At 45.8% G+C, this 230,686-nt stretch carries 199 protein-coding genes, 1 tRNA gene, 3 pseudogenes and 1 riboswitch (2 of these 204 only partly in view); of the genes and pseudogenes, 25 read left to right on the top strand and 178 right to left on the bottom strand.

Features of this window, described 5'->3' with window-relative positions; genetic code table 11:
* From glgB to BUA83_RS07845, 13 genes and pseudogenes are all read right to left on the bottom strand, one after another.
* Window positions 1-275 (bottom strand): annotated as a pseudogene (glgB, locus tag BUA83_RS07905) (1,4-alpha-glucan branching protein GlgB) (its annotated part extends 1,621 nt beyond the left edge of the window); the annotation flags it as partial.
* A gap of 29 nt (window positions 276-304) precedes the next feature.
* The gene (locus BUA83_RS07900) at window positions 305-2,758 is read right to left on the bottom strand and encodes a glycogen/starch/alpha-glucan phosphorylase (RefSeq protein WP_234988303.1); all 2,454 of its coding nucleotides are present in this window, start codon (window positions 2,756-2,758) and stop codon (window positions 305-307) included.
* Window positions 2,759-2,813: 55 nt separating this feature from the next.
* The gene (gene glgD, locus BUA83_RS07895; protein WP_234988302.1) at window positions 2,814-3,926 is read right to left on the bottom strand and encodes a glucose-1-phosphate adenylyltransferase subunit GlgD; all 1,113 of its coding nucleotides are present in this window, start codon (window positions 3,924-3,926) and stop codon (window positions 2,814-2,816) included.
* Entirely contained in the window at window positions 3,923-5,083 is a 1,161-nt protein-coding gene (locus BUA83_RS07890) for a glucose-1-phosphate adenylyltransferase (RefSeq protein WP_268793929.1), read from the bottom strand. The genes glgD and BUA83_RS07890 overlap by 4 nt, the downstream gene beginning before the upstream one ends.
* Before the next feature lie 230 nt (window positions 5,084-5,313).
* The gene (locus BUA83_RS07885) at window positions 5,314-5,598 is read right to left on the bottom strand and encodes a Rel homology DNA-binding domain-containing protein (RefSeq protein ID WP_072935687.1); all 285 of its coding nucleotides are present in this window, start codon (window positions 5,596-5,598) and stop codon (window positions 5,314-5,316) included.
* 20 nt (window positions 5,599-5,618) lie between these two features.
* Entirely contained in the window at window positions 5,619-7,004 is a 1,386-nt protein-coding gene (amrA, locus tag BUA83_RS07880; protein ID WP_072935686.1) for an AmmeMemoRadiSam system protein A, read from the bottom strand.
* Window positions 7,005-7,016: 12 nt separating this feature from the next.
* The gene (gene galE, locus BUA83_RS07875) at window positions 7,017-7,988 is read right to left on the bottom strand and encodes a UDP-glucose 4-epimerase GalE (protein WP_072935685.1); all 972 of its coding nucleotides are present in this window, start codon (window positions 7,986-7,988) and stop codon (window positions 7,017-7,019) included.
* Between the two features lie 40 nt (window positions 7,989-8,028).
* The gene (locus tag BUA83_RS07870) at window positions 8,029-9,684 is read right to left on the bottom strand and encodes a DUF3329 domain-containing protein (RefSeq protein WP_072935684.1); all 1,656 of its coding nucleotides are present in this window, start codon (window positions 9,682-9,684) and stop codon (window positions 8,029-8,031) included.
* Between the two features lie 6 nt (window positions 9,685-9,690).
* A complete protein-coding gene (locus tag BUA83_RS07865; protein WP_072935683.1) occupies window positions 9,691-10,707 on the bottom strand; it encodes a glycosyltransferase family 2 protein in 1,017 nt (338 codons plus the stop codon).
* Window positions 10,700-11,554 carry a ChbG/HpnK family deacetylase gene (locus BUA83_RS07860; protein ID WP_072935682.1) on the bottom strand — a complete coding sequence of 285 codons (855 nt, stop codon included), beginning with the start codon at window positions 11,552-11,554 and terminating at the stop codon, window positions 10,700-10,702. The genes BUA83_RS07865 and BUA83_RS07860 overlap by 8 nt, the downstream gene beginning before the upstream one ends.
* A gap of 13 nt (window positions 11,555-11,567) precedes the next feature.
* Window positions 11,568-11,843, bottom strand: coding sequence for a DUF1294 domain-containing protein (locus tag BUA83_RS07855; RefSeq protein WP_072935681.1), 276 nt, complete (start codon window positions 11,841-11,843; stop codon window positions 11,568-11,570).
* A 71-nt stretch (window positions 11,844-11,914) separates the two neighbouring features.
* Entirely contained in the window at window positions 11,915-12,361 is a 447-nt protein-coding gene (locus tag BUA83_RS07850; protein ID WP_072935680.1) for a universal stress protein, read from the bottom strand.
* Window positions 12,362-12,474: 113 nt separating this feature from the next.
* On the bottom strand, window positions 12,475-13,683 hold the full coding sequence (locus BUA83_RS07845) for a dicarboxylate/amino acid:cation symporter (RefSeq protein WP_072935679.1): 1,209 nt from the start codon (window positions 13,681-13,683) through the stop codon (window positions 12,475-12,477).
* A gap of 227 nt (window positions 13,684-13,910) precedes the next feature.
* On the opposite strand from BUA83_RS07845, the gene BUA83_RS07840 reads away from it, so the two are divergent.
* The 6 genes and pseudogenes from BUA83_RS07840 (at window position 13,911) to BUA83_RS12835 (ending at window position 18,860) form a co-directional block, all read left to right on the top strand.
* Complete coding sequence (locus BUA83_RS07840; RefSeq protein WP_072935678.1) at window positions 13,911-15,665, top strand: sensor domain-containing diguanylate cyclase; 1,755 nt, start codon at window positions 13,911-13,913, stop codon at window positions 15,663-15,665.
* A 114-nt stretch (window positions 15,666-15,779) separates the two neighbouring features.
* Window positions 15,780-16,208 (top strand): hypothetical protein, encoded by a 429-nt coding sequence (locus tag BUA83_RS07835; protein WP_072935677.1) that lies wholly within the window; start codon window positions 15,780-15,782, stop codon window positions 16,206-16,208.
* Between the two features lie 340 nt (window positions 16,209-16,548).
* The gene (locus BUA83_RS07830; protein WP_072935676.1) at window positions 16,549-16,917 is read left to right on the top strand and encodes a desulfoferrodoxin family protein; all 369 of its coding nucleotides are present in this window, start codon (window positions 16,549-16,551) and stop codon (window positions 16,915-16,917) included.
* Between the two features lie 278 nt (window positions 16,918-17,195).
* Window positions 17,196-17,756, top strand: coding sequence for a hypothetical protein (locus BUA83_RS07825; protein WP_072935675.1), 561 nt, complete (start codon window positions 17,196-17,198; stop codon window positions 17,754-17,756).
* A gap of 402 nt (window positions 17,757-18,158) precedes the next feature.
* A pseudogene (locus BUA83_RS12935) lies at window positions 18,159-18,377 on the top strand (Fic family protein); the annotation flags it as partial.
* A gap of 30 nt (window positions 18,378-18,407) precedes the next feature.
* Window positions 18,408-18,860, top strand: coding sequence for a Fic family protein (locus tag BUA83_RS12835; protein ID WP_234988301.1), 453 nt, complete (start codon window positions 18,408-18,410; stop codon window positions 18,858-18,860).
* 292 nt (window positions 18,861-19,152) lie between these two features.
* Here BUA83_RS12835 and BUA83_RS07810 read toward each other — a convergent pair whose 3' ends face one another.
* From BUA83_RS07810 to BUA83_RS07620, 40 genes and pseudogenes are all read right to left on the bottom strand, one after another.
* On the bottom strand, window positions 19,153-19,686 hold the full coding sequence (locus tag BUA83_RS07810; protein WP_072935672.1) for a hypothetical protein: 534 nt from the start codon (window positions 19,684-19,686) through the stop codon (window positions 19,153-19,155).
* 2 nt (window positions 19,687-19,688) lie between these two features.
* A complete protein-coding gene (locus BUA83_RS07805) occupies window positions 19,689-20,873 on the bottom strand; it encodes an AAA family ATPase (RefSeq protein WP_072935671.1) in 1,185 nt (394 codons plus the stop codon).
* Between the two features lie 191 nt (window positions 20,874-21,064).
* On the bottom strand, window positions 21,065-21,265 hold the full coding sequence (locus tag BUA83_RS07800) for a type II toxin-antitoxin system HicB family antitoxin (RefSeq protein ID WP_072935670.1): 201 nt from the start codon (window positions 21,263-21,265) through the stop codon (window positions 21,065-21,067).
* A gap of 69 nt (window positions 21,266-21,334) precedes the next feature.
* A pseudogene (locus BUA83_RS07795) lies at window positions 21,335-21,889 on the bottom strand (Rpn family recombination-promoting nuclease/putative transposase); the annotation flags it as partial.
* Between the two features lie 30 nt (window positions 21,890-21,919).
* The gene (locus BUA83_RS12495; RefSeq protein WP_094756539.1) at window positions 21,920-22,150 is read right to left on the bottom strand and encodes a hypothetical protein; all 231 of its coding nucleotides are present in this window, start codon (window positions 22,148-22,150) and stop codon (window positions 21,920-21,922) included.
* Window positions 22,151-22,399: 249 nt separating this feature from the next.
* Window positions 22,400-22,756 (bottom strand): hypothetical protein, encoded by a 357-nt coding sequence (locus BUA83_RS07790; RefSeq protein ID WP_072935669.1) that lies wholly within the window; start codon window positions 22,754-22,756, stop codon window positions 22,400-22,402.
* Between the two features lie 210 nt (window positions 22,757-22,966).
* Window positions 22,967-24,364 (bottom strand): KAP family P-loop NTPase fold protein, encoded by a 1,398-nt coding sequence (locus BUA83_RS07785; protein ID WP_072935668.1) that lies wholly within the window; start codon window positions 24,362-24,364, stop codon window positions 22,967-22,969.
* Between the two features lie 91 nt (window positions 24,365-24,455).
* Window positions 24,456-24,641: a hypothetical protein gene (locus tag BUA83_RS12830; RefSeq protein WP_072935667.1), complete on the bottom strand. Its 186-nt coding sequence runs from the start codon at window positions 24,639-24,641 to the stop codon at window positions 24,456-24,458.
* Between the two features lie 562 nt (window positions 24,642-25,203).
* Complete coding sequence (locus BUA83_RS07775) at window positions 25,204-26,367, bottom strand: glycosyltransferase family 4 protein (RefSeq protein ID WP_072935666.1); 1,164 nt, start codon at window positions 26,365-26,367, stop codon at window positions 25,204-25,206.
* The gene (locus BUA83_RS07770) at window positions 26,330-27,271 is read right to left on the bottom strand and encodes an NAD-dependent epimerase/dehydratase family protein (RefSeq protein WP_072935665.1); all 942 of its coding nucleotides are present in this window, start codon (window positions 27,269-27,271) and stop codon (window positions 26,330-26,332) included. The genes BUA83_RS07775 and BUA83_RS07770 overlap by 38 nt, the downstream gene beginning before the upstream one ends.
* Window positions 27,272-27,295: 24 nt before the next feature.
* Window positions 27,296-28,171 carry an NADH dehydrogenase gene (locus BUA83_RS07765; protein ID WP_072935664.1) on the bottom strand — a complete coding sequence of 292 codons (876 nt, stop codon included), beginning with the start codon at window positions 28,169-28,171 and terminating at the stop codon, window positions 27,296-27,298.
* Window positions 28,172-28,194: 23 nt separating this feature from the next.
* On the bottom strand, window positions 28,195-28,959 hold the full coding sequence (locus BUA83_RS07760; protein ID WP_072935663.1) for a class I SAM-dependent methyltransferase: 765 nt from the start codon (window positions 28,957-28,959) through the stop codon (window positions 28,195-28,197).
* A 14-nt stretch (window positions 28,960-28,973) separates the two neighbouring features.
* Window positions 28,974-29,579, bottom strand: a complete 606-nt coding sequence (locus tag BUA83_RS07755) for an acyltransferase (RefSeq protein ID WP_072935662.1) — start codon at window positions 29,577-29,579, stop codon at window positions 28,974-28,976.
* A 22-nt stretch (window positions 29,580-29,601) separates the two neighbouring features.
* Window positions 29,602-30,570 (bottom strand): glycosyltransferase, encoded by a 969-nt coding sequence (locus BUA83_RS07750; RefSeq protein WP_094756536.1) that lies wholly within the window; start codon window positions 30,568-30,570, stop codon window positions 29,602-29,604.
* Between the two features lie 77 nt (window positions 30,571-30,647).
* The gene (locus tag BUA83_RS07745; protein ID WP_072935661.1) at window positions 30,648-31,730 is read right to left on the bottom strand and encodes a glycosyltransferase family 2 protein; all 1,083 of its coding nucleotides are present in this window, start codon (window positions 31,728-31,730) and stop codon (window positions 30,648-30,650) included.
* Window positions 31,731-31,854: 124 nt separating this feature from the next.
* Entirely contained in the window at window positions 31,855-32,670 is an 816-nt protein-coding gene (locus BUA83_RS07740) for a DUF268 domain-containing protein (RefSeq protein WP_094756534.1), read from the bottom strand.
* Window positions 32,671-32,851: 181 nt separating this feature from the next.
* Complete coding sequence (locus tag BUA83_RS07735; protein ID WP_072935660.1) at window positions 32,852-33,646, bottom strand: FkbM family methyltransferase; 795 nt, start codon at window positions 33,644-33,646, stop codon at window positions 32,852-32,854.
* A 111-nt stretch (window positions 33,647-33,757) separates the two neighbouring features.
* Entirely contained in the window at window positions 33,758-35,794 is a 2,037-nt protein-coding gene (locus tag BUA83_RS07730) for an alpha-1,2-fucosyltransferase (protein ID WP_072935659.1), read from the bottom strand.
* Window positions 35,795-35,825: 31 nt separating this feature from the next.
* Window positions 35,826-36,605, bottom strand: a complete 780-nt coding sequence (locus tag BUA83_RS07725) for a hypothetical protein (RefSeq protein WP_072935658.1) — start codon at window positions 36,603-36,605, stop codon at window positions 35,826-35,828.
* Window positions 36,602-38,050: a nucleoside-diphosphate sugar epimerase/dehydratase gene (locus BUA83_RS07720; RefSeq protein WP_072935657.1), complete on the bottom strand. Its 1,449-nt coding sequence runs from the start codon at window positions 38,048-38,050 to the stop codon at window positions 36,602-36,604. Before BUA83_RS07720 ends, BUA83_RS07725 begins: the two co-directional genes overlap by 4 nt.
* Window positions 38,043-39,317 (bottom strand): LbetaH domain-containing protein, encoded by a 1,275-nt coding sequence (locus tag BUA83_RS07715; RefSeq protein WP_072935656.1) that lies wholly within the window; start codon window positions 39,315-39,317, stop codon window positions 38,043-38,045. Before BUA83_RS07715 ends, BUA83_RS07720 begins: the two co-directional genes overlap by 8 nt.
* 15 nt (window positions 39,318-39,332) lie before the next feature.
* A complete protein-coding gene (locus tag BUA83_RS07710; RefSeq protein WP_072935655.1) occupies window positions 39,333-40,469 on the bottom strand; it encodes an FkbM family methyltransferase in 1,137 nt (378 codons plus the stop codon).
* 52 nt (window positions 40,470-40,521) lie between these two features.
* Window positions 40,522-40,764, bottom strand: a complete 243-nt coding sequence (locus BUA83_RS07705; protein WP_072935654.1) for a phosphopantetheine-binding protein — start codon at window positions 40,762-40,764, stop codon at window positions 40,522-40,524.
* Window positions 40,765-40,776: 12 nt separating this feature from the next.
* Window positions 40,777-41,520, bottom strand: coding sequence for an FkbM family methyltransferase (locus BUA83_RS07700; RefSeq protein ID WP_159430494.1), 744 nt, complete (start codon window positions 41,518-41,520; stop codon window positions 40,777-40,779).
* A 95-nt stretch (window positions 41,521-41,615) separates the two neighbouring features.
* Window positions 41,616-41,915, bottom strand: coding sequence for a nucleoside-diphosphate sugar epimerase/dehydratase (locus BUA83_RS07695; RefSeq protein ID WP_072935652.1), 300 nt, complete (start codon window positions 41,913-41,915; stop codon window positions 41,616-41,618).
* Window positions 41,896-43,413 (bottom strand): amino acid adenylation domain-containing protein, encoded by a 1,518-nt coding sequence (locus BUA83_RS07690; RefSeq protein WP_072935651.1) that lies wholly within the window; start codon window positions 43,411-43,413, stop codon window positions 41,896-41,898. Before BUA83_RS07690 ends, BUA83_RS07695 begins: the two co-directional genes overlap by 20 nt.
* Window positions 43,406-44,620 (bottom strand): hypothetical protein, encoded by a 1,215-nt coding sequence (locus BUA83_RS07685; protein WP_072935650.1) that lies wholly within the window; start codon window positions 44,618-44,620, stop codon window positions 43,406-43,408. Before BUA83_RS07685 ends, BUA83_RS07690 begins: the two co-directional genes overlap by 8 nt.
* A 16-nt stretch (window positions 44,621-44,636) precedes the next feature.
* Window positions 44,637-45,641 (bottom strand): radical SAM protein, encoded by a 1,005-nt coding sequence (locus BUA83_RS07680; protein WP_072935649.1) that lies wholly within the window; start codon window positions 45,639-45,641, stop codon window positions 44,637-44,639.
* Window positions 45,628-46,572: a glycosyltransferase family 2 protein gene (locus tag BUA83_RS07675; protein ID WP_072935720.1), complete on the bottom strand. Its 945-nt coding sequence runs from the start codon at window positions 46,570-46,572 to the stop codon at window positions 45,628-45,630. The genes BUA83_RS07680 and BUA83_RS07675 overlap by 14 nt, the downstream gene beginning before the upstream one ends.
* 33 nt (window positions 46,573-46,605) lie before the next feature.
* Complete coding sequence (locus BUA83_RS07670) at window positions 46,606-47,592, bottom strand: GHMP family kinase ATP-binding protein (RefSeq protein ID WP_072935648.1); 987 nt, start codon at window positions 47,590-47,592, stop codon at window positions 46,606-46,608.
* A 3-nt stretch (window positions 47,593-47,595) separates the two neighbouring features.
* On the bottom strand, window positions 47,596-48,798 hold the full coding sequence (locus BUA83_RS07665; protein WP_072935647.1) for an HAD-IIIA family hydrolase: 1,203 nt from the start codon (window positions 48,796-48,798) through the stop codon (window positions 47,596-47,598).
* Window positions 48,791-49,375, bottom strand: coding sequence for an SIS domain-containing protein (locus tag BUA83_RS07660; protein ID WP_072935646.1), 585 nt, complete (start codon window positions 49,373-49,375; stop codon window positions 48,791-48,793). The genes BUA83_RS07665 and BUA83_RS07660 overlap by 8 nt, the downstream gene beginning before the upstream one ends.
* Before the next feature lie 39 nt (window positions 49,376-49,414).
* Window positions 49,415-51,163, bottom strand: a complete 1,749-nt coding sequence (locus BUA83_RS07655; protein WP_072935645.1) for an ABC transporter ATP-binding protein — start codon at window positions 51,161-51,163, stop codon at window positions 49,415-49,417.
* Between the two features lie 64 nt (window positions 51,164-51,227).
* Window positions 51,228-53,135 carry an asparagine synthase (glutamine-hydrolyzing) gene (gene asnB, locus BUA83_RS07650; protein ID WP_072935644.1) on the bottom strand — a complete coding sequence of 636 codons (1,908 nt, stop codon included), beginning with the start codon at window positions 53,133-53,135 and terminating at the stop codon, window positions 51,228-51,230.
* A gap of 62 nt (window positions 53,136-53,197) precedes the next feature.
* Window positions 53,198-54,196: a glycosyltransferase gene (locus BUA83_RS07645; RefSeq protein ID WP_072935643.1), complete on the bottom strand. Its 999-nt coding sequence runs from the start codon at window positions 54,194-54,196 to the stop codon at window positions 53,198-53,200.
* A 94-nt stretch (window positions 54,197-54,290) separates the two neighbouring features.
* The gene (locus BUA83_RS07640) at window positions 54,291-55,511 is read right to left on the bottom strand and encodes a nucleotide sugar dehydrogenase (RefSeq protein ID WP_072935719.1); all 1,221 of its coding nucleotides are present in this window, start codon (window positions 55,509-55,511) and stop codon (window positions 54,291-54,293) included.
* 48 nt (window positions 55,512-55,559) lie between these two features.
* The gene (locus tag BUA83_RS07635) at window positions 55,560-56,390 is read right to left on the bottom strand and encodes a glycosyltransferase family 2 protein (protein WP_072935642.1); all 831 of its coding nucleotides are present in this window, start codon (window positions 56,388-56,390) and stop codon (window positions 55,560-55,562) included.
* A gap of 16 nt (window positions 56,391-56,406) precedes the next feature.
* Complete coding sequence (locus tag BUA83_RS07630) at window positions 56,407-57,483, bottom strand: glycosyltransferase (protein ID WP_072935641.1); 1,077 nt, start codon at window positions 57,481-57,483, stop codon at window positions 56,407-56,409.
* A gap of 38 nt (window positions 57,484-57,521) precedes the next feature.
* Window positions 57,522-58,616 (bottom strand): glycosyltransferase, encoded by a 1,095-nt coding sequence (locus tag BUA83_RS07625; RefSeq protein ID WP_072935640.1) that lies wholly within the window; start codon window positions 58,614-58,616, stop codon window positions 57,522-57,524.
* A gap of 15 nt (window positions 58,617-58,631) precedes the next feature.
* The gene (locus tag BUA83_RS07620; protein ID WP_072935639.1) at window positions 58,632-59,540 is read right to left on the bottom strand and encodes a glycosyltransferase family 2 protein; all 909 of its coding nucleotides are present in this window, start codon (window positions 59,538-59,540) and stop codon (window positions 58,632-58,634) included.
* Window positions 59,541-59,706: 166 nt separating this feature from the next.
* Here BUA83_RS07620 and BUA83_RS07615 point away from each other — a divergent pair, with 166 nt between their 5' ends.
* Entirely contained in the window at window positions 59,707-60,465 is a 759-nt protein-coding gene (locus BUA83_RS07615; protein WP_072935638.1) for a YdcF family protein, read from the top strand.
* Between the two features lie 51 nt (window positions 60,466-60,516).
* On the opposite strand, the gene wbaP is transcribed toward BUA83_RS07615, so the two are convergent.
* Window positions 60,517-61,950, bottom strand: coding sequence for an undecaprenyl-phosphate galactose phosphotransferase WbaP (gene wbaP, locus BUA83_RS07610; RefSeq protein WP_234988299.1), 1,434 nt, complete (start codon window positions 61,948-61,950; stop codon window positions 60,517-60,519).
* A gap of 315 nt (window positions 61,951-62,265) precedes the next feature.
* Between wbaP and BUA83_RS07605 the strand changes: the two genes are divergently transcribed.
* A complete protein-coding gene (locus tag BUA83_RS07605) occupies window positions 62,266-63,429 on the top strand; it encodes an HD-GYP domain-containing protein (RefSeq protein ID WP_072935637.1) in 1,164 nt (387 codons plus the stop codon).
* 61 nt (window positions 63,430-63,490) lie between these two features.
* On the opposite strand, the gene brnQ is transcribed toward BUA83_RS07605, so the two are convergent.
* Complete coding sequence (gene brnQ, locus BUA83_RS07600; RefSeq protein ID WP_072935717.1) at window positions 63,491-64,849, bottom strand: branched-chain amino acid transport system II carrier protein; 1,359 nt, start codon at window positions 64,847-64,849, stop codon at window positions 63,491-63,493.
* A 218-nt stretch (window positions 64,850-65,067) separates the two neighbouring features.
* On the opposite strand from brnQ, the gene BUA83_RS07595 reads away from it, so the two are divergent.
* The gene (locus tag BUA83_RS07595; protein ID WP_072935636.1) at window positions 65,068-65,484 is read left to right on the top strand and encodes a hypothetical protein; all 417 of its coding nucleotides are present in this window, start codon (window positions 65,068-65,070) and stop codon (window positions 65,482-65,484) included.
* Between the two features lie 89 nt (window positions 65,485-65,573).
* Here the strand turns inward: BUA83_RS07595 and BUA83_RS07590 are convergent, their stop codons facing one another.
* From BUA83_RS07590 to metG, 4 genes are all read right to left on the bottom strand, one after another.
* Window positions 65,574-68,504, bottom strand: coding sequence for an EAL domain-containing protein (locus BUA83_RS07590; RefSeq protein ID WP_072935635.1), 2,931 nt, complete (start codon window positions 68,502-68,504; stop codon window positions 65,574-65,576).
* Window positions 68,505-68,655: 151 nt separating this feature from the next.
* Complete coding sequence (locus tag BUA83_RS07585) at window positions 68,656-69,465, bottom strand: G5 and 3D domain-containing protein (protein ID WP_072935634.1); 810 nt, start codon at window positions 69,463-69,465, stop codon at window positions 68,656-68,658.
* Between the two features lie 306 nt (window positions 69,466-69,771).
* Window positions 69,772-70,554, bottom strand: coding sequence for a TatD family hydrolase (locus BUA83_RS07580; RefSeq protein WP_072935633.1), 783 nt, complete (start codon window positions 70,552-70,554; stop codon window positions 69,772-69,774).
* Window positions 70,554-72,482, bottom strand: a complete 1,929-nt coding sequence (metG, locus tag BUA83_RS07575) for a methionine--tRNA ligase (protein ID WP_072935632.1) — start codon at window positions 72,480-72,482, stop codon at window positions 70,554-70,556. Before metG ends, BUA83_RS07580 begins: the two co-directional genes overlap by 1 nt.
* 158 nt (window positions 72,483-72,640) lie before the next feature.
* Here metG and BUA83_RS07570 point away from each other — a divergent pair, with 158 nt between their 5' ends.
* Window positions 72,641-73,921: an NAD(P)/FAD-dependent oxidoreductase gene (locus BUA83_RS07570; protein ID WP_072935631.1), complete on the top strand. Its 1,281-nt coding sequence runs from the start codon at window positions 72,641-72,643 to the stop codon at window positions 73,919-73,921.
* An 88-nt stretch (window positions 73,922-74,009) separates the two neighbouring features.
* On the opposite strand, the gene BUA83_RS07565 is transcribed toward BUA83_RS07570, so the two are convergent.
* Together BUA83_RS07565 and BUA83_RS07560 are read right to left on the bottom strand one after the other, a co-directional pair.
* Complete coding sequence (locus tag BUA83_RS07565) at window positions 74,010-75,254, bottom strand: CDP-glycerol glycerophosphotransferase family protein (protein WP_072935630.1); 1,245 nt, start codon at window positions 75,252-75,254, stop codon at window positions 74,010-74,012.
* Complete coding sequence (locus tag BUA83_RS07560) at window positions 75,251-75,976, bottom strand: CPBP family intramembrane glutamic endopeptidase (protein WP_094756531.1); 726 nt, start codon at window positions 75,974-75,976, stop codon at window positions 75,251-75,253. Before BUA83_RS07560 ends, BUA83_RS07565 begins: the two co-directional genes overlap by 4 nt.
* Before the next feature lie 305 nt (window positions 75,977-76,281).
* Between BUA83_RS07560 and BUA83_RS07555 the strand changes: the two genes are divergently transcribed.
* The 4 genes from BUA83_RS07555 to aepY are packed head-to-tail and all read left to right on the top strand — an operon-like array spanning window position 76,282 to window position 80,812.
* Window positions 76,282-77,181: a MarR family transcriptional regulator gene (locus BUA83_RS07555; RefSeq protein WP_234988298.1), complete on the top strand. Its 900-nt coding sequence runs from the start codon at window positions 76,282-76,284 to the stop codon at window positions 77,179-77,181.
* A gap of 53 nt (window positions 77,182-77,234) precedes the next feature.
* Window positions 77,235-78,368: a 2-aminoethylphosphonate aminotransferase gene (locus BUA83_RS07550; protein ID WP_072935627.1), complete on the top strand. Its 1,134-nt coding sequence runs from the start codon at window positions 77,235-77,237 to the stop codon at window positions 78,366-78,368.
* Between the two features lie 12 nt (window positions 78,369-78,380).
* Window positions 78,381-79,676: a phosphoenolpyruvate mutase gene (aepX, locus tag BUA83_RS07545; protein WP_072935626.1), complete on the top strand. Its 1,296-nt coding sequence runs from the start codon at window positions 78,381-78,383 to the stop codon at window positions 79,674-79,676.
* A gap of 14 nt (window positions 79,677-79,690) precedes the next feature.
* Window positions 79,691-80,812: a phosphonopyruvate decarboxylase gene (gene aepY / locus BUA83_RS07540; protein ID WP_072935625.1), complete on the top strand. Its 1,122-nt coding sequence runs from the start codon at window positions 79,691-79,693 to the stop codon at window positions 80,810-80,812.
* A 74-nt stretch (window positions 80,813-80,886) separates the two neighbouring features.
* Here the strand turns inward: aepY and BUA83_RS07535 are convergent, their stop codons facing one another.
* The 15 genes from BUA83_RS07535 to BUA83_RS07465 all read right to left on the bottom strand — a co-directional run bounded on the left by BUA83_RS07535 (window position 80,887) and on the right by BUA83_RS07465 (window position 99,346).
* Window positions 80,887-83,637, bottom strand: a complete 2,751-nt coding sequence (locus tag BUA83_RS07535; protein ID WP_072935624.1) for a YidC/Oxa1 family membrane protein insertase — start codon at window positions 83,635-83,637, stop codon at window positions 80,887-80,889.
* A gap of 30 nt (window positions 83,638-83,667) precedes the next feature.
* The gene (locus tag BUA83_RS07530; protein WP_072935623.1) at window positions 83,668-84,459 is read right to left on the bottom strand and encodes a LicD family protein; all 792 of its coding nucleotides are present in this window, start codon (window positions 84,457-84,459) and stop codon (window positions 83,668-83,670) included.
* A gap of 14 nt (window positions 84,460-84,473) precedes the next feature.
* Window positions 84,474-85,424, bottom strand: a complete 951-nt coding sequence (locus BUA83_RS07525; protein WP_072935622.1) for a glycosyltransferase family 8 protein — start codon at window positions 85,422-85,424, stop codon at window positions 84,474-84,476.
* Between the two features lie 40 nt (window positions 85,425-85,464).
* Window positions 85,465-86,439 (bottom strand): hypothetical protein, encoded by a 975-nt coding sequence (locus BUA83_RS07520; protein ID WP_072935621.1) that lies wholly within the window; start codon window positions 86,437-86,439, stop codon window positions 85,465-85,467.
* A gap of 15 nt (window positions 86,440-86,454) precedes the next feature.
* Complete coding sequence (locus BUA83_RS07515) at window positions 86,455-87,807, bottom strand: MBOAT family O-acyltransferase (RefSeq protein WP_234988297.1); 1,353 nt, start codon at window positions 87,805-87,807, stop codon at window positions 86,455-86,457.
* A 183-nt stretch (window positions 87,808-87,990) separates the two neighbouring features.
* Entirely contained in the window at window positions 87,991-89,244 is a 1,254-nt protein-coding gene (locus BUA83_RS07510; RefSeq protein WP_072935619.1) for an O-antigen ligase family protein, read from the bottom strand.
* 46 nt (window positions 89,245-89,290) lie between these two features.
* Entirely contained in the window at window positions 89,291-90,349 is a 1,059-nt protein-coding gene (locus BUA83_RS07505; protein ID WP_072935618.1) for a glycosyltransferase family 9 protein, read from the bottom strand.
* Window positions 90,346-91,263 carry a VirK/YbjX family protein gene (locus BUA83_RS07500; RefSeq protein WP_072935617.1) on the bottom strand — a complete coding sequence of 306 codons (918 nt, stop codon included), beginning with the start codon at window positions 91,261-91,263 and terminating at the stop codon, window positions 90,346-90,348. The genes BUA83_RS07505 and BUA83_RS07500 overlap by 4 nt, the downstream gene beginning before the upstream one ends.
* A 132-nt stretch (window positions 91,264-91,395) precedes the next feature.
* Window positions 91,396-93,423 (bottom strand): LTA synthase family protein, encoded by a 2,028-nt coding sequence (locus BUA83_RS07495; protein WP_072935616.1) that lies wholly within the window; start codon window positions 93,421-93,423, stop codon window positions 91,396-91,398.
* 441 nt (window positions 93,424-93,864) lie between these two features.
* On the bottom strand, window positions 93,865-94,218 hold the full coding sequence (locus BUA83_RS07490) for an endonuclease domain-containing protein (protein WP_072935615.1): 354 nt from the start codon (window positions 94,216-94,218) through the stop codon (window positions 93,865-93,867).
* Window positions 94,219-94,418: 200 nt separating this feature from the next.
* Window positions 94,419-94,922 (bottom strand): D-glycero-alpha-D-manno-heptose-1,7-bisphosphate 7-phosphatase, encoded by a 504-nt coding sequence (locus tag BUA83_RS07485; protein ID WP_072935614.1) that lies wholly within the window; start codon window positions 94,920-94,922, stop codon window positions 94,419-94,421.
* On the bottom strand, window positions 94,912-95,883 hold the full coding sequence (gene rfaD / locus BUA83_RS07480) for an ADP-glyceromanno-heptose 6-epimerase (protein ID WP_072935613.1): 972 nt from the start codon (window positions 95,881-95,883) through the stop codon (window positions 94,912-94,914). Before rfaD ends, BUA83_RS07485 begins: the two co-directional genes overlap by 11 nt.
* Before the next feature lie 190 nt (window positions 95,884-96,073).
* A complete protein-coding gene (gene rfaE1, locus BUA83_RS07475) occupies window positions 96,074-97,045 on the bottom strand; it encodes a D-glycero-beta-D-manno-heptose-7-phosphate kinase (RefSeq protein ID WP_072935716.1) in 972 nt (323 codons plus the stop codon).
* Between the two features lie 17 nt (window positions 97,046-97,062).
* Window positions 97,063-98,142 carry a glycosyltransferase gene (locus BUA83_RS07470; protein ID WP_072935612.1) on the bottom strand — a complete coding sequence of 360 codons (1,080 nt, stop codon included), beginning with the start codon at window positions 98,140-98,142 and terminating at the stop codon, window positions 97,063-97,065.
* Between the two features lie 4 nt (window positions 98,143-98,146).
* The gene (locus BUA83_RS07465; protein WP_407695187.1) at window positions 98,147-99,346 is read right to left on the bottom strand and encodes a glycosyltransferase family 9 protein; all 1,200 of its coding nucleotides are present in this window, start codon (window positions 99,344-99,346) and stop codon (window positions 98,147-98,149) included.
* Window positions 99,347-99,659: 313 nt separating this feature from the next.
* Here BUA83_RS07465 and gltX point away from each other — a divergent pair, with 313 nt between their 5' ends.
* Window positions 99,660-101,108: a glutamate--tRNA ligase gene (gene gltX, locus BUA83_RS07460; protein WP_072935611.1), complete on the top strand. Its 1,449-nt coding sequence runs from the start codon at window positions 99,660-99,662 to the stop codon at window positions 101,106-101,108.
* Window positions 101,109-101,170: 62 nt separating this feature from the next.
* Window positions 101,171-101,245: transfer RNA gene (locus tag BUA83_RS07455), tRNA-Glu, on the top strand.
* Window positions 101,246-101,492: 247 nt separating this feature from the next.
* Here BUA83_RS07455 and BUA83_RS07450 read toward each other — a convergent pair.
* The 5 genes from BUA83_RS07450 to BUA83_RS07430 all read right to left on the bottom strand — a co-directional run bounded on the left by BUA83_RS07450 (window position 101,493) and on the right by BUA83_RS07430 (window position 106,622).
* Entirely contained in the window at window positions 101,493-102,521 is a 1,029-nt protein-coding gene (locus BUA83_RS07450; RefSeq protein WP_072935610.1) for a glycosyltransferase family 9 protein, read from the bottom strand.
* A 1-nt stretch (window position 102,522) separates the two neighbouring features.
* Window positions 102,523-102,987 (bottom strand): D-glycero-beta-D-manno-heptose 1-phosphate adenylyltransferase, encoded by a 465-nt coding sequence (gene rfaE2, locus BUA83_RS07445; protein WP_072935714.1) that lies wholly within the window; start codon window positions 102,985-102,987, stop codon window positions 102,523-102,525.
* Between the two features lie 13 nt (window positions 102,988-103,000).
* Window positions 103,001-103,996: a bifunctional heptose 7-phosphate kinase/heptose 1-phosphate adenyltransferase gene (locus BUA83_RS07440; protein WP_072935609.1), complete on the bottom strand. Its 996-nt coding sequence runs from the start codon at window positions 103,994-103,996 to the stop codon at window positions 103,001-103,003.
* A gap of 5 nt (window positions 103,997-104,001) precedes the next feature.
* Window positions 104,002-105,570: an LPS-assembly protein LptD gene (locus BUA83_RS07435; RefSeq protein WP_072935608.1), complete on the bottom strand. Its 1,569-nt coding sequence runs from the start codon at window positions 105,568-105,570 to the stop codon at window positions 104,002-104,004.
* A gap of 134 nt (window positions 105,571-105,704) precedes the next feature.
* Window positions 105,705-106,622 (bottom strand): hypothetical protein, encoded by a 918-nt coding sequence (locus tag BUA83_RS07430; protein WP_234988296.1) that lies wholly within the window; start codon window positions 106,620-106,622, stop codon window positions 105,705-105,707.
* 337 nt (window positions 106,623-106,959) lie between these two features.
* On the opposite strand from BUA83_RS07430, the gene BUA83_RS07425 reads away from it, so the two are divergent.
* Complete coding sequence (locus BUA83_RS07425; protein WP_072935607.1) at window positions 106,960-108,315, top strand: alanine/glycine:cation symporter family protein; 1,356 nt, start codon at window positions 106,960-106,962, stop codon at window positions 108,313-108,315.
* 86 nt (window positions 108,316-108,401) lie between these two features.
* Here BUA83_RS07425 and BUA83_RS07420 read toward each other — a convergent pair whose 3' ends face one another.
* The 6 genes from BUA83_RS07420 to hydF all read right to left on the bottom strand — a co-directional run bounded on the left by BUA83_RS07420 (window position 108,402) and on the right by hydF (window position 115,141).
* Window positions 108,402-109,322, bottom strand: a complete 921-nt coding sequence (locus tag BUA83_RS07420; protein ID WP_072935606.1) for a glycosyltransferase family 17 protein — start codon at window positions 109,320-109,322, stop codon at window positions 108,402-108,404.
* Window positions 109,315-109,938 carry a hypothetical protein gene (locus tag BUA83_RS07415; protein ID WP_072935605.1) on the bottom strand — a complete coding sequence of 208 codons (624 nt, stop codon included), beginning with the start codon at window positions 109,936-109,938 and terminating at the stop codon, window positions 109,315-109,317. The genes BUA83_RS07420 and BUA83_RS07415 overlap by 8 nt, the downstream gene beginning before the upstream one ends.
* Before the next feature lie 74 nt (window positions 109,939-110,012).
* Window positions 110,013-110,945 (bottom strand): homoserine O-acetyltransferase MetA, encoded by a 933-nt coding sequence (metA, locus tag BUA83_RS07410; protein WP_072935604.1) that lies wholly within the window; start codon window positions 110,943-110,945, stop codon window positions 110,013-110,015.
* 46 nt (window positions 110,946-110,991) lie between these two features.
* The gene (locus tag BUA83_RS07405) at window positions 110,992-112,050 is read right to left on the bottom strand and encodes a hypothetical protein (protein WP_072935603.1); all 1,059 of its coding nucleotides are present in this window, start codon (window positions 112,048-112,050) and stop codon (window positions 110,992-110,994) included.
* A gap of 99 nt (window positions 112,051-112,149) precedes the next feature.
* Window positions 112,150-113,916 carry a phosphoethanolamine transferase gene (locus tag BUA83_RS07400; protein WP_072935602.1) on the bottom strand — a complete coding sequence of 589 codons (1,767 nt, stop codon included), beginning with the start codon at window positions 113,914-113,916 and terminating at the stop codon, window positions 112,150-112,152.
* 19 nt (window positions 113,917-113,935) lie between these two features.
* Window positions 113,936-115,141, bottom strand: a complete 1,206-nt coding sequence (gene hydF / locus BUA83_RS07395) for a [FeFe] hydrogenase H-cluster maturation GTPase HydF (RefSeq protein WP_072935601.1) — start codon at window positions 115,139-115,141, stop codon at window positions 113,936-113,938.
* Between the two features lie 101 nt (window positions 115,142-115,242).
* On the opposite strand from hydF, the gene BUA83_RS07390 reads away from it, so the two are divergent.
* Window positions 115,243-115,803, top strand: coding sequence for a hypothetical protein (locus BUA83_RS07390; RefSeq protein WP_072935600.1), 561 nt, complete (start codon window positions 115,243-115,245; stop codon window positions 115,801-115,803).
* A gap of 28 nt (window positions 115,804-115,831) precedes the next feature.
* Here the strand turns inward: BUA83_RS07390 and BUA83_RS07385 are convergent, their stop codons facing one another.
* From BUA83_RS07385 to amrS, 5 genes are all read right to left on the bottom strand, one after another.
* Window positions 115,832-116,743: a DMT family transporter gene (locus BUA83_RS07385; RefSeq protein WP_072935599.1), complete on the bottom strand. Its 912-nt coding sequence runs from the start codon at window positions 116,741-116,743 to the stop codon at window positions 115,832-115,834.
* Between the two features lie 73 nt (window positions 116,744-116,816).
* A complete protein-coding gene (gene ilvN / locus BUA83_RS07380) occupies window positions 116,817-117,317 on the bottom strand; it encodes an acetolactate synthase small subunit (protein WP_072935598.1) in 501 nt (166 codons plus the stop codon).
* Window positions 117,314-119,011 carry a biosynthetic-type acetolactate synthase large subunit gene (ilvB, locus tag BUA83_RS07375; RefSeq protein ID WP_072935597.1) on the bottom strand — a complete coding sequence of 566 codons (1,698 nt, stop codon included), beginning with the start codon at window positions 119,009-119,011 and terminating at the stop codon, window positions 117,314-117,316. The genes ilvN and ilvB overlap by 4 nt, the downstream gene beginning before the upstream one ends.
* Window positions 119,012-119,865: 854 nt before the next feature.
* A complete protein-coding gene (locus BUA83_RS07370; RefSeq protein WP_094756529.1) occupies window positions 119,866-120,969 on the bottom strand; it encodes an SLC13 family permease in 1,104 nt (367 codons plus the stop codon).
* 84 nt (window positions 120,970-121,053) lie between these two features.
* Window positions 121,054-121,887: an AmmeMemoRadiSam system radical SAM enzyme gene (gene amrS, locus BUA83_RS07365; RefSeq protein ID WP_072935596.1), complete on the bottom strand. Its 834-nt coding sequence runs from the start codon at window positions 121,885-121,887 to the stop codon at window positions 121,054-121,056.
* Window positions 121,888-122,082: 195 nt separating this feature from the next.
* Here amrS and BUA83_RS07360 point away from each other — a divergent pair, with 195 nt between their 5' ends.
* Window positions 122,083-123,420, top strand: coding sequence for a ShlB/FhaC/HecB family hemolysin secretion/activation protein (locus BUA83_RS07360; protein ID WP_072935595.1), 1,338 nt, complete (start codon window positions 122,083-122,085; stop codon window positions 123,418-123,420).
* A gap of 98 nt (window positions 123,421-123,518) precedes the next feature.
* Here BUA83_RS07360 and BUA83_RS07355 read toward each other — a convergent pair whose 3' ends face one another.
* On the bottom strand, window positions 123,519-125,291 hold the full coding sequence (locus BUA83_RS07355; RefSeq protein ID WP_072935594.1) for a putative bifunctional diguanylate cyclase/phosphodiesterase: 1,773 nt from the start codon (window positions 125,289-125,291) through the stop codon (window positions 123,519-123,521).
* 217 nt (window positions 125,292-125,508) lie between these two features.
* Between BUA83_RS07355 and cobT the strand changes: the two genes are divergently transcribed.
* Complete coding sequence (gene cobT / locus BUA83_RS07350) at window positions 125,509-127,416, top strand: nicotinate-nucleotide--dimethylbenzimidazole phosphoribosyltransferase (RefSeq protein WP_072935593.1); 1,908 nt, start codon at window positions 125,509-125,511, stop codon at window positions 127,414-127,416.
* Between the two features lie 177 nt (window positions 127,417-127,593).
* On the top strand, window positions 127,594-128,175 hold the full coding sequence (locus BUA83_RS07345) for a hypothetical protein (protein WP_072935592.1): 582 nt from the start codon (window positions 127,594-127,596) through the stop codon (window positions 128,173-128,175).
* 99 nt (window positions 128,176-128,274) lie between these two features.
* Here the strand turns inward: BUA83_RS07345 and BUA83_RS07340 are convergent, their stop codons facing one another.
* The 64 genes from BUA83_RS07340 to rpsF all read right to left on the bottom strand — a co-directional run bounded on the left by BUA83_RS07340 (window position 128,275) and on the right by rpsF (window position 197,356).
* The gene (locus BUA83_RS07340; RefSeq protein ID WP_072935591.1) at window positions 128,275-128,961 is read right to left on the bottom strand and encodes a hypothetical protein; all 687 of its coding nucleotides are present in this window, start codon (window positions 128,959-128,961) and stop codon (window positions 128,275-128,277) included.
* 248 nt (window positions 128,962-129,209) lie between these two features.
* Complete coding sequence (locus tag BUA83_RS07335; protein WP_072935590.1) at window positions 129,210-129,632, bottom strand: F0F1 ATP synthase subunit epsilon; 423 nt, start codon at window positions 129,630-129,632, stop codon at window positions 129,210-129,212.
* Between the two features lie 3 nt (window positions 129,633-129,635).
* Window positions 129,636-131,048, bottom strand: coding sequence for a F0F1 ATP synthase subunit beta (atpD, locus tag BUA83_RS07330; RefSeq protein ID WP_072935589.1), 1,413 nt, complete (start codon window positions 131,046-131,048; stop codon window positions 129,636-129,638).
* Window positions 131,049-131,060: 12 nt separating this feature from the next.
* Entirely contained in the window at window positions 131,061-131,987 is a 927-nt protein-coding gene (gene atpG / locus BUA83_RS07325) for an ATP synthase F1 subunit gamma (RefSeq protein ID WP_072935588.1), read from the bottom strand.
* A gap of 15 nt (window positions 131,988-132,002) precedes the next feature.
* Window positions 132,003-133,520, bottom strand: coding sequence for a F0F1 ATP synthase subunit alpha (gene atpA, locus BUA83_RS07320; protein WP_072935587.1), 1,518 nt, complete (start codon window positions 133,518-133,520; stop codon window positions 132,003-132,005).
* Window positions 133,521-133,547: 27 nt separating this feature from the next.
* Complete coding sequence (gene atpH / locus BUA83_RS07315; protein ID WP_072935586.1) at window positions 133,548-134,090, bottom strand: ATP synthase F1 subunit delta; 543 nt, start codon at window positions 134,088-134,090, stop codon at window positions 133,548-133,550.
* The gene (atpF, locus tag BUA83_RS07310) at window positions 134,084-134,587 is read right to left on the bottom strand and encodes a F0F1 ATP synthase subunit B (RefSeq protein WP_072935585.1); all 504 of its coding nucleotides are present in this window, start codon (window positions 134,585-134,587) and stop codon (window positions 134,084-134,086) included. The genes atpH and atpF overlap by 7 nt, the downstream gene beginning before the upstream one ends.
* Before the next feature lie 67 nt (window positions 134,588-134,654).
* Window positions 134,655-134,900, bottom strand: coding sequence for an ATP synthase F0 subunit C (gene atpE, locus BUA83_RS07305; RefSeq protein ID WP_072935584.1), 246 nt, complete (start codon window positions 134,898-134,900; stop codon window positions 134,655-134,657).
* A 99-nt stretch (window positions 134,901-134,999) separates the two neighbouring features.
* Window positions 135,000-135,677, bottom strand: a complete 678-nt coding sequence (gene atpB / locus BUA83_RS07300) for a F0F1 ATP synthase subunit A (protein ID WP_072935583.1) — start codon at window positions 135,675-135,677, stop codon at window positions 135,000-135,002.
* 27 nt (window positions 135,678-135,704) lie between these two features.
* Window positions 135,705-136,094 carry an ATP synthase subunit I gene (locus tag BUA83_RS07295; protein WP_072935582.1) on the bottom strand — a complete coding sequence of 130 codons (390 nt, stop codon included), beginning with the start codon at window positions 136,092-136,094 and terminating at the stop codon, window positions 135,705-135,707.
* Window positions 136,095-136,182: 88 nt separating this feature from the next.
* Window positions 136,183-136,446 carry an AtpZ/AtpI family protein gene (locus BUA83_RS07290; protein WP_094756528.1) on the bottom strand — a complete coding sequence of 88 codons (264 nt, stop codon included), beginning with the start codon at window positions 136,444-136,446 and terminating at the stop codon, window positions 136,183-136,185.
* 21 nt (window positions 136,447-136,467) lie between these two features.
* A complete protein-coding gene (gene wecB / locus BUA83_RS07285; protein ID WP_072935581.1) occupies window positions 136,468-137,631 on the bottom strand; it encodes a non-hydrolyzing UDP-N-acetylglucosamine 2-epimerase in 1,164 nt (387 codons plus the stop codon).
* Between the two features lie 16 nt (window positions 137,632-137,647).
* Window positions 137,648-138,706, bottom strand: coding sequence for an MraY family glycosyltransferase (locus BUA83_RS07280; protein WP_072935580.1), 1,059 nt, complete (start codon window positions 138,704-138,706; stop codon window positions 137,648-137,650).
* Between the two features lie 115 nt (window positions 138,707-138,821).
* Window positions 138,822-139,673 (bottom strand): histidinol-phosphatase, encoded by an 852-nt coding sequence (locus tag BUA83_RS07275; RefSeq protein ID WP_072935579.1) that lies wholly within the window; start codon window positions 139,671-139,673, stop codon window positions 138,822-138,824.
* A 141-nt stretch (window positions 139,674-139,814) separates the two neighbouring features.
* Window positions 139,815-140,627, bottom strand: coding sequence for an HAD family hydrolase (locus BUA83_RS07270; protein ID WP_072935578.1), 813 nt, complete (start codon window positions 140,625-140,627; stop codon window positions 139,815-139,817).
* Window positions 140,628-140,638: 11 nt separating this feature from the next.
* The gene (gene nirJ2, locus BUA83_RS07265; protein WP_072935577.1) at window positions 140,639-141,634 is read right to left on the bottom strand and encodes a putative heme d1 biosynthesis radical SAM protein NirJ2; all 996 of its coding nucleotides are present in this window, start codon (window positions 141,632-141,634) and stop codon (window positions 140,639-140,641) included.
* Window positions 141,631-142,821, bottom strand: a complete 1,191-nt coding sequence (nirJ1, locus tag BUA83_RS07260) for a putative heme d1 biosynthesis radical SAM protein NirJ1 (RefSeq protein WP_072935576.1) — start codon at window positions 142,819-142,821, stop codon at window positions 141,631-141,633. The genes nirJ2 and nirJ1 overlap by 4 nt, the downstream gene beginning before the upstream one ends.
* A gap of 22 nt (window positions 142,822-142,843) precedes the next feature.
* Window positions 142,844-143,443, bottom strand: coding sequence for a TetR/AcrR family transcriptional regulator (locus BUA83_RS07255; protein WP_094756527.1), 600 nt, complete (start codon window positions 143,441-143,443; stop codon window positions 142,844-142,846).
* 133 nt (window positions 143,444-143,576) lie between these two features.
* On the bottom strand, window positions 143,577-144,743 hold the full coding sequence (locus BUA83_RS07250; RefSeq protein ID WP_234988295.1) for a S41 family peptidase: 1,167 nt from the start codon (window positions 144,741-144,743) through the stop codon (window positions 143,577-143,579).
* Window positions 144,744-144,763: 20 nt separating this feature from the next.
* Complete coding sequence (locus BUA83_RS07245; RefSeq protein ID WP_072935574.1) at window positions 144,764-145,909, bottom strand: murein hydrolase activator EnvC family protein; 1,146 nt, start codon at window positions 145,907-145,909, stop codon at window positions 144,764-144,766.
* A 12-nt stretch (window positions 145,910-145,921) separates the two neighbouring features.
* Complete coding sequence (gene ftsX / locus BUA83_RS07240; RefSeq protein ID WP_072935573.1) at window positions 145,922-146,809, bottom strand: permease-like cell division protein FtsX; 888 nt, start codon at window positions 146,807-146,809, stop codon at window positions 145,922-145,924.
* Window positions 146,799-147,485, bottom strand: coding sequence for a cell division ATP-binding protein FtsE (ftsE, locus tag BUA83_RS07235; protein ID WP_072935572.1), 687 nt, complete (start codon window positions 147,483-147,485; stop codon window positions 146,799-146,801). The genes ftsX and ftsE overlap by 11 nt, the downstream gene beginning before the upstream one ends.
* Before the next feature lie 423 nt (window positions 147,486-147,908).
* Window positions 147,909-148,547, bottom strand: a complete 639-nt coding sequence (locus BUA83_RS07230; protein WP_072935571.1) for a hypothetical protein — start codon at window positions 148,545-148,547, stop codon at window positions 147,909-147,911.
* Window positions 148,548-148,903: 356 nt separating this feature from the next.
* A complete protein-coding gene (gene csaB / locus BUA83_RS07225; protein ID WP_072935570.1) occupies window positions 148,904-150,001 on the bottom strand; it encodes a polysaccharide pyruvyl transferase CsaB in 1,098 nt (365 codons plus the stop codon).
* The gene (locus BUA83_RS07220; RefSeq protein ID WP_072935568.1) at window positions 149,998-152,049 is read right to left on the bottom strand and encodes a DUF5693 family protein; all 2,052 of its coding nucleotides are present in this window, start codon (window positions 152,047-152,049) and stop codon (window positions 149,998-150,000) included. Before BUA83_RS07220 ends, csaB begins: the two co-directional genes overlap by 4 nt.
* 3 nt (window positions 152,050-152,052) lie before the next feature.
* Window positions 152,053-152,688 (bottom strand): LmeA family phospholipid-binding protein, encoded by a 636-nt coding sequence (locus tag BUA83_RS07215; RefSeq protein ID WP_268793930.1) that lies wholly within the window; start codon window positions 152,686-152,688, stop codon window positions 152,053-152,055.
* Window positions 152,689-152,833: 145 nt separating this feature from the next.
* Window positions 152,834-153,941, bottom strand: a protein-coding gene (prfB, locus tag BUA83_RS07210) for a peptide chain release factor 2 (protein ID WP_200796021.1) whose coding sequence is annotated in 2 segments (ribosomal slippage) — window positions 152,834-153,871 and window positions 153,873-153,941 — 1,107 coding nt in all. Because the reading frame shifts where the segments join, the coding sequence is not laid out codon by codon here.
* A 38-nt stretch (window positions 153,942-153,979) separates the two neighbouring features.
* Window positions 153,980-156,517 carry a preprotein translocase subunit SecA gene (secA, locus tag BUA83_RS07205; RefSeq protein WP_072935565.1) on the bottom strand — a complete coding sequence of 846 codons (2,538 nt, stop codon included), beginning with the start codon at window positions 156,515-156,517 and terminating at the stop codon, window positions 153,980-153,982.
* A gap of 165 nt (window positions 156,518-156,682) precedes the next feature.
* Window positions 156,683-163,105 (bottom strand): MBG domain-containing protein, encoded by a 6,423-nt coding sequence (locus BUA83_RS07200; RefSeq protein ID WP_072935564.1) that lies wholly within the window; start codon window positions 163,103-163,105, stop codon window positions 156,683-156,685.
* A gap of 55 nt (window positions 163,106-163,160) precedes the next feature.
* Window positions 163,161-164,840 (bottom strand): ShlB/FhaC/HecB family hemolysin secretion/activation protein, encoded by a 1,680-nt coding sequence (locus BUA83_RS07195; RefSeq protein ID WP_072935563.1) that lies wholly within the window; start codon window positions 164,838-164,840, stop codon window positions 163,161-163,163.
* A 317-nt stretch (window positions 164,841-165,157) separates the two neighbouring features.
* Window positions 165,158-165,709, bottom strand: a complete 552-nt coding sequence (hpf, locus tag BUA83_RS07190) for a ribosome hibernation-promoting factor, HPF/YfiA family (RefSeq protein WP_072935562.1) — start codon at window positions 165,707-165,709, stop codon at window positions 165,158-165,160.
* A 253-nt stretch (window positions 165,710-165,962) separates the two neighbouring features.
* Window positions 165,963-166,130: a hypothetical protein gene (locus tag BUA83_RS12650; RefSeq protein ID WP_159430492.1), complete on the bottom strand. Its 168-nt coding sequence runs from the start codon at window positions 166,128-166,130 to the stop codon at window positions 165,963-165,965.
* An 18-nt stretch (window positions 166,131-166,148) separates the two neighbouring features.
* Window positions 166,149-166,625, bottom strand: coding sequence for a hypothetical protein (locus BUA83_RS07185; protein WP_072935561.1), 477 nt, complete (start codon window positions 166,623-166,625; stop codon window positions 166,149-166,151).
* A gap of 108 nt (window positions 166,626-166,733) precedes the next feature.
* Complete coding sequence (locus BUA83_RS07180) at window positions 166,734-167,276, bottom strand: XRE family transcriptional regulator (protein ID WP_144340516.1); 543 nt, start codon at window positions 167,274-167,276, stop codon at window positions 166,734-166,736.
* A gap of 25 nt (window positions 167,277-167,301) precedes the next feature.
* Entirely contained in the window at window positions 167,302-167,706 is a 405-nt protein-coding gene (locus tag BUA83_RS07175; RefSeq protein WP_072935559.1) for a YkvA family protein, read from the bottom strand.
* A gap of 14 nt (window positions 167,707-167,720) precedes the next feature.
* Complete coding sequence (locus BUA83_RS07170) at window positions 167,721-168,476, bottom strand: FtsZ/tubulin family protein (protein WP_072935558.1); 756 nt, start codon at window positions 168,474-168,476, stop codon at window positions 167,721-167,723.
* 135 nt (window positions 168,477-168,611) lie between these two features.
* Window positions 168,612-169,049, bottom strand: a complete 438-nt coding sequence (locus tag BUA83_RS07165) for a hypothetical protein (RefSeq protein ID WP_072935556.1) — start codon at window positions 169,047-169,049, stop codon at window positions 168,612-168,614.
* Between the two features lie 19 nt (window positions 169,050-169,068).
* Complete coding sequence (locus tag BUA83_RS12825; RefSeq protein WP_234988294.1) at window positions 169,069-169,293, bottom strand: YkvA family protein; 225 nt, start codon at window positions 169,291-169,293, stop codon at window positions 169,069-169,071.
* Window positions 169,294-169,335: 42 nt separating this feature from the next.
* Window positions 169,336-169,470, bottom strand: coding sequence for a hypothetical protein (locus BUA83_RS12895; protein WP_268793928.1), 135 nt, complete (start codon window positions 169,468-169,470; stop codon window positions 169,336-169,338).
* Window positions 169,471-169,573: 103 nt separating this feature from the next.
* Complete coding sequence (locus BUA83_RS07155; protein ID WP_072935554.1) at window positions 169,574-170,125, bottom strand: hypothetical protein; 552 nt, start codon at window positions 170,123-170,125, stop codon at window positions 169,574-169,576.
* 69 nt (window positions 170,126-170,194) lie between these two features.
* Window positions 170,195-170,734, bottom strand: coding sequence for a hypothetical protein (locus tag BUA83_RS07150; RefSeq protein ID WP_072935551.1), 540 nt, complete (start codon window positions 170,732-170,734; stop codon window positions 170,195-170,197).
* Window positions 170,735-171,128: 394 nt separating this feature from the next.
* A complete protein-coding gene (locus BUA83_RS07145) occupies window positions 171,129-172,247 on the bottom strand; it encodes a radical SAM protein (RefSeq protein WP_072935549.1) in 1,119 nt (372 codons plus the stop codon).
* 5 nt (window positions 172,248-172,252) lie between these two features.
* Window positions 172,253-173,146, bottom strand: coding sequence for a radical SAM protein (locus BUA83_RS07140; protein WP_072935548.1), 894 nt, complete (start codon window positions 173,144-173,146; stop codon window positions 172,253-172,255).
* A complete protein-coding gene (locus BUA83_RS07135) occupies window positions 173,143-174,138 on the bottom strand; it encodes a radical SAM/SPASM domain-containing protein (RefSeq protein WP_072935547.1) in 996 nt (331 codons plus the stop codon). Before BUA83_RS07135 ends, BUA83_RS07140 begins: the two co-directional genes overlap by 4 nt.
* Before the next feature lie 496 nt (window positions 174,139-174,634).
* A complete protein-coding gene (locus tag BUA83_RS07130; RefSeq protein WP_072935546.1) occupies window positions 174,635-175,207 on the bottom strand; it encodes a 4Fe-4S single cluster domain-containing protein in 573 nt (190 codons plus the stop codon).
* A 5-nt stretch (window positions 175,208-175,212) separates the two neighbouring features.
* Complete coding sequence (locus tag BUA83_RS07125) at window positions 175,213-177,051, bottom strand: AAA family ATPase (RefSeq protein WP_072935545.1); 1,839 nt, start codon at window positions 177,049-177,051, stop codon at window positions 175,213-175,215.
* Window positions 177,051-178,166 carry a hypothetical protein gene (locus BUA83_RS07120; RefSeq protein WP_072935544.1) on the bottom strand — a complete coding sequence of 372 codons (1,116 nt, stop codon included), beginning with the start codon at window positions 178,164-178,166 and terminating at the stop codon, window positions 177,051-177,053. The genes BUA83_RS07125 and BUA83_RS07120 overlap by 1 nt, the downstream gene beginning before the upstream one ends.
* A gap of 11 nt (window positions 178,167-178,177) precedes the next feature.
* Entirely contained in the window at window positions 178,178-180,202 is a 2,025-nt protein-coding gene (locus BUA83_RS07115; protein WP_072935542.1) for a PIN domain-containing protein, read from the bottom strand.
* Window positions 180,199-184,014, bottom strand: coding sequence for an AAA domain-containing protein (locus BUA83_RS07110; protein ID WP_072935541.1), 3,816 nt, complete (start codon window positions 184,012-184,014; stop codon window positions 180,199-180,201). The genes BUA83_RS07115 and BUA83_RS07110 overlap by 4 nt, the downstream gene beginning before the upstream one ends.
* Before the next feature lie 293 nt (window positions 184,015-184,307).
* Entirely contained in the window at window positions 184,308-184,478 is a 171-nt protein-coding gene (locus BUA83_RS12645; RefSeq protein WP_159430491.1) for a hypothetical protein, read from the bottom strand.
* A gap of 68 nt (window positions 184,479-184,546) precedes the next feature.
* Entirely contained in the window at window positions 184,547-184,816 is a 270-nt protein-coding gene (locus BUA83_RS07105; protein ID WP_072935540.1) for a helix-turn-helix domain-containing protein, read from the bottom strand.
* A gap of 418 nt (window positions 184,817-185,234) precedes the next feature.
* Window positions 185,235-186,107 carry a zinc ribbon domain-containing protein gene (locus tag BUA83_RS07100; RefSeq protein ID WP_072935539.1) on the bottom strand — a complete coding sequence of 291 codons (873 nt, stop codon included), beginning with the start codon at window positions 186,105-186,107 and terminating at the stop codon, window positions 185,235-185,237.
* A 44-nt stretch (window positions 186,108-186,151) separates the two neighbouring features.
* Window positions 186,152-186,820, bottom strand: coding sequence for an OB-fold protein (locus tag BUA83_RS12490; RefSeq protein ID WP_159430490.1), 669 nt, complete (start codon window positions 186,818-186,820; stop codon window positions 186,152-186,154).
* Between the two features lie 238 nt (window positions 186,821-187,058).
* The gene (locus tag BUA83_RS07085) at window positions 187,059-187,772 is read right to left on the bottom strand and encodes a zinc-ribbon domain-containing protein (protein ID WP_072935537.1); all 714 of its coding nucleotides are present in this window, start codon (window positions 187,770-187,772) and stop codon (window positions 187,059-187,061) included.
* A gap of 408 nt (window positions 187,773-188,180) precedes the next feature.
* Window positions 188,181-189,509 (bottom strand): ATP-binding protein, encoded by a 1,329-nt coding sequence (locus BUA83_RS07080; RefSeq protein WP_072935535.1) that lies wholly within the window; start codon window positions 189,507-189,509, stop codon window positions 188,181-188,183.
* 267 nt (window positions 189,510-189,776) lie between these two features.
* Window positions 189,777-189,980, bottom strand: a complete 204-nt coding sequence (locus BUA83_RS07075) for a cold shock domain-containing protein (RefSeq protein ID WP_072935533.1) — start codon at window positions 189,978-189,980, stop codon at window positions 189,777-189,779.
* A 121-nt stretch (window positions 189,981-190,101) separates the two neighbouring features.
* The gene (locus BUA83_RS07070) at window positions 190,102-190,821 is read right to left on the bottom strand and encodes an amino acid ABC transporter ATP-binding protein (RefSeq protein WP_072935531.1); all 720 of its coding nucleotides are present in this window, start codon (window positions 190,819-190,821) and stop codon (window positions 190,102-190,104) included.
* A complete protein-coding gene (locus BUA83_RS07065) occupies window positions 190,821-191,486 on the bottom strand; it encodes an amino acid ABC transporter permease (protein WP_072935530.1) in 666 nt (221 codons plus the stop codon). Before BUA83_RS07065 ends, BUA83_RS07070 begins: the two co-directional genes overlap by 1 nt.
* Before the next feature lie 129 nt (window positions 191,487-191,615).
* Window positions 191,616-193,514, bottom strand: a complete 1,899-nt coding sequence (locus BUA83_RS07060) for a BRCT domain-containing protein (protein ID WP_072935528.1) — start codon at window positions 193,512-193,514, stop codon at window positions 191,616-191,618.
* 12 nt (window positions 193,515-193,526) lie between these two features.
* A complete protein-coding gene (locus tag BUA83_RS07055; protein WP_072935527.1) occupies window positions 193,527-194,651 on the bottom strand; it encodes a glycosyl hydrolase family 18 protein in 1,125 nt (374 codons plus the stop codon).
* A gap of 14 nt (window positions 194,652-194,665) precedes the next feature.
* On the bottom strand, window positions 194,666-196,210 hold the full coding sequence (locus BUA83_RS07050; RefSeq protein ID WP_072935525.1) for a ClC family H(+)/Cl(-) exchange transporter: 1,545 nt from the start codon (window positions 196,208-196,210) through the stop codon (window positions 194,666-194,668).
* Window positions 196,211-196,323: 113 nt separating this feature from the next.
* Window positions 196,324-196,557, bottom strand: coding sequence for a 30S ribosomal protein S18 (rpsR, locus tag BUA83_RS07045; RefSeq protein WP_072935524.1), 234 nt, complete (start codon window positions 196,555-196,557; stop codon window positions 196,324-196,326).
* A gap of 14 nt (window positions 196,558-196,571) precedes the next feature.
* On the bottom strand, window positions 196,572-197,012 hold the full coding sequence (locus BUA83_RS07040) for a single-stranded DNA-binding protein (protein ID WP_072935522.1): 441 nt from the start codon (window positions 197,010-197,012) through the stop codon (window positions 196,572-196,574).
* 17 nt (window positions 197,013-197,029) lie between these two features.
* On the bottom strand, window positions 197,030-197,356 hold the full coding sequence (rpsF, locus tag BUA83_RS07035) for a 30S ribosomal protein S6 (RefSeq protein ID WP_072935521.1): 327 nt from the start codon (window positions 197,354-197,356) through the stop codon (window positions 197,030-197,032).
* 155 nt (window positions 197,357-197,511) lie between these two features.
* On the opposite strand from rpsF, the gene BUA83_RS07030 reads away from it, so the two are divergent.
* Both BUA83_RS07030 and BUA83_RS07025 read left to right on the top strand, forming a co-directional pair.
* Window positions 197,512-198,702, top strand: coding sequence for an MFS transporter (locus BUA83_RS07030; protein ID WP_072935520.1), 1,191 nt, complete (start codon window positions 197,512-197,514; stop codon window positions 198,700-198,702).
* Window positions 198,703-198,822: 120 nt separating this feature from the next.
* Entirely contained in the window at window positions 198,823-199,272 is a 450-nt protein-coding gene (locus BUA83_RS07025) for a PilZ domain-containing protein (RefSeq protein ID WP_072935519.1), read from the top strand.
* Window positions 199,273-199,325: 53 nt separating this feature from the next.
* On the opposite strand, the gene BUA83_RS07020 is transcribed toward BUA83_RS07025, so the two are convergent.
* Both BUA83_RS07020 and BUA83_RS07015 read right to left on the bottom strand, forming a co-directional pair.
* Window positions 199,326-200,618: an SGNH/GDSL hydrolase family protein gene (locus tag BUA83_RS07020; protein WP_072935518.1), complete on the bottom strand. Its 1,293-nt coding sequence runs from the start codon at window positions 200,616-200,618 to the stop codon at window positions 199,326-199,328.
* A 10-nt stretch (window positions 200,619-200,628) separates the two neighbouring features.
* The gene (locus BUA83_RS07015; RefSeq protein WP_072935517.1) at window positions 200,629-201,810 is read right to left on the bottom strand and encodes an iron-containing alcohol dehydrogenase; all 1,182 of its coding nucleotides are present in this window, start codon (window positions 201,808-201,810) and stop codon (window positions 200,629-200,631) included.
* A 337-nt stretch (window positions 201,811-202,147) separates the two neighbouring features.
* Between BUA83_RS07015 and BUA83_RS07010 the strand changes: the two genes are divergently transcribed.
* Both BUA83_RS07010 and BUA83_RS07005 read left to right on the top strand, forming a co-directional pair.
* Entirely contained in the window at window positions 202,148-203,374 is a 1,227-nt protein-coding gene (locus BUA83_RS07010) for a purple acid phosphatase family protein (protein WP_159430489.1), read from the top strand.
* 107 nt (window positions 203,375-203,481) lie between these two features.
* Window positions 203,482-204,807 carry a purple acid phosphatase family protein gene (locus BUA83_RS07005; RefSeq protein WP_072935513.1) on the top strand — a complete coding sequence of 442 codons (1,326 nt, stop codon included), beginning with the start codon at window positions 203,482-203,484 and terminating at the stop codon, window positions 204,805-204,807.
* 72 nt (window positions 204,808-204,879) lie between these two features.
* On the opposite strand, the gene BUA83_RS07000 is transcribed toward BUA83_RS07005, so the two are convergent.
* From BUA83_RS07000 to BUA83_RS06910, 19 genes are all read right to left on the bottom strand, one after another.
* The gene (locus BUA83_RS07000) at window positions 204,880-210,174 is read right to left on the bottom strand and encodes a two-partner secretion domain-containing protein (protein ID WP_072935510.1); all 5,295 of its coding nucleotides are present in this window, start codon (window positions 210,172-210,174) and stop codon (window positions 204,880-204,882) included.
* A gap of 292 nt (window positions 210,175-210,466) precedes the next feature.
* Complete coding sequence (locus tag BUA83_RS06995) at window positions 210,467-213,445, bottom strand: two-partner secretion domain-containing protein (RefSeq protein ID WP_072935507.1); 2,979 nt, start codon at window positions 213,443-213,445, stop codon at window positions 210,467-210,469.
* A gap of 297 nt (window positions 213,446-213,742) precedes the next feature.
* Window positions 213,743-215,251 carry a sensor histidine kinase gene (locus tag BUA83_RS06990; RefSeq protein ID WP_072935506.1) on the bottom strand — a complete coding sequence of 503 codons (1,509 nt, stop codon included), beginning with the start codon at window positions 215,249-215,251 and terminating at the stop codon, window positions 213,743-213,745.
* Window positions 215,235-215,924 (bottom strand): response regulator transcription factor, encoded by a 690-nt coding sequence (locus tag BUA83_RS06985; RefSeq protein ID WP_072935505.1) that lies wholly within the window; start codon window positions 215,922-215,924, stop codon window positions 215,235-215,237. The genes BUA83_RS06990 and BUA83_RS06985 overlap by 17 nt, the downstream gene beginning before the upstream one ends.
* 219 nt (window positions 215,925-216,143) lie before the next feature.
* Complete coding sequence (locus BUA83_RS06980) at window positions 216,144-216,548, bottom strand: thioesterase family protein (protein ID WP_072935503.1); 405 nt, start codon at window positions 216,546-216,548, stop codon at window positions 216,144-216,146.
* Window positions 216,549-216,603: 55 nt separating this feature from the next.
* Window positions 216,604-217,500, bottom strand: a complete 897-nt coding sequence (locus tag BUA83_RS06975) for a LysR family transcriptional regulator (RefSeq protein ID WP_072935501.1) — start codon at window positions 217,498-217,500, stop codon at window positions 216,604-216,606.
* Window positions 217,501-217,629: 129 nt separating this feature from the next.
* On the bottom strand, window positions 217,630-218,880 hold the full coding sequence (locus BUA83_RS06970) for an ATP-binding protein (RefSeq protein WP_072935708.1): 1,251 nt from the start codon (window positions 218,878-218,880) through the stop codon (window positions 217,630-217,632).
* Window positions 218,881-219,010: 130 nt separating this feature from the next.
* Window positions 219,011-219,724: a nuclease-related domain-containing protein gene (locus BUA83_RS06965; RefSeq protein ID WP_072935499.1), complete on the bottom strand. Its 714-nt coding sequence runs from the start codon at window positions 219,722-219,724 to the stop codon at window positions 219,011-219,013.
* 169 nt (window positions 219,725-219,893) lie between these two features.
* Window positions 219,894-220,592 (bottom strand): hypothetical protein, encoded by a 699-nt coding sequence (locus BUA83_RS06960; RefSeq protein WP_072935497.1) that lies wholly within the window; start codon window positions 220,590-220,592, stop codon window positions 219,894-219,896.
* 59 nt (window positions 220,593-220,651) lie between these two features.
* Window positions 220,652-221,389: a PP2C family serine/threonine-protein phosphatase gene (locus tag BUA83_RS06955; RefSeq protein WP_072935496.1), complete on the bottom strand. Its 738-nt coding sequence runs from the start codon at window positions 221,387-221,389 to the stop codon at window positions 220,652-220,654.
* Window positions 221,390-221,401: 12 nt separating this feature from the next.
* Window positions 221,402-222,187 carry a vWA domain-containing protein gene (locus BUA83_RS06950; protein WP_072935494.1) on the bottom strand — a complete coding sequence of 262 codons (786 nt, stop codon included), beginning with the start codon at window positions 222,185-222,187 and terminating at the stop codon, window positions 221,402-221,404.
* Between the two features lie 47 nt (window positions 222,188-222,234).
* Window positions 222,235-223,998 carry a protein kinase domain-containing protein gene (locus BUA83_RS06945; protein WP_072935492.1) on the bottom strand — a complete coding sequence of 588 codons (1,764 nt, stop codon included), beginning with the start codon at window positions 223,996-223,998 and terminating at the stop codon, window positions 222,235-222,237.
* A 17-nt stretch (window positions 223,999-224,015) separates the two neighbouring features.
* A complete protein-coding gene (locus tag BUA83_RS06940; protein ID WP_234988293.1) occupies window positions 224,016-224,717 on the bottom strand; it encodes a PIN domain-containing protein in 702 nt (233 codons plus the stop codon).
* A 187-nt stretch (window positions 224,718-224,904) separates the two neighbouring features.
* Window positions 224,905-225,600 carry a DUF805 domain-containing protein gene (locus BUA83_RS06935; RefSeq protein ID WP_072935490.1) on the bottom strand — a complete coding sequence of 232 codons (696 nt, stop codon included), beginning with the start codon at window positions 225,598-225,600 and terminating at the stop codon, window positions 224,905-224,907.
* A gap of 19 nt (window positions 225,601-225,619) precedes the next feature.
* Window positions 225,620-226,264 carry a DUF4352 domain-containing protein gene (locus BUA83_RS06930; RefSeq protein ID WP_072935489.1) on the bottom strand — a complete coding sequence of 215 codons (645 nt, stop codon included), beginning with the start codon at window positions 226,262-226,264 and terminating at the stop codon, window positions 225,620-225,622.
* A gap of 209 nt (window positions 226,265-226,473) precedes the next feature.
* Window positions 226,474-227,148, bottom strand: coding sequence for a hypothetical protein (locus BUA83_RS06925; RefSeq protein ID WP_072935487.1), 675 nt, complete (start codon window positions 227,146-227,148; stop codon window positions 226,474-226,476).
* A gap of 110 nt (window positions 227,149-227,258) precedes the next feature.
* The gene (locus BUA83_RS06920) at window positions 227,259-227,990 is read right to left on the bottom strand and encodes an N-formylglutamate amidohydrolase (RefSeq protein WP_200796016.1); all 732 of its coding nucleotides are present in this window, start codon (window positions 227,988-227,990) and stop codon (window positions 227,259-227,261) included.
* Between the two features lie 79 nt (window positions 227,991-228,069).
* A riboswitch (SAM riboswitch) is annotated at window positions 228,070-228,166 on the bottom strand.
* 110 nt (window positions 228,167-228,276) lie between these two features.
* Entirely contained in the window at window positions 228,277-229,143 is an 867-nt protein-coding gene (locus tag BUA83_RS06915) for a pyridoxamine kinase (RefSeq protein ID WP_072935485.1), read from the bottom strand.
* Window positions 229,144-229,264: 121 nt separating this feature from the next.
* Window positions 229,265-230,686 carry the end of an efflux RND transporter permease subunit gene (locus BUA83_RS06910; protein WP_072935483.1) on the bottom strand. The gene runs 1,626 nt beyond the window's last position, so only the last 1,422 of its 3,048 coding nucleotides appear in the window; its start codon lies beyond the right edge, outside the window — the gene reads right to left on this strand; its stop codon occupies window positions 229,265-229,267.

Raw genomic sequence — 230,686 nt, 5'->3', positions numbered from 1 at the left:
GCGTACTTATAGACCGTCCCCGAGGGAAGCTCAGGTATGAAGCAGGTCCATATCTCTCCGTCACCGATTCTCTCCATGGGATTCACCCGTGTATCCCATGAATTAAAATCACCTACGACGCTGACCTCCGAGGCATGGGGCGCCCAGACAGCAAAGCGCACTCCGCGGACACCGTCCACGGTCACATAATGCGCGCCAAGCATCTCCTGAGCATGATAATTTGTTCCCTGATGAAATAGATATCTGTCATATTCCGACAAATCAGCAGTCTTCATATTCCATTCCTTTCCGGAAGAATGTCCTGTTACTGCACACCACGGATTCCCCAGATGTCGGACGCATACTCCCTTATTGTCCTGTCAGAAGAAAATCTTCCCGACCGGGCAATGTTTATAATCATGGACTTTCTCCATGCTTCCTTATCGCGGTAGCGCCTTGCAGCCTCCTCGTGGGCTGCCCGGTAAGCTTCAAAATCCTTCAGTATGAAATACTCATCATTATTTCTCAAAAGGTAATCATAGAGAGAACGGAAATCTCCGTATGTCCCGTCTACCAGCCTGTCAAGCACGCGCCGTATTGTGGGGTTGCCGTTGTATTCGTCCCACACGGAATATCCGCCGTTGGCGTAATAGTTCATGACCTCATCGGCATGCATACCGAAAATAATCGCGTTCTCATCGCCCACGGCATCACGTATTTCTACATTCGCGCCGTCGAGAGTTCCGAGAGTAATAGCACCGTTCATCATGAATTTCATGTTGCCCGTGCCTGAGGCTTCCTTGCTGGCCGTGGATATCTGCTCTGAAATATCTGCCGCGGGATAAACAGCCTCACCAAGGGAAACACCGAAATTTTCGAGGAAAACGACAGCAAGCTTTCCCTCAGCCGCCTGAGAATTATTTATGCGCTGCGCAACCGCACATATAAGTCGAATCGTTTCCTTTGCAATGTAGTAGCCCGGGGCTGCCTTTCCTCCGAAGAAAACAGTCGTCGGAAGAAAATCCTCTGCCATGCCTTCCTTGATACGTTCAAAGGCATCTATAACGTAAAGTATATTCATCAGCTGACGCTTGTATGAATGAATGCGCTTCACCTGTATATCAAACATAGTGTCCGCGTCAATACGCTGTCCTGTCTTTTCACGGAGCCAGCGCGCCAGAATTTTCTTTCGCGTTGCCTTGATTTCCGCCACGCGCTGCTGCACCTTGTGATGGTCGGCATAACGGGCAAAATCCGCCATATAGGACGGCTCTGTCCGCCACGCGGGAGAAATAGTATCATCCAGAAGCTGGGCAAGCTCGGGGTTCGCACCGATAAGCCAACGGCGGTGAGTAACACCGTTCGTCTTATTGTTGAACCGTTCAGGATAAAACTCATAAAAGGGATGCAGCGTAGTATTCTTGAGAATTTCCGAATGAATTTCCGCGACGCCGTTGACACTGTGGCTGCCAACAATCGCAAGCCGTGCCATATGCACCTGCCCATCCTGCAGAATCGAAAGCTCCCTGACTCTTTCCTCATCCCCCGGATAACGGCGGCGTACCTCCGTAAGGAAACGGCGGTTTATTTCCTCGATTATGAGATATATACGCGGAAGAAGCGGTTTGAACATATCTATTGGCCACTTCTCAAGAGCCTCAGGCATAATGGTGTGGTTCGTGTACGCCACGACACGCCGTGTAACAGCCCATGCCTCACCCCAGGTAAGCTCGTATACATCAACAAGAAGACGCATAAGCTCCGCCACAACAAGTGCAGGATGAGTATCATTGATGTGGATTGCCACATGCTCATCCATGGAATGCAGCGGGACCCCGCTCCTGAGCTGATTTCTTATGATGCTCTGCACACCGGCGGAAACGAAAAAATATTCCTGTACCAGGCGAAGACGCCGTCCCTCATAGGAACTGTCATTCGGGTACAGAAATTCCGTAATGCTTTCAACAAACCGCTGATAGCGCTGTCTCTCCTCACGCTGCTCCTGTGTGACACCGTAAAGAGTAAAGTCCTTGTTAAGCTCGGCATTCCAGAGTCTGAGCGTATTGACGGTTTTCCCGTTGGCACCGACAATAGGGACATCATAGGGCACCGCCATGACAGTCGTTCCGCCCTCATGCACCAGCTCAAGGGAGCCATCGGGACGCGGACGCATCCACGCATTTCCCCCGAAGCGCACGTTTACGGCCTTATCAGGCTTCCTGTATTCCCAGACGAAGCCGTCACGAAGCCATCTGTCAGGAAGCTCTACCTGCTGTCCGTCTACAATTTTCTGCTCAAAAAGCCCATACTGGTAGCGTATGCTGCAGCCGTGTCCCGGCATGCCGAGAGCCGCCAGCGAATCAATAAAGCAGGCCGCCAGCCTTCCCAGCCCTCCGTTTCCGAGACCTGCGTCCGGCTCCTCCTCATAATAGCGGGTCATGGATATTCCAAGCCCCTTCAAAGCATCTGCCAGAAGCTCCTTGACCCCCAGATTTATAAGGTTGCTGTTCAAAAGCCGTCCCAGCAGGAACTCAATGGAAAAATAATAGACCTGCTTGGTCTTCTGCTCGGAATATATACGGTTTGTACGTATCCAGTTTTCCGACAGAAGCTCCTTTACCGTTGCAGCTACAGTACGGAACATTTCATGAGGCGTAAGCTCAGAAAGCTCACGCCCCCAAAGAATATGTCCGGTCGCTACAAATCTCTTCCGAAGCGACTCAACTGTTCTCTTACGCTCCTCTTCTGCCATCTGTATATCCTTTGACCACTGTGTCATGTTTCTCTCCGCCTCCTACACTCACTCCGCTGTAAACCCCCGCGAAGCAGCCGAGTTAAACACGTTTATTCTTCCCTATGTAAATCGGGTACGTCCTTGCACCCTGCAGAACCTTTCCACCTGTTATAAATACATTCTTATCGGTAATCACGCACTCCGCCTCAGCATGAGCCCCGATTACACCGTTCTGCATTATGATGGAATTGCGGACAACCGCGCCTCTGTCCACCCTTACGCCGCGGAACAGAATGCTGTTTTCGACCTTTCCTGAGATTTCACAGCCGTTTGCCACAATGCTGTTTTTGACATGTGCACCGTCAAGATACTGAACAGGCGCCATATCCTTGACCTTCGTATAGATAGGCGCGCCCTCGCGGAGGAACAGCCCTTCCCACACCTCCGGGTGCAGAAGCGCGAGATTCGTTTCATAATATGCCTGCACAGAGCATATGCGCCATGCATAGCCTGTATGCTGATGCGCGCAGATTCTGCAGCCTGCCGCCGCACGGAGCAGCACATCAACGCGAAAATCCTTTCCGCCATGCTCTACCGCCTGCCGTACAAGCTCCACAAAAAGCTGCTTGCGCATAAAGTAAATTCCCAGCGACCGCTGCTCTCCCTTTTTGATATCAGAATGCAGACATACGTCGCTGACAACCCCGTCCCTTGCCGCGCGCACAACTATACCGCTGCCGGAATCCGTGCAGCGCGACGCGCTGGTTACCATTGTGATATCCGCTCCCAGCCTGAAATGAGTCTCCATGACCTCCGTAAAATCCATATTATACACGGCCGATGACTCTGCCAGAAGCACATACTCCTCAGAGCTGTTATCCACAAAATCCAGATTTGAATACATATTCTGCAGGTCGCCGCCCTGCTCGCCATGTGCCCTGCGGACCGGCGGAAGATAAAAGAGTCCCTTGTGATGACGCGCGAGATCCCAGTCCTTGCCTGAACGAAGATGGTCAAGAATCGACCGTGAATGCTCAGGAAGCAGAACACCGACATTTCGTATACCCGAATTAACCATGCAGGACATCGGAAAATCAATCAGACGATAACGGCCGCCGAAGGGAAGGGATGCCAACGGGCGCTGCTCAGTGAGAGCGCTCAAAAGCTCCTCCTGCGCCTGCAGGTTTACAATCCCCATGACATTCTTGATCAAAAGACTCCGCTCCCCTCTGTTACGGTTCCATCCACGTGATATACCTCTTTGTCTCCAATGACGCGTACCGCGCCGTCAGTCCCCTCAAAATGCGCGCCGCTCTCCACCAGGCCTCCCTGTCCTACTATGGCATGGTCTACAACAGCGCCTGCCTCCACCTTCGCAAAAGGCATGAGCACAGAATTCGTCACAACAGCGCCCTTTTCAACGCGAACCCCTGATGAGAGAACCGAATGCTCCACAGTGCCAAGCACAACCGAACCCTCATTCACGAGGGAATGTCTCACCTTCGCGCGCGGCCCGAGATAATGGGGCGGCATGGAATGATTTGCCGAGCGTATGCGCCAGCGCCCGCCCACATCTATAGGCGGCGTATCCGAAAGAAAATCCATGTTTGCCTCCCACAGACTCTCAATCGTTCCTACATCCTTCCAGTACCCTTCGAATGGGTACGCGAAAAGCTTGGCTTCGTCGGCCAGCATCTTCGGAATTACATCCTTGCCGAAATCGTGGCTTGAGTTTTTCTGCTTTGCATCAGCCTCGAGATAACGGCGAAGAAAATCTGTCGAAAAAAGATATATTCCCATGGATGCAAGATTGCTCTTTGGATTTTCAGGTTTTTCCGCAAACTCCTTAATCCGTCCGTCCTCATCAGCATCCATTATTCCGAAGCGGGAGGCCTCCTCCCAGGGAACACGTATAACCGCTATTGTTGCCTCGGCACCGTTCTCCTTATGTGCCGCAATCATTTTGGAATAATCCATGGAATAAATGTGGTCGCCTGACAGCACCAGCACATAATCAGGGTCCGAAAGGGATATGAAATACAGATTCTGATAGATGGCATCAGCCGTGCCACGGTACCAGTCAGCCCCCTTGTCACGCGCATACGGCGGCAGGATGAAAACGCCTCCGTCGCGGACATCAAGATCCCATGCGTCGCCATTGCCGACATAGTTATGAAGCTCAAAAGGACGATACTGCGTAAGAACACCGACACGCTCTATTCCCGAATGAGCACAGTTCGACAAAGGAAAATCAATAATGCGGTATTTACCTCCGAAGGGAACGGCCGGCTTCGCTACGCGTTTCGTCAGCGCGCCCAGGCGGCTTCCCTGCCCTCCGGCAAGTATCATAGCAACACAAGTGGTTTTCACAGAGTGTCCCCCCATTTTCTAAAACGGCTGCGCAGTGCTTCATGAAGCTTACGACACACGCGATATCCGATTCAATCAGCCGTCGTAATTTACAAAACAAATTACAGCGTTACACTTCTTAAATTCTACAGTAATTCCTTTTTTCCTGCATGGAGTAGATTAATTTTTGCGTTTTTGGGAAAATAAAAAGGCTCCCCCGAAAAGCCTTCGCAGGGAACCTTCGTATTCATTCAAAAAAATGCCAGTATAAAGGCGCCGATGATAAGCGTCACAGAAAAGGAATGCACAATTTTTCCGATTGTCTCCCCGAACACCCTTGATATAACAGGATGCAGCATGAAAAGGAAAAACGCTCCTGTCAGAAAAGCCATGGGGATATCATTCGCAAGGAAAACACTGTAGCAGAAAAGCACAACGGAAAGCACCATGCTGCTGAGCTGCGCGTGAGTATAGCGCTGCTTCTTTTTCTGTTTCATCTCATCCTCTTCAGGATACTGCCAGCCCTTTGACCGCATGCTGCTCCTCCCTTTCCGTTCTATCGGTGTCTTACCACCTCAAAGCGCCAGTAGCGCACCTTTTCATCAGGTCTGATGTTTCCCTTCTGCGCGGCAATACTTATCTGCTCCTCAACAGTATCAATACCCGCAAGGTCAGGAAGCAGAAGCCCTCTTCGTCCGTCCTCCGCCTCGACTATTACGCCGTAGCGTTTCACATCAAGACCGTCCTCATCTGTAAGCTCCGGCTCTGTCAAAACATCCACGCTGTACACCAGAGAATCAAGCTCACTTTTTCTCACAGGAGAAAAACGCGGATCCTCCGAGCAGGCCGAAACAGCGTTGTGAAGTATCTCCTTTGCGATGCTGTCCTCTCTCGGCAAAAATGTTCCTATACAGCCGCGAAGACGTCCGTCCTTTTTCAGCGACACGAAAACGCCGGCCTTTCTTTTTGTAAGCTCATCAGGAAGCCTGTCGGGAAATGCCGCGTGCTCACCTGTCCTCACAAAGGTTTCGAGGCTGTACCGCGCAAGCTTCACATAAATATCCTCAGCAGCACGCAGCTTCGCGAGACGCTCCTTTTCCTGCTTTTCAAACTGCTCTCCGCAGTTCCTACCGTCATCACGTCCGCCCGGCTCAAAGGATACGACTCCGTAGCCCACACCGAACGTCCCTTCATAGGAGAGAAGCTCCGCCTTAACCGTATGACGGTCAAGAGCTCCTGCCATAATCCAGAAGGAACGAAGACCGCATTCCGCTGCTCCCTCTGCAAGCTCCGAATCAATGGAAAGAAGCCTCGTAAAATCCGCACAGCCAAGAGCCTCGGTACATTCCTTGTCAAAGACAGGGCCTTCCTCGGCAAAGCCATAAGGCCCGTCAGTCTTCAGCTTATGGGAAAGGTCTCCCGAAGCGATATACACCGCACGGCGTCCCAGAAGCGCAGCCGTCCGAGCTATACACTCGCCGAAGGCATAGTGCTCTGCCGGCGACATGCCTGAAAGCCCTACACGAACAAGCCTGAAATCCGACCAGAATTCCTGCAGGAAACGAATCGGTATCATGGTACCGTGGTCAAGCCTGGGAACCCGTTCACCCAGAGTTCCTGCCGCCAGCAAAGCATCACGGCAGTTCTTCTCAAGAAGCTCCACAAATTCCTTGTCGTACTGCACAGAAACCCTGACCTCGGGGGCACGGAACGCGGAAAAATCTCCCTCCGCCCCATATCCCGGGGACACCTGAAAATAATCCGCATACATTGTCGCATGCGGGCTCGACAGGATAACCGTATCAGGCTTCAACTCCGCGAGACGCCTCATTGCCTCGCGGTACGCGTCAATCGTGCGCTGTATCTTCCGTTCCTCGCCTTTTCCCACCTCAGGCAGGATGATAGGCGGATGCGGTACAGCTGCTGCCCCCAGAATCGCCATAGGCTCACTTCCTTAATATTTTTTATTCTGCTCCCAGTTCCACGCGTCACGCAGAATCGTCTGCACCTCGCTGCGCTTTGGCTCCCATCCCAGCACATCCTTAGCCTTTTTGTTGGAGGCTATAAGCACCGCAGGGTCTCCCGGGCGCCGGTCCGCTATATCATGGGGTACAGGCTCTCCCGTTACACGCTCAGCCTCATGCAGGATTTCAAGCACGCTGAAGCCCTCGCTGCTGCCGAGGTTAAACGCATGGTTTCCATCATTTTCCATAATGTATTTAAGTCCGAGATAATGGGCCTCTGCCAGGTCCTCCACATGGACATAATCACGTATGCAGCTTCCGTCCCGGGTATCGTAATCCGTACCGAAAACCTTCATTGCCCTGTTTGCCAGTGAAGCACGCAGTACCAGCGGTATCAGGTGATGCTCAGGATTATGAGCCTCTCCTATGCATCCATCCGACGAATCTCCTGCCGCGTTGAAATAGCGGAAGGAACAGGAACGAAGACCATAGGCGCGTCCGTAATCAGCCAGCATCTGCTCACCGATGAGCTTCGTGGCGCCGTAGGCATTGATAGGCTTCTTCGGATGCGCCTCATCTATGGGCACATACTCAGGCTCTCCGAAAACAGCTGCCGTGGAGGAAAACACGAAATGCTTCACCCCGTGGGCGACTGCCGCATCAAGAAGCGTTTTCATCTTCACCACATTATTTTCGTAGTACTTCGCAGGCTCAGCCACCGACTCCGCCACATCAATAAAAGCGGCGAAATGAATTATTCCGTCAAATTTCTCTGCCCCAAGCACCTTGTCCAGAAGTCCGCGGTCGCCGAAATCTCCTTCAACAAAGCATCCATCAGTCACCGCCTCGCGGTGTCCGCTTGAAAGGTCGTCAAGAACCACCGTCTCTACGCCCTTCTCAGCGAAATAACGGTTGCAGTGGCTCCCTATATATCCTGCTCCGCCTGTTATCAAAACCTTCATCAATGAATTCCTCCCATGAAACCGCCTGCGCGGTCTCATTTTACTTTTTATCTACCAAAACATCCTTAAGACCGTAGTATTTGCAGAAGCCAACCTTGGTCACGTTATTGTCGTAATCCTCATAATACACGTGCCTCAATGCACGGTTGAAATCATCTCCGTAGGCAGGGAAGGTCACAACCTCCTGCCCTGCGGCAGCAGCCTCCTTTGCCCACTGGACACGGAGTGCATCCGCCTGATAAACCTTGTACATAATGACAGAAGCAGCCGCGAAGGTGAAGATTCCCAGCACAGCCGCGCCGTTTCGAAGCATTCTTCCTGCTTCTGTTTTCTTCATTCCCTGCTGTACCTCAGGAATCACGAGAAGAGCACAGATAGCGGCAAGTATAAGCGCCACAGAGCCGAATGTCGCTCTCACCGGGAAGGTGGGGGCTGCTATCATAACGAAATTATTAAAAAACGCCAAAAGCACCACAGCCGCACTGTAGCGCACCGCCGGAAAACGCTGCAAAACCTCGGAGGGCTTGGCATTTTTCTTCAGCAGCCTGATATTGAGCGGCGTCAATCCGCATTTTTCCTTTACCCGTCCATAGAACAGGAACACCATCAGCCAGTATACGGCAACCTCTTCGAAGCCCTTCATCAGATTGCTCCAGTGAAGAAGCGTCTTTGCGTCAGTATAATGAAGCGGCGTCAAAACCGCTGCCAAAAGAGCGTCATGAATCGCCCTTGCAACAAAGCTGTTGGTAAAATAAGAAACCAGTATAAGCACAGTAAAGCCCGGCAGCAGGAAACGCTTCCAGCCGCGCCGCGGAAGCTCTGCCACAAAGCTTATCCCCTTGCCGCGCAATACCTCCCGCTGCAGAAAGCGCCATGCAATCAGGGCCAGAAGAATAGCAGGCAGAAGATAGAGAATCATCTCTCCGTTGCCGGCCAGCTGATTGCTGAAGTGACGGAGTATGCCGTGATCCTGCTGGTCATAGCGGACAAAATTACCCGGAGCAAGCAAAAGCCCCAAAAAGCCAAGAACCGCTCCCAAAACACCTGCCGCCATCCACGGCTTCATCTCACCGCGGCGGAAGGAATAAAATGTACAGCCTGCGGAAACAAGCACCGCCGTAACAGCGAAATTTTCCACCGACCAGCCTGCGACGATCCCCAAAAGGAACATGCCAACCGCCAAAAGCACAGAGGATTTTTTCATGCTTTCCGCAAGTGAAAGATTGTATGGCAGAAGGAAGAGCAGAACAGGCACGGCAGACCAGAGATAAACCGTCGAGCCGCTTTTCCATATTGCCACCTCTCCGAAATGCGGAAAGGAAAGCCACGAAAGCACGCCTGCCACCGCCAGAAGCCCTGCTCCGTTCTCAAAGGATGCCCTGCGGCAGGCATGAAAATAAATCAGCACCACGAGCGCCGTGAAGAACAGCGCGTTTGCAATATCAAACCAGAGCTTTCCCATATACAGGAAAAGGTCAAGACCGAAAACCGTCATCATGCGTCCGCCGTGCAGAAAATAATGGCGGTACGCAGAGGTGAAAACATCCTGCAGAGAGCCGAGATGCTCGGTCGTCATCCATATCATGGAATAATCGTAATCATCACGGTGAATCGGCATCAACGCATTCAAAAAAAACATAAGCAGAAAAATCCCCGCCAAAACAAGAAGGACTTTCCCTTTATTCTCTATCTTCATAATAAATCAGCCGTCGTCCCCTTCTCTAAATTCCCTAATATTATCGACAGACTCCACATCATGCTCAGAGCTTCTCCCCCTGCGGTAGCAGAGCTTTTTGCCGTCCATTTCATCGACGAGATATATTGGCCGCTGCTTACTCTCCGTAAACACCCTTCCAAGATATTCTCCGATGATACCCAAAGACAAAAGCTGCACTCCGCCCAAAAAGAGCATGACAGTCATGAGTGTAGGATATCCTGCAACAGGGTCCCCGTATAAAAGCGCGTCAAAAAACACCACAAGCATGTAAATAATCGCCATCATTGAAACAAAGAGTCCCAGCATCGTTGTGAGGCGAAGGGGTGCCGTCGTAAAGGAAGTGATTCCCTCTACAGCCAGATTGAACAGGGAAAGATAATTCCACGTCGTAGTCCCTGCTGCCCTTGGCTGCACCTTGAAGGGCAGCTCCTTTTTGCGGTAGCCCACCCATGTAAAAAGGCCCTTGGTGTACCGCTGACTCTCACGCATCAGACAAAGCGCCGAAACACAGCGGCGGTCCAGAAGACGAAAATCCCCCACATTCCGCTGCACCCTGTAGCGCATGAACCCCTGAAGCACACGGTAAAAAACGCCTGTCATGGTTCTCTTGAACCACGCCTCATCCTCACGGTCCGTGCGCTTCATGCACACGTCATCATAGCCCTTCCGCCACCATTCCACCATCTCCGGAATAAGAGAAGGCGGATGCTGAAGGTCCGCATCCATCAGAATGACCGCATCCCCGTCCGCGTAGTCAAGACCTGCCATCATGGCAGCTTCCTTTCCGAAATTCCGCGAAAAAGAAAGATACGACACACCCTCATACTGCTCCGAAAGACGCCGCAGCACGGAAAGCGTCCCGTCCACGCTGCCGTCATTTACAAAAAGGCAGCGAAAATCCACATCCGGGACCTCCTCCAGAGCAGCCTTAAGCGTATCATAAAAGGTCTCAACGACCTCCTCTTCGTTATAGCACGGAACAATGATTGTAATCCTATCCATTCTCTACCACCAAATCCGCAAAATTTCCCACCGTGATGTTCTTTTCCTTCAAAAGCTCCATCGTCTTCTCCGACGTCACGGCACGAAGCTCCTCCTCAAAATCATGCTCCCATTCACAATCAGGAACAAGCACACTGTTGTCCGTCCCCGGATGAAGCATGACCTCCGTTGTTCCCTCAGGCATACTCTCTGCCATTTCCCTAAGATATTTCTCGCTGACGGCCTCGCCTGCAACTATCCCGGCAAAATTATCGGGAGTCTTCATTCCCAGGGAATGTGCCTTGTACCTTGCCATACGGGCAAGCGTACCCAGACCCAGCCGTCCTATCAGCTGCCCCGGGCTCATCCCGTCGCCGCAAAAAAGGTCTATGACAGGAACACGCACTGCGCGTATTCCCGCATCCTTGGCAATAGCAAGTGCAGTATCAATAACCCCCGGAAGCGTGTGCATATGCTGATGGCTGTCTATATGCGTAAGCGAAAGCCCTGTCTGCCGCATCTTTTCCATCTGCGCGACAAGCTCCCTCCGCACTTCCTCCATAGATATCTTCCCAAGAAGGAAACGTTTGACGAAAATCGTATGCGTATCATGAAAAACCCCATCCGGCGTCACAAGAGACGGAATCTCCTCCGGCGGCAGCACAGGAAATCCGTTTACCAGAGTAAAATGAATCCCCACGCCCAGCTCACTATGAGAGCGTGCAGCCTCCACAGCCCCGTCAAAGGCCTTTCCGCCTGGCATAAGTGTTGCAGACCGCAAAAACCCCTTCTCAACACCCTGCACCACAGCCGCATTAATAAGCGGATGACGCCCGAAGTCATCCGCATTCACAATGATACGCTTCAACCCTGTTTCCCCTTTACGAATTTAATTGAATCCAGATGTACCCGACAGCTATAAGCTGACAAAGAAGAATAACAGGCACACCTATCTGAAACTTCAGATGTCTCGTCTTATGACGGAACACTATCATACCCAAAAGCGCTCCTATGCTGCCGCCGACAAGCGCAATCAAAAGCAGCACCGCCTCCGAAATACGCCGCATATCTTTTACGGCAAACATCTTATCCGCGCCGTACATTAAAAAGGCAATGACAGACATAACAGCTACATAGCAGGAAAAATACAGCAGCATATAAACGCCTCCGTCAAGAAAAGTATTCCTTATCCCTTTAGAGTATCACAAGTACATTACGCCAGCAACAATCAGCGCACAACAAGCGTCGGCACGCCGCAGTGATGAAGAACATAGTGGCTCACACCGCCGAGAATAATATCCTGCAGTGAGCCAAGGCCGCGGCTCCCCATTATAATAAGACTGAAGCCGCCATTCTCCGCCACATCAGCTATAATCTCCGCAGGAGAGCCTATCTGAACCATGGTATCAAGCCCGACCTCCTCAGGAATCTGCTTCATATACGGCTGCAACAGCTTATAGCCCTGCTCCTTGAACTCCTGCGGAACATATCCTCCTGCCATGGAACGCTCCAGCATGGACATCTTCCTGTTGAGGTCCACAACATGCAGCAGCGTCAGCTCTCCTCTTACCAGTGAAGCAAGATACACGGCATGATGAAATGCCCTGTCCGCCTCCTCGGAACCGTCAATAGGAACAAGAATTTTACGATAACGAATATCCTCCACTGCAGCCATACGCTCCGCCTCCAATTTCAATTAAATTGCAACAATAATTTTTTTCACAGTCATATTTTACCACATATAAAGAAAAAAGCATTCAGCATTGTTTATGCCGAATGCTTTTTTCTTTAAGCCTCATCGTACATATTTTCAATTCTTGCAACTGCAAGCGTAGAAACAACGTCGCCCGTTACATTGAGTGCGGTGTGAATCATATCTATCGGACGGAAAATACCCACAATCATTCCCATGATTGTCGCAGGCAGTCCCATCGTTCCGAGAAGCATTACCGTAAGAACGATGCCGCTGTTGGGGATACCCGGTGTTCCGATTGAAATAAGCGTCGTAATAAATATAAAGCTTGCCTGCTGTGCAAGCGTAAGGTCAACACCATACACCTGAGATACAAACATAATCGTAACAGCGTAGTACGCCGCGATACCGTTCATGTTGACAGTAGCTCCCAAAGGCAGAGTAAAGGACGCCAGCTCATGCTTCACACGAAACTCCTGCTCAACGACCTTGAGCGTAACAGGCAGCGTGCCGGAGCTTGACGTCGTGCTGAAGGCAACAAGCCACACCTCCGTAATCTTCCTGAAGAAATCCGAAAGCGGAATCTTCGCGATACCGCGCACAATGAAAAGATACAGACATACGATGATGGAAAGTGCCGCCATATAATGGGTAAAAATAAATTTCCCCATTACACCGAACACAGCAAGCCCGTACTCTCCCACACTGCAGGCCGCCAGCGCACACACACCGTAAGGAGTCGTCTGCATAACGAGGTCAGTTACCTTGAACATAATCTGCGTGCCCTCGTCAATAAGCTTCTTGACGTTGGACACACGGTCTCCGAGAATCGTAATCGTCACGCCCACGAACACCGCAAACACGATTACCTGCATCAGCTCGCCCTTTGCCAGAGCAGCAATCGGGTTGCTGGGAATCATACCCAGAATAGCAGAACCGACGGACATAGGCTCGGCCGCCTTGACCGCCTCTCCCGATGCCTGAATGTCGTACATACGAAAGCCTGTCCCCGGGCGGATTATATGCGAGACAACAAGACCGAGAATCGTCGAAAGAATCGTCGTAACTATATAGAAGCCCATTACCTTCGTACCGATACGCCTGAGCTTTCCTATATCACCGATACTTGCGATACCGCTGATAATCGAACAGAAAATAAGCGGTATGACAATCATCTGAATGAGCTTCAAAAAGATGTCACCAACAGGCTTTACAAAGAGAATGTCCTTCTGGAAAATCATCCCCAGAACGATACCGATGCCAAAGCCCAGAAAAACCTTGGCACTCATGCTTAGCTTTTTCATACAATCCCAACTCCCAATGTGTATAACTTTACAAGATTACACATAAAATAAAAATCCTTATAAGTATAACTTACTCAGCAAAGATTTTCTACTGAAATTGTATAAAATTTTATTTCTATCAAAAAAACAAATTTTTCCTATCCGCAATTTCACTATATCTACCATTATATTTGTATGCTATAATAGACAAAATACCTAATTTATGCTCTGCAGAGGGGAAAACACGGATGAAACAATTCTCCTATTACTTGAAAACAGTTGATGACCTCGAAGCGTGTCTCAGCGCATTTCTTTCAGAATGCCCAAAGAACCCTTCGAGCATCCTCATATCTATATTTTCGTCATGGACATCGCATTCGGACATCGCAAAAATCGCGAAGAATCTTACCGACCGGATTCCGCGCGCGACCATTATCGGAGCAACCTCCTATGCGGAAATTTTAAACGGACTTTATTCAAACCGCACGATGATTCTGTCCTTCACGGTCTTCGAATCAGCGATAATAAAAATTCATACATTTGACCTGCGCATGGGCAAAACCCTTGCGGCAGCAGAGGCCTTCAAAAAATTCTGCGAAACAACTCCGCTTTTGAAGGGAGTCTGCCTTCTTTCGACTGTCAGTACGCCGGACCTTGAGGCCTTCCTGAAAAAGCTTTCCGAGGTTCCGTCGGAAATCGAGGTTTTCGGTGGCTGCGCCGCGGTCTACCGTCCGCAGGACAAACCGTATATATTTACAAACAAGGAAGTCTTCACGGCGGGCATTATCGCGGTCTGCTTCCTAGGCGAAGAACTTCATGTCCGTACAAACGTAGGTCTGGGGTGGAAACCGCTGGGCCGCTCACTCCGCATAACAGATGTGGAAGGCGACCGCATAGTGAACACCCTCAATGGCAATCCCGCAGTTCGTATCTACGAAACCTATCTCAAGGTCACTCCGAAGCAGTTCGACTCCGAAAGCCTGGTGTTCCCATTCGTGCTTGAGCGCGATGGAGAACCTCTCATGCGGCTTCCTGCCGACACAAGAACTGACGGCTCCCTGATATTCACCGCCGACTGCCGCAAAGGAGAAACCATGCGCCTTTCCTACGGCGACCCGGGAGAAATAATAAATTCCTCCCGTGAAATCAGCCGTTCCCTTGTTCAGTTTGCACCTCAGGGCATGTTCATCTTCAGCTGCATGTCGCGGCAGAAATTCCTGCAGGCGGACACCAACAGGGAGCTTCGCCCATTTCACTCCATCGCCCCGAATCTCGGATTCTACGGCCACGGAGAAATTGCCCGTATCAACGGTCACGTCATCCTCGAAAACTGCGCAATCGTTACCACTGCCATGCGGGAAGGGAAACCCACGATAATGCCGAGGCTGCCTGAAGAACCAAATCAGTCCCAGCCCACCACAATGCCGCTTGTGCAGCGTCTCGCAAACTTTGTCGCGGCCACAACGGCAGAGCTTGAGGAAGCCAACGAAAAGCTTGCAAAGCTCGCGAAGCTGGACCGCCTCACGGGCATATACAACCGCGGTGAAATCGAACAGATTCTCCAGCATACCATTGCCTGTGAACGCAGCGGGAAACGTGCATCCGACCACCTCAGCGCCATTATGATTGACCTGGATGACTTCAAGCTTGTAAACGACAAATTCGGTCATCAGGTTGGAGACAAGGTTCTCAAGGATATAGCAAAGGTATTCGAAAAAAATATCCGGCCGACGGACAGTGTAGGACGCTGGGGCGGCGAAGAATTTCTCATCATTCTTCCGGGAGCTTGCCTTAAAGCGGCAAAATCCATCGCCGAGCGCATACAGAATGCCGCAAAAAAAGCACCGCCGCTTCCCGACGGCAGAACTGTTACCCTGAGTGTCGGCATAGCTGAATTTCCCTCCGACGGAAACTTCCAGAGCTTCTACCGTCATCTTGACGATGCGCTCTACCATTCCAAAAACAACGGAAAAAATCAGATTACACTGTACGAAGGTGAATGATGCTCTTTTCACGTGCCTTCCATTATCGACCATAATCTTTTCATAGCCTTATCATATAATGCATTCAACGGGTTACCCCGTAACATAATGTACTCACTGAAAGGATGGGATTTTATGAAGACAACGAAATGGATGAATGGACTTTGTGCTCTCGCTGTAGGCGCGGCTGTTCTCGGTACCGCAGTGCCATATGCGGCAGCTTACGACGGCGCTCTCAACGGAAACGGAGAACATAAATACGATGTCCGCCGCGGTGCCTACGAGCAGGAAGGCGGCTCAGATATACAGGTAAGCCGCGGCCGCTACGAACAGCCTAAACCGGATGAAATCCACGCGCATGTACCAAAGGGACCTGAGGAAAAGCATCCTGAGGCAGGCTCAAACAAGGAAAATGCTCCGGAAGCAAAAGCACCTGAGGCCAAGGTTTCTGATGAAAAGGCTCCTGAAGGCGAGGTCAAGGGTCCTGAGGCAAAGGGCGATGTAGAAGGCTCAAAAGCAACCCCGGGCAAAGCCCCCCATCCGGAAGCAGGCCCTGTAAAATAATCTGACATACAAATACATAATACTCTTTACTTGCCTTCCCCTTCAGGGGTGTCAATATGCCAGTGGCATATTGGCTGGGACCGCGCCAGCGGTGGAGGAGGTGCACAAAAGCCTACCACTATTCACATAGCAGGCACTTTGTGGAACACCTCATCCGTCTGCTTCGCAGCCACCTTCTCCTAAAGGAGAAGGCTATTTTTTCTTCTTTTCACAATCCCTTATTTTTCGCTGTGTCTTTTTTATTCGCCGCTAATATATCTTTCTTCATTTTTCCATAAATATGTAATACAATTTACACAGGTAGAAGTAATAAATATTTATGTTGACTGGAGGGAATATCATGAGATTTTTCAAATGCAATCTGTGCGGCAACATCATCCAGGTACTTAAAGACGGTGGCGGCCCGCTGGTATGCTGCGGCCAGAACATGACAGAGCTTATCCCCGGAACCACCGACGCAGCTCAAGAAAAACACGTCCCTGTCGCAACAGTATCCGGTGACACAGTAACCGTCAAAGTAGGAAGCGTCGAACATCCGATGACCCCCGAGCACTACATCGAATGGATCCTTATCGAAACCGGCAGCGGCTGCCAGATAAAGAACCTCACCCCACAGGATGCCCCGGCCGCCACATTCAAACTGGCTGAAGGAGAAAAACTCGTCAAGACCTACGCATACTGCAACCTCCACGGCCTCTGGGCATCATAAATTGCCTTCCCCATTGTTGGGTGTCGATATGCCAGTGGCATATCGGCTTGGGACCGCGTCAGCGGTGGATGAGGTGCACCCCAAATTACCTACTATCCAGCCTTCCCCATCGGGGAAGGCTTTTTTCATCCCTTTTCAAACACTTTTCATTCTTCCCCAGACTTCTTCCATAATTAATCATAATGTTTTCATAGCCTATCATAACTCTTCCATAAAATTGTCATATAATTCAGTCAACGGGTTATCCCGAACCACTAACACACCGAAAGGATGATTCTATGAAAACAACAAAATGGACAAACGGACTCTGCGCACTGGCAATCGGTGCATCAGTAATCGGAACCGCAATGCCTGTCATGGCATCCGAAGCACCTGTAGCTGCTGCCGAAGTAACAGAACAGGGCGGTGCGCTCAACGGAACAGGAGAACATAAATACGACGTACGCCGCGGAGCCTTCGAACAGGAAGGTGGATCCAATGTGCAGGTAAGCCGCGGACGCTTCGAGCAGCCGTCCTCCGACAAAGCAGAGAAAACTGCTGACAGCAAAATCTCCGACAAAAAAGAACTCGGCGATAAAAAGCAGGATGTCAAAAAGGACGATAAACGCGCAGCAGAAAGAATCAGCGACTCAAAACACACTACAGATAAAACCTCCGAGGTAAAAGCTTCTGAATCCAAACTCCCCGAAACTAAAGCACCGGAAACAGTTTCCCCGGAAATGAAAAAACCTGAAGCCGGCACCTCCGGCAACACAAACCACCGGATTCCGGAAACAAAATCCTCGGAGCAGGATAAAGCACAGGAGCTGCCAAGCCTGAACCCGGACCTCGATAACTAAATAACCCTGCTAAAAATCCAATCCCTCTAAGCCTATGCAATATTACACCCTCCTCGTAATACTGCATAGAAAGAACATAAATAAGACACAACACCCCCATAAGTCAGGCCCGGACAACCTGACTTATGGGGGTGTTGTGCGTATATAGACATAAGAAAACTTTTCTAATTTCATCAGCGACTCCACTTTGTTGTATTTATATGCTATAATGTTACCAAAAATTATATTTATCAATTTTAAAATTAACTGTGCAAAAGTTACAATATTTTGCACAGTTAATTGCTCACCTATGCAAAACAGCATACTTTTGCGCACAAAGGAAGTGGTTAACGGAAATTTTATGATGATTTTGTACTTGATGAAGTCTGCCGTGATGACGAAAAAAACAGACCCGACGGGGAAATTTTCCGTGCAGACGGAGTCGATGTCCATTCTCACACAAAAATAATACATAAAGGACTCTACCCGGAGTCAAAAATCATCTCTTACATGGAGCAAGCTATGCAAATACTCCATGATACGCAAATCCCCGCACTGATTCGAATCTCAATCTTTCATTACCTCTTCGGATATATCCATCCGTTCTATGATGGCAATGGACGAACCTCCAGGTTCATCACATCGTATTATTTATCCAAGATATTAAATCCTTTGGTCGGTATACGTCTGTCAATAACAACAAAGAAAAGCCTTAGGGCCTATTATAAACTTTTTGAGATTACGGATGCTTACGGAAACCGTGGCGACTTAACACCATTCATCACAGGCTTTCTTCGGATTATCAGAAAGAGCATTATCCGCGTAAACGACCTGTTGGAAGAAAAACAGCGTGAACTTGAGCGTTATCAAGAATTGCTAAAACAAATTCCACTAAAAGATCACGCCTCAGAGATGATTTGTCTTCAATTATTGCAGGCAGCTCTGTTTTCTGCAGACGGCGTCACTTTGTCCGCTCTTGAATCCCCCATAGATAAGACATCTCGCACGATTCGCGAAAAAATTCTTTCATTGCCGGAAGGTCTTGTCCTTGTAAACAAAACCCGCCGTGCACACCGATATATACTGAATCTAAAATACTTTGATAAAAAATGTTCATCTATCTGAATTATCTCATACTTCTGCGAGAATCATTTATAACGCCTTTGTTCCAGTTTTGCCGCAGGCAAAACTTCATCTGTTGGCGTTTTCCCGGATGGGACTAGCTGCGCGTCGCGCGAGGCGGGAGATAGATATATGCTCACCACCTGTTATTTGTCCCAGCCCCCACTTACGACGCGCAGCTAGTCCTTTAGGGCAGAAGTGGGGACATCTTTTGCCGAGTTATACTTCTTCATCACTCACCAAAATCCTAAATTTTTGTATAGTTCATCCGTCAACTTACCAAAAACGAAAGTTTTTACCTTTTATTCATGATGTCTTTTCCTGTAACAAACTTGATATAAGCACTGCGCTTATGCTGCTTTATCCATAAATCTCTAAACTCATGATATTTACCACAATATGCCTCAAGCTTCTCAGTTGAAAGATATTCTTTGTAGATAACATTTTGCGCAAGAAAATGTTTCAAATCCTTTACTCCGTCAAACGTCTTTGAAAACACTTTTAATAATGATTTCTTTCCTAACAATCGACAAAGCTCATCTTCGAAATTCTTATTTTGAACCATAACCTCAATATTACGACAAACTTCCGATAACATCCTAAGATTATGTTCCAGCGTTTTTAACTGTATAGGGTCCAAACAATCTGTATCTATAACGCAAATTATCCGAGAATATTTCTTTGCCATAATACTATCCGAATACTTAATCCTATTATGCATCAGATTATACTTCATGAACTTGCCTGGGACAAAATATTCTAATTGCTTTACCTCTGTTAAAAACCTTTTCTCAATCTCACCCTCAGCTACATAAAGACACGTCCCCATGCTCAATCCTCCTCGAAATATTTATCGAGAACGCTGTAATCCGGCAAGACCCCGAAAAAGTCATTATCATAATACCCCTTGAATCCTCTGTCATTCTTTTTGATACGGTCACTTACATACAGAGCTTCATTAAACCCATCTTCTGTCCTGCGGAATAGAAGCACCATTTGAGGAGCAATATTTAAATCAAGCAGTTCCGGGTTATGTGTAGTGCAAAAAATCTGTCCGTTTCGCTGCACCAACAAAGCTTTCATAATTAAATAAGCCTCAAGCTCTGCATGAAGATGTGCTAACTGTTCATCAATAAAAGCCACCATTTCCGGGTTATTTTTTACATTGGTCAAAAAATCCAAAAACTGCAGTGCTTCATATGTACCATGTGACAGTCTGGTTCGGTCAGCACGATTCAAATCCCCATCCGGTATCGTCATCTGCTGCCCATTCTTGAATACAATGACATAAGAGTGCGATATCAGTTTTGAGTCTTCAGATTTTAGCGATACAATGCGCTCAACCGAGTTATCAATTTTCGGCAATATATGATTAAGCCTTTCAACGCTTTCCTGCAGATGGAGGCTTGACTGCGTGCTTGCAAAATCCGAAAAAATATACGAAAACTGTATACCGTCCCTAAACTTTGTTAAATATGTCTCATTTTCCTGCCTCAACAAAAGGCTAGAAACCATACCTGTTTTCCCAAGTATTGTTGGAACAGGTGCATTAACAGGCCGTTCATATTCCGTTACATAGTCGGCATCATCTAACCTTTTACATAAAACTTTATTGGTGTAGCTTGGAAAAATCTTTACCACTTTCAGGCCTTCTGTTTTAACCCCGCGCTCATCATATACGCATCTCATTCGATACGCATACTCTCCAATAGCAAAATCAACCTGAAACATTCCGGGTTTTGTTTGATCATACCGCTTCTCCAACAGATTAATCTGAGTCCCCATCTCCCTGCCTACAAGGTAATTTTGAATTGCACAGAGGATACGGCCAAAAGTTGTCTTACCGGAGGCATTAGCACCTAAAATCAGAAGTTTTTTCCGCACGTAAATCTTTGAACCCTCAAAAAGCGCATCATGTTTTGCCAAAAAATGAGATGATTTGCGCGCCATAGTAAAATCCAAAAAGAAATCACGAAACATATACACATTATCTAAACGTACAGACAGAAAAAACATCGCAAAATCACCCTCCTTCTTACGTCAATTATACATAAAAACGCAAAAGCACGCAATTTATTTCCATGAATCGGAAATAAATTGCGTGCTTTTAAAAAATAGCTCTTTTCGTCCTCCATCAAAAATTTCCCTGAAGAAAAACTCAACTACCGAGTATTTCTCTGTAATTCAAAATGATTAAATACATAAAGTTAACGTAATATTCCCTTCTCTTCACAACTTGAAAGATAATCATCCACCGCACCGTGAAAATCAGCAACCAATTCTTTAGCAGTTGAACCTTCATAGGAAATTAACGAACGAATACCCTGAACTTTTCCGTAATACAAAGCATCTTCCTCCGAAAATTCTACGCTCCCAATGTACCCTTTGTATTCAATGAAATTATCCACAGTAATCCCTCCTGCTATAATAACTTAAATCAACGGATACACAACATACTCATCTATCTCCAATATTCTTTAAAGTAGTGTCATATATTTCGGATATTCCTCTTTAGCTATCCCCATCATCTCCATGGCTTTATCTGCAGGCAGCTTCATATTCTCCATTATCTTTTTGATGGCTTTTGCCAACTCCGCACGACCCTCCGCTCGTCCCTCTTCGCGTCCTTTGATTTTTCCTTTTTCTTCCATTTCCATCAATGTCTGATTGTAAGTCATATACAACGCCCTCTTTCCATCATCGTCACGCTGCAATTCTACTTCTTCCTGCAAACTGCGGGTAAAGTCATCATTTGGTTCATTGTTGTTGATATAATCCATCAAATTCGCCAAGCTCTTGCTTACCTGATGCCTGTCACCCTGCGTATTCAAGAAAATCTTGTACACATCATCATCCAGTGACAATCCGCAATCCTCATGGCACCGGCTGCTGAAGGTATATTTCGTAAAATTCTTATCAAAAGGATCAAATGTGCATATAAAAATAATATACGTCTTTCGCAGTCTGCTATACAACTCGCCCTTTTTCAAAGCATCATTATCCAGTACAGACTGATAATATCTCGTTCTCTTTCCAAGGGCTTCTTTGAACGAATCACTAGCCTACATCTCTACATCTATAACAGTACCGTCAGCAAGTGTAACGTAAATATCCAGCCGTACACCTTTACTGGTTAACTGTGCCTCAAGGCTCTTTTCCCCTTCAGGATAATTTATCTCACTTATCTTTACATCAAGAACCCGCTCCAAAAGCTGTCTGCAAAGCTCCGGTTTTTCCATAACCAACCGAAACATGAAATTATTACTGATGGTCGCATTTCTAAGGTCATCCACACAGTCCACCCTCTCAAATATACCACACTATATACTGTGTTGTATATTTCAGAATATATGTTTTCTTTTATTATGCATCAAATATTTCGGTAGTGTCAATATTCTTTTTGCTGCTTTGCCATAACAAAAGGCCTCCTATGATTAGCTTTTTCATAGAAGACCTTCGGGCTTCGAACTTTGAGTTTGTATGTATATAATGTTTCACATATTCAAACAAATCCGCAATCAGTTTCCTGTATATAACACTTCTCAGCGATTACTATTCTTTAAAATATTAAAAAGTGCTTCTAATTTTATTGAGTCCCTTTGTGTACGCATAAAAGCATATATCAACCATGCAATTATCACGCTTACAGCTCCAGTGTTCAAATATATCAGCTTAATTAAAAATTCAAATTTTTCTCTTGCTTCGTTTGTTCCTCCAAAAACCGAATCCGTATATCCAACAAACAGCGCAAATATAGCAACGCATAATGAAATTAACACCGGAAAAAACTCTCTGCATCTAATTGCCGCTTTCAAACCAGCGACTTCAGATTCAATGTCAAACTTATCTTTATTTTCCCACTCATTGTAAAATTTTTCATACATTTTCTTAGTATTCATTTTATCATTCCTCACAGAAATTTAACTGCATACCATACTCATAAGAATGTCCACCTTAAAAAGTATAGTCCATGGAAATGGACGCATACTCGAAGCAGCCTTCTGTTTTTGACATACTTGTACCTTCCCACCCATTATTCGTACGTACAATTTTTCCAGACAAATTTTATAGTCACACATACGTTTATACAAGAGGTACAATTTATACATTTACCTCATCATATCCACTAGTCGTGCAAACTGTTTCAATTTCTCTATATTTTTATGATACTCATCCCTCATACCATCTACATTATCCTCAAAATCAAATCTTAATTGTCTTTGTTCTATCAAGCCACACCAATAGCCAACCAAATAATCCCTGAATAAGACCTCACGCTCGAACAAGAACAACTTCGCACCATCATCTTCTCCATAAAGAGATTGATACATGTAGTATCTCTCCGATTTAACCAAATCATTAAAAAGATTACTCATATTCTCGGGCAAAATTTCCGCACCTTCACGTATTGCAACGATACCTTCTTTGAAATATAATTTCAGCAAAACATTTCCATCAATCAGGTTATCGCGTCTTGAGGCATCGTCTACTACTCTGCATTCCTTATATTCTTTTGCAACTAACCACAACAACTCAAAGCAAAAAATATCTATTCGTCCTTCCTCCGCTGAGAAAACCAACGAGTGTACCAATTGTGCCTTTTCCCAGATTTTCTCTGTAGTTCGAATATCCAGTCCTAAAAATAGCACCTTTAAAAAGTTAATAACCTCATCATGCGTGGCCAATTCTTTCTCCGGATACTGAACTAAAACTTTCTCATATTTTTCTGCAATTTTATCTGAAACATTTCCACAATCCAACTTTAGTGAAAATGATATTATCTTTTTCAAATATTTATCTGTGAGAATTCCTTCCCCATACAATTTATGTACAGTTTCTTCTAACTGTCCTGCATTCACAGCTAACACTACAACGTAACTGCTTCCCAAAAACAAATGATGCAATCGTTCAAGTATTTTTATTTGATATGGCGGAAGGCAACGATCCAATTCATCTACGAGCAGAATAAGTTTTTTATCCCCTGAAACCTTCACCATTAATCCTCGCAAGCAATACAACGCGGTCTTTAATCCGGAAAGCAAATCATAGGCACTATCCGCTTTTTCTCTCCCCAATGCCTTTTCATATTCCTTTTTCCCTAACTCAACCAGATCAAACCCCAGTCTATCCTTAACATACTGCCCTGCAACTTCCTTCAAACAGCTCCCAATAAAATCCACAGCTGCACGCGCAGATAATTTTAACATCTCGGTCTTCCAAATTTTTGAATAAATCTGATCAAGAAAACTTGCTACAATTGCCATCAATGGCTCATCATAATAATCATATTCCCAACAGTTATACCGTAAAACCAAGCAATCTTGTTCACCATTCAATATTTCTTCCACTCGGTCAAGGATAAAGCTTTTACCAATGCCCCACTGCCCCTCAACTGCAAAAGTCATGCCTTGATTATTTACCTTTAATCGTTGAACAATAGACATAACTTGTCCAATAAATTCTTCCCGCTCCAAAACATCAACTATTGTATTTATTTTTTCGCCCATCTATATTCCCCCATTATCCAATAATCCTGCCCTGCATTCAAAATCCTTACTCTTCCAAACTTTTTCTTGTAAGCAGTATTTTCCCACACGCTTACTTTGCCATCTTATATATAAGCCATTTCATTTGACTCTTCTCAAAATGACTGAAATATCCATCGAAAACAGCCTGAATATATCCTTGTGCCTGCATATCGTCCGGCGATAAAGTTTTATCAAAATCGTAACATATAGCCAAAACCGGCTTTTTCTCCTTTGTTTTTCTGTTAACAATTGACATGATAAAACCTCCCATTCGTAAACGCTAAAAAAGTAGGACTATATAAAGCTATATAATGAACCCTTTAATCAATTTTCCAAATATTCTTACCTCAACTTTAACACCAGATTAAATTGCAATCAACAACTTTATGGCAAAATCCTTTGCGCAATTCACCTCTAATGAAATATACCCCTGCACATACAAATCGCCCCTGCAGGGAAACAACCCTACAGGGGCGAATAAATTATTTGCTCTCTAACGCTTTTGCAATTGCTTTTTGAAATCTCTCATTGAATCTTTCCTGTGAAAAATACTTCGCACGTTCTTTTCCTTTTTCCGCAAGTATTTTGCACAAAGTGTCATCCGTCCAAAGTTTTTCCAGTGTATCGGCAATTTCGTCAACACTATTGGGATTGAAGTTCAGCTAACATACCTTAAACAACCTCTTAACACTTTCTAATGTAACCAATTGTTAAATACAAAATCCCATATGCACAAGAGAGTCTACGTTCGCCTTTTGCTAAAAGACACCATACGCTCAACATATCAAGTAGGTACATTTAAAAACAAATATTTAGCATCACGATGATTTAACCGCACGCATAACAATTTCCTCGTACCGCTGTGCAAATTTTCTCTTCATATTCTCATTGAACTCAATCAAATCTGCTTTATCTTCTTCGATACGCGGAGCGTTCCACACCTGCAGCATTTTCTCTGCCAATTCCTCCGGATTATTTGGATCAAAAAAGATACCGTGCTTCGGATTCTGCTCCTTATGCACAGCCAAGTCAGACAGGATAATGCATTTGCCCCTGTACTTTGCTTCCTCGACAGTTGTGCTCCACCCCTCAAAAAGGGATGGATTAATATATGCATGACACTGCTCTGCCAGCGCCTGCACATCATCATATGGAATCAGTCCCAATATTTTATAATTGTCCTCAAGATTATTCTCCTTGATGAACGTCGTAATCTCTTCAAAATACCCCGGAGCACGGTAATCAGCAGCATTACCTGTAGAAACAACCAAAATGTCATCATTCCCGGCATCCCGAAGGATTTTCAATGCCTTCAGAACTACCTTGTGATTTTTATGAATCCAGTACTGATTCGGCAAAAAGAAAAACTTTTCCGGAAGTGAATATTTAGATAAAGCAGATTTAGCATCCACGCTATTTTTCAAATTCAGTGTAGGCACAAAATGCAAAACCTCTGATTTATCCCGATACTTCGGAAATGAATCCGCAAAATCGCGTTTTGCATCATAGCTGCTCAAAATCACAACATCACTATCCTGAGCCAACTTAAGAAAAGTCTTATCTCTGCTTTTTATATCACTTGCAGAAAAAAATTCCGGACAGTGTTTATGCTGAAAATCCGGAATCCAACTCATTGTTTTTATCCCTGGAAAATAAAGACCGCTCTGGCTATGCGATATTATTTGAATTCCATGAAACCTTAAATAAGCAGCCATCACGTAGTCTTTCCCAAAAATCTTATTCAAAGCCTTACGGCAAAATCCACTGAGGCACCACTTCTTAAAGAAATTTGTTTTGTGGATAGTTATCTTTTGGGAGTACTCTCCAAGCATGGATTTATCAATATCTTTCGGCACAACAACAAAAAAATCAATATCGTCGGAACCATATCGGTCAACTGCATGCAACAGATTGCGATAATAGTTGACCCCACCGAGCCATCCTTCACTTAATTCCAGCAGAAATGCAGCCTTGACCTTCATTTAAGTACCACCTTACGTATCGTTGTATTCCATCAGCTATCTCTATCCTCGGCTTCCAGCCCCATTCCTGCGCCGACTTAATATCTGCAGCATAATGATTCGGATTGCCCACATTAACCTGCCCGCCAAAATAGGGTGCATCCTTTCTTCCATATGCCTCAAACAAACAACTCAGAACATCATCAATGCGAACTGCTTCTCCACCCGCAACATTAACAATCGGACATTCTTCCGATGCATGCTTCATTGCGCACAGCATCATCTGTGCCACATCTTCCGCATGAACCCAGTCACGTGTCTCTTCGCCAGTTCCCCAAAAGACATTTTTCCCCTCTGAAAGCTTTTGACACGCATCCCAAAGAAGCTGCTTTCTAAGCCCTTCTCCATATACCGAAAACAACCTCAAAATCGCAACATTCACACGATATTGGGACGCATACATCTTGCATAGCTCCTCAACAATCTTCTTATGAACGCCATATGGAGAAATAGGATTTGGCACCATATCCTCACGCAGAGGTAAAACAGACTGATTTCCATAAACAGCTGCACTGGATGGATAAATCAATTTCGTTTGAGGTGAATACAGACGGATATATTCCAAAACATAATGCGTTGTCAAAACCGTACGCTCAAAATCCTTCATTGGTTCCTGCAACGAGAATCCAACAGAACCGCTCCCGGCGCAGTGAACAATAGCTTCACAATCGCCAGCATATACTTTAAGCGCGTCCATAGTAACATCAGAAACATGCCACTCATCAATACCCCATTGGAGCATATCATCTTGAGTGCAGTTCCCGTGTCCAATTCCAATCACATAATAATCTGCATCATGAAAACGCCTGGCCGTGTACCGTCCTATAAAACCGCAAGTTCCAGTAACTAAAACGCGCTTCGTCAAGAAATACACCCCTAATTCGTGATACTAACATTTGGAAACATCAATAACAGGCAATTTACTCAATATTGCCTGTTCTTCCTCTAAGGAATAGAACGCTATAGTTCCATCATCATTGCGACTATCTCTAAATTTGCCGTGAACAAAACATTCTTCTACAGACTTTTCACGTACAACATCATTCAATAAATCATTCCGCACAAAAAAAATATTATTACCATTCTTATTGCCCGCAACCAAAGAATAGCCTTTCTTCTTTGCCAAATGAACAAACGCCTGTATAGATCCTCCCCAATAAACACATGACCTTTCGACCTTCTCTCGAACAAAATCCGGTGAATACTCTATAGTTACAGCTTTTTCCTTTCCCCAAATATGGTTATATTCACAAATCACTATATCCGGATTAATGCAATTAATCGCTTCCCATACCCAATAATCATTTCCATCAATATCTATAGATAATAACCCTATGTCTCCTTCAATTCCATTTTCTTTAAATATCGAATTAATATTTTCAGCAGTAATAAATTTTTGCACTGCCTTAAGATTATATCGCCAATAAATATCATCCTTCTTAATATAATTGATATTTTCTTCACTGCCATCAATAACTAAGCCAGACCAGTTATTATTCATAAGCAAAAATCGAGTATTTGATTCCGTATAATTCTGTACTCCAAACTCGATAAAAATTTCTCGTGATATTTTTATATTTTGAATAATCCATTGAATAATTCCATCTTCACCCCATTGTGAAAACACCTTAAATTCCTTTGTCTTACTATACCCGTTTTGCAAATTCGCTAATTCCAATCGACCTATGGCCATTTTTATATATTCTAAATCTGCTACTATTCGACTTATCTGATCCAATTTTTCTTTAATTTTCTTTATAATCATTACACCTAGTCTCCTCATATTTATTAAATCTTTTTCCCGGTCAACGCTTCATAATCCACAGGCAACAATGATGCTCGCCTACGCAATTTATTAACAAGTCTGGGAAAACGACAACATAAAGATAATTTATACCCACTTATATGGCTACGTGAAAAAACATGAGTAGAACCACAACGTGCATAATACTTCCCATACATTTGAGCCAAATATATCATTGCCTTCTCCGTATAGAAAGAAACATGCTGCCCATGATCAAGACAAAAATACCACCAATTATTCAAATCCGGTTTATTTAAAGGAATTAATTCTGTCGAGCATATGATATTATCTGCACACGCAAATAGTTCCCCTAAAACTTCTCGTGGGTTCGGTAAATGTTCCATAAATTCGAAAGCAGTTACTACATCGTAATGCATTCTTTTTCGTTCATGTCCAACAGCAAATATATTTTTACAATATTTATCATACCACTCAAAATCAAATCCATTATCCCTCATTATCCGTGTAAAAATACCGTAACCACCACCATAATCCAAAAAAGTTTTGGCATCATTAAAAACCCCATTAATTATTCCACTTATGTTTTTACTCAACATGATATTACGACTCAAGAGCCCTATGTCCGAATCCGCTATGGCTGATGAATATGCCTCCCCCAGCCAATACGGATCCTCCGTCTGAATAAATCCACACTGCTCACACATATAATAAGTAATATCATACTTATTCAGAATTTCAGCATGCCCATATTCACTCATTTTATTCCCACAAATTTTGCATATTACCATTATATTTTCCCCTACTAATTATGTGTAAGAATTTTGATTACTCTTGCAGGATTCCCCGCAACAACAGCATACGCAGGAACATCTTTAGTAACCACGGTATGTGCAGCAACAATCGCACATTTACCAATAGTAACTCCTTTCAAGATACACGAGCCAAACCCAATCCACGCATCATCCTCTATTACAACATCGCTTCCATTTAACTGATATTTAGGCAAAAAACCCACAGTTAATATATCACGATAGTGGCGATGTCTTTCATCAGCATCTATAGGATGATCGTTGCTATCATGAATATCAACATTATGTGCCATTAACACACGATTACCTATAGTTATATTCTTCTCTGACCATATTCGTGTCCCTTCACCAATATAGCAATCCTCACCAATAGAAATTTTCCCTTGATATGGGAAAATCAACAACTGCCCGCGAACATACGTACCCTTTCCAACTTCTATCCTGCCACGAACACCAGATAAATTATCTACCCTTGCCTCCGAGCAAAAAACGACAGCATCTGCCTCACATTGCAGGTGACAAGCCCAGTTCCAATACAATGCCCAAAAATGCACGTATGTGTCATATATGCATTTAAACATCCTAAAAAACATGTCCATAACAAACCTCACATCGCACCACCTATCTTAACAGCAATTTCTTTATTTTATTGATAACCACAGATAACCCATTTGACTTGCTTTTAAAAAAAAACTTCTTCGTTTTTTCGCAAGCCAATATACTGGGCTCAACTCGCCTACAATATAACTTCACTTGCTTTTCCCCGACAACCAAAGATTCAAATTTTGTATCTTTACCGCAATTTTCCCCAGTTCCATCGAATCCGATATTTTGGGCAAGGGATTTATTGGGAAAAAGGCACAACCCACTATGTCGAAAAATCCATTCATAGAAAAATACCGCCCAAGTATATTTTACTCCTTCTGCATTATCTAAAACTTGCCCCCAATAGTCATACGCACCATCAATGTTAAATCGATAAATCTCATCCTTAGTATAACGCTTCAACAAATCTTTCGGATTACGCTCAAATCCTTCCCACACGCGTTTCCAAGTTGCCCATCCCCAACAAGCATTAAATGGCAAAAAGTAGGTTTCAGATAAATTCTCACAATCATTAATATACGCATATCCCGACACCGCCATTACTTTAGGCATGTCCTTATAAACCTCAAGTGCATCATTCATGTATTTTAAAAAGTACTTAGCCGTTACGATATCATCTTCGAGCACAATAATCTTTCCATATTCATTAACAATACCTGTCACGCCATCAATAATATTTTCCGCAAGTCCCCAATTTTTCTTACGCTCTATGATATGAACCTGCTTAAAACCATCCACCTGATGCAAGAAAGCTCGTACTGCTTCGACTGATTCCGTTGCCACATCATTTTTCGGGCCATCCGAATAGATATATAATTCGCTATCAGCCGCGTACATATTTTGCTGCAACGCCGCTATCGTCTTTTTCGTATGCTCCAACCTGTTATACGTAAAAAGCACAATCGGTGCCAAATTCTCTATGAACTTTTTATGTGCATTTTCATCATGGTCCCAAATCAAATCAGCGTATTTCTCTTCCTGCATCTAAAATCTCCCTCAACGATAAATACTACTATTTGCACGTCTTCTTTCATTATTCATATACAATAATGCATAAAGCATTACAACAAAATTTTCCCTTCATCGCGCTTATGGATAAACAACCTACGTACAATCGCATTATAAACTCGCAACAGAAACATATCTATTTTGTATATAAAGTTCCCACACAATGAATTCTTAGACATATGTGCCTGCTCCGCCAATCCCACTAAGTCAATATTACAGTTATATACACCTGTATTCATATTTCTAGCTTTTTCTAATATTCTATACGAACTTATTCTGTCCCAATATTTATACGTTAATGAGTGACATACCCTTGAAACATATTTTGTGTATTTGTATTCTTCCATATATAATTTCGCCCATACCTCACTTCCATCTGAAGTTGCCTGTCCTTTCCAGATCCTGCGAAGATACAGCGGAAACATACTTTTTAACTCCCAAATCCCAAACATATAATGAAATTTTTGCACCATGCAAAAATCACCCATACCATTAGAATACGAGGGCATCCCACCAGTTTCTATATATGCTTCACGATTTATCAGAGCTCCCAACCAGCCTGGATAATACCCGGAACACACCATTTCTCTTTTGTTAGTATATAATTCATACTCATAATTTCCACCACAAACTGCTGATTCATAATCTTTTCCGTCAATAAATTCCTCACAAGGGCATGAGATATATTTCGCCATTGGATTCCTTCCAGCAATTGTTGTTAGTGTTTTTAAGTGATGGGGACTCAATATATCATCATCATGTAAAAATACAATCCACTTACTTTTAGCCAATTTAGCTGCATTATCCATTTTAAAGGATACACTTTTTCTGTGACGGTAATATATTATCTTGTCATCATCATATTTACTTACAAGTTTTGCTGTATCAGTAATGACATCAACATCTTCGCCTTCATTATCAACTACAATTATTTGGTAATTATCAAATCCGACCTGATTAAGTGCAGATTCCAAAGCCTCTTTCAACAGTTTACACCGTTTATATGTAGGTAACAATATTGTAACCAATGGTGGTTTCTCCCAATGTTTCCCCTGTATTAAAACGGTTTCAACGCCTTCGAATTTATTATAAAATTCTTTTTCCCCTTCTCCATAAAAGTCAAAAAATGTATCCACAATTAATACCCCACAAATACAATACTTAACCTATTATACATAGATACAGTCGAATTACTTGAATGCTGAACTATATAATCATCAGCTATTTTCGTCCTATATGAATTACCGTCCCCCTAAAATGTCAACGCGCCTTTCTAAACATGAACAATCCACAATAATGATCTACATTTGGCTCTATAGCAAATGCATTCGGAGACGGCAATTTATAAATAACAGGATCAGAATCAAGATCTATAATCGATAATTCTTCACAAATACATCTATCAAATTCTTCTATGATCGTACGTGGGTTAAATACCCTATGTGCGTTAAAACATACATGATTTTCGCCTACAGGAACAGATATATATATATATCCACCAACCTTAACCACTCTTTGAACAGCACTAAATGCCTTAAAACACGCTTCCGGATCCACGGAATCACCATATCTTCCTAACCCGAAATGCTCAAATGAACACAATGCCGACAAACTCTCAATTGAATTATCCGGTATGCCTTCTAAATTAGTCGCATCTGCTTGTACAAAATACGTTCCCGGTATCAATTTATTCATCGGCCTAATATCTATAAAATGCAATTCTATTTCAGGGAACAGCATCATATGTGATATAAACCCATCAACTCGACTCCCAATGTCATAGTGCTTTCGTGGATGGTTTGCAACAATTCTTTGAGCTCCCCATAAATCCTGCCAAAAATATGTCCCAGGATATCCAGCTTGTCCTCTATATTCATGAATACATGGGAATTCATATTTTTTCTCGTATGAGAATTCATCTCTCGTATTCATTTTTTTATATCTATCCATATCACTTAAATATTTTTTTCTATCAATTTCTGTCTGTCTAAATTCTTTAATTTTTGACAAAGCATATTTTAATCCTAAATTTCTGCCAATGCCCTTTAACCCTTTTATAATTGTTTTATACATCATATTTATCTCCCAATTATATTACTAAAATCTATATTTCCAATGTTATTTGCCGTTTTCATACTCGCCGTCACAAAAATATATGGATCGCTTAGTTAGCATGATTAAACATTTTATGGCTGCGGGGCCGTTAAGATTATTTGCAGGTAAACTTCTAATTTTCTCTTTATGACATAGTTGAAAATTACCGCCAAGCAATCTCAAAATAATCTTTTTTTATAAAAAAGTCATCCGAAGACAATCTTGCCAAGTAAATATATCCTTTATCAACTAAAAACTGCCGTATTTTCAGTTCACTAGACAAGCTATCCACATTTTCTACGCTTAATATTTTTATATTATCTACATCCCAATTTATTCCACTTAATATCTCATATTCCATACCTTCTACATCCAGAGATAAATAATCTATATCATGCATACCATATTCTTCCAACACATCACAAAGTCTACGTTGGGAAACTTCATAAGTATCCACAATTTCTGCTTCGTCACAATCACCTGTTACGCCCACCCCGCCATTTCCGGAAGACCTTCTCGATAAGTAATCTTTTTTTGCTTCTGAAAATCTAATAATATCTGCTTTATCTCCCAGTGCTATTTGCAGACATCTCACTTTTCGTTGTTCTTTCCATTTGGGAATATACTTTTTTAAAGGTTCAAATGCCAAACCACTCCAACCCTTTTTTTCAAAATAATACGTATTATTTATTACAATCGGGTCATTCCCACCTACATCTAAATACACCCCATCAGTTTTTCCATTTAGTAAAAAATCAACAAATAAATCCTGCCCACACTGGCTATAATACTGTGTATACCCCAAATTCCAATTATGATGTTTCCCATCTGCTCGTAAAACTTGCCCAATATCTTCTAAATATGGCAACCAAACCCCTCGTTTAGTTCTAAACTTTTCCTGTATGAAATAATATACTTTTAATAATAATATTTTTATTAACATTTTCACATGTTTCATAATTTTTTTACTCCTCAAATTTTTATAAATTGGTAATAATTAAAGTTATTGATGTATACTAAAAATTCCTAACATCAAGAAATATATTTTTAGTTCTTACGACCAAGGTTCTCATTTTATTCTGTCCATCATTTTTGCAATAGCATAAATATAATTCTTATTAAATCTATGCTCCATTCCAAAATCCCACCGCCTTGCAATGACACCATAAGAACTCTGTTCATGCTCATCACACACAATAAACTTGCTATCAGTATTTGCCTTTGTGGTCATAACATAGTCCGCACTGTCTATTAACCTCATTTCCTCTTCCATACTTAAATTCTCCAATGCTAAAAGCCTTTCTGAGTCAGCTTGAAATGAATAATCCCAGTATATATATTTTAAATTATCACTATCAAAAAAATCCTTGTCAGCAAAAACTTCTTTCTTTCTTGAAATAACAACTATTTCATCCTCGCTAAACGACGAATATAACTTTTCCACCCCATTAGCAACAGCTTCTCCATACGGCACTACCTCGCATATTAATTTTACCCCCTGACGATTTTTTAGTTGCCTATCATCAATAAACTGCTTATAAGATATTTCATTTGCCGGTTCAGCCAAAAATGTTACATTATGCCCTAGATGGGCTAATACCATTCCTATTTCCTCAAATGCGAGCATCCTATCTGACGAATTTATTTGGGCATATGGCACCAATATGAAATGTTTTTTCCTAGAAGACAATGCATTTTTTAGCCATAACATATTACGGTCATTTTTTAAAATTCTATCTAACATTTCCAAATCTTTACATCCACTTGCCTCTAACATTGCTTCTTCAAGATAACCTAGCTGTAACAAGATATCTATATATCTATGCATAAAACACTTATTTCCTCGCTGAGATGCATAGATGGCAAAAGCCAATTGCAAAGCATTATCGAATTTTTTCATAAAATAATAGCAGTAAAATTTCTGTAAAAAGAACTCCTGTTCAGTATCAAACTCGCTATTATAAACGTTTAAAGACAATCTAGCAATTTTACTATTCGTGTCGTTACAATTAGACTCATCGACAGCAACTGACAAAACTTCATTTTTTAAATTATCATAGTCAACAATGTTATCAATATTATCAGCCTTATATACTTGTCTATACTTTTTTATTAATTTTTGTCCTAGTCTTATATCTTTTTCAGACCAATTAATTTCGTCACCTATGCATAAATCTTCGCATTTGAAATCCCTATTCGTAATTGTTTGCTTAATTAAATTTTTTACAAATCTTATGTTTCGACAAAATGACTTAATCAAACTACTGGATTGTGAAACATCTCCCTGCCAAAAACATTTTCTGTTTTTGCCTCCATTTAATTCATCTGCTAATCTACTAAATGTACTGCTGTTTGATAGTATCCTATGTGTACACATAGAAAGCGATACAAATTCATCTAGTGCAGCATCATTATACCCAACATAATGGACATAATATACTGTTTTGTCCTTTCCGATAATTTTTTTGGCATAATCTATATCGTCCGAGAAAACACAAAAAATGCATTCTCCAAACTTTTCTCTAAAAGCTTCCATAGCAGCTATATAATAATCATCTTGCATACTGGTTGCCCACCCAGCAAAAAGCATATCGCCTCTGCGTATATGTATACCAACAGATACTTTTCCCTCAATTAGATTTTCAAATTGTTTTAACTCCTCACTTTTTTCTCTAACAGTAAAAAAAGATCTTATATCCTCCCAATAATCTTCGTAATATTTGTCTTTAGGGAAAAAATATCCGCACATGTATATATCAGCCGAACAATCATTATCCGACACGTCAAAAATTGACTTGTATAAAACCGCTTCATCGTACTCATTTTCGTTTTCAACAAGGATCCTATTTTTTCCCCTTATGTACTCCGGAATCCCATATACATCCTCATGTCCAATATGACGTATATCTTGAAGTCCATATACTAACTTTTTTACATCAGGAATATTAAAATAATCTAATGAATATCCTCTGCTACTTGCACTGGACACAACACACTCTGATATGTCAAGGACCAGTCCCTGCTTCAATTTTCTTGATAACGCATACCCAGCGGCAAATTCGTAAATTGAATTAGCAAGGCCTGGACTGATTCTTACTATTACCATTTTTGCACCAACTCTTTCCTTACAGTCACACCTATAATTGTGTTCTTGTGAGCAAAAATTTCTCAAGTATACGTGTCTCTTCCCTAATTCCACTTTTTTTTAGATGTTTACATAAAATATGCGGATTCATGAACTTTACTCCGTTAAACACAAAATGCATATCAGCATCCTCTATGATTTCATCATCCGATACATCGTACTCATTTTGAGGATGCATCTCACAAGTTTCTGAAACAATCACTAAACCTTTCCCATACAATTCTCTATAAGGCGAACTCATGATTATGTCAATATCATCGAATGGTTTAGATTCTCGCAAGCCAAGTACTTGCAGAACCGCTCCGCTAACTACACAAACCTCACTAAGCGGAATATTATACTCTCTCAGTACAACTTTTAAGTCCTGTAGCTTTTTAAAAAAATCAACATCAGCCAACTTCACTCCAAGTCTCTTATACCAACGTGTCAGTTCCGATTCCTGTTCTTCTCCAAGATTAGCTTTGGGTAATATGCTATCATTTTTAAACACTTTCTTAGGGACAAAGGGAACCACAATTTTGCGTTCCTCTACCCCCAAATTCAATAGTTGTTGCTTAATAGACTCTGCCGCCTTATAATTTCCTATAGCTATTTGTTGGTATTCCAACGACAAAATTTCTGCTGGTGAAATAACCCCAATGCCATCGAAAAATGTTCCCCACTTATGCTTATCATTATCTACAAAAGCGATAACATCTAAACCGCGTTTTTCCAGATAACCCCTACATTTTCTTCCCACACCGCCACAACCAAAAACCAGTGCTGCACTCATACTTTCACCCCCAAATAGCGATGCGTTAGACCTCTAGCTATGAACATTAATTCACCTCCAGTTTTGCTGGAACCGTACCATTCAGGTAATTTGTCTGTACACAGACAATATCCATGACCTAACGGAGCCGATTTAATATCTTTCCAAAAACAAATATCTGCATTACTAGAATCTCCGTCGTTTTCACCAATAACAAATATTCCCAATGATTGGAAATATCTACGCAGAATGCCGCCATCATTCATTTTTTCAAAGATACATAATTTACTCTTCAGCTTTTCAAAACAAGTAAAATCCACATGCTGGACACCACGGTCATCTACAACTACGCACTGCAGATATAAATCTCTAATAATTTCTTTAGCAGCAGCAAGGACAAACAGTCTCTGATAATCAGAAAACTCACACGGCAAATCTACTAAATAAGGATGTGCTGCAGGCGCAAAGGAAAGGCTCCCTGCTTCCTCGCACAAACGGCGCTCAACAGAATGAACCATCGCCAAATCACACCATACTGTATAATCAGCCTTTGCCAAACGCAAAGGCACATACTTATAACCTTTAGCAATCTGAAAAGCCACTCGATTTCTACCACTACTTGCCAAATAGAAAGCACCGTCCAAAAATGTAGCGGTTGGTGCGTTTTGTTGAAAGAATCCTGTATTGATCTCTGCCAGTTTTTCAAGATTTTGAAACACGCCAGCTCGTGAATCCAGGAAACCGGTCAGTGGCTTTTCTTCTGTACTAATCCCATTCCGATGTAACCATTCTCCGCAATACAAATAAAAATCCTGTAACGCATCATCATATTCTTTCTGACATAAATTCCCGAGAAATGCACTATAAAGTCCTATCAAGCCAAACATCAATGGCATATTGCACTTAGGATAGTCGAAACATTCCGCATAATTAAAAACAAGTTCTATCGGCACCCACGCTAAGACAGTTTCTCCATAATCTTCAATCAAGAACCTGTCATGCAAATGTACCGATACACTATCTATCCTGGGAATCACACAGGACATCAACGGGGGATGACATCCTTCTACTAAGTTTTCATAAATTTCATTAACACGCTGTTCAACACTATCTTCAGCGCCGTCATTTAAAAAGGCTGCGGGTTTATATATCAATTGGTAAAACCCGAATTTCCGCAAATCACGTGCGATTATTTCATGCTGAAATACATCCTTCAAACAAATAACAACTATAACCGTATTTTTATCCTGTACTTTCTCTGCAGCCTCTTGCAAAGTAATTATGGGGCACTCTCCTATTGCCATCTCATGTGCCCTTTTATCGATGAATCCAGCAACTTTAAATCCAGACTTTTCCAAAACTCGAGCTGTTCGAATACCTGTACCGCCCTTACCATAAATCCATATTGAACTCTTCTCAATCTGAATCCCCATATAATCTTCCGAACTGGTTCTCACATCACTCATAATTTTTCCCCGTTTGCTCCGTGATTTCTACCATACCTATACTATCCTTCCGAAGAATAATATCGTAATTCAATTCGGCTGACTCAATAACAGACTCATCTACCAATTCGATATCTGGTACACACATTAGTCTATTGAGCTTTTCATAAAAAGCCAATTTCTCCGCTTTCACTGCGACTATAACCTTAGACGCTTTCATCCTTGCAAATTGACGAGCAAAAAAACCTTCTGTATGAGATAAATCCAGTATTTTCTTATTGGACAAATCCACATGACCGTAACTTTCCTCAATGCTCTTAAAGGTATGATATATCTCCCCCACTCCATGTACAATTACATACTGAAAGGCGGGATGCGATATAGGGTATGTAATTCTCTCAATCAAATCAGGGGTTACAGCTTCCATACCCTGCCACTTGCAAAAATCTTTCCTGCTAATTTTTAGAGGAAAATATCGACATCCCTTTGCATATAAATACATAATGCGATGGTTTCCCCCAACAATATTAAAATATCCTCTTTCATTCCACATAGCCTCAGGCGCACTATGAATAAAAAATTCCATCCCAAAGCTATATTCGTGTTCGAACAACTCAAACTGCAAACGGCGTTTTTCTATATTCGGCTTTGCTCCACCATTTCGCTCATACATACTGAGATATAAGTCACAAGAGCCATCCATGCCTTGGAAATAGCGTATAAGATTCAACATCCAATAATTGGTTGCGATATTCCTATCATAATAAGCATACGGCGAATGCAAATTATTTTTATCTCCCGGCCAATGCTCTAAACTTTCTGTATAAACAATCTCCAACGGGACCCATACCACAACTTTATCAATACCTGCACTTGCCACAGCCTGTCCTGCCTCAAAGAACGATTCTTTTGCATAGCGTCCGTAATCTTGAACCACTCCAGTAACACGTCCCTCTAGATACTCATTATAAAGAATCGTGAGTTTCGTCTTTAACCTCGTTGGCATATCATAGGCGATTGGCAGGAACACCAGTTTTTGAAATCCTTTAGAACAGAGCTTATCAGCGACCTCCTTGTGTAAAAGACCATCCGCCAACGCGATAATTACAATAGTATCAGAATGCTTCGAATCAGAATATTCATCAACCTGCAAAAGTGGTATACCCAAGCACTCTTCCCCTTTTCTTGCCCTACGGTCAAAAAAAGCCTCTGGCTGGATTCCCGCACGGAGCAGATTTTGACAACAGCCTTGCCCTACTTCTCCTGCTCCATATATAGCTATTTTCATTTAATGACCTCTTTCTCAAACCGGCACAGCATAGAATACCGTTTCATGTGGCTGAATATCATGATGACGTAGATAATATTTATACCGCACCGCTCTATTATTATCTTTTGCCAAAGTTCTTATATACTGTGGTATTGTAATCAAATCTTCTGTTCTATGATAAACACAAATAGCCAAAAACGGCATCTGCTCAGATATAATACGTTTCATACCGCGCAGAGCATCCATCTCTCCGCCTTCTAAATCCAGCTTAACAAAAGAAATTTGTTTATCACCTATTATAGTATCCGCCGAAACAACCCGAATACGTTCGCCTGCCGATTGCGATGTTATTTTTGACATGGATAGATTTCCCATTTCAAAAAACGTTTCACCGTTAGTCTCCCCCAAAGCATAATTGTATGCATAAATATCGTTGTATCGTTTGGCGACAGTCACAATCTTAGAATAATTATCTTCATCCGGTTCAAATGAGTATACAGCCTTAGGTTTTACTTCATCTGCAACAAAATCTAAAAAAGCTTCCGCGGTATCACCAACAAAACCACCCCCGTCCAACAAAGCATGCTGAGGGAAATTTTTAAACCGATACAGTTCATTAAAGTATTGTGCTTTACGGCACAATGACCACAAAGGCGGAATATCAGTATTTAAGCATTCCACATGAGATTGAATATATGACAAAAATACAGTCCTCGATTCATCATCTTCCAACATTTTAAAGGTTTCATCTAATTCGTCCAAATGTTTTATAACCCATTCATAGGATATTTCGCAGGGAATCATAAATTTTTCGAAAAAAAAGACATGACCAATAGTTGGATTCCGCAAAAAAACAGCAATATTGTCAGCCATTGATGCTCCGCTGCAACCGATAACCAAATTATAAGTATCATACAGTTGATTTAAATTTTCCGCATTGACAACCGCCTTCCCCATAAACGTCTTGCCTTCGCGCCAAAACTGACTGCTCTCCGAATACGAGTTAATTGTAATTCCATTCGCTGATAAATGCTCAGTCAGCATTTTCGCGCGAAATCCAGTTCCATAGACTACACATGGAAGCTCCGATTTTCTCAGCATGTCTAATTCATCATTCTGTATTCTATTCTCTTCTGAAAAAGTTTTATTAACATAATCGCGAAACAACATTTAAACTAACTCCTTCGTATACGATGATATGCTATATAAAATATTTTTATTTCTACTTAGAATCCACTAATGATTTTACCAGCTTCGCAATATGTTCAACCGTATCGAAGTTCTTTATGTCCAGCTCATCCTCAGGAAATGTAAAGCCATATTCGTGTTCCAGTTCCGTAACAACATACATGAAGCAAAGCGACTTCATAATGCCTTTTTGTAACAAATCCGTATCATCTTCAAAATCTTCATATTCCTCTATATCATGGATAAGTTCCTTAACTTTCTCTTTATAACTGTCCATTCTGCACCTCTCTTACACTGCATAGAGTACTGTTTTAAAATCTCCGTATATCTCTTTCACTCGCATATAAAACCGATAATTCGGATTAATATCCTTGATGAGCGGAATCAATCTGCCAACGTCCTGCTTTCTAACGCCGAATTCCAAGCAAAGCATTGGCTGGCACTGTCTGATAAGCTTTCTTCCCCCCTTAAGAATATCAAAATCCGCCCCCATTGCATTAATTTTCAACACCGTTGGGCTAACCTGCAAACTATTATCCAGTGTATCTGTATAAACCCTTTCCGTCATGAAATTAACTGGTCCACGGGCAACAGCCTCCCTGCTGCTAAAAATGACTTCTGCTTTTCCATAAAGATTCGGGGAGTCAAAGAGAATATTCTGATTATTTCGAATCGAGTGCCACTCTTTTTCTTCAGCCCCGCTAAACAAAAGCTTATTTACCGTAGTAACATGAGGCAATCGGGCATAAGTCAACATATCGCAAAGAGATTTATATATCCCTTTGTCTCCTTCAAACGCCACAATTTCTTTATAAGATCCGCGTACGGCCATAGCAAAGCTGAGCAAACTGTCTCCCGTAAACGCCCCTACATCAACATACACATGATCACGTCTCTTCGGGAATAATTCTGTATCAAAAAAACCAAGATTTGGTTCATTTGTCTCAAGATAATCAAAAAGCGGCAAATAGTCTCCAGTCACTTTATATCCCACTGTTTTCTCAAACACTTGACGGGAAATATCATCCTCCAAAGATTCGTAAGCCTCTTCCAACTCTTCCCAACAAGTCATCATTTCCGCATCTGAAAGGAGTTCCACCTCTGTTTTGAATGGTATACAAAGCTGCTTTACGATGTCCCCCCCCCGCGGACGACTGTTTTTATTTCACGTGCAAATCTGCTGGAAACTGTCAACAGCATAAATACCTTCCCTGTCAAACGTGAGCGTACAGTATTGTAGTCTTCTATCTCCATCCCCTCAAAATTCCGACCCCACTTGTTTCTATCAGAATCGCAGATGGCTGCAGGTTCAACACCATAGCGACGCAAAAGCTCAATTGCCTGTTTTCCTTTTGATCCAGCCCCATAAAGGATAACATCTGCCCCACGCAATTCTTCCAAGTACTTATTAAGACTTTCCAGTTCCATCCTCCAGATACTCCCTTCTAAGCCTTACTCTGTCGACCTTTCCGTTTAGGTTTAGAGGCAATTCATCCAGCAATATAATCTTTCCCGGCAACATATACCACGGCAGTTTTACCTTAAGCTGCTGATAAAGCTGCTTTTCCCCTATTTCGACATTGATTAAAGATATAATCAAAACAATGCGTTTTTTCTCTTCATCATAAAGTGCACATGCCTGTCCTACCTCTGGCAATGCCAAGGTCGCGGTCTCTATCTCCCCCAGTTCTATCCTATGCCCCTGCAACTTTATCTGAAAATCCTTGCGGCAAACGTACTCTATCTCTCCACGCTCATTGAAGCGAACCAAATCTCCAGTTCGATAGAGAAGATCGTGATAATACGGATTAAGTGGATTCTGCACAAATGCCGACTCTGTTTTCTCCGTGTTATCATAATACCCAAGCGAAAGGCAAGTTCCTCTTACGCACAACTCACCTAATCCCTGTCCTACAACAGGTTTATTGTCCTCGTCTAAAATAATTATTTCTGTATTAGCGCACGGTACACCAATAGGCAAAGGCTCATCATCAGAGAACTCCCTATCAACAATATAATATGCGCAAACGTCCGTAATTTCCGTAGGTCCGTATAAGTTTGCATAAAGTACTTCCGGGTAAGCCTTGCGCCAAATATTCAGCTGCTTATTCGGCATAACCTCTCCACAGAAAAGCACCTTTTCCAAATGCTCAAGATGCAGTTCATCCAATGCCCTGCCATTGGCAACTGAAACCAACGCTGAGGGCACCCAAAACAAAGTGTTAATCTTATGTTCATTCAAATAAGCAAACAACTGCTTATGAAATGTAAAACATATATCAGGAATAATATATGTTGCAGCGCCATTCTTTAAAGTCGAATAAATATCTAAAATAGAGTTATCAAAATAGAACGGGGCCTGATTACCAAAAACAGTATGTTCATCAAAGGAAAAAGTGTCCGCGAGCCACTCAGCATAATCAATCACGCTTCTATGACTTATAACGACACCTTTAGGCTGACCGGTTGAACCCGAAGTAAATAGCACATACAATGGGTCTACATCACAAATTGGAGAAATGTCTATATCGGATACGTTATCATCAATCTCTCTTGGAAGTATAATATTTTCCCAAGAACCATCCAAAGTATTTTCCTCTTGGGCGTATATTATCGCCATAGGCTTTAATACTTCCAGGATTTTATTATTTCTGGCCAGAGGTGAAGATATATCCAACGGCGAGTAGAAATTGCCGCTATAGGCTATTCCCATAAAAGCAATAATACAGTCTACACTTTTCTTCATATAGACCGCTATAGGCCTCCTTCTAACTTCTCCACACTGTTCCCTAATCTTCCATGCCAGCTCTAATGCTCTTTTATTAAGTTCACAAAACGTCACTTCCTGATTAGAATCAGCGAAAGCAACCTTATTCGGAAAATTTTTCGCACTAGATTGGAGATATTCCAGCACATTTTTAATCATCGAACGCCAACTCCTTATATTTGGCATTAATAGCTGCTGCTACTTTTTCACGCCCTTCTTGATTTACAGTCTCATCTATAGTTGAAACGTCTGCAAACAGTACCGAAGGAAGTAAATAGCTCAAATCCAGCAGCGGAACCTTACCATCTTCCGCCACTCTTTTCAAAAAGGCGGTATTTTGCTCATAACTGTCAGTAAATCTGTCCCCCCACAAAGATACCGCGTACTGATAATTGGCAGGGGGTATGAAAAGCATTAACCGTATATTTCTTTCCGCACACATCTGTATGAATTTTTTCAAATACACAACACATTCATTTTCCGGATCCATGCGATACATATAATTCAGCTTGATAACAATTTTATTATTTTTATCTCCGGACATACCTCCCATAGCCTCGTCCGAAGAAGTAAAATAGTCCATTTTGTAATTTTGAAACCGTTCTTTCGTGACCTGAGCATATCGATTAAGCCCTTCGTCTTTGAAATCAAGAGCCTCTGCCAGCTGACGAATCAATGGCGCATGCTGCGAACGTGGCAATAAGTTTTGTTTCCCGGTAAAGGTTTCCAAATTCGTCATCAATATGATGTTATCAGGCTTGTGGATATGGCGTATATGTGCCTTCGCAATATTGTAATACGCTCTCATTCCCATAGCATGAATTGCGAGAACTTTTGTTGTTCCATCTTTTATAATCCGTTGCAGTTTTTCTCCTACGTTTTCAAAATCTGTATCCGAAAGTGAAAGATCCGTCAAACCACAGTCACCCATAATCAAAGTCTTGCACGGCGTGCTATCGCAAAAGATATGAACATAGTTCTCATAAAGATGACTTTCTATGTAGAAGAAATCCTTATTCTCTGCAAAACCATCATTTTTCAATTGCTCGGCAATAGCAAATCCGCCTTCCACAGAAATAATAATAACGACCTGCCCTCGCTGTTTTTTTATTTCATCATAGGATACAATCGGAAATTCATTGATAAATCCACCAACCTTTGATTGGTTATTATCCGTAAATATAAAGCCATCATATCCCAAACGCTTTAACTGCACAGAAAAAGATGTGCCACGAATACCGCTGCCAAAAATCACAATCTGCTTCTCGCGCAAAATGACATCATTTTCTTCCACAAATTTACATAACGCCAAATAATCATATTTACACATAGTCGTAACCGGCCAAGCATAGTTCTTTTTCTCCATTGTCAAAAACCTCTTACTATTTCGTCTTCATTCGCCCCAGTATTTCAAACCTATATTCATCTATCATATCTGCTTCGGAATAAATAGAATTATTCAAAATTGAACAATCTTCGCACATTTGAGGCGACCGTAACTCCAGTTGTTGTTTTAGCAGCTCCTGTCTCCTGTCAGATTGCCAATAATGCAACAGACTATTATCATTTATATTCCCCAATTTTTCTTCTGATAACAGCTGCGTGCATGGATAAACATCCCCATTCGGCAGTACAACAACCGTGTGAAAAATCAGAGGACAGCATTTCTGCTTTTTAAATTTTTTCCCGTATTTATTCTGTATATCCATATTGACCCCAACACTGTCAACATTCTTCCAGATAGGAACAATCTGTTCTATAAACACTCTATCGGCAATCGGTGTGAACATATCATAAAATTCTTGTTCCTCGCCTTCACATAGGGCAGTATTTGCAATTTTGATATAGATTTGCGTTTTTTCGCCCTTATATCCATATAACAACTTTAAGTTGTTATAGAATTTATTATAATCTATCTTTACTCCGCATATTCTTTCATATGCTTCAGAATTAAGTCCCTGTAAGGAAACAACTATCCTGTCAATTCCTGACTGCGCCAATTCTCGCGCGTATGTTTCTGTTAACAATGTCGCATTTGTATGTATTGAGACTCTGCTTTTTATCCCCTCACTCTTTATGTGAGAAACCATCTTAGCAAGATTCGAATTTGTTAAAGGTTCTCCATGACAAGATAATGATATCTGCTTAACAGACTGTGGAAATTCTTTTATTTGGTTAATTATTTTTACAAAAGTATTCCACTCCATTTTATTAAGGGCCTTAGCATATCCCCAATTGTCTTTATTTCTGTCTGACCGAAAGCAGTAATTACATTTTAGATTACATACCTCTGATGCATCAACAATTACAGTAAAAGGTGTATCTAACGGTAATATTTTACCTAATATTTGTCTGTTTGTATCAAAGGACTCTTTAATTATTCCCATTAATCACGTATGCCTCCATCCACTTCTTTTCAAAGTCTTTTATTTCAGGATGACTCAAAAATTCTTCTTTGACACTGTTCAGTTTACTTACCAAATCATTTTTTATATTCAAACAGTCTTTCAAATCATGTTTTGTGATTTTGTCTACCATGCTAATCCAAAAAGACCATTCACAATATCTGGATAAACTTGCAATGCTGGGTGCCTTTTTTTCAATATACTCAGTTCGATTCCTGTATGCACGCAGATAATCAGTCATAATTTCTTTATTCCACTGATTCGCATCACTAGTAAACCCCGAAATATTGCTACCATGTCGCAAATAATAATATTTATCCAAACCATGCATAACGACTTTATCTGCTTCTAAAAGATATTTGTATTGCGTATGTACATCTTCATTTCGACAATTTTCTTCAAAAGGATATTTTTGCAATATCTCTCTTTTATACAATTTAGGTGACATTCCCGCTCTAATTTTATCTCTTTTCAACAAAAATTTTACCGCTCCTGTACCGTCTGTAACTATTTTTTCATCAAATAGACATTGTGGCTTACGGGAAGTCCCATCACCTTCTGTACATCCAGAAATTGAAATATCCGCTTTATTCTCATTGATAAGATTAAACAGAAACTCTAGATAATCTATTTTCACACGATCATCATCATCTACAAAGGCTATATACTCTCCTCTGGCTGCCTCCACTCCCCTATTTCTGGCATACCCTATGGAATGTGGTTCATTCATAGCAATAATTTTTATCCTGCATTCTTTTTCCCTGTAATGCTTAAGGATTTCTCTCGTATTATCAGATGACCCATTGTCGATTATAATGAACTCGAAATCTGAATATGATTGACTCAGTATGTCCTCAATCATATTTTTTACAAAAGTAGCACGATTATATGTAAGCATAATAACGGATATCATAAGCATAGCACCCTTCCGTATGCCGTATCACATTCATTCCATAAATATGATACGGCTTCCTTCATCTTCAAAATTGAAATTGACTAATCTATATTCTCTCAATTCATCTCGAACAATTTCTTGTTTTTCCTCAGGAACGTACAAAAGCAAAAAACCGCCGCCACCAGCACCCAAAACCTTACCACCAATGGCTCCGGCAACTTTTGCTTTTATATACATTTCATCTATCAATGATGTTGAAATCTGCGTTGACATTTGCTTTTTCAAGGTCCATGCTTTATCCAGCATAGCTCCCCATTTATGCAAATCTCCCCGTTCCAAAAGAGCTATCGACTCATCTACCATTCCTACCATTTCATTCAAAACATCACATTTCTTTTTTATGTTCTGCTTTTGGTCGCTAAGGATATGTGAAGAAATTCTGTTTACGCCTGTATAAAAAAGCATCAGCCTACGCTTTAAAATCTCCATAATCTCTTTTTTACATATGACATTAGCCACACTGACCTCGCCGGATGCATAGTACCTATATCGTTTTAATCCCCCATAAGCAACAGCATACTGATCCTGGATTCCGATAGGATTTTTTAACCTGTCAATTTCAATTTCACACGCATGCTGTGCCAATTTGTCCGGGGACAGACATACACCTTTATAAGCAAATAATGCATTAAGCACTCCTACAGCCATTGCACTTGATGAAGCTAAGCCTATACCAGATGAACTAATTGGTATATCCGCAGAATATACAATATCCACGCCTCGTTCTACACCGGCAATCTTCATCGCTTCACGAATGATATTATGTTCAACCTCGTCAACATTATCAACCAATTCCTGAATCCTGTAGCTGATACGAATCTTATCATCAAATCTTTTATTGACCATGATATAGATATACATATTCAATGCCGTACTGACCGTGCTTCCGTACCCTATTTCAGTTGTCTCGAAAAAATCTCTGAAATCAGTCCCTCCGCCAAAAAAAGAGGCTCTCAATGGAGTTTTCGATATAATCATGGCTCAATCCCCTTGAATAATTTTATTAGCTATATCCAGCAGACTGCTATCATCCTTAACCTGATAGCATTTGCACCCCGCGGCTTTTCCTGCCTGTATATCCCTTTCATCATCACCAATTAAGATGCATTTCCGAAGATTTAATGAATACTCTTTCTGTGCCTCATACAACATTCCGGGTTTTGGTTTTCTGCATTCACATTCTTCATCCCAATTATGTGGGCAATAATACATTGCATCTATTTCATAGCCTGTTTCTTGTCTTAAATCCGCCTGCATTTTATCATGAATCGCATTAAGCGTATCTACTGACAGATTTCCCCGAGCAATCCCCGGTTGATTTGACACAAGAATTAATCTGTATCCATTTTCTTTGAGTTTTTGTATTGCTTCTTTCGCCCCCGGAAGCCACACAAATCCTTCCGGGCGTTCAACATAACACGCCTTTGGTGGCCGAACATTTAATGTTCCATCTCTATCCAAAAAGATTGTCTTTCTTTCTGAAAAGAACTGTTCTGTTAATTCTATACGATTCCACGAGCCTATAGAATAATATCTATGTTCTACTGAAGTAGCAAACAGTTCTCCCTGCGCCACACATTGTGGGTATACTTCTTTCTCAAAATTCACTATACCTGAATTTGAATCAAGTAAATCCAATGTCTCCTTTTTTATGATTGCATAGCCAATATCAACGCCTTTTAATCCTAGGGTTTCACGCTTTTTATCGTATACCTCAACCTTGCCGTCAGTGGCTATTAAAAGATTATCTTTTGTATAATTATCTCTATTTGTATATGCAGTAATTTGTATCGCTGCATCATTTTTATATGCATCCCGAACGAGCTTATCAAAATCTATCGGACAATAATTATCACAATACATAAGCAAAAATCTATCATCCAATAAATCCCTGATTTCAAGCAGTCGGTTTCCTGTCTCGTACTCAACAGGTGTGACACTATACTCTATGGTCAAGCCATACCGGCTTCCATCCCCAAGATAGTCCTGTATTTCCTGCGCCTTGTACCCTAGTAAGATAACTATTTTTTTTATTCCAAAGCTCTTTACCTGTTCAACAAGATATTCAATAAACGGCTTATTATTAAATCTATACATAGGCTTCGGATGCTCGTTAGTAAATGGACGAAGTCTAGTACCCAATCCACCCGCCAAAATCACAGCTTGCTTAATTTTATTAGTCATCTGTATTCAACCTCATCGCAACTCCATCCTCATCAACTATAATGTCAACAAGTTGCTGCAATATCAAGTTATGTATAGACTCAACCATTCCATAATGCTCGGCAGGTACATAAACGTTGATATCTCCTAATGTCTTTAGCTTATTATCCGATTTGAATCCTGAAAAAGTGATTACCTTTCCACCAATCTTTTTTATCGTTTTAACAGCCTTTATAATATTTTCTGAATTTCCCGAACTGCTTATTGCTATCAATAAATCATCTTTGTTAGCTAAAAGTTCCAATTGTTTGCAAAACACATACTCATAAGAAAGATCATTGGATATACAGGTGATTGTTGGCTGCCCATACATGCTAAAAGTTCTGAACCCACCATTCTTTAGAAAATCTCCTGTCATATGCTGAGCAATACCGGCACTTCCTCCATTCCCACAAATAAACAATGCTTTACGATTTTTTTTACACTCTCTGAGAAATAATAAAATCTCAAAAATTCCCTCATCATAAGTGCCAAACTGCCTATCTGCCGATATTTCTATATGCTGAAGCAAATCAATAATATCGTCTATGTATTTCATCCCCGGCCTCCATATCTACAGAACAATAGTACTTTATTATCACTTTGATAGAATAGTTGCCTTTCCTGCTTCAAATTTTACTTTGAAATCGCAGGCTTCAAGCGTACTCACACGATGAGCAATAGCAATAATCGTAATCTGCCCCTTGAGCTTCAAAATTGTATCTGTAATGCTCTTTTCTGTTTCATTATCAAGCGCACTCGTTGCTTCGTCAAGAACCAGCACTTCCGGCTTATAGTACAATGCGCGTGCTATACCAATGCGCTGGCGCTGTCCACCGGAAAGCTTTACGCCTCGCTCACCCACCATGGTTTCGATGCCTTTCGGCAACTCCTCTACGAAATCGTAAAGCTCTGCCATTTTGAGCGCACGAATCAGCAGCTCCTCATCGAAATCCTCCGGAGCCACACCAAGAGCGACATTATCCTTTATAGTTCCATCTATTAAATAAATCGACTGCGGTACATAGGAAAGATTTGCCTGCCAGCCACGAATATTTGTCTGAATGTCCACACCATCAACTGTTATTTTACCAGCAGTAGGAGTCAAAAGGCCAAGCAGGATATCAACAAATGTTGTCTTTCCTGCTCCGGATGGGCCGACAACTCCTACAAAGCTTCCTTTGGGGACAGTAAATGATACGTCCTGCAATACCTCATGCTGCCCTTCAGGATATTTAAACACCAGATGGTCTACGAGTAATTCTTTTGAAAAAGGAATCTTCTCCGAAGGCTCTGCCAAAAGCAAATCGGCTTTCCCTGACTCAAGTCGATTTCTAATTTCACATAATTCATCATACATATAATCGAAAAAGGCTATCTGAAATTTGATTGTATTTGTGATGCTAATTATTCGATTAGCACTCGGCATTAGTCTAAAGGCCACAAGGGCCAACACTCCGAGCAGTGGAACAATGTCCATTGGATTATATCCTTGGCATATTTTTATAATGATAAGCAGCAACAATGCTGTAACAACAATAGTCTCTATAAGTAATCGGGGCATTTGGTTCAATAAGCTAAACTTGCGATTAGCCTCCCCGAACCGCGTATATCCTTTGATATATTCATGTGCAAAATAGGCTTCCTTCTCTAGTACTTTTGTTTCCTTGATAGACCCAAGCCCCTGATTAATCCACCGTCCCATTTCTCCGGCATACTTATTTTGAATAATTCCCTGCTCGACGATTTTTTTTCGAAATGCTTTTATCAACAACCATAATATAATAGCTAAAAAGCCCGCTACAACAATTGCAGTAAAAGCATCAACTATCACAAGCATAACCCAAATAATAAAAACAGCAACAACTTCTGTCACGAGCTGTAATGCAGGTATCAAAACACCTGCGAATGCAGTTGTTGCCCCACTACTCACATTTCTCGTTAATATAGCTGTATTATGATTCACATGAAAAATATACGGACGTGACAAATATGTTTTAAAAAGTTCACCTGCGAATAAAGTTTGACCTTTCATTACAAAATTAATTTGCATACGGCTCTGCCATCCAAGGTAAATATTTTTCACTATATAAATAATAATCAAGCATAATGCACAAAGCACAACAAAATGCGAATGCGTCGTGATTCCAATTGCCTCTAATAACTTTCCTACGTTTTTATTCTGATCTAACCAATTGGGCTCTCCCATTATATAAATAAGCGGTAAGATCGCCCCAATTCCTACTGCCTCGATTGTACCGCCTATCAGCATTGCAATAGTTAAACCTATACAATATTTTTTTTGTTCCTTGGTTAAAATCGAAAATATTTTAATAAGTGACCTCATTCAACAAATTACCTCTCTACTAAAAAGTACCTGTTTGTCGATGTCATAAAAGAAATTATTATGATTACGATTCAAAATTGCATGGGTGCTTTTCCATCCACATCGATAACATCAACAGACTCCACTCTGGCCAAACATATTTTTTCGAGTTAATAAGTTTTTGCACACCATCATAGGAAAGTACCTGAAAAAGTTTTCTTCCTTTACATTTCAAGTAATATTCTTCCATCTCTCGCACTTTATTTTCTTGGAGCCATTTATCGAATGGCGGGGAGAATCCATTTTTGACACCAAGCCGAACTGGCTCAGTCCACATATCTCCCATCGCTTTTCGCAATATATATTTATCTTGATCATAATTTACCTTCATACTAAACGGCAAACTCACACAAAACTCTGCTAAATCCTTATCACAAAAGGGAGTACGACTCTCCAATGATACCGACATAGTTGTACGATCTGTTTTCAGGAAGCCATTTCCCGGTAAATAATCTTGCAAATCAACGCGCAGAGCATTATCCAATGCTTCTGTTTCCAAGAATCCATCATATATTCTATAATCATCTTTGGGAGACAACAGCCCTATTTCCCTTTGCAAATACTCAGACAGCATCTGCCCTTTTTTACGTGCGTATCCAACAATATCCTTTGTATCATCACACAACATAGTCATCGCTTGCAGCTTAATATCTGTATTTCTCAAAGCGCGTTCTATTGTTAGCGGATATGTTTTACTACTTCCTGCACATTTTTTTATTTTTCTAATTAAGCGATTTATGAACCGTTTACAATGTAAAAAATCATTACGGATAAATGAGGGTATTTCCGATTTTTGGTATCTCTGCATGTATAATAATGCTCGATATCTCCTATCATATCCACCCAGCAGTTCATCCCCTGCATCTCCTGTTAAAACAACCTTTGCATATTTTCTCGCTTCTTTTGATATAAGATATGCAGGGATTACCGCAGGGTCTGCAAATGGTTCATCAAATATTTGTTGCATTTTTTCCAGCATTTCCGACATATCGAAATCTATATCCCTAATCTCAATGTGATTCGTATTATATCGTTCCGCCATGGTTCTGGCCGTATACGATTCATCTATCCCCTCTCTAAACGCAAACGAAATAGTAGTAAGCTGTGGCACCAACTGTGCTGCCACAGCAACCACGGAACCTGAATCCAAGCCTCCACTTAAAAACGCAGCAACCGGTACATCTGCAACCAACTGCCGCTCTACAGCTTTCTTAAATAACCGTTTAAATTCATCAATCGCCTCATGTTCTGTGATATCCGTATTTGTCCCAGGTAAATGCCAATATCGTTCTATTTCAACTATCCCATTCTTTAAGACAAGTGTATGTGCAGGTGGCAATGTATGGATATTTCTATATATTGTACGTGTTGGATATATATACGAATAGTTCATATAATGCCAAAGCTGTCCATCATCTAAAACAGGTTCAACAAGATCACTAGCTAATATTGCCTTAATTTCAGAGGCAAAGATAAATTCCCCATTCTTACCCCAAGCATAATAAAATGGTTTTTCTCCGAACCGATCCCGTGCACAAAACAACGTTTGTGATTCATCATCCCAAACAGCAAATGCAAACATGCCAGGCAAATAACTCATCATTCGCTGCCCATGGCACTGATACATTGCCAAAATGACCTCTGTATCAGAATTTGTTTCAAACGATATACCTCGCTTTAGAAGGCCTTTCCTGAGTTCTTTATAACCGTAAATTTCTCCATTGAACACCAGCCCTAAATTACGCTTAACCATAGGCTGCTGCCCGCTTTTTATATCTACAATGCTCAAGCGCGTATGTCCTAATGCACAATTATCAAAAAACCATTTTCCATTTTCATCAGGACCACGGTGCAAAATGGCCTTCAACATTTTAGGAATTATATTTCTATACTGTTGTGCTTCTTTATATACAATTCCACATATTCCACACACTTCAGTATACCCTCCCTAAGTAATGGTGTCCCACCATATTTCTGCCAAATTTTTAGTGACACTTATAATTCTAATACTTTCACAAATCTTTTTATACGCCTCAATAGCCCAAAAATTTTGGGATGCTTATAAAACAGCCAAAGCCGGATATTGTTGCCAAATCCATACTTGGTCAAAACATCCGCAACTTCTATATAAAATATCTTCAAATCATAACGATTTCGTGTATATTCATCCAGCATCAACCAATCCATAAAGAAAAAATTGGCCCAAAACCTCATGAACCAGCAAGTTGTCTTCCCAATTATTTCGGGATTTTGCATAACAAACATATCTCCAGCTACAATTGTACATCTCACAGCATATATTTTTTTTATCCAATCTGACTTAGCCGATGTAATTGATCCAGGGCAAATCCGCCGACAATACAAAGGACTGTTTAAAACCGCAACTCTTTTGCTCAAAGACAAAATTTGCCATTGAAACAAGTGGTCTTCATGTATTATTCCTTCATAAAATTTGAGTTTATTTTCCCTTATAACACCTAATCTTGAAAAAATCCAACAACAACTTATACATACATCATTATTGTCAATAAATTTTTGTAACGCTTGCAACCCAGAATAAACATGAGTGTACTCTCCTCGATACTTAACATGTTTCTCCATAATCAATTCGGGAGAATCGTCATGAAAAGTATATGAAGTAAACAACAGCACATCGAGGTTATCATTCTCTGATTTCTTATATAGCAATTCAAGTGCATTATCTACAAGATAATCGTCACTATCAAGAAAATATATATATTTCCCTTTGGCAAAACTCATCCCTGTATTTCTTGCAGCACTTAATCCACCATTCAGCCTATCAATAAGTAAAAAATTATCATTTCTACATGCATATTCCTCAGCAATGTTTCGGGATCCATCCGTTGAACCATCGTTCACCATAATAACTTCGATATTTTTTAGTGTCTGTCGTTCGAGGCTATCCAAGCAATCTTTTAAATATTTCTCTACATTATATACAGGAACCACGACTGATACGTCAATCTTATCCATCAAATTCAACCTTTGTTTCAATAATATCACATTCGAATATATCCAACGATTTCACACTATAGTCGCCTTGCAAGCCTAAAAAAATCATTTCCCCTCAATCTCTGCTAAACAAATCTCTTGTATATACCTTATTTTGTACATCTCCCAAACTATCATCGCAGCGGTTAGCTATAATAACAAGACTTTGTGCTTTGAATGTTTCCAAATCATTTACGATTCTACTCCCAAAGAAAGTACTTCCGTCTTCCAATGTAGGTTCGTAGACTATAACCTTTGCTCCTTTAGCCTTTACACGCTTCATGATGCCCTGGATAGAACTGTGTCTGAAGTTATCAGAGTTTGCTTTCATAGTCAGGCGGTAAACGCCTATGATGATTTCCTTCTCTTTTCCCTTATCGTACTGATTTTCGTCACCATAGTGATAGTATCCTGCTTTTTTCAGCACTTGGTCAGCAATAAAATCCTTGCGCGTACGATTGGACTCGACGATAGCCTCCACAAGATTCTGCGGCACATCCGCATAATTCGCTAAAAGCTGCTTTGTGTCTTTCGGCAGGCAGTATCCGCCATATCCAAAAGATGGATTGTTATAGTGCATCCCAATACGCGGGTCAAGACATACCCCTTCTATAATCTGCTGCGTGTTGAGGCCTTTCATCTCAGCGTATGTATCCAGTTCATTAAAATACGAAACACGGAGAGCGAGGTATGTGTTCGCAAACAGTTTGATAGCCTCAGCTTCTGTACTTCCAGTAAAAATCATTGGAATGTCTTTTTTTATAGCACCTTCCGCCAAAAGATTTGCAAATTCATGAGCTCGCTCCGAATCTTCTCCAATTACAATGCGAGAAGGATAAAGATTATCGTACAGTGCATGCCCCTCTCTTAGAAATTCTGGGGCAAAGATAATGCGGTCTGTCGCAAACTGCTTTTTTACACGCTCGGTATAGCCTACAGGAATCGTAGATTTGATGACCATAACTGCATGGTCATTGACTTCACAGACTTTTTTTATGATGTCTTCTACTGATGATGTATCAAAGTAACTCTTTTCAGGATTATAATTAGTTGGAGTGGATATTATTACGTACTCTGCATTTGAAAGAGCTTCTTTCCAATCAACAGTTGCATGCAAGTGAAGTTCTTTGTGTGCCAGATAATCTGATATCTCAGCATCGATTATGGGCGATTCCTTATGATTTATTTTATCTACTTTGGCCTGCACAATATCCAGTGCTGTAACTTCATTATGCTGCGCCAAAAGCACTGCATTAGAAAGTCCGACATAACCTGTACCCGCCACTGTAATTTTCATAACCATCCCTCGATTTTCTCATCAACTTCCTTATACCTGTTCAGAAATCTAGACACCCCGTCCACACCAACGACATATCCGATTGTTGCACTGATGTCTCTCAAGTACAAGTCTATCTTTGATTTTCTTAATGATCGAATATATTCCCATTTCCCCCAAAATCGCTCGAACATTTTTTTTCCATACAGAACGATTATCCTTCGCAAAAGAATCAGGCAATCTTAGTTCTTTTACTATCCTTTTATCTTCTTCACACACAGCAATATTACTTGATATACCATTAGCAGAAAAAAACAGCACAGCTATATCGCTATATTTTATAAGAATATTCGAATCGTAATACGCTGAAAGGAAAAACTTATAATCTGCCGAAATTTTGTAGCTTTCATCAAAAGGATATTTTTCTAACACTTCTTTTTTTACAAACATGCTACCGTGGGGAATCATTCCGCCAACATATGTTCTTTTATTGCGGGCAGAATAATTCGTAAGCAATCTTTGATAACCTGTGTTTTCTTCTACTGCCCACTGACAACAGCTTAATATATCAATGTTACCATCCAAGCATTCAGCAACTTGTCGGATAATGTCATAATTACATAGGCAATCATCAGAGCCGATTATTTCAATATAATCTCCTGTTGCAGCACGCACACCTTTATTGAAGGCTTCATAAATCCCATGATCCGGTTCGCTGATTAAATATGCTATGTTTTTTTCATATTTATGGATAATATCAAGTGTTCCGTCTGTTGATCCCCCATCTATGATAATATATTCAATGTTATCGTAGGTTTGGTTTACCACACTTGAAATCGTCTGTTCTAGGGTTTTCTCACTATTCAACGTGACTGTTATGATTGAAATCTTAGGATGCATTGTTATCTCCAAATGTTTAACTAACAGCATTCATCTCTGTAAAAAAATCGTACCCAGAGGATTTAATGTATTCACTCATATCTTTCCGGACATCCCGCCATCTTTTCAGGATAGCCTCAGCCCAAACACCTGAATCAGTTATAGGTAAAAATTCAACAAGTTCTGTAACTTTAACTTCTCTCGTAACCTGATCAGATATAAAACATGGAAGGCCAGCTGCCTGCGCTTCAATCCCAACCAAAGGCATTCCCTCAAATCGTGACGGCAGCAAAAAAACATCCATTGCCTGCATAAGTTCAGGAATATCGCTGCGATATCCCAAAAAACAGACATCTTTTTCAATCTGGAGCAATTCTGCCTTACACTGAACCGCCTCCCAAGATGCATCCTTTTGGTCAGTACCGTTAACAAGCAAAAGTTTCGCATCTATATGCCTAGCACAAATCTCTGCAAAAACTTCAAGCAAAAATTCATGGTTCTTAGCATATGAAAACCTGCCAACATGCCCTATTACCAATGTATCCTGTGATATTCCCAGCTGTTCACGCATTTTCTTTCTTACAGCAGGATTATACTGGTATAACTCACTGTGAATTGAATTCCGTTTGATATTTGGGACCCCTGAATTCCCAAACAGCCATCTATACGCAGGCTCTGAGCATGCATATTTTTCATCAGCAAATAAATTTGTAAAAATACGGCCAAAATAGTGATATGCAGTGAAAATTGCCTTCTTTATGGGAGCAGCCATATCAATCTGTGTGCTGTGGCAGTGCACCGTGAGTTTTGTTCCCACAGACTTTACTGCCATATATAACACGATATTAGCATAATCCGTGTTACAGTATACCTTATCATATTGCTCTTTCTTCAACAGTCTGCGCCACGTCATCCAATATTTTATAGGATTTGTTATATGAGCAATCTGTTTAATTCCAACTCTTTTATCAATCTGCTCTCTGTATTCTATTAAATCCGGCTCTGTGAATGCTAAATCAATTTGATCATGCTTCAGTATGTATGGCAAGCGGTCTAAAAAGTATTTTTCCACACCGCCGAACCGGGCTCCCAAGCCAAAAATCAGAATCTTCACCGATGTTTCTCTATATCCTCCAATATTATACTCTATAGTTAATTAGACAACACACTTATATGCGCTAAATATCTTTGCATTACACTATCAAACAACGTTGAATTTATTTTTGCTAAATTTCTTATTGCGAGTTTAACATGCTTAATGTCGTCTGTTGTAATCAAACTCAGCAATTTCTTTAAATTTTCTTCGCCCTCATCAATCACATATCCCGAATTTACTCCTCGCACTTTATCCCCAACCAGAGTTCCTTCTGTTGTGATAATAGGCTTTTGCAAAAAAATTGCTTCGTAAAACTTATTGGGTGCAGCAAATACATGATTTCTATTGTTCTTATAATACATAGCATATATCAAATCGACGCTCCGCATTATCTTTATAGCTTCATCATAAGGTACTTTACCGTAATAATGGATGTTCTCGTATTTCCTGCTGTATTCCTCAATCTCTTTAACAAGCCTTTCATTCCCAAATCCGGCAATATGCAAGGTCCAATCCGGCAATTCTGCGATTACATGCACCAGTTCTTCTAACCCACGATCTGCAACAATACCACCAACATACCCGATTGTTTTGTTGAAAGTCCTATCAGACACAAACTCCACAGTGGGAACAGAAGGTATATTGGGTATCACTATATATTCATTCGGGATGCACTGAATTTGTTTCAATCTCCCCGCTTCACACAAAATCACTAAGTCGGCTTTTTGTACTGCCAGACGCTCAAGGAAATTGATTGTCTTGTCTATAAACCATTTCCCTGTCCTTGTTTCGTCGCTGAACCAATCAAATATATCGAATATAACCTTTTTCCCAAACAGCTGCATAACAAGTGCGGGCAATACCGTGTCAAAATCACACGCATGGATAATTCTATATGATTTGCGGTATCCATAAAGATATTTCATCAGCCAAGCGTTCCACTTTATTCTTCCGATTATTGCTTTTGATTTTTGCTGAAATCCCGCTTTAATCCGACAGTATATAGTATTTTCCCGCTCTATTCCTGATTGTTCTCTATCCCATCCTACAATTCGATAAGATATGTCATGCTTCTGAAACCAATTTTCATATCGCAACACACGACTATCAGAAACAATATTTTGACTCCGCAACATCAAAATATCAGTCATCTACTTCACCTAACACTATGTCCAATATCTTTTAGTCATACTGAGGCTTGCACAAAGGCGCTTAGAAAAGCAACTATGTTTCAACCCCAACCGATACCCAAAAAACTTCATACCGTCACGAAATACCATAGGAACAAGCAACAGTGGGTTACGCTTTAAAAGATACTTTATCTCGGATATAACAAACCTTCTGCCTGCGCCTTCCGCAGCACCGAAGGTTGTCCGAATCCATGATTCTGTTGCATGAAATACACCAATATCGAAATATCTTTTAAATTCCTGCCATATAGAGTAATCATGGGAATGGTAAACCATGGCATCAGCACGGTACGCAATCTTCCAGCCTTTTAGTACCATATTCGCTGCAGCATACATGTCCTCGCATAAAATAGTATGTGTCGGAAAACCTCCTGCTTCTTCCAAAGCAGTACGTCGATACGCCGCAAAGGAATTTGATATAAATACTGTCTTCATTCCATGCTTTTCTTTGTCCGCAAGCTCATACACATAGCTTCTATCACCATAATTGCATAACCGTGCATGGCTTGCGAAGGCTCCCGCACCTTCATGAGGCAGCTGCCGCCCGTACGCGCAGCCTACCGCTGAATCCCGGAATGCATCCAGTAATTTGTTTAATGCAGATGAATCAGCTAATATTGCATCCTGCGTCAGAAATACGAACACGTCTTTGTCAGGAAACATCTCCACACCCATCTGCCGGGTGCCTCCATGATTAAATGATGCAGCATCAATTTCCTTTACGGCTGCATTTATTCCACCCAACTCAGTAAGGTATTTCTTATCAGAACCCGAATCAATAATCAAAACATCAAAATCAACATGCGCCTGTAATTTAATGCTTCGTAATAGCTTTATAAGTTTTTCATCAGGCCGATAGATTGGGATAATAACTTGCGCTTTCAATATTTAACCTCTGTTTTGCAGAATAATAGCTTAACAAAAATGCATTCTCTCACTATTATATAAGATATGAAGTTAATTACAACCTAGTTTTATAGTCAATTACTTCAAATATTGCCGTACATACTGTATACTTCACAAATAACCATAACACAAAGGAGTTTCGTTCATGCTGTATTATATTAAATTCTGTTACCAATGGATTTTGCCACCGGCTATTTTTATTCTTATGCTTACATGTATTACTATCTATATGTACCGCCGCCGGGCGCCCGGGCGTACAGCTCTTGCTGTTGTTACGCTGCTTCTTTATGCTTTCTCACTGCGGCTTCCTGCTATGCTTTTGATGCAGCCGCTTGAGTACGCTATACCGCAGCCACAGAGTCCATCAGGTGATGTGCTTCTCATGCTGGGGAACGGTGCTATCGGAGAGGTACCTGACATCACGAGCATTGGCCAGCCTTCAGGGACAATGGGAAAGAATATGCTGATGACGTTACGTCTGCATCGTCAGATGAATCTTCCTATACTCATCAGCGGAGGTACTGTTTTTGAGGATGCCGGCAACGAAGCTTCCATTGCCTCCCGAGAATTTCCTGAGATGGGTGTGCCGAAGGACAAGCTGTTCTCGGAGGGGGGCAGCAGAAATACCGTAGAAAATGCCCGACTTTCCAAAAAAATATGCGATGAACATGGTTGGACCCGTCCCATTGTGACTGTTGTAGCACTTCAGGCTCCACGTACTGCAAAGATTTTCGAGCGCGAAGGAATGGATGTGACCATATATCCGACACATTACCGCGCAGGAGCGTCATGGCACTTCCACCCTGTACTGGATTTGATTCCTGACGGTGGCAATCTTTCCAACTCCGCAGCTGCAATAAGGGAGTATTTGGGGATTGCAGCACTGTACTTGCGGCTGCAGTAAACTATTAGGACAACAGCGGCCGGTTCTCGTTTTGAGAACCGGCCGCTGTTGTTAGTACGCGCCTTTGCCGCAGGCAACGGCTTTTATTGTTTTGAAAAGGAATACCAGGTCAATCCATACGGACCAGTTGCGGACATACCATGTGTCCATAGCTACGCGTTCTTCGTAGGTTGTATCGCTGCGTCCGCTGACCTGCCACATGCCTGTTATTCCCGGAGGCACCATATAATATTCCCGGATGTACGGGCCGTATTTTGGTACCTCTGCCTGTACTATGGGACGGGGGCCTACGAGGCTCATATCTCCCATTATGACGTTCCAGAGCTGAGGGAGCTCGTCAAGGCTTGTTCTTCTGAGGAATGCTCCAAGCTTCGTAACTCTTGGGTCATGCTCCAGCTTGAAGTTTTCTTCCCATTCCTTTTTAGCCTCAGGATTTGCTGCCAGATATTCTTCCAGCCGCTTCTGAGCATCCGACACCATGCTTTGGAATTTATAGCAGTTAAATTCTTTTCCGTGCTGGCCCACACGGCGATGCGCGAAGATGACACGGCCTTTGTTATCAATAAACACAATCAGCACCAGCAAAAGCAAGAATGGTGATATCACCGCGCCGCCAAGTATAGTTGCCGTGAGGTCAAAGATACGCTTCATGATGCGGTTGCTTTGCCGGGCGAGATTGTTCCGCAGTCCCAGCATCATTATTTTTTCACTGAAAAGCACGTTCACCTGTACATCCGCCATCGGTGTTCCGATAAGGTCGGGGACAAAGGCGATATTTCGCACATAGGGCTGCATTCCTGTTATAAGTGCCTGGAGCTTTTCCTTCTCAAGCCCCGGCGCGGTAATCAGCACAGTTCCGACGTGCGTATGCTTTGCAATGCGTTCCGCGCGATGAAGTCCGCCCAAATGCCTGCAGCGTTTTGTCACAGACTCCAAACCCGGACCATCATCCAAAACGCCAATGACCTGATACCGATAGCCAAGGTCTCCGTCAAAGAAGCGCAATACACGTTCGGCGGTCTTTCCTGCGCCTATGAGAAGTACCGGTTCATAAAAATCATGGTTATCCTTCAGATAGTGAAGCAGAATGTAGCGCACCGCGTAGATATAAAACAGAACGAAAACAGCAAATAATACGAAAAAAAGCCTTGATACGGTTTGTGCCGCATGCATGAAGTAGATTATTACGACACTGGTCAGAAGACCGCCGAGCACGGCATAAAATATTCTCCTTATAATATCTACTATTGGCTGCTGGGACTGATATGTGTGGTTAAGCTTCAGGAACAGCAGGAAAAAAGCCGGCACCCAAAGGTACAGGTATATCGGTGGTATCCTATAGACCGAGTGCATCCAATAGTCCAAGGCATTCCGGAGGGCTATAGCCGACCACTCCGCCGCGACTACGGCTGCGTAGTCAAGGATAAAAAACAACGTTGGAAGCAGCCATATCTGCCATGCACGCTGCATTTTTGAAGTATTCAAGAATAAATCCCCAATCCTAAATATATTTTCACTTATCATTTTATTTTAACATAATATAAGAAATACGTCAGCAGAAAAAGTTGGGATGTTTGCGAAGATAGCAGGTAATTGGGGGTGCACCTCCTCCGTCTCGCAAGCTCGCCACAGCCAATATGCCACTGGCATATTGACACCCCTGAAGGGGAAGGCAAGAAAAGAGTATTTTCTTAAAGCTGTTTTATTCTATTTTCTAAATGTAAAATTGTAAATAATATGGTAAAATAGTATTGCATTTCAAAATTTTTAGTACATTTTTCAACAAGCAGGTGAAATCCCATGATCAAAATTCCGGTCAAAAGACTTCGCCCCGGTATGGTGACGGCGCAGAGCGTGTACAACAAGTCAGGCGCCAGTTATCTGACACGCGGCTCCGTCATGAACGATTTTTATATTGATAAGCTCAGGAAGCTGGGGATATCCACGCTTTCTGTTACTTCTGTTGCTCCCGGAATTAATCTCCCTCCGCCAAAGGATATCGTGGAAGAAAAAACCCGTACAACGGCTATTCATCGTGTCTATGATACTTTTGAAGCTCTTGAGAAGTCGGGAGAGCTGAACATCGGGCCCTTGGAGGGGACATCGGAGCAGCTGCTTGTGGATGTACTTTCCAACCGCAGAAATCTGGTGCAGCTTACGGATATCCGCACCCATGATGATTATACCTTCGCCCACAGTGTCAACGTCGCGATTCTATCTGCAATGCTCGGCTCTCTGTGCCATCTGACGAAGCAGAATCTTTTGGACCTCGTTCTCGGCAGTCTTCTGCATGACATCGGAAAGATTGCCGTCCCTGTGGAGATTCTCACAAAGCCCGGCAGTCTCACACAGACTGAGTTCAGTGTTATACAGATGCATCCGGAGATAGGCAGGGAGAAGCTCAGGAGGCTGAACATTCCCTCTGCTTCTATTCTATCCATCATTGCTTCCCAGCATCACGAGCACATGGACGGCCGCGGATACCCGAATCATCTTCCCGGCAGCAAAATGCACAAGTATTCTCGTATGGTCGCTATCGCCGATGTATACGATGCGCTCACCAGCCGCCGTCCGTACAAGCCTGCGTACAAGCCGCATATCGCTTATAAAATTATGTCGCGCTGCTCTGTGGGGCAGTTCGACATGGGCCTTCTGGAGCTTTTCTTCAATAATGTAGCTGTGTATCCTGTGGGAACGGTATTGAAAACGACAATGGGCTATGCTATTGTGCGCTCGACGGAGTTCGGAAAGACTCTCACCCCGACAATCTGTGTTTTCGCCAACAAGCAGGCGAATGTTCTGCCAAGGCCGTATGATGTAAATCTTGAGGATTGTCCTCCGGATGCGATTATCCATGTCGTGGAGGACACGGATTTGCTTCCTCTCATGTACCGCATGCAGATTGACCCGGCATTCTTCCTTCAGGAAAATAAAAAAGCGGACCCGAAGCCCCGCATTGAATAATAAGTTATTAAGCAAAAATGCTGTGCGCCGAAGCGCACAGCATTTTTTCTATTTATTATCGTTACGATTCGATTTTCTGAGCGGCATTTTCCTCTACCGCGGCTCCGTGATGATGAACCGCCGCGAGAATACCTCCTGCGGCAGCACCCAGAAGTGCCGGGAGAATCCAGCCGAGGTTTGCATCATAGAGTGGCAGATAGTGAGCAAAGATGTCATCCACAAAGGATGTATCAATACCTGCTGTCTTGAGTCCGCTGACAATGCCGAATATCGTAGTCAGGAGAAGGCTTCCGCGGTATACCATCGGGCTTCCGCCAAAGAAACGGTCGACCATCGTCAAAAGAACGAGTACAATAATAACAGGATAAAGCGCAACAAGGAACGGAACCGATACGCGGATAAGCTCCGTGAGTCCGATGTTCGATGCGGCAAATCCGAAAACCGATGCATATAGCACAAGACGTCCGTAGGAAACGCGGTGCCCCAGGGCCTTATAGAAATGGGACGCAAAGGCAGATACCATTCCGCAGCTCGTCGTAAGGCATGCCAGCGCGATGATTGCCGCAAGGATGCTCTGTCCTACCGTACCGAAAAGAACCTGTGCCGCCTTCGAAAGGATAACGGCACCGTTCTCGGCGATGCCGAGACGTGCAGCGCTGGTAGCGCCGAGATAGCTGAGGGAAAGATATACAAGGCTCATGAGCACGACCGCGATAAGTCCGCTGACGAAGCAGATGCGTCCTACCGCGTGTGTCTCAGTCACTCCCCGTGCCTTAATCGCCTGAACAACAATCGTTCCTACTGCGAGAGATGCCAAAAGGTCCATGGTAAGGTAGCCGTTCTGGAAGCCCTGGGCAAAGGGTACTGTCTGATATATTCCTTGTGGCTCCATGATAGGGCCGAGTGGAGACGCGAAGGTCTTCACGAAGAGAACAACCAGGAACAAAAGCAGTGCCGGTGTCAGTGTCTTTCCAACGCGGTCAACAAGCTTGCTGGGGTTCAGTGCCAGCCAGAAGGTCAACAGGAAAAATACCGCCGTGTAGATGCCCTGTCCCATTGTGACCTGTTCCCATTCGAGGAAAGGACGGATGCCGATTTCAAAGGACACAGCGCCTGTACGCGGAACCGCAAAAAGCGGCCCTATGGTCAGGTACAGCAGGCCCAATATAATGCCTGCGAATTTCTTCGAAACGCGGTTTCCCATGAACGAAACGTAATCGCCTCCGGCAAGCGCTATAGCGACTATACCGAGAAGTGGAAGGCCGATTCCCGTCAGAAGGAATCCACCCATAGCAGGCAAAAGGTTTTCTCCGGCGGACTGTCCAAGGGCCGGCGGAAAAATCAGATTTCCTGCTCCGAAAAAGATTGAGAACATCATGAGACCGACGGAAACGATCTCGGTTTTTGACATTTGCTTCATAAAAAAACTCCATTCCCGCGCACGCATAAACGCCTGACATCCTTTATGGACGGGCGATGCGTACATTCCGTATTCTGCCCCTCTTATTTCGTTCTCCGGCGTCCTGAGCACGAAAACGGGTACAGTTTTCAAATCATGTGGTTCATTATAGCATATTTAAAGGTGAACTGCTATACTGTAAAGTAAACAAATGAAAAAGAAAGAGATGAATTTATTTTATGTCAGAAAAAGAACAGGATATCACGAAACCTCATGGTGAGGATCAGATTATAAAGATGGATATTCTCGGCATGATTCACAGCGCTGAGAATCCGTTTGATATCATATATCATATTGCCCGCTATCTTGAGAAGAAATCCTCCGAGGCAGGCTACGCCGACCAGGTACGCGACAATATGCGTGCCGTCTATGGGCTTGCCATGGGTGACAGCAAGCTTTTGACGGACGAGCTGAAGGATGTTGAGGCGCGGCTTGCCCGCATACAGCATTCTTATGATACAGGGGAGTTTTCGCCTGAGGAAAAGAAGCGGATTGAGTACGCGGTGATTCTTCACAAAAAAAATATAGAGAGGCTGAAGCTCCTCATTCATCAGGCTGAAGTGGAGCATACCTCTCTGTCGTTTGAAAAAAATTAGTAACTTCGGGGTGCACCTCCTCCACCGCTAACGCGGTCCCCCTCCCCCTAAAGGAGAAGGCATTCTTGCTGCTTTTTTCACAGCTCCTTTTATTTTGTTTCGTTCGTTATGTCGTGGACGCTGGCGAGTACGCTGTAATGATTCTCCGAGGTCTTTGCAGCGTTGAGATAGCATCTGAGTCTTCTGGTAGTGCCGTCCGATGCCTCGAAGGGATACTCGATAGCCAAGGGAACGCCGCTTCCGCTTTCCACGTGCTTCAGTATTGCTTCCTTGAATTTTTCCACCAGTTCCTTGTCCATTATATTCGTCATCGGCACAAGTCCCTGTCCTCTTCTGGAATCAGGGTCAAGTCCGTCAAGCTCCAGCATCCAGCGGTTTGCATAGTTCAGATACAGCTCGCCGTTTATCAGCTGCGACATTACTATTCCGTTCTGGAACTGGTCCGTCATCGCCTGCAGCTGCAGAGGCAGGTTGTACTGTGAGGATACATCGTCCCATCCGATGAAGAAAAGACGTCTGCTTTCATCGGTAAAGAGTGAGCTTACCCTTGCTCTGAGCCATAAAAATGTTCCATCGGGGAGTCTCCGCCGCACTATACACTCGGTGAGCTTTTTGCGGTCACCCGATTCACGGATGGCACGGAGAATCTTTTTTCTGTCCTCATCCATGATATAGGAAAGCATGTCTATCCGGTCAATATCCTCCTTCGAGGACTGCATCAGCCGGAAAAATCCGTCGTTTGCGCGGAGAAGCTCTATACTTCCTCCTGTCATCATCTCGTAAAGACCTACTCCGCCTATCATGCTGTTAAAGAGCAGGTTGAAGGAACGGCTGGGGTTCAGAAGCTCCTTGAGGTCTTGGGCGTCAAGCCACTGCGATTCCTTTCCAAGAATCGGAACGAAGGTGCGCTGTGCCAGAAGGTGCTCGTAATCCTCCACAGGAATCGGACGTGAGAAATAATATCCCTGGATGTAATCGCAGCCTATTGTACGCAGGAAATCCACCTGCTGACGGGTCTCCACACCCTCAACAACAACAGGAAGATGCATCCATTTTGCCATACGTACAACGGAGTTCAGTATATTGCCTCCGCGGCCTGTTTCATTTTTGTCATCGAGGAATTTCAAATCAAGCTTCAGCACGTCAACAGGAAGAGCCTTGAGCATGTTCAGTGATGAATAGCCGCTTCCGAAGTCGTCCATGAGGATTTTGTAGCCCCTCTGCTGCAGCTCCTTTACAACACGGACAATCTGCTGCGGGTTGTCGGTATACGCGCTCTCAGTGATTTCAAGCTCCAGAAGCTCTCTGGGCAGATGATACTTCTGCACCAGCTTTTCGATGATATTTACAAGCTGCGTGCTGTAAAAGTCAACACGGGACACGTTTACCGATACCGGCGGCGGATTCCTGTCCTCGTTAATCCATTTCCTCAGCAGGCGGCAGGTTTCCTCCCACACGAACTGGTCAAGCTTGAGGATAAAGCCGTTATGCTCGAATACAGGGATGAACTCGGCCGGAGATATTTCACCGCGCACAGGATGAATCCAGCGCACAAGCGCCTCCGCTCCTACCACGCGTTCCGTTGCCGCGTCGTACTTCGGCTGCAGATATACTTTGAATTCACCCCTCTGCAGTGCTTCCATCATGTCATTTACGATGCTCTGCTCCGTCATAATGTAATGACGCATTGTTTCATCGTATTCCTCGCAGTCGAGAATACCGCCTCTCTTCGCCTTCATAAGCGCGAGAGTCGCCCTGTCACACATCATGCTGACGGGGATGGTTCTGTCATCTATCACATATACGCCGAAGCGCAGCATGACACGGTAGCCCAGAGTAAAGCTTGAGGCAAGGAGCTTCAGGGATTTGATGAAGCGCTCCCTGTTCCGTCCCTCCGACGGGTAGAACATTATGAAACGGTCAGAATGAATGCGGGCGTAAACGCCGGATTCCAGCTTCATTTCCCTGAAAAACGCGGCAAAATAGCGAAGAATCCTGTCACCGACATCTTCTCCGAAAAGGTCGTTTATTACCTTGAACCGTTCTATATCAAGGCACATTATTTCAAAATTCCTGTCAGGCAGTGTCTCAAGAAGCTCCTGCGCCTTTTGGCAGAATGCTGTCTTATTGTAGAGTCCCGTAAGCTCGTCGTAGGATACCTGATAGGCAAGTGTCTCACTCGCCTGCTTCAGCGGTGTGATATCGAGAAGGATTCCGTTATACGCCTGACGCCCGTCAGGACGTTCAAATCTCCTGCCGCATTCCACAATCCATGTTGTCCGCCCGTCAGCTCCACGCATCGGGTACTCGACCTGATACACATCCTTATAGGTCAGCTGACGTCTCATTGACTGCAGGACATCCTCCCTGAAATCCTCCACAATCAGTTCCGTAAGTTTTTCGCCTGTTTCACGGATAAATTTATCCCCGGATATATATCCCAGCATAGACCAAAGCTCATCGCTGTAAAACGTCATGGGGCGCTCATCCGACATGCGGAATGTCACAAAGGCGGAATGGACATGGGAGGAAAGGATATTGCTTTCCGGTGATTTGTGATGTGAATGTCTTTTCTCCATGAGCCCCGACAGCATGTTGGAGCATATCATGCGATAGGTTCCCTCATGATGCAGGTTCCTCACAAGATGGATACCGGTCAGGCGGTAGTCGTCCTTCTCCCTTTGATACATCAGCGTTATCTGATGGAGTATCGTAGAGTATTCCGATGTAGTCCTCAGAATAACAGACCCCATGACCGCGCACATGTCGTCCTGCGGATATTCCTTCAGCTTCGTGCGGAAAAGTCTGCAGGGCGCAACGAGCGCATGCTCCTCCTGCAGACACTGCTGTACTTCCTTTTTACCGACAGCGTACTTCATCGACTGCGTCCCGAAGGCAACGATGTTTTCGCTTGCCTGCTCCATGGCCCCGGCTATGTTTCCCTCTGCATAAAACTTCCTTACAAACTCATTTGCCAAGGCAGCGCCCATGGACTTGTTCACTGCTTCGTGCTCTCTCATACATTCCCCGATCCTTCCGGAACAAACTCCCTGTAATCTGAATCATTAAATAAAGATAAATTGTTTCATTATTGACAACTTTTTCATTATCCTATATATTACACAATTTGACTGCATAATGCAAAAAAAGCTGCCCGAAGGCAGCTCTTTTTTAGTCAAGTACATAAACCTTTACGTCGCGGCGTCCGAATTCAATTGCCGAGCCGTAATCCTCCATGCAGAGGTCAATCATATCTCCCTCGATCATACCGCCTGTATCAGCAGCTACAGCAACGCCATAGCCCGGGATATAGAGCCGTGTGCCGAGAGGAATAACATCCGGGTCAACCGCGGCTATACCGTGGCCGGCCCTTACACCCGTAGCCGTAATACCGGCTCCGCCTCCATCGGTAGGCAGATATGCGCTTGCTTCCATTACCATCATGGACTTATAACGCATACGTCCGCGCGATGTATCAATATATCGGCGCTGCTCTTCCATGCGCGCCAGCTCAGCCTTGCGCTGGGCTTCAATCTCCTCGGGTGTAACAAGTCGGATATTCATATCCTGTGTAATCGGGGTTTCTTCCCCAACCACCGGCATGACCTTTGTCAGGTCGTATCCGTGCTGCCGGAGCACATCCCCGACATTCTGCTTTGCAGTGCGAACGATACGGGCTTTATCGCCCTGCTCTATCGTCACAAGCACGGCACGATGAACGCGGATCTCTGTCCCATCCTCAACGTGCTTCGTCGTCATAGTGACCTCGTCTTTCTCGTTCACATGTACTCCCGCTTCCTGCAGAACGCGGTCCGGTCTTACATATGTCGTTGTCAGATGACGCGTCTTACCGTCTGCAATAATGGTAATGTGCTTCACGCTGGCAAAGCCCGCCGTTAAAACAGCTGCGATCAGAATACCGACGCACAGAAGTACGCGGGCATCCCGACCATGGGAAAACCATTTTTGTAAAACATTCATCCAATTCCTCCTCACGAGCGGAAGATGGCAGCCGGGAGAGTGGTGCTCTCCGTCGATCTCTCTGGAAAAAGCCATGTTCCAAAAAACAACCCATCATGCTTCTCTGCACATGACGGGGACATCGGACATGTTTATTATACCATTGATATATCTATGAGTCAAATTCCGCAAGCTCCAGTCTCCCACTTAGGTCTGATTTTTGGCTGAAAAATGGGAATTAAAAAGTGGTGAGAGCATTAATCTGATATGCTTTCACCACTTTTTCATTTTTCTGTGAGTCTAGTCTTATAGAGGCTTTCGGAGCCCTTATACACTCTCAGGTATGCCATAAAGCTCACGCGCATTTTTTGTTGTCTGCAGAGCAAATGCTTCCGCGTCTTCTCCACGGAGCATTGCCGCAAATTCTGCCGTTGCCCTGACGTATGCAGGCTCATTTCTTTTTCCGCGGTAGGGCTGCGGAGAAAGATACGGACTGTCGGTTTCCACAAGAATCCTGTCGGCAGGAAGCCTTCGGATAATCTCCGGAGCCTTCGCCGCGTTCTTGTAGGTAATCGGGCCGTCAATTCCGAGATACCAGCCCAGCTTCAAAAGCTCCACTGCCATTTCCAGACTGCCTGAAAAGCAGTGAATGACTCCCCTGTTCTTCCGTCCTTCTGTTTTCAGCAGTGACATCATATCTCCATGGGCCTCGCGGTCATGGATGCACACAGGAAGGTCAAGAGCGCGTGCAAGGGACAGCTGGCGTATGAAGGCCTTTCGCTGCACCTCGCGCTTTTCCCGGTCCTTTTCCCAGTAATAATCAAGTCCGATTTCGCCGATGGCGACTACTTTTTTTGATTTCGTCCAGTCGGCAAGGCGCTCATCATCCGCGTCAGTCATGGGAAATGCTTCCTCAGGATGTACTCCGACTCCCGCGAACACCATTTCCTCTGCCTCCGCCAGTGCAAAGGCGCGCTCCGAGGACTCCATTGAGTCACCGAAATCAATTACCTGTACAACCCCTGCGGCCTTCGCGCGGGCCAGCATTTCTTTCCTGTCCTCAGCGTATTCCTCACCGTCTATATGGGCGTGTGTATCAATAAGCTCCATCAGTGTACCTCTGTGCCCGCAGGCATATCTACTGTCAAAAGCTTCAGGTCGTCCCCTGCCGACGCGGCAAGAATCATGCCGTGGGATACGACGCCGCGGATTTTTGCAGCCTTGAGATTTGCCACGAGAATGACGGTCTTGCCAACGAGTTCATCAGGCGTGTAGTTTTTCGCGATTCCGGATACCACCTCGCGCTGCTCAGTGCCCAGGTCTACAGTAAGCTTCAAAAGCTTATCTGCCTTCGGTACAGGCTCTGCTGAGATGACCTTCGCCACGCGGAGCTCCACCTTTTTGAAATCGTCAATAGAGATTTCTCCGTCCTTGGGCTCGTCCTTTTTCTTTGCGTTTTTCTGTTTTTCCTGCTTCGCAGGCTTTTCCTCAGCTTCCTTTTCAATCTCGATACGTGGGAAAAGCTGCTCTGCCTCGCCGATATGCTGCCCTGCTGTAGTTTTGCCCCAGGTCTTGATGTCTTCAAGGGTAAGGGTAGAGAAATCCTCCGTAAAGCCAAGCTGCTTCCACACCTTCGGTGCAGTGGCCGGCATGAACGGAGAGATAAGGCCGCTGATAACGCGGAGGCTCTCTGCGAGATTGTACATGACGGAAGCAAGCTCTGCCTTTTTCGACGGATCCTTAGCAAGTGCCCAGGGGGCCGTCTCGTCGATGTATTTATTTGCGCGTCCTATAAATGCCCATACTGTTTTGATAACAGGGCTGAGCTGCATAGCCTCCATGCCTTCCTCGAAGCTCTTAACCGTTCGCTCCGCGTCAGCAATGAGGGATTTGTCAATATCGCTTTCCGTTGTCGCAGGCTCGATTACTCCGTTCTGGAATTTCGTAATCATGTTCAGCGTGCGGTGCAGAAGATTGCCAAGGTCATTGGCAAGGTCAGCATTTATGCGCTCGATAAGAGCGTCACGGGAGAAGTTGCCGTCCTGTCCGAGGGTTATTTCACGAAGCAGGAAATAACGGATGGCATCGGGGCCGAACTCGTCTATCAAAAGATTCGGGTCTACAACATTTCCCTTGGATTTTGACATCTTGTCGCCATCCACGATAAGCCAGCCGTGTCCGTATACCTTCTTCGGCAGCGGCAGGTCAAGTGCCATCAGGATGCAGGGCCAGATGATGGAGTGGAAACGGACGATTTCCTTGCCCACGAGATGGAGGTCTGCAGGCCAGAATTTCGCGAATTTTTCAGGGTCGTCCAAAAATCCGATTGGCGTGATGTAGTTCGTCAGCGCATCGAACCAGACATAGATGACATGCTTGTCGTCAGTCGGGACAGGGATTCCCCAGTCAAAGGACGTACGGGAAATGCAGAGGTCGTCAAGGCCCTGCTTGATGAAGTTGATCATCTCGTTGCGTCTGGATACAGGCTGGATGAATTCAGGATTGTCTTCAATATATTTAAGCACGCGGTCTGCGTAGTTTGACATCTTGAAGAAGTACGCTTCCTCCTCGACCTCCTGCACCGGCCGTCCACAGTCCGGGCAGCAGCCGTTTTCATCAAGCTGGTGCTCTGTCCAGTAGCTTTCGCAGGGCGTGCAGTAAAGGCCCTTGTATGCACCCTTGTAGATATCGCCCTTAGCATAGATGCGGCGGAAAATTTCCTGAACAACCTTTATATGGCGCTCCTGCGTCGTGCGGATGAAATCATCATTGGAGATATTGAGGCGCTTCCAGAGGTTCTGAAAGCCTGCAACGATGTTGTCTACATACTCGATAGGCGTAACTCCTGCTTCCTCTGCCTTCTGCTGAATCTTCTGTCCGTGCTCGTCACTTCCTGTGAGGAAAAACACGTCATAGCCTGCGAAGCGCTTGAAACGGGCAATCGAGTCCGCAATGGTCGTGCAGTACGCATGACCGATATGAAGCTTGGCGCTCGGATAATAAATCGGCGTCGTTATATAAAAGTTCTTTTTTTCCATTGGTTTACCCCTCCAAATCGCACCATCGAATGGAAACGGTGCAAAAAATTGTTAGACTATATTATAATGCTTTGAATCAAGTTTTGCCAAGGGAAAATACTGACTGGCATGTTATGCTATAATGTAATTATTAGATTAAACAGGGGGTGGATGCTTCCATGAACGAGAAATCAAACGCGCGTCCTCACGTCGTCATACTCGGGGCAGGAATGGGCGGAGTAAAGGCCGCGCAGTGCTTTGCAGGAGAGCCTGTCGATGTGACGGTAGTTGACCAAAATAATTATCAGTTTTTTGCGCCGCTTCTTTACCAGCTTTCCACAGGTATCCTGGAGGAAAGTGAAATTGCGCTGCCGGTTCGTCAGTTCTTCCGTTCTCAGTCAAACGCAGATTTTCATCTTGGCTGCGTAACAGGCTTTGATACGGCAAATAAAACGGTATTCACGGACACCGGGGATATATCCTACGACTATCTCATTGTCGCGTTGGGTTCTACTACACGCTATTTCGGTATGAAGGATATAGAAGAGCATTCCTTTCCGATGAAAACCCTGAGCGAGTCTGCCGCCATCCGCGACCATATCATGCGCTGCATAGAAAGCGCGGCTCATGAAACAGACGAAGAAAAAAGGCAGGCGCTTTTGACATTTATCGTAGTCGGCGGAGGTCCGACAGGCGTCGAAGAAGCAGGCGCCATCGCAGAGCTTCTACACAACACACTGCCGCGCGACTATCCACGCCTCGACCTGAAAAAGGCCGATGTGAAGCTCATCGAAATGACGGACAGCCTTCTCATGATGATGCCGATGAAGCTTCGTGAATCTGCTGCCAAAAGCCTCAGAAAAAAGGGCGTAGATGTGCGGCTTAATACCGCCGTTTCGAATTACGACGGCGAAACTGTAACATTCAAAAATGGTGAAACCGTCAAAGCATACACTCTCATATGGGCCAGCGGCGTACAGGCTGTGGATGTCTGCAAAGAGCTTGGCGCAAAGCAGGCCGGCGATGGACGCATAATCGTAGGAAGAGACTTATCCGTACCTGAGCTTCCCGAGGTCTACGTCATAGGCGACTGCGCGCACTTCATAGAAAAATCCGGCGAACCGCCCCTCGCCACCATAGCTCCTTACGCCATGCAGGAGGCTGCCTGCGCGGCACATAACATCATGTGCCAAATCGAAGGAGAACCACAGAAAACCTTTGTAAGCCACGACCTGGGCTCAATGGCAATGGTCGGCCGCTTCGCAGGAGTCATGGCAAAGGGCAGCATGACCATGGACGGATTCTTCGCCTGGGCCGCATGGCTCGCCGTCCACGTAATCCGCCTGGCAGGCTGGACAACTAACTTCATCGTACTGTATAAATGGCTGCTAAACACACTGTTCAGTACCCGCCCCGCATGCCTGACCAGAGAACGTGATGAGGCTAAAAATCTGCAGTAACAATAACGTAAAGCATAGCAATAACGCATATAAAAAAGAGGTTCACTGACTCGTCAAAGTCAATGAACCTCTTTTTATTTCATGGACGCTATAAAACATTGTCATTTCCCGACTCCAGTAAACGCTTTTGCAGCTCAGTCAAATAATCAACAACACGAACTGCGCCCTCATCGGGGTATGCCCACGCTTCTTTCCTAACTTCATCACGGCCTTTCGAATACAAATCATCCGTCAGGCACGACTCAATAATTTCCTTTAAATTATTTAAATTTTCTTTGCTCAGCTCCCGACCTAATTTTGGAAGAACCGTTGTAGTCCATACAGGAGTATCAAGCCACCATGCATCATAAACACTTGTATCAAGCTCGCCTGCAGTGTAAATAACAGGTTTATTGTAAATCATTGTAAAATCGAAGATAACCCCGGAAAAATCCGATATCAGAATATCTGATCGCCTCAACACCTCAAAGTTGTCGTTATCACGATTCCACTCCAGCTGCTCAGATGGCGGATATTCCTCCATAAGATTATCCATCAGCTCTTTTTCCGAAGTAAAGGATTGCGGATGTGGACGCACGATTATATGCCAGCCCGTAGAAAGAAGAATTTTTAGAATTTCATCTCCAATTTTAGAAAAGATGGCTTCCGGGCCCCATGAAGGCGCCAAAAGCACAGTACGTTCATGTTCAGCTAAAATCGGAGCTGAAATTAGTCTTTTTTTCATCTCATCCATATAAGGGATGCCAACTTTTACTAGTTCTTTTGGTGGCAGCTCTCTGAGCTTTTCCAATTCCCTGATTTGCTGTACCTGAAAATCTCCGGACAGAAGAACCGCGTCATAATAGTCGAGACCAAACATACGATACAGTGTCGCATCATTTGGCATATGCAGTATATGAACATAATAATGCACTTCCGGAGATCTTCTCCACTGATATACATCAAGCCCAGGGGTTGTAGACAATACAATGTCCGCCTGTAAAAAATTCAATTTTGCAAAAGCACGGTTACCTTCCCCTATAAATTCTGCTTTAACATACTCATACTCAGTATTCAGTGCAGGATCATCCGCTGACGCAGTCATGTAAACAACCTCCTGTCCGCGATGATTCAGTTCGCGGCAGATGGGTTCAAAAATACTCCAATAACGCTTATCATCTGAAAAAATAACAAGAGGTATCCTGGCTCCATCCATTTTAACCTTTTTACCACCACTAAAAAAGAACCGAACCTTTACCCAAAACATGCGGATAGAAAAGACCGCCGCTCCAATCAATCCGACCAGTATCGTAAATAACATACTCCCTGTTCCGGGATCAATATATAACCTCATCTGATTATTCTCACCATACCTTCTTTTTGCTGTCTGTATATTCTATTACTATAACATAAACAGATAACGGCCAAAACTACATAAACCAACAAATCATATTCATCAAAACGAGGTGCTTCCTGCAGATAGTTATATGGTGAAACTGCGTTAATCCAAATATGCATGCAGATTGCAGGGAACAAACTTTTAGTCATGAAAACAAATACTGAAAAGAAATATCCAAAGCACAACGCAATTAAAATCTGTATTACAAAATCATAACAAAAACTCCCGAACTGACTGTTAAACATATGTGCTGCAGCAAACAGAATATCCGCCCCCCACAACGCGCACGAATAGCCATGCGGAAGCAAATATTCAAAAATAAACCCACGGAAGAGCAATTCTTCATACACAGCCGACGCAGTGACTAACAGAAGCGTACCAATTACCGTATCTATTGGATACACTTCCGCTCCGTAATACAATGACTTTACTGTCTGCACAATACTCCATAAGCCAAAAAGTCCTGGTATTATCCAGGCAGTGAAAGGCAGATCTTTTTCGCTTTTTCGGTCAAATGAACAGGTAAGCGCGCCTGTGCGTCTTATAAACTGGATAACAATTGTTAAAAAAACCAGCAAAAAAGCAGCCGAAAGGAGATGATTTTCTGCATTTGCCGAGCAATATTCACCTAAATAAAAAAGAATGTTGTATCCTAAAACCAAGATAAAAAACATCATAGCAGCTTCATCTCATAAATCAATAACAATTATCACAATATTCATCTCTTCGCAAAATCGTCATCAGAGCCTGTTTTATACAAAAGACACAATAATCATCTTACTATATTATACAAGCATTAGCACAATTTTAGCAAAAAACATAGACCAATGTTTTAAGAATATATATATTGTTCCTTTTGAGCAGAAAAAAATTTGCAAAATGAACATATCATACTATAATTAATTTATGCAGTTATAGTAATTGGTTCATTCCATTTTATCTGACGACATTTTCTAATCGTTTAATTTTTCAAAGGAGGAAAATGATGAAGCTGACTAGGAAACAATTTGATATACTTGAGGCTTTGGCAACAAACCAAAAGGCTCTGACTCAACGGCAATTAGAGGAACAGACTGGGCACAGCCTGGGTACAGTAAACCGTGTCATGAAGGAATTGACTGAGCTCGGCTATATAGAACGCTCCGGCATTACCAACGCTGGATTTACTGCGTTGGAACCATACCGCGCGAAACGTGCTATATTCATAGCTGCCGGCTTCGGATCACGTCTTATTCCAATAACTTTTAACACGCCAAAACCACTTGTAAGAGTTCATGGCGTACGCATAATAGACCATCTGATTGACGCATGTCTTCAGTCCGGCATCAACGAAATTTATATCGTACGAGGATACCTGGCGGAGCAGTTCGATCAGCTTCTCTACAAATATCCGATGATAAAATTTCTTGAGAATCCTATGTATAACGAGGCAAACAACATAAGCTCTTCATTGGTCGCCCGTTACATGCTGTCAAACTCCTACGTGTTTGAAGCCGACCTGCTTCTCTCAAATCCTGCGATTATAAAGAAATATCACTACACTTCCGACTTCCTCGCAATCAAAAAGGAGCGCTCCGATGACTGGTGCTTCAAGGTCAGTGACGGTGTAATCGTCGAAGAAAAGGTCGGCGGTGAAGGCGACGACATATGGCAGATGGTAGGCATAAGCTACTGGGACGAAGCTGATGGTCACAAGCTGTCACAGGATATAGCTGACATTTACGCTTCTCCCGGTGGCAAAGAAAGATACTGGGAACAGGTTCCCCTTGTATATAAGAAAGAGCGTTATGCAGTTGAGGTTCGTGAGTGCCATGACGAAGATATAGTGGAGATTGACACCTTTAGCGAATTAAAAGCAATTGACAAGACCTATGACGTGTAAGCGTTCAAACTCATATAGATAATAGGCATAATTTGAACAAAAGAGGTATAGTTATGGACTCTATAAAAAGAAATGTTCTGCTCAACCCCGGGCCCTCTACCACGACAGATACAGTCAAATACGCCCAGGTGGTCCCTGATATCTGCCCTCGCGAAAAAGACTTTGGCGGGTTAATGAAAGGGCTCCGTGAGGATTTAGTCAAAATAGTTCACGGCAGTCTTGAACGATACACAAGCGTATTGTTCTGCGGTTCAGGTACAATCAATATTGATGTGGTAATCAACAGTCTTCTTCCTGAAGGGAAAAAGGTTCTGGTAATAAATAACGGTGCATATTCTACCCGAGCCGTTGAAATTTGCCAGTATTACGGACTTCCACATATTGACCTAAATTTCCCTGTAGATCAGATACCTGATTTAGGCCAGATTGAGGATGTTCTGAAGAAAAACCCGAACATAGGATTAGTTCACACTACTCACAATGAAACAGGGACCGGGCTTCTGAACCCAATTCGTGAGATAGGCGCGTTGGTACACAAGTACGGTGCAATTTTCACCGTAGATACGACCTCGACCTATGCAATGAGGCCAATCAATATTGAAGAGGACAACATTGACTTCTGCATGGCTTCTGCCCAGAAGGGGCTGATGGCCTTCACGGGCTTGAGCTTTATTGTAGGCAATCGCAGCATCATCGAAGCCAGCAAAGATTATCCGAAACGCTCTTACTATTGCAATCTTTATATGCAGTATGATTTCTTCGAGCGTACCGGAGAGATGCATTTCACTCCCCCTGTTCAAACCATTTACGCAGCTATACAGGCGCTAAAGGAATACTGGGCCGAAGGGGAAGAAGCTAAATGGGCAAGGCACACAAGAGTATTTAACGCAATAAATGCCGGGCTTGACGAGCTGGGGTTCAAACAGGTTATCAAACCGGAGTGGAGAACAGGATTAGTGTCAACGGCCATTTATCCGGATGACCCGAACTGGTCATTTGAAAAGGTGCATGACTACTGCTACGATAGAGGCTTTACCATATACCCCGGCAAAATAAGTGCAACCAACACATTCAGATTATGCGCTCTTGGCGCGATTGATGAAGCTGACATAAAAGACTTCTTTGTGGTGTTCAAAGAAGCACTGAAAACAACGGGCGTCCAAACCCCGGTAAACTACAAAAAGTAAAGGAGAATCCATATGAAAACAGTTTATACCTGTTTCTGTACCGACGTAATCCACGAAGGTCACCTAAACATTATCGAAGAAGCACACAAGAGAGGAAAGGTAATTGTAGGCTGCCTTTCTGATGAGACTCTTATCCGCTATAACAAATTCCCGACAATAAGCCAGGAAGAGCGTCTTAAGCTCTACAGGTCTATTGATGGAGTTGAAGAAGTAGTTATCCAGAATGAAATGATGTATGACGATGTAATCACTCTTATACAGCCTGATTACGTCATACATGGGGACAACTGGAAAACCGGGCCCGAAAAAGCAATTCGTGACCATGTAGAAGAGCTGCTTTCTGCCTACGGCGGAGAAGTCATCGATATTCCGTATACATACAACGACAAGGTCAAAAAAATTGACATGCAGCTGCGTGAAAAGCTCGCTATGCCGGAATACAGACGTAAAAGGCTTCGTCAGCTGATTTCCATGACCCCTATCGTTAAAGTTATGGAAGCTCACAGTGGTATTACGGGACTGATTGTCGAAAAAACGGTGGTAGAGAACGAGGGAAAGCTTGACCAGTTTGATGCCATGTGGATATCCAGCCTCTGCGACAGCACCGCAAAGGGAAAACCGGATATCGAGCTTGTTGATATGACCAGCAGATTCAGAACAATAGACGATATCATGGAGGTTACAACCAAGCCAATCATATTTGACGGAGATACGGGCGGACTTACGGAACATTTTGTATATACGGTAAGAAGTCTGGAGCGGATGGGTGTTTCTGCTATCATTATCGAGGATAAAAAGGGGCTCAAGAAAAACTCCCTCTTCGGTACTGAAGTCAAGCAAACCCAGGCTACCATTGAAGAAATGAGCGCAAAGATTGCCGCCGGCAAAAAAGCTCAGCTTACCGATGACTTCATGATTATCGCAAGAATAGAAAGCCTCATTCTTGAAAAAGGCATGGAGGATGCGCTGGAAAGAGCATTTGCGTTTGTAAAAGCAGGTGCCGACGGAATAATGATTCACAGCCGCAAGAAGGACCCTGCTGAAATTCTTGAGTTTTGCGATAAATTCAGGGAAGTAGATACGGTTACTCCTATTGTGGTTGTCCCGAGCAGCTTTAACATCATTACTGAGGATGAACTCGCTTCACACGGTGTAAATATCGTAATATATGCAAATCAGCTAACAAGAGCCGCATTCCCTGCAATGCAGAAAACGGCCGAGGATATTCTGAAATATCACAGAGCCAAAGAAGTAGATGACAGACTCATGCCAATCAAGCAGATCATCACACTGATTGATGAACTGTAAGGAGGACTTTGAAGATGAATGTAGAAAGACTGGCAGAGATAATCGGCTCAGATTTTTATACAGGTGTACCTGACTCACAGCTTAAAGCGCTGTGCAATTATCTGATGTCAAAATACGGCATTGACCCTAAGCATCACGTTATCGCCGCAAATGAGGGCAACTGCGCGGCTCTGGCAGCGGGGTATCACCTGGCAACGGGGAAAATCCCCGTTGTTTATATGCAAAATTCAGGTGAGGGCAATATCATAAACCCGGCAGCTTCCCTTCTCAACGACAGGGTTTATGCTATTCCTTTAGTGTTCATTATCGGATGGCGCGGTGAACCCGGACTTCATGATGAACCACAGCATATTTATCAGGGTGAGGTTACCGTTAAACTCCTTGAGGATATGGATATTGCTTCCTTTGTAATCGGAAAAGAAACCACAGAAAAAGAGCTTTCTGCTAAAATGGAAGAGTTCCGTTCAATCCTCTCAAAAGGCAAGGATGTTGCGTTTGTAATCCGTAAGGGGGCTTTGACTGATGCCCCAAAAATTGAGTACAAAAACGACAATAAGATGGTGCGCGAAGAAATTATTCAGCACATCGTAAAGGTGTCGGGAGAAGATTTAATTATCAGTACGACCGGAAAGGCTTCCAGAGAGCTCTTTGAGACCCGCGTTGCCAATGGGCAGAGTCACAAATATGATTTTCTGACTGTAGGGTCTATGGGGCATTCCAGCTCTATCGCCCTCGGAATAGCAATCAACAAGCCAAAACAAAAAATCTGGTGTCTGGATGGCGACGGCGCTGTGCTCATGCACATGGGAGCAATGGCAGTCATAGGAACAAACAAACCTAATAATCTTATACATGTAATAATTAACAACGGTGCACATGAGACCGTTGGAGGTATGCCTACCGTAGCCTCTTCCATCGACCTCGTCCAAATCGCCTCAGCCTGCGGATACCCGAATGCGGTGAGTGTTGATACATTTGAAGCTCTCGACAGAGCGCTTGCTGAAGCTAAAAGCAGGGATGAATTAAGTTTGATTGAAGTCAAGTGCTCTCTTGGAGCCAGAGAAGACCTCGGCCGTCCGACGACAACTGCCCTTGAAAACAAGCAGAACTTTATGGAATATTTGAAAACATTGTAATCAGCTCTGTCACATGCAAAGAACTCAGCCACTCTTATTGGATGGCTGAGTTCTTTTTATTTATTAATATTATGTCATTCACTGCCGGTCAACACCGCATCCTCAGCGGCAAACTCCCAATTATCCTTGTTCCAAATGTCATCATGCACTGTAAGCCAGTCGGAAGGTAGGAATTGCGTTCCATTATTCTTGTCAGTATTCCATTTATTCGACGTAATAATATACTGCGCATGAGCTGTTTTTTCCGCGTTGCTGATTATTTTGCCGGTAAACGGATTCATCGGCTCATCAATCAGTTTTGCTACAGCTAACGACGGCACATCACCATTGGTCATGAATTCATTCGATACATTGAACTCCTGCGCGTCGTAATCCTTAACCATAAGCAGTGCAGCAAAACCTTCTATGTCGTAAGTTTTTCCTTTTTTCTTGACGATTAATTCATCAAATTGCCCCATCTGACGCCCATGATCCGACACGATTATGATTCGGGTATTATCATATACCCCATTTTTCTTTAAGTAATCAAACCATTTCCCCAACGCATTAAGTACTGCCATATTTGATTCATAATGGATATAATGCTGTTCATTTTCCATCTTCATATTTTTGCCGTCAACATTAAAACGGCTCTTATTCTGTGCATCGTACTCTATATTATCCACACGCTCAGCGGGTAAATATTCAGGCTCCTGCAGCATCATTGGCTCATGCGTTGCATTATTGGTCATCATCAGAAATGTATTTCCGACATCTCCCCTGATTGCAGTAATCCTCCGCAAATTTGTCAGCACACTGTACGTATTCATAAAGCTCGGCGCTATACCATCTGCCTTTGACGGCCCATATATTTTTTGTGAACTGTACCTGGTATGATTATATTGCCCGTTATCATACACCGTTCCCTGTATCAGCTGCGGGGAACTTCTCATAAGACTGTAGAAGAAGAAGTTCCTTTTATTACTTGCAACTTCATCAACTAACGAATCACTATATTTTCCATCAAGATTATACGTCCGTATGCCGGGATAATCAGAATAAATGGATAAATCAGGTACCCATTGATAGTTGGCGTAAGACGGGTCGCACACCGTAACTTCATACCCATTTTGAGAAAATAACACCGGCATAACCTTTAACGCCTCGTTCTGCTTGGAAACCAGTTTTTCATCTTTTCTACTGTTCATCTCCATCGGTGTATACTCATACCCACCAAACAGGGCAGGAGTTCCAAAATTTGTAAAACCGCCAAAAGACGTTGTATTAGGATAGTAGGTAAAACCTGAAAACTGCTCCCTCAAGTTTTTATTTTCATTGAAAAGATATGGGATATAAGGGCCCATACCCCTGTCTAACATAATAACAACAACATTCTTTCCCGATTTGCTAAGCTGTATAATCTTCTCGTCCCGTCCGGCAGCATTACCGCCTTCTATACGCTTCTCCAAGATTTTTATATTGCTCCATACTTCATAAACATTGAACGCCGACATACCTCCGGCCGCCAGTATTACAGTCAATAGAATGCTAAAGATTTTATTTCTGTAACGCTTAATCCCCCAGCATATTATGCCTGATGTAAATATCAAAACAAGCGTATTTATCATTTTAAGTTTGGATGTTATATTAATTGGTCTATCATATTTCAAAAGGTATGATAATATCCCGTAATCTGTACCAAAAAAAATGTAGTCTACAACGGCTGCTCCGCACAAACACAAAAGAATACGTTCGAATATTACCTTCCCTCGTTTATCCGAAATCCAGTAAAATACGCGCATCCAAACCAGAAACGTCCCTGTCGCAAGACATCCCGCACTTACAACATACCAAAGTGGATGAAAGAAATGCTGTACATTCACAAACTCCTGTGGAGATGCCTTGATAACCGAAGACGGAATCAGCAATCCGATCAAGACAGTCAGGAATATTGCTGACATCCAAAAAACTTTTGCATCAGGTATGGACGGCTCACTTGTTTTTTCCTTTGTCTTAATCTTTCCGGTCTTCCAAAGGAGCCATAATTGCGCGACAATGCCAAAGAGCACCATATATACTTTGTTTCGAACCAAGCCATGATAAAAAAATATTCCGTACACGGCTGCTGCGACTCCGCAAAGAGACAGCAATACAGCCAGGACTTTACGGGGATTTTCAATTTTATAAAAAATGGTCTTAACAAGGGAAAACAGGTTATTCAGTGTCCAGTAAAAAACAAGGCCTGCCGGAGATGAATAAAGAAACACAAGGAAAAACAATGCCATTGAATACAGCTGTATTTTTGTTTTAAGAGGGTAACCTCGTACGAAAATTGCACTTGAAATAAGATTGACTGCCGTCATAATTATTGGCAGAACATTTATTGATACTCCAGCTACAGTCAAAAGGGCATCCGGAGCCCCCAAATCAGCAACAGGGCCGAATGCCACTCCTTTAATCAGTTCTAAATGGGAAAGGAACTGATATGCAGCAATAAAAAAAGGTATCTCCAAAAAAAGCGATAATGAGCCTTTAATGGCATCTGTCGGAAGATAATTATTCTGCCGATAATAGGTACGCAGCATCATCATTTTCTCGTCGCCCTTAAACATCTTTTTTATGTGAGCGACTCCCCGTGCCAGCTTTACCTCAATATCCCGCTCTTCTTCCTGTATTGCATCTGCACGCCTGTAAAGAGGCAGAACCAAAAAATTCATAACAAGGCTCAATGCAATAATAGCAAAACCGGGATGAGGCAGCTGCCTGTTTGCCAAAACAAAAACAACCTCAAAGAAAAGCTGCAGCGGCAGTATTAAAATCGAATATAATATTTCGGATATAGACATTATCTCCCCTGTTCCTCCCGATTAAGATTTTTATCTCCACCAAGCCTCAAAATTATGCGTCGGTCTTTCATCTTCAGGCGGCAGCTGCATATAATCACCGTATAGCTGGCTTAAATACATATCATAGCATTTAAGCCCTTTCAGTCTATATCCTTCAAAGGAATATTCTTCCAGTTCGTTCCAAACGGAAGCACTGAATATCTCCTTTAATCCTTCTCCGCATATAGATATGCCCATTTTATCAGAAGAGTCCGCCTGTGCTTCTTTGTCAATCCGTTCCACAAGCGCGGGTACATTCGGCCTGACAGCCGAAAGAACACTTTCCCACAACGGCTGTGTCACACGTTTAATCCAATGCTTCGGTGTCCTTTGATAAATCATATTTCCCAAAAGCTTACAGTCAGAAACAATCCGCAAAAAATCTTTCTTGCTATGCACATAATCTACAGGAAATATATCTACCCAGATTCCCATACCATCAACCTGATACTCCGGCTTGAGCCGCTTTTCCTCCAAATACGTCCTTTTACTGACAAGCTTTATAAAAGGGTACGGATACTGCCTGTCTGTTGTCGGGTGAACCAGTCGCACCCATCCACTGTCTATTTCCGAAAAGCACTTCAAAAATTGATTGTAATCTTCTCTGGGCATCATGACATCTACATCATCATCCCACGGAATGAAACCATGATGCCTTACAGCCCCCAAAAATGTTCCATATGCCAATGAATATTTTAAATTATTTTTATCGCAGTATTCAGCAAACCACACCAGGAGTTTTGTTTCTTCCTGCTTTATTTCTTCTATTGTCATCTCTGTCATAAATCGATCTACCTTTACGCAGATATTTTACTGCTCAAATACCTGCAATACCATATAATTCCCTGCCAAAAGTTTCCTTTTTTAAAGCAGGTACGTGAAAGCAGTCTTTTTTCCCTGACGGTTCTCGGATTTTGAATAATAGGAACATCGCTCCATTCCGACATATCGGAACACTGCTGCCAGAAATTTTTCCCACTGCAGTAGTACCAGGCAAGCCACGGTTTAGGCGTACTTGTATAATGCACAATCACAGTATTCTCCGGGTAGATGTCCTCAACATTATTTTCCTGATTATATCTTTTTCCTGCCCAATAAACCTTATCGGCGTATAAAAGATTGAGAACATCCTGATCCGGTGCTTCAAAACGTTCCGGGGTCTTCTGAAGCATTGATATAGCGGTATCAAAATTTTTATTATCATGCCATGCGCAAAGGTCGACCATGAGCATGCCCGAATTAAAATATCCATCTCCGGTAAAATCAATACGCTTCAGCCGCCCTTCCGGAAGCCCGGGATCTTTCACTGCGGCAATTTCCTTGCCCTCAAGGGACATAAAATACAGTTCTCTTAAATTTCCCATGCAAAGCATGTCCGCATCAAGATAAAGCAATCGTCGAATTCCTTTCAAATAACAATGTTCAAATGCTAAAAAGCGAAAATACATGGCCGTATGCCAGCCAAAGGTTTGCGGAAAATCTTTAAATATTTCCGGATTAACGATATAACAATAGCAGCAAGCATGATATTTCTCCACTGTAGATTCCAATCGCCGCAAATCATTATCTTCAATTTCATCTATAAAGACATGAAAACACACCGATTTATTATATGTCAAAATAGAGGTCATCATGACTCCAAGCGGACGCACATAGCTCTTGTCCAGTCCGAACGCAATATGAATAGTGTTATCTCCTTGTTTCTCTCCATACACATATTCTTTACGAATCATTTTTTCAACATCCATTTGTAAATTCTTGCCTCCACTATCTGCTATTGTCTGTTAATCATTTCAAAATATCATACCTGTTAATCAAATCTTTCGTATAGATCTCGGTTCCATAAACATTTAGATGACTCGGATCTCTAAAGCAATCTGCCGGATATACCGGAGCTTTAAGCTCTACTGAAACCCGAAATTCACGCATAATCGAACGCATATATTCTTCATAAGCATCACTATAGCCAGACGCTTCTATATCATGTTCACTTCTTGGATTAACAGGAAACTGAAGAATATACGCCGGTATAAGCTGTTCTTCACAGAGCCTCAGAATTTTCTTTAAGTAAAAATCGTTGCTGTTTAATATTCGGAAATGTTTCTGCTGAGCTTCCCAATTCTGCTCATTATTTTCCTTAGCTGAAATAACTTGGCTATGACCAAATTTTCCCATAATTTCCTGATAATTTTTTCTGTATTCTTTTCCGCGCCTTAATTTACTTTTGAGAATTACTCTGCCATAACGGGTCGGCAGCCTTAAAAGGTAATGCCAGTCGTCAATCAGCTCTTTATTCTGCTGTTCCTTGGAATAGCCGTCACTCTGAAAAATCTGCTGTTGCGATTCCATAGCTTCATCATAAGTAAAATAGTGAAAATGGAAATTCCTGCGTTTATAAGCGTCCAATTTTGCCAAATGCTCAGGAGCAAAACCCACAAAAACCGCTAACGGCTTCGGGTGATTTTCCATATAGTTTTTTAGAGTAAAATACATTTCTACCGGATTTGACCCACTTAACGCAAGGTTAAATCCGGGTTTTGCCATCAGAGTGGGGTCAACGGCTGCCAGCATCCGAGAATCCCCCAAAAATAAAATCTCTTTTTTGTCTGATTCTTGTCGGACATATTCTTTCTTACTCTGCCATTCAGCATATTCACGGTCCATATATGCCGATTCAGGCGCTATCCAAGCCAATCCCCAAAGAAAAAGGATAAAGCCTCCCACTATAAAAATAAAATATCTAACATAGTTCTCAGAGGACAACTACATAACCTCCTGTTAAAACTGGAAATACAAAAATTCTGTATATGCACTCATATACAACAACGAAACACCAAATAACACAACAGCAACAGTTAACCAACGTTTATCCGTTTTAAATGTTTCCATGAAGCGGACAGGATTCGGACATAATACGGCCAGAATCAGCAGACCAAGCAGTATGACGATATGATCTCCGACATGGGGGTCCGCCATAAGCCAGGAATTCTTGATATAAATGCCATACGAAGCAAGCAAATCCTGATATGCAAGTGTAAAATCACAGTCCGGAAGCAGAAAAGCATTCAGATCAAACATTGTATATATTATCTGCAGTGCCGTATTGCTGTCCGGGGCACGGAAAAATACCCATGCCAAAGTGACTGCCAGGAAGGTCATTCCCCAGCATAAAAACTTTGGAAGCTGTATCTCAAGCCGCCTCCACTCGTGGTTAATGAGCAAAAGAACTCCGTGTATTCCTCCCCAAATCACAAAGGTCCAGCCTGCGCCGTGCCAAAGTCCAATGAGCAGCATACTTAGCAGCAGATTGAACATCTTCCGAAGCTCGCCCTGCCGATTTCCTCCCAATGGGATATAGAGATAATCTCTCACCCATGCGCCCAGCGTCATGTGCCAACGACGCCAAAAATCAATAATGTTCAGTGATTGGTATGGTGAATCAAAATTGACCGGAAAGCGGAGATTAAACATTCTCGCCAATCCGATTGCCATTTCCGAATAACCGGAAAAATCAAAGTAAAGCTGCAGGGTATACCCCACTGCGCCAATCCACGCCTCAGGCAATGTCAAACTCCCGGACTGCGCAAAAATTGGATTGACATATTCTGCAATTCTATCCGCGATAAAAACCTTTTTAAATAATCCAAAGGATAAAAGCGTGAGCCCGTACGCGACGTTATCGTACTGTATGCGAAAATTTTCTTCCGCCATGAACTGCGGAAGCATTTTCCTGTGGCTGATTATAGGGCCAGCAATCAAATGCGGAAATACCGTGACAAATTCACAATATGTAAGAAATGAACTGTTCTCTGTCTCCCCACGATATGCATCTATAAGATATGCCGTCTGCGTAAAGGTAAAAAATGATATTCCCAGCGGCAGCACAATCTGCGGCACGTCAAAAACAGCTTTGCCCATGAGGCTGTTTGCATTCTGAAGGAAAAAGCCCGTGTATTTGTACGCGCCGAGCAAAAGCAAATTTACCGTAATGCCGAAGCACAGCCACGATTTACTCCGTGATGTTTCCTCCAGCCGGCATCCTACAAAATAGTTAAACATGATTGATGCCATCAGCAGAGGAACATACTGATAATCCCACCATCCGTAAAAGAAGAATGACGCGGCAGCCATCCACATCCGCGCCCATGTATGCTTTTTTCTGCCCAACCAAAAATATACTATAAATACAAATGGCAAATAAATAAGCAAAAACTCGTATGAATTGAATAACAAACTGCTTCCCCTTCCATTTTTTCAAACGCCCAAAGCGCCATTTCCCAAAATCTTTACATTACTGATTTAATCAGTGATTTATCAATCGCTCTTACTTTCTCCACTTTCATTCTTTTGCCGCAAACTCCATGCGACAAAATATATTCCCATAGAAAGCCAATATGCCCTCATTATGGGAACCTGATTCATGTTTGTATCTGTCATGCCTTCCGCCAGGATTCCAATGAACAGAAGAAGGCCTGCCATGCCGCAGGGAATCGGAGTCTTTCCATATTCCTGACGATACATGAGCCAAAGACGGTAAACAAGGTATCCGTAGAACATAAGAAATGCAGCAAGACCTAAAACGCCGCCCTCACTGGTAATCTTCAATATATAGTTGTGCGGATGCCCATGTCCTTTTTCAGGGTGTCCCTCAGGTGCGCGTTCGCGTGCCAAAGGGGAAATATACTTCGTGTTATATTGATACACAAATATATCCTGACCTATGCCATGAACCGGATAATCTTGGATTATCTGCAATGCAGACTCCCACATCAATATTCGTTCTGTATTTGCTCTATGCTTTATATCTGTTATAGATACCGCACGCTGATGAAACCAAGGCATAAAAGCGACAGAAACTGCAGCCATAACCCCAACCAAAACAGCTAATGCCACGGCCATTTTGACATTTACACGCGAAAGCAGGATAAACGCCAATATAACCAGAGCGAGCGCTACCCACGCTCCGCGAGTTCCGCTTATAAACAGAATTGCCACGGAAAAAACTGCTGTAAACAACGCGAAATTACGCTTCCATTTTTCAATGCAGGGCTGAACAGAAGCAAACAGCGCCGCGGGAATAGCAACTAAGCACTGGCTAGCCAAAAACGTGTGCGTGTTATTAAAGCCATGTACCAAGTGCGGATTATTAAACCCGCTCTTCCAAGCCTGCCGAAGAGCCTCGACATCATTTACAAAAGCGGACAGCACAAAAAGCATCAGTACATTCCATATCTGTTTTTTATCCTTGAGATACATAAGATCAAAGAAAAGGATAAAAAATCTGTGAAGCTCTCCCGAAATCGTCCGGAAGCTCACACCCGGGTCCATGGAAAGTGCCGCGATAAGCATCTGAATGGCAAAAAACGCGGCAAAAACTTTTCCGATACCTTTATCGAACTCAGGAAGCTCCTTTGTAAATACGTACTGCAGAATCACAAATAGCACACCTAAGCCTACAGCAACCGAAGATGCCCCTGTTGATACATTTGCCGCCAAGGCCAACAGAAGCAAGTCCCAATACATAAGCTTATTCCAAAATGAAGCCTGCCTCCATTTACCGTTTCCCATTTATATGCCTCCATTGCATATTAGTTTACTGCTTTTGCAGAAGTATTTACTGGCGCTGTAAAAGTGACCTGCATTCTTTGAGTACCATGTCCGGTGTAACATTCCAAAGGCATGCCGGTTTTGGTGAGCTTTGGCATGCGTCCGCCGCCACATGGCACGGGCAGCAGGCTTCCCGCGATGTAAGCACACGGGCATTTTCGTTATAGGGGTGCCAGCGGTCGGGGCTGGTACAGCCATACATAACAACCATAGGTACACCTGTTGTCGCAGCAATATGAGTAGCGCCCGTATCTACAGTAACCAAAAGGTCCGCCATAGAGATAAGCGAAGCCAGATCTACCAAGTTTGTATCTCCGCAGAAATTCTGCACTTTTACAGATGCCATTTCTTTAATTACTTCATCCGAGTACCCGCGGTCGCCGGGTGCTCCGACCACAAAAAACGAGGCATCGTATTCTTTTGCAAGATTCTTAACAACCTCTGCAAAATACTCTTTCGGCCATGTTTTTAATTCAAAGGTGCCTTTGACACAAAGCGCAATCCTTTTTTCGGCCTTCGGCAGCCTCTCCAAAAGACTCTCCGCTTTCTTACGGCTTTCCTCTGTCATGCGGGCCATTACAGGCGATTCATGCCCGTCAATCCCTGTAAATCCGCGGATAATCTCCTGATATGTCTCAGCCTGAAGTGTTTTTACCAAATCATGCCTTACGGGTACCGTATCTGTATAAAACCAGGGAACACGGCTCGGCACGTCATCAAAAACCTTGTCCGGGCCGACACGTACAGGGATTCCTGCAAGCCGGCAAAGGAGCGCAGGGCGAAGCTTTCTGTCGTAGGATATGGCCAGATCAAAATTTCTTTTCTTCAGGGTCTGCACCATATGCCACATTTTGCTTATCGAGTTTTGTTTCGCTTTGTAATCAAAAAGGATAACATCATCTATAATGGGATTATTTTCTACGGCTTCACGCACAACAGGGCGGACCATCATTGTAATTTTCGCATTGGGGTACGCCTTTCTGAGCAGCGCTGTCGCGCTTGTTGTAAGAAGCACATCCCCAAGGTTCACAAGGGAATACACTAATATGTTCTTATATTGATTCATTTCTGCGCCTCCGGCACAAGCATGGTTTTCATTTTTTCTGCTGCAGTTTTATCCAATTCATCAAGCATGGCAAATCTCTTGCGGTATACGGCACGCTTACGTGTCGGAACCTCTTCCATTGTCTTACGGGCTTCCACCAGCGGAAGTTCGTAGAAGCGTGCGTCGTCGGTCGGATGTCCTCCCGCTTCAATCCAAAATTCACTGAAATCTGTCTTGAGCTTGCGGTCGGCGCGCACGTGGTTATTAGCATAGTATCCTTCATTTGTTACGGCGTAAATATGCTTAAGCCCCAGTGCCCGTGCAACAGCCTGAGTAAGGTACAGAACAAGATTTTTCGTTCTGTACGCATGGCAGAACTTGGTTACTTTCTTTACGACGTCACGCGCATCGTCCATGTTCGGACCCTGCATGGCGCCGATAAACATGGAAATATCTCCTTTTTTATCCGTAGATATCCAGAAGATAATCTGATACAGAGGTTTATCATCAAGCCTAAGCATTACCGACATCATGCCTTCTTTTCGCTGCCCTGCCTCAAAATAGAGCATACCCCAAAGGCGGCTGCCATCAAGCTCGCCGCCATCCCAAAGGGAAATATTTTTTTCGGAATATAAATCCCTGACTATATCCGCGCGAAATGTGCGTGCAGTAAAATCCATGTGCTTTTCTACGAGAGCCGCTCTCTCATCAAAGGTGGATTTGTTATAAAAAAAAGCCCGGGTCGGCTGTTCATACACGAATGGATAAATATCCGCGATTTCCTCCAGCAGCTTTGTGCTGTGGAAAAATTCGTCTATTTTTTTCATTTTGCTTTTGTTAAAGAAGCAGCGAAGTAGAAAAATGTAATATCTTCTCCGTTCACGCCAATAATTTACATTGTATATTTTTCGGCCGATGTCCCGAATATTTTTCATGCCTTACTCTCCCAATATTTCTTGTGAATAATCGTATTTACAAGCTTCCATTCTAATTATTTTACAACATATCGCATTTACTGTCCACACAAAGGAAAACAGCCGGCAAATGCCGACTGTCCGTTTGATGATTTATTTTTTTCCCGATACAGGTGTCAAAAGCTCAGGATGACGGATAATCCATCCCGTAAGCTCAGACCACGCGAAGCGTTCGTTTTCAAATTCCGATACGTCGTGCTTTGTATCAGGCAGTTCCATACACGGTGCCAAGGGCTGTGAAACGTGATTGTAGTAGTCTCCGATTGTGTCAACAGTCATCCAGCCAAAAGGAGTAGTTATATGGTCGAGATGTTCCAAAAGCGACGGCATGATGGAATAATATTCGAAATCTTTCGGAGCGATGAGTTCGAATATCGTTGGCATTATGTTCAGATGCCCTCCAAGTGTATTGCCTGCGAACATATCCTTTGTAAGCTCAGGATGAGACAAAGCGAAGGAGGTTGTTCTGTTTTCACGCAGTGTCGCCATTGTGCGCGGAACTATATCACAGTCGTATTCCACAAAGTGAGCCGCATGGTCGCCTGTCAAAATAATCAGGCTGTCAGGATATGTTTTCTGCATATCCTCAATAAAGTGAGCCAGAGCCTGGTCTGTGTACCATACTCCGCCTGCCTCCCTAAGTGCCATATCCTTCTGGCGTACCTTAGCAGGCGCATCCTTAAGAACACGGTCAGCATCAAAGCCGTATTCGGTGACAGGTATGTTATATGGTCCATGATTCGAGGTGGTATAGATGAAGTGAAATTCCGGCGCACCGTCATCAGACGCTTTTATGCGGCGTGCTGTTTCTTCCAAAAAGAGATGGTCGTAAACACCCAACCATGTTTTCGGCGCGTCAGGGCCGCAGATATCCGGTCCGCCATGGGCTTCATCAAAGCCTGACCCCGGGATAAAGTGATAAAGACTCCCCCAGCTTAATCCGCCACCGTACCAGAAGGAGGTTTTGTATCCCAGCTTTTTAAGCTGAAACGGCAGGGATGTAATCGTGCAGCCGCTCCAGAAATCCTTGTTCTCGTTGATTTCCATATTCGCGTCATATATGCCAAGAATGAGGCTCACAAGCGATGGCTGGGATATGAGTCCTGCCGACAGGAAGTTATCAATAGCTACCGTATGCTCCTGGGCACGCCACTTTTTCGTTCCTTCCATCATGTTGAGACAGCTGAACTGTGGGTCATATATTATCTGGGAGTGGCTTTCTCCCAACAAATAAAATATATGGGACGGCTTTTTGATTCGAGGCCCCTTCGCTTTTCGCATAAAACTTTCGAGTGGGTCCTTTTTATCCTGCCAGCCTTTGGGCATTACCGGCGCCATAATCTCTGCCGCTTCTTCGTCAGAATGCTTCAGGGATTCATGGGCCGGGTGCTTCCACACGATTTCCAGTGCCACAAGGTCATCCACAGTAGCTTTTCCGATAACCTCGTCATTTTTTACAATAGGAGGTACTTCATCCCACTCAGGTTTGAGGCGGTGACGGAATGTGCCGCCGAAGCGGAACCAATAGAAAATTGCGATTGAGCCGAGGAAAATGGCTGTATTGAAAGCGTACACTTTCCATTCAGTTTCAAAAACAGGGTAGGAAATATTCGGAATTCCAAGCAAAAATTCTGCTGCCCTGAGGCACAAAAATACGTAGGGAATAAAGCTTAAAAGTATCCACGCGCCATGATTCTGATTGAAAAATATGTCCGCAAGGTTCTTTTTATCCGCATTTTTCCCAAGCCACAGAGTAGAATTATAGATGTCATTGTAATGATAGTAAAATATCATCTTTCCCCAGAAGAGGAAGTAAAGCACAAAGACATAGGAAACAATCCACACTGTACGCACTGTATCTCCAAGCTCATAATAGGCAGGCAGGAATACCCCCGGGAGTGTTACGAGCGCCAGAGGGATAAGATATGCGTATGCATTCCAGTCCATTCCCCACCAGAAGCCGTAGCGAAAGCAGTGGTAAAGCTTCTTCCACTGGCCTCTGATGCTCTCCCTTGGCGCGTATGCGTATATAAAAACAGCACGGAATACAGCACAGAGAAGAGGCGGCAGCACCGCCAGCTTCAAATCCTGCTGCATTCCGAAAAAATAATGTTCAAACATAGTATCTCCATTTGTAGATAGTGATTAATTTGGGTGCACCTCATCCGTCAGTCCTTCGGACTGCCACCTTCCCCTAAAGGGGAAGGCATATTGAAGTATCTTTTATGCAGATAGACTTTCGAGAAATTCTGCGGTTCATACTTAATTTCGCTGTATCGGGAAGGCATATTGAAGTATCTTTTATGCAGATAGGGGGGTGTCCTTGTGAACCTCATCCACCGCTGACGCGGTCCCAGCCAATATGCCACTGGCATATTGACACCCCCAAGGGAGAAGGCACATTGAAGTATCTTTTATGCAGATAGTGATTTACCCTTGTACACCTCATCCACCACTACGTAGTCCCCCTTCCCCAATGGGGAAGGCATATTATTTTGCCTTCTCCTTTAGGAGAAGGTGGCGAACGCAGTGAGTCGGATGAGGTGCTCCCCAAAGTACCTTCTATGTACGTTCTTTCACTGTCCTATCAATCATTCCACATACTTCCGAAAAATTATCCATCAATTGATGATTAGAAAAACGCAGCACCCTGAGTCCAATTGAATTCAAATATTTGTCCCTCTGCTCATCATGAAACTGCTCTTCTTCATCCCAATGATGTTCTCCATCAAGTTCAACAACCAGTTTTGCCTTTGCACAGTAAAAATCAACCACATATGTAGCAAAAGGTTTTTGTCGTCTGAATTGAACAGGGTATGACCGTAGAAAATCATACCAAAGATGCTTTTCATATGAGGTCATTTCTTTGCGCAGCTTTTGTGATAATCGCTTGCTATCTTTTGTATAACAAAGCACGCGTGGTCATACCTTTCGGATTTATTTATATACATAGTGGTAGGCTGTTGTGCACCTCATCCACCACTACGTGGTCCCAGCCAATATGCCACTGGCATATTGACACCCCCAAGGGAGAAGGCACATTGAACCGTCTTTACGTAGATAGTGGTTTGCTGTTGTGCACCTCATCCGTCAGTCCTTCGGACTGCCACCTTCCCCTAAAGGGGAAGGCTTTGTTTTACGAATTCAAGCAGATTGCCGCCGGTGAATTTTACACCCTTGACACCTGCTTTTTCGGCACATTCTATATCGCGGTCGGCGTCCCCAATCATGACAGAAGCCTTCTTGTCGATATCGAAATCCCTGCAGGCATCCTCCACAAGCTTTGACCCGGGTTTTCGACATTCGCATTTTTTTCTGTACTCGGGTACAACAGCTTCGGGATGATGCGGACAGTAATAAAAAGCGTCTATATGGGCACCATATTCCTTTAGTTGTTCGTTCATCCAGTCATGAAGAGCATTCACGTCAGATTCCTTGAAATACCCACGTGCAACTCCGCTCTGATTCGTTATGACGATGACCTTATAGCCATTTTCATTTGCGAAGCGTATAGCCTCGACAGCCCCATCCATCCACTCGAATTCTTCTTTTTTATACAAAAAATCCGTATCGACGTTCAGTGTGCCATCCCTGTCAAAAAAAACAGCTTTACTTGCCATAAACGAAATATCCGCCTGCTGTCAGGAAGTCACAGTATTCCTTCACAGCATCCTTCATGTCATAGAAGCCTTCATCATAGCCTGCCGCAAGAAGCTTCGTTTCATCAGCCTGGGTATAGGACTGGTATTTGCCTTTGAGTACCTCAGGGAAGGCACGATACTCTATTTTGCCCTTGCCCATGGCGTCGATAACTGCCTGTGCCGCCTCGTTGTAGCTGTGTGCTTTTCCTGTCCCGCAGTTAAAGATGCCGCTTGGGCCCTTTTCACGCCAGAACCAGAGATTAACCTTTACGACGTCTTTTACATAGACGAAATCGCGGAGCTGTTCGCCCGGGCCGTATTCTCCATAGCCATCGAAAAGCTTTGCTACGCCTGTTTCGTTAATCTGGTTGTAAAGCTGATAGAAGATGGATGCCATTTTACCCTTATGATGCTCCTGTGGTCCGTATACATTGAAATAACGCAGACCTACCACCTGGCTTTTTGCATCCGGCAGAAGCTGACGTACATAGCGGTCAAAGGCAAGCTTCGAAAATGCATACGGATTCAGCGCATTCTCACATTCGTCCTCTTCACGGAATCCGTTCTCGCCCAAGCCGTAGGTAGACGCGGAAGAAGCATAGAAGAACGGGACGCGGTGCTCAAGGCAGTAATGAAGCACAGCCTTGGAGTATTCGTAGTTTGTACGCATCATGTAGTTGACATCATATTCCATCGTATCGGAGCATGCGCCCTCGTGGAATACGGCATCCACATCCGTTCCGTCGAAGTCATCACCCTCAATATTTTCAAGGAAATCGTCCTTGTGCTTGTAATCAAAGAATTTTAGTCCGCGGAGATTCTTATAGTTCTCTCCGTCTGCAAGGTCATCGACGATAAGGATATCCTCTCTGCCGATTCTGTTAAGCTGCTTTACGATGTTGCTGCCGATAAAGCCGGCGCCGCCTGTTACGATAATCATTTATTTTTACCTCCTATAAGTGCTTTACATAGTGGGTGCTTTGGGGTGCACCTCATCCGTCAGTCCTTCGGACTGCCACCTTCCCCTCGCAGGGGAAGGCTATTTAAAGTGCCTTTTATGCAGATAGTGGTCTGCCTTTGTACACCTCATCCACCGCTGACGCGGTCCCCCTTCTCCCCTAGGGAGAAGGCTATTTTTCTGTCTGTAATGCGTTAAGAAGCTCGTCCCTGCTTACGGCGTAGGTTCCAAGCTTGCCTACTACCACGCCCGCGGCAAGATTCGCGAGATATGCTCCTGATGCAGGGTCAAGCCCACCGGCAAGGGCCATCGCAAATGTGGCAATAACTGTATCTCCGGCGCCTGAAACATCAAATACCTCCTGCGCCTTTGTCGGTATATGTACCACCGAACGTGAACGAACCATTGAAAGTCCGCATTCCGAGCGTGTTGCCACCATAGCTCCTATGTGGAAACGTCTCATCGCATACCGGGCCGCGCGTACTACTGCTTCATCCTTATTTTCCGCAGGCTCTTTCTGCACCTCGTTGAGCTCCTTAAGGTTCGGCGTTATATAATCAGCCCCACGGTAACGGCCCCAGTCAGTACCCTTCGGGTCTACAATTACAGGCACGCCGTATTCCTTTCCTAGAGAAATTATTTCTCCGCAAAGCTCTGCCGTACATACTCCCTTTCCGTAGTCGGAAAGTATTATAGCCTGTGAACCTGCTTCAAGGCATTTTTTTACCTTGGAAAGAAGCCTTTTCCCATTTTCGTCCACCGCCGGCTTCGTTTCCTCAAAATCGAGACGCATCATCTGCTGATGTCCGCCGATAACACGTATTTTTGTCGTTGTAGGTGCTTCTGTCTCCACAAGACCGTCCATGGAAATATTTCTTTCAATGAACTGCTTTCTAAGACTCTCCCCATGGTAATCATTCCCGATATAACCCGCAACGATTGTCCTGCAGCCGAGAAGTGCAAGGTTGTGTGCCACATTTGCAGCACCGCCCAGGGTTTCCTTTACCTTAACAACACGAGTTATGGGAACAGGAGCTTCAGGAGATATCCTTGAGACCTCTCCATAGAAGTACTTGTCAAGCATGATATCGCCTACGACAAGAACGCGGCAGTCCTTTGTCTTTTCACTGACAAAGTCCGTCATTTTCTTCCTCGAAAATTTCACCGCAAGACCTCCTTTTGAAGTGTCCTTATTTCTTCTATGTCTTCTTTAAGTCTTTTCACAAGAGCTTCATATGAAAGCTCCTTCAGCCGCTGCTGCCGTTCCTTTCTCAAAGTCTCTAAAAGCAATTCGTTTGTAAGCGTTTCATAAATTGTATTTGCCACAAGCTCAGGATTTTTTTCACGAAGCAGCACCCCTGCCTTGCCGAGAGTTTCAGGCACAGCACCGCCCGCGTATGCTATAACAGGCTTGTCGAATATCATTCCTTCTATAAGCGGCACGCAAAAACCCTCATGCTCTGAAAGGGAAAGTACCGCATCGCAAAGACCATACCAGGTGCAAAGCTCCTCATTGGATATTTTTCCTGTAAACAGCACATGCTTTTCCATGTTAAGTTTTTTAACCAGGGCATGAAGCTTTTTGGCAAAGCTTTCTTTTATTCCGCCGATTATCACAATGCGGATTTTATCGGATATATGGTCGCGGTACCATGCCGCAGCCTCGATTGCCTCATCCTGTCTCTTATGCGGTACTCCGCGCCCGACAACTATAATATTTTTGTATCCGTCGCCGTAGGTATCAACAATCGACTGAACCTTATCATATTTTTTGTAATCATCAGGATTTACGACAATCGGAAGAACCTTCGTATGCTTAAGTCCAAGCTCCTCAAGCTCTCTTTGGGAATACTCTGATGCTCCCCATGCAAAAAATGTATTCTTCACAATTTTTTTGAGGTCTCTGCGCCCTTTAAGACATTTCAGCCAAGAGCCCCAGGCATTCCCGAAGAAATATTTTGCAGGGGTGATGTTATGGTAGAACAGAACAATTTTCCGCGGATATTTGTACACCCATTTGTTAAAGGATGTCCCTGTTGTCATGTGATAAATTATGATATCGTCATCGGATGCTTCAAAGGCATCCATTGTTTCCGCTTCATTTTTAAGTCTCGCGTCCAGCTTATGGGCGTAAGCTTTCGACTCATATCCCAGTTCCCTAAAAATACGGTCCATATTCAAAAGCTGCTGACTAGCCGCATCGTTCTGCGTCAGGGCATGCGCAACCTGTATAATCTTCATTTCATCACCTGTCCATTGCCGCTACTGCTTCGTCCATGGTCGGCTCTATCACACGGCACTGATATTTTCCGTAATGGGACGGCATATTGCCGACCTTGTCCTCATATTTTTCCAGAAGCTCATCCACATATTTCATGATAAGCTTCGGCGGCATGTGCTTCATGCAGCCGAGATTTGTCTCACCCTCGTGTGGACATTTATGAATACCGCAGGGGTGGCAAGGCTCAGGTGCCTTTATAAGCACGTCCTTTTCGTCGTAGGGATAAAAGCCCGGCACAGGCGATGCGCCAAACATGGTCACAATGGGGACATTCATTGCAACTCCGATATGCATCGGACCTGAATCCGTGGTGAGGAAAAGCACACAGCGGCGAAGCATTCCTGCAAGCACGCCAAGAGACACCTTCCCTGTAAATACATGGATACGGGGGCTGTCCTTTTCCTTCATCTGTGAAACACAGCTTTCCACAAATTCCGTATCCATTGGGCCTCCGAAAAATGCGACCGCATAGCCCCGACTAATGAGATTGTCCGCGCATTTTGCGAAATATGAGTCAGGCCAGCGTTTTGTTTCCCAGCTGGCACCGATGTTAAAGGCAACTACCTTTTCATCCCTGTCAAAATGCTCTTCCCAAAGTGCCGCAGCCTTTTCTTCAGCTCCCGGGGGAAGCTGCATCTCAAGGCCTCCGTCGTCAATTATCGTTACACCAACGGCTTCCTTCAAAACCTCAATATGTGCCGTCACCTGATGCTTCCATCCCGGCACATACTTATGGGGCGGAAAAAGCTGAAAAGGCCCCTGTCCGATATGATGAGCAACTGAAGGATTCTGCATAACCTTATCGAAGAAGAGCGAAAATCCCGGCTTGCTGTAGCCAACTATATGCTTTGCTCCTGAAAAAGCTGCCAGCGCAGAAGCCCGTTCGTTCCTATGCAGATTTATAACAAGGTCGAAATGCTTCGCCCTCACCTTTCCGATATACCTTATGAAAGCGCCCAGACGGTCGTCCTCGCCCTTTTTATCTATCAGCATGCATTCGTCTATATGCGGATTGAACTCCACAAGGTCACGGAGCTTTTTGTCCGCGAGAAGTGTTATCCGCGCGTCCGGATAGTTCGCACGAAGCGTCCGAAGAACCGGAGTCGCCAGCATAAGGTCACCGATGTGCATAAGATTTATGACAAGAATATTTTTGTAATCCAATTGAATCTTTCCTTACTTTTTCTTTTACAACTCTGATGTAATTTTTCGGTTCAAAAGTATGAGTCTGCTATACATTCCAATGTATCATTATAACGCCTTTGATACAGTTTTGCCAAGGGCAAAACCTCCTCTGTCAGCGTTTCAACGAGGCGGGAGATATGCTCGCCGCCTGTTGTTATTTGTCCCAGCCCCCACTTACAGAAGTGGGGGACATCTTTTGCCGAGTTATACCATGCGCACTTCGAAATGTCTTGTTTCCTGCTTTCGTTCATAGTAATATATATTCAAGAAAAGCATTGAATTTTTGGAGGTCATGATTTTGACAAAGGTACGTACACGCTTTGCTCCGAGTCCGACGGGGTATATGCATATCGGCAATCTTCGGACAGCACTCTATGGTTATCTTTTTGCGAAAGCAAATGACGGCACATTCATTCTCCGCATTGAGGATACGGATCGTGCCCGCTTTGTGCCTGACGCTGTTGATTTCATCAAACGCACTCTTGATGCTGCTCACATAATTCCGGATGAAGGTCCGGACATCGGCGGCGACTGCGGGCCTTACGTTCAGAGTGAGCGTCAGGAAATTTACAAAAAATATGCGGAGGAGCTCATTGAGAAGGGCTTTGCGTACCGCTGCTTCTGCGATACGGAGCATCCGCATGAAAATGGTGAATACAAGGGCTATGACCGCCACTGCCGCGACCTCTCCGAGGAAGAAATCAAGGCGCATCTTGATGCAGGCGACCCATACGTTATCCGTCAGAAGATGCCTCTTACGGGCACGACGACGTTCCATGACGTTGTTCACGGCAACATCACGATAAACAATGATGAGCTTGAGGACCAGGTTCTCATCAAACGGGACGGGATGCCGACATACAATTTTGCAAACGTCATCGACGACCATCTCATGAGTGTCACCCACATCATCCGCGGAACGGAGTTCATCACCTCCACCCCGAAGCATGTTCTTCTTTACGAGTCCTTCGGCTGGAGCATACCGACCTTTGTTCATCTCGCTCCTGTAATGGGCAAGAACGAGGACGGCTCTGTATCGAAGCTTTCAAAGCGTCACGGCGCGACGAGCTTCTCCGAGCTGGTAGACATGGGATATCTTCCGGAGGCAATCACCAACTACGTTGCTCTTCTCGGATGGAGCCCGAAGTCCAATCAGGAGCTTTTCACCATGGATGAAATGGCGGAGGTTTTCTCTCTTGAAGGTCTCAGCAAATCTCAGGCAGTGTTCGATTACGCGAAGCTCGACTGGGTAAACGGTGAATACTTCAAGAAAATGAGCGATTTCGATTTCTCTAAGGCTGCACGCCCCTTTGCAGGTGAACTGACCGAGGAGCTGGACAAAAAGTGGCTCTACGCCTGCGGACTTCTCCGCACACGTGTCAGCCGCTTCAGTGAAATCCCTGATATGATTCATTTCTTCCGCGAGCTTCCTGAATACGACGCGGAGCTTTTCCTTAACAAGCGCAACAAGGTAACGAAGGAAATTGCGGCTCAGGTTCTTGAGATGGCCATCCGTGATCTCGAAGCAGCCCCCGGCTGGACACCATACTCCCTTGATGCAATTATGCAGGGTGTAGTCGCAGGCACTCAGCTCAAGATGGGCGCTGTCATGTGGCCCATGCGCATAGCTCTCTCCGGTCAGAAGGTTACTCCGGGCGGAGTAACGGAGCTTCTGTATCTTTTGGGACAGGAAGAAGCTATTGAGCGTTTGAAGAAAGGACTGAAGAAGGTTAGTGAGTAATTTAAAAAAATATTTTTAAAAAATGCTTGACTTAGATACCTACTTGTAGTAATATAATTCTCGGCTCCTTCGTCAAGTGGTTAAGACACCGCCCTCTCACGGCGGGTTCACCGGTTCGAATCCGGTAGGAGTCACCAAATGAAAATTTGCTCCGAAGCCTTGGCTTCGGAGCTTTTTGTTATTCAAAATTTGTAACACCTGCAAAAAGAACTGTGAAAAAAGCAACAAGAATGCCTTCTCCTTTAGGAGAAGGTGGGCCCGCAGGGCTCGGATGAGGTGCTCCCCAAAGTGCCTGCTATGTGCATAAATGGCAGCTCTCCTTGGTGTACCTCATCCACCACTACGTGGTCCCCCTTCCCCAATGGGGAAGGCAAGAACGCTTTTTCACAGCTCTTTTTTTATAATCTCTTCTATTTTTTTCTGTACCTCTTCTACGCGAATAGCCGCCAGACAGTCAAGTCCCTTGGGACAAGCCCTCTTCCAGCAGTATCTGCAGGAGCGGTCAACCTCTATTGCGTTTTCTGTCTGACCGTAAGGACCGTTTCTTACAGCGTCAGTAGGCCCCATGAGCATAACCGTAGGCACCTTAAGCCCTGCAGCAAGATGAACAGGCCCCGTGTCGCCGCCGACCATGATTCTGCTTCCTGAAATGACCTCAGCCAGCTGTTTAAGGCTGGTACGTCCAACGAGATTAACAGGAGGTATCTCTGCCTTTGCGTCAATTTCGGCAACAAGGCTTTCATCTACAGCACCGCCTCCCACAAAGACAGGAATTATTTTTTTACCGTAAAGCCAATCCGAAAGCCTTGCGTAATACTCTGTGGGCCAGCGCTTATTGGGCCAGTTTGCCCCTACTGCAAGCACCGCATAGGAAGCACCCTCAGGGACACCGGCCTTCGCCAAAATCTTTGGCACAAGCTCCTTGTCTCTTTGGGAAACAACGACAGGAAACCTCACTTCATCAACACGGCACCCGATAGCGCGGGCAACATCAAGATACCGTTCCACGATATGCCCGTTTCTGTTGGCACCTCTTACAGGTTTCGATATTTTGTCGCTGAATTCACGCATATCACAGGTGCCAAATCTCTTCGGTGCTCCTGAAAAATACGCTATTGCAGCCGACTTGCCAAGTCCCTGCAGGTCGAGGGCAATATCGAAATTACCTGCCTTCAGACGCCGTCTAAATGGACCGAAATTCGCCAGAAAGCCTCCCAGGGATGCCTTGAATTTCTTTTTTTCAAATACTATTATGTCATCGATATATGGATTATCCACGAGAAGCTCCTTTGCGGGAGGCTCCACTACCCAGGTCAGCCGTGCGTCAGGAAAGGTTTCCTTGATGGCGTACGAGACCGGCAGCGCGTGAATAACGTCCCCGATGGCACTGAGCTTTACTACAAGTATATTCATCCTACTGTTCCTTAATTTTTTCAATGATGTTTGTGGTTGAACGTCCTTCCACAAGGTCTATAAAGGCCACCTCGCCTCCATAGCTCTGAACGATCTTTGCCTCAGGCAGTGTATCAAGGGTGTAATCCCCGCCCTTTGCGTAAACCGCAGGCTTCACCAGCGCGATAAGCTCAGATGCGGTAGGCTCATCAAAAACCGTCACATAGTCAACAGACTTTAATGCTCCCACGACCTCAGCTCTGTCCTCTTCCCTGTTAACAGGACGGGACGGGCCTTTGAGACGCCGCACGGAGGCATCGCTGTTAAGTCCCAGAACAAGGCAGTCTCCAAGTGCTCTTGCCTTTTCCAGATAGCGGACATGCCCGGCATGAAGGATATCAAAGCAGCCGTTGGTGAAAACGACGCGCTTTCCGCTCTTTCTGAGCACTTCGCAGAATTTTTCTATATCTTCTCTTGCAATAAGCATATATTCCTCCGAATCAAGCAAACTTCTCAATTACAGCACTGAGCTCTTCCGCGCTGACGGTTGCCGTACCCTTTTTGCGCACGGCAATTCCCGAGGCAAAATTCGCAAGCTCTGCCGCCCGCACCGAATCCGCTCCTGCCGCCTTCGCAAGAATAAAGGCCGCAACGCATGTATCTCCCGCGCCTGAAACATCAAAGACCTCGCTCTTGTCGCGTACAGGTATATCCTCAGCCACGCCTTCCTCTATGACAGTCATTCCTTTGTCGCCCCGAGTGACAAGTATGCCCTTTGCATCAAGAAGCGTCAAAAGCTCTGCTCCTGTCTCCCTGATGTCCTTTTCATCTTTCAGCTCCCGCCCGAAGGCTGCCGAAAGCTCTGAGTCGTTCTGCTTTACATAATCAACACCAACGAAACGCTTTACGGAATAACGGGAATCAACAATCGTCAGAACGCCTTTTTCACGGCAAAGCGCAAGTATCTTTTTCTGTACATCGTCAGTTACGACGGCTCCGCCGTAATCCGAAAGCACAAGTCCGTCAATGCCTTCCTCTATGCGGCTCTCCACATATTTAACAAGCGCATCCGAAAGAGCCTCTGTCATAGGCTCGCGGCTTTCCCTGTCAACACGTACAATCTGCTGGCTTACAGTCTCACGGCCGCCTGCGATGATACGAGTTTTTGCAATGGTCGGTCTTGTTTTGTCTGTCAGAAGTCCCTCTACACCTGCACCATTTTTGCTAAGTATATTCCGAAGTCCCTCTGCGGCCTTGTCGTCGCCCACAATTCCGCAGGCCTCTGCGCTTCCGCCAAGGGTTGCGACGTTGTTTACAACATTCGCCGCGCCTCCGGCAACAACACGCTCCTCTGCCTGCTCAAGAACAAGCACGGGAGCCTCACGGGAGATGCGCGCAATACTTCCAAAAAGGTAAATATCTGCTATGACATCCCCAAGAATCAATATCCTTTTCCCCTGCATATCCCGCAGAAGCTTTTTAAGTTCATTTTCCATATGTATCACCATGGTGTGAACTGGAAGGTCACGTGCCACTGGTCGCGTTTTTCACGATAACGAAGGATCATCTGTACGCAATGCATATCGTGGAACCAGTAGTAGTCCACATCCTTCAGGCTGTGAGTTGCCATGTTGAACTCGGTTCCGAACACGATGCGGTCCCTCGGCGTAATTCCGACGCTCATTCCGGCAACACCCTTGCGGGAATAGTCACTTAACCCATAGTTGAACAGCGCATTTTCTTTATTTGACCTTGAATAGTAATAGCCTGCATAAAGGGCAAAATTATCGCTGAATTCGTCAACAACAACACCGTTGTAGCTAAAACCGTCAACACGAGATTTATCGTAGCTCTCACGGGTAATAGAGTACCCAACGCCCAGATTCAGGCGCACCTTTTTACTCCCCAAATAAATTGTATCGGGAGCAAGAGAAAGGCCGTATTTTGTATGGGTACTTGTGATGCCCTTATTTTCCCAGCGGCCCATCTCAAAGCTGAGACCGTACCTCAGCGGCAAATCTCCGATACGGTGGGAATATGAGTAAAGGAAGGTTGGCTTTTTCTTAATCCAGTTGTCATCGCCATCGACGTAGCGGCCATACTGAACGGAGGCATAGCTTCCGGCGTTTCTCCACTCTATGCCGTATACATTTCTCATGCCGTGCTTTGTATAATAGGCAAGGTCGGCAAAGGCATCAAGGCGGCTTGCAAGGTCATACTGCAGCCGATAGCTCATCCAAAAGCCGTCACTGTTGGAGTAGCCGACTCTCGGGTATGTGGTATCCCTCTGCGCCTCAGGGCTTATATCCACATGGTGCTCCTTCTCACTGTAAATGGTGGAATTTTTGACCTTCAGGCTCATATTATGGATAATCATTTCCTTCTGGGGATATACCTCAATAAGAGAACCCGTCAGGCGGTAATCAGGATTCTTTGCGCCGCAGCGCGTTGCGTAGCCGTCATAAACAAGCACACGCTCAGGATAAAATTCAATTCTTTTTCCGTAAACGTAGTATTTTCCAATTTTACCCTTTGCCTCTTCCATGCTTCCCTTTTGGGTCCCGTAGTTATAGACAATACGATAACCCTCAAGGTCTGCCGGCTGGCTGAGCTTTCCGCCATTTTTCTTTCCTACGGCATTAGGCACCTGAAGCATGTGTCCTTTTCCGGGCACATTGACTTCCTGTTCCTTGAGATTGCCTGTCATCTCATCGCTTGTAAAGCGACGTGCATCAATTTCGGTAATGCGGACATTGCCCTTTGCATAAACGTCTCCGGTACGCTCATCATATAGCATATCATCGCCTTCCACGGCGACCGGAAGCGGCTTCGTCGGGTCAATAGGGCCCCTCAGCTCCGATACCATCTCCGCGGCATCCTTTTGAAGCTCCTTCTGAGCCTCGGAAAGGCGGTTTTCCCTTTCCCCTCGGCGTCGGTTTTCGATATAATCAACAATGCTGACTCCCGAATCACCGGTAGAGGAATACGCCGCGAGGGCCGTCCCCTGAGGGATGAGCAGCATTGCTGTGCTGAGTCCTGCACATGCCGCCAAGACTTTCTTTCTATTCATTCTGACAGCTCCCATCATATTAGAAGTTCAATCTGTCTGTTTCTTTCGACAGTGTATCAGTTTAATATTACATCATAAGGAAAATGAACGCAATGAAAAAGAGAAGCGCCGCATAAAGCACTTCCCTTTTCAGATTACTGTTCTACTGTCAGTCCGTAGAGTGTCGTGTCGTTCTTTGTCTGAATATAAAGCTCCGTGCCCTCCGGAAGGTCAATGTTTTTGCCGTGTACAAAGGCTCCGCCTATGATACCGATAGGTCCGAGAAGAACCATACCCGCAACGCTGGCACCGGCTGCCATGGCAACGGATTCCATTTTTTCCTTTGATTCCTGACCCAGCATCGTCTCAACATCAGTTCCGTCAATGGCGCGCATGGTGTTGAAGTCGATATTCACTTCGGCATCACGTCCGAAATTTCTCGCCTGGACAACCTTTGTTACAACGCCGACTCCCGGTGCGCCCTTTGCAATGAGCAGTACTCCGTTTTCGACGACATCTTCTGCCGCCTGGTATTTTATCTCGTCGCCTTTCTTCAGGTTTTTCGCGTTGATTGGAGTTACCGTTGCGATTTTAATGAGTGTATTTGCAGGAACATTCGTGCTCACGAGAGGAATCTCCTTGGAGCCGAACGCATATTCAGCCAGCTGATCGATACGGGTCCGGTACGTTCCCTCGCTGGGCTTTCCCGCCATTGTCATTTCCATATCCGTCACACGCTGCTGGATGGATTTCATGCTGATGGAACGGGTGATTCCCCATTCAATTGCATTCATCTGGGTGACCAGGGACGGCGAACCTTCATTGCTGAATACCAGGTCGTACAGAGCATCAACGCGCTGCATAACGCTCTGCTTCGGCTGCGGAGTAGAAAAATCCTTTTCAAGCTTTGAAATTCTGTCGAGAAGGGCTCCTGTCTGTGTTCCACCATAGGCAGTTTTCTCAACAACCTCAAGCTTTGCCTGCATGGTATCAGGCTCTGCGGCTGCCGCAATACCTGCTGTCTGCACAAAGAACACAGCGGCAAGCATCAGACAGAAAAGTTTTTTTATCACGGTTATTCCCCCTTTTTCTTGTTCCTTCTATTATTTCTCCGCTTTCTGAAAATTTCCTGCTTAGTGAAAAAAATTGCATGGAAAAAGAAATTTCCATCATTTTTTATAGACTTTTTTATACAATCACAATATAATGTATCTAGGCTTACAGCCTACTCAAAAGCACTTATTTTTTTATTTGCCGGACGGTTTTCCGTCCGGTATTTTTCTTTTGTATACATAACCGCAAATTTGATAAAAACATTAAAAGTCTCTTGACTGTAGACACTATTATACAGTATTATTTCTTTATTGAATACGTTTGTCCGTGTGATGCGGACTGAGAGGGGATTTGTCCATGGAAGAACTAAACAGTGTACTTACGCAAATTGATGACATTCTTTGGGGTGTGCCTTTGATTGTGCTGCTGCTCGGCACCGGCATCTATCTTACAATAAGGCTCAACCTGCTGCAGGTGTTCCGTCTGCCGCTTGCTTTGAAGCTCATATTCAAGGCACAGAACGACGGCAAAGGTGATGTTTCAAGCTTCAAGGCGCTCTGCGTTGCCCTTGCTGCCACGGTCGGTACAGGAAACATCGTCGGTGTCGCGACAGCAGTAAAGCTCGGTGGACCGGGCGCGGTTTTCTGGATGTGGGTAGCGGCCTTCTTCGGTATGGCAACTAAATACGCGGAAGGTCTTTTGGCAGTCAAATACCGCAGCGTGGATGCAAAGGGTGAGATTGCCGGAGGCCCGATGTTCTATATCAAAAACGGCATGGGAGAAAAATGGGCTCCTATGGCAGCCTTCTTCGCTTTTGCCTGCATACTTGTAGCATTTTTCGGAATAGGTACGTTCCCGCAGGTAAACGCCATTGTCGACAGCATGAAGATTGCCTTCGGTCTTCCGGTCTGGGTCACCGATGCAATCATCACGATTCTTGTTGCCGCAATAACCATCGGCGGTCTTAAAAATATTGCCCGTGTCGCAGGAAAGATTGTCCCGTTCATGGCGGTCATATACGTTGTCGTCAGCATTGGTCTTATCCTCATGAATCTCAATGCTGTTCCTGACGCACTTGCTCTTATAGTACGCAGTGCCTTCACAGGCGAGGCTGCCGCAGGCGGTTTTGCAGGCTCAACTATAATGATGGCAATGCAGAAGGGTATCGCCCGCGGTATTTTCTCCAACGAGTCGGGTCTCGGTTCTGCTCCTATTGCAGCTGCTGCCGCGAAAACGAAATGGCCTGCCGAGCAGGGACTCATTTCCATGACGGGAACCTTCATTGATACCATCATCATCTGCTCCATGACAGGCCTTGCACTCGTCCTCACCGGCGTTTGGAAGGGCACGGCAGCAGGCGCAATGATGACCACCAACGCATTCGCGTCGGCTTACGGACACATGGGTGTTATCCTGCTCACTGTCTCGCTGGCACTCTTCGCGTTTACAACAATTCTCGGCTGGAACTACTACGGCGAGCGTGCCTGCATTTATCTTTTCGGAACAAAGGGCGTTATGCCTTACCGTCTGATTTTCATCGCACTCGTCGCATCAGGTGCATATCTTAAGCTGGATGCCATCTGGACTCTTGCCGATATAGTAAACGGTCTCATGGCTATTCCTAACCTTATCGCCCTCATCGCCCTTGCAGGTGTGATTGTAAGTGAGACGAAGCGTTATCTTGAACATCTTGAATCCGGAGAAAAGGATTAATACCCGGCATAAGCAAAGCCCGAGTTGCTTTGGAAAATCAGTTTCCACAGCATCCCGGGCTTTTTGTTATGCGCCTTGAATTATTTTCAATTGTATTTGCCTATCAAAAATCCGTATTTTTCGGCAAGCCAGTTGATATGGGGAATATCCATAGTATCCGCGGCATGGCGTATCAGCGTCTCATTTCGCCACCAGATTCTTCCTGCCGCAAGCTCTTTTTCAACAAAGGCCTCCTGTTCCTCCAAAGGCAGCTTAAATACAGGATTTCCCATCCCGTCCGACGTTGCACGGAATTTATTGAGCACAGCCTTTGTGCCGCCCATTGATGAAAAATGCCATCCGTTCTGTATCATAGGAAGATTGTTGCGCATACGGCGGAGCTGCTGCATTTCTCCAAGATTTCCCGCCAATGTCAAAATTGTACCGCACCAGTGTGACGCGCACTCGTAATTTACGTAAAACTCAAACATGCGCTGCTCGGATACCACAGGACTTTTTTCAAGGAAAGACATTATTTTATTTCTCTTTCCCAAAAGCGGCAATGAGTGCAAAAAGCATCTCCCGTTTCTGGAAAGTCCACGCATACCGCTGCGCTCCGCAATTTCACCAAAGGGAAGAAAAGTACGTACAGAAACAGCTTCTCTTTCCAATGCCTCCAATACTCTTGGATCCGGAAATTCGTCAATATCTCCCATCATGACTATATCCCGCGGACTGCAGTCATCAAGGCCTCTCGCTATGCAGTTGCGCTGAAAAATTTCTATTGACCAGTTGTCCTCGCATTTGATTTCATCAGTTACGGGGATGTATCTGATTTTGTCCAGATACTTTGCAAACCGTTCTTTGTTTTCCGCAAAATAAAGAGGCTTTGGCTTATTTTGAAATGTGCGGTCCGATTCCACAATAACGAAACAGTCCACAATGTCATAAAGCATCTTCAGCCGCCATTCCAGAAGCTCAAATTCATTATAAAACGTAAAGCCGTCGTATATTTTTCTGTCAATCATTATTTTCCTTATTACGTTCCTTTTCAGCTTTTTCTGCTGCCTCGCGTTCCTTTTCAAGGTGCTTGGCATCGGAATGCTTCAGTTCACCCTTCGACTGCCTTGCTATCTCAGGTCCATGCTTTTTCTCATATGCCAAAATTGCCTTATAAAAGATTGCTTCCTTGTTTTTTTCGGACATCTTATCGATTTCAAAGACACTCTTGGGAGATGTACGCTCCATGGTCCACATCTGGGAATCAATAAGATCTACGTGTTCAACGGTGACCTTCTTTTCCTCAAGATTGATTGTCAGATAGTCTGCTTCGCCGGCCAAATCCCCGTAGCCGTCTACATCAGCTTCACGCCATCTGCGTTTCTGCAGGACATCGTCTATCTGAATCGCATCATAGGTCTTGAGAACAGGAACCTTCAACACATTGATGTTGATTTTTCCCGACTCGTCCGTATCGTAATGAATTTCGCGCTTGTTGAAATAATAATTTATCCTTGAAGAAGACTGCACCCATTCATAGATATCATCAGGTACATGCATCGCGGACGCATCTGCCTCCACGGGCATCAGGGTTACAGCCCCCAAAAGCACCGCCACGGCAAAATGTTTCAAACACCCCTTCATGTAGTTAACCACTCCTAAGCCCTTGATATGAAAAACTGTTTCAAAACAGCATCCATGCTTCCGTTAAAAGCCTGTCAATCCGAATCCCGATGGATACGGTCAAGCTCATACGGTGTTTCCTGATATACATAATAATTCAGCCAGTTCGCAAACAAAAGATTCGCAACGGACCGCCAACGCACAACAGGCCTCTTTGACGGGTCGTTGTCCGGATAGTAATTGCAGGGAACCTGAATATCCATTCCCGCTTTCTTGTCCCTGTCATATTCTCCCTTGAGGGTCATGGGATCGTATTCCGCATGGCCTGATATAAAGAACTGGTTTTCCTTGAGGTCTGCCACGCAGTAGACACCTGCCGGCTTCTCCGCCTCTGCCATAACAGTAAGCTCCGGCACCTTTTCAATATCCTCTCTGCGAAATTCCGTATGCCTGGAATGAGGCACATAGAACTCATCATCAAAACCACGGAACAGCTTTTCATGCTCAACACAGAGATGATGCTTGAACACACCGAAGATTTTCGGCTCTACGGGATATTTCGGAATTCCGTAATGATAGTAAAGCCCTGCCTGAGCACCCCAGCAGATGTAAAAGGAGGAAAAAGCATGTGTCTTGCTCCACTCCATAATCTCGCAGAGCTCGTCCCAGTAGGCAACCTCCTCAAAGGGCATCTGTTCCACCGGAGCACCCGTCATGAGAAAGCCATCGTATTTTTTGTTGCGTACCTCCGCAAACGTTCCGTAAAATTCGGTAAGATATTCCTGTGAGGTGTGCTGCGGCACGTAAGACTCCGTATATACAAAATCTACCTCAACCTGAAGCGGAGAATTACCGAGAAGGCGGAGAAACTGTGTTTCCGCTACGGATTTGACCGGCATGAGATTCAAAATGCAGAGCTTCAGCGGACGGATATCCTGACCGTACGCACGGTCCGCGTTCATATAAAAAACATTTTCCCGGTCAAGCACCTGGGCAGCCGGAAGATTATTAGGTATTTTAATTGGCATTGACGAAAAAAACTCCTTTTAGTGCAGCCATTAATATTCTGCCGTATTAAGCGCGCGGAACAGCTGCAGCCCCCGGTACCGTTGATGTTTCGGCCTTATGGGGTGCCGGGTTTGCGGCAGTTCCCTCTGAATTTTTATTTGCAGGTGTAGACGCTGTTCCTGTAGAAGTGCCGCGTCCTGCAGACGGAAGGTCCGTACGGTATCTGTTCAGCCAGTACTGGTAGCCCTTTGAATAGGCACGGAGCCTCTTGAGTCCGTTCGCCTCGGCACTGTTCTGCGCGATGGGATAATAGAGACCGTCCAACTCGGCTGTGATGTCCTGCCAGCCCTTGGCCTGCGTCCATTCCTCGCCCTTGATGACGCGCTGTGTTCCCTGCACGACATTTACAGCCTTTTTCATGAACTTGACCTCAACGAAATTACCTGCTTTATCCTTGGTCTCCATCCATTCCCAGTATATTACGTTGTCGGCACGCTGACGCATTGTGGTCGTATCCGCCTTTGCCAATGATGACGAACCTCCCGGTGATGATGACTCCCAAAGAGTAATCCATCTGTTGTCAGCGTCCTGTGCTTTCTGCTTTTCGCCGTGATGAAAAACACCGTCAACAATGGCAATGTAATAATCCTCATCATAGGCCCGACTGTTGATTTCCTTTACTGTACGCGGGTCATAGACCTTTGACCATATTACATTGCCGGTGGAATCGTAAAAATTCTCCTGCACATATTCAATCGTACGAAGCTGAGGATTTACTTCAACCAGTGCAAGACTGTATGAAAGCACCGATGCATTGGGGATACTTGCCTCAATTTCGTAGTTCTCTATGGTCTCCTGCGCCCCTTCAGGGGAAAATGTGTTTTTAATCCACGCAGATATTCTCGTAGGAACTCCATTGACGCGGCTCATGACCTGAATGTTTGACGGGGCGTAATATTTTCCGTATTTCCCGTCTTCGCTTATGAGCACCCAGCTGTCTTTGGCAGCCGCAGCCTCAACCACCTGCTCCGCAGTAGCATAAAAGGGCATATCCAAGGGAACGGCATGCATGCTGAAAAGGCAGCAGCCAAGTACACATCCTAAAAACAGCGGTTTCCGTTTCATGAACATCCTCCTCCGTACAGTACAGCAATAGCATTCTTATTATAACATATATCCAAGTTGTTCCCCAAAGAATTTCCTTCCGTCTCTGCTGCACTAAAATCAGTGCTTCAAAAACGGATCCTCCGCAACCTTTACCTCGTTGGCGAAGGTCCACAAATCATCCAGCGTAAATTTGTAGCCGGCACCTGACAAATCCTCTGCTCCGTCATAGAAATTTGATTCCGCATTCAGAATACCGCTGACGGTGTTGTACATCATGTCATTTGTAAAAAAGGTATCCCTTCGTGACACGAGTCTTTTTATTCTTTCAGGGTTGCGCTTTCTGTAATCCTCCCCGAAATACATGAGCATTGCTATGCGCACCTTATCAAAGGAAAGGTCGCTGGGGCCATGTCCGGTCTTCAGGTTTTCACCGTGATCCGGGTAGTAGAGCATGACCTGAAGGTTCAGATTATCTTTTCCGTATTCGTAAACTTTTTTCAGGAAATCATCAACATACCTGAGCGAGTTTGAATATTCCGCTTCTACCGTGTGCTCCTTGAATACCTCCCGGTCTTCAGGATACCTGCTTTTATAGGCGGCGTGACTTCCATTTCCGTGAAGCACAATGAAATTATTCGTATTCGGGTCAACCACTTCCTTCATGTAGTCAAGCATACTTTCATCGTAGGGCGCTGCCTGTGCTTTCACAACATCGGCACGCGAAGCGACAAGCGCAAAGCTTGAGGCACTGTTTATTCCCCCAAGATTTGTAATCCAGTAGGTCTTATATCCTTTTTTCTTCGCAATATCCAATATATTCATTGACTCCAAAAATGCCTTGTTGTTGTAGTAGCTTCTTTCCGTAAGGGCATTTTCCAGAACCTGCTGAGTCAGGCTGTAGCAGGCATACGCATTATTAAAGACAATAAAGCTGCTGTCATTTTTGCACTGTGAAAGCCACGGGGTGTTGTCGTAGGGAACGTCATTATTATAAGCGCGCATATAGTCACGTCCTGATGACTCTCCTATTACCATTATTACGGTGTGTGGTGTACCGCCAACCTCAGCAGGATTTGTCAGCTTGATATTCTCATATCTGTCCGCAATAGTCTTTGAGTAATTTTTTACCTCCAGGCTATATTCAACGGCCTTTGCAAAATAGCCCGTACAGTCGGTTCTTTGCAGAAGGTCTGCCGGGTAATACAGGGCACCAAGTGCCGCAAGTAAAATTATGCACTTGCGCCCTGCCGTCATCGGCTCGACTGTATCTTTAAACGCAAATCTTCCCGCGTATTGAATAAGATACATCGTCAAGGCGAGTACTGCTGCCATAACGAGCATGTTTACCGGTCCCACATATGTAATAAACCATTCGTATGTTTCCCTGTAGCTCGTGTTGTAAACAGCCCGCATCTCCTCAAAAACAACCGGTCTTCCATAAATCATCTGGTGCACATAGGTGACTACAGGAGGAATACACAGCAGCCATTCAAAAAGACTGACAAGGAAAAGTGCCGCACGGCTTTCCTTCGCCGCACAAAAACAGTGAAGCCCGATAAGAGCAGCAGCGCCATATGTGCCGATAAAAATCTCGTTTTCGTACAAATCAGAGTGCCCGCTGCTGAACACGAAGCACTTTACAAAAGCAAACAAATACCACCAGCCCATAAAAAGCAGCGGTGCTGTCCAACGGCGCGAAAAAAACGGTCTTTTCACAAGGCACTGCATGACATACACCACAATGGCACACACGGCGCTTTTTCTCAAAAACAGTTCGATTCCAACTTCCGAAATCTCGCTCTTTGTTGTCCAAAAAACAAGGTTCATCAGTGCCAGAGCGAGAAGACTGTGAAGCAAATATTCTTTCTTAATAATACGAGACATGAACAAGATACTCCTGTATTTATTTCCCCGGCAGCTCGATGCGGTCGAGGATTCCTGCGAAGCGGGCAAGGATTATGCCGTAGTTTGTCATTGGTACTCCCTGTTTCTTCGCCTGTGCCACGCGTGAAAGCACATAGCGGCGGTTAAACATGCAGGCGCCACAGTGAATAACAAGGTCATATGTTGTGAGGTCATCAGGGAAATCCGCGCCTGCCACAACATCTACTGTGATTCCATCTCCAAGAAGCTGCCTTAGCTTTGCAGGTATTTTTATGCGTCCGATATCACCGTCAATGGTATTGTGCGTGCAGGCTTCAGCGATAAGAATGCGGGCATTTTTCGGCAGATTTTCCAGATTTTCCACGGATTTCGCAAAATAGGGAATATCCCCTTTATAATGTGCCATGAGCACAGAAAAGGACGTAAGACGGCTTCCCTTTGGTTTCTTCGCGTAAACTACAGGAAAAACCTGTGAATCGGTGATGATGAGCGAAGGAGGCTCCCTGAGTGCTTCAAGGGCTGCATCCAGTTTTTCTGTCGTCACGGAGATTACAACGCAGGAACGGTCAAGAAGGTCGCGTATTGTCTGCACCTGAGGAAGAATGAGTCTCCCCTTAGGCGCCTGTATATCCTGCGGCATCACAAGGAGAACGGTATCCCCCGGTTCCACAAGATCTCCTGTCAGGGAAACGGCCTCATAGTCCTCCGGCAGCTTTTCGAGAATCATTTTGCGTATAGCCTCGATGCCTTCTCCGTTTTCAGCACTCACGCGTAACGGAAACTCTCCGACGACAGCCTTTATTTTCTTTGCAAGAGCTCTGCCGCCGTCCTCTTTTGTATCGCATTGGCTGAGGAGCAGAATCACAGGAGTTTTCGCCTCAGAAAAGCGCTTTTTCCATTCTGCGGCCTTCTCAATTTCAGCTTCATCGCTGATAAGAATGAGGGCTATATCCGTCCTGCGTGCCGCTTCTTTCGTTTTTTCCACGCGCTGCGTGCCAAGCTCTCCCTCGTCATCATAGCCTGCAGTATCAATGAATACTACAGGACCGACTCCGAATAGCTCCATTGCTTTATATACGGGATCTGTCGTAGTCCCTGCAACGTCCGAAACAAGAGCTGTCTTTTGCCCCGTCAGCGCGTTTATGAGAGATGATTTTCCACTGTTTCGCGCGCCGTACAGGCCTATGTGAAGGCGCTCCGCCCGCGGCGTATCCTGAAGTGACACTTGACAATCCCCTTTCTTTTTACGAAAATATTATGGATATTATTTCTTAATTTAATGGAAAACAGTATTATTATACCATAGCTTTACTAAAGGAGTTTTTTATGGATTATACAAATTTCGAGGTCGGTCAGACCTTTCCTCTGCCGATTCGCGCGCAGGGGGACGGAGGTCTCTTTCAGGTTGACTCAAACGGAACAATGTTCGTGCTGCAGCTGAGCCGCACCGACATAATCGCTATTGAAGCCTTCCGTACCGGGCACATGCAGTTCGCGCTCTACGAAGAGGACGGTCTTCTCTTTTTCCTCTATCAGATTGACGGCATTTTCAAGGAGGGCTGGGGTGATGCCCCCTTCGCTCTGCACACGCTGAAAAAAGAGCAGCTGCCGACGATGGAAAAGCTCAACGACCCCACGCTCCATCTCTATCTTGTGGATTCGCGTCTGAACGTGCTTCTTGCGCTGCGCTCCGTTCCTATACAGGAGGATTTCTGGCAGACACTCCGACGTCACACCGAAAGCCAGCTCACTGAGCCGCTGGAACCGTCAGAGCATATGAAGCGCATCGGAAGCATCTATATGCGCATGAGTCCTGCGGAAATGCGCGAAAAAGCTTCAGCAGTCCTCGATGTTCCAATGGACATCACCATACCGAAAAAACACTGAGTCTGAGCCGCCAAAGCGCGGCTCTTTTTTACTGTCCGATTTCAATTCTCTGCGGCTTCTGCGCCAGAAGCACCGCCGCAAACACCAGCACACAGCCGAATATCTCGCGAGGCGTCAGCACCTCACCAAGCACCGCCCAGCCTGTAAGCACCGCAAAAACCGATTCAAGACTCATCAGGAGCGTCGCTACCGATGCATCATCCATGTATTTCTGTCCCAGGTTCTGCAAGGTAAAAGCAACGCCGCTGGACAAAACACCTGCATAGGCAATTGACGGAAAGGCTTCCATAACCGAAGAAAGCTGCGGCACCTCAAAAATCAGCGCAATAACCGATGCTCCTGCCGCCTGAGCACCAAACTGCACCCAGGACATTTTTATCGCGTCCGCATTATGCATTAGGAAGTGGTCAATAACATATATGTGTACGGAATAAAACAATGTACTGGCAAGGATAAATATATCCCCTGTTTCAGCAGTAAAGTCCTCTTTTATGCACAAAAAATAAAATCCCGCCGCGGCTATGATAACGCAGAGCCACACCAGACTTCTTATTTTCCTGCCCAAAAGAATCCCCATAAGCGGCACAATGATTATATAAAGTGATGTTATGAACCCCGCTTTTCCTGCGCCGGTCCACAAAAGCCCAATCTGCTGCAGTCCCTCCGCAATAGTCAGCGCTATTCCGCACCAGATGCCCCCGAAAACAGTCCAGCGGTCGGGAAGAATCCGCAGCAAAAACGGCGCATGCTTTCTTCGCCTCGACTGCGCGCTGAAAAAATATATTACAGGAATAAGCACCTCCAGTGCCATCAGCGCCCTTACAGCGCTGAAGGTAAAGGGGCCCACAACACCGACGCCAAGACTCTGCGCGACAAAAGCGCTTCCCCATATTGCGGCGGTAATGAGCAGCATTATGCTGCCCTTCATGTTATTTGACATAGCTCCTCTTTTCCATTGCGATATGAACACTAAAAAGGCCCGCAGCGCTGCGGACCTTCTGCTTAATATAGTATCACATATGTTTAGCCGGAATCGGGCCACGGGAGAGGGCAATCGTCCCTGTGCGTGCGATTTCGATAATTTCGTAATCAGACAGCACCTCGCAGATTGCGTCGATTTTCTTCGAATTACCCGTCAGCTGTATGACGACATTCGAGCGACTGATATCAACGATTTTCGCTCTGAAGGTGTTTACGATATTTACAATATCCGCACGTGTATCTGCGGTTGCCCGCACCTTAATAAGAACAAGCTCCCGTGCAAGATGCTCCGTATCGCTGATATTGACGACCTTTATGACGTCTACGAGCTTTGCCAGCTGGTTTTTTACCTGCTCCAGCTCCTGGTCGCTGTCAACGGAAACCACGATGTTTATACGTGTTATATCCTCGTCCTCCGTATAGCCTGCGGAGATGCTTTCAATATTAAACGCACGGCGGCTGATAAGTCCGGAGACATGTGTCAGTACGCCCGGTTTGTTGTCTACAAGAACAGCCAAGCAGTATCTTTTCATTCTTCCGTTCCTCCCATCACCATCTGGTCCAGTCTTTTTCCTCCCGGAACCATCGGGAGAACGTCCTCAGCCTCCGGAACAAGCACATCCAGAAGCATCGGGCCTTTATGAGCAAGCAGCTTTTCAAGTGCTGGTGAAAGCTCCTCCGGCTTTTCAACACGGAGAGCCGCAACACCCATAGCCTCTGCAAGCTTCACGAAATCCGTATGTCCGTTAAGCCGTGATTCAGAAAGATGGCGGTTGTAAAAAAGACGCTGCCACTGGGCTACCATGCCCAGCACGTGGTTATGAAGGATTATGACCTTTACGTCTATATCATAATCCGCCGCTGTGGCAAATTCCTGACAGTTCATCATGATGCTGCCGTCCCCTGTGAAAAGGACGACCTGCTGCTCAGGCTTTCCAAGCTTTGCGCCCAGAGCCGCAGGAAGTCCGTAGCCCATAGTACCAAGCCCACCCGAGGTCAGGAACTGACGCGGTCTTCTTGAATTATAGAACTGCGCCGCCCACATCTGATGCTGCCCTACGTCGGTAACAACGATAGTATCGTCGTCTGCCAGACGGCTGACCTCCTCAATGACCTTCTCAGGCATGACCGCGCCTTCGACTGATTTATAAGCGAAGGGCTTTTCACGGTTCATCGCTATCGTGTGGGCTCTCCATTCCGCAAAGCGTCCGATAAAGTCGTTTTTCATTGCGTCAAGCTTTCTTCTGAGAAGCGGAAGCGACCAACGCAAATCTCCGAGAACAGGATAATCCACGCGGACATTTTTATTTATCTCTGCCGCATCCACATCGAAGTGGGCAACCCTTGCCTTTGGCGCAAATTCCTCAACAAGGCTTGTCACGCGGTCATCGAAGCGCACTCCCACTCCTATCAGCAGGTCGCACTCCTGTATGGCCATGTTCGCAGCATAGGAGCCGTGCATTCCGGCCATGCCGAAGGCCGCTTCATCTTCGGGATCCGCACAGCCCAAAGCCATAAGCGAGGAAACCACCGGCGCTCCCGTGCGTTTTATGACGGCACGCATTTCCTCTGTCATATTGGAAAGCGTTACGCCGCCGCCCAGAAAGAACAAAGGCCTCTCCGATTCCTCAAGCGCGGTAATAAATGATTCAATCTGCGCGGTGCTTCCGGTGAAATCTCCCGAATATCCTGGCAGATGTACCTCTGCCGGATACTTGTACTCAAATTCCGCCGCAAAAACATCCTTTGCAATATCAATGACGACAGGTCCCGGACGCCCCGTTGACGCGATGAAAAAGGCTTCCTTTATGACCTTCGGCAGATCCTCAACATTTTTCACCAGATAATTGTATTTCGTTATCGGCGTCACGATTCCGCTGACGTCTGCCTCCTGAAAGGAATCCTTTCCGATATAGGGATTGCCAACCTGTCCCGTGAAGCAAACCAGAGGAATCGAGTCCATATTTGCCGTCGCAATTCCCGTTACAAGATTCGTTGCTCCCGGGCCTGATGTGGCGAAAACTACGCCGACCTTACCCGTCGCGCGCGCATATCCGTCAGCCGCATGAACAGCCCCCTGCTCATGCTTTGTGAGAATATGCGGAAATTTCATTTTGTACAGTTCATCATATAAGGTTAATACAGCGCCGCCCGGATACCCAAAGACAACGTCAACGCCTTCTTTTTTCAGGCTTTCAAGCACAGCCTGCGCTCCATTGATTCGCAAAACGAATGCCCCCCAACAGCATAAGAAGCCCCTGCTTCTCTTAAAAGTATTTCTGTTTATTTTAGCAGTTTATTATACGCTTTACAATACTTGTACACTCAAAAAGAACATTTGAACGTTCTTTTTGGGTGGGTTATTACCGTGTTGTCTGACGTGGCTTTTTCAATCGTGCAGATTTGGCATTATGTCGCGTTGGGAGTGAATGAATTTTAAACGTTTCATTGTATGCGACGGGGCTTTGCCCCTTCGCTCTTCCCCACCGCAGGAACTGCGTTCCCGCCGGACACCCTCCTTTTTAACGCTTCGCTTTTTTGCTTTTCCCGCGGCGTGATTCTTCTCTCCCTCCGGCGCTACGCGCCACCTCCCTCAAGGAGGGAGGCTCTTATGCACGTCAGCCCGCGAATCTACTGTCGTGCCCGAGCCAATTAGCGACTAGCTAATGAATAGAGATGAATAATGTCAGGTATGTTTCTATGCAAAAAGCTGGCACTAATTGGCTTTAGTACTAGCGTTACGACGCGGGCAACGGAGTGTGTGGTTTGTCACGGGAGTATCGCCGCGGATTCCCCGAGCGACGTAAGGAGCGGTTAAGCAAGGGTCAAGGGAGCAAGGCTCCCTTGTGGGGAAAGCAGAAGGGGCAAAGCCCCGTCTGAGAGCGGTACGTTGCTTTATTCCAACCCCAGGGAAACATATTCTTAAGCATAAATTTCCTGACCTCTTTAAGATCCTCACACTTACGCTGCCCAACTATCAGTAAATCCCTTAAACCTTATATTCAGAAATTTTTCTTCGCTCATATTACCCAATTTCCCTCCATCTGCCCAACGAAATCACACCATGAAAACACACTAAATTCAAATCCATCCCAAAATCCATACGCCCAAAAGCAGCACAGCCAGCAGCAGGAGATTTGCAGCCGTGAAGAAAACAAGATATGCCTTCATGCGGTCGGGACGTGTATCAAGATACGCCTTGAAGGATATAACGCTGGCCATTGATGCTATGATGGTTCCCAGACCGCCTATATTGACACCGAGAAGCAGTTCATCCGCCGCCTCTGTATATGGCGCCAGCATTACCGTAGTCGGTACGTTGCTGACAATCTGGCTCAATAAAAGCGACGCATAAAACTCATGTCCCGAAAGAAGCCGTGCCGGCGCGTCCGCAAGAGCAGGCACTCGCACCAGGCAGCCGACTCCAAGAAAAAGGAATGTAAAGAGCAGCAATAGTTTAAAATCCACCGCCAGCAAAAGTCTGCGGTCAAGGAAAAACAACACCGCAGCTGCGGCTGCCAGTGACTCAACGGGAAGCACCCTGAGAACGTACAGGAGGCAGACAACAAAAAGTCCAAGAAGAATACAAATTCTTTTTTTCGGAAGCTCAGGCAGTTCCTCAGTATCAACCGTACATTCCTCATCCGCAATCCGAATAGTTGACATCCAAAGGATAATTCCGCTGGCAAGAACCACAGGTCCTGTTACACTCACAAATTCCATAAGAGACAGCCCGTAATGAGAGTAAATAAAAAGATTCTGAGGATTGCCTATGGGAGTGAGCATGCTCCCCATATTAGCCGCGATTGTCTCCCCTGTTACAACGGGTACCATAAGCTCCGTAAGCTTAGCTTTTGTGAGCGTAAGTATGGCAAGGGGAACAAAAATTATCAGCGCCACATCATTTGTAATAAGCATGGAGCTGAAAAAACAGCAGAAAATAAAAAGTCTGGCCAGCATACGGCTGGACGGCCCCCGCTCCATGAGACGCACAAAGCCGTAGGTAAATACCCCGCTTTCACGAAGCCCTGCAACTATTGCCATCAGGCAAAAGAGCAGCAGAAGCAGCGGCAAATTCACGCTTTTTATCATTGCCTCCGCAGAAAACGGCGCCGCGAAAGCCGCTCCCAGAGCGAAAAGCATTGAAAAAGCGAGGTCGGGATTTTTCTTCAGATAAGATAACAACGTACAAACCTTCCTCAAATCAAAATTTCATAAAATATCCTACAGTAGCGCAAAAGCTTTTGCAATACGCACCACTCCGTGCAGTCAGCAGTTCCCCGGGTAAACGTATTTAAGATATTCTCCTGCTGTGCCCGCCAGCTCCATTATTTTTCCGACAGGTGTTTCCGGAATTTCGCTTCTCCAGCGTGGGAAATACCTGCTTATGTGAAGCGGTATCTCAGTTGAAAGCGATGCAAGCCACGATGCTTCCTCTTTCATGTCCTCCACGCTGTCATTCTTCCCCGGAATTATGAGTGTTGTCACCTCTAAATGTATTTTCCCTGCGGCAAGCTCAATATTTCTTTTTACCGTGGCAAGGTTTCCTCCGCACCAGTCATAAAACTCCTGCCTCCAGCCCTTGAGGTCTATATTTGCTGCATCGATATAAGGAAGCAGCGCTCTCCAATATTCCTCCGAAATCATTCCGTTGCTCACCAGCACAGAAAAAAGCCCCAGATTTTTCAAAAGTTTTGACGTATCAAGCACAAACTCATAGCCGATAAGCGGTTCGTTGTAGGTGAACGCTACGCCCAAATTTCCCGGTGGTTTATCCGCCATCTCCCTTGCCGTTTCCGCCAGCGCCTCAGCAGTTACGGGCTGATGAGGAAGCTCCATTCCCGACTGGGAAATTTCGAAATTCTGGCAGAAGGGACAGTGAAGATTACAGCCAAAGCTCCCCACAGAAAGGATGAAGCTTCCCGGATGAAAGTGTTTCAGCGGCTTCTTTTCAATCGGGTCAAGTGCCGCAGAGGTAATGCACCCGTAATTAATAGGAACGATTTTCCCGCCGCTTCTTTTCCTGCCTCGGCAGGCTCCCGTCTGCCCTTCCGAAAGGCTGCAGGCGTTCGGGCACAGTCCGCATACTATTTTATCATCCATCTGTTTCCCTCCTTCTGATTTTCAGTACAATTCATTTGAAATCCCATTTATTACGAACATATATAAATTAACTTCTATTAAAGCATATTTAGATTCATGCAGGACTTTATATAATTTTGTCGAATAAGAATAGCATCAGCAGTTTTATTCGGGCCCGCTCCCGAATATCGTACATGCACAGGGGGGCATATCCTCATGAAAACAAAAGCAAAATATTACATGAAAAAAATCCCCGCGGCTCTGGCCGCCTTTATGCTTCTTAGCGGGGTATCAGATACCGCCCTCGCGGCAGGGCCGCCTACTCCTGAATATATCATGGATCTTACCATTGCCGGTACAGGCGCAGGAGACCGCTCAGGAATACAGCTGTTCCGCACACGCTACATGCTGGAATTTGCACGTCTTCGCGAACAGATTGGAAAAGACCGCGCCATGCGCCGCATGCAGCAAAAACCCGAGGGTACAAAACCACCTTCCGCTTCCGTGAACAGCGGCACACCCTCCGGCTCAATGCCGCCAAACAGGCCAAAGCCTCCAAAAAGCGAAACATTTACCCTGCATGTTGACAACGCCGGCTTCAGCGATTCCACAGGTATGATGCGTGAAGGAGTCATCTACACGAACCGCAGTCTCTCAGGAAACAAAGACCGCCTTACCATGGAATGGTTCCGCGCCCAGGGCTTTGACACCGGCGCGCTCGAATACTGCCTGCCCCTTGATAAAAAAGGTTCCTCCGCAGATTTCGTTTTCATTTCTTCTGCGAACAACCTTGTCTACGGAGCCATGCGCGCAAGAGATGTCAACGGTCATTCCAAAGCGGCTGTCGTAACCCTAAGAACACCGGTCATGAGCACCCGTGATTTGCGCACGGAGGCAGGTCTGCAGTATTTCTACGGCCGAATGAGTACTGATATGGGTAAGGTTTTCCCTGCCATGGGCCTCTTCAGAAAAACAGTGCTTGATACCCAGTATCACCGCTGGTCTCCTTATATAGCAGTAACACATTACACAGACAGCACGGTGCTCTACCACAAGCACAGCCTTGTCCTCGGGAACGAAAGCACTCTTTCCTTCGGGCATCGGCATTACATCAAATATGAACTGAATGCCTTTTACGAAAAGGATTACGAGCACGGGCAAAAGCTTAAAGCCCGCTTTGACGGGCAGCTTACAAACCGCCGCCAGATGTCATCAATGGAGCGTTTCTATCTCGGTGGAATGAACAGCGTCCGCGGCTACAAGGAAAGCATGCTCCACGGTGATGAAGGCTTTGCCGCGAGCGTAGAATACTCGGTTCCCGTCGAAAAATCCCGCCATCTGTCTGCCTTTACATTTGTAGACGGTGGACGCATATACGGCACCGCCATGGGAAACAGCGACAATTCCACAATGCTCAGTACCGGTGTCGGACTCACGTATTCAAACAAAGGCCTTATCGCTTCAGTATCTCTCGGAGTACCTCTGAAACGTGACATCGTAGACGAAAAGGTTCCTCCCACAAGACTGAACTTCATGATGCACTGGGTCTTCTAAAGAGACTATACCGCATTTTACACACTAAGAAAAGCACGCTTCCGTTTCAATTTCGGATGCGTGCTTTTTCGTATTTCTGTATGAATTTCAGTGATAGGTTATTCCTTCCTGTTTTCCAACCGTTCCTCGAACAAATCATGCGGGAGCGGTTTATCGAAAAGATGCCCCTGAGCCATCCCGCAGCCGTTCGCAACCAAAAACTCTGCCTGATTTTCTGTTTCAACACCCTCGGCAATAACATCCATACCAAGGTCGTTTATAAGCGAAATGACATTTTTCAGTACGATATGATCCGAAGGCCTTGGCTGCTCAATCGTCTTTACAAATGAGCAGTCCAGCTTGATGCCGTTCACTCGGAGATTCTTCAATATATTCAGCGAGGAATAGCCGGTGCCGAAATCATCTATGGACACGGCAATACCATTTTTTGTCAGCTCTCCGACGAAATCCTTCATGCGCGAAAAATCCTCCATGCCGGAAGGCTCTGTCAGCTCTATCTCCACAAGCCCTGCAGGAATATCATACTTCTCCATTATGCGCAGGATATGGCTTGCGCAGTCATGGTCCATAAGATGCTGCCGTGAGAAATTAGCAGAAATCTTCACAGGCTCAAGCCCCCGGCTGCGCCAGTCCGCCTGGTCGCGGCATATACGCTCGAACACGTAAAAATCCAAGGTATGAATACTGCCGTCCCTCTCAAGAACAGGAACGAACTGCTCCGGCGGAACAACGATACCGTTACGCTGCCAGCGCACCAGTGCCTCGGCACCACACAGGCTCCTGTCCTCAAGCTTTACCTTAGGCTGGTAATATACAACAAATTCTTCATTTTTGAGAGCACCGGGGAATACGACACTGAGCTCTTTTCTGCCGACCTCGCGCTTTCTCATCTCCGGACGGAATCTCACGTGCAGCGGCTTATCAGGCTCACGCGACTGCACCATTGCAGTATTCGCGCAGTCCATGATGTCTATGACCTGGTCATTCGCCCCGATTTTATAAATTCCCATGCGTACCTCAAGACGAATGGAGAGTGTATTGCCCCCGTCGTCAAATTCCAGCATGAAATTATTCAGACGCTTCTCTATATCATCAATATGCTCATCCCTGGCGAGAAGAAAGAAATTATCTCCTCCAAGACGGGCGATGATTTCCTCGTCCCTTTCAAGCATACGCTGCATAGCCATTGAAAAATAACGCAGAATAATATTCCCGTTCTGCATCCCAACGCGCTGATTGATATATTTAAAGTTCTTGAAATTCAAAAACACGGAGGTGTAGCCGTCCTGCTCATGCATCGCGACGACACGTCCTATAAAGCTTTTGAGTCCGACGGCATTCGGTATCCCCGTTATCGCATCTGTCACACGGGTGAGCTCAAGAAGCCCCATAATCTGCATGCGTCCGATGACGTGAAACACCATCTGCATCAAAAACTGCGCGTAGCTGCGCTCGGTATCTGTAAAGGTATGGTCTACATCAGCATAGACCATGACCTCCATATCCACTCCCACCTCAGAGGACAAAGAGCTGGTTATGCAATCGCTTCCGACCTGCCCTATATCGTTCTCGTAGAGCACAACCCTTTCCACTGTTGGCGGCTGCTGCAGTATCCGCTGCATCATCTGACAGGGAATAAGACGCTGCGGTGGCGCCCCCTCCGGCGGACCTCCCTGAGGTTTTCCCACCAAAAAAGCTCCCGGCGACGGCATTGCCACCGTGAGAATCATGCGTCCGATATTCGTACCCTTGAGTACTGTAGGAAGCTCCTTTCGAAATACGTTCGTAGCTTCTCCGATAGTATCAAATTTCTTTGATACACGCTTCATAAAATTTAAAAGCACATCACTGCAGTATGTGTTTTCTTTCATAGCACATTCCTTTTCATTTATACAAACACTATCAATCGATATAGTACAATTATACTATCTAACATTCCTCAAGTGCAAATATTTTTTCGTGAATATTTGCCTGAGATATTTTCTTTTTAAAGTCGGTCGTCACACCCGCCGCTTCTTTATATACTTTCCTTTTCGCAGTATAATAATATATTGGTACCCTGATTTTTAACCATACAGGAGGAAATCCATGTCATTACTTGAAGATACAATAGCAAAAATACAGCCCCCAAGCGCCGAAGCGGTGGAGCACATACGTTCAAAGCTTGACTGCACCATAGGTGACGAGACAGGGCTCGGCGGTCTCAAGGAGCTGCTCCTGAAATATGCGGGAATCACTCTTTCAGACCATCCCGAGCCTCCAAAAAAGACAACAATAATATGCTGTGCCGACCACGGAGTAGCGGAAATGAAGGTCAGCGCATATCCACCGTCAACCACCGTGCAGATGACAGAAAACTATCTTATCTCACGGGGTGCTGTTGCAAACGCCCTGTCAAATTTCGCAGGCTCCGAGCTTCTTGTTGCTGACCTCGGCATAGCGGCTCCTACCGACCAGCTTCCAGGGCTTATTCATAAAAAAATTGCCCTTGGAACCAAAAACTGCGCTGCAGGCCCTGCCATGACACGGGAACAGGCCATACAGTCAATAGAGACAGGTATAGAGCTTGCCACTGAATGCGCGGAAAAAGGAACCTGCTGCTTTCTCCCGGGGGAAATGGGAATCGCCAACACCACCTCATCCGCATGTGTTGCCGCAGCCTTCTGCGGGCTGACTCCTGAAGAAGCAACAGGCCGCGGAACCAATATCTCCGACGAAAGGCTGAAGCTTAAAATCGAGGTAGTCAGAAAGGCTCTTGAGATAAACAAACCGAACCCCGATGACGGTCTTGATGTTCTGATGAAGGTAGGCGGCTTTGAAATAGGCTGTATCACAGGGATCATCCTTGGTGCCGCCGCGCATCACACCTTTGTCGTCATCGACGGCTTTAACACGGGCGCAGCCGCGCTCATTGCCCAGAGTTTAGCACCGCTGACACCACATTATCTCATGGGCTCACATCTCGCCGCAGAGCCTGCCCACAAGGCAATGCTCAAAAAGCTGGGAATCAGCCCCTATATGGACATGCGGTTCCGCCTTGGGGAGGCCACCGGTTCATCTATCGCCGTCAACCTTCTTGATGCTGCCGTCATGGCCTACAAATCCCTCTCGGACAGTGATGATACCCCGGAATTTTATCACGAAACAATGCCGCCGAAGTCGCTTCCAATCACGGACAAAACCTTTGACTTCTACCTCAATACCTTTCCGACGCTTTCAAAGCCTGCAATGGAAGCATGCAAACTCCGTATAGACAACCTTGCAAAGCCGATTTACAGCCTTGGTTTCCTTGAGGAAATCGCCGTAGAACTGGCAGGTATTGTTGACGATGAACGCCCGGGCCTGGACACCGGACGTTCTCTTCTCTGTTTTGCCACCGGAGAGCTCAGTGAGGCGCAGAACAAGCTGACCTCGTCCTTCGCGCGTCACGCCTGTGCAAGTGTCACTATTGCACACCTCAGGAAAGACCGTCCTCTCACCGAGGCCTTTGACTTCGGCCGTGAAATCGGAGAGGCCCTTTCCTTTTCGGACCCGATTCTTGGGGTTGCGCTTACCGAATCAGCTCCCGATGATGCCGTTGGTACAAAGGCCGCAAAGCTTCGAAAATCCCTTTTAAATGAGGACGGCAGCCTTCGCTACGAAGCCTCGGAATTTCTCCAAAAGACTCCGAAGGAGCTGCAGACAGAGGTATCTGCCCTTCTCGGTGCCATAATAGCAGGTGCCCACAACAATGCCCTCATAGTGCTTGACGACGAATCCACGGAAATAATCGCCCGCTACGCGGAGGTGCTGTGCCCGGCAGTGAAGCCATACATTCTTCATACCCAGCCTGCGCTCCTGCAGCTTGGCATGACAATCACAGGCGGCTGTACAGCCTGCCTCGGCATAAAGATAGTTGATGCTGCCCTTCACATGCTGAACGACATGAAGACCTTCGCAGAGGCGCGTGTTTCCGTCGCAAACGACGGTCCGGGCGCAGGACGTCAGATAGAATAACCCATACTCTCCCCCCGTCAGCCTTCCTCTCCGAGGAAGGTGGCACGCGCAGCGTGACGGAAGGAGAGTTTTTTTCCACAATTTTTCCATGAAACTTTATTAAACTTTACAAAGCATAATCGGAGTTTTGTAAAGCTAATCTTCGCAAGGCTTCAATCCTCTGGAAGGAGAATTTTTATGAAACGTAAACCCTGCAGAACAATTGCCGCCGGCCTTCTTATGTCCATGGCCGCAGCTTTCCCTTTTATCTCCGCCGCACACGCGGCTTCCTATGGCACTCAGCTTTCCTACAGCCCATCAGAAGCCTCAGCATCGGGATTTGATAATGAAATCACAAAGACAACATCTTCTGCGGCTCCATCGGCGCTGCCAAGAAGCACCTCATCCGATAATCAGGATTCGGAGGTCTTCGTCCTCGGCGGCAAGGATGCTGTCATGTATACCAATACCGATTTCAGAGCGGACATTTTTATCGACAACCAGAGCACGCTGAAGCTGAAGCTTGAAAACGGTGCTCACATGACCGGCGCGGTCAACACCGATAACACAGCGAAAAGCGTCACGCTTACGCTTGCAAAAGATGCTCAGTGGATTCTCACTGATGATTCCCATATCATGAGCTTCAGTGATGAAGACCTGGCCTTCAGGAACATCCAGAGCAACGGTCATAACATCTATTATCAGAAAAACGCCAGCACAATCCTCGGCGGCATGACATATGACCTCCCGGGCGGCGGCAAGCTGATGCCGGAGTACTGAACCGCTGAAATACACGTTAAGACACACGAAGAGCCACGCAGCTGCGTGGCTCTTTTAATTGCCTGTATATATCGGACCGCCCGCGTCCTTATTTCCGAGTTACTCCTCTTCCTCAGCAGCCTGGATACCGCTGTTGGCTTCCGCAATCTTCTTGTAAAGCTCATCGAAGCGGCGCGTAATCTCGTCATGTGTCTGCTTTGTGATATCCGGCATTTCCTTGGCACCCGTTGCGTCCTTGAACTCTACGCCTGCCTGACGGAAGCCTTCCTCAATAGCATCCTGCATTTGTTTGAGTTTTTCGGGATCTTCACCTGCAAATGCCTGTGCAAGTCCCATAATACGGTCTGCAACCTTTTCAACAGAGTACTCTCCGCCCGGTGCGATTGCCGCCGCAGCCTCTTCCGGCGTTGTGCCTACAGGAGGCAGTGCAAATCTTGAAGTGTCAATAAGCACACCGTCAAAATTAAGCTTGCCGTCGCCCTGGCTGAGCCAAGCCTGAAGCTTTGTGTTCTGCGCTGTAAGAGTCTTAATCATCAAATCATAACTCTTCTGGATTCCATCCTGAAGCATTTCGACCTGATCAGGAGTAAGTCCCTTTACAGCATCTCCATGAGTTTTTCCTGCCTGTGCCGCTTTTCCTTCTTCGGAAAGATTAACGTCATAAGCATGTTTTTCAGCAGCCGCGTCCTTTACATTTTCAGCATCCTTAGGTTTCTCCGAACCCTTTACATTCTTCGCGTAACCGCTGATTCCGCCCTGTACTTTTGCAATAGTCGATACATCCATGTAACATTCCTCCTTTTGAAAGCAGCCGAAAAGAACTGCTCCCCTCCGAAAACTCTGATAATAAATCATCGCTTTCAAAACCCGGCCGAATCGGGCGCTCCGGCCATTTCTTCACAAGATAGAGACCGTATCCATACAATCCTCCTATCCTAATTTCATTGTGACATAATGTAATCGATTTTGCAATGATTTTATTTAGGCACAATTCGCACAAAAAAAGAGACCCCATAAGGAGTCTCTTTTGATTTTTATCGTTTTCCGGAAACAGCCTTGAGACGTGCAGCAGCACGTTCAAGAGCAAGATGGGCACGGTTCATGTCGATATCCTGATGCTTCGACGGTGCACTGTTGAATTCTTCGATACGCTTTTTAGCGCGGTCGTAAGCCTTCTGTGCACGAATCGGATCAATCTGGATCGCTGTCTCTGCAGCAGACGCGAGTACCGTAATCTTATCCGGCTGAACCTCCATGAAGCCGCCAGCGACAGCAATCAGCTCTTCATGATCCTCAAGCTTCACCCGCATAGCACACGGGAGCAGTCCTGCAATCATCGGAGCGTGGTGCGGCAAAATGCCGAGCTCGCCGTCGATAGAACGGACAATGAGCATAGAGATATCCGCCTGATAAACCATTGCGTCAGGGGAAACGACCTCCAGCTTGATTGTCGGCATAGATTATGCCTCCTTCGCGAGCTTCTCAGCCTTTGCTACAGCCTCGTCAATCGTGCCGACCATGTAGAACGCATTCTCCGGCAGATCGTCATGCTTGCCTTCCAGAATTTCCTTGAAGCCGCGAACCGTTTCCTTAAGAGGAACGTATTTACCAGGCTGGCCTGTGAACTGTTCAGCAACTGCGAACGGCTGGGACAGGAAACGCTGAATCTTACGAGCGCGGGCAACCGTCAGCTTATCGGCATCGGAAAGTTCTTCCATACCGAGGATAGCGATGATATCCTGCAGCTCTTTGTATTTCTGGAGCACAGCCTGCACGCCGCGCGCAACTTCGTAATGCTCTTCGCCGATGATGTTCGGGTCGAGGATACGGGATGTGGAATCCAGCGGGTCAACAGCCGGGTACAGACCGAGCTCAGCGATCTGACGCGAAAGAACCGTTGTAGCATCCAAGTGCGTGAATGTGCCTGCCGGCGCCGGGTCCGTCAAGTCATCGGCAGGAACGTAAACAGCCTGAACCGATGTGATGGAGCCTTTTTTCGTAGAAGTGATACGCTCCTGCAGAGCACCGATATCCGTCGTCAGTGTCGGCTGATAACCAACGGCAGACGGCATACGGCCGAGCAGAGCGGAAACCTCGGAACCTGCCTGAATGAAACGGAAGATGTTATCAATGAAGAGAAGCACGTCCTGGCCCTCGACATCACGGAAATATTCCGCCATCGTAAGACCTGTAAGACCAACGCGCATACGTGCTCCAGGCGGCTCGTTCATCTGGCCGTAGACCAGAGCCGTCTTGCTGATAACGCCAGATTCCGTCATCTCAGTCCAAAGGTCGTTACCTTCACGTGTACGCTCACCGACACCTGCGAATACGGAGTAGCCGCCGTGCTCGGTTGCGATGTTGTGAATAAGTTCCTGAATAAGGACTGTTTTGCCGACGCCTGCGCCGCCGAACAGACCCGTTTTACCACCACGGGAGTACGGAGCAATCAGGTCGACGACCTTAATGCCTGTCTCAAGGATAGTTGCCGTAGCATCCTGCTCCTCGAACTTAGGCGCTTTACGGTGGATCGGCCAAGATTCTTTGTTGCCGACCGGAGCCGGGTTCTTATCGACCGTCTGTCCAAGAACGTTAAATACGCGTCCAAGGCACTCCGGACCGACCGGAACCTTAATCGGTGAGCCGGTATCAACTGCTTCCATCCCACGAACCAAACCATCGGTAGAGCTCATAGCGATGCAGCGGGTAACGCTGTCGCCCAGGTGCTGCATGACCTCGACAACGAGGTCGATATCCAGATCACCGGCTTTTCCTTTGATTGTGATAGCGTTGAGGATTTCCGGCAGTTCTCCCAGCGGAAATTCAATATCAACGACAGGTCCAATGACCTGTACTACCTTTCCATTAGCCAATGGTAGACCTCCTTACTTCAAGGCTTCAGCACCGCCCACGATTTCCGAAATCTCGCGGGTAATGTTCGCCTGACGTACTTTGTTATACTGCAAGTCGAGCTTCTTATTCAGCTCTTCAGCGTTGTCGGTAGCATTGCTCATAGCCGTCATACGCGATGAGAGCTCACTGGCTGCGGCCTGCAGCTGCGCCGCGTAAATCATTGTAACAAGATACTGCGGCAGCAGGTATCCGAGAACCTCTTCGGCATTCGGCTCGAAGATATACTTGTCGTCATCCATATAGTCGTCGTCCGACTTGGAATCCAACAGACTCTCCTCACCGAAGTTCTCCTCTTCGCTGTTCTCTTCTGCCTTTGTATTATCGCCTACAAGTCCCTCGAACGGGAGAAGCTGGAATGTTTCCGGAACAGAGCTGATTGCCGAAACAAAACGTGTATAAACGATATGTACGACGCTGTACTCTCCGGATTCATAACGCTCCGTGATGTCCTTCGCGATTGCTTTCGCATCATCAAACGTCGGACGTTCACTGATGCCCATATAAGACTTGACGATGTTGTAGTTACGGTTTCTGAAGTGTTCCTCCGTCTTGCGTCCGATTGTGATTAAATCTGCCGCAGACTTGTCGGGAATATGGGAAACCGCTTCTTTGAAAACATTGCTGGCGTAAGCGCCCGCAAGACCTTTATCCGATGCGACGATAAGGAAAAGCTCCTTGCCGCCCGGATGCGATTCGAGCAAAGGATGCTTGAAATCTCCAACATTAGCCGCTACGCTCTCGACCACTTCGGCCATCTTGTTCGCATACGGTTTATTGGCTATCGCAGCCATCTGCGCACGACGCAGACGTGCAGCGGCAACCATCTTCATTGCTTTGGTGATTTGCTGGATGCTTTTTACGCTTTTGATTCGCCGGCGTATGTCCTGTAAACTAGCCAATTAAATCACCTCGCGTCATGCCATCTTGTAAGTAACAGTTTCCTTGAACTCCTCAATGGCAGCTTTAAGCGATGCCTCGAGAGCATCGTCGAGCTTCTTCTGCTCCGCAATCTTGTTGCCGATTTCCGGATGATTCGATTTAACGAACTTGAGGAAGTCCTTCTGGAACGTAACAACCTTGTCGACAGGAATGTCGGAAAGGAAGCCGTGGACTGCCGTGTAAAGAATCATGACCTGATCCTGGACAACAAGCGGTGAATACTGTGACTGTTTCAGTGTCTCGACCATACGGGCACCGCGGTCGAGCTGATCTTTCGTAGCTTTGTCGAGGTCGGAGCCGAACTGAGCAAATGCCGCGAGTTCGCGGTACTGAGCCAAATCCAGACGGAGAGTACCTGCGACCTGCTTCATAGCCTTGATCTGAGCCGAGCCGCCGACACGGGATACCGACAGACCGACGTTGACGGCCGGACGGATACCGGAGTAGAACATTTCCGTTTCGAGCATGATCTGACCATCTGTGATGGAGATAACGTTCGTCGGAATGTAACCGCCGACATCGCCTGCGAGTGTCTCGATGATAGGCAGAGCCGTAATCGAACCTGCGCCGAGGTCGTCGGAAAGTTTTGCTGCACGCTCGAGAAGACGGGAGTGCAAATAGAAAACATCGCCCGGATATGCTTCACGTCCTGGCGGACGACGGAGCAGCAGGGACATTGCGCGGTATGCAGCCGCGTGCTTTGTAAGATCGTCGTATACGCAGAGGCAGTGGCCGCCTTTGTACATGAAGTACTCAGCGATGGAAACGCCGGAGTACGGAGCCAGGTACTGGAGCGGTGCGCTGTCGGATGCTGTAGCAGCAACGACAATCGTATATTTCATTGCATCGTGCTCTTCAAGAGTACGAACGACACGTGCAACCGTGGATGCCTTCTGGCCGATTGCAACGTATACGCAGATACAGTTCTGGTCATGCTGATTGATAATCGTATCAACTGCGATAGCAGTTTTACCTGTACCGCGGTCACCGATAATCAATTCGCGCTGTCCACGTCCGATAGGAACCAGGGCATCAATGGACTTGATACCTGTCTGCAGCGGCTCATGAACCGACTTTCTGTCTGCAATACCGGGAGCCTTGTTCTCGATAGGACGGTATTCCGTCGTAGCGATAGGTCCCTTGCCGTCGATAGGACGGCCCAGTGCGTCAACGACACGGCCGATCATTGCTTCGCCAACCGGCACCTGCATGATTCTGCCCGTACGTTTTACTGTTGCGCCTTCCATGATCTCAGTCTCACGACCAAGAACAACGGCGCCGACATTGTCCTGCTCAAGGTTGAGGACCATGCCGAATATATCGTTACCGAAGTCGAGCAGCTCGCCTGCCATAGCCTTCTGCAGGCCGTGGATGTGGGCAATGCCGTCGCCGATTTCGATAACAGTACCGACATCATCAACGCTCAAATCAACGTTATAATTTTTGATTTGGTCTTTGATGATGGCTGTTATCTCTTCCGGATTCATCTTCATAACTTAGCTGTCACCCCAATTTCACACTTAATCCGCTAAAAGCTCTGCCTGCAGAGCCTGCAATTTGCCTGTCAGGCTGCCGTCGATGCGTTTGTCGCCCATACGGACAACAACGCCGCCGATGATTTTCGGGTCCAGATGTGGACGCAGCTTGATTGTTTTTCCTGTGATTTCCGCAAGCTTGTTTGAAAGTCTATCTGTCTGAGAACCGTTAAGGTCACGTGCCGTGGTAACATCCGCGACAACAATGCCCTGTGCCTCGTTGGCAAAGTTTTCATATTCACTTACGATTTCATCAAGAAGCTCGGAACGTCCCTTTTCTACCAACAGACTGAAAAAATTCTGCACCATTGGTGAAAGGCCTTCCTCGGCGCCTGCTTTAGCGGCTACTTCTTTTTTTGCCTGCACGGGAATCATCGGGCTTGCCAGATATGTTTTCAGTTCCGGAAAGCTGTCGATGTCAGCACTGAGCTGTTTGAGCTCTTTGCCGTACTCGTCCAGCTTATTCTCCTCCTGCGCGAGCAGGAAAATGGCCCGGGAGTACTTGTTTGCAAGCTGTAAATTTAACATGACAAATCACCGATCTTATCTTTCGTGAGACCATCGATGAACTCCGCAACGAGCTGTTCGTCAGCGGCATCGTCCATTTTGCGGCCCATCAGCTTAGCAGCAGCGGCAAGAGACAAAGAAACCATCTGGCCCTTCATCTGTTTTGCAGCCTCGTCGCGCTCCATCTGGATCTGCGCCTTGGCTGTCTCTTTCATCTTTTCAACCTCAAGACGCGTGGACTCCTTCTGAGCCTTTGTGTCCTCGGCTGCACGCTGATTTGCAGCGTCCATGATTTCCTGAGCTTTGCTGCGTGCGTCTGCGAGCTTCGCTTCGTATTCCTTCTTCATCTCTGCGGCCTGAGCGCGGTCCTCATCTGCCATACGGATATTGTTTTCAATCTTTTCCGTACGGGCATGAAGCGTAGCGAGGAGCGGTCCCCAGGCAAACTTTTTGAGCACCAGAAGGAGGACGAGAAAGTTCAAAATCTGCACAAAAAATGTAGAGTTGATGTCTAACATCCCTATACCTCCTTACCTTATGAAAAGGCGACCGCCGTAAAGCTGCCGCCTTTCTGTTCACTCTGGCTTATTTTGCGAGGAGCGGGTTAGCGAAGATAAGGATAAGAACAACGACAGTTGCGATGATCGGCATGGACTCGATAAGACCGCAGGAAACGAGTGCGTTCGTGAAGAGTGCATCTTTAGCTTCCGGCTGACGTGTGATACCTTCCATAAGACGGCTGAGAACCTTGGAATCGCCGTAAACAGCCATAGCAGCTGCAACACACATAATAACCATAACTGCGATAAGAGACATAATAACTGGTGACATGGAAAAAATCCTCCCTTAAATAAATAAAAAATTTTTAAAATAATTGGCTGAATCTCGCGGTTTTAAAACCGCAGCCCGCCACGGCTTGCTAAAATCAAATCAGTCGTGATGCTTCTTGACAGACGGCGCAATGTACGTGATTGAAAGCATCGTAAAGATGTATGCCTGTACAACGCCGACGAAGATACTGAAAAGCACCCACGGTGTACTTGGCAGCCAGTTCACAACACCCGGCACAAGAGCCAGGATGATGATGATAAGAACCTCACCTGCCAGAATATTACCGAAAAGACGGAAGGCAAGTGATGCCGGCCGCGACAATTCTTCGATAACATTTACGATGATGAACGGCGCAAACGGCTCAACGAAATGCTTCAGATGGCCGATTCCCTGTTTCGCAATTCCAACGCCGTGATTGACGAAGAATGTCATCAGGATAGCCATACTCAGCGTCGTGTTCAAATCGTTTGTCGGAGATTCCATCCCCGGAGTCAGACCAAGCCAGTTGGCTATCATCAGATACAGGAACAATGTCATGAAAAGCGGGACAAGGAAAAGTCCTTCTTTGCCGATCATGTTCTTGACCTGGGTCTCCCAAAGCTCCGCAATCGCCTCAACTGCGTTCTGCCATCCCGTCGGAACCTCTTTAAGATTCCGCGTCGCCAGTACCGCGACCAGGATTACGATTGCCATCGTAAGCCATGTCATGAGAATGGTATGCTCGTTAAATGTATAGCCGCCAATCTCTATGACCTCGCGGACACCGATTTTGTCCATAAACCCCCCTCCTTTGCTTTTAAAATATCAATTCCCACCAGACTTCAGGAATCTGGATGCTATAAGACATCCAAACGCAAGAAACATGAACAGGAAGTAGCCCACGATAGTGACGAAGAAGGCTGATGATGAAATCTTTGCCATAATTGCCAGAATCGCTGCCAGCGACCCGAACCGAATAAACGGTCCACGCCTGAACTGCCGGACTGCCTTCTTCTCATCGAAAGCCGCCCCGCTCATGCGGTTCGTCATGGTCCAACAACATAAGGCTGCCGTAAAATACCCGACAAAAAGCGCGCCTATAAGTTCCCCTCTTCCCTGAAAAAGCAGAACAAAGAAAAATATGAGCGTGCAGACTGCCAGGAGGTGGATCATCCATATGCCGCCCCGGCCATAAACTGATAAGAATTTTTTCATATTCCTCCCCGGCCCTAAGCCTCAGATGAATACTGAACACAACTTGACATTATTATACTGCGAATAAATATGTAAGCGCAAGGAAAAACTATTCTTTTCTTCTCATTTTTTTATAAACCGAATAGATTGCCACAGGGAAACCCATGACTATCCCCGTCAGGAGTCCATTCGGCTCTGTTCCGAAAAATTCATCAAATTTCATTCCGAGCCAGATGCATACGCCGACTGTCGTCGCAAGATAAATTCCAAGCCCGAAAAAAATTGAAGCTGCCCAGACAACTCTGCGCAGCTCCTCATAATTCTCCCATGGATTCTTCGGATTTTCTACGTTCTTTTCGCTGTCATCCTTCATGTGAATCCCTCATATTTTCTTTTATTCAACACCGCTGAAACGCTGCGGCGGCTCTGCCGCAAGACCATAATGGTAAAGCACTGCCTGAACGATACGCTCTGCTGCCTTTCCGTCTCCATACGGATTTACCGCCTCTGCCATGCGGCTGTACTCAGCCTCATCGGTCAAAAGACGCTTTGCTTCGCTGTAGACACGCTCCATGTCCGTGCCAATAAGCTTCACTGTGCCTGCGGCAACCGCCTCAGGGCGCTCCGTTGTATCCCTCAGGACAAGAACCGGCTTTCCAAGCGCCGGAGCCTCCTCCTGAACTCCTCCGGAATCTGTAAGAATGATTGCTGAACGATGCATGACATTCGCAAACGGCTCGTAATCGAGGGGATCAATTAGATGAACCCGCTCAACGCCGCCCAGCTCCTCCTGAACGACCTCGCGTACCTTTGGATTTTTATGCACCGGAAATACAATCTCAATATCCGGAATTTCATCAATAAGACGCTTCAGCGCCTGATATACATGGCGCATCGGTTCACCAAGATTTTCACGGCGGTGCGTCGTCACGAGGACGATGCGGTGCTTCCCGAAGCCTATGCCCGAAAGCGACGGGTCAAAGGTAAATTCATCCTTCACCGTATGATGCAGAGCATCAATAACCGTATTCCCCGTAACAAAAATTTTATCCTTCGGAGTATTTTCCATCAGAAGATTGCTCTCCGAGGTAGATGTCGGCGCAAAATGCAGATCCGCAATCGCTCCCGTGAGATGACGGTTCATCTCCTCAGGGAACGGGGAGTACTTATTATGTGTGCGAAGTCCTGCCTCGACGTGTCCCACATCCGTCTGATGATAGTACGCCGCCAAAGCTCCCGCGAAGGTGGTCGTTGTATCACCGTGCACAAGCACAATATCGGGCTTTTCCTCCGTAAGAACCTTATCAAGTCCTGCCATGGCGCGGGAGGTAATATCAAAAAGCGTCTGTCCTGCCGCCATTATATCCAAATCATAATCAGGCTTTATCCTGAAAAGATTCAGCACCTGATCAAGCATTTCACGGTGCTGTGCCGTGACCGCCACCACCGGAACAATTTTATCCGGGTGCTTTGCAAGCTCCAGAACCACAGGCGCCATTTTAATAGCCTCCGGGCGGGTGCCAAACACGGTCATGACCTTTATTTTTTTATCTGTCATTCCTTGAGTCCTCCGTTCAACGGCCCTGCGCCGAAGTTGTTGTATTCATTCTGAAAATGCCTATACGCTTTGCTCCGTAAAGCACCGCGGCAACAACACCAACCATAATCATAACCGCAAGACTGCTGGATACCTCAGTCATAGCGATGGCACTGAAGCCCAAAAGGGCACTTATTACGTACATCAAAAGAACAGCCTGACGCTGCGTAAAGCCAAGATTTAAAAGGCGGTGATGAAGATGTCCCTTGTCAGGCTTGAAAATAGGCACTCCTCCACGGTAACGGCGCACGATGGCAAAGGTAGTATCAAGAATAGGAAGGCCAAGAGCAAGTATCGGAACAATAAGCGCAATCGTCGTAGCACTCTTCACCGCGCCGATGATTGAAATTCCCGAAAGCATGAAGCCCAGGAACATACTGCCTGTATCTCCCATGAAAATCTTTGCCGGATTAAAGTTGTACCAGAGAAAGCCAAAGGCAGCGCCGGCAAGAGCCGCCGTAACCACTGCTACCAGAATTATATTCTGCTGGAGCGCTACCAAAAAGATAGTCACCGAGGCAATCGTCGAAACACCTGCAGCCAACCCGTCAAGGCCGTCAATCAGATTCACTGTATTCGTGAGTCCCACCATCCAGAAAATGGAACCCGGAATCGTCACATAATCATAAAGATAGAGAATATCTCCAAAGGGATCCGTGATGAAATCAATACGGACACCAAAGCCCACAGCTACAGCTGCGCAGACAATCTGACCGATAAGCTTTACCTTTGCGGGAAGATTGGAATAATCATCAATAAGACCGAGGACAACAATAAGTGTTCCACCGATCATCAGACCGACCATTCCCTGACCAACATCCTCCGGCAGCTCGTTGGCCGAAAGATAAACAGCCATAGCCGCCATAAAGGCAGCGTATATCCCGAGTCCTCCGATTCGGGGAATAGGTTTTTTATGAACCTTCCGTGCGTCCGGCTTGTCCAGCGCACCGGTCTTAAATGCGAGCTTGATAACAAGCGGCGTCATAAACAGAGCCGCTGCCACAGCAACGAAAAAAGCCACACCATAACTTGGCATTTTCTCTCACCCTTCTTTCCATCTGCCTATTTTACATCAACAAATCCGTTAATGTCAATCAAAGAAAGCGTTTTGAAAGCAATCAGGGCAAGTTCACACAAAAGCTTTTCCATCGTTAGTCAAAAAGAACCATTTCACGGTCTCTCCTATCAAATCTCACAGATTCCCTGTACCCGTATTTTTTTACATAATCCACCGCGTCGCTGATATATGCTCCGCAGTCCTCAGGCTCATGAGCATCTGAGCCGAAGCTGATGGGCAGATGATACTCCGCAGCCATCTCCATGAAATCAGGATAAGGGGAAATTTCCTTAATCGGATAGCGGTATAATGTCCCCGTGTTCACATCAACAACCATATCCGCCTTTTTCATCGCCTTCGCAACCCGCTCAAGATACGGTGTAACATCAAAGTCAGGGATGAACTTAAACAGACGGATGTTGAAGGGATGCCCGAGAACATCGTAGCAGCCGCCTGCGCAGAGATACTCAGCCTCAGCCGTGTACCATTCGTAAATTTCCTCAAGGGAATGTTCATTCCACTCCGCTTTGATTTCAGCCGAATCATACGCCCAGCCCCTCAAAAAATGCACGGAGCCGATGATGTAATCGAAGGGATACCGGCACAGAATATTTTTTACAGCAACCTGCTGCTGAAAATTGCACACCTCGATGCCTGTCTTCACATCATGACCTGCAGACTTCAGCTGCTCCATGAAATCAAAATATTCCTCCAGCGAGTACATGAACTTTTTCTTTTTCAGCCACTTCTGCTGAAACTCTCCAATGAAGGAATCATCAAGAACGAGGTCATTATAATAGAAGGGCTCAAACTCTTCAAAGCCGTGGCTGTGCTCGGAGATACCGATTTCGTCTATGCCGCGCTTCTCTGCCGCATCAAAAAATCCCTGCACCCATGCCGCATCATAGGAACCGTGCTCAAAATGCATGTGATAATCAAGTCTCATACCTTCGCCTCCAGGTTACAATTTTACACATACTTATATTACGCTATTGCAGGTATTTTGTCGAAGAAAAAATATGACTTGGGCGCACATATCAGCCTCTAATAAAAAAGAACCCCTCCGAAGAAGGGTTCCTTTTCTCATTCATCCCATCATGCCCTGCGCTATCATCTCACGCAGCTTTGTCATAACTCCGTATTCCGTGTTGGGTGGCGCGGTGTATTTCGCAACCTTTTTCACATCAGGGTGGGCATTTTCCATCGCAAAGCCATAGCCAACCGACTCAAGCATCTCAACGTCATTCAGATAATCGCCAAAGGCAGCACATTCCTCAGGCTTTACTCCCAGAAGCTGCTGCACCTTTTTTATCGCCGCGCCCTTGCTAACGTCAGGATTCATTATATCAACCCAGTAGCCGCTGCTCAAAACAACCTGCAGCGGGTCCGCCACAGCATCACGAAGCTGCGGATAAATATATTCCTCCGCATGCCCGCGCTCGGCATCACAGACAGCCACCTTTATGACCTCTTCCTTCTCTGCCGCCTCGCGTATATCATCCACGAACTGACACTGGGTGAAATACTGACGCATAGCATCAAAATATGGTTTCCACACATCGGTGACAAAAGCAAGTCTTTTACCGCAGACAACAGGATACGCGCCCGGTATCTCACCTGCGGCATCCAGCACTCTCAGTATGTCGCCGCGGTCAAGCTCGTTGGAAAACAGCTCCTTGTCATGACGTGCGACGAAGGTGCCGTTTTCAGCCACAAAAAGAAAATCATCGATATATTTTCCCATCTGCTTAAGAAGTGCCGAGTACTGACGTCCGCTTGCAGGGGCAAAGAGGACATCACGCTCCTTGAGCTCCGCCATTACCTCATCGAACTGCGGCGGCATTTTTCCTTCCGCGTCAAGAAGTGTGCCGTCCATATCACAAAAAACGACTTTTATCATTTAAATTCTTTTCACTGTCCTTTACGCCCATGATAGAGGCACCACGGCTCCTCTGCCATATAGTCCCCGTCATGGTAATATGCCGCCCTCGCACGGCAGCCGCCGCAGGCGTGCTTAAAGTTACAGGAGCCGCAGCCGCCTGAATAATCCATGGTACGAAGCTTCTTCAATACTTCGCTGTTCTTCCATATTTCATCAAAGGGCTGCTTTCTTACATCACCGATTTCCATGTTGAGATACGCGCAGGGCTGTACCTTTCCACGGGGACCTATTATACAGTATGCCAGTCCTGCGAGGCAGCCACGGCGGAAGCGTGTCTTTACTCCCATGAGAGCGGCAATCCGCAAAAACTGCGGCGCGCAGGTAGGCTTCAGCTCTATGTCCACAGTCTGCTGTTTTTTCATGATGCGTGTAAGCACGGATTCGTACTGCTCAGCACGCAGGGACTCCTCCTCAATGGTTGTTGCCCGTCCCGTTGGAACAAGGAAGAAGAAATGATGTGCCACAGCACCCTTTTCAACTGCAAAATCAGTCATTGCCTCAAGCTCGGACTCGTTCCAGTCCATAACCGTTGTATGAATCTGAAAAGCAAGTCCCGCATTTCTGCAATTTTCCATGCCGCGTACCGCTGCGGCCCACGCGCCGTCCATGCCGCGGAATTTGTCATGCTTTTCCGCGTCAAGCGAATCAAGGGAAATACCCATTCCCATGGCACCGGCTTCCTTAAGCTTAACTGCAAGCTCAGGCGTGATAAGTGTGCCGTTTGTTCCGAACACAGGACGAAGCCCGAGGTCAGAGGCAAATTTTACAAGCTCCAGAATATCGGGGCGCATCAGGGGTTCTCCACCGGAAAAAATCATAATCTTGAATCCCGCCCGGGCGATTTCCGTGAGCATTTTTTTGGCTTCCGCCGTTGAAAGCTCATCCTCCGCCTTCGCTCCCGCATCACGGTAGCAGTGCGCGCAGGTAAGATTGCAGGCATTGGTCGTGTTCCAGGATACGATCATTTCATTTCCTCCCCGAAGATTTCTTCATCCGTGAGGTAGCAGGCAGGGTCAGATTCCCAGTAGTCACCCGTCCGCGCCTCTGCACGGGTACGGAAGTTACCATTGCACGCCGAAAGGAATCGGCATTTCGCACAGCGTCCCTTAAGCAGGCCTTTTCTATCCTTGAGTCCTGCAAGGATAGGATTCGACTCCACATCCTGCCAGATTTCACTGAATTTACGCTCGCGGACATTGCCGAAGGTATGATGCTGTGTGAACTGGTCGGGATGAACGTTGCCCTCCGGGTCTACCTCGCCGAAGGCTATACCTGACCGGTTTCCTCCGTTCATTGAAATATACGACCAGATCTGAGCCGCCAGCTTTTCGTCCCCTGCTTCCTTTGCTTTGAGGTACATATACACACCGTCACAGTGATTGTCTACGGTAAGAATCTCCTTTTCAAGGCCGCGCTCCTCAAAATCACGGGTGCGGCGAAGGATGGTATCAATAGCTGCACGGGATTCCTCAGGAGAAACGTCCTCCTTCACCATTTTTTCTCCACGCCCCGAGTATACGAGATGATAGAAGCAGACACGGTTTATTTCTTCCCGTTCTATAAAGTCAAAGATATTATCAAGCTCTTTTGCATTATGCTCATTTATAGTAAATCGCAGACCAACGCGCTGACCAACCGCAACGCAGTTTCTGATGCCCTGCATGGCAGCCTCGTAAGCACCTTCCTTGCCGCGGAACATGTCGTTGACATCCTTCAGGCCATCCAATGAAATACCGACATAAGCAACTCCGATATCCTTGAGCTTCTGCGCTACCTCACGGGTAATAAGCGTACCATTGGTGGAAAGCGTCGGCCTTACACCCTTCTCCTTTGCATAGGCCGCAAGCTCGAAGAGGTCCTTTCTGACCAGAGGCTCACCACCGGAGAAAAGCAGAGCAGGCACATGGAAATCCGCCAAATCGTCGATAAATCTTTTGGCTTCCTCTGTCGTGAGCTCATTATCATGCTTCTCAGCGTCCGCATCCATGTAGCAGTGACGGCATTTGAGATTGCAGGTTCTCGTCACGTTCCACGCCACAACAGGGCCGTGTCCCTCTGAGGTCCCGTGCTTCATCTGCGCCGCACCCGGACGATATCTCAGGTCATCCCCATCATAATTTCTTGAAAAAAGCAGTTTAGTTACACTAATCATAAATACTCCCTGTCAATATTCTTTATCTGGGTTCAATACCCTTCAAAATCAAATCCACCTTCAGACTGACATTTTCCTCAAAGCTGTATGAAAGCGAGCTGAAGGAGGCCGCCTGGAAAATAGAATGGAACATCTCTGTAACGAGATGCGGGTCGAGCGTAGGATCGAACTCTCCCTTTTTCTGACCATAGCTGATAATATCCGTAAATACGCCCTTAAATCCCGGCGTACGGGCATTTCTTCCGGCCGATTTGTTTTTATCGTTGGGCTGTCTGCTTGCAGTCCCAAGGAAAAGCGGAAGAACATAAGGATTTTTCTCCAGCGCTTCTGTCGTGCTTTTCACCGCCGCCCGAAGAATTTTTCCTGCGGACTCTCCGTTTTTCATCGACTTCTCCGCCTGTCCGCAAACCGCTTCAGCAATTTCCTTCAAAAGACAGAAAAGCAGCGCTTCCTTTGATTCAAAATAGTTATAAAATGTTCCTACCCCCAGGCGCGCTTCCTTCATAATATCAGCGATGGAGGTTTCTGTCACGCCATTTTCCACAAAATTTTTCACCGCTGCATCCATAATGCACTTCCGTGACTCAAGTTTCTTCCGCTCTCGTCTTCCCATAAGCTGCATCTTTGTGATTCTCCCTTCATTAGTCTACGATTAAATGACCTTATTTATTATTATAATGTATTTTATGTATAAAGAAAAGAGAAAAGATGAATTAACTTCATCTTTTCTCCATCCGTAATAAGTACGATCTGCGTTATTTATTTTCCGCAGCTTTCATTTTTTCCTTAATTACATCCAAAGCCTTTTCAAGCTGCATGTCCCTGTGCGCCTCAGGAGGCTGCTCCACAAAGACATCCGGTTCAATTCCGACGCCGTTTATGCTGCGCCCGTTTGGAGTATAGTACCTTGCAATTGTAAGCTTCACGGCCTCAGTGCGGTCAGGCATTGGAAGAACAACCTGAACAGAGCCTTTTCCGTAGGAGGTCGTTCCCACCAGCGTAGCAGCTCCCGTATCCTGCAAAGCTCCCGCAAGAATCTCGGAGGCGCTGGCAGAATTCCCGTCAATCAGCACCACAATAGGTACTGTCGGCTCCGAAAGCCCGGATGTATGCTCCTCGCGTGTGCCGTCCCTCTGTACCACGGAAACGACCGGGCCTGCAGGAACAATGAGGTTTGCAATATCCACGCAGGTCTTTACATAGCCCCCCGGATTTGCGCGCATGTCTATAATCATGCCCTTCATGCCTTCATCACGAAGTCTGTTGTAGTCTGTCTCAAATTCCTTCGCCGTGCTTTCTCCGAAGGACGCTATACGGATATATCCTATATCTGAGTTATCAAACATGCGGCCTGCCGCAGTTTTCACGTGAATGACATCCCGGGTAATTGTGTATTCCTGTTCACGACCGTCGGAATGGCGAATGGAAAGTACTACGTCCGTGCCTGCCTCTCCGCGGATTGACATCGCCGTGGTTTCAGAATCCATAGAGGATGTTGGAGTACCATCCACCGCCAGAATCTCATCCCCCACTACAAGCCCTGCAGCCTCTCCCGGAGTACCCTCCAGCACCGACATTATGTGGACTCCGTTTTCAAAGCCCATAACAACGCCGATACCGCCAAAGGTTCCTCCGGTCTGCTCAATGAGCTTTTTGTACATTTCCGGGTCGAGATAAACGGAATACGGGTCTCCCAGAGACTTAATCATCCCGGATATTGCCCCGTTCATCAGTTTGTCGTAGCTCACCTCGTCAACATACTGCGTTTCAACGAAACGCATCATGACGAGGAATCTCGCAAATCTTTCATATTTATCCGGTGTAAGTCCCAGCGACCAGGCCAGCACGCCTATTGTCAGCACGGCACCCGTCAAGGCAGACACTACAGCCGTCAAAATATATTTTTTCTTGCTTCTTGGCAAAATTCCACCTGCTTCAAAATTTAAAAGTAACCCATCGGGTCTACAGGCTCTCCGTTTTCACGAACCTCGAAGTGACAGTGAGGTCCGGTGGAGTTTCCTGTGGAGCCGCAGTAGGCGATAACATCGCCCTGGGATACATTCTGACCTTCACCAACATTAAGCTGCTCATTATGACCGTAAAGGGTAGATATTCCACCGCCGTGGTCAATGACAACCGCGTAGCCGTAGCCGGAAATCCATCCTGCATAAACAACAGTTCCGGCTGCCGCAGCATAGATAGGCTCGCCGTAATCACCGCCGATATCGACTCCGCTGTGATAGCGGGAGTCGCCTGTGATAGGATGTGTTCTCCAGCCGTAATCCGATGTTATCTCATCGCTGGCAATCGGCCACATGAGACCGCCCGCGCCAACAACCGCAGGCCCCCTGTACTGATAGCGCCGCGCCTGAATGAGCTTTTCAACCTCTTTTGATGCGGCCAGCATTTCCTCGTATGCCTGCTGTGACAATGCCTTGTCGTTTTCCATGCGTTCAAGAAGGTCGTCCTTTTCACGCTTTCTTGAACGAAGCTCAGCACGCTTTGAAGCCGCGTCGCGAACAAGGGCAATCCTTGTTTTGCGCTCTGTTTCCAGAGCCGCCCTTGCCTTCTCAACGACGCGCTTATCCTCCTGCACCTTTTTCAAAAGGTTGTAATCAGCCTTTATGATTCGCGTCAGAAGATCCATCCGTGTCAAAAAGTCGTTAAAGCTCTTGGCTCCGAAGAGTACGTCTATGTAGCTTATCTGCCCGTGCATATAAATATTGCGCACGCGCTTTCTTAAAAGTCCCGATTTTTCGTTAAGTTCCTTCTGTGTCTTTTCAAGAAGCTCCTGATTCTCAGCGATACGGCCTTCCGTATCCTCAAGAGCTCCCTGCACCTCGGCGTATTCGGCCTCAGCCTCGCTTACATGCATAGACAGCACGCGAAGCTGCTCGGAAACGCTGTCTATTTTACCCTGAATACGCTCCGTTTCTGCCTGCTGGGCATCGGCGCGCATCTGCAGCTCCTCAAGCTGAGCTTCAAGAGCCTCGGTATCATCATCATCCGCAGCAAGCGCGGCGGCAGGATTAAAGAGCAGTATTCCCGTAAGTGAAAGCGCCGCCGCCTTTTCCTTCCATTTCTTCATCCCGGTTCCCCCTTAAGCATTCAGGAAGCGTTTCAAAGAAATCGTGCTGCCGATGGCTCCTATGACCATACCGCAGACAAGAATCCCGATTCCAACATAGCCGATAAAGGGAAACATCGGTATCAGCGGAAAGAATGCAAGCGTATCATAAATTTTATTGGTTACCATACCGTAGGCAATACGAAGCGCTCCGGCAGCCACAACACCGCCGAAAAATCCAAGCACAATGCCCTCGAGCATAAACGGCCAGCGAATAAACCAGTCGGTAGCGCCGACATATTTCATTATCGCAATCTCCTTGCGGCGTGCGAACACAGTAAGGCGGATTGTGTTTGAAATAATAAAGAGTGTCGCGCCCGCCAGCAGCACCATAACCGCGAAACCGAAAACACGGATAAGACGGGTAATATCAAACATGTGCTGCACAACATCCTGCCCGTATTTTGCCGACTCAACGCCCTTTATTTTGGAAATCTCATCAGCAGCAGCCTTCACCATATCAGGATGCTTTACCTTTACCTCAAAGGCATTCGGAAGCGGGTTTGTATCTCCTATTGCCTCAAGGAGAAATTTCTGCTCGCCAAGGCGCTCCTGAAAGCGCTTCATGGCTTCTTCCTTTCCGACAAAAGTGACCGTATCAATTCCCTGCATGGATTCGATGGTTCCGCGTATGTCATCAATACTGCTTTCCTTAACGTCATCCTTCAGGTATACGCTGATTTCGACCTGTGATTCCAGGGATTCTGCCATGCGGTTCATGTTCATCACAAGAATCATAAACATACCGAAAATAAACAGGGACACCGCTACCGTGCTGATAGAGGCTATTGCCATCCAGCTGTTGCGGCGCAGCGAGAAAAAGACCTCGCGGATCACATACTCGCTTGTACTAATTTTCATATCCGTATACCCCCTGCGCTTCATCGCGGACTATTTTTCCGTCCTCAATGGCGATAACGCGCCTCTTCATCGTATCAACAATATATTTGTCGTGTGTAGCCATGACAATTGTCGTTCCACTGGCATTTATCCGTTTGAAAATATCCATAATTTCCCATGAGGTTTCCGGGTCAAGATTTCCCGTAGGCTCGTCTGCGATTACGAGAGCAGGATTATTCACAATTGCTCTCGCGATTGCAACACGCTGCTGCTCACCGCCTGAAAGCTGTGAAGGAAAATTCTTGTATTTATCCCTGAGTCCGACAATATCCAGCACCGCGTTGACACTGTGCTGCATGCGGCGTCTCGGTGCCTCAATGACCTGCATTGCAAAGGCAACATTCTCTGCCACGGTTTTATCCGGCAGAAGTCTGTAATCCTGAAACACAACTCCAAGGCCGCGGCGAAGATAGGGCACTTCGCTTTTCGGCATGTTTACCACATCATGTCCGTTAACAATAAGAGTGCCGCTGGACGGCAGCACCTCACGAAACAAAAGGCGGATGAACGTAGATTTGCCCGCGCCGCTGGCACCGACAATAAAAACGAACTCGCCCTTTCCTATCTCAACATTCACGCGCTCAAGCGCAACAGTTCCATTCTCGTAGGTTTTAGAAATATCCTTCATCTGAATCATGGAATTTTACCCCTCCATGCATATTCCATTTCCGAGTTCAAAATTCTTTCAATCTCTTCTATTATACCGCAGTTGCTAAGATTTTCCCATATTTTATAGGAAAATCTTGCAATTTACGTTATAACAGAGAAATGTCCGGCATATTTTCAGCTTATTCACGAGCAGAACCCTGTTCGCTTGGTGTCAATGCAAAATCTGGATTTGGTATTGACGGGGCTTCGCCCCTTCAAACTTCCCCACAAGGGCTTGCGCAGCCCTTTGAACCTGCTAAACGCCCTGCGGGCGAATTAAGCCGCGTGGAATCTGCTGAGATATATTTCAAAATTTATCCGACCGCGTCGAACTGTATGGGCTAAAAAAAACATAAAGCCAAGACTATCCTGTAAAATAACAAGACATCTTGGCTTTAATCAGCTTAGAAAGTTATTCTATTCTCTTTAACTCCAAAATCGGCTCCCGGACCATGTTTTCAACAAAATTCCACTTCCCCATGTGCCCATAATCACCATAATGATAAAAAAGCAATGAGTCTGGTTTTATAACTACATACACGCCCTCTATAAAACTATACTTATCCTTCAAAAACTCCAAAGAAGCTAAATGTCCTCCGCCTCCGTTGCTATCCCTATTATATTGGTTATTAAACCAAAAACTCAAAACACTCTGACCGACAAGATACTCTATATCTACCTCCTCTTTCTCGTAGTCCTCTATAGTAACACCATGCTTATCTTTCAAATATTCAGGATCTATATCGTTAGGCTCCGGAACCACGTAACCCACTATAATCAAATTGTACTCAGTATAACCTTGATCAACAGTACAATCATCTGTTTCGACTCGTACAATTCGACCTACAAAATTACGCAATGGGTCAACTACTTTATCATCATATCTTCCATATTTAAATTTCCATACTTGAGAAATCCTATATGTTCCTGCAATATCAGCAGTTACCTTAGGTTCTAGCACCATTGCCGAAACACGGTTCATGTTGGCTACCATTGCCAAGCACGACAAAAACACCGTTAAACAAATCGCGACTAAAAATTTTCTTTGCATTACAATTCCCCCATCCTTAAAAATCTAATCCGTCCCCATATAGTCAGGTGCTGATACACCTGACAGACTCAATCATATCACAGATGTCCCCCCCCGCAAGACATTCGTAATATAGTAGTGCCCTCGATATGACACTTCATAAATAGTGATTTATTTCAAAATATAACCTACCGCGTCGAACTGTATCGTTATCCCACCGTAAAGCCAAGGCTCAGCAAATGCCATTAGGCAGCTCAAACGGATTCCCCGATGCGGGAGGCGCTTTCTTCGATAAGAGAAATCGTATCGTCGCAGGTGAACTGTAGGAGAGACGTCCGCGCATACAAAAAAGGAGCTGCATCATACAGCTCCTTTTATTATTTCTTATTTTTTATAAGCTCAAGGGCAAGCTCGGCGTTGCGGAAGGCAAGGCGTCTGAGTTCTGAAAGAAGCTCAGCATTTTTCTCACGGATACCGCCCCGAAGCTCCCACTTCGCACGCACGTCTTCCATTAGATTATCCGCCGTAACCGTCTGAAGGTCAGCCGCAGGCTTTTGCCCAACGGAATCGAGGAAGCGGTCAATCTTCGGGTCATAGGATATTCCCACCATGGGAACATTCATAACTCCTGCAAAAATCAGAGCATGAAGACGGATTGAAATCAAAAGCTCAAGATTTCCCACGATTGATAAAAGCTCGCTTGTCGTATATTCTTCATCAAGAAGTGTCGACGGCTGCTTCATGCGTGAAGCAATCTGCTTTGCTGCCTCCACATCCTCGGGATACTGCATCGGTATGAAAAGAATACGCGCTCCCAGCTCCTCCACCATGCGGTCGGCAGCCTCAGCGATGGCCTTCTTGTAGCCGACCCATCCGCGCCATTCACGCACGGATATACCGATAACAGGCTTTGCTCCGTCAGCCTTGTAGCGCTTCAGAATAGCACGCCCTATTGCGCGGTCCACCGGATGAATTGCAAGCACAGGGTCTGCTGTCACTTCAATAGGTGGACGCTTGACCGAAAGGCTTTTCAGTTCCTCAAGGGAACCATGGTCACGCACAGTAATCAGTGAAACACGGTTCGATACAGCCGTCATCAGACGGCGTGCAAAGCCGCCGCAGACAGGGCCGATTCCCTGTGCGTACAGCATGACAGGCGTACCCACCATCCGCGCCATAAGGATTACACCCAGATAGTAATAGAGGCTTCGACCGCTTGTAACATTCTGCAGAAGACTTCCGCCTCCTGAAATCATCAGGTCTGCCTTTTTCAGCACCGAAAGAATCGCCCCCACATCGAGCCATGACACAGCCTCAACACCGTGGCGTTTCTTTGTATCTTCCGGGTTTGCCGAAATAACGGTAATATTCAGTTTCGGTTCCAAATCGGATAAAACCTCGATCATTGCGGCGAGCATTGCCTCATCGCCGGCATTTTTCGAGCCGTAATACCCGGAAACTACAATATGATTCATTCTTTCGCCTCACCCATGTGCTTTGCTTTTTCCATGAGCCTGTACCATGCGGCCGCCAAAAGAACAGCTGCCGTGCCTATCATGGCACCGCCCAGCACACCTCCGATGCCCCGTGCAAAGGACATCATAACAGGTGTGCGCATGTGCGCAAAGGTCTCAACCATAGAGCCCTGTCCGATTGTTGCAACCAGCACGAGTATGAAGAATACCATGGTCGGCCATTTCTTCCACCATGCGAAGGCAGCGGCAAGAAATGCCGGATGACCGATTAAAAGCTCCTTGGACCGCGGACGGGCATAAAGGGCCTGTTCCAAGAACGCACGGAATCGAAGCTCCAGCCCCGAAACAGGCATTCCCATGTTATGTCCCGAACGCGCGATGAATACAACGCCTGCGACAAGAACTCCGAAGAGCACCATAAGGGTGCTCACCTTCACGGGCATATCCATAAGCTTTTTAAGCTGTTTGACAAGACCTTCTCCATCCGGAGAATCGAATACACTGAACCGCTGCAGGAATGCAGCTGCCACCAGAATTATCGGCATAACGAAGGTCAGCTTGATTCCGCGGAAGATATTTACCTCAAGGAAATACTCAACGTCGGAAAGCGAACCCGAAAGATACGCCGCCCCGGCGAAGGCCATAGCTCCCGTAACAAAAAGCGCCCCAACTGCCATAACAATAAAACGCGCAAGCGACTCAGGCCGTTCCTTGCGGCCGCGAATCCAGTCAAGCTGACGGATAACAGCAAGCGCAGGGAAAATGTTAGCGCTTGCCAGCGCCGCGATAAGGCGGATTTTTCCTCCGTGTCCCATAAGCACAGGAACAGCCGCAATAAGACCGAATACAGCAAAGAGAATAAGCTCCAGCTTCGGGCGGCGGTTCAGCGCAGGAATTACCAGGGAAAGATACAATACTCCACCTGCAGCAACACCGAGCATAATAAGGGCACGCAGGACAGGAGACGGCTCAAAGGGTGGGAACACCCCTGCAGGGCCTGTTGTAAAGCCCTTTCTCTCAAGGATTTCCTTTGTCTCCTTAAAGTACTTCATATTCGTTTCCACCAGCGTCATCTCAGGTGCCGGTGCTTCATAAATGCGCATAAGATTTACTCGGATGTTGCGTTCCTCATCCGTGTTCGCCCAGCGCTCAACGGCAGCCGCCATCTTCATCTTCGGCTGCTCGTCCTTTGGTATGGAATATACGCGGGCAGCTCTGTAATCCATACCCTTCGCCAGCTCCACGAGCCCGTCCTGCTGATAGAACTGCAGCTGAGTGGTTGCTTCAATCATTCCGAGGGTTATACCGCGCTTTTCACACTCCTCGATAACAGTCTTCAGACGCTTCGGTGCGCCAAGCACCTCCTTGCCCGAATAAATAATCTCGGATACGCGGATTCCGTCCATGCGCTTAAAGACCGCATGAATATCGTCATCAGTTACCTTTTCATAATTGCTTGGACGCGCAATGACATAGAAGCCTGCATCATTTACAGCCTTCATTTCATCCGTTGGCATACCAAGGTTCATTTTTTCAAAGGACTTGTAATTTGCCTTTACTGCCAGTGCTTCATGACCGTCAACCATGAACGGGCGCACACGGTCGGCTCCGAGACGGCGTATCAGATCCTCCCTTACCTCCTGGTAGGTCAGGGCATCATGTCCCGTAACATATACCTCTGTGCCGATTATTTTGCCCTGTTCAACAAGAGCACGCCACTCAGGGCTTACAAGAGCACCGGTCTGATAATTTTCGAGAATTTTGCTTCCCGGCACTGCGCTTGCCTTGCCGTTGAGATTAAGCTTTTTGAAGGTAGTCTCATAGACAGCCAGCGATGTAATACCCGCTTCCTTGGCCTGGCGGAAAATTTCCTCCGGCGTTTCCCCGGACCTCTCCGCAAGCTCCAAAAGGCCCTCATAATCAATTGCCATATCAATGCTGAGATTCTGCTGCTCAGCACGATAGCGCATAACATTGACAACAAGCGCCGAAACAAGTCCTACTAAAATAACAAGAACAAGCAGCCGATTATAATGAAAAGCTTTCATCTTTTACTTCCTTTTTGCAGTCAGAGTGACCTGACCATTCTGCTGCTCCACGGAATCCAGTTCAACCGGAAGCTTCATCTTCCGAAAATCCGCGAGCATAATGTCCCCAAAAAGATTTCCCGTAAGGGCACGTCCCAGAAGGGCGTTCTTAATATCCAGCCTTGTCATGCGAAAATACAGGCAGCCGCTGTCCTCAAGCAAAACACCTTCAAGATGCACGTCCGCCTTCATTCCCATGATTTTTGCCGTACCGTCGGCGGAAATACGCTCAGGTGTCATGGTTACCCTGGCATCCTGCAGCTTATCCACCTTACGCATGAGCGTATCGGCAAGGTCTGCCTCCGTCACGATACCTGTAATAACAAGCTCGTCAGCAGACTTAACCTCAAGTTTTCCATCCTCAATGCCTGTAACGGGCATGTCAACTCCGCGGCCCTTGAGAGAAAGCGAGGAAAATTTCACATCGCCAAGCACAGCCTGCTTAGCGGTAATATCCATAGTGTCAAATCGTCCAAAAAACATCAAAAGGGACGGCGTTGTATGAACGGAAGCATCCACCGTGTTGGTTTTCAGGACGTTTTCCAACCTCGATGCCACTGTTTTTGAGGCAATGGGGGGCAGGAAAAATTCGACAAACACAATAGATATTATGAATATTAACGAAACAATAGTCAAGGCTTTGCGCAAAATATCACCCACTCAAAAAAGCAGCAGGAGCGCGGTCAAATAAGCTTTTCAAAGCTCAGGCACGCTCCTGTATTTTTCTGCTCACCGCGCCTTTGTATTACAGCTCGTTGTTTGCACGTGCGGCAAGATATGCCTCAATAAACATATCAATTTCGCCGTCCATTACCGCGTCAACATTTCCCGTTTCCGTATTGGTACGGTGATCCTTGACCATGGTATATGGCTGGAATACATAAGAGCGAATCTGGCTTCCCCACTCGATTTTCTTTGTGGCGCCGAGAATCTTCGCGCGTTCTTCTTCTTTCTTTTCCTCTTCAATTTCAAAGAGCTTTGCACGCAGCATGTTAAGGCAGACCTCACGGTTCTGCAGCTGCGAGCGCTCGTTCTGGCACTGGACCACGATACCCGTCGGGATATGTGTCATGCGGACAGCCGAGGATGTCTTGTTGATATGCTGACCGCCTGCGCCGCTGGAACGGTATGTATCAACACGAACCTCATCCATGTTGATTTTTACCTCCTGCGCGTCCTCAATCTCAGGCATTACCTTGCAGCCGGAGAAGGATGTGTGGCGGCGCGCGTTGGAATCAAACGGCGAAATACGGACAAGGCGGTGAATACCCTTTTCGGATTTCAGATATCCGAAGGCATTGTGTCCACGGATAAAGAGAGTCGCTGACTTTACGCCTGCCTCATCACCCGGCAGAAGGTCAACAGTTTCAACGGAGAAGCCGTGACGCTCTGCCCAGCGTGTGTACATGCGCAGCAGCATCTGTGTCCAGTCCTGGGCCTCGGTGCCGCCGGCACCTGCGTGAAGCTCAAGATACGCGTTGTTGGCGTCGTACTCTCCTGAAAGCAGTACCTCAAGCTCAAGAGAACGAAGGCTCGTCTTGAGGTCTTCAAGCTCTGCCTTCACGTCATCCTCGGAAATATCCTCCGGGGACTCCATTCCAAGCTCCCAGAGAGCCATAAGGTCGTCCGCCTTCTGCTCCAGCGCACGGTACTTGTCCACGCTGATTTTTATGTCATTAAGTTCCTGATTTATCTTCTGTGCTTTCTCAGTGTCGTCCCAAAAATCCGGTGCGCCCATTTTGTATTCGAGCTCAGCGATTTTTTCTTCCTTTGCAGGGACTTCAAAGAGATGACCCCATTTCGTCCAGCTTTGCCTTCAAAGCTGTTATTGGTGCTTTAAGTTCTTCTAACATTGACGAATTCACTTCCTAAATCTATGATACTTTGTTTATTACTTATTTTTCCCGCAGCAGTTTTTATACTTCTTTCCGCTGCCGCATGGGCACAAATCATTTCTTCCGATGTGCTCGGAGCGGACAGGCTTCTTCGCGGATTTCTGCGGAGACTCCGCCTGGCTTGTATCCTCGCCATGGGATGCCTGGGCGTTCTGCAGATGGTCCTCAAGCTGACGCTGCTCCTCCGTCACAACGCTCACATGATACATGAGCTTTGCGATGTCGGTCTGAATCTGCTGTACCATTTCCTCGAACATATTGTAACCCTCGATTTTGTACTCAACCAGCGGATTGCGCTGACCGTACGCACGAAGATTGATACCCTGACGAAGCATATCCATGTGGTCGAGGTGTTCCATCCACTTGTTGTCTACAACCCGGAGCATAACAACCTTCTCCAGCTCGCGCATCATAGTCTCGGAGAACATTTCCTCGCGTTTAGCGTAGTTGTCCTCAGCCAGCTTTTCCAGAGTTTCCTGCAGTTCGTCGCGGCTCATCTGCTCCAGCTCTTCCTTCACAAGGCTGCCCTTAGGAGCATAGATTTCCTCTGCGTCCTCGATAAGTCCGTCCAGAGTCCATTCCTCCGGATAGAGCTTCTCGTTGGCATACTGGTTCATCTCGCTCTTGATGATTTCCTTGACCATATTCATGATGTTATCACGGAGGCCTTCGCCGTTGAGTACCTGACGACGCTGAGCATAGATAACCTCACGCTGCTGGTTCATGACATCATCATATTCAAGGACATTTTTACGCATGTCGAAGTTTCTTGCCTCTACCTTCTTCTGCGCATGCTCAATGGAGCGTGTGATGAGGCTGTGCTCGATAGGCTCATCCTCTTCCATGCCCAGCTTATCCATAACGGAAGCGATGTTATCTGCCGCAAAGAGGCGCAGAAGGTCGTCCTCCAGGGAAAGATAGAAGCGTGAAGAACCCGGGTCTCCCTGACGCCCTGCACGTCCGCGGAGCTGGTTGTCAATACGGCGTGACTCATGACGCTCCGTACCGATAATACAGAGACCGCCCAGCTCCTTGACGCCCTCGCCGAGAAGAATATCCGTACCACGGCCTGCCATGTTTGTCGCGATTGTGACCGCGCCCTTCTGACCGGCATCCTTGATTATTTCAGCTTCCTTCTCATGGAACTTGGCATTCAGGACATTATGAGGAACACCGTGCTTGCTCAAAAGGGCACTGAGCTCCTCGGACTGCGTGATGGATGTCGTACCGATAAGAATAGGACGTCCCGTCGCATGCATCTCGTCCACGGCCTTTGCAACGGCCTTATATTTAGCCTTTTTCGTCTTATAGATGAGGTCAGGCTCATCTATACGCTGTACAGGACGGTTCGTCGGTACAACGATAACAGGCAGGTTATAGATTTTGAGGAACTCGTTTTCCTCTGTCTTTGCCGTACCTGTCATACCCGAAAGCTTGCTGTACATGCGGAAATAGTTCTGGAAGGTAATGGTAGCAAGAGTCTGAGACTCACGCTGGACCTTAACGCCTTCCTTAGCCTCAATAGCCTGATGAAGGCCCTCGGAGTAACGGCGTCCGAACATCAGACGGCCCGTAAATTCATCAACGATAACAATCTCGCCGTCCCGGACAACATAATCCCTGTCGCGCTTCATGAGTGCCTTCGCACGGAGAGCCGCGTTGAAGCAGTGGGAATACTCAATGTTCTCTGGAGCATAGAGATTCTTTACGCCGAGAGCGCGCTCCACCTTATGAACAGACTCGTCGCTCGGGGCAACAGTCTTCTGCTTTTCATCAACCTTGTAATCCTCGCCTTCACGAAGAGGAGCGACAGCGGCAGCCATTTTCACATAAACGTCCGTGGATTTTGCGCCCGGACCTGAAATGATGAGCGGTGTACGCGCTTCATCAATGAGGATACTGTCCACCTCATCCACGATGGCATAGTTAAGCTCCCGCTGAACCATCTGGTCCGCAGAGATAACCATGTTGTCACGGAGGTAGTCAAATCCGTATTCGTTGTTCGTACCAAAAGTTACATCACAGCCGTAGGCATACTTGCGCTCAGGGAAATCCATGTCATGCTCGATAAGTCCGACGGTAAGACCAAGGAACTTATAGAGATGGCCCATCCACTCACTGTCACGCTTTGCCAAGTAATCATTGACAGTGACCATGTGGACGCCCTTGCCTGTGAGAGCGTTGAGGTAAACAGGGAGAGTAGCCACGAGGGTTTTACCTTCACCTGTCTTCATCTCAGCGATACGGCCCTCATGAAGGCACATACCGCCGATGAGCTGAACATCAAAATGGCGCATACCGAGAACACGGCGCGATGCCTCACGGCAGACCGCAAATGCCTCAGGCAGGATATCGTCAAGAGTCTCGCCGGCTTCAAGTCTGTCCTTGAACTTCTGTGTGTATCCGGCAAGTGAAGCGTCGCTGAGGTCCGTAAGACCTGCCTCAAGACTGTTTATCTTATCTACAACGCCCTTATATCTTTTAATTTCTTTTTCGTTATTATCACCGAGAAACCGTTTCAAGAATCCCCACAAAACTGAACCACTCCTTCAATTAAAACCCCTATGGGTAAAAAATGTACACTTATTCATACTAACTTTCAATTTTATCAGAGAGCTCATTATAAGTCAAAGAAATCGACGGCTCCGATAACATAAAAAGACGCCGCAGCTCACGGCGTCTTTTTTGCGTTTGAAAAATTATTCTGCTTCTGTTTCAGGAAAAATTTCGCCGCGCTCTGCCTCTGCCAGGTCAGCTGCAGGCTTAAATCTTTTCCCGTTTCCTTCGTCACGGATGACAGCGCTTTCCTTGAGCGTGTCGATTGTCGTTCCCTTGAGAAGCGGCTTCGTTCCTATGACTCGGATATCATCATGCACATTTTCGATGACCACGGTGCTTCCTCCGTCGCTTCGGCTGGATGCATCAACAGTAATCGTGTTGGCTGAGAGTGCAGCGGGCTTTACGTTTATACCTGTATCCTCAATGGTAAGGAAACGCAGGGAGCCTCTTCTCTCACGCTCGATTTCTCCTCCGTCATCAGCTTCCGGGACATTATCCGAGGAAACCTCCTTCCAGATGATATCCTTCTCTCTGTCTGACTCTTCCTCATCTTCGTCCGCAGGACGGAAGGAAACATTCGGATGATTCTTTGATTCATCATCAATCGGACGCGGTGCGACAGCCTCCTTCGGCATGTCCATTCCCTGTCCGTCGATAACCGCCGTATCATCAGAAATTGGCACAACTCCCGGAAGTGGAGAATTGCCTCTCGGATTGCTTGAGAAGCTCGGAGTAAGTCCCCGTTTCACGATTACATGCATCGTGCCCGGAAGAACATCGACGATTTCATAATCCTTTCTAAAGCTTTCATCTGCGCCGAAGCGTTCCGCAAGCTCCTCCTTGCTGTATGCCGTCCGGATATCGTCCAAATAATCTCCCGGCTCTGATTCCTTCGTGGTATCTGTCGTAAAATCCCCAGATGAAAGATTATATGCCTCAAGCTTCGGAAGATCCCAGCTCATAAAGCCTGTGCTTTCTCCTTTTTTGCCGAGGACAAAGCCGCCGCCAAGAACAGGTTCTTTATCGGAGCCGGCCTCACGTGTCGCGTCATCAGCCTTGTAGGAGATGCTGCGCGGTGTTATGTGCAGGCTTCCGTTTGTAACATTTTCGTCCTTCAGCGTATAGTTTTTGCCAAGGATATCCTGCCAGTAAGCAGTATGCTCCTTGTCTCCGTAATCAACTGAAATCCCGTAATCGCCTACGTGAGACCGCTCGCCTGCATCTGTCTTATAGGAAACCTTTTTGTGGGTATCTCCGTCCAGCATGCCCGTGAATGTTCCCGTAAGCTCAGGATTGTCGTTTCCGTAGACCTTGGACTTGTCATCAACCGCAAGAGAAATTTCCTTCGGAGTTACCGTCAGCGTTCCCTTGTTTGCCGTGACAGTATCGACCTTGTAGTTTCCTCCGACAGCCTTCTGCCAATCCTTGTCCTTCAAATCAAGGTCGTATGTTCCCACGTCTGCCTTCTGATTCTTTTCCGGCATTCCCGTGAAGGTGTACTCATTATTTTTCAGAGTGTCTCCGTTTACAAAACCTGCCGTCACGTTGATATCGGAATCAGCCGACAGAGTAGGATTAGTTTCTCCGTAAACCTTCGTCTTATCCGATACCGTGTACTCGATATTTATATCCCTCGGCGTGACCGTGGCATTTCCTGCTTCATATTTAATCTCGTAGTCGTTGAGCTTTAAGCCCGAAGCCTGAATCGCGCCGTTATAGGTTCCTGCGTCAGTCTTTGCATCCGTCACATTCTTATCTGCGTCGATTTTCGTCGAATAGGAGGCCGTTCCCGCTGCCTCGGATGCCTTGACCTTCTCCGTGCTGCCTGCCACATAAACTCCGTCAGCGGAATCTCCGTTAACAAAGCCAGTCGTAAAGCTTCCCGAGAAATCCCTGTCCATAGCCGTATTGCCGTAGACCTTCGTGTTATCGTCAGCCTTGTAGGTAAGCTCTGCAGGTGTGACCGTATACTGGAGATTTTTTGCCTTCATATTATAATTCGGATTTTCAGCGTCCGTGTTTATATGGCTCGTATCTCCACCCGTATCCAGTCCCTCATCGTAAACGTAAACGACCTTGCCTGCCGCGTCGCGTTTTACATGCTCCGTGTTGATTTTGCCATCCTTTTCAAGCTGCTCCACAACACCTGCCGCGAAGGAATTAAGGCCGTCATGCGTCTCAATATCCGAAAGCTTGTCCCCGTTTTTCAGCTTTGACGCGTCAGCGGCAGTTATATCGTAAACCGTCTTATCCGCGGCATCGCCGTATTTCCTCGTGCCGACGATGTTGTAATAAAGGTCTACAGGAGTAATCTCGTATGTACTCTTTCCCTGCTTGTCCGCGACAGCCTCATCAGCAACGCTGTCAACGAAGATAAGGTTGTAGTTCTTGCTTACAAGCTCGCTCTTTCCGTCGCTTTCAAAGCTGCCCTTTGCGAGAGTATATTTTTTATCCTCCGTATCCTTTACCCAGGATTTCTCCGTGATATTGATATCCGAGGTCGTCTTTCCCGTTTTTGCTCCTGCTTCGGATTTGACGGTAACAGCTGCGGTGCCTCGGTTCGTAATGAGTGCGTCAATATTATCAGCCGTGTTATCCCAGGACTTCAGCGCGCCGTTGTTCAGTGTGTCGTTTGTACCGTCACTGACAGCGGCAGCCGTGTAGTGGAAATCGGATGCCTTATTCGCCTCGCCGTATTCACGGGTTCCCTCTGCCGTAAAATACAAATCCGCTTTATTTACGGTAAGCTTATCCGTGTAGACAATCTTGTAGTTGTTGTGGTCGCTCTTAAGCTCAGGATTCGTGAACTTTTTGGCATCCGTGTATGTTCCAGCGTCGAGCATGTTCGTATCATCACTGTAGCTGCCGCCGGAAATCTTTACCTTTCCGTCCTCTCCGACAGTAAGCGCCGCTCCCCCCGATGACAGGACACCCTTTGCTCCGTCATGCCCGTACGCATCCTCGCCATTGACAAAGCCTGTTTTCCCCGTTGTGTCATTCACGAAGCGAATTGCATAGTTTGCGCCACCGTTCTGCGCGTTTTTGATTTCCTCTGCCGATGCGTTCGCATCCACGATGACGGCACCGCTTACGGCATCCTGTCCGTAGGTTTTCTCGCCGGTGACCTCGGCATTCAGTATTCTCGGAACGATGATGACTGCCGCGTTGGAGTCTACGAAGTAGCCGTGCTGCGGAGACCACATGTCGGCATTCTCATAGGTATAAACAGAGGATTTTCCGTTGATATCAGCCGCATTCGTTGTACCGGATTTCACCTTCCATTTCGTAGGATCATATCCGCTTACCGTGTCGATTCCTTCCGTGGTAACATAGCGTCCCTTTCCTTCTCCCTCGAAGAATGCACCGCCGTAGAAATTATCCACGTCCGTAGTAACTAGGTTGTGGGTTGTGCCGTCGTACTCGTACTGGCGGTTGATGTTGATTTTCTTCATGAAATGCTTCAAAAGCGGTGTCGCGGAGTTTGAGTAAATCATCCAGTCATCATTCTGATTTACAATCTTTGCACCATCCTTCGCCCAATCAACACCATTTACGCCGTCGGTTTTTATGTTTGAAGCCTCGTAAAGATTCTTTGCGTCTACGCCCGAGGCGTCACCTGTGCCGAAGGCCTTTCCGATATTCGTTATATCCGTTGTGCCGTCCTGTCTCTTTGTGACATAGAAGCTGTCCGTAACGGTTCCGCCATTTCTGATACCGCCAAAATCTCCGATGGTATCAGCAGCCGCGCCATCGGCAGCCTTTACACGGCCTGCGTTATATACCTGTTCAATAGTGCCGCCTTCCATATCACCGACGACACCGCCGACATTCTCATTTCCTGAGATAACAGCGTCGCGGTATGCAAGACGGTTGTTGTAGGTACGCGTGGATTCAGGAGCTTCCTCAAGAACCTTTTCAGTAGTCAGCTTTTCGCCATCGTCTCTCACCCACTGCTGACTGCTCTGGTCATACTGGTAGGAATGACCGTTTGCAGTAAAGCCATAGTATTTGTTATTGTCCGCAGATGTTATCGTCGCGTTTGCCGCTGCAGTCACCAGCACAGTGTTATTATCGGCATTGTACGCCTTGCTTATAGAGGAGCTTCCCTCCATCTTGCCCGTGACACCGCCAACATTCTTTTCGCCCGTCACATTTCCTGCGTTGTATGCCGTCTCGATTTCCGAGTTATTCATATAGCCCGCAAGACCGCCGACATTTTCTTTACCCGTCACACGTCCGAACTCACTTGTGCCTGCACCCGTACTTTCTTCGCCGATTTTTGTGCCCAGCGTTGTTCCTTCATTTGAATTGTAGGTCGTCTTTACGGAAACAGTATTTGTACCTGTGCCGTACATCGCGCCGACAATACCGCCTGTATAATCCCGTCCAGAAACTCTGCCGTTATTCACAGACTCCGAAACAAGTGCCGTGCTTCCTGCCTTTCCTGCCCATGCCTCAGGGCCCTTCTGCGCTTCGCCTTCCCCTGCATATACATCATCGCGGAGAACTCCCACAAGACCGCCCGTATATGAGCCTGTTCCTGTTACACTTCCGACTCCCGAATTGGTCTCGACTGCCTTATTTTTACTGCGGTCGATTGTATATCCGCCACGGCTTCCCACAGCCATACCGACGATACCGCCAACGTTATTTCCGCCGCTGACAGAGGACTCATTTACCGAGGAACGGATACTGCTGTTCAGCTCCGCGCCAACAACTCCGCCGACGCTGTTCTCGCCGCCTACGTTGACAGCTGCCGCATCAGCCGCGGCACTCTTTCTTACAGTCACGCCCTCGAAGTGCGCGTTAACGCCCTCGCCCGCAGCGCCGCCAACATAGTTTCGTCCCTTTATGCCCGGGTCAACCAGAGTCAGCGACCATACGGAACCACCATCAACCTTTGCAAAGAGACCGACATTGTTTTCATCAGGGCGGTTGATGGTGAGATTGCTTATAGAATAGCCGTTTGAGCCGCCGCTGCCTGTGAAGGAACCCTTAAACGGATTCGAAGTGTCTCCGATAGGTTCAAAGCCCTTACCGGAATTCCAATTTGCCGTTTCAGCCGCGTTTATGCTTGTTCCCTGAGCGTAGGAGCCGCCGAGATTACCATAGGTTGCGTCATCGATTGCCTTCAACTGATAAACATCATTTACCAGCATTGCAAAGGTCGTAGAGTAGGACTCGCCCCTTGTGGCATCCAGCTCTCCCGTAAGGCTGACCTTGCTTTTGTAGTTAGGAGCCGTTTCCTTATAATTTTTCTGCGTAAACTTGCTGTTTACAGCTCCATTTGGAACAACCGTTGTTGTGTCCGTGCCCTTTATATCTCCTACGATATCCGCATCGTAATAGATACCAATGTGCTGGGACTGAATTTTATTTTTACCCTCAAGCTCGTCACTCAGATAGACCTTCGCCGTCTTGCGGCTGCCCTTTTCCTCACTGTCTGCAGCAACTGCTTTTCCGTCGGCATCATAGGTAACAACATCCACATTGCCCGTATGCGCCTCAAGTGCTTCCCTGTCATACACAGCCACGTCATCGGCATTCTGGTCGGCACGCAGCACTATGGAGCCTGTTCGGGAGGACGTTCCGCCGTCAACCTCAAACTCCTCAACACCCACTGTCATGTCGCCGGATATATCCGTCTTTGCTGTTGCGGTAATCGCCGCGTTTGCGCCAACGAAAATATCACCGTCAGCCACCAGCTTTATGCCATTGGCGCCGACAGCGAAGCCCGTAGCAGGCTTGAGCTCCGTTACGTTGAGCATGAGAAGGTCTCCTGCCGTCTTTTGGAGCGTATCAAGCTTTGCCTGCGCCGCCGCGGCTGCTTCCTCAGACGCTGCCTCCTTCGCCGCTGTCAGTTCTGCATCAAGACTCGTTTTCTCGTTTTTCAGGTCGGTAATATGCTTCAAAACCTTGTTGGCACCGGAATTTGTGGTCTTATCCGTTCCGGTTTCCGCATTCATACTGCCGTCCATTATGATATTGGCATTCTGATTTTTGTTCTGCTCAAACCAGAGACTGCCCTTTTTATAATTATCATTGGTTATATCAGCTGTAGAAACGACGATTCCTGCCGCGTTTACCTCGGAGCCCTTCGAAAACACCGCCCCATTAGGGTTGACGAGAATAAATGTACCAACCGAGTTGATTGTACCTGCAATCTCCGACAGCTTTCCTCCCGTTACACGGTTTAAGGTCGAAGCCGCCGTGTTAAGCGTGGTAACATTATTCTCCGTTTTAAGATGAATGAAATTAACCGTTGCATCCTTGCCGACATCAAAGGTATTCCAGTCGATTATAGCCTTGTCACTGCTTTGAACAACGTCCATGACAGCATGTCCGTCGGTATTTATAGGCTCATTTACCTTGACGCTGCCATCAACGACATTATGTCCCTCAGGAAGGCGCACGTCAGGCACAGCCTCGCCTGCGGCTCCTGCCTCTGCCGCAGCTACGCCGATATCCACACCGGCAGTATCAAGCGGCATAAGGCCAAGCACCGTTGACGCAAGTCCAATCATTATTTTCCTTGTTAAGCGTTTTTCCTCTTTCCATCCCATAGAACTTCTCTCCTGCTTTCATTCCATACAATCCATACAATCGAAAACTTCTCAATCAGATTTTCTGCACAAACTGGAACCAAACCGTTCCCCCTATATCGTGACCGTAGGTATTGGACATGTGGTCAGTCAGCGGAAACGCATAATCAATCCGTGCGTATGAATTTTTGTTGTCTGCCCAGATAATTCCTATTCCCGCGCCTGCAAGGGTTCGGGAATCCGAGCCTGCGACGCTTGCATTTCTGTTTTTCGACCAGCCAAAGTCATAGAATGCCGCCAGCTGCCAGTGAGGATTTCCCGTCGCCCAGCGAAGCTCCGCCGATGCCACGAAGCCGTGATCGCCTCCCGACTCGCCCTGCGGAAACGCCCTCACTCCGTGATAGCCTGCGGTATAAAATTTCTCCGAGGAATCAAGATTCGACCATGCATACTGCCCTACGAAGGAAGCATGCATGGAAAGACGGTTGGAAAACTTCTGGATATGATACAAATCCAGCGTTGTCTTCTGAAAGCCCCCCTCGGTATCCGCAAGCCTCATAGAGCTTCTTGCAAGGTCATTGCGCGGATTTATATGCCCGACTGTGTGCATCAGCTTATAGCTTGACGCGGAGCGCTCATTTCGTGAGTCACCGTCGAGTCCGAAGCGCAGCGCCCAGCCGTGCTTCTCCGAATCAGTACCGTATTCTCTCATACGGTCGCTGAGTGTCGTGGTTGAAGCCTCCATGCGCCAGTAAAGATTGTTATTCAGAGTACGCTTCCACGGCGTTCTTGAATAAATTTTCCAGCCATGGGATGTACCGTAAGCGTCAATGGAAGAAAACTGCTCCCCCAGCGTGTAGTCCGTGCGCATGAACTCAATACCTGCAAATGTTCCGTTGTTTCCCACAGGAAGCTCATACCGCACATCATAGCTCTGCAGCCCGCGCCCGAAGCTCTGAAGATACGCGATATTCAGCTGGTCGCCAACGTGGCTGAGATTGTTCCAGTGATAGCCTGCGCCGATACGCCAGCGTCCCGTGAAGCGGCTGCCGTAGTTGTCCACATAGGTGATTCCGCCGCAGCGCTCCGTTGTTATAATCTTGAAAAGCGCATCAGCGCGGTTCGGCGTTTTGCTGGGTGAAATAAATACCTGAGAACGTATGCCAGGCACATCATTAAGCGTAAGAATCGAACGGTCAAGAGCGTTCTTCCTGATGATTTTTCCCGTGCGTGCCGCGTGAGCAAGACCGTCCGCCCGTCCAGTAGTCAGCTCCGATGTGTTATCGTACGCAACCGTCCCGTATTTGCCTATGAGAATATCTATTGTAACGACACCGTCAACAATATCCTGCGTCGGCAAATAGGCGATTGCCGTCATATATCCCTTTGTATGAAGAAAATCCGAAATCTTGCGGCAGGACCTCTGCAAATCCGCAAAGGTAACCTCCCTGCCCACATCATCCGCAACAATTTTCTTGAGCTCCTTCGTGGAGAAAGGCACATCCTCCCCTGTAAAGCGAAGCTCATTAAGATAAATTCTTATGTCCGAAGCTCCATCCTCAACCCGTCCCAGATCCACCTGAATATCCGGGTCGTCTGCCTTCGGTACCCATTCACGCTCCTGGTCAACATTTGCCGAAACCGAACCGGCATCCGGTATGTTCAGACCTGCCGGAGCCGCCAGACCATGCTGCATCCCCGCAAACATCGTCAGCGCGCAGGCGGCAAGAGCCTGCATCTTGTAACGTCCTGTCATTTTAAATAATCCCTTCATATATACTGCCTATTTATCTGTAGGTCTATTTCAAGCTATTCACACGCGTTCATTCAAAAAGATTTCATTTGAAACGTCCAAATTTACTAAAAGTGCATTTAGCCGTGTCGTAAGACCTATGTAAAATATTGTATACAAAAAACTTAATTTACACAAGAAATTTTCTCTAATTCCTATATAATAAAACAATTTACATATACCATAGCACCCTATCCCTTACGGGAGGCACTCAAAATATTTTCAGGCACAGAAAAAGAGCACTGCGGCTGCAGTGCTCTTTGGTAATGTTACTTTGATTGTCAGTTGCCCGGCTCGATAAGACCGTAGTTTCCGTCCGTGCGGCGGTACACCACGCAGACCTCTTCGGTCTCGGCGTTACGGAACATATAGAAATCATGGTTCAGCATGTTCATTTCCATGATAGCTTCCTGTACATCCATCGGCTTTACAGTGAAGCGCTTCGTCTTGACGATGGTGTAATCCTCATCATCTGCCGGAGCCTCAGGAGCAGGACGCGCCTCATCCTTTACCATATCAGCCTTGAATCCGCCGCCGCGGAAGCGACGCTGGAGTTTCGTTTTATGCTTATGAATCTGACGCTCGAGCTTTTCAACAACGAGGTCAATCGATGTATACATATCCATCGTAGCTTCTTCTCCGCGCAGGAGCACTCCGCCCTCGACAGGAACCGTAACCTCCACGATATGACGTCCTTTGGATACCGTCAGGAGCACGGTGATTTCTCCGACATGCTCGAAATATTTCGTTACCTTGCCGACACGTTTCTCAACATAATCGCGGAGAGCCGGCGTAATCTCCATGTTTTTTCCTCTTACAGTGAATGTAGCCATAAAGACACATCCCCTTTCCTATTATTGGCGGCAATACTGAACCGCATATAGTCTTTTATTATCTTAATTAAAAGGACTATTTTTTATATACTATATATTTCTCCACAAAACTGAGAATACCTTCTTTTTGTGAAAAATTTCTAAAAGAAAATTCCCCCGCTGCTGTCATGACAGACACCGCACCTACTGTGCAGACTTCCCTTTCATAAAAAAACTGCCGCCAAAATTTCTTTGACGGCAGTATCTTTCATTTTCATCGCTTCATATCATTTTTCTTTTCTTTTTTGCCTGTGCCTGAATGCTTCTCCTTCTCCGCAAGCTTATCCTTAAGCCTTTTCATCTTTGCCATCCCTGACATCTCTGCAGTGAAGCCGTCATAGTCACAGGCTATATCACTTATGTCGATTACATTTTTAAACATTATATTCGTCCTCCTCTTTCATTTCGTCAATCCGGAAGCCGCCAAAATTCCGCTGATTTCATCAGAAGCCTGCTCGCTCTTTGCCTTTTTCGACGTATCCATGTCCTTGAGAAGCTTTTCAATCATACTTCTGTACCTCAGCATCTGATCTCCATCCATTTCCTCATCAGTTTCGTCACTACAGGTACGCTCATACTGTCCTTTGAGCTCCGTAACGATTTTCTCACCGCTTCGCTCAAGTGCCGCCTGCAGCTTACCAACGGATGCTTTTACCTCCTCGTACACCTTTTCACGCTGCTCATCAGTAGTGCACTCATCCATAGCCCACTCGGCTTCGCTCCGAATCTTTTCAAGCAGAATCTCCATCCCGTCGGCATTGGTCATTTCGCGCTTCGGTGCGCTTACAAAACTCCCCTCGGACTCAAGCCATGCCGCGATAGCCAGCCCCGCAACTCCACCTGCAGCCAAAAGCATTCCATTTTTACACCAGCTCATAATAAATTCCTCCTTAAATTTTCATCGTAAATATATTTCCCTTGGGATGATTTAATTATAAATTTTGAGGAATCAAAAAGGGTTGCCTGTCCGGCAACCCCGAAATTTTTATCTGTACCCTTGTTTACAGGTAAGCGGAAGAAAACCATAATCATGTAATTTTTCATTGATTTTCATAATATCATATACACCAGCTTCGATAAAACAGCTTACAATAAGATCTCTTTCCGAACTGGCCGAAAGAGCGTATCCTGTGCGGCCGATAAGATCCGCCGTTTCCTTCAGATTCAGCTCCAGAGCTATAGCGAATGCCAGTGCAGTATCCTTCGTAGGGTGGTAGTACTTATTGGCCTTGATTTTTGAAAAAACAGCCTTATCGACATCCGCGTTGTTATAAACCTCAGATGGTCTTTTCCCTTTTTCCTTGATAAGCTCCATGAGCTTTTCCGAGAAGGTCAGCTCAATACGGTTTTTTATTCCATCCAGTAAGCGCCGAAGAGTACTGCTATCATCGGAATAAGATGAAAAATCCCTCATTCCGGGGAGGTGTTTTCTAGGCCCTGTTAAAATATCAAGTAAGCCTGAAGAGCTTTCCCCCTCAGGCTTATAATGCTGACGTATATACTCGTCTATATCCGACTTTGTTAACATCCGCCTTTTTCCGCTCATTTTCCTGTCACTCTTTCTCTAACTTTTCCAATGCCTTTACTCCGAAAATATCCTTTATTTTCCCTTCGGCCTTCATTTTTATATCATCATTAATATACATCTGTGCCAAAATCAGCGCAACACCGATTGCTGCCGCATCATCAGTATATCCTACGGCCGGCATGAAATCCGGAATAAAATCAAACGGCGAAATCAAATATCCAAGCGCACCATAAATACCGGCCTTGACCTTCACTGGGCAATTTGGAGACTGCGCCACATAGTAAAGCTGCAATGCCTTGTATATCAGCGCTATACCAATGGAAGCAACATTGTCCCTGATTTTATCCCAAAGCCCCTCCTCTGAGTATTCATCCGTGTACTTTTCAACATCAATATCATTAAACTCAGCTTCAATAACATTTTCCCTCATAATTATTCCTCCCATCAAATCGCAACTCTGCTTCCCAGCAGAGTTACGACAACATTGTCCCCCATACTCTTATCCGCGGTAACAGCCCAGAGAATATCCGCATCAGGATGAACCTGCCAGCTCAGGAAAGCACCGGCAGAGCCTATATCAAAAACACCGATATTATCTCCTGAACCAATCACATGCATCAGCATGGTTCTCGCCTTGGAAAGATTTGCATTTTCTCCCAGCAAAGCAGCGGCCTTCTTTGCTGCCTCCATGATTACATTCTTCCCTGCCGCCTGACCAGAAGCCATAGCCGTTACACCCACATTTGACAAACAGCTCCTAAAGTCATCGAAGCTCATGGACACAAGCGAACGCTCCGACAGCATATCCAAAATCATATGAACGCCTGCCGCAAAAGAATCCACAGTACCTGCTTCACTGCCTTCCTCATCTGACGGCAAAATCGTTACAGTATCCGCGGCATCAGCCAAAGCCTTCGGCACATCCCCTGCTGAAGTCATGACCACAGTCAGCACGTCCATACCCTTGGCACACTCCGCAGCAGCAAGCGTAACCGCCGCATCCTTCAGATTCTGAATATCCGCCAGGATAATTGTCATATCGGTATCCCTAAACACCTCCTGCAAATCAACCTGATCATCCTCAGCCAGCTTCAGGAAATCAACACCATCCCATCCGCATCCACGCAGCCTCGACAACGCCTCCGAACCCGGCTCTCCTACACCAATCACCTTTACACTCGGCTTTACAAAAGATTCCATTCTATCTGCCTCCTGCACATATAAGATTCTGTATTCATTTTACCGCCTATCCATATTTTCGAAGTTGCCCGTCAGGCAACCTAAAAAATTGTCTCCTTTTTTAGATTCAATCTCGCCCAACGTGCTCAAAAACTATCACTCTTGGTTGTCTTCATCAGTTATCACATTTTTTCCTTTTTCGATGCGGATTTCCATACCCTTCTCGGTCTTGCGGCTGGTCTGCCATACACTATTCTCATTGCCTTTATAATAGACGGCGTATTCCTGCATATAATCATCAAAATACAGCTTGATATGCGTGATATCATCGCACATTTGAATACGCTCAAACAAAGTCACGTCATAGACTAATCCATCCATGTGCTTATCAGCACTTTTAAGCAACACCAGGCAGAGATTGGCTGTCTTATAGTGCTCAGCATTTTCCCACTTGCAATTGCCCTCCCTATTGGCGCTGATGGAAATATTCTCTGCAATGTCGTAAAGGGCAACATAAGATATATCTTCAGCATCCATCTTTGCAGTCTCACAATTCTCAAAAATAATTTCGACATATTCAAGCCTGCCGCTCATTTCACTCTTCCTTTCATAGTCATTTCTCAAGCCGTTCCAAAACCTTTGCCCCGAAAATATCCTTTATTTTGCTCTCAGCCTTCATTTTGACATCGTCGGTAATATACATCTGTGCCAAAAGCAGGGCAGCCCCTATCGCCGCCGCGTCATCAGTGTATCCCACTGCCGGCATGAAATCCGGAATAAAATCAAAGGGAGAAATCAAATACCCCAGCGCGCCGTAAATGCCCGCCTTGACCTTCATAGGGCAATTGGGCGACTGCGCAACATAATAAAGCTGCAGCGCCTAGTAAATCAGGCTGAGACCGATAGAGGCTGCCTCATCCTTTATATTTTCCCAAAGCCCTACCTCCGAATACTCATCCGTATACTTCTCAGCCTCAATATCCCTGAACTCCGCTTCCATAACCTCATTATTCATACTAAAACGCCTCCTATGCAGAACAAATTACCTGCCTCTATTATGGGACATAATTAAAAAAACAGGGTTGCCTGTCAGGCAACCCTGTTGAAAATTTTTTCTTTTATCCAAACCGTCGGCCAGTGAGCGGCTTGAATCCGTATTCGACCAGCGAGTCATTGACAGACATAATATTGTACACCTTGGCTTCAATATAACACTGCACAATGAGGTCGCTCTTGATACTGCTTGACAGAGCATACCCTGCCCGTCCGATGAGGTCAGCAGTTTCCTTCAGATTTAGATGCAGCGCGATAGCAAAAGCCAATGCCGTTTCCTTTGTCGGCCGATAATACTTATTCGCCTTGATTTTTGAAAATAGATCCTTGTTGATATCCGCCTTCTTATAGATGTCAGCGGGTTTCCGCCCCTTCTCCTTGATAAGCTCCATGAGCTTTTCCGAGAAGGTCAGCTCTATCTTATTTCGGACGCTGTCAAGCAAATCCTCTAACCCTAAAGGCCTCTGAGCTCCGGTATATATTGCCCCTCCAAGACAAGCCCCCGTCCCTTTCAGAATCCCCAAAAAGCTCTTTCCAAGTTTTTTCTCCGGCTTATAGTGCAGACGGATATACTCATCTATTTCAGCCTTGGACAGCATTTTCTCTTTTCCAGACATAATTCTCCTTCTTTTTTCAGTTTTATCCCGCTTTTCTTCTCTCCATGAAAAGCCGAATTCCCAACATTGCTATTTCAGTCGCTTCCAACAATGGAAATCGGACCACATCATTAAATCATCATTCATTTCATCATCAGGAGAACATTCTCTTATCAAATATTTTGTATAGTGCTCCAACACATCATTATAAAACGCAACGGCTATTTCCAGACCATCAAAGGCATACGGTTCGTCCCATTGCTCCATATGCTTCTTCATGAACACTGTTATATTCCTTTGGAAAATTTCAGTGTCGTATTCTACTCTGTGAGCGTATTTTTCTAAGCCCATATCCTGAAGTACGAACATATCAGACGTTGTCCCACCGGAATGGAAAAATAAAATATTCAGATCCCCATAATCCACACTATCGAAAAATGTCTTCAGGCGATAATCCATCCAACCATAATCATCAAGAATCAAAGTAGTGTACATACAGTCTCTATAGTCCATACCGTCTATAATACTAAAATGACTCAATTCCTCATCATAAGGTATCGGTTTTAACCTCATTTTTGCGAGGTTTTTCGTGGACTTTGTATCTTTCTTTCGCTCATTCATCTTACTCATTTCCCGACACCCCCTGCGTCAGTGAATTTCCCGCCTAAATCTCATCACCTAATCAATATCGTCCATGATAGCCATAAGCAAATAAGTATTGGCTCTTGAACACCCCACATACATTATTCTTTGCTGCAGAGCATCATCAATCTTACTCTTTTGAGCATCAATAAGAAGAACGGCTTTGAATAACGTATAATATTTTTCGCAAATTCCGTTTCATAAAGAAATAGCCATAGTCTACTGCCATCGGTAAAATTAAGTTACCACACAAAACATACACGGAGGCAATAGCTATGTCTGGTAACATTAAACAGCTCAATTAAAATCTCATATCATAAATATCTTTTACATCCCGCAATTCAATGTGATTAACAATCTGCATAACAACACTGCCTTTATGTTAACGGTCATAGAGCAATGCTTGTATTGCACGAGGATTGAGCGACTTTTGCTTTCCACTGAGCCAATCATTGTATGCAATATCGTTAGATTCTAATGCAATATCAAAGATCTTTCTCGATATACGACAGCTTCGCTGAAGCAAAGCTTCACTATCAGTATACATATACCCCATAAAAAGACAGACCCCGTTACATGAGCCGCAAGCCGGGCATGCTTCGCAATAAACTGCTCTTTTTCCCTTCAAAAAATTCATCAAGTTCTTATATACATCGGATTGAAAACAATCCTCCAAGCTGTTTATATCTTCAGGTCTGCCCAAATCATAGCGGATATCATTTGGTCTACCAAATGGATGGATGTGCCCATCGGGATTTAATGCAATTTCTCTTCTGAACCAAAAAGGTTTGTACTGTTGCGTGGATCTTATCATTGCAAAATCTTCAAATGTTGTACAAGATATTTGGCACTTAGTGTCGTGTAACCAATAGTTGTATGCGGTTTTTAATGCATTAGCAAACTCATCTTCCTGCAGCAAAAGATTGTTATTGAACAATGCGAAACCTCTCGGCTCAATTGGAAGTAATTTTATATCTAGACCCCATTCGTTAAACCATTTATACAATTCCAGCAGATGGTTGCTGGCATTTCGAGCAAGCGTACAAAGTATTATAATTTTCGCTCCGCGCACTCTTGCCTCTGAAATGTTTTTCTTTACTATTTCAGTTTTTTCACGAAGATCATCATTGAATGGCCCATCGAATGATATTTTTAATCGTGCATCATTAGCCAACAAAACGTCTAATAGTTCGCCTTTTAATAGCAATGCGTTTGTAGTAAAGCGATTAGCAAATACTACGCCCTTCTCAGCAGCAATTCGCTGTTCGTTTCGGAATAATTCACGATAGTATGCAGCTCCCATCAGAGATGGTTCACCCCCATGAAGCGTCACTTTTACATCTCGAGAAAAATCCGCAGCTAATTCCAAGAATCGCACCGCAGTTGACAATGGAAGAGAATCTCTTTGCTTTCGTAAATCAGCATTAAAACAATGGCGACATCTCATATTGCACGACATTGTGGGTTTAATTGTTATGGCAATCTCATTGTTTTCTTCCATTGTAATCACTCCCAAAATTCTCGCCAATTACCACTTTTATACTCGAGAGCAGTATAATGATTTACTGCCGATATGCAATAACTCTTATGTGAGCAGTTCATTAAGCAATGAGGATGTTTTTCTTTTAACGGAATTTGCCAATTGTGATCCCAGTCTTTAAAAATTACTGCATATTCTTCCTTTAGTGCCGGTAATTCATTTGTAGGCAATGGCATACTTGCTACACAGGTATCAAATATTTTGATTGAATTCACCCGTGATGCGCAATAATTAAAAAAATTCAATGTTGGCATAGCTGCATCTGCATGACTTATATGGGGATATTTGTTGAGTTTAGATATGATGGTATCGTCAACTTTAGTTAAATGAACAGAATGAAATGATTTAATTGGAATATGATCCAATGCAACGATAGAAGATTCAATATCCCTTTTAGAAACCATATTCCGATTAACAATAATTTTGAGTTCTATATGTGCACAACCATTTAGCATATGATTAATTCCCCGCATGGTTTCATGGTAGCTACCGTTTATACCAGTTACCATGTCATGTGCTTTTTCAGCTCCATGCCAAGGAATAATAATCCTAAAATTGTCGTTAAAAATATTGAGTGGCAATTTTTCCAGCAAACGACCGTTAGTATATATCAGAATTTCGCAATTGAAATCTTTAAGGTTTTGAATCATCCTTATTATGTCTGGATGCAACAATGGTTCTCCACCATTGATAATTATGCGATCATACTCTTTTATATTGTTTTTTTTCAAATAAGACATCATCGTTTCTACGGATAAATCATGATGGCTTATACCGTCGTGTTTTGTGTTATGAGAATAACAGAACACACAGTTGCTATTGCAACCATAGGTTATATTAAAATAAAAAATATTTTTCATTCACATTCCTTATTTGAATTGGTTTTCATATACGGGCAACGTATATCTCCATTTCCCAATCCACCGGCATAATGTACCGACATACCTATACAGCCACCGCGACATAAATCTAAATAGGAGCAAGATGAACATATGGTACCAGGATTTACTGTATAATTTTGAAAAACCTTTATCATATCCCCTTCTAATATCTGTTTCAATGATTGATTGTCCAAATTTCCTACACAAAAATCCTCTAAGCAAGTACAAGGATATACCGATAAATCGGGATATACATATATTTTATCTTTACCGCTACCACAATTAAAGCTTCTTTCTTTCAGAGGTATCCTGCTTATTATATCCAAGTGTTTTTCATAAAGATCCAAAGGGAATAATTTTTTTATTTTTATTCGCACTCTGACATTGTCTATCAAATTATCTACAAAATTATTCCATTCTGCCGCCGTCATTAATTTATCAATACCGGAGCTTCCAAATGGCATTTCATAAGAAACACTCCAATATTTCATTTTAGGCTGTTTTTCTAACATTTTGCCTAAACAAAACACGCCATGTGTATTTGATTTATTAACAACCGAAGCTACAGTATATGCCATATCATATTTTTCCAATACATCGATTGTCTTTTTAACCCTTTCAAATGTTCCTGAGCCTCGAATATTATTATGTGTTATTTGATCTCCATCAAGAGATACTTGAACCATTAAATTTTTGATCTCTCGCAAGTCTTTTATCGCATTAGCATTTGTCCCATTTGTAGTGACAATAACAAGATTTGCCGATTGACTAATTAATTTTGCAACATCGGTAAGTTTGTCGTAATATGTTGGTTCTCCCCCAGTCAGAATTACATCCTGTTCATAGAAATCTCCTCGTTCAGTTATAGATTTAATGGCAGAAAAAGAGATATCTTTCCCAGTTTGTTTACCGCGTATACACATAGAGCAATGAAGATTACATTTTTGCGTAAGCAAAATATAAACCTGCAAATTGTATTCTCCTCTCTTTTTCTAGATAGTTGAGCATACTTGAATTTAATACGACACAGATTAAGAAAAAAATCAGGCATTTACTTTCAAAGTTAAATTTAAGGAGATATTGGTGCTTTGATTTAGAGTCAAATAAGGTCTTGTCAGGCACAATATTGTGGTTCGTTATGCAAGCATGACACCAAACCTAAGCACCATATCAGCCTACAAAGTGATTATACCTGTTTATCCTTCAACCAATAATTAGTTAAATTCGCCCCAAGAGCACATATTAAGGATGCTTTCCAATTCCATATCCGTACGGTTTTCCTCTTGAATATCCTCTGCCTTGATGTTTTCTTTTTCCATCATTTTAAACTCCTCCTCTAATCATCCAGAACTCAATAAAACATAAATACGAAACTTGTTTTCTCAGCCAATCATCACCTCCTGGCTGGAAAAAAGCAGATTCTAATTCGTTATGTGCAATTAAAGCAATATAATCCAGTAAAGGGGGTTATATCTCTAACGGCCATCCGTTTATCCCAACGCCACCATCCGATATCCGTATCTCCGTGTTATGTACACCATGCTCAAATTCTATCCCAGCATTATAGCGGTCGCTCAAAAATATAACGTGCTGATTTTCAGATCCAACCCAATCACGCTCTTGATCACGTAACGATTCAATAAATTCACCATCAACCAAAATATCAGTATTTCTTAGCAGTCTATCAATATCGTCATCCTCCATTGCCAATAAGTCTTCGTAGTAGTATCCAGTAAAAAGCAATACTGACAACCCAACTTTTTGGCAATACTGAGCAAGTTCAGCAAAGCCTTCTGCTTGCAGTACCGGCTCGCCACCTATAAAAGACACACCCTCAATGTCTTCCTCTGCCTTGCTCTTCAGAATCAGTTCCATCAATTTATCAACTTTTACGAGGTGCTTACGCTCCATTGGCTGCATATGAGGATTACAACAACCTGGGCAGCGACGCAGGCACCCCTGGCTCCATATGGCGAAACGTTTGCCTGGCCCCTCGGCCTCGGTACATGTTCGAATCGCCGCTAAATTCAAGTACGCCATAACATCTAGTCCAGATGAAAATCAAGCTCGACTTCCCCACTCGGGGTTTCGTCGATATCAACTTGAATTGTCCTTCCGCCACGCGCAAGGCTCTCTATTTTCTCGAATACAAAATCCGACAATGGGTTGATAAGTTTCTGCTCCATGACGTTCAACATGCCACGTCCACCATTTGCTTTGTCTGCGCTCCTCCCCAATGCTGCAAACACGGCCTCTTCGTCATTAAATCGAATATCTGCCTTGTAACGCTCCTTGATAAAGGATTTTATGGGGGCAAATTTGGATTTCCCAATAGCTACAAGCACTTCATCATTCTGGATAAAATTGAATGGCACAATGTTGGCATCGCCAATACGATTTAGAATCTCTGGGCGTTTTAGAGTTTCAACAAAGTGTTTTTTTACTTCACTGATAAAGTATTGTCGTGTTTGCTCGGCATTCAAAGCAATATCTGCTCCAGCTGCACCGATATTCGAAGTAAAGATGATAAATGTCTCGGAAAAATAGACCGTTTCACCTTTGCCATCAGTTAGGCGCCCGTCCTCTAAAATTTGCAGAAACTTGTCCATGATACGTCCATGAGCCTTTTCAATCTCATCAAAGAGCAAGACGCAGAAGGGCTTTTCTTTGACGGCATTGGTAAGCTCGCCCCCTTTCTCATAACCAACGTAACCAGGAGGCGCGCCAACCAAACGCTGGTCACTTTGCTCATGAGCGTATTCGCTCATGTCAAACCTGCGGTATGCGCTTTCATCACCAAAGATAAATTCTGCCAGCGACTTTGCCAGTTCCGTTTTGCCCACACCGGTGGGTCCCACAAAGAAGAGTGCTCCCTTGGGTTTCTTTTGCTTTGCGGAATGTTGAAGCCCTGCAAATCCTGTATAGGCACGGATAATAACATCCCGTACTTTTTGTACAGCCTCGTCTTGTCCCTTGACTCTCTGTCCCAAAGTTTCCTTGGCAGTTTTGAGTTTCTCGTAGGACAACTCTTCCCAGGGACTTTTCTTTTCTCCGTAGCGATAAAGGTTTATGAGTTTCTCGAAATTCATACGTTCCGGCGCTTGATTGGATAGCTTGATAATTTGGGCGATATTTTTCAGACTGAAGCCATCAAGAGCGTCAATAAAATTATCCTTGACGCTTTTATCCTCTATACCTGGTGATAACTTCAGAAGATTGATGTCCTTATCCACATACTTCGCTCGTTCATCTCTTGCCGGCAGGGGGACGTTGATTGTCGCCACCAAGGGATTGTCCACATAGACGGAAGGCGGGAGCATAGCCGTGGTCTTAGCAATGAGCACCAGTAAATTACCATTGTTCTCCACGAAATTGAGGCCGTAATCCTGGCTTTTGGCAATGGCAATCATCATGTTGGTTATATTATTGCGCTCTTCGTCCGATAGACTACGCCCATCCCCGAAAAGATAATCTGAGTAATCCACGATGGCCGCTGTGCCGCCACTTTTATTTTCCAGCAATGACCGAAGCCAGGGAAAAAACTCTTTAGGATCAGCGTATTTTTTTGTACCTGCCCGATGCTCATCGCCTCCAGGACCCATATTGTATTCGTCACCGCCCTCTGGCTCCTCGACTTCCGTACCTTCAAGGCCAGAGGAATAAGATGCTCCACGTTCCCAAGAAATGCCCCCCTCCGCTCGATTCCATATAATTACACGCTCGTAACCGCTCTTAAAAGCTATGTCCCGGACACAATCCACCACAGAAGTATACTGCCCAGCCTTCTGAGGATTAAGGATAATGTCATTGGTATTGCCAAAGAGAATCACGGCTCCACGAAGTTTCATCTCCCGCTCAAGGTGTTCAAGCCACATATCGCTCATTACATTTTCCCTCCTATGTTGGATTCCGTTTGTCCTTGGCGCCGCAAAATACGGTCAGGATTCTGCCACTTGACAACTTCATCCGATAGTTTGATCCCATAGACTGACTCCCAATCTGCCTTTGCTGACGAAATGTCCTTCAAACAGCTTTGTCCCTCGTATCCATCCAAACGATACCACATCTTATTATCTAGTGTCAGCTTGAATTGAGCTTTGTTGCCTGATGGCCTTTGCGCCGTTATGACCACAGCACCGTCAATCAGCTTCGGTTTACTGAGGGTGAAGTCATGGTCGTTAAACCATTTATAAACGGCCTTGACCGTTTCACGACGCACTTCTTCACCAACCAAGGTTTCATCTGTTTCTTCTGTCACGGCTTGAATCTGCTCTTGAACCTCCTTGACGCTGACAGTGCCCGCAACTGCCTTGGATTTAATTTCTTCCAATTTATCCAGTAGGGCCTTTGATTTGGAACTATCTTCAAATTTCTCGGCTACTATAGACTTCTTTACATCTTCTATCTGCTCGTTTACTGCTTGTTTAGCTTGCTCCTTTTGCTTCTGCGCTTTCCAATTAGCTGCTTCTGTTTTCGCCTTCTTAATAACCATCGCCAATTTTGTTTCAACATCTTGCGCAGTGGCAACAGTACCGGATGAAATGGCATTCTTGATGTCGTTCAAATCAGCCGCAGCAAAATTAGCCACTATAGAATCCAGACTGCCGATTACATCATAATACCGGGACATTACTGAATTTTGCGCCGCCTTTTTTTCACGCTTGGCCTCAAGACGAGCAATACGCGCTGATTCTTGAAAAACTTGCCGAGCCTCACTGCCAAGTCCCCACAGGCTGTGGATGTAGCTGCCTACCTCTTGACTGACCTCTCTGGCAGCCACCGGATTGCTTGAAAGCAGGCTTCCGATGGTATCCAAATCATGTTCCAAACGACTCATTTCCTCAGGGATATAATCACGGTAGCCTTGGGAACACATGTCGTTATATTGATCCTGGTAGCGCATATAAAATTCTCTTGTCTTATTGCTGACTCGCGCTCTGAAAAGTTCCTCCCGTCTTCTCTGCTCCAAGGCAAATACAAGCTCTGCTTCTTGACTCATGTAGCCACCTCCTATTTCCTCTTCTTTTTATTTTTTCCCTTGCCCTTGGAAGAAACCTCATTTGTCAGTTTTTCATGGAGATTATGCGCCGTGATTGTCTCCACTCCTTCCGATTGGGCGAAATTCTGGAAGTTCTCATCGTCCGTCACCATGACAGGGTTCTTTACGCGATATTTGACCGCCACGGACAGGATGTAAAAATCTTTTATACCTGATTCCCTGAAACTATCCGAAAGAAGTTCCAGATAATTATCCTCGTTTTGCTTCAACCAAGGCTCATCGCCGTATTCATGGATTTTTCGTATGGCTTGCCGCGCTTGGTATCGCCTATTTTCATCATCAGCTGTCTTAAGACCGTCCAATTCTACTAAGACCTGCTTTGGGATGATTACTAAAGCCTTATTGCTCACAAAATCGTCCAGCACATCGGGATAGTGCATCAGAGAACAAGTATCAAAAACATACACCTTACTATAGCGACTTGCGGAATCGTCGTAGAAAACGGCCACGGCATCTGCCGCTTGCTCCATACGCTCCAGTGATAGACCAAAGTTGGTACCTTGCCAATCCATGGATTTCACATCCACGTCCGTCTTAGTTTTGAGAGATTCCAATGCCTCTCGCCATTGCGCCGTCCACTCGCGAACATCCCCAAGAATTTCTACATCCTTGCCTAAAAGTGCAGAACGGATAGTTTCAGAGCTTGCGGAGATTGGCACATCCACCAACACATTTTGCAATTTGACATCGAGCTTCAAGAGCCTGTCCAATATTTTATCTATTGGGGTAAGTTGTTGTATCTCTGCCGAATTTAGCAAATCCCGTATGTAATCGGCAGTATAAAACTCTCGATATTTCTCCTCTCCGACAAGATTCAAAAGCTTCAACATACGTCGATCCAGCATATAGTACTTTTTTACCAGACTTATGACGAATACGGAGAAATCGCTCACATCCTCGTATATATAGGGTATCAAACGAGAAACTGCGCCAATATGTCCTTCAACGGCGGTGGCATACACGCTACGACTGATGTCCTGATAGCACAGCCCCTCCGGGAAAGCATCTGGGAGGCTTATTACTGTATTTTTTCCCGTAGCATCGAACCCAAACGACAGCTGCCCCAACAGCAAGCATACCTTATTATTTTTTTCATCTATGATGTTAGAAAACTGCGGAGCAACGACGAAGATGTTAGCTTTTGCCGCATAACTCTCAATAGTATCCGAAGTCTTATCATAAATTGCACACTTTCGCTTGCTCAGAAGAGTATCAACGTCAATTAGCGGCAATTCATAGTCTGGCATCGTCCCTAAATCCGTATCTTTCAGAACGACTTCAGCAATTTCATCATTTGGCGCACCCAAAAGGCTCAAATTACCTCTGCTATCAATGGAAATCTCGTGGCTGATATTTTGCCACTTTATTTTTGCATCCCCTTCCGGGACAATATTGTCGATTCGAGAGTTTCGTTGTAGCCACGAAGGGGCATTTTGGCCATCCGCTTGCCATTCTTCAATTCGTAAAGCGATTAAGGAACTAGGAAAACCAGGCATATTTCCTTCACCGATATCTTTAGCTTTGGGACTCACTGTGTTGTCCACCATACCTTTACTGCTGTTTACAAGACGATTATTGACCACATCATAAACAACAGATAATTTTTGAGTTTGTGACTTTGCCGGAAGTTTGCCCTCCTGCTGCAAGCGGCGACCGTCATCAGTCAGCCGCAAATCACCGCATCTAAGCTGATTCCATTCGCTTTTGTCGCTAAAACCTGGAATTTGTTCCAGTGCATTGACATCCACAAGGTCTATTAGAACTTGACGAAGGAGTATGTTACCATCCGCTACCGAGAAAATTGATGTTAGAATGTTTTCCAAGGGGATTGCCGCATAATCAGGATATGACTCGACCTTTTGAGCGATTTCTAAAAGCATCCATTCCATCACCGTGGACTTGCGCTCTGTGTGGTGCGTCACTTGAACCGAATATTCCACGAAGGGATAAGCTATCCTAGCTTTACCTAAATTCACCGCTCCTTCGCCTCCTTATCGTATTCTTCCATAATCGCCTGTGCATCCTCTGAAGCAATTAGTGTTTCTCCTGCTATCAACGCACCGTTGCGTGCTATGTCATCAATTATGTTTTGGTAAATACGAGCACTCCTAATCTCTCCAGTGTCCATGCGGGGAATAGGAACAGCTAAACCGCTGTAGAGTTCTCTGGCTCCCACAATAATTAGCAAATTTTGCGCACGGGAAAAAGCAACATTAATTCGCTCAAAAGCTGCCACATGGCGGCTGGCATTGCCACGTTTGGTATTGCAAACCAAACTAGTGATAATTATCTGCTTTTCCTTGCCTTGGAAACGGTCTACTGTATTGACATCAACTTTTAATGCCTTGAGTTTGCCACGACTACGCATATCCTTGACAGCTTTTCTAAGATCTCCTACTTGGGAACCGTAGAAGGAAATCACACCTACAGTTACGCCAGATTGCCCCATGGCGGCATACGCATCATTAATTTTTGAGAGCATAGACAAGATGATGTGCCTCTCGAAAATGTTATGGAGCGAAGTGCTGCCTTGATATCTACTCTGCTCCATCAGCTTTCCTTGCAACCTGGAGGAATCCACCCAATAAGCATGGCTGTCGGGACGGAGGAAACTTTCGCCTTTATCAGTCGTAACTTTTAGCCCGTGGGCTTTTGTCCTGTTTTCGTCTTCCATAACACCGCTTTCCAGTTTCCCATCATAAAAGCGGTTGATGACTTTCTGGATATCCGAGTGCATACGATACTGGGTAAGCAGAGAATGCTTAATCCGCTCGTCACCTTGCTCGAAATATTCACGGAACAAAGAGGAAGTAACCATCGTGCGATACTTGTTCAAATCCTCTTCGCGAAGCACCATTTCTGCGGCATTATCATCATCTTCATCTGTTTCGGCGTTTATTTCTTCCAATAGTTCATTATAGGATTTTTCATACTCATTGAACACTGGCGGCAATTGTCTGTGGTCGCCCACCAAAATCGTTTTTCTTGCCCGCATGAGTGGTGGCAAGAGTTCCGGTGGAGTCGCCTTACTGACCTCGTCAATGATAACCACATCAAAGTCCGGGAATTTCTCATCCAAATCCCGCATGTTTGCCGTGCATGTAATACCCACCACGTTGCAGGAGGAAATATAAATGTCCTCATGGTATTCTTTGTCGTACTTGGCAGTTTTAGAATCGCCTAGCCGCTCGGCAAATCTTTCCAGTGTTCCCTGCCAAACTTGTCGAATGGAAGCATCACGATTCCACTCCTCATCCAGACGACTCATTTCTGCTTCAATGTGGGATTCGATTTCACTCCGTTCACATCTGTATTTATCAGAGAGCGTCTCGCCTAATTTTTCTTTAGCGGCGATTTCTTCTCGCTTACGCTGCATTTCTTCCTTTAGCTGTTTGATTTGTCCCTTGTGTGACTTTACTTGCTCTAATAAGGGCTCGACATCCTGAGGCTGATAGGATTCAATTACCTCACTCATACGACTTAAGGATTCTTGAATTGCGTTTTGATACGCTGTCTCTACGTTGGACAGCAATTGGACCATTTGAGCTTGTCCTTCAGCAGACTGAATTTTTGCCTTCCGCTCTTCGTCAAATAAAGTAAGCTCTTCAGGAGATAACACAAATGCGCCGCTTTCTCCGAGTTTTTCCTTTTCCTCTCGGAGACCGTTGCGCTTATCTTTTAACTCCTTCCTTATCCCTGCGTCATCTACCTCTGCCAGCTGATCTGTTATCTTCCTTATCTGTTCGTCAATATCCTGCATTTTCAATTTGGCGATATCGGCATCAGTAGTTGCATTTTGGGCAGCGACAGACAATTTTTCACGTAAAGCGAACAGCACGCCACAAGACGTGGCTATCCTACTTATCGACAAAGTTGGTTCGCGCCGTATCACGTCCTCGCTCACAGAAGATGCAAGCATAATACCTTGCTCAGCAGCGTTACGAATAAGTTGCCAAAAGAGGGGCGCAACTACGTCCCCCATAGCACTAGGGATATAGAAATCTCCTCCAGAGATTTCGTTTCGCTCCGCCATGCCTTTAAAATTCATATATTGGCGTTTGGTATTCTCATGTTCGCTATTTTCCTCAACCATCTTTTGAAGAGTGCTTTCAGCTGTGGAAAGACTACGTCGGTAATCTTCAAGATTTTGGCTTTGCTCCGTAAGCTTATGGTTCAAATACTCCAAATCGGCGGTGACGTGCTGAATATCACGAAGCTCTCGTTCGCAGTCATTATAATCTTGACGGTTTTTATTCCACTGTGCCAGAAATCTGTCCGTAACCGCTTGGCGCAAAGTACCATAATAGGTGGAAAGTGCCTTTGATGAGCCGAATTTGCTACGCTCTTCATCACGATCCCTGTCCCGTTCACTAAGACGTATAGCTCTGATCTCAGAACGGTTTGCCAGTCTATCCAACGCATTGTCCACGGCATCATGGGATTGGGAGGCCAGAAGAACACGGTTTCCCTGACGGGCAAGCTGATAGATGGCTTCAGCAATTACAGTAGTCTTGCCGGTTCCTGGAGGACCTTGTATTAAGCAAAGATCCGGGGCTTCCAGCATTTTGAATATGGCTTCGCGTTGATCGGGATTATCGGCAACGCTCGTATTAAGCCAATTATCACCTACTCGTTTTTCCCACTCCTGCCGGTCTTGTGGCTGGGGCAGCCTTGCCCGCGTCACATCAAAAATCCACATGGCCATATTGGGGGAACGGCAGTCGCGATCTTGCTGCAAATCAGAGACAGCCCTGTCCAGGCGCTTAAAGAGGGACAAATCCTTGATAACGAGCGGCGCAAGAAAACCTATTGATGAATAACGAGGGAGCAATTGATTTTGCACATACTCCTCTCGCTCTTCATCCGTCATTTCGTCGATCTCATCATTATCGGGGACGGCGTACACTAATTCAATCTCATAATGACCATTTACCTCACGCCCCTCCTTTGAAAGGCGACGTATCTGACTCCCCACCGGCTCAAATTTTTCATTCCAACGATGGCGTTCTTCGTTATACACAAAATTGCCATCCTCATCGGAATATTCCTTGCCGTCGTATGCTGCCAATTCTCCACGTTTCAGCCATTTGGCTTCTACGTCATACGAATCTTTATCTGGGAATTGCAACGTAAAGGCGAGATTGCCGTCCTTACTTTCTACACTGGTATATCGTACGCCATGCATACGCTTTTGAACAATGGTACGCCGCCATTCGATGTAATCCTTCCATTCCTGAAGCCGTTGCTTGGTGTGTTCATTAAGCGAGGCTGCAGCATCAGCCAAATCATAAAGGAAATTTCCACCTGCTCCGCTGACTCTGGATTCATCATCATAACGAGCAATCCTACATTCTACTTCATAAGGCAGCAATTCTTCATTGTACTGCTCGGACACGCCATCTACGATAAAGTAATTGCCGCTCACATATCCTTTAAATAACAATGTCTTATTATCGGGAAGAATATTGGACAAATAATCCTGTGGACCGCGCTTGTACCTTATCGCTAACTTGAGGCTCTTGCTGCCATCAAAGGTATAATTACGAACAAAAGTATCTTTAGCTATACCGTCTATAAATATTTTTTTGATGATTTCATCAAAAAAATCCGTGGCAACAAAATCTTTCATTCCAAACCTTGGGTATTTTTTTAACAAACTGCCCTTATTATATTCTAACTGATCATACCGATTATTAGATGGTCTACTATGTGTTTTAATGCATAATGGTCTCGTTTCTTCTTTATACGAACTTATCCCACTGTTATATTCAACATCATCAATCGCCATATTTTTTCTCATTCCTTGATTTTTATTTCCGACAGCATTTCCATTCTCAGATATTCTATATACTCAAACAAATAACTTCATAATCCAATTGCCGTCTTTTCAATTTCTTTACCGTGTTTTATTCCCTTACAATTAATTTTCACTTACCAAAGGGATCACTATTTTCACGCCCCCCTACTCATGCGCCTATTTTCCTGTCCAAAATAGTCTTCTCATATCCGGCGGATTCCCTCGGCAACGATAAACCTAACTCCAATACGTCGGCAATTTCCACGAGCATTACTATACACACCCTATACCTTCTCCCACCGCGGTTTATGTTTCCCGTCTGGGCTTGACGGACATTTACCTGAACTGGTTGGCGGATTCGTGGCAGGTGCGCCTGCGCTTTCTGATCTGCTTATACCTCCGCCGCATTTCTTACCGCAAAAGAGACATATAGGCTCCCATTTCACTGTGCTCATGATTTTCCCTCCTGAATATTTGAATCGGTCTTTTCAACCCACTCAATAACCAAATTCCTAGCCGCTCCTCACTCGCCACTCTTCCTGTCCCACATGGCCTTCTCATACCCTGTGAATTCCAACAGCAGGGACAAATCTACCTCCAATGCGTCGGCAATTTCCGTGAGCATTACTATGCTCAGGTTATCGTTGTAGTTGCCGCTTTCGACTTTGGAAATAGTGGATTGAGTTGTATTTATTTTTGCAGCCAGTTCTCTTTGGCTGATACCTACCAGTGTTCTGAAATAAGCGATTTTTGCGCCTATTTGTCTAAGAACCATTTTCTTGTCTGTGCTCATTTTCATCCCTCAATTTAGGAAAATTCTCACTCTTTTAACTATTCTACGTTTCCCCTAATTTACCTACTATTTCAGCATGCTATATATGATATGAATTATCATATATATGAATATCTATTGAAATCAGTTTCATCTGTTACACATTAGCATAAAAGCATATCATATTGCTGTCCCGACAGGACACAGCCGTATCTGAATATCATTTCACAGCTACAGTTTCTTTTTTATCCATAGCTTTTATGACAGTTGTTCTATCACTAATATACAGCTAATCAAATAAAAAAGGGTTGCTTCAAAAGCAACCTTTCAGTACATGTGAAATAGGCATAGAAAACCGCCGAAATCCGTTGCATTGGATTCCGGCGGTCAAGTCGCTATGAGTGAGTTGGGTAACAGGAACATTTCTTCACAGTCTCAATCAAGGCAATACTACGCTATTATCAGCAATATTCTTCTGTAAAGCCATCATCTCTGTAAGAAATAAATTGATGATATCTACATTACGGGCTTCATTAAAATATCCCTGATAATGCGACGGCTTAACCCCTTTTCCTGTGGTGAGCATACCCGGAATAAGATTTCCGGCACTATCAAACTTATAAATGGCAAAGATTGGCAAATTATGATTGCCATTCTCCCAAGCACCGGCTTCACTATCCCTATCAGCACTGTCATGCAAAATAGTCATGTTAAATATTACATGCTCTTGCCCGATGTTCTGAGTTTTCTTCTCAGTAAAATACAATAGATTTTTGTCATACGGCGTAACCCCTATACGACTGTTTTTTATATCATAGGTGACTATCTGATATTTACCATTGTTATTTACCACGGAAACATAACCACTATTGCTGTGTCCCTTAGATGTTGCCACTATCTTCCCCTGTATTCCATGCTGTTTCAGTTCAGACTCCGCCTGACTTGCTACAGGATTAACAGTGCTTGGTTCTTTTGCTGAAGAGACATTTTTAGGTGTACTTGATTTATTCTCTGTTGTCACCTGAGCAGTCCCTATATTAAGTGCTCCTTTTACCCTCTCAAGAAGTCCACTGCCAGAGTGAAGTACTGCATATCCTTTGGCTAAAAATATTACTATAAGCACAAAAACACCAATATATTTTTTTATATTATTAGGATTTTTTGTTTTTATACTCTCCTTTGTCCTTACACTATTATCGTTTGTATCATCCATTACATTACTGGACGAAGCCTTTTGTGCCGCTCCGCATTTATGGCAAAACGATGCGTTATTTCTAAGTTCTGCCCCGCACACTTTACAAAATTTATCCATAGCTCTACTCCATAAAGTTGTATTTTTGTTTATCACTCATATCTTTATTCAAATCTATCTACCTCCAGATGATATCCCAGTAATTCCCCTACATCCGTAATTTTGCCATACGCGGTAACTGTTTGTCCTTTGCGAAGATTTAACACAAAATTCGATTGTTTTTTATCGTTTTTGTTAATAAAACATTGTACACCTGTAATCGAAAAAACATCCGCAGGATCATCTATACTGATATAATCGCCATCAGAATCTATAGTTCCTAATTTTCCTGTTACCTTTACATATTTATTTTTGTATTTCTTTTGTGCCGCAGCTGCGTTATTTTCCAGTTCATTAACCAATGTGGATACAGATACCGTGATATATTCCCTTTGTTTTGCTTCTCTAGCTGTGTTATTGTCACCATCCGGCAGCATAATCCCAACCAGGACTATAAAAGAGAAGACTCCACAAATAACTTTCCAATGTGCATGGCGCTCCCTGTTCATATAACACAGAATTATCCCCACCGGTGTTAAAAACAGCAGGCACACCCACATAACCCAGCTTTTTTGCCAAAATTTTAAGCTTTCATTTTCACCCGGTTGATTTCCACTTTTAGGGTAAGAGCTGGTTACACGGCCTTCAGATGAACCACTTTCCAACTTTGTCCCACAAGAATCACAAAATACACTACCTTCTTCTAACTGTGCACCGCACTTTGGACAAAACATCATTATTCCCCCTTATATACCATTTTTCATGTAATTATCACTTAAACAAACGGATTACATTCACATCCCCAGCAAGCTTTTCATTGAGCAAACCTAAAACTCCGTCCCACAGCCTTCTTATATTTTTTACTATGTATCCTGCTTTCCTCCCCTCTAAATAATGCGAACGAACAAAACAACAAACGTCAGCAATTAAGCAAATCCCAAAATTGCTTTTTAAACACATTTTCGCACCATATCACCATCCCATTTTAGCGAAATTTACCTGACTGCTTATGATTTCCAGGAATACTATCACTAATATTGCAATAACGTAATTAGGCAATTTTATTCCATTAATTTCTGTCTCCTGCTTTATAACAGTTTTAACTTCACTAAAAAATTTTTCAGCATCAAATTTCTTTCCATACTTCACTAACCGACACATAATATTCGCAACGGCTCCAACCAATGGGGCAACTATCAATAAATATGCTCCCATTCCCATAACCTTGCTCAGATTTGCTCCAAGCGAGGAACTCGCATCAAAAAAACCAATTGCAAATCCTAAAAAAATTCCGAGATTCACAGCAAAAGAAGCGCCATATTCATTTTTAAATGTGCCAAATACAGCTGCTATTCCCAAAAGCATTATATATATCCCAAGCAAACTGCTAATATCCATAATGGAAAATGACAAATTAATCAAGCCTGGCATGTTTAATTCCATAAAGTTGCAAAATACAGATATAGCCGTCAAGGCTCCAGCCACATAAGTTACCTTCTTGCAGTTTTCCAAAGCATCTGTACCAGATAATTCGTTGTTTGAGTTTGTCATTATTGGTTTATCGCTCACAACAGGATTATTAGTCCTAATCGGTTCTTTATCTATTTTTTGCTTTGTTCCGCACTGCGTGCAAAAAAACTCATCATCCGCCAATTCTTTACCACATTTAGAGCAGAATTTTGCCATATTAAATCAGCCTCCATTTTTCTCATCTTCCATGATTCAGGAATACTCTCATTCAATTAATTATTCTGCGTTTTTCTAATTTGACTACTACTCCAGCATGCTATATACGATATGTATTGTCATATATAGCAATATCTGCTGAAACCGGTTTCATATATTAACCTTAGCATAAAGGCAACTAATATTGCTGTCCCGACAGGACACAGCAGCATCAAAATGTCATTTCGTACCTATAGTTTCTTGTGTTATCAAGAGACTTGATGACAATTGTTCTACCATTAACATAACGCTAATCAAATAAAAAAGGGTTGCCTCCAAAGCAACCCTTCAGTACATGTGAAATTGGCATAAAAAAGCGTGGCAAATTGCTTTCGCATTTCGCCACACTATATCTCCGAAGTTAAGTCGTTATAATTGACCTTCTTTGCCCAACAAAAAATCAAACAAATCAATAACCAAAACACCTTTATCATCGTATGCAGGATTCAGCCCCGTTTTAGCAACCACTACCTTTTTGAAAGAATCATCTATGTTATATAAGCTGCGCTTTTCCTGCGCTTGTTTTTCAGCAGATTCCATTGACAGTGCTGATTGTATGTAAAATTTCTGATTCCCTTTTGTTGCTACGAAATCGACTTCAAGTGCTTTCTGAGCATAGATATGCTTCCCATTTACATCCACGCGGTCTGTTTTTTCACTGACATTAACCTCACCAACATCTACGTTGAATCCACGATATCGCAACTCATTATACAAAATGTTTTCCATGATGTGTGTCTCTTCAATTTGTCTAAAATTAAGCCGTGCATTTCTTACCCCGATATCTTCAAAGTAAAGTTTGAACGGTGCACTTATATATTTTCTTCCCTTGATATTGTATTTTTTTGCTTTTGAAATTACAAACGCATCCTGAAAATACTCTACATAATCGCCTATTGTGTTCGCAGTGATACTTTTATCCAAAAGACTTTTGAATGTGTCCGTAATTTTTTTTGTGTTCACCGGACTGCCAATCATTGATGCCAAAATATCAAATGTATCTGCAAGCTCAACTTTTTTCCTAATATTGTTATGCACAATGATATCCTTCAGATATGTTTCTTCACATAAGTTCTTAAGATAAGCAGCTTTTTCTTCGTCACTTTTCATCTGCGCTACAAGAGGAATTCCTCCGGTTATTACATACTCTCTCCATGCTTTTTCAGGTGCAGCAACCGTCCCTTGCATATATTCAGAAAATGCCAACGGAAGAACATGTACGATTGTGCCCCTTCCTTTAAATTCTGTTGCTATATCTGAGGATAAAAATCTGGAATTTGACCCTGTAACATAAATATCATAATTGGTATGTCTCAAGAATCCGTTAAGCGTTCCAATGAAACTGTCGAGCAATTGAACCTCGTCAAGCAGCAAATAGTAGTTATCTGTATCATTTGTTCTATCTTTTATATATGCCCTAAACTTCTTTGAATTCACAAAAAAAACTTCTGCACTTTTTCTAATTTTCGTCGGCTCTTCAGGAAAATATGAATCAAGCATATCTATATCTTCATCGGAATCAAACGCAAACCGAATGATATTTTTACTGGGAACACCTGTATTTAGCAGTTGTTTGTAGTATAACTCATTTAGCAGGTAAGATTTTCCTGCTCGTCTGGCACCGGTTATTATTTTTATCAAGCCATTTTGTTTGCGGTCACTCAATCGTCTTAAATATATTTCTCTGGGATATTCCATGTTATACCCTCATTTCTTCAAAGAACTTTGGATTTTATTGATTATTTATTCGAGTTACATTTTAGCAGTTATCCTTTATGTTCGCAATATGTATTCAATTTTTTGCAAAGTCTTTGAAGAATATTTAGTGAGGCGAAATCGCTTTCAAAGTGTAAAGGCAAATCATATTTCGCAGAAACCATAATTATTCCCAGTTTCGCTCAATCTCTGCAAAACAGGCATAAAAAAAGTGTGGCAAATTGCTTTGCCACACCTTGTCAGAATCTATTATGCAGATTTCTTGACGACGTTTGCTGCCTGCGGGCCGCGAGCTCCTTCAACAATCTCGAACTCAACATCCTGACCCTCGTTCAGAGTCTTGAAGCCTTCGTCCTGGATTGCAGAAAAATGTACGAAAACGTCGCTTCCGTCTTCTCTTTCAATAAATCCATAACCTTTTTCTGCGCTGAACCATTTTACTTTACCGACCATGTGATAATTCCTCCTAAAACCTTAAAACCTGTTGGCCGACGTTTCCGTCAACCACGATATCCATTATATCCTTCCGTCCGTTGTCTGTCAATGAAAGATTCATAAAACTCTTTATGTATTTTCAGAGAACTTCCGAAAGGAATGATTTAAGACGTTCTTCCTTCGGGTTATCGAAGATTTCCTCCGGGGTTCCCTCTACAAGAATCCGTCCGTCATCTACGAAGAGAACTCGGTCGCCGACTTCTCTTGCAAATCCCATTTCATGGGTTACGACAACCATTGTCATGCCTTCCTCAGCCAGCTTTTTCATGACGTTAAGAACTTCTTTTACCATCTCCGGGTCAAGCGCGGATGTAGGCTCGTCAAAGAGCATAATCTTCGGGTGCATTGCCAGGGCACGTGCAATGGCAACACGCTGCTGCTGTCCGCCTGAAAGCTGGGACGGATACGCGCCGCCGCGGTCACCCAGTCCAACGCGTTTCAAAAGCTCGTTGGCTGTTTTTTCGGCTTCTTCCTTTGATACTCCGCGCACCTTCATAGGTGCCAATGTGATGTTATCCAGAACCGTCATGTGCGGGAAGAGGTTAAAGCGCTGGAAAACCATGCCGACCTCTGCACGCACTGCATTTATATTCGCTTCGCTGTCGAGAAGGATTCCGTCTACCTCGACTGTTCCTTCCGTAGGCTGCTCAAGGTGATTGATGCAGCGGAGAAGAGTCGATTTTCCCGAACCGCTGGGCCCAATAATAACGACAACCTCTTTTTCAGCCACTTCAAGGTCGATTCCATTCAACACAGTTATATCGCCAAAGGATTTATGCAGATTTTTAAGCGTTATCATCAACGGGCACCTCCCTTTGCATTGCGGCGCTCAAGGTACGCGACAAGGCGCGAAATGGTGAGCGTCATGATGAGATAGATAATCGCAACGCAGGTCCAGATTTCGAGCGAACCGTAGGTACGTGCGATTATGAGCTGTCCACGGCGCGTAAGCTCCTCAAAGCCGATAACGGACACAAGTGAGGAATCCTTCAGAAGCGCGATAAACTCGTTGCCCAAAGGCGGAATAACGCGCTTGAACGCCTGGGGAATGATGATGTAGCACATGGTCTGCTTCCATGTAAGACCGAGAGAGCGGCCTGCTTCCATCTGGCCTTCGTCAATGGACTGAATACCTGCACGGAAAATTTCAGCTACGTAGGCGCCGCTGTTGATACTGCAGGACGTAATAGCCGCAACAAACGGATCCATTCGTATTCCTGTTATTACCGGAACCGCGAAATAGATAAGGAAAATCTGTACCAGAAGCGGCGTACCGCGCAGAAAATCTACATAAACAGCAGAAAGTATCCGCAGGATACGGACATTGCATATTCGTGCAATTCCCACAAACAAACCGATAACAACGCCAAGACCTACCGAGAGTGCGGTAATCTTCACAGTCACCAAAGCGCCCATCAAGAGGAGCGGCATTGCACTGACTGCCAAATCCAGATTAAAGCTCATTTTCTTACCACCTGACTAATAATTATTCAAAAAACATGCATAAAAATATTATAGCACCTAGTGAGTTGTTTTTCCACAGGGTACAATCAAAAAAGAAGCTGCATATATAACGCAGCTTCTTTTTTAGCTTTATCCCAGCATTTCCTCAAGCTCTGCAGGGCTTATGAGCTTTGTGCCCAAATCCCGTGCTTTTTTTGCTTTCGATGAGGTGCTGTTTGTATCCGCGATTACGAGATAGTCCGTGTTTCCCGACACGGAGCCTGCTGTTTTATGCCCCGCCTTCTGTATAATTTCCTCATAGTAGCTTCTGGGCTTTTCCATTTTGCCCGTTATTACGAAGGTGAGCTGCTGCTCCGGTTTATTGTTTTCATCCTTTTTGTATTCGGCAGGAGTGACGGCCTCCCTCAGCGCCCTGAAGGAGCTTCTGAAGGTCTCTCCATGAAGGACTGCGGCAGTAAGCTCTCCTATGCCTTCAATAGCCGTAAAATCCTCCGCGTCATTATTCAGCGCCGCCAACACAGCCTCGTATGTACCATACCGCTCCATAAGCGCCGTCCCCACCGTCATGCCGATTCCAGGTACCGCGCATGCCGCTATGAAATGCGCCAGATCAACATTCTGTGCAGCTCCCTGTATATTAGCATAGAGCTTGTCAGCCGATTTTTTTGCGAAGCCCGGCAGAGCCTCGATTTCTTCCTTTGAAAGGAAGAACGCGGAAAAAATCTGCTTTTCCCGCACCAGCTCAGGATATGCTGCCACCAGCTTTCTCGCTGTTTCTATGGACATTCCCTCGATATCCAGAACCTTTTTGCTTCCTATATACGCGATGCCCTGCGCAAGCTTCTCGGCGCATAACGGATTGTCACAGAAAAGCTGCTCATTTTCCTCTCTGAGGTCAGAGCCGCAGGCAGGACATGTCTCAGGAAAATCTATCTGCTCCGTGCCTTCTGTTATTACAGAGAGAATCTGCGGAATTATCTCGTTGCTCTTATGGATTGTGACTCCTGCCCCTATCTTGAGGCCAAGCTTTCTTATGACTCCCGGGTTTGCAAGGCTTGCCTGGGTAACGATTGTGCCGTCGATTTCAACGGGGTCAACAACGGCAACGGGTGTCACGCGCTGGCGGCCTACCTGCCACTGTACCTTTCGCAGGACAGTAGTGAATTTGTCCGTTTCAGCCTTCCATGCCAAAGCGTTGTTCGGGTGATGTCCCGTAGAGCCAAAGCGCTTCAGGCTGTCGGACTGCTGTGTCTTTATAACAATGCCGTCGATTGGAAAAGCTCCCGACTCCACAATGCTGTCGTAAAGAGGCTGAATCGCCTCCGCGGTTTCCTCAGGCGTTTCGTAGGAAGAAATTTTTACGCAGTCGAAATCTGTGTCCTTTTCGATGCGCTCCATCTTTTCCCCCTCTGCCACGTCAAGGCCCACCACGTCGTAGCAGAGGTAGCTGAGCTTATCTATGTAGGGGCTCCGTTCCTTGTTTCTGAGGATTCCTGCCGCCGCGTTTCTTATCTGACGGAAGGGCTCTTCTCCCGCGGCTTTTTGGGACTCTACTATTGAGTCAAAGGCAGGCCGTGTGAGAAAAACCTCTCCACGCACAGGATAGCCCGTACGGTTTACAGGCTTTCCTTCATAACGCGAAATAAAATTGGGAAGAACCTCTCCGTCCGCGCCGTTTCCGCGCGTAACAAACCTGCACACGCCCTTTTCATCGGGATAAGCCACAACCGTGAGTCCGTCAAGCTTCGGTTCAAGAACAGCAGGCCAGAGTTTTTTTATTCCTGCGAGAATTTTTTCCGTTTCCCCTGCCTTCACCTTTCCGAGACTTATTACGGGCGTAGTGTGATGAAAGGCGGTAAATTCGCCGCTGACACCGCCCGGCGTATAGTCAAGGTCCTCAGCGCCGTACTTTTCGATATAGCTTTTTCTGAGCGCGTCGTACTCCTCATCGCTTAACGTAGGCGTGTCAAGGTCATAGTACTCGTGATCCGCCTTTTTAATGGCTTCCAGATGTTCTTCCCGTGTCATGTATTGTTCCCCTTATCTTTGCGAATTTTCAAGCTCTGCCGCCAACACAGGCCATACATCAGCGGTCTCAAAGCCCCTGCGCCACAGCGCCGCTCCTGCAAGGTCATATTTGCTGATGAGCGATGCCTTCAGTGCGATGGAACGGGCATTTTCCTGCCATACTCTGCAGAGCTGTCCGTTCTTCTGATATTCAAAATAATACTGTCCTGCGTCCGCATCCCATACGCGCGCCAGCTTTTTCTCGCGAACCAGTCTGTCCGCGTCCTCCATCCAAAGCGTCTCCACATCCTCGACAACGCCGTCGGATTCTTTCCAGATTCTCGAATAAAGAGGCATTCCAAGAACAAGCTTTTCTGCAGGAACCTCTCTCAGCATAGCCTGAACACCGTTTTCCACCCAGCCGATGGACGCCACCGAGCCTGCATATTTGGAGCCGCCCGGGTGCTCGTCGTATGCCATTACCATGACGTAATCCGCTGCCGCTGCGATGGCGCCGCGGTCATAGCAGAGAGACCAGTTGGGGCTTCCTCCCGGGAAGGTCACGTCAACGGAAAAGGTTTTGTTTTCCTTATGAAGTTCCGTGCCAAGACGTGAAATAAAGCCCGAAAGCGCGTCGCGGTCCTCTTCCTCGATATTTTCAAAATCAAGGTTAATGCCGTCAAGGTCGTATTTCTTCACTGCCTGCATGATTTCATCAATGGCACGCTTCATTCCTGCAGGGTTTGCAAGCAGTCTGTGTGTCATATCCGGGTCAAAGCTGTTGGAAACAAGCGCCCAGACCTTGTAGCCCTTTTTCTGGGCTTTTTTCACATAATCCTTATCAGGTGACAGCGCTGCATGGCTCATCGTTCCGTCCTCGGAGGAGATGCGGAACCAGCAGGGCGATACCACATTTATACAGTCAATACGTTCTGCCTCAGACATATCCGTGGCATCATCCAGCCGCGGCTGCCAGACCAGACCGACCTTTCCAGGAAGACGATTTCCCGTGGCAGGCTTCACGTCTCCTTTGCGCCATTCCGCAAGAAGGTCCTTTATACGGCTTCCCGGTGCGGCATTCTCCGCAGGAGCCGCCATTACGACGCTGCTCATAAACACCATGAATCCCAAAAGAATCCATACAATACGCTGTTTCATACCTTTTCCTCCTTCTAGTCAACCGCTTTTCTTATTTTATCTATTTCACTGTCCTCAATAAGAACATAAATGAGGTCGCCTGCCTGCAGCTTAACCGTCCCATGGGGTATGATTTCCGTTTCTCCGCGCCGTATGCTCACCAAAAGGCTGTCCTCGGGCCAGGAAAAATCCTTCACGTATATTCCGTCCATAACGCTCGCCTCGGCGATGCTGAACTCGATTATGGACCGCTGTTTTTCCGTTTTTTTCTCTTCCTGCCTTCTCTTCCTGAGGGACCTCATAAGCAGGGCATCATATACAGGTCTGCTGTGCATGGCATCTGCCGTCAGATACGCCGATACTGAAACAAGAATGAGGGCAAGCAGATGTTCAAAGGAGCCTGTCATCTCCATGACGAGTATACTTCCCGTGACAGGAGATTTTACAACGGCCGCAAAATACGCCGCCATACCGAACACGATAAAATTCGCGGCGTATTCCCCCGGCAGAACACCAAAGGCTTCAGCCGCAGCCGCGCAGACTGAACCGCCCACAGCTCCCAGCACCAGCATGGGAAGAAATATTCCCCCCGGAACCCCCGAGCCGAAGCAGAGCATAGTATACATATATTTTACCACAAACAAAATCAGGAGCATCATCAGAGGCTCGGGATGGGCAACCAATGAATCCACCAAACGGTTTCCTCCCCCGAGAACCTGGGGCAGCACCATGAAAAGCCCTGCACCCGTGAGAAGCGGCAGCAGCGGACGAACAATGCCCTTCGGAAGACGGTCATAAGCATCAAGAATAAAGAACAGCCCTTTGTTGAAGCCCACGCCCAGAAATCCTATAACAACTCCCAGCGGAACCATGAGCCATATGGTTTCAAGAGGCATCATAAGAAGCTCAGGAAAGTGAAAAACAGGGCCGCCCCCGAAAACGAACTGCGTCACAACAGTTGCCGTCACCGTCGCCGCTATAGTCGCCATAAGCACCAGAGGTGAAAAGCTTTTTGTAAGCTCCTCAAGGCAGAATATGACGCCAGCCAGCGGCGCGTTGAATGCCGCGGCAAGTCCTGCTCCTGCTCCTGCTGTGAGATAAAGCCGCGTCGCCGTGCGGGGTTTCCCTTGCAGCTCGCTTATTCCCTGTCCCACACATGCGCCTATCTGCACGCTGGGGCCCTCACGTCCGAGAGACATACCCGCGCCGATGGCAATAATGCCGCCAAAGACCTTCGCCAGCAGCACTGACAGCCAGCGCATACGCATCTCACCCAAAAGTATTCCCTTCACCTGCGGAATACCGCTGCCTGTTGACATAGGCTCATAAGAAACGATACGGTTTAGAATCCACGCGGCTGCCAGAAGCGCAAACAACCATGCCGCATAGCCCAAAGCTCCATAGTCATTCAAAAAATCCGCCAAATACGGGCGCAAATCCTCCGAAAGCTCCAGTGCTCCGCGAAAAAAGGCAATCACGACGCCTGTTGCCGCTCCGATGATAATTCCCGTCGTAAAAAGTTTTCTTCTCAAGGGCCGCTCATCCGAGATTATCTGCAACGCGGCTTCCTGCTTTGACATTTATATCCTCCAAAATCAAAATTTGTTTTCATATAATAAGGATACCACAAATCCACCAAGCTGTGAAAAGGCATAAAAAAAGAAGAGTCCGAAGACTCTTCCCTTGTTTTTGATTATTCTGCGGTGAACGGCAGAAGTGCGATATTGCGCGCACGTTTGATTGCAACAGTCACCTGACGCTGATGCTTAGCGCAGTTACCGGAAATACGGCGCGGTAAAATCTTGCCGCGCTCCGTGATGAACCGGCGGAGCTTTGCTACGTCTTTATAATCGATATGATCAACCTTGTCTACGCAGAAGCTGCAAACCTTCTTGCGCGGGCGTCTGCCTCTATCACGTCTGATCACGATTCATTCCTCCTTCAAAACGGAATATCATCGTCAGTTACGGGGCCTCCAAAGCCCTGCTGCGGTCCCTGTGCGGCAGGCGGAGCATCGAACTGTCCGCCTACGAAATTCTGACCGCCGCTTGAATCGTGTGATTTTGACTCAGCAAACTCAATATCCGTGACGCTTACCTCGGTAACATACCGTTTCGAACCGTCCTGAGCTTCATAGCTTCTGGACTGAAGGCGTCCCTCAACGAGAATCTTCGTTCCCTTGCGCAGATAGTTCTGACAGAACTCTGCCATACGCTCCCAAGCGACAAGATTCAGAAAATCTGCTGTCGGCTGTCCCGGCTGCGCATTTCTGCTTACACGACGATCTACGGCGATTGTCATGCGTGCAACGGATTTGCCGCTCTGCGTGGAACGAACATCCGGGTCACGCGCCAGACGGCCCATCAAAATCACTTTATTCATGGCCTGCCCCTCCTGACTTATTCTTCACTCTCTACCGGTGCTTCCTCAGCAGCGGACTCAGTCTCTTCCGACTTTACGATCATGTGCTTCAGGATATCGTCTGTAAGCTTCATAACGCGGTCGCACTCAGCAACGCACTCCGGCTCGCACGATACATAGAACAGGCAGTAGAAACCCTCTGCACAGTCTTTAATCGTGTAAGCGAGCTTGCGCTTGCCCCAGCGATCTTCTTTGTCAATCGTACCGCCGTTGTTCTTGATAAGGTTAGCGAACTTGCTGATAACAGCGTTCGTTGCCTCCTCTTCCAGCGGTTTAACGATGAATATGACTTCGTACTTTCTCACGAAATCACCTCCTCTTTGGACTTTGGCCCCCTTTCTCCAGGGAGCAGGGAAGGTTCAAACATAAATTCAAACCTGACTCGACCGAATTATTATATCATTAGATATCTGCCTTTGCAAGAAATTTATGCTATCATAGTGAAAAAGGAGGTGCGGTCATGCCTGTTTGGAAAAAAAATCTTTGGCTCTGCTGTCTTTCATGCTTTATTGTTTCCATAGGCATGAGCCAGCTCGCTCCGATGCTTCCGCTTTATCTTGCGGAAATGGGAATGAAGGGCGAGGCAGAAATTGCCCGCTGGTCGGGACTTATTTTTGGAATAAATTTCGTGACGCTTGCGATTTCCGCTCCTATATGGGGACGTCTTTCAGACCGCTTCGGAAGAAAGCCCATGGTGCTCCGGGCCAGCGGGTGGCTGGCTGTCATAATGCTTGGCTTCGGCTTTGCGGAGACACCTGAGCATCTTTTCATCCTTCGTCTTATACAGGGCGCGCTCAGTGGTTTTCTCGGCGCCGCCGTCCCTCTTGTGGCACAGGAAACTCCCAAGGAACGCTCGGGCTGGGCTCTCGGTCTGTTCTTTACCTCACAGGTATCGGGAGCTCTCGTAGGTCCTCTCATCGGCGGATGGCTCATTGAAGCATGGAGCTGCCGCCAGGCCTTCATCATTGTCAGTGCGTGGTGCTTCCTGGGCTTCCTCGCCCTGTTCTTCATTCATGAGACCTTCCACCCGAAGCCGCAGGCAGCAGCCATTCCGATGAAAACAGTATGGAGAGAGCTTCCCCATCCGCGGCTTATCGTCGGTCTCTTTATAACGACACTCATACTGCAGTTTTCCCTCAATACCATACAGCCGATTGTTACGATTTACATAGCCGCGCTTATTCCTGCCAGCAGTCACATCGCCCTTATCGCAGGCGCGGTTTTCGCGGCTACCGGTATCGCAAGCGCGCTTGCCGCCTCACCTCTCGGGAAGCTATCCGACCGTATCGGAGCGTCACGGGTGCTGTTTTGCTCCCTTGTGGCCGCGGCTCTGTGCTTTCTGCCTCAGGCCTTCGTCAGCACACCTCTGGAGCTGGGCATACTGCGCTTCCTCGTTGGCATAGCAAGCGCAGGACTTGTCCCGTCTATAAACGCCCTCATACGGCAATACACTCCCTCTGACTATCTTGGGCGCATATACGGACTTAATCAATCAGCGCAGTTTATAGGAATTTCCTCCGGCTCGTTTCTTGGAGGGACTCTGGCAGGCTTCACCGGAATCGCAGGAGTTTTTCTCGTACCCGGGATTTTACTCCTGCTATGCGCACTTTGGTTCTATATCATTGCCCATAGAGCAGAGAAAATTATGTGACCTTTTTCATTTAACTGGTAGGTCCATAGGTACTGTTTATTGTGACGACCTGTTTATCTTGACAAAAATATAGGTAAAAGGTATTATAGAATTACACTAAACGAAAGGAAGTGGTTTCCCGTGCCGTTAGAAAGTGCATTAAGAGTAGACGAATCTGTGGATTCAATTCACGAGAATCCGCATCCGAGCAACCGCCGCCGCTGTTTCAGACTGGCAACGGTTTTACCTTTGGAAATACGCGTGCAGGACGAGCACGGAGAAATGACCGAATCCCGTGAGGCCATTTCCACCGACCTCAGCGTTACAGGGCTCAGCTTCCTGTCTGATTACCCGATTCCCCCCTGCAGTCTTCTTGATGTAAAGATTTCCGATCTCCCGTTTATGGACGAGCTCATAGTTCCTGCCGATGTTGTACGCTGCGAAAAGATTACCTCCGAAAACGGAAACGAATCCTATCTCGTGGGCGCAGATTTCAGAGCGTATATCAACCGTCAGCTTCGTACAGAGCTGCAGCGCTCGGTAACGGTGCTCCAGCGTATGAAGGAGCATAAAACTATTCCGTTCTTCTGAGAACAAAAACGACGCATTCGATTTCGAACGCGTCGTTTTTTAGTGCCGTCAAATCATTTTCCAAAATGACTGAACAAATATTTTCCTATTATTTCTCCGATTATTTTTTTCGGCTCTGCGTCAGGGTGTAGGCCGTCGCTGGTATAGCCTGCGCGAAGCTCTCCATCCTCGTCCGTGAGCGGCTCCGTTATGTCGATGTGATAGGGCTGCTGACGCACCCATTCGTTTATGGTTTCCTGTCCGCTTTTCCAGTCCTCTGACGCAGGCTCCATTTCCTCCATTGCCACCATGTATTCGGGCCGTATTGGAGGAGCAGTCACGAATACAGGAATGATTCCGTAGGCGTTGCATTTATCCCTGAGCTGCGCAAGATTCGCGATACTTTCACTGCCGTAGGTGCCCTCGCGGAAATCATTTACGCCCCCGAGAATCACAAGCACCTCGGGTTGGAAGGGAAGCACATCTCTTTCAAACCTCGCAAGCATATCTGCCGTGGTATTTCCGCTGCAGCCGAGATTTTTCACGGATACAGGCGCTGTATAGCTCTCCCAGTTATAAAGCTTCATGCAGGGAGGCGTTGAGATTGCTCCGCCGCCGTGAGTTATGCTGTCGCCGAGAGCCGCGTATTTCACCTTGCCAAGAACAACGAAGCTCTGCCATTCCGACCATTCGCTGTAGCGCCTTCCGTTTCCGTCAAGTGCCCTCACACGCCATGTATAGTTACCATACCATGTGAGCGGCTGCTCATCGTACAGAATATTTTCATAAGTGTAGAGGTGACGTACACGCTCATCGGGGCTTCCGTTTTCCCCTCTGCGCCAGACCTCTACCTCGTAGCTCGAGGCATCAGCAACGGACAGCCAGGCGTAAACAGGATACAGCGGCGCGTCTTCCATCCTGTCATACTCGCTGACAATCCTCGGGGACTCAGGCCGTATCTCACCGTCACGGAGATACCGAAGCTCTGACGTGGGTGCTATGGGCTTTCCCGTGCGGTCGAGAGGTGTCACGCTCCACACCAGCTCATCCATATTTATAGTTTTGTCCCTGCGGTATGATGAAAGCTCAAGCTCACGGCCCGGCAGGGAAATCCATTCATTCTGATACAAAAGCTTCTTTTTCTGTGGGCTTGCCCAAACACTGAGCCTGTATCTGACAGCGTCCTTGTACACGTCCCAGGTAACGCGCACCTTATCCGTTCTGGCAGAGTTTACAGAAGGCATCACCTGCGGCAAAGCCGCAAGAGAAGGTCTTTCTGCCACGGGTACGGCAGCATCTGCGGAGGGCATACCCATAACCGCCGCCGACAGCAGTATTCCTGCAGCCAAAGAGGTAATCCGTCGCATTGAGTTCACCTCAGTGGTTTGCACGGCGGTACATTTCAAGCGCCGTTTCACGGTCTATCGGATGGAAGAACGCGACTGTCTTTTTACCGTAATCCGTGCACATATCAGCAAGATATTCGAGAGTTTCCTCGTCCTGAACGCCAATCCCAAGCTGCTTGAAGCTGAGGGGCAGTCCGATGCTCTTCCAGAACTCCTCCGTCTCGCGTATTCCTGCTCGGGCACGTTCCTCAACCGTGCCCACGGAAACGCCCCAGACGTTCTCCGCGTACTGAGCGAATCTCTCAGGCGCGTCAGTATAAACAGTGCGCGCCCATGCCCCCCACATTGTCGTAAGAGAAGCACCGTGCGTCACACCGAATTTTCCGCTCAGCTCATGCCCCAGCTTATGCACGCCGAAATCCATCGTGCGTCCGAGACTGGTAAAGCCGTTATGAGAAACACTTCCGCACCACATCAGCTCGCTCATTGCCTCATAATCCTTATGGTTCACCATAGCCGCACGGGCGTAATGCACAACATTTTTCAAAAGAGCCTCGGCAACTCTGTCCGTGAAATTATTTCCCGTTTCATGGGTAAAATATCTGTCCAGGGTATGCATCATGATATCCGCGATACCGCATGCAAGCTGATAACGCGGGATAGTATACGTAAGCTCTGGATTCATTATTGCAAAGGCAGGACGGTTGAAGTCCGTATTGATTCCGCATTTCTTTCCCGTTTCCTCATTTGTGAGAACAGCGGAATTGCTTGTCTCGCTTCCTGCCGCCGAAATAGTCAGCACAACACCCACGGGCATGGAACGCTCCACCGTCTTCTTGCCTGACCAGAACTCCCAAATATCCGTATCAAGATTCGACGCTCCGTGGGCAACAGCCTTTGCCGTGTCGATTACGCTGCCGCCGCCAACTGCCAAAATCATATCCGCGCCGAACTTCGCTGCAGCCTTTACACCGGCACGGGCATGAGCCACCGTCGGATTCGGCTGAACGCCGCCAAATTCCTCAAAGGGTATGCCTTCCGTCTTCAGCTCTTCCTCGATTCTGTCCAGAAGGCCGCTCTTTTTCGCGCTGCCGCCGCCAAACACAATAAACACGCGCTTTCCGCCGTGCTTCTTCACTGCCTCGGCTGTCTTGGCCTCGGCATCCTTGCCAAAAATGATTTCCGTCGGAGTGTAAAACGTGAAATTATTCATGATATAACCTCCCATTCTCTGCTAATAATGATTATAATGCCTTAAATCAAAGTTTGCCATAGGCAAACTTCCTTCTGTGGCATTTTGCCAATGGCACTAGCTTCGCGTCGCGCGAGGCATAAGACATGCTCGCCGCCTGTTATCTGTCCCAATCCCCACTTACAGAAGTGTGGGACATCCTTTGCCGAGTTTTAACGCATTCGTTCAGGTTTTGCGATAATTTCCAGTTTGCGGGACTATGATAAAATAAAAATGTATATATTGAAAATAATACTCAAAGAAACAGGTGTCCCATGAAATGAATTTTTTCTCCACTCCCGTAACAAGGAGGCAGTTTATGAAATATAGTCTTCGCACGCTGGCAGGTCTTGCAGCGGATACGATTCTCACGCCGCTTTCGGAGGTCTTTGCATCCCCCTACGGCGAGCCTGACATGCGTTTCCCCCGTCAGATTGTCGCAGGGGACAACATGCACGGGCGTACTATAATGTGGCAGTCAAACAAAAACGGACGGGATGTCCACGCAGTATGGCGTGAGGCAGGAACCTCTGCAGAACACCGCGTAGAGGCCACGGCAGACTACTTCGTTGACGACGGCACAGCGCTCATACTCCACACCTCACAAATCACAGGCCTGACTCCCGGGAAGCAGTACGAATACCGCATCATGGAAGGGAAAAAGGCAAGCAGCTGGTATCCCCTGAAAACAGATGACGGAACACGCTGCAAGGCCATAATCGCTTCCGACTCCCAGTGCGAGGACGGCTACATCACGTGGCGGCGTATCGCTCTGGCGGCTTCCCTTCGCAATCAGGACGCGGACCTTTTTCTCCTTCTCGGCGACCTGGTGGACAACGGCGAAAGCAGTCAGCACTGGGACGACTGGTTCACCTCCATGGACGGTATCCAGGAGCATCTTCCCCTGGCTCCCCTTGTGGGAAACCACGAAACCTACGACCTGAACTGGAATTTCCGCTGGCCCTACGCCTATCTTAACTATTTTGATGTTCCCGGCAACGGCAGCAGCGAATTTCCGCGTTTTTATTATTCCTTCGACTACGGCCCCGTTCATTTCATCATGCTGTCCACGGTATGGCATGAGCTGAACTCCTTCAAGACAGGAATAATTCAGGAGCAGGCGGACTGGATGCGCCGCGATATCAAGGCATCCACAAAGCCCTGGAATGTGGTCTGCATGCACCGCGACATCTACAACTACGACGTGCGTCCGCCGAAATTCTCCGACGTCGGCCTCCGCTACATGCCTCTTTTCGATGAGTTGGGCATAGATGCTGTTCTCGACGGCCACATACATTCCTATCGCCGCAGAGACCACATATGCGATTTCAAGAACAGCAAACGGAAGGGGCCGATATATATCAATACAGGCCTCTCAGGAGACTGCCGCTATTACAACCTTCCTCAGGCACCCCTTGACGAGGTAATGGCGCCCCAGCCTGAGACGGACAACTATCTCACCATGGAGGCAACACGCCGCACCCTTTCCTTCACCTGCTACCTCCCCAGCGGAGTTGATATCGACCACATAATACTGCACAAATAATGCTTATGAAGCATAGATTAAAATTCATAACAGGTATTCGACTTTTGACGTCTGATTCTTTACAATGATAGTAGAGAATCAGACGTTTTTATTTAAGAAAGGACATTATGATGAAAGATATACAGCGTCCCATTTCACGGCGTAAATTTTTGACCATCGCAGGCAGCGCGCTGGCAGCTCTTGCAGGAGGCTGCGCACTTTCAGGGACTCCTGCCGCAGTAGAAAACGCGGCAAAGCCTCTCAGAAAGGCGGTAAAAACCCTTACAGGAGACACCTCCCTTGATGCAGATTACATCAGGCAGATTATAACCAAGGACAGTCAGACCTCCCGCACCATCATGTGGCATTCCCCCTATGAACAGGATGGTGCTGAGGTGGTTTGGCGCGCCGCAGGCGGAGAGGAATATGTTTCCGTTCCCGCGTCAAACGAACACTATACAGACGACGGGCAGGATATCTATCTCCACAGCGCCCACATCGAAGGACTTTCCAAGGGTGCTTCCTACGAATACCGCATCATCGCAAAGGACAGCGGCACAGAATGGATGCCTCTTAAAACAGACAGCGGAAAAAGCTTCAAAGCGCTCATATTCCCCGATACCCAGTGCTCCGACGGCTATGTCACATGGCGCGACGTGGCACAGGACGCATGGAAAAGGAATCCTGACACGGACTTTTTCATCAACATGGGTGATCTCGTGGACAACGGCGAAGACCATAACCAATGGAACCAATGGCTTACAGGTGTTGACGGCATGATAAGCAGCATCCCCTTCGCCCCTATCATGGGAAACCACGAAACCTATACACTGGACTGGAAAACACGCTGGCCCGAAGCATATCTGAAGCTATTCGACCTTCCGGAAAACGGAAGCAGGGAGTTCAACCGCCACTATTACTCCTACGATTACGGCGACGTTCATTTTGCAGTAGTCAATACACAGTGGGACGAGCTGAATGACTTTAAGGAAGGCATTTACGACGAGCAGCTGGAATGGCTGCCAAAAGACCTTGCCGCATCAAAGAAGAAATGGAAGATTGTTCTTCTCCACCGCGACGTGCTGAGATACGGCATCAAAAAACGTCCCGAGCGCATCCCCGGAATCTCCGAGGACGTGGGGCGCGGATTCATGCCCATCTTCGACAAATACGGAGTTGACGTGGTACTGACAGCGCACCTTCACACCTACCGAAACCGCGGTCATCTGTATAACTTCGAGCCAAGCAGCCACGGTCCCTACTACATCCTCACAGGCGTAGCAGGAAACGTCCGCTACCCCGACCTCTGGATTGACCACCCGCTGGATAAAACCGTCGCTCCGCAGCCGGAAACGGATAACTACCTCACCCTTGAGGCCTCGGAGAACACCCTGCACTTCCAATGCTTCCTGCCCGACGGAACGATAATCGACGACGTGACACTGAGAAAATAAACAAACAAAAATGGCTTTGACGTGATGAACATTCACCCTGTCAAAGCCATTTTTAATTTCATTTACAACCGATTAAGCAAGGATTTCCTTTGCGTCCATGTGTACGCAGATAACCTGCATCTCTTCAAGGGAAAGTCCCATCTCCCCGAAGGCTGCGCTGAGTGCTGCAGCACCGACGTTTACGTTGTTCGTCTCTTCGCCTTTTTCAAGGAGAGCCGTTGCCTGGTTGTCATTCGGATAGATATCAAAGCTTGCGCCGTTATACGTGAGTTTGAAAGCTGCTGCACCATCCACAGTGTCAAGCATTCTGTCATACTCACGATACTGATTGACCTCCAGCTCAGGCATCTCCATAGCCGCAGACATATCAGTCTCGGATATCTTTGATGCCGTCATCGTTACACTATCAGGCGTGCTGGAAATGTCGAACATTCCGCAGGGGATAACCTGACTGCCTGCAAACTTGAAGAGCGGAAGTCTTCCGTCCATGAGACCTGCGACCTTATCTACGCCGTCTACCTTAGCGGTCTTCTGGCTCAGTTCAACATCTGCGTTGCCTTTGAGCGCCACAGCCGAGGTCATCAGTTCGTTGGTCTGAGGCTTATAGTTCTCAGGATTATCCAACCTTATGACAGTCGAATCGTCATAATTGAAGCGGTAATTTCCTACCGTATCTCCGGAAGAAATCTTCTCTCCGTTTACGTAGTAGTCAACGCCATAGGACAATCCGTCACCAAGTCCCGTCGTACCATAGGATACCTTCGGAGCTGTAGTATCTCCGTCTACAATCTGAGAATCGTAGGAAGGAGTACCATCCAGAACCTTAATCCGGCTGTCGACAATTTCATATCCGCCGTAGTTAAGATTAACATCCTTCGGATTAACCGTCAGCTTTCCGCCATTGAAAGCAAGACCGTATCCGTTTTTGCCGGAAGCCGTCACTTTAATATCGTAGTCAGCAACCGATGCCAATGATGCAAAGCCATCTGATGTAAGGTTTACGCCCTCCACGAAAGACTTCGGTGCAAGGGTTGTATCCATGAAGACTTTACTCAGGTCTTCATCCTTATTGTTCTTATCTGCAAGATTGCTCGTAACTTTGTAGCCATCGCCTGTGCTTACGTCGCCATAAGTCTTTGTTACGTCATTTGCTGTTACCGTCAGTGTCGGCTGATATTTGAAGGAATATGTATTCTTTCCGTTGTTGTCGACAGTACCATCTGCTTTCCAAACAGCGGTATTCTCGCTGTAGAGACCGTTGAAGAAATCATTCTCCGGAGTCTCTGAGTAGACCTGCCATGTTCCATTTGTGTCGATAACATTCGCGCCAACGTTGTTGATGAAGGCGTCACCTGCACTAATCTGAACAGCGCCATTTTCATTGCTTCCGGCTTTAAGCGCACCATTAAGATTGACATTGTTTCCTGCATTGAAGGAAATCTTATTCTGTGCAGTTACATCACTGCTATTGATGTCCTTTGCAGCATTGAGTTCAACATCGCCCTCTGTCGGCACTGCACTGCGAAGCCTCATCAATCTGCGCTGTGGAACTGCAGCCTCCTCAACCTTCGGAGTACCTGCCGTAACAGTGTTATTAAGAGTGATGCTGCCCTCTGTGGAGGTCAGTGAAATATTCTTGCCCGTCAGCGCCGCGTTGATTGTCATATCGCCCTTTGTGGTGATGGGGGACGCGATAGAAGCGGTGTTTCCTTCAAGGCCAATGCTGTTCAGTGCACGCTTATTGCCGATTTCGCCGTTGAGCTCGATATTAGGCGAGTTGATATTCAGCGATGACTCTCCGACGTTAATCTCCTGAATGTAGGAGTCAGCGAAACTTTTTCCATTCTTATTTCCTGTTGCAAAAGCATCATCCCAGTGGCCCTTATACTCTATAGCCAGTACATCCTGAAGCGCGTTGGTGTCAGAAGGCTCACCGGCAAGGAAGTTCGAGTAATACCCATCAGTTACCGAACCGGAAACAACATTCTTGTTCTTATTTCTTGTCTGTGTGAAGAAGGTCTCCCCTGCCTCAGGGCCTTCAACCCATTCCCAATCGCGTGTCTCTGTGCCATCCTCGTTTTTGACCCACTCGCCGGCTTTGCCGCCAACATAGCTTTCATTATAGTTGCCTGGACGGACAGCAGATGCAGCCGAATCCTCAATGCCGTCGGTAATTGTTGCAAGATAGCTTTCTCCTGCGACATGTCCGTTGCCTTCCGCAGCTTTTTTACGGGCATATTCCCAGTAGTTCGGATGTACGCCTTCACCCTGTTCTGCAGCCTCTGCCTTCAGCTGTGCCTGCTCTTCCTTCGAAATCTCTCTGAAGGCGTAGGCATTGCCGGAGTTGATTGTTCCTTCGAACTTCACCGTGCCGTATTTCTCGTCAGCCGTGATATCCACTGTACCGCCGGTTGCAAGGACTACATCACCGCCAAATCTTACATTCTTGGCAGCTATCTTGCCGGCCTCTCTGTGTATGTCGTAGCCGGTCTCCTCACCTGCATTATTGCCACGGATATAATGTCCGATATAGGTATTTCCTGTTATATCAAGGATACCATTGGTATTGATATCAGAGTAAATAAGCGTTGCGCCGAACTTCTCACCTTCGCGGTTGCCCTGCTCAAGCGCGATAGGCGAACCGGCCTCTGTTACGATAGTAAGTTTCTTCTCCGAGCTGATTGGGCTTCTGAGAATCACGTTACGGTCTGCCCTGAGAGTTAATTTTACATCAGCACCCTCGTTTTGTATTATGCTGCCGTACATACCGATATCAGCAGTATTCGTATCGTTATCTGCCACAATGGTGACACTCGTATTTTCCAGTGTTTTTGAGATTGCCTGTGAGCTTATTTTGCCGTAAGCTTCCTTATTGACATTGTCGTAAGCAGATTTAGCATAAGCTTTGTTTGCATTGACAAGCTTACCCATAGCATCCTTAAGGCTTGTCTTGTTAGCTTCGTCAGCGGTTTTATATGCCTCGCCCTTTGCTGATACAATTACTTCCTGCTCAGCTTTGGAAGCTTTCAGACCTGTAAGCTCCTTATCCGAAGCCTCGGCAGCACCCTTTGCTGTATCGTATACTCCCTGCTTAGTGTCTAAAACACCCTGCGCGCCGTTCTTTACATTTTCTGCTGCCTCCACAGCAACACTCGCGTTTTCAAATGTGCCGGCTGCGCTGTCAGCCAACGTCTTCGCTGTATTATAAGCTCCCTGCTTAGAATCAAATTCTCCCTGCGCTTTATCTGCCTCTTCTTTGGCAGGAGTAACCGCATCCTGTTTGCTTTTAGCATCAGCTTCAGCCGCATCATAAGCGTCCTTCAGACCAGGAATCTTACCCTCAGCCAAATCTTTTTCAGTCAGTGCACTATCAACAGCTCCCTGTGCGGAATTGTACGCCTCAGCTTTGCTAGTGTTTTCTGCTGAAACATTATCACGAACATCATATGCTATATCACGTCTTTCGTCGACATTAAGCCCAAAAAAGTCAAGAATATCATAACCAAGGACTTTCCAGAACCCCCAGTCTTCTCTCCCTTCCTCTTTTGCTTTATCGACCTCTTTAGTCATGAAGTCATGCAAATCGTTGTAGGCATTGTTATAAGGTACAAGATTCCATACCAATCCAAGCCCTTTTTTCCTATATTTATCCATATCGCTGACGTAGCCGTTTACCTTTTCGTAGACTTCTGCCGCAGCTTTAGCAAGTTTCTTTGCATCATCCCTGGCAGTTACGCATTTGTCGTACGCATCGCTCTTGTCGCTGAAATCCTGCTGTGCAGCTTTCAATGCCTCGTCCGCTTTTTTTAGCTCACCTTGGGCTGTGCTGGCATTATCCTCTGCCAGTTTCAATTTAGCAGATGCTTCGTTCAGCGCCTTCTGTGCATTATCTCTTTCCGTTTGTGCCGCGGAAAGTGCTTCCTTTGCTTTTCCGTCCGTTGACTTAGCACTTTCAAGAGTTTTCTGTGCTTCCTTCAGCGCTTTGTCAGCCTTATCAAATAAATCCTTTGCCGCCTTCAGCTCTTTTTCCGCTGCCGCCATAGCAGCTTTCTTATCATTGTTATCCGCTGTCTTTGCTTCAATGTCCTTTGTCAGCGAATCAACCTTTGCCTGTGCTGCGTCACGTGCCTGCTTTGCTGCCTCTGCCTCAGCATACTTTGCCTGTGCTGTTTCAAACTGTTCATCTACTTTTTTCTTCGCCTCAGCCAGTTTCTCTTTGGCAGCGTCCATCTGTCCTTCGTTGCCCCACCAGCTGTTGACACTGCCGTTTACATCGACCTTCCACTGACCGGTACTGTGGCCCTTTCCAGCCGTAGCCTCTGCGTGAATATTGGCATTTGGCTCAACGGCCACTTTCACGGTTTTCATGAAGACATTTCCGCCGTTGGCACCGGAAGCATTAAGCTCTGCTTTGTTGTCAACATAGATGAAATCGCTGTTTACAGTGATGTTACCGCCATTAGCGTCATTTTCACCTGATGCGTCAACCGTTCCGCTTATTGCTGTGATGCCTGTTCCTGCATCAAGAACAATCTCGCCCTTTTCATTGACAGCGAGACCTTTTGCTTCGAGCTTTGCACCCTCAGTATTTACGACAGAGCTGAGCACCTTGTCTGCGCCACGGGCCGTCATGGCAATAACGCCATTCTGTGCAGAAATCGTGCCTGCGTTAAGGACATTCGCTTCAGATAATCCACCATCCACAGTGAAATTGATCTTTGCGCTGTCAAAGTTTACGTTCAGCTTCTGACCTGCAGCAAGCTGAACCTTGCCGCCTTTGCCTGTCGTTATCTTGCCTTCATTATCAACATTAGCGGCATGAAGAACTACAAGTCCGCCCTCATTCTTCAACTTTTCATTTATAAACGCCTGATTGATAATAGCCGCCGTATTATTTTCTTCTATATTAAGTGCAAAATCACCCGTGCTTGTTCCGAAGCCCTTCATGAAGGTATCATCAACCTTTGCCGTGGAAGCCACGAGTCCGCCAACATCCACCGATGCGCCTTTTCCGAAAAGCACACCGTTGGGGTTGATAAGGAATACCTTACCGTTTGCAGTAAGACTTCCGTAAATCTGCGATACATCGTTTCCAGTCACGCGGTTGAGAGCTATGCTATCCGCACCCCGCTGATTAAAATTGACATGCTCGTTGCTTGCAATATCAAAACTCGTCCAGTCAATAGCTGCTCTGTCGGTTGTCTGTGTGATGTTCATTGTGTCCCCGGTTGTCGTTATGACAGCCTCGCCCGACTTTACTGTACCATCCGTCGGCAGCGCGTATACTGTGGATACGCTTGCCGAAAACAGCGACATTGCGATAGCTGCGGACAATCTTGCCTTTTTACTGATTCTTGGTAAGCTCATTAATAAACCCCTCTCCCTGAAAAAAATTCCTTATTGTCATCACAAGCCAACAGTGGCTCTGTATTTGAGCAATTTTTCTTACTACACTTCATTTATATATGGTTTTTAAGTCCCATACATGAGTCTTATTTCCCTATCTACTGATATTTATTTTATCATTTTATTTTCATAACGCAATACTTTTATCCCAATTTTCCAAAAATTTTCATAAAAAGAAGCTGTGTATACAATGCTTTTGCATCATATACACAGCTCTTTGGTATTGCTTTATTTTGTTCCTTCAGGAACCTTTTTATGCGTTCATGTGTACCAGGACTGCCTCCATATCCTCAAGGGACAATCCCATTTCACTGAATGCTGCGTGAAGTGCGGCTGCGGTAACATCCACATTACCTGCGGAGTCGCCCTTCTGCAGAACAGCCTGTCCGTTTCCGTCTACCGGGTAGATTTCGAAGCTCGCGCCGTCGTATGTGAGTTTGAAATCTGCTGCACCATCCACAGTGTCAAGCATTTTCTGATACTCACGATACTGATTTGCATCCCGCGTCCTAGGTACGGCAGGTACTCCGTCTGCTGCAGGGTTTACTTTTACATTGACCGCATCAGGTGTTGCCGATATCTCCAGAAGTCCTTCAGGAATCATCCTGTTTCCCGTGACCTTGTAAAGCGGCATCTGTCCGTCCATGAGACCTGCGACCTTTTCAACATCGCCGGCTCTTGCAGAATCCACAAACCTTACGCCTGCAGAACCCTGGAGCGTAGACGCTGCAGCCATCAAGTCTTTTGTCTGGATTTCATCAAGTCTGATTACAGCGGCATCATCAGGATTGTACCGATATCCGCCTCCGGCATTGAGTGTAACCTCTGCCAGATTCTTCTTGTCTCCGATTGGGCCTTTTACCTCGATATCTCCGCCTGCGTTGACTCTGAGGGAGGACTCTTCGAGATTGGTCTCGCGGATGTAGAGAAGATAGCTGCTTCCCATATCCTCGTAAGCATCATCCCAGCGCGACATCGTGTAGTCCTCGCCGTATCCCGACCATCCCGGGTTGCTGTTGTTGAAGCCTACCGACATTACGGTCTGTCCGTTAGCTCCGTCATTGTTGGGGTCTCCGGACGAGAAGTTCGTGTATCCTTTGGTATCGGTAGTTCCATCGGTTGTCGCGTATCCGCTTACGGCCTTTGTGCTGTATCCGGTTCCGCGATTCATTTCCGATGTCTGTACGAAGTAGACCTGACCTGCTTCCGGACCGTCTGCCCATCTCCATTCACGGGTTGTTGTGCCGTTCACTTCATCGTAGACCAGCTTCGACGAAGCTTTTCCGCCCGTATATGCCTTCTTTTCCCTGCTTGGGAGAACTGCGGCAACCGCCGAATCCTCAAGGCCGTCGGTGATTGTTACAAGGTAGCTGTCGCCTACCGCAGAGCCGCCCTCTGTGCCGTTTCTGGCAGCCTTGCGTGCTGTTGCCCAGTAGTTGACCTTGCCATTGACCTTTTCGTAGGTCATTCCTTCAATTGTACCGCCCTTGTAAGCGTTTCCGGAATTTACGCTTCCTTCAATCTTAGCATCCTTTTCGGCGTTGATTTCCAGAGTATCTGCTACCGCAACGACAACGTCGCCGCCAAGGGTAACATTGTTTCCGGCAATCTCACGGCCGCTTTCGGAGGTTCCGTCGAGGATTCCTACGAAGGTATTTCCGCCAAGGTTGATATCGCCCTTCGTGTTTACATTCTTCCAGAGGATGTTCGCGCCGAAGAGTTCCCCATCACGGTTGCCCTGCTCAAGCATGATCGGCGAACCGGCCTTAGTCGTGATGTTGAGCTTTTTGTCCGATGTAACTGCGCCGCCGAAGACCACGTTACGGTCTGCGGTGAGCTTGAGAGTCGTCTCTCTGTCACCTGTTTTCGTTACGTCACCGGAGATGACGATATCGGATACCAGGTGCTTCACGTTGTGAGCCGTGATATCTACATCCGTTCCGGTAAGCATATTTGAAAGTGCCACATTGCTGATAACGACATTATCCCGTCCTACCGCAGCGTAGAGATTCTTTGTATATTCAGCATCTGTCCTGTTAAGGCCTGTTGCTGCGCTCTTGATGTCCACAGTGTCTTCGGTATTGACGGTGAATTTACCGTTTGTACCGTTAGCAGCTGCGATGTTGATTTTAGCATTATCCGTTACAAGCAGTCCCGAGTACTCAGGAGCAATCGTTCCGCTGTTCGCACCGGAAGCATCAAGCGTACCGTCGATGGAGATGCTTCTTGCCTTTGCCGTAATCGTTCCGCCGTCAGCGCCATTGACTCCGGACACATCAATCGTACCGCCCATGTCAACAACGCCCCAGCTCTTATCAGGAGTCTTTCCAACGGTTCCCGCTTCAAGGATGATTTCTCCCTTTTCATTGACCGCGAGTCCATTTGCCTCAAGTCTTGCTCCGTCGGTGTTGACTACAGAGCTGATTACTTTATCTGCACCCCGGGCAGTCATGGCGATGATACCATTCTGCGCGGAGATTGTACCTGCGTTCAGAACATCGGCCGCTTTTAAGCCAGACTTATCATCAACTGTCACAGCGAAGTTAACCTTATCGCTGTCGTAGTTGACCTTCAGCTTCTTGCCTGCGGCGAGCTGTACGATACCGCCGTTTCCTGTCTTAATCGTCCCGTGATTCTCTACGTTAATCGCATGGAGAACAACAAGTCCGCCTTCTTCATTTATCCTCGCATTAATGTCAGCCCGGTTGATGACCGCAGGATTTTCCGGTTTTCCGTGATCATTTTGAACCTCCAAGACAAAATCCTTCCCATCGGCGAACTTCGTCACGTCAAAAAGATTATTGGTATTGTTAATATCCTTCAGCTCTCCGGTGGAAGCCACAAGACCGTTCACGTTGATGGAGGCCCCCTCAGCGAAGAGAATACCGCTCGTATTGAGGAGAAACACTTTTCCGTTTGCGTTGAGCGCGCCGTAAATCTCGGACACGTCATTTCCCGTCACACGGTTCAGAGCAATGCTGTTTGCATTCGGCTGCACGAAATTGACTGTTTCGTTCGCTGCAATATCGAAGCTCGTCCAGTCAATCGCAACACGATCGGTTGTCTGATTGATATTCATCGTGTTGTCCACGACAGAACTTATTGTCGCCTGACCTGATTTAACCACGCCATCTGTCGGCATCGCATACACAGCAGAGACGCTTGCAGAAAACAGCGTCATAGCGATAGCCGCCGCCAACCTTGCGTTTTTACCAATCCTTTGCAGTCTCATAGCCAAGCACCTCTTTCCCTGAGTATTTTTTAACCTGCCGGTTCAAGCCCCTTGGTAATTCTTTTGGGGAACAACACCTCGTATAAACTACTGGGCTATTTGTCCCTGTTATAGCTCTAATTACCCTTACTTTTATGTTAATTTAATTATATCATTCTATTTTCATAATTCAATGATACAAAAATCCTAGATTTTTTATTTTTAATAAAAAAAATATGCACAAGCCTGCATTTTACTTGTGCATGAATAAATCTTAATAGGATTATACTCCCATTTTTTGTTTTTTCTAATTGTCTTTTAGGCTTTATTTTCAACCGTAGGTATGAGCATATGTATAGTCGTACCTTTTCCCAGTTCGCTTTCTATGGACAGTTTAATGTCATGAGCATCTGCTATCCACTGGGCAATCGCCATACCGAGGCCTGTTCCGCTTACACCTCCGGCACTTGAGGTACGTGAGCTGTCCACGCGGAAGAAGCGTTCAAATACTTTTTTGTGATTTTCAGGAGCGATACCTATTCCGTGGTCGGCGACTGTCACGTCCAGAAAATCTCCCTTTCGCTCGGATGCAAGCTCAATATCTGTTCCTGCAGGGGAATATTTCACCGCGTTCTCGATGAAGATTCTCAGCATCTGACGAATCGTAACGGCATCGGCAAAAATCACGCCCGCATCGTTTCTGTTGAGCTTGAAGTGATGCTCCGGGAATATCATTTCAGCCTTTTTCGGTAAGCTCTCCATGATTTCATCCAGGCTGATTCTTTCCTTATTTAATACCTGCCGTTTCATATCGGCACGTGCCAGGAAAAGAAGTCTTTCGATAAGGCCGCGCATATCCGTTGCTTCCATGCGGATATCATTGACGGCTTCATTGAGAGCCTCAGGATCGTCCTTTCCCCACCGCGACAGCATATCGGCGTAGCCCAAAATAACCGTTACAGGGGTACGCAGCTCATGGGACGCGTCGGAAACAAATCTCTGCTGCTGCTTAAAGCCTGCCTCAAGACGGTCAAGCATCCTGTTTATCGTCTCCACAAGCTGCTTCAGCTCGTCATCTGCCTCAGGCACGGGAACCCTTCGGCTCAAATCGTTTACCTCTATATCCTGCGCCGTCTGGTTTATTGTCCTGATAGGATTGAGCGTTTTGCGGCTGGCAAAATACCCTGCCACAAGAGCAACAAGTATACCAAAGAAGTTCGACAGGAAAAAGCCGTTGGCAAGTATGTTCATGAACTGGCGTTCAGCGGTAATCATTCGCATGAAGTGAAGCGTGTAATCCCTGCCGCGCCAATGTACAGGCACTTCCTTAAAATAGAAGTGAAAGTTATCCATGATGGATACCTCAAGCTCATCGTTCGCCCAGACAGGATTGTCCTTGACAACTGCCCCCTCCACATCGGTAAAGCTGGGATAAAGCTCTGCGTTGTCAAAGATTACACGTCCGTTTTCGTTCGTTATGCGAAGAACAACACCCGGGATGATTGCGCCACGGCGGAAAAGCGCCATTGCAAAGCGCGGCGGCGGCTCCCATTCAGGGTCCTGAGCCTGACGTTTTTTTATGTATTCCTCGTTCTGCTCGGAGGTTCTCGGCGGCAGCTCTTCCTCAGGCACCTTATCCGTCTGCTCAACAACTTCCATTGTCATCCTGATAGTATCACGAAGCTCTACTCCTGCCTGGTGATAGACAGAAAAATAAAGTCCTATAACAGTGAAGGTACTTGTTACAAACAGAATCGTGACGAGAATCGACGCATAGAGCAGCGTAAGACGCAGGGATATGCGAAGGGGTTTAATCTTTAATGACATACCCTACTCCACGCATTGTATAGATATATTTTTCTCCAAATTTCTCATCAATTTTGGCACGCAGGTAGCGGATGTAAACATCAACCACATTCGTATCGCCTACGTAGTCATAGCCCCAGACCTTCTGGAGAATCTGGTCTCTTGAGAGAACAGTGCGCTTGTTGCGGAGCAGGAATTCCAAAAGCAGATATTCCTTCTTCGTAAGGTCTACCGGCTGTTCCTTCACTCTCACCTCATACCGCGACGGATACATGACGAGATCCTTTGCTACGAGAATCTCCCCGTCCGGGGAATCCGTTGCCGGGTGATAGTTGCGAAGCACCGCACGGATACGCGCCAAAAGCTCCTGAATAGCGAAAGGCTTCGTGATGTAGTCATTGGCACCCAGGTCAAGACCGCAAACCTTGTCGTTAAGGTCGTCCTTTGCCGTCAGCATTATAATAGGAACATCCGAAAGCTTTCTAACATTGCGGCAGATTTCCATGCCATCCATATCCGGAAGCATTACATCCAGCAAAACGAGGTTGAACGACCCCTGCAGAATCCTCTCATAGGCACGGCGTCCATTCGCCTCTGTAGCTGTCTCAAACCCCTCATGTTCCAGCTCCATTTGTAAGAATCGTGCAATCCGTCTCTCATCTTCAACAATAAGAATTTTCATAGGTTCTGTCATATGAATACCTCCCTGGTTAATTCATTCAGCTCATAACTTAACTATAATACAGTCATAAACAAAAAGATAGCACCGCTCTTTTTATTTAACTGAATTATAACCGTGTGCCTGATTAGTTTAACATTTTTTAATTTTTATCTAAAGTGTGAATTTTAATTGTGTAACAAAAAAGGGATTGTGAAAAATGCCCAAAACGGCCTTTTCACAATCCCTCAAGGTTCAATGAGTTGCTTTGCTTTGCGCCTTCGCCATGAATTTTTCCGATTCGACGGCAAATCGTTCGTGAGTACCGTGTCCGATTTCACCGGCTTCATCAAAGGCTTTTATTTCGTAGGATATTTTGCGCCCCTCAACCGCCGTAACCTTTGCGACAGCCCGGGTGAGTACTCCTATGGGGGTTGCCGAGGTGTGCTCTATGGAGAGCGCGATTCCTACGCTTGTCCATCCTTCAGGAAGCTTTTCCTGCGCCAGCTCCGCAGCCGCCTGCTCCATCAGTGCAGTCATTGCAGGTGTCGCATATACATCAAGTGAGCCGCTCCCCATCGAGCGCGCCGTGTTTTCCTGTGTCACCTCGGATAGAGCTGCCTTTTCCATTCCTTCCTTAATATACTCTGCTGCGTCCATAAATAAGCGAAGTCTCCTCTCAGTCAAGCCCATAATATATATTTTTTCGAAAGCCTCAGTCCCGAACGTCCTTTACATACATTTCGCGGAACATGTCAATGAAGTGACGCGCCGTTGCCGAAAGTGTGCGGTTTTTAAGCCATGACACTACCGTATGTGTCATCATATCCGGGTCAACAAGCTTCTTGCACACCAGCTGCCCGTCGTCTGTTATAAGGCTCAACGCCGAATAAGGAACAAGTGCCATGCCAAGCCCCGTGCGGACATTCAGGATATCCTGCACGATACTGTCGCTTTCGCAAACGAGATGCGGCGTAAAGCCTGCCTTTTTGCACTGTGCGACGAACGAGCCCTTCCAGCGGAAGGGAAGAATAATAGGCTGATTTTTCAGCTCCTTTACGCGAACCTCGTCATCCTTTTTGCCGCAGATACAGTTGTCACGGTTCATGACCATGATAAGGGGCTCATTGGAAAGAATAATGGAATCATATACATTGGCATCAGCCTGTGTCCGCGTAATTCCTATTTCAATAGCACGGCTGTCCAGAAGCTCAAAGACACGGGTTCCTTCGCTCTCCCAAATCTGAAACGTCACCTGCGGATAGCGTTCATTAAATGAGCGCATGAGCTGCGGCAGGAACTGCGCGCCCGAGGAAACGATTGTACCGATGCGGATGGAGCCTGCGATACCGGTGCCGATTTCCGTAATCTCACGCACCGTGCCGTCTACCATACCCAGGATATGCTCAACACGGGAGTACAGAAGCTGGCCTGCTTCCGTAAGACGGATACGGCGGCTGCCGCGCTCAAAGAGCTTTACCCCGAGCGACGTCTCCAGTCTTTTCATCTGACGGGAAAGCGCCGGCTGCGCAATATCCAGCCGCAGAGCCGCATGGCTTATGTTTCCTTCCTCAACGACAGCATAAAATGCCTGCATATCTTTGATTTCCATAATATACTCCTTGCTCATATATAACTTTTAATATACAACATATAACATATTATACTGCTATTTTATAGTTTTGCAAGAAAACAGCCTAAGTAATACAATCTATTTTTCACACTCCTTTGCCTTGCACAGTTACTTCACAAAATATTTCAGTCCACGTCCGTTTCCTTCCTTAGCTATATAGCCTTTCGAGACCAGCTTTTTCAATATCGCAACCGTCTTATTTTTTCCGAAGCCGGTAGCTTCAACAACCGCCGAGCTTGATACGCTGTGTCCCTTCACAAAATCATAGACCGCATTTTCATCCTCAGTCAGCTCCTGCTTGCCCCCGATGACAGGCAGTACCATCCTTATTGACTCAGAAAGTATCTCGTAGGTTGGTTTTTTTGCGCTGTCCCGATAAGTCTCATTGATTCTGCGTATGCCCGTTCCAAATTGTTCAATCATATTAAGTCGGAAAAACACATTCGCTATGATACGGTTTCTCAGAATGGAAATACCGCCTGACAGGTAGCCCTCCCTGCTCATTCCTTTGGGCAGCCCTCCCGGGGACGTAATTTCAATCCTGTCCGTGAACATTGATACGGTGATATATGCTCTGATATCCCATGCTCTGTGTACGATAGCGTTCGCCACAGCTTCACGGAACGCCGCCTCAGGAATAAGCTCCTTCTTTTCCCGCAGGCTGCCACGAATCTCTTCATAACTGTAATATTTGCGATACAGCGCCAGTGCCTTATCATACTGCGCAAGAACAGATACATGCTCATAACGCTCCCTGTCCATCAGCACACTGATACTGTCTCCGAACCGCACCATGTCAATACCGCAAAAGCTGTTTTCATCTGCCAAAAGCTCCCCCGCTACATTGTAGCCGGTCTTTTCTTCATACAGCTCCAATGTCTTCAGCGTATCCTGCGTGACCTCATTAAGATGCAAAGCTTCCCCCAGCTTTTCCGCCAAAATCTTAAACGAGAGCGTCTGTGTTTTCGCAGGTGTTTCCTCATAGGAAAGATTCTCTCCTTCCAGCACCAGCCGCGTAAGCTCCAATCGGTCTACCTCTATAGTTGCCGAATCATTTCTTTTATACGCCTTCGCCTTGTAAAGATACGGCTTATGCATTCCTTCTTCAACGCGCAGAGTGATAACTCCGCTTTTTTCGTGTATGCTGAGTGAATAGTCCGGTACAGGATCAATGCTGTCATTGATACGGTTTTCAATGTCCAGACATGCCTGCTTCGGATTTTTTATACCTATAATAGTGCCATCATCCTTTATTCCGAATTTGATGCTTCCCGTTCCGTAATTTGCGAAGGCACTGACCGTCTTCAAAAACGTATTCGATATAGCTTCCTTGTATTCCAAATCCTTTGTTTCCCGCATATTCATACGCCTCACTTTCTTTTTCAGCATACAACAAAACAAACGCAAAAGCAAACGTATTTTTTTGCGTTTGTTTTTGCGTTTGATAAAAGGACGTATTTTTATTTTGCGTTTGGTACGTATTTAAAGATTACTTCAATACGGCCGATATTTTCTCAATTGTTTCTTCATCCAAAGGTGTCCGAACAGGATAATCCAAAATAAATTCCAGCACGGCATCTCCACGGTTCGTAAATCTGTCGCTCGTTCCGCGAAGTATCAGCTCAGGATTTGTAAAATACACAATACCGTCCACCCATGCACGAATGTGATACCGTTTCAGCAGCTGCGCCATATTATGTATCTGCCTTTTTAGCTGCTGGACAGGGTTACGCATAGATGCGGTATATTCTCCGCCCTCGCGTCCGACCTTTCTCTGCTCCCAATTGAGATCATTCGACGGCACAATTTCACCGTTATGATTTTTGGTGTTGATAATAAAGACACCGTTCCGTCCTACCACTACCGTACCAACAAAAGCCTCCCCGGCGCGTATATTCGTAAAAACCCGATATCCGGCCGGAAGCTGCTCCAAAACATCTAACGCACGGGCAATCCCTGTATCACCTGAATCACTTTTACGATAGTTTCCCAAAAAATGACTTGCAATTGCGCCCGTGATGACAAACGCAGCCATATGCGCAACAATCAGTTCAATCGGTTGAGAATGCATTGTAAAAGTGGTGACATTTATCCCCCATTTAATAAATAACCAACCACAGATGCTTCCAAAAATGATTGTCAGTACGAGATTTTTTCGCTTTGAAGAAGCGTATGCAGATTCCTTTGCATATATTTTTGCCATAATACACCCCTGCTCCTTACCCAATTTAATGTATACTATACCAAGTTCTGCCGAAAAATACATCCAACAATTTGAGGTAAGATTAACCATCCCCACACTGGCATAGCATACCTCACATATAAAAGACTGTGCAAAGGAATCTCTCCCTTTGCACAGTCCCTATATCCAATCATTTCAAACGTTCTGCTTCATTTTTCTCACGCGCATCGCGTATCCTTTTCTTATACTCTTCAATTTTAGCAAGTCCATTTTCAGTAAAGTGCCGATTAAGATACTCCTCCCCAAGTTTCTCAACGGCTTCAACTATAGTCTCACATCTCTTTTTTGCATCTATGCCACCATGATCTTCCAAGCCTTTCCCCAGCTCTTCTAATTCAGCCAGTTCGCGCAAAGCAGACACATATGGGTGGTTCTCAAGCCGCGCATACCACTCCACACGCCTCCTTTCACTTTCCTCTTCCTCTTTTATTTTCGATACTTGAATGGTGAGCAGTACCGCAATATAAACCAACGTACACAACAAGACAAAGGCGCAACAAACCATCAAATCATCCCTATTAAATTCAGTGGAAAGTTTATAATAGGAAACAACTGGTATCGCAATAGCAATTGTAAAACCAGCAGCATTTTTTAGGCACCAACCCGCTCCTGCGCAAAGTATCATAAGAATCCCCTTCTCCAGAAGATCCCCTTTGCTACGAAGAAAGCCCGTCGTAATCCAATCAAGTAATATCAACAAAACTACTCCATAGAGAAGCCAACCAACAACACCGCTTATTATATCGCCAAAACCTTTATAGCGAAACATCTTACTTATTCCTGTAATATCACTAATAACTTTACCAAATGCTCTTATTTTCCCAAACATAATTATTCCTCCATTTCGCAAAGTTTTCTCCTGAAACTTTAACTCTATCAATATTCTCTCTATTCTTGCACCAAAACCGCCAAGCTGCAGTCATCCTGCGTATTTTGCCCGGCTATATATTCCAATACTCCGCGCAGCTGTACTTCCGCCTGAGCTTCTTGCATATGCTTAAGCTTTTGGACAATCTCAGCCAATATCGGCACTAACGTGTTCTTATGCCGATCATAGAAATTATCCCCACTGCCGTCACTCATAAGAACCACCGCCTCTATATCCCTGTTTAAGCCGCAGTAGATTTCCGTACCTTCCATCACATTCTTTGATGTAGTAAAATACGTTACATTCAAATACTCTCCGTTTTTAGGACCTGACAACACTACAGGTTTTCCTTTTACAATTGCAGCCACCACCCCGTCTCCGATATGCACTGTTACCAGCTTATCTTCTTTAACCGCAGCCAAAAGCAGTGTCGAAGATAATTCACCTATATTATCCAGGCCATGTTCTGCAGCGGTTTTTGCCAACTGCCGGCGCACACAGTCAATCAGCTTGGTGACTTGTATTTCCTTATCCTCCCCCGATTCATAAAACTCATCGAAGTGTTCACACAGGTAAACAGCACCCGCCTTTACTGCCTGCTCCGCTCCAATATGCGACAGTGGCTCAGAACCGGCACCATCAGCCAGAGCCGCGCAAAATACGTTTTGCCCGGCATAGCTATACGTCCTATCCTGCCCAGGTATGTTTTCACGTTTGTGGCTTCTCCCCTGCACAGCACCATGAATTGCTTTCCACATGCTTTTCCTCCATTAAATTTCCGCCCAGCCTTTAATATCAGAAAGCAATATACGCACCTTCTCCCCGTCTCCGGAATTAGATTTGGCAATCATCATATTGCTGATAAACTGAAAGAATTCGTTGTACTTCATGTCCTGTAATTTTAAAGGCTGCCGTTCCGGAGAAAATTGCTTTAATGTGTCTATGCCCGCATCACTGCCAATGGCAATCGGAAATACCACTATCTTTTTATTGCCGACCATACGCTCAATACGCTCTATTGCCTGCTGCTGCACAATCTGAGAGCCATTTGCTTCCCCGTCAGTCATAAGAATCAGCCAGGGCTGCATATAATCAACACCGCTATCCTTGTACTCCTGTTTACGGGCTTCCAACAAATCCAACGCCAGGTTCACTCCCTCTCCCATGAAAGAGTTTCCCTGTGCATCATTTGAAGCTACCAGTTCAGGAATTTCCACCTGCCGCTCAATATTCGCAAAGGGCAGAATACACTCTGCTTTACTGTCGAATTTCACCATACAGATTTCTACAGAAAACCGGGCACTGTCATCATTGCGTATGGTTTCAAATAAATGCTTAATCCCCTCATTCAGACGGTCAATTCGGGACACACCTGTCGTAGATGCACGGTATTTCTTCCCATCGATTTCTACAATCTGACCATTCACTACACCATCTCCGCCATCAATGGTATTCATAGAACCACTGGTATCCAGACATAAGCACACCGGAATACGCGGTGCAGGATTGTTCACCAAATCTTCTTTGTTTATTTTTATGAGTTCGTATTGTTCCATTACCAATCTCTCCCATTTTCACATTTTTAAATTCATTAGTACTATATTCAGTGTATAAGCCTGTAAAAAATATATAACCAAACTAAAAGAAGCAGTATATCACGTAAATTAGTGGAGCTTTTATTCTCTGACCTATTCAAAGCCTCATCAGGCAATTCAGTAATTTTTGTATCATTTTTGAAGTTATAGTACTGTCCATCATTTTTCTTTAAGCGGTCAGGAAACAAGCTCAAGGCCAGCTCATCATTTTCAGCCATCTTTGGCAAAGCGTTACGGTAGTGCTTAAACAATTCAATCCATGCCTCCGGTCCGTAACGTTTATTTTCCCGGCAATGTTCTTCATCTTTTTGAAATGTTGTATAGAAAGCTTCTTTTAGTTTATATGACATATGACTCCATATATATCTCCAAAGCCCTTCAGGAGCATTATGATTGGATTTTTCTTTTAGAGCGTAAGGGAAATCCATTTTCTGTATATTCTCTTTTACACTGCCTCCGCCTTGATGAGAATACGGATGTTTTCCCGGCAGCATAATCTTAAAGAGAAGTACCGCTATCGCGAAATACTCGTTTCCAAATGTCCTCAGCAGCTCACTGTATTGAGTTGCTTTTATTTCCGGTGCCTTAAATTCCTCTGTTCCCACAGGACAAGGAAAATCCTCTATTTGATAGCTGTCCGTGTCCACAAAAAATACTTTTTGCGGCGACACAATGAGAATATTTTTCGCATTAATATCACCTAACAATACATTTCTTTGGTGCAGATAGCTGATTTTTTCAAGGATAGTGATGCATAAGTCTATCGTTTCCCTACGCGTCCACCCGGAAAACTTTTCTTCCAGAAGCGTGCGATTAAACAAGTTTGGGTCCAACACATGCCCATTAGCCCGCGCCATTGTATAGCCCACAAATTCATCCCGGGCATTGTAAAGCATATGCAACGGCCAGCATATTCCCTCGCACCTTATTGGATTGGCAATCATCAGCTTTATTTTTTCAAAACGCCTTCTCGTTAAGCGATGATGAGCATATATTTTTGCCACCTGATTATTCCCGATGTCAAAGATACTCCCCTCTCCACCGCTCCCTACAATTTCGCCAAGTATGACAGCCTGTTTATCATCAGTATGAAGCATCTCCCCTTTTTGCACGCTTTCAGTCAGCGGCAGCTGCGTATCGGGGATATCAGTGGTTTTGGTACAAAAGCGAAATTTATGTCCCGGTCTTTCCCCTTCCGGACGTGTGAAAGGTTGTTTTCCACGACCAAAATCAGGGTTCTTACTTCGAAGCATCTCATCGAAATAAAATGTTTGCAGTCTTCCGTTCTGATTGACTTTTCGAACATTAATTTTCTTTACATATTTCAAGGCCCGATTGTTTCTTATTCCCAATACGCCTTCTGCCAATGCGTTATCCTGAGTAATCAGCGTTACATTTGTATTTTGGGTTAAATCGTAAAAGGCAGAAAAAAATTCTGCATCCGCAAAATTTTTCTGCGGATCCCCGGCTATCTGCACAATATCTTCTTTCTGCATAGCAACCAGTCTGTCTATTGCCTTGCCTGCGTATTGTGCCAGTGTCCGGTCCTTGATATCTGAGGATATTTTTTTCTTTCTATGCTTATCTAACTCATTTACCACACTTGCCGGTACAATAATCGGTTTATTGGTATATTTGTGCAAAATCGAAAAATTTTCCCAGACCTTATCCAGATGATGTTCCTCAATATAGATTAAACTGCAAGTGTCTATTAACACCCGACTATTTTTGAGGACACGTTCCTGTGCCTCCCAACCCGTTCCTTCAAACACTCACAAACCCCTCCTGCTCAGTGCCGATTGCTTGGAAGAATCCGCAAAGTCCCCTGATCATCCAGTCTGCCCGTACGCACCTGAAAGCCCTGTATGTCATCTGTGTCATCCAATTTCTCCACAGAATTACGGAGCATTTCATCCTGACTGATCAGAAGCAGTCTTTGTTCCAGCTTAAACCGTGAAAATACCGCCGGATATAATACTGATAATTCTCCATCCGTCGCCTCTCCATGAATGCTGATGATACCTTCACGTTTAGCATTCAGACAGGTATCCAAGCCAACCTTCGCAGCTTCTCTCACCTCTGTTTCATCGGACATCAGATTGTTCTGTAAATACTCAATACTGCGCTGAGGAACGATAATTTTACTGTTAAACTCCTGCAGTACAGGTGTAAATCTTTGCAACATCTCGCGGCATTCCAGCATTTGAAGCGTATCATGATTCAAAAAAACCTTATACTGTCTGGCTAAAATCTGCATGCACTCATACTCCGGAACTTCCGATAGGCGCTTATCATCATTGCTTGGGAAACACGCAAACCACCCCTGCAAAAATGAGCCGTTGACAGAATTTAATTCCAAATTCATATCCGCTTCACCGATTTCCGGATTATTTCGGCGGATAACAGCTTGTATAGCCTTCATATCCTGCTTGTGTTTGCCCAGATAATTATCCAGCAGAGCCCCATAAGCCAGATACAACGGTATATTCATCGGAGTTCTTTTCTGCTCAATATTGCTGACGGTTTGCCGTGTCACCCCTAAATATTCGCTGAGCTCCTGCCCGCTTAATCCCATAAATCGACGCAATTCAGATGCTGAATTCTGCATCCTTTTTAACATCGTATTTCGTAAATCCGTATAGATATCTTTCAAATCAGACCACTCACCTTCTTGTCAATTAGTCTAAAGGCGCTATCCCATAATTATTAGCCCGCGCCGTTCCTTTTTTGCAGAGCAAATAAATAAGCCAACCGATATTCACAATAGGAATGAGCAGCCACAGGCAGTACCAGCCACTTCTGTCAAGATCATGGAAGCGCCGCACGTTAACAGACACACCAAATACACATAAAGGCAATGTTATGGCCAAAAGTATAATAATTCCAAGGAACGAATCTGTTGTCATCATTGCAATACGCAAAATAATATGAATGAAGAAAAGTACCAGCCAAATCTTTACATATTGTCCGCGGCTCAGTCTGCCATCAAAGTTAATCATTTCCTTTATCTTATTTTTTATATACCCGTCATAATGGCCCACTTCTTTTCTGATTGTTTCTTCAACTGTTTCCCTACCGCAGTTATCACAAAATTTTGCGCCGGCCCGCAAAGGATGACCGCATTCCGTGCAATAACCTGCTGCTTTCCTGACAGGAGTTTCAGCCAAATCATCAGAAGTCTGTTCAAATTTTTCCGTATTTCCTTTCTCTTCAAATTCACTGTTCTCTGAATAATTCCGTTTGATTGTCGACATTTCATCTAACTCCGTCTTTTGCTGTTTAATTATCGGCAGCGATTCCTCCCCCACTGCTTTGCTCTCCGACAAATTTTCCTCAGGTTTGATTTTAACTATTGGAAGACTCTCTTTTTCCAATTCCAACATCTCCTTTTATTTAAATTTCTACTTCGAAGGAAGGTCCAAATCCATGCGGCTGAATGTGCAATTTATGCGGCACCGCATCAGCCGGCATCGCGAATACAACATAAGCAGTCTTACTCATCCCCGGCTGAATATCTGTCATATGAAAGGTATCCTCCCGCAGGTGAAATAATGTTCCCATAGCCGCATTGCTAAGCGAATATGATCTGCCCTGTTTGTCAATCAGCTTTATACCATAACCCACGATACTCACCGCATTACTGCTTCGATTAACAATTGTTAGATTTATCAGAGCAAACGGTCCTTGCACTGTCCCCATCGGTCCTGTGAGCGATCTCGGACGTGTTACTGATTCCACAGTGCCGCTAAGTCCTGATTGCCTGGAATAATTTATTGGCTCGCTCTTTTTTCCCTTATTATTCGCTGTATTATCACTGCGCGGCTCAGAACTTTCTTTAGACTCAGCCTTATTTTCACTGACCCTCATTACCCGGTCATCTGAAGTCTTTTTCTTATCCTTTGAGCTTGATGCACTTGTCTTTGCTATTTGCTGATCTGCCGGATTCTTATTATCAACTCCCCATATACCCATTTTGAACCCTACCAGATACGCTAATGTAACAAAAAAGACAAGCCAGCAAAATTTTCTTACCCGCATTTGTCCCCCTCCATTTCACGATTCTTTTGACATTATATATATATATATATAATGTCAAGTAATTTTACATAATATTTTAGATTTTACATACCCATAGGACTTATCAATCATCTAATCAGCATCATCCATTCTCATAAAACACAAAAACAAAAGAGGTTCACCAGCTCCTTTGAGCTAATGAACCTCTTTTATTTTCCAAGGAAAATTATTTACTCAAACAACTCCTCTAAATCATGGGTTTTCAGTCTTCCTTTTTTGATATTCCGCAGCATCCTGACTGCCCACTTCAGCTTGGCATCCTTCGCAGCCTCCATTACTGCATTGAAATTTTTCCTGTAAAACTTATCAGACAAATCGTTATAATCACCGTCATAGCAGATTGCATAGAAATGAGTTTTATTGCTCTCCCATACAGAAGTCAGCACACCGTGAAACTGAAACATTTCCACGATGGGGCAGCCCAAAACCTTCGATTCTCCGATATAAAGCTCCTCCGGATTCTTCTTATGCCGCGCCGCCTGATAGCAGGACATCAAATATATCTTATCAATCGGACGGTTGCCTATACGGTCAAGCTCTCCCCGAACCATCCTGTCTACCGTATCAGGGATAGACTCCCTCCTCTCCTGAAAATGAATTTTCCCGTCATCGCTTCCATGACAATCAAAATAAAGCGCACGCTCATTCTCATCATAAAACAGACTGAACTTGCTGTCGCCATAATAATCCTTGACAAAAAGCACAATCCTAAGTCTGAGGATAGATACCGTCTGCCCGCCGGGCGTGCGGACATCCAGCCTGTAAGCCTCCGCCGTGTGCCCCAAAAACAGGACCCACGCGGCAATCATAATCATACACAATTTCTTCATATCAAACACGGGCAATACACCCGTCCCCCTTTCATTCTTTCTTATTTTACCATACGCATTGCAGCCGGAAAATTAATAAGTGTCTATTTCCCTCTCTTTTCTTCCCATTATATTATACGTGCTTTTCATTCCGCCATCAGAATCATGTCATTAAGAACCTTCTTCACCCTGTCAAAATCAGCGGTCTTCTGTCCCTTCCCATCAATATAAAGTCTGCGATTTACCTCAATCATTACGGAACCGACGCGGGCATCACGCATGTAATACTCCATAGGAACAAGCGCCCCTGCAAAGGGGGAGTTGATTTTCACCGAGAGTCCGCAGCCCTTCAGGTAATCCACCCATTTCTCCACCAAAGCCTTCGGCGTATGGAAGTCATCAGTACCGATACAGATATCAGGGCGGTTATCCTCGCGGTCAAGCTCATAGGGCAGCGGCACAGGATAGAAGGAATGGCCGTCGATGATGAGACATTCTCCGTGAGTTTTCAGCCTTTCTGCCACAGCAGCGGCAAGTCTTCCGTGGTGCGGGTCATAATAACGTGTCAAAATCTCTTCCCTCTTTTCCTCGGAAAACTTGCGGAATACCTTCTTGTCCGAGCTCTTCGTGTAATACAGTCCCATACCGAGGCGGCTCATTGATTCGTCCTTGTCGTCACGGAACCTTTCCACGTCACAGACGAGACGGCTGACCTGCATGGCTACCATCTCTGCCTCGCAGTCAAAAAGCTCGTTGCAGTACCAGTCCGTCATAACAAGCATCTCGTGGCTCAGCACCTCCAAATCGTAGTCCGGGATGTACTCCTCAGGGATATAGAGGGAAGCATGGGGTACGTGAATCAACATTTTTTCCAACATAAAAAGCGTCTCCTTTCGACCATAAAGAGACGCAAGCAAAAAAGCCCATCGTCTGATGGGCTTGCAGTATCTACGCATATTCCCATCGATCAAGCTTTAGCACCTTACCGCGTTTGCACGCGCGGCAGGTTGCTGAAGGGTCATCGAGCTTGTCTCTCGCCTTCTCTTCATGGTTCACAATATGAAATTTAATATTTTGGTCCGGCTCACTAAGGAATGAGCTGTAAAACCATTATCAGTATATCAAAGTCTATGGTCAGATGTAAATCCCCCGCCATAACAAATATTATCCTTGTACGCTCTTAATATATCCTGCGAGGTTTGCTTCGAAGTTTACTCCATATCGGATGTCTGTCCCAGCCTTTGCGGTCCAGCGGATACTTTCCACAGTAAAATCCACGGCGGCGCGTACTGAGTCGGCAAGGCTCATGCCGTTTGCAAGGGCACCGACGACAGCACTGCCGAATACATCACCCGTACCGTGATATCTTCCCGGGATATTTTCTCCGAGGATGTAGTCAATGTTTCCTGTTTCCGCGTCGTAGGTGGCGGCACCCATTTTTTCATTATCCAGGTTCACGCCTGTCAGGACGATTTTTTTCGTGTTGGTTGCTTCCTCAAGACGGCGGAAGATTTTTTCTATGTAATTCTTCGTATACGGGCCGTCCTTATATTTTTCGCCAAGCATGGCCGTTGCCTCTGTGAGATTCGGCAGAATGACGTCCGCCTTTCCGCAGAGCTTTTTCATTTCCGGCGGAAAGGTATCGTCGAAAGCCGCGTAGAGCGTTCCGTTGTCACCCATGACCGGGTCTACGATTATTGTAGTATCCTCCGAGGCAAACTCGTCAAAAAGTGCCGAGACTATATCTATCTGCTCGAAGGAGCCGAGATAACCTGTATATATCGCGTCAAAATGAATTCCCAGGGATTTCCAGTGCACAATGATGGGGCGTATATCCTCTGTGAGGTCACGGAAGGTAAAGTCCCTGAAGCCGCCTGTGTGCGTTGAAAGCACCGCCGTAGGCAGAACGGAGCATTCCACACCTGCCGCTGATATTATTGGAAGCGCCACCGTGAGGGAGCATTTGCCGACACAGGAAATGTCATGCACGGCAAGGACGCGCTTCTGCTGAAATTCATTTGTGTTCGTCATTTATATCACCTTGATTTTCTGTATTACACCAAAGTATAGGACAGGCTCTGACCATATTCTATATCCAGATAAAGAAAAAACTCCAAGGTCAGATGCCTTGGAGCTTTTATTCATGCCTATTCTACTCTTCTTTTATCCTGTAAACCGCGGCGTACATGGTGGGAAGCACCAGAAGCGTCAGCGCTGTCGCAATCACAAGGCCGCAGGCGATAGCTGTCGCCATCGGCCCCCAGAAGGCGCTCGTCATAAGCGGCAGCATACCGAGGATTGTAGTGGCCGCCGTCAGCATTATCGGGCGGAAACGCTTAATCGCGGAATCCACCACTGCATCCCAGGGCGTCTCTCCCTCCTCAAGATGCTTTTCTATCTGGTCGATAAGCACAACGGAGTTTCGGATAATCATGCCCATGAGAGCAAGTATTCCGAGATACGCCACAAAGCCCAGTGCCTTGTCAAAGAACAGCATTCCGAAGGTGACGCCGATAACGCCCATAGGCGCGGTAAGAAGCGTGAGTATCACAAGCTTTACCCTGCGAAGCTGTATCATGAGAAGTGTCACTACGATGAATACCGTGACAGGCACAGGAGTCAACAGGAAGTCCATGGCTGTGTCGCTGTCCTCCAATGAGCCTGCAGGAGTAATGGAATATCCCAGCGGAAGCTCCTTTCTTATGTCCTCAGTCATATCGTAGGCGGCTATAGCGCCGTCATTGCCTGTGCCCGACGCGAGATTTGCCTGTACCGTTATGGTTGGCAGGAGATTGTACCGCCATATAAGCCCGTTCTCCGCCTCATAGGAAATCTTCGCAATCTGAGAAAGGGGCACATAGCCCTTCTCGCCTATGTATACCTGAATATCCTTGAGCTTCGAAAGGTCGCTTCTGTCAACGTCCTTCAGCCGGAGCTGTATCTCAATGGTGCGGTCACCCTTGTAATACTCGGCAATACCTGCTCCCGAAATCTCCGTGTAGAGAGTCTGCGCCAGCTGCTGTCCCGAAATCCCCATGGCGCGGAGCTTCGCCTGGTCAAGCTCAAGATGCACCGTCTTTGTCTTTTCGTTCCAGTTGCGGCCTATATCTACGTAGCCGCCATCCGCCACAAGTCTTCTGACTACCTCATCCGAAATCCTGCGCACCTCATCCTTGTCGTAGCCCGACACGCGCATCATAACAGGATAATCGGCAGGCGGCCCTGTCTGTATGTACTGGAGGTTCGGGCGAATGTTGGGGAAATTATCCGAAAGCTCTTTTCTTATAGCCGCCGTCATTTCATTTCGCGAGTCCACATCCTTTGAAACGATGACAAACTGAGCAAAATTCGACGCGTCTGCTTCAGGGTCAATGGTCAGGACAAAGCGCGGCGCGCCTGTTCCCACATAATAGGAATAATTATTTATCTTATCGCTGTGGGCATCAAGGAACTCCGCGAAGCGTCTGCCTTCCTCCTCAGTATCCTTAAGGGAGCTTCCCTCCGGCAGGCGCATGGACATTATGATTTCCGGCCGCACGGACTGAGGGAAAAATTCCTGATGAACATGGTCCAT

The organism is Schwartzia succinivorans DSM 10502 (assembly GCF_900129225.1).
GTDB lineage: Bacteria > Bacillota > Negativicutes > Selenomonadales > Selenomonadaceae > Schwartzia > Schwartzia succinivorans.
This window is presented reverse-complemented; position numbering and strand designations above follow the sequence as displayed.

Coding starts and splice junctions, on each gene's coding strand:
- BUA83_RS07110 (WP_072935541.1), bottom strand. CDS start 184,014: ATGGCGATTGATGATGTTGAATATAACAGTGGGATAAGTTCGTATAAA.
- BUA83_RS07255 (WP_094756527.1), bottom strand. CDS start 143,443: ATGCAGCTTATGGGAAGACGAGAGCGGAAGAAACTTGAGTCACGGAAG.
- brnQ (WP_072935717.1), bottom strand. CDS start 64,849: ATGAAGCAAATGTCAAAAACCGAGATCGTTTCCGTCGGTCTCATGATG.
- BUA83_RS06960 (WP_072935497.1), bottom strand. CDS start 220,592: ATGTTTGGGAAAATAAGAGCATTTGGTAAAGTTATTAGTGATATTACA.
- BUA83_RS07000 (WP_072935510.1), bottom strand. CDS start 210,174: ATGAGCTTACCAAGAATCAGTAAAAAGGCAAGATTGTCCGCAGCTATC.
- BUA83_RS07130 (WP_072935546.1), bottom strand. CDS start 175,207: ATGGCGTACTTGAATTTAGCGGCGATTCGAACATGTACCGAGGCCGAG.
- BUA83_RS07605 (WP_072935637.1), top strand. CDS start 62,266: ATGATCAAAATTCCGGTCAAAAGACTTCGCCCCGGTATGGTGACGGCG.
- ftsX (WP_072935573.1), bottom strand. CDS start 146,809: ATGAAAATTAGTACAAGCGAGTATGTGATCCGCGAGGTCTTTTTCTCG.
- BUA83_RS07710 (WP_072935655.1), bottom strand. CDS start 40,469: ATGTTGTTTCGCGATTATGTTAATAAAACTTTTTCAGAAGAGAATAGA.
- BUA83_RS07870 (WP_072935684.1), bottom strand. CDS start 9,684: ATGAAGATAGAGAATAAAGGGAAAGTCCTTCTTGTTTTGGCGGGGATT.
- BUA83_RS07390 (WP_072935600.1), top strand. CDS start 115,243: ATGGATTATACAAATTTCGAGGTCGGTCAGACCTTTCCTCTGCCGATT.
- BUA83_RS07590 (WP_072935635.1), bottom strand. CDS start 68,504: ATGAGAGAGCACGAAGCAGTGAACAAGTCCATGGGCGCTGCCTTGGCA.
- BUA83_RS07080 (WP_072935535.1), bottom strand. CDS start 189,509: ATGGAATATCCCAGAGAAATATATTTAAGACGATTGAGTGACCGCAAA.
- BUA83_RS07715 (WP_072935656.1), bottom strand. CDS start 39,317: ATGAAAATAGCTATATATGGAGCAGGAGAAGTAGGGCAAGGCTGTTGT.
- BUA83_RS07220 (WP_072935568.1), bottom strand. CDS start 152,049: ATGAAAGCTTTTCATTATAATCGGCTGCTTGTTCTTGTTATTTTAGTA.
- BUA83_RS07420 (WP_072935606.1), bottom strand. CDS start 109,322: ATGATTGACAGAAAAATATACGACGGCTTTACGTTTTATAATGAATTT.
- BUA83_RS07510 (WP_072935619.1), bottom strand. CDS start 89,244: ATGGGAAACGGTAAATGGAGGCAGGCTTCATTTTGGAATAAGCTTATG.
- BUA83_RS12490 (WP_159430490.1), bottom strand. CDS start 186,820: ATGTTTTGTCCAAAGTGCGGTGCACAGTTAGAAGAAGGTAGTGTATTT.
- BUA83_RS12830 (WP_072935667.1), bottom strand. CDS start 24,641: ATGTCAATTGTTAACAGAAAAACAAAGGAGAAAAAGCCGGTTTTGGCT.
- BUA83_RS07275 (WP_072935579.1), bottom strand. CDS start 139,673: ATGAGACTTGATTATCACATGCATTTTGAGCACGGTTCCTATGATGCG.
- rfaE2 (WP_072935714.1), bottom strand. CDS start 102,987: ATGCTTATTGCAAGAGAAGATATAGAAAAATTCTGCGAAGTGCTCAGA.
- BUA83_RS07335 (WP_072935590.1), bottom strand. CDS start 129,632: ATGCCGACAATCAAGCTGGAGGTCGTTTCCCCTGACGCAATGGTTTAT.
- BUA83_RS07020 (WP_072935518.1), bottom strand. CDS start 200,618: ATGCGACGGATTACCTCTTTGGCTGCAGGAATACTGCTGTCGGCGGCG.
- metA (WP_072935604.1), bottom strand. CDS start 110,945: ATGCCAATTAAAATACCTAATAATCTTCCGGCTGCCCAGGTGCTTGAC.
- atpE (WP_072935584.1), bottom strand. CDS start 134,900: ATGTCACCAGTTATTATGTCTCTTATCGCAGTTATGGTTATTATGTGT.
- BUA83_RS07805 (WP_072935671.1), bottom strand. CDS start 20,873: ATGTTTTTTCTGTCTGTACGTTTAGATAATGTGTATATGTTTCGTGAT.
- BUA83_RS07775 (WP_072935666.1), bottom strand. CDS start 26,367: ATGAAGGTCAAGGCTGCATTTCTGCTGGAATTAAGTGAAGGATGGCTC.
- wecB (WP_072935581.1), bottom strand. CDS start 137,631: ATGACAGATAAAAAAATAAAGGTCATGACCGTGTTTGGCACCCGCCCG.
- metG (WP_072935632.1), bottom strand. CDS start 72,482: ATGGAAAAAAAGAACTTTTATATAACGACGCCGATTTATTATCCGAGC.
- BUA83_RS07665 (WP_072935647.1), bottom strand. CDS start 48,798: ATGACTAATAAAATTAAGCAAGCTGTGATTTTGGCGGGTGGATTGGGT.
- BUA83_RS07125 (WP_072935545.1), bottom strand. CDS start 177,051: ATGAGCGATATGTGGCTTGAACACCTTGAGCGGGAGATGAAACTTCGT.
- BUA83_RS07500 (WP_072935617.1), bottom strand. CDS start 91,263: ATGAAAAATATTCGGGACATCGGCCGAAAAATATACAATGTAAATTAT.
- BUA83_RS07195 (WP_072935563.1), bottom strand. CDS start 164,840: ATGACAGGACGTTACAAGATGCAGGCTCTTGCCGCCTGCGCGCTGACG.
- BUA83_RS07695 (WP_072935652.1), bottom strand. CDS start 41,915: ATGGAACTGGAAAGTCTTAATAAGTACTTGGAAGAATTGCGTGGGGCA.
- BUA83_RS07560 (WP_094756531.1), bottom strand. CDS start 75,976: ATGATGTTTTTTATCTTGGTTTTAGGATACAACATTCTTTTTTATTTA.
- BUA83_RS06920 (WP_200796016.1), bottom strand. CDS start 227,990: ATGTTGGAAAAAATGTTGATTCACGTACCCCATGCTTCCCTCTATATC.
- nirJ1 (WP_072935576.1), bottom strand. CDS start 142,821: ATGATTAGTGTAACTAAACTGCTTTTTTCAAGAAATTATGATGGGGAT.
- BUA83_RS07170 (WP_072935558.1), bottom strand. CDS start 168,476: ATGGAATCTTTTGTAAAGCCGAGTGTAAAGGTGATTGGTGTAGGAGAG.
- amrS (WP_072935596.1), bottom strand. CDS start 121,887: ATGGATGATAAAATAGTATGCGGACTGTGCCCGAACGCCTGCAGCCTT.
- BUA83_RS07615 (WP_072935638.1), top strand. CDS start 59,707: ATGCTGTATTATATTAAATTCTGTTACCAATGGATTTTGCCACCGGCT.
- hpf (WP_072935562.1), bottom strand. CDS start 165,709: ATGGCTACATTCACTGTAAGAGGAAAAAACATGGAGATTACGCCGGCT.
- BUA83_RS07580 (WP_072935633.1), bottom strand. CDS start 70,554: ATGGAGCTTATTGATACACACGCCCATATAGACGGTGAGGAATACGCT.
- BUA83_RS07530 (WP_072935623.1), bottom strand. CDS start 84,459: ATGACAGAGATGACAATAGAAGAAATAAAGCAGGAAGAAACAAAACTC.
- BUA83_RS07405 (WP_072935603.1), bottom strand. CDS start 112,050: ATGAAACGGAAACCGCTGTTTTTAGGATGTGTACTTGGCTGCTGCCTT.
- BUA83_RS06990 (WP_072935506.1), bottom strand. CDS start 215,251: ATGTCATTAAAGATTAAACCCCTTCGCATATCCCTGCGTCTTACGCTG.
- BUA83_RS07810 (WP_072935672.1), bottom strand. CDS start 19,686: ATGGGGACGTGTCTTTATGTAGCTGAGGGTGAGATTGAGAAAAGGTTT.
- BUA83_RS06975 (WP_072935501.1), bottom strand. CDS start 217,500: ATGGAAATCAAAGATATGCAGGCATTTTATGCTGTCGTTGAGGAAGGA.
- BUA83_RS07120 (WP_072935544.1), bottom strand. CDS start 178,166: ATGAGTCAAGAAGCAGAGCTTGTATTTGCCTTGGAGCAGAGAAGACGG.
- BUA83_RS07760 (WP_072935663.1), bottom strand. CDS start 28,959: ATGGTAATATGCAAAATTTGTGGGAATAAAATGAGTGAATATGGGCAT.
- BUA83_RS06955 (WP_072935496.1), bottom strand. CDS start 221,389: ATGTGGAAAGCAATTCATGGTGCTGTGCAGGGGAGAAGCCACAAACGT.
- BUA83_RS06995 (WP_072935507.1), bottom strand. CDS start 213,445: ATGAGACTGCAAAGGATTGGTAAAAACGCAAGGTTGGCGGCGGCTATC.
- BUA83_RS07735 (WP_072935660.1), bottom strand. CDS start 33,646: ATGAAACATGTGAAAATGTTAATAAAAATATTATTATTAAAAGTATAT.
- BUA83_RS07140 (WP_072935548.1), bottom strand. CDS start 173,146: ATGAAAAATATTTTTTATTTTAATATAACCTATGGTTGCAATAGCAAC.
- BUA83_RS07570 (WP_072935631.1), top strand. CDS start 72,641: ATGAACGAGAAATCAAACGCGCGTCCTCACGTCGTCATACTCGGGGCA.
- BUA83_RS07900 (WP_234988303.1), bottom strand. CDS start 2,758: ATGACACAGTGGTCAAAGGATATACAGATGGCAGAAGAGGAGCGTAAG.
- BUA83_RS07730 (WP_072935659.1), bottom strand. CDS start 35,794: ATGGTAATAGTAAGAATCAGTCCAGGCCTTGCTAATTCAATTTACGAA.
- BUA83_RS07085 (WP_072935537.1), bottom strand. CDS start 187,772: ATGGCAAAATTCTGCTCTAAATGTGGTAAAGAATTGGCGGATGATGAG.
- BUA83_RS07725 (WP_072935658.1), bottom strand. CDS start 36,605: ATGAGTGCAGCACTGGTTTTTGGTTGTGGCGGTGTGGGAAGAAAATGT.
- BUA83_RS07245 (WP_072935574.1), bottom strand. CDS start 145,909: ATGAAGAAATGGAAGGAAAAGGCGGCGGCGCTTTCACTTACGGGAATA.
- BUA83_RS07565 (WP_072935630.1), bottom strand. CDS start 75,254: ATGAGGTTATATATTGATCCCGGAACAGGGAGTATGTTATTTACGATA.
- BUA83_RS12825 (WP_234988294.1), bottom strand. CDS start 169,293: ATGAAGGTCAAGGCGGGCATTTACGGCGCGCTGGGGTATTTGATTTCT.
- nirJ2 (WP_072935577.1), bottom strand. CDS start 141,634: ATGATCGTATCCTGGAACACGACCAATGCCTGCAATCTTACCTGCGCG.
- galE (WP_072935685.1), bottom strand. CDS start 7,988: ATGAAGGTTTTGATAACAGGCGGAGCAGGATATATAGGGAGCCACTGC.
- BUA83_RS07055 (WP_072935527.1), bottom strand. CDS start 194,651: ATGAAACAGCGTATTGTATGGATTCTTTTGGGATTCATGGTGTTTATG.
- BUA83_RS07670 (WP_072935648.1), bottom strand. CDS start 47,592: ATGATTATATCGAAAACTCCATTGAGAGCCTCTTTTTTTGGCGGAGGG.
- BUA83_RS07755 (WP_072935662.1), bottom strand. CDS start 29,579: ATGGACATGTTTTTTAGGATGTTTAAATGCATATATGACACATACGTG.
- BUA83_RS07655 (WP_072935645.1), bottom strand. CDS start 51,163: ATGAGGTCACTTATTAAAATATTTTCGATTTTAACCAAGGAACAAAAA.
- aepX (WP_072935626.1), top strand. CDS start 78,381: ATGAAAACAGTTTATACCTGTTTCTGTACCGACGTAATCCACGAAGGT.
- BUA83_RS07555 (WP_234988298.1), top strand. CDS start 76,282: ATGATGAAGCTGACTAGGAAACAATTTGATATACTTGAGGCTTTGGCA.
- BUA83_RS12895 (WP_268793928.1), bottom strand. CDS start 169,470: ATGAATAATGAGGTTATGGAAGCGGAGTTCAGGGATATTGAGGCTGAG.
- BUA83_RS06970 (WP_072935708.1), bottom strand. CDS start 218,880: ATGCGGGAAACAAAGGATTTGGAATACAAGGAAGCTATATCGAATACG.
- BUA83_RS07850 (WP_072935680.1), bottom strand. CDS start 12,361: ATGGCTGCAGTGGAGGATATTCGTTATCGTAAAATTCTTGTTCCTATT.
- BUA83_RS07180 (WP_144340516.1), bottom strand. CDS start 167,276: ATGTTAACAAAGTCGGATATAGACGAGTATATACGTCAGCATTATAAG.
- atpH (WP_072935586.1), bottom strand. CDS start 134,090: ATGTTAAATTTACAGCTTGCAAACAAGTACTCCCGGGCCATTTTCCTG.
- BUA83_RS07280 (WP_072935580.1), bottom strand. CDS start 138,706: ATGCCAAGTTATGGTGTGGCTTTTTTCGTTGCTGTGGCAGCGGCTCTG.
- BUA83_RS07185 (WP_072935561.1), bottom strand. CDS start 166,625: ATGAGCTGGTGTAAAAATGGAATGCTTTTGGCTGCAGGTGGAGTTGCG.
- BUA83_RS07360 (WP_072935595.1), top strand. CDS start 122,083: ATGAAAACAAAAGCAAAATATTACATGAAAAAAATCCCCGCGGCTCTG.
- BUA83_RS07865 (WP_072935683.1), bottom strand. CDS start 10,707: ATGGATAGGATTACAATCATTGTTCCGTGCTATAACGAAGAGGAGGTC.
- ftsE (WP_072935572.1), bottom strand. CDS start 147,485: ATGATTCAGATGAAGGATATTTCTAAAACCTACGAGAATGGAACTGTT.
- BUA83_RS07415 (WP_072935605.1), bottom strand. CDS start 109,938: ATGAAGGGGTGTTTGAAACATTTTGCCGTGGCGGTGCTTTTGGGGGCT.
- BUA83_RS07675 (WP_072935720.1), bottom strand. CDS start 46,572: ATGATATCCGTTATTATGCTTACATATAATCGTGCTACTTTTGTAAAA.
- BUA83_RS07785 (WP_072935668.1), bottom strand. CDS start 24,364: ATGGGCGAAAAAATAAATACAATAGTTGATGTTTTGGAGCGGGAAGAA.
- BUA83_RS06950 (WP_072935494.1), bottom strand. CDS start 222,187: ATGGAACAATACGAACTCATAAAAATAAACAAAGAAGATTTGGTGAAC.
- BUA83_RS07015 (WP_072935517.1), bottom strand. CDS start 201,810: ATGAATAATTTCACGTTTTACACTCCGACGGAAATCATTTTTGGCAAG.
- BUA83_RS07295 (WP_072935582.1), bottom strand. CDS start 136,094: ATGAAAAAATTCTTATCAGTTTATGGCCGGGGCGGCATATGGATGATC.
- BUA83_RS06940 (WP_234988293.1), bottom strand. CDS start 224,717: ATGAATATACCGTTGTATCTGGCTTATGGGGCTCTGCTGGATAATTAT.
- BUA83_RS07030 (WP_072935520.1), top strand. CDS start 197,512: ATGCCTGTTTGGAAAAAAAATCTTTGGCTCTGCTGTCTTTCATGCTTT.
- BUA83_RS07065 (WP_072935530.1), bottom strand. CDS start 191,486: ATGAGCTTTAATCTGGATTTGGCAGTCAGTGCAATGCCGCTCCTCTTG.
- atpA (WP_072935587.1), bottom strand. CDS start 133,520: ATGAAGATGAATCCGGAAGAGATAACAGCCATCATCAAAGACCAAATC.
- BUA83_RS07705 (WP_072935654.1), bottom strand. CDS start 40,764: ATGGACAGTTATAAAGAGAAAGTTAAGGAACTTATCCATGATATAGAG.
- BUA83_RS07290 (WP_094756528.1), bottom strand. CDS start 136,446: ATGAAGGATGACAGCGAAAAGAACGTAGAAAATCCGAAGAATCCATGG.
- BUA83_RS07385 (WP_072935599.1), bottom strand. CDS start 116,743: ATGTCAAATAACATGAAGGGCAGCATAATGCTGCTCATTACCGCCGCA.
- BUA83_RS07165 (WP_072935556.1), bottom strand. CDS start 169,049: ATGAGCGGCAGGCTTGAATATGTCGAAATTATTTTTGAGAATTGTGAG.
- BUA83_RS07830 (WP_072935676.1), top strand. CDS start 16,549: ATGAGATTTTTCAAATGCAATCTGTGCGGCAACATCATCCAGGTACTT.
- BUA83_RS07550 (WP_072935627.1), top strand. CDS start 77,235: ATGGACTCTATAAAAAGAAATGTTCTGCTCAACCCCGGGCCCTCTACC.
- BUA83_RS07450 (WP_072935610.1), bottom strand. CDS start 102,521: ATGAATATACTTGTAGTAAAGCTCAGTGCCATCGGGGACGTTATTCAC.
- BUA83_RS07400 (WP_072935602.1), bottom strand. CDS start 113,916: ATGTCTCGTATTATTAAGAAAGAATATTTGCTTCACAGTCTTCTCGCT.
- BUA83_RS12650 (WP_159430492.1), bottom strand. CDS start 166,130: ATGTTTAAAAATGTAATCGACATAAGTGATATAGCCTGTGACTATGAC.
- BUA83_RS07585 (WP_072935634.1), bottom strand. CDS start 69,465: ATGAATGTTTTACAAAAATGGTTTTCCCATGGTCGGGATGCCCGCGTA.
- ilvN (WP_072935598.1), bottom strand. CDS start 117,317: ATGAAAAGATACTGCTTGGCTGTTCTTGTAGACAACAAACCGGGCGTA.
- aepY (WP_072935625.1), top strand. CDS start 79,691: ATGAATGTAGAAAGACTGGCAGAGATAATCGGCTCAGATTTTTATACA.
- gltX (WP_072935611.1), top strand. CDS start 99,660: ATGATTTTGACAAAGGTACGTACACGCTTTGCTCCGAGTCCGACGGGG.
- csaB (WP_072935570.1), bottom strand. CDS start 150,001: ATGAATCATATTGTAGTTTCCGGGTATTACGGCTCGAAAAATGCCGGC.
- BUA83_RS07270 (WP_072935578.1), bottom strand. CDS start 140,627: ATGATAAAAGTCGTTTTTTGTGATATGGACGGCACACTTCTTGACGCG.
- BUA83_RS06980 (WP_072935503.1), bottom strand. CDS start 216,548: ATGGACGCAGCAGAGTATATTAAGGAAGGAATGGAAAAGGCAGCTCTA.
- BUA83_RS06930 (WP_072935489.1), bottom strand. CDS start 226,264: ATGCGGGTAAGAAAATTTTGCTGGCTTGTCTTTTTTGTTACATTAGCG.
- BUA83_RS07425 (WP_072935607.1), top strand. CDS start 106,960: ATGGAAGAACTAAACAGTGTACTTACGCAAATTGATGACATTCTTTGG.
- BUA83_RS07485 (WP_072935614.1), bottom strand. CDS start 94,922: ATGGCAAGTAAAGCTGTTTTTTTTGACAGGGATGGCACACTGAACGTC.
- BUA83_RS07175 (WP_072935559.1), bottom strand. CDS start 167,706: ATGAGGGAAAATGTTATTGAAGCTGAGTTTAATGATATTGATGTTGAA.
- BUA83_RS07625 (WP_072935640.1), bottom strand. CDS start 58,616: ATGACTGATATTTTGATGTTGCGGAGTCAAAATATTGTTTCTGATAGT.
- BUA83_RS07635 (WP_072935642.1), bottom strand. CDS start 56,390: ATGCATCCTAAGATTTCAATCATAACAGTCACGTTGAATAGTGAGAAA.
- BUA83_RS07790 (WP_072935669.1), bottom strand. CDS start 22,756: ATGAATACTAAGAAAATGTATGAAAAATTTTACAATGAGTGGGAAAAT.
- BUA83_RS07660 (WP_072935646.1), bottom strand. CDS start 49,375: ATGAAATACATAGACGATATTATTGATTTGCTTCAGCATATAGAAATA.
- BUA83_RS07155 (WP_072935554.1), bottom strand. CDS start 170,125: ATGTCTGGAAAAGAGAAAATGCTGTCCAAGGCTGAAATAGATGAGTAT.
- BUA83_RS07515 (WP_234988297.1), bottom strand. CDS start 87,807: ATGGCTGCCGCGTCATTCTTCTTTTACGGATGGTGGGATTATCAGTAT.
- BUA83_RS07885 (WP_072935687.1), bottom strand. CDS start 5,598: ATGCGGTCAAAGGGCTGGCAGTATCCTGAAGAGGATGAGATGAAACAG.
- BUA83_RS07345 (WP_072935592.1), top strand. CDS start 127,594: ATGAAACGTAAACCCTGCAGAACAATTGCCGCCGGCCTTCTTATGTCC.
- BUA83_RS07720 (WP_072935657.1), bottom strand. CDS start 38,050: ATGAGTGATGTGAGAACCAGTTCGGAAGATTATATGGGGATTCAGATT.
- BUA83_RS06965 (WP_072935499.1), bottom strand. CDS start 219,724: ATGGCAAAAATATATGCAAAGGAATCTGCATACGCTTCTTCAAAGCGA.
- BUA83_RS07100 (WP_072935539.1), bottom strand. CDS start 186,107: ATGGATAAATTTTGTAAAGTGTGCGGGGCAGAACTTAGAAATAACGCA.
- BUA83_RS07075 (WP_072935533.1), bottom strand. CDS start 189,980: ATGGTCGGTAAAGTAAAATGGTTCAGCGCAGAAAAAGGTTATGGATTT.
- BUA83_RS07825 (WP_072935675.1), top strand. CDS start 17,196: ATGAAAACAACAAAATGGACAAACGGACTCTGCGCACTGGCAATCGGT.
- rfaD (WP_072935613.1), bottom strand. CDS start 95,883: ATGATTATCGTAACAGGCGGCGCCGGCTTTATCGGCAGCAACATCGTA.
- amrA (WP_072935686.1), bottom strand. CDS start 7,004: ATGGCGATTCTGGGGGCAGCAGCTGTACCGCATCCGCCTATCATCCTG.
- rfaE1 (WP_072935716.1), bottom strand. CDS start 97,045: ATGACGGACTTTGTCAGTGAAAAGACAAAGGACTGCCGCGTTCTTGTC.
- BUA83_RS07050 (WP_072935525.1), bottom strand. CDS start 196,210: ATGTCAAAGCAGGAAGCCGCGTTGCAGATAATCTCGGATGAGCGGCCC.
- BUA83_RS07855 (WP_072935681.1), bottom strand. CDS start 11,843: ATGCTGCTGTATTTTTCCTGCTATGTAGCTGTTATGTCTGTCATTGCC.
- BUA83_RS07005 (WP_072935513.1), top strand. CDS start 203,482: ATGATGAAAGATATACAGCGTCCCATTTCACGGCGTAAATTTTTGACC.
- BUA83_RS07010 (WP_159430489.1), top strand. CDS start 202,148: ATGAAATATAGTCTTCGCACGCTGGCAGGTCTTGCAGCGGATACGATT.
- BUA83_RS06915 (WP_072935485.1), bottom strand. CDS start 229,143: ATGACGAACACAAATGAATTTCAGCAGAAGCGCGTCCTTGCCGTGCAT.
- BUA83_RS07525 (WP_072935622.1), bottom strand. CDS start 85,424: ATGGATGTTGAAAAAATGATTCGTAAAGAATATGTGTATGGAGAGAAA.
- BUA83_RS07505 (WP_072935618.1), bottom strand. CDS start 90,349: ATGAATCAATATAAGAACATATTAGTGTATTCCCTTGTGAACCTTGGG.
- BUA83_RS07230 (WP_072935571.1), bottom strand. CDS start 148,547: ATGCAAAGAAAATTTTTAGTCGCGATTTGTTTAACGGTGTTTTTGTCG.
- BUA83_RS07440 (WP_072935609.1), bottom strand. CDS start 103,996: ATGGAAAATGAACTTAAAAAGCTTCTGCGGGATATGCAGGGGAAAAGG.
- BUA83_RS07495 (WP_072935616.1), bottom strand. CDS start 93,423: ATGTTTGAACATTATTTTTTCGGAATGCAGCAGGATTTGAAGCTGGCG.
- BUA83_RS07765 (WP_072935664.1), bottom strand. CDS start 28,171: ATGATTATAAAGAAAATTAAAGAAAAATTGGATCAGATAAGTCGAATA.
- BUA83_RS07750 (WP_094756536.1), bottom strand. CDS start 30,570: ATGCAGGAAGAGAAATACGCTGATTTGATTTGGGACCATGATGAAAAT.
- BUA83_RS07070 (WP_072935531.1), bottom strand. CDS start 190,821: ATGATAACGCTTAAAAATCTGCATAAATCCTTTGGCGATATAACTGTG.
- atpB (WP_072935583.1), bottom strand. CDS start 135,677: ATGGACAAAATCGGTGTCCGCGAGGTCATAGAGATTGGCGGCTATACA.
- BUA83_RS07355 (WP_072935594.1), bottom strand. CDS start 125,291: ATGAAAGAAAACACATACTGCAGTGATGTGCTTTTAAATTTTATGAAG.
- BUA83_RS07685 (WP_072935650.1), bottom strand. CDS start 44,620: ATGGAGAAAAAGAACTATGCTTGGCCGGTTACGACTATGTGTAAATAT.
- BUA83_RS07835 (WP_072935677.1), top strand. CDS start 15,780: ATGAAGACAACGAAATGGATGAATGGACTTTGTGCTCTCGCTGTAGGC.
- BUA83_RS07595 (WP_072935636.1), top strand. CDS start 65,068: ATGTCAGAAAAAGAACAGGATATCACGAAACCTCATGGTGAGGATCAG.
- BUA83_RS07105 (WP_072935540.1), bottom strand. CDS start 184,816: ATGAGCACAGACAAGAAAATGGTTCTTAGACAAATAGGCGCAAAAATC.
- BUA83_RS07680 (WP_072935649.1), bottom strand. CDS start 45,641: ATGGGAATAATTAAAGAGTCCTTTGATACAAACAGACAAATATTAGGT.
- BUA83_RS07060 (WP_072935528.1), bottom strand. CDS start 193,514: ATGACACGGGAAGAACATCTGGAAGCCATTAAAAAGGCGGATCACGAG.
- atpF (WP_072935585.1), bottom strand. CDS start 134,587: ATGTTAGACATCAACTCTACATTTTTTGTGCAGATTTTGAACTTTCTC.
- BUA83_RS07845 (WP_072935679.1), bottom strand. CDS start 13,683: ATGAAAAAGCTAAGCATGAGTGCCAAGGTTTTTCTGGGCTTTGGCATC.
- cobT (WP_072935593.1), top strand. CDS start 125,509: ATGTCATTACTTGAAGATACAATAGCAAAAATACAGCCCCCAAGCGCC.
- BUA83_RS07840 (WP_072935678.1), top strand. CDS start 13,911: ATGAAACAATTCTCCTATTACTTGAAAACAGTTGATGACCTCGAAGCG.
- BUA83_RS07200 (WP_072935564.1), bottom strand. CDS start 163,105: ATGGGATGGAAAGAGGAAAAACGCTTAACAAGGAAAATAATGATTGGA.
- BUA83_RS07740 (WP_094756534.1), bottom strand. CDS start 32,670: ATGATGTATAAAACAATTATAAAAGGGTTAAAGGGCATTGGCAGAAAT.
- BUA83_RS06985 (WP_072935505.1), bottom strand. CDS start 215,924: ATGACAGAACCTATGAAAATTCTTATTGTTGAAGATGAGAGACGGATT.
- BUA83_RS07690 (WP_072935651.1), bottom strand. CDS start 43,413: ATGATTAAAAATGTGCTGGAATATCTCCAATCTAGTGCGAAAAATTTT.
- BUA83_RS07435 (WP_072935608.1), bottom strand. CDS start 105,570: ATGAATAGAAAGAAAGTCTTGGCGGCATGTGCAGGACTCAGCACAGCA.
- BUA83_RS07145 (WP_072935549.1), bottom strand. CDS start 172,247: ATGGAAGAAAACAATGAGATTGCCATAACAATTAAACCCACAATGTCG.
- BUA83_RS07470 (WP_072935612.1), bottom strand. CDS start 98,142: ATGAAGATTATACAGGTTGCGCATGCCCTGACGCAGAACGATGCGGCT.
- BUA83_RS07340 (WP_072935591.1), bottom strand. CDS start 128,961: ATGGATGTATCGACTATTGCAAAAGTACAGGGCGGAATCAGCGGTTAC.
- BUA83_RS07535 (WP_072935624.1), bottom strand. CDS start 83,637: ATGTCTATATCCGAAATATTATATTCGATTTTAATACTGCCGCTGCAG.
- BUA83_RS07150 (WP_072935551.1), bottom strand. CDS start 170,734: ATGAGTAAGATGAATGAGCGAAAGAAAGATACAAAGTCCACGAAAAAC.
- BUA83_RS07645 (WP_072935643.1), bottom strand. CDS start 54,196: ATGGATAAGATTGACGTATCAGTCGTGGTTCCTGTATATAATGTAGAG.
- BUA83_RS12645 (WP_159430491.1), bottom strand. CDS start 184,478: ATGAGCACAGTGAAATGGGAGCCTATATGTCTCTTTTGCGGTAAGAAA.
- BUA83_RS07040 (WP_072935522.1), bottom strand. CDS start 197,012: ATGAATAAAGTGATTTTGATGGGCCGTCTGGCGCGTGACCCGGATGTT.
- BUA83_RS07640 (WP_072935719.1), bottom strand. CDS start 55,511: ATGAAAATTACAGTGGCGGGTACAGGTTATGTCGGACTTTCTAATGCA.